The organism is Streptomyces sp. NPDC104202, from assembly GCF_055584185.1.
Window position 1 is genome coordinate 1 of the sequence record NZ_JBVJMN010000006.1, and the last position, 197149, is coordinate 197149.

Genomic DNA, 197149 nt, shown 5'->3' on the forward strand with positions numbered 1-197149 from the left:
CAGCAGGGGAAGGAGGCAACGACGACGGCCCACCCCCCCACCCCCCCCCCCCCCCCCCCCCCTCCCCCTCCCCCCCCCCCCCCCCCCACGACGGGGGCGCCGCGCCGCGCGGACGGACGCCCCCGTCGCCGGGTCAGGCGCTGAACTCGTAGGTCCAGGAGGCCGACTGGGCCGAGAAGTCGATGTCGGTGATCTCCAGGGCGTGCCCGTGCTGATCGCTGACGACCCGGTGGACGAACAGCCGTGCCGCGCCGCCGGCCGTCGTCGTGGTGGGTCCCGGGGGCACGCCCACCGACTCGCGGTGGGTGATCCGCAGCCCGGCCTGGTGCATCCAGTGGTAGAGCAGGCGGAGGTCGGGCTGCCGATGGCCGTCCCGGTCGCGCCGGTAGCGGGCGAGCTGCGGGATCTCGGTGAGCGCCGCCCGGGAGAACCAGGACACCGCCCGCTGGAGCGCCGACCCGTGCGGTCCGAGGATCACGTGCCGGTGGACGAGGGTCGGTTCGCCCGGGGCCAGGAGCAGCCGGGGGGTCAGCGGGGTGGGCGGCGGCTCCCAGGTCAGCGAGGCCCGGACCTGCGCCCCCGCCGCGCGCGGACCGCCGGGGAAGACGGGCCGGCGGGCCGCGAGGGCCGGCGCGGCCGGGTCGGCGTCGGACGCGTCACCTCCGCCGGCGGCGAACGTGCCCCGTCGGTCGGTGACCACGAGGCGCTCGTCGCGCAGGAGCTGGAGCGCGCTGCGTACCGTCTGCCGGTTGACGTGGTAGCGCTGGACCAGGGAACGTTCCGACGGGAGCCGGCTGCCGGGCGCGATGCGCCGGCCGGTGAGGTCCTCGCGCAGGGCGGCGGCGACCCGGAGATAGAGCGGCGCTTCCGCCGCAGCCTCGGAATCGGGCTCGGCCATGTTCAACCCTCTCTTCGCTCAGCGTGACCACATGGGTCGTGTGGGTGATCAATTCCTATCATTGGTCTAAACCATTTTGCTAGGCCGGTCCCGCAGAGTGGCCGAAACGAGCACCGCGCCTTCTAATGAGGTTCCAGGTGAAGGAGACGAGGCCGCGTCGGCGGAAGAGGGCGGGTGAGGCCGGATGACGACACCGTCGGAGCGCGCCGACCGGGGCCGGGCGGCCCGCAAGCGCGTCTCCCGCTCCTCGCACGGACGATGGATACCGAGCTCCCAGCGCCCCGACCCGCTCGACGTCCTGGAACGCCAGTCCGTCGACCGGCTCCCCGAGCTCTCCCCCCTCCGCTACGGCAGGATGGCCGTCTCGCCCTTCGCCTTCCTGCGCGGCGCCGCGGCCGTCATGGCCGCCGACCTCGGCGCGTCACCGCACACCGGACTCACCGTCCAGCTCTGCGGCGACGCCCATCTGCTCAACTTCGGGGTCTACGCCTCACCCGAACGGACCCTCCTGTTCGACGTGAACGACTTCGACGAGACCCTCCCGGGCCCCTTCGAATGGGACGTGAAGAGGCTCGCCGCCAGCGTCACCGTCGCCGCCCTCCAGAACGGCAGCGCCAAGCCCAAGGCGCACCGCGCCGCCCTCGTGACCGTCGAGGCATACCGGACCGCCATGCGCCGCCTCGCCGCCCTCGGAGAGCTCGCCCTCTGGTACGAGCGGATCGCAGCCGACGACCTCCTGCCCCTGGTCCACCGCGACGAGCGCGCCCGGGTCGCCGGCCGGCTCGCCCGCGCCCGCCGCCGCACCAGCCTCCAGGCCCTCGGCAAGCTCACCGAGACGGACGCCTCCGGAGTCCGGCGGTTCGTCGACGACCCGCCGCTCCTCGAACGGAGCGCGGACATCGACCGGATCACCCTCGGCAAGATCTTCAGCGACTACCGCAGCTCGCTCGCCGAGGAACGACGCATCCTCCTCGACCGCTTCCGCTTCGTCGACGCGGCCCGCAAGGTCGTCGGCGTCGGCAGCGTCGGCACCCGCTGCTTCGTCCTCCTCCTCGAAGGACGGGACGCCACCGACCCGCTCATCCTCCAGATCAAGGAAGCGGCCCACTCCGTCCTGGAGCCGCACCTCGCCCCCTCCGCCTACGCCCACCAGGGCCGCCGCGTCGTCTGCGGCCAGCGCCTGACCCAGGCCGCCAGCGACATCTTCCTCGGCTGGATGACCGGCCCCCAGGAACGCCACTACTACTGGCGCCAGCTGCGCGATATGAAGGGCTCCGCCGAGGTGGAGACCATGTCCCCGGCCCGGCTGCGCGACTACGGACGGCTCTGCGGCCGGGCCCTGGCCCGTGCCCACGCCCGCACCGGCGACCGGGTCGCCATCGCCGCCTATCTCGGCTCCACCGACGTCTTCGACCGCTCCGTCGCCGACTTCGCACTCGCCTACGCGGGCCAGAACGCCGACGACTACGCGGCCCTCGGCGCGGCCATCGCCGCCGGAATGATCACGGCGGCCCCGGGCGTCTGAACCGGCGACCGTGCCGTCGCGCGCCCCGCGCACCGGAGCGCGGCACCACGCGCGCGTCGCCCGCCGGGGCGGACCGGAGCGGGCGCCAGGCCCCCGGTCCGCCCCGGCCGGCGGGACGGCCTAGGCGTCGCGTCGCAGCGGCGGCTCCGACGGCGTCTCGCGGACCGGGCCGAACAGCACCGCCCGCGCGACCGCCGGGGCGAACAGGGCCGACAGCGGCTCCGTCAGGGTCAGCGCCGCACGGAAGGGCGCCCCCACCACCGGGTCGCCCGCGGCGCGCTGCTGCACCCTGGTCATGTACCAGCCGACCGCCTTGTCCGCCGGGCCCGGCCGCGCCGCGTCGCCCACGGCGCCGGGCATCTTCTTGTCGGCGCCCGCCGAGATGTCCCAGGCCTGCTTCGACGCGTCCAGCAGCGCCCGCTGCACCTGACGGGTGGTGGGCGTGCGCCGGGGATCGGCGAGTGCCCGGCGCAGCGCGACCGCCGTCAGCGCCGCGACCGCCATGCCCTGCCCGTAGATCGGGTTGAAGGCGCACAGCGCGTCGCCGGTGGCGAGGAAGCCCGCCGGGCGGCGGCCCGGACGGTCGTACCGGCGGCGGATGTTGGCCGTCCTGCGGAAGCCGTACACCGGGGACTCCGCCTCGGCGCGCGCCAGCCAGTCGCTCACCACCGGGTGCGGCAGCCGCTTCGCGTACTCCTCGAACGCGCCCTCGTCGGTGGGCGGTTCGTCGCCGCGCAGCCCGGACAGCGTCACCAGGTGCCGGCCGTCGCCGAGCGGCAGCACCACGCCGCCGTACACCTGCGAGGGGTTCGGCACCACGTAGTAGCCGACCGCGTCCGTGTCCGGCACCTCCGCCGGCGAGCGGTAGACCCGCGTGGCGTACGCGAGCCCCGTGTCGAGAGTCTCCTCGTGCGGCGCCTCGGCGCCGATCCCCGCCAGCCAGTCGGCCGCCTTCGTGGACCGCCCGGAGGCGTCCACGACCAGATCGGCCTCCAGGACCCGCGGCTCCTGGTCGGCCCCGGTCCCGCGCTCACGCAGCCGGACGCCGCGGACGCGCGAGGAGTCGCCCGTCAGACCCACCGTCTCGGTGCCCTCGACCAGTTCGATCCGCGGGTCGGCGAGCACCCGCTGCCGCACCAGCCACTCCAGTTGCGGACGCGGACCGGTGTAGAAGTGCGCGGTCGCCGGTGTCCGGCGGAACCACTTGCCGTTCTGCCACTGCACCATGTCCTCGGGCACGCCCACCTTCGGCGCACCGAGCTCCCGCAGCTCGTCCATGAACCCCGGCAGCAGCTCGTCGAGCGCCCGCTGACCGCCCGCGATCAGCACGTGCAGATGCCGCCCCTGCGGCACGCCGGGCCGGGCCTCCGGCCCCTCCGGGAACCGGTCGCGCTCGACGACCGTCACCTTCTCCGCGTGCTCGGCCAGCACCCGCGCGGCAAGCAGTCCAGCGAGACTTCCCCCGATGACCACCGCGTGACGCGTCACGCGGTGCCCCAAGTCGTCGGCCATACCCGCCCTTTCCTGTCGTGGAGCTCCAACCCCCCAGTATCCACGCCTCCGAGCCGCCCGTCGCCCCTGCCTCGCCAGCGTCCGACCCCCTAGGCTGGGCCCCATGGCATCCGAACGCGCGACCGGCCCCACCGGCTTCCGGTAGCCGCCGGGAGATCCCCGGCGGTCGTCACCCACGGAGTCCCATGGCACGCACCGCTCACCACGTTCCCCGCTCCCGCCGCCCCCTGCCGGACGACCCGCACCCGGGCGATCCCTGGTGCTCCCTGCTCGTCCGGGACCTCAGGTACAGCGCCGCGACTCTCGCCCGCGCCGCGCGCGAGGGGACCAGGCCCCGGCCCGAGGCGGTCCGCAAGGCCGTCGACCTGTACGCCTGGCCCCGCTTCCGGCAGGACCCGTCCGTCGCCCGCTGGTCGGCGGAGCAGGAGCGCCGGGCCCGGCAGCGCCTGCGCGCCCGGACGCGCGCCCTCACACGTCTGGTGAACGGCACCGGGAGGACGCTCGCCCGGACGGCACCCGACAGGGTGGACGTTCCGCCCGCCCGTCACCGGAGGCTCGCCCTCTGGATGGCCTAGGCGGCGACGGGTGGCCGGGGCGGGTCCCCGGCCACCCGTCGCGTCACTCCTCGCCGAGTTCCTCCAGCGCGCCGGTCAGCCATTCCACCCAGAAGCGCTCCATGTCGATGCCGCCCCGCAGGACGAGGTGGCGGAGGCGGTCGGGCTCCGCGTACCGGCGTGCGGAGGGGAAGTCGCGTGCCTCGATGACGAGGTACTCGTCCAACTGCTGCTGGTGCAGGGCCAGATGGCGCCGCAGTTCGGCGCGGAGCCCGGAGGCGCCGACGACGGCGGCGGCGCGCATGCGCAGCAGGAGGGCGGCCCGCATCGGCTTGGGGTCCTCGGTGCGGGCGACCCAGGTGCCCAGCTCGGTCCGGCCCGCGGGCAGGACCTCGTACTCCTTCTTCTGTCCCCGCGCGGGGACCGGGGCGGGCAGGGCGCGGATGTGCCCCGCCTGCTCCAGCTTCCCCAGCTCGCGGTAGATCTGCTGGTGCGTGGCCGACCAGAAGTAGCCGATCGACTTGTCGAAGCGGCGCGTCAGTTCGAGGCCGGAGGACGGCTTCTCGAGCAACGCGGTGAGGATCGCGTGCGGGAGGGACATGCTCGCATCCTAGGTTCGGTCGGCCACGGTGATCAGGGCGCCGTCGTCACAGGGTGGCGGCGAGCCGGGTGCCCTGGTCGATGGCCCGCTTGGCGTCCAGCTCGGCGGCCACGTCCGCGCCGCCGATGAGGTGCGGCGTGCGGCCGGCGGCCACCAGCTCCTCGTACAGGTCGCGGCGCGGCTCCTGGCCGGAGCAGAGCACGACGGTGTCGACGGGCAGGAGCTGCTGTTCGCCGTCGACGGTGAGGTGCAGGCCCTCGTCGTCGATGCGGTCGTAGGAGACGCCCGCGACCATGGTGACGCCGCGGTGCTTGAGCTCGGTGCGGTGGATCCACCCGGTCGTCTTGCCCAGGCCCGCGCCGACCTTGGAGCTCTTGCGCTGGAGCAGGTGGACCTGGCGCGGGGGCGCGTCGCGCTCGGGGGCGCGCAGTCCGCCCCGGTTCTCGTAGGAGGTGTCGACGCCCCACTGGCGGAAGTACGTCTCCGGGTCCTGGCTCGCGCCCTCGCCGCCGTCGGTGAGGAACTCCGCCACGTCGAAGCCGATGCCGCCCGCGCCGATGACCGCCACGCGCTCGCCGACGTGCGCGCCGTCGCGCAGCACGTCGAGGTAGCCGACCACGCTCGGGTGGTCGACCCCGGGGATGGCGGGCGTGCGGGGCGAGACGCCGGTGGCGACGACGACCTCGTCGAAGCCGTCCAGGTCGCCGGCGGCGACCGGGGTGCGGAGCCGGACCTCGACCCCGCGCTCGTCGAGCTGGACGCGGTAGTAGCGCAGCGTCTCCTCGAACTCCTCCTTGCCCGGCACCCGCTTGGCGACGTTCAGCTGCCCGCCGATCTCGGCCGCGGCGTCGAAGAGCGTGACGGCGTGGCCGCGTTCGGCGGCGGACACGGCGCACGCGAGGCCGGCCGGGCCGGCGCCGACGACGGCGATCCGCTTGGCGAGGCGGGTGGGGGAGAGGACGAGCTCGGTCTCGTGGCAGGCGCGCGGGTTGACCAGGCAGGAGGTGATCTTGAGGTTGAACGTGTGGTCCAGGCAGGCCTGGTTGCAGCCGATGCAGGTGTTGATGGTGTCGGCGCGGTCGGCGGCGGCCTTGGCGACGAAGGCGGGGTCGGCCAGGAAGGGCCGGGCCAGCGACACGAGGTCGGCGCGGCCGTCGGCGAGGATCTCCTCGGCCACCTCGGGCGTGTTGATCCGGTTGCTGGTGACGAGCGGCACGGAGACCGCGCCCATCAGCTTCTTGGTCACCCAGGTGTAGGCGCCGCGCGGCACGGAGGTGGCGATGGTCGGGATGCGGGCCTCGTGCCAGCCGATGCCGGTGTTGATGATGGTCGCGCCGGCGGCCTCGATCTCCTTGGCGAGGCGGACGACCTCCTCCAGGGTGGAGCCGCCGGGCACGAGGTCCAGCATGGACAGGCGGTAGACGAGGATGAACTCCTCGCCGACCCGCTCGCGGATCCGGCGGACGATCTCCAGCGGGAAGCGGACGCGGTTCTCGTAGGAGCCGCCCCAGCGGTCGGTGCGCCGATTGGTGGCGGCCGCGATGAACTCGTTGATGAGGTAGCCCTCGGAGCCCATGACCTCGACGCCGTCGTAGCCGGCCTCCTGGGCGAGCTCGGCGCAGCGGGCGTAGTCCTCGACGGTCTGCTCGACCTCGGCGTCGGTCAGCTCGTTCGGCACGAAGGGGCTGATCGGCGCCTTGACCGGGCTGGGGCCGACCAGTCCGGGGTGGTAGGCGTACCGGCCGAAGTGCAGGATCTGCATGGCGATCCGGCCTCCCTCGGCGTGCACGGCGTCGGTGATCAGCCGGTGCTCGGCGACCTCCTCGTCCGTGGTCAGCTTGGCGCCGCCGTCCCACGGCCGGCCGGCCTCGTTGGGGGCGATGCCGCCGGTGACGATCAGCCCGGCGCCGCCGCGCGCCCGCTCGGCGTAGAACGCGGCCATGCGCGCGAAGCCGTGCTCGGTCTCCTCCAGGCCGACGTGCATCGACCCCATGATCACCCGGTTGGGCAGGGTCGTGAACCCCAGGTCGAGCGGGCTCAGCAGGTGCGGGTACGGGGTCATCGGGCGCCTCCTCGCGCAGGATCGTCACCCTCAGTTCTAGGGGACCCGACCTCCTTATGCAACTAGTTGCAGAACAATCCGGGAGTGATGTCTACTACTCGGTAACCCGCGGGGTCACAGGCTGCCCGCACCCGCCCACGCGTCCAGCTCCTCCGGCGTGCGGGGCTCCGGGGCGTCCGCGGCGAGCAGACCGTGGGCCCGCAGCAGCCGGGACACCGCGGTCGCCCACGGCCGGCGCAGCCGGGCGTCGGCGAGGAGTTCGTCGTCCCCCAGGAGGTCGGCGACCGGCCCGGTGCGCAGCCCCGCGGGGGAGAGGACCGCCGCCTCGTCGGCCCAGCGCAGGGCGAGGTCGACGTCGTGGGTCGCCATGACCACCGTCGTGCCGCCCCCGCGCAGCCGCTCCAGGGCGTCGAGCAGCCGCTCCTGGCCGTGCGGGTCGAGACCGGCCGTCGGCTCGTCCATGATCAGGACGCGGGGCCGCATCGCCACGGCGCCGGCGATCGCGGCCCGCTTGCGCTGCCCGTACGAGAGCAGATGCGTCGGCCGGTCCTCCAGCGCCACGATGTCCAGCGCCTCCAGCGCCTCCCGGACCCGCAGCCGCACCTCGTCCTCCGGCAGCCCCAGGTTCATCGGCCCGAACGACACGTCCTGCCCGACGGAGGCGGCGAAGAGCTGGTCGTCCGGGTCCTGCACCACCAGCTGCACGGAGGTCCGCAGCCGGGTCAGCCCCCTGCGGTCGTAGGCCACCGGCTCCCCGTCCAGGAGCAGCGCCCCGCGCCCGCACCGCAGGCCGCCGCTCAGCAGCCGCAGCAGCGTCGTCTTGCCGCTGCCGTTGCGGCCCAGGAGCGCGATCGCCCGCCCCTCCGCCACCGCGAAGTCCACGTCCGTCAGGACCGCAGGCCCGTCCTCGTAGGCGAATCCCGCCTTCACCAGCTCCACGACGGGAGCCCGACCCGGAGGCGTCGGGGGAAGCGGAGGTGTCACGGCAGGAGCCTTTCCAGGACGAGGGAGAGGGCGACGAGCCCCCCGAGGAGCACGGCCGTCGCCGCGAGGAACCGGCGGGAGACGGCGCACGCGGGCACCAGCACCCGCAGCGTCCCGTCGTACCCCCGGCCGGCCAGCCCCGACTGCAGCCGCTGCGCCCGGTCGAAGGCCCGGACGAAGGCGGTCGCGCCGAGGCCCGCCAGCGAACGCCAGGTCGCGGCACGGCCGGTGTGCCCCAGCCGGGCCGCCTGCGCCTGCCGGACCTTGGCGAGTGCGTCGAGCAGCAGGAAGATGATCCGGTACATCACCAGGGCCACGTCCACCACCGGCGCCGGCACACCCGCCCGGACCAGCCGGGGGAGCACGTCGGACACCGGCGTCGTGAACGCGAACAACAGCACGCCGAGCGAGGCCGACGAGGTCCGCAGCAACAGCTCGACCGCGTGCGCCGGGCCGCCGGGCGCGAGGGCCACCAGGCCCCGCGCCCCACCCACCTCGAAGAGCAGCGGCACCGCCCCCGTGACGCAGAAGCCGAGCGGCACGCGGAACGCCCGCCACAGCTGACGGCCCGCCACACCGGCCGGACCGAGCAGCACCCCGAGCGTGGCCGCCGCCACGAGCACCGCGCCCGGCCACGGCGGCAGACAGACCGCGCACAGGGTCAGACCGAAGCCGAGCAGCGCCTTCTCGGCGGGATGGCGCGCACGCCAGCGGCCGGCGTGCGCCGCCGCGTCGATGGGCAGCATCGCCGGCTACGCGTCCCGGCCGGGGACGGGAGCGTCGGCGCCCGCGGCGCCCTCCCGGCCCGCGTCGTCCGCCGCGCCCTTCCCGCCGGCCCGCTCCTCGCCGTCGGCCGACGCGGCCCGCGCCGCACCCTGGCGACGGCCGCGCCGCAGGCCGAAGTAGTACGCCAGGACGCCGGCGCCGAGTGCGGCCTGGAGGGCGAACAGGGCCGACTCGATCTCCCCGGACGGGGGCTCGTACAGGGGGCTGAACCAGGGTTCGTAGTCCGGGTGGAGCTCGGTGATCGCGGTCTCCGCCTCGGCGTCGGCCCCGGTGAAGGGCTCCTCCTTGTGGTCGCCGAGGCCCAGCACGAGCGGCAGCACCGCGAGCGCCGCGACGGCGAGGAGGAGAAGGGCGTTGATCCTGGTGTTCCGGCTGATCCCGCTCATCGCGCGGCCGCCTCCTCGTGGCGCCCGGCCGACCGCGGGGCGAGGACGCCGAGACGGGTCAGCTCGCCCTTGCTCGACTGGGTCAGCAGCCGCATCACGAGCACGGTCAGCAGGCCCTCGCTCACCGCCAGCGGGATCTGCGTCACGGCGAAGATGCCGCCGAACTTCGCCAGCGCACCCGCGAAGCCGCTGCCCGGGTCGGGGAAGGCCAGCGCCAGCTGGACGCTGGTCACGCAGTACGTCGAGAGGTCGGCGACGAACGCGCCGAAGAAGACGGCGACCATCAGCGGCGCACCGAACCGGCGCACCAGCAGGTAGGTGCCGTACCCGGCCCAGGGGCCGACGATCGCCATCGAGAAGGCGTTGGCCCCCAGCGTGGTCAGACCGCCGTGGGCCAGCAGCAGCGCCTGGAAGAGCAGGGTGATCGTCCCCAGGACCGCCATGATCGGCGGCCGGAACAGGATCGCGCCCAGGCCCGTGCCGGTCGGGTGCGAACAACTGCCCGTCACCGAAGGCAGCTTGAGCGCCGACAGGACGAACGTGAAGGCGCCGGAGGCGCCGAGCAGCAGGGTGGACTCGGGGTTCGCGCGGACCTCGCGGGTCAGGGCGCGCACCCCGTGGACGACGAACGGGGCGGCCGCGACGCCCCAGGCGGCGGCGTGCGCAGGGGGAAGATACCCCTCGGCTATATGCATGGTCGGAAGACCCTCTCCAGCACCTCGTGGATGGACAACGCACCCTGGCCGGTCTCCTGGCTGACGGTCATGCCGTCCGACTCCGCCTTCCCACACCGCGACGGTCTCCCGTCGCGGTCCAGTGGCTTCCCCGAGGGGGTGGAGCCGGACCTCCCGATCACAGTGGCGAGGGCCGCACCGGTACTCCACCGGTTTCCCGTACACCAAGGCCCTGCGACATTAGTGCGTTGACCAGGTACATCACAACACGGTCGCCACCCGGTGCGGCCCCTCCGTCACTCCGCGCACCCGCCGCCGCGGCGCACTCCCCGGGGCAGGAGTACGCCTCCGAGGTCGGCTCCCTGCGGCGGGAGCGCGCCTCCGAGGTCTACTCCTTCCGGTAGGAGTACGCCTCCGAGGCCGCGGCCGCCACCGCGTCGAGGTCCCCGCCGGCGCTCGCCGTCACCAGCGCCGCCACCGCTCCCTCGACGAAGGGGGCGTCCACCAGACGCGCCCCCTCCGGGAGTTCGTCGCCCTCGGCGAGGAGGGCCTTCACGGTGAGCACGGCGCTCCCCAGATCGACCAGGAGCGCCACCCCCGCGCCCCGGTCCACGGCCTTCGCCGCCGCCGAGATCAGCTCCGCGCTCGTCCCCAGCCCCCCGTCGGGCAGACCGCCCGCCGGAGCGAGCGGCGCGAGGTCCCCGCCGCCCGCGAGCCCCGCGGCCAGCCCGGCGACGGCCGCGGCGACCGCGGCGCTGTGCGACACGAGCACGATGCCCACGGGAGCCGCCCCGCCCGCCGCCGGGCTCACGACGCCTCCCCGGCGGACCGGCCCTCGGCCGCCGCGGTCTCGGCGAGCACCGTGAACAGCAGGGCCGACGACGTCGCCCCCGGATCCTGGTGCCCCACCGACCGTTCGCCGAGATAGCTGGCCCGGCCCTTGCGCGCCCGCAGCGGTACGGTCGCCAGCGCCCCCTCCTCGGCGGCGGCGCGGGCCGCCCCGAACGAGGTCCGCAGCCCCTCCACCGCCGGCGTCAGCGCGTCCAGCATCGTCTTGTCGCCCACCTGGGCACCGCCCAGCTGGGACACGGCGGCGACCCCGGCGCCCAGCGCCTCCGCCAGTCGCTCCCGGGTGACCCGCCCGTCCTCGCCGAGGGACTTCCCGGCGCGCCGCAGCAGGGTCCCGTACAGCGGCCCCGACGCGCCGCCGACCGTGGAGATCAGCTGCCGCCCGGCGGCGGTGAGCGCCCCGCCCGGCGTCGCCGGCGGCTCCTTCGCCAACGCGTCCGCGACCGCGGCGAAGCCCCGTTTGAGATTGGCGCCGTGATCGGCGTCCCCGATCGCCGAGTCCAGCTCGGTGAGCCGGTCCGCCTCCCGGTCGACGGCCCCGGCGACCGCGTCCAGCCAGCGCACCACGAACTCCGCGCCGAAGGTCTCCGTCACGCCCGCTCCCTCGTCCGTACCCACCGCCTCCTCACCGGCCCCAGCGCAGCGCGGGCGTCCGCACCGGCGCGTCCCACAGGCGGAGCAGCTCCTCGTCCACCTCGCACAGGGTCACCGAGCAGCCGGCCATGTCGAGGGAGGTCACGTAGTTCCCCACCAGCGTCCGCGCCACGGGCACCCCCCGCTCGGCGAGCACCCGCTGCACCTCCGCGTTGAAGCCGTACAGCTCCAGGAGCGGTGTCCCGCCCATCCCGTTGACCAGCGCGATCACCGGCCCGGTGGGGGCCAGGTCCTGGACGACCGCGTCGACGGCGAAGTCCGCGATCTCCCGCGAGGTCATCATCGCCCGCCGCTCCCGGCCCGGCTCGCCGTGGATGCCGACGCCCAACTCCAGCTCTCCGTCCGGGAGGTCGAAGGTCGGACTGCCCTTGGCGGGCGTGGTGCACGCGCTCAGCGCCACCCCGAAGGAACGCGACCGGCCGTTCACCCGCCGGGCGATCGCCTCCACCCGCTCCAGGGGCGCGCCCTCCTCGGCCGCCGCCCCCGCGATCTTCTCGACGAACAGCGTGGCCCCGGTCCCGCGCCGTCCCGCCGTGTACAGGCTGTCCGTCACCGCCACGTCGTCGTCGACGAGGACCTTCGCGACCTGGATGCCCTCGTCCTGCGCGAGCTCCGCCGCCATCTCGAAGTTCAGCACGTCGCCGGTGTAGTTCTTCACGACGAACAGCACCCCCGCACCGCTGTCCACCGCCGCCGCAGCCCGCACCATCTGGTCGGGGACCGGCGAGGTGAACACCTCCCCGGGACACGCCGCCGCCAGCATCCCCGGCCCCACGAACCCGCCGTGCAACGGCTCGTGCCCCGACCCTCCGCCCGACACCAGCGCCACCTTCCCGGCCATCGGCGCGTCCCGCCGCACCACCACCCGCCGCTCCACGTCCACGGTGAGCTCGGGATGCGCGGCGGCCATCCCCCGCAGCGCGTCGGCGACGACGGTCTCGGGAACGTTGATCAACATCCTCACGGGTACCTCCTGATGAGACGGACGAGCAGGCCGCTGAGCGGTGTCCTCGCAGGTCGGCGCGGAGAAGGGGACGCCGTCGGCGCGCGGTGTGGCGGGACGACTCCCTCCTGCGGTGTCAGACCCTCTGACTCTTACCAGAGACGGCCGGGGGAACCCTGTGACCGAGGGGCTATGTCAGGACGGGAAGCGACACGAGGCCGCGGACGAGCCGGGTGCGCCGCCACTCCAGGCGTTTGGGAGGGACGGCGAGGCGGACGGCGGGGAACCGCGTCAGGACCGCCCGCAGGGCGATCTCCGCCTCGGCCCGGGCCAGGGGGGCGCCGAGGCAGCGGTGGATGCCGTGGCCGAAGGCGAGGTGGGCGGCGGCGTCGCGGTCCAGGTCGAGCACGTCCGGGTCCGGGAAGCGCGCCGGGTCGCGGTTGGCCGCCCCGAGGTCGACCCGCACCGGGACGCCGGGAGGGAGCGCGACGCCGCCGAGCGTGACGGTCTGCGTGGTGTACCGGAAGGTGGCGGTGGCGACCGGGGGATCGAAGCGGAGCAGCTCGTCCAGGGCGGCGGGGATCCCGTCCGGGTCCTTCCGGAGGCGGTCCAGCGCGGCCGGATGCCGCAGCAGGGCGAGGACGGCGTTGCCGAGGAAGTGGGTGGTCGTCTCGTGCCCGGCCACGAGGAGCAGCACGGCCAGCGACACCAGCTCCTCCTCGCTGAGCCGGCCCTCTCCGCCCCCGCCCGCAGGGACGAGCCGGAGGAGCCGGTCGAGGAGGGCGTCCCCGGGGTGGCGGCGCCTGGCGCCGACGAGCTCCGCCATGTAGCCCGCCAGCGCGTGCGAGGCCGTGTCGACGGCGTCCGGATCGCCCGCGGAGAACAGGGCTCCCGACCAGCGCCCGACATCGGGCCGGTCGGCCTCCGGGACCCCGAGCAGCTCGCAGATCACGATGACCGGCAGCGGCGCCGCGAGGCCGCTCACGACGTCGGCCTCCCCGCCGTCCGGCCAGCGGTCCAGCAGCTCGTCGGTGACCCGCGCGACGAAGGGACGCAGCCCCGTGACGGCGCCCGTCGTGAACGCCCCCGCCAACGACCGGCGCAACCGGGTGTGCCGGGGCGGATCACTGGCCAGCATCGTGCGGGACACCGCCGGGTGCAGCGCCCGGCCCGACTCCTTCCCCGCGAAGAAGGCGGCCGTGTCCTTCGACAGCCGCGCGTCGGCGAGGGCCTCCCGGGCCTCCGCGTACCCGGTCACCAGGTGACCGGAACGCCCGCGGGAGCCGGCCGGCACGGACCCCACGGGACACGGCGAACGCTGGGCCGCGGAGGGGGAGTACGGATCCTGGGGGTGGGGGGATTCCTGAGCCATGACCCCATTGTCGAGGCCGCGCTCCGACGCCCCGCGGCCCGTCGGCGCTCCGGCCCGAGCCGCCGGAGGGGAGCGCCTGCGCGCCGGCCGGGTATCTCGTATGACGGAATCGCTCATGCGGGTGGAGTGACGGCCCATGGGCCCGTCACGCGCCCCGACCGGCACCGCGAATCGCGATCATGCCCCAGTGATCAATTCCGCACCCTCACCCGATCTCAACCGCCCTGCCCCGCGCCGCACTTCACGCCGCCGCCCGCTGCTCGTCGCCGCGCTGTGCCTGTTGCCGGCCGCCGTCGCCGCGCCCGCGGTCCCGGCGAGTGCCGCTCCAGGAGCTCCAGGCGGCCCCGCGGCCGCGTCCCGTCCGGTGCCGACGGCGGGCGAGGTGGTGGCCTCCGCCCGGCTCGCCGGCATCCGGGACGACCCGGCCGCCCTCCAGTCCTTCTTCCGGGCCCTGCCCAAGGGCGGCGAGCTGCACAACCACCTGTCCGGCGCGGTCACCACCGAGTACCTGATCCGGCTCGCCGTCGAGGACGGGCTCTGCATCGACACCGCGACCCTGACGGCCGTCGTGCCGCCGTGCGGCCCGGGCACCCGCCCCGCCGCCGACGCGCGCACCGACACCGCCTTCCGCGACGCCCTGGTCCGCGCCTGGTCGATGCAGGACTTTCCGCCCGGCGGCAACGGCCACGACCACTTCTTCGACACCTTCGGCAAGTTCGGCGAGGTGACCTGGCGCAACCGGGGCAAGCTGCTCGCCGAGTTCGCCGACACGGTCGTCCGGCAGAACCAGTTCTATCTGGAGACCATGGTCAGCCCGGCCTCCGAGAGCGCGAAGAACCTCGCGAACCAGGTCGGCTGGGACGCCGACCTGGCCCGGATGCACGCCCGGCTCGTCGCCGACGGCAAGCTCGACAAGGTGGTCGCCGAGGCACGCAAGGAGGCCGACGACGGCGACGCCGAGTTCCGCACCGAAGCGCGGTGCGGCACCGGCGCGCCCCGCCCCGGCTGCGGACTGACGGTCCGCTGGATCTCCCAGGTGAACCGCGGCAGCACCGACGAGCGGGTCTTCACCCAGATGGCGCTCGGCATGCGGCTCGCCGAGGCCGACCCGCGGTTCGTCGCCGTCAACCTGGTGCAGCCCGAGGACTGGGACACCTCCCTGGCCAACTACCGCACCCAGATGCGGATGCTGAAGTACCTGCGCGGCGTGTACCCGAAGGCGCACCTCACCCTCCACGCGGGCGAGCTGTGGCCGGGCCTCGTCAAGCCCGAGGACCTCACCTTCCACATCGGTGAGGCCGTCGACGTCGCCGGCGCCCAGCGCATCGGACACGGCGTCGACCTGGTCCACGAGGACGACTGGCAGCGGGTGGCCGACACGATGGCCGCCCGGCGGATCGCCGTCGAGGTGCCCTTCACCAGCAACGCCCAGATCCTGGGCGTCAAGGGCGCCGACCACCCCTTCGAGACCTACCGCGCCCACGGCGTCCCGGTCGTCCTCGCCACCGACGACCCGGGCGTCTCCCGGATCGACGTCACCCACGAGTACCGCTACGCCGCCGAGACCTACGGCCTCGGCTACCGGGAGCTCAAGGACCTGGCCCGCGCCTCCCTGGAGTACGCCTTCCTCCCCGGCGCGAGCCTCTGGAAGGGCAACCCCACCCGTGACGGCTACCGGCTCGCCGCCGCCTGCCGCCACGACGAGCCCGGCTCGGGCCGTCTCCGCCCCGCCTGCCGCCGCCTGCTCGACGCCAGCCCCAAGGCCACGGTCGAATGGCGCCAGGAGGCCGCGTTCCGCACCTTCGAACGCCGTCTGACCCTCGGCCGCACGACCGCCTGACCTGCCGTCCTTCCGGCACGCGCGTCCCGCCGTCCGCCCTTCCCGGGCGGGCGGCGGTCCCGTTTTCCCCTCGGGCCAGCCATGCCGTCGCCCGGCGGACGTCTGCGAGGCTCCCGATCCGAACGGCCGGCGGGTGCGGTACAGGGCTCCGCGGCACGACGGAGGGCCGCGCCTCCCGGGGGAGACGCGGCCCTCCGTCGCGGTTCAGAGGGGGACGACCGTCGTCTCGGTCGCCTTGACGCTGGTCCAGACGGGCACGCCGTCGGCCAGGCCGAGTTCGGCGGCGGCCTGGGGGGTGATCTCGGCGACGAGGTCGGGGGCCTCGGCGGAGGTGACGAGGACGCGCAGTCGGCTGCCGCTGCTGGTGATCTCGCGGACGGTGCCGGGCCAGACGTTGCGGGGACTGCCGGCGGGCTTCTCGCGGTGGACCGACACCGCCTCGGGCGCGACGATCGCGAGCGCCGGGGTGCCGGACGCCGGCGGGTCGGCGGCGACGAGGGTGCCCCCGCCGTCGAGGGCGAGGCCGTCGGCGGTGGCGGTGCCGGGCCAGGCGTTGCGGCCGAGCATGCGGGCGACCCACGGGGAGCGGGGGTGGCGGGTGACCTCGGTCGGCGTGGCGTCCTGGAGCGCGCGTCCCTCGTCGAGGACGAGGACGCGGTCGGCGAGGGAGACGGCCTCCACCGGGTCGTGGGTGACGATCAGGCAGACGCCGCCGAAGCCGGCGAGGTGGGTGCGGAGCGTGTGACGGACGTGGGCGCGGGTGGTCTGGTCGAGTGCCGCGAGGGGTTCGTCGAGGACGAGGAGCCGGGGGCGGGCGGCCAGGGCGCGGGCCAGGGCGACCCGGCCGGCCTGGCCGCCGGACAGCTGGCCGGGCTTGCGGTGGGCGAGAGGGCCGACGCCGAGGCGGTCGAGCCAGGTCTGCGCCTCCCGCCGGGCCTCGGTCCGCGCCACGCCCTGGGCGCGCAGACCGTACGCGGTGTTGGCGAGGGCGGTCATGTGCGGGAAGAGGGCGCCGTCCTGCGGGACCCAGGCGACGCGCCGCCGGTGCGGGGGCAGGGACGTGACGTCCTCGTCCCCGAGGCGCAGGTCGGCGTGGGCGCGGGGGGTCAGGCCGAGCAGGGCGCGGAGGAGTGTGGTCTTCCCGGCGCCGTTGGGTCCGACGACGGCGATGGTGGTGCCGGGTTCGGCGGCGAGGGCGAGCTCCGTGAAGCCGGTGACCTCGGCGCGCAGGGCCCACCGCTCGCCGACGGGGGGCGGCGGTCCGGCCGCTGACGGCGCCCCGGCGGCGACCTGCCGGGCGGTGGCCGGTTCCGGGCCCGCGTCGGGGGCCGCGGCGGGGCGGGGCCGCTCGATCGGGGTGCCCGTCCACCGGCCGCGCAGGGCGACCAGGACGGCCATGGCGATGGCGAGGAGGAGCAGCGAGACGGAGGTCGCGGCCTCCGGTTCGTCCTGGAGGAGCAGGTAGACCTGGAGCGGGAGGGTCTGGGTGGTGCCGGGGAGGTTGCCGGCGAAGGTGATGGTCGCGCCGAACTCGCCCAGGGCCCGGGCCCAGGTGAGGGCCGCGCCGGCGATGACGCCGGGCGCCACCATGGGCAGGGTGACGGTGAGGAAGACCCGTACCGGGGAGGCGCCGAGCGAGGCCGCCGTCTCCTCGTAGCGCGGCCGCAGCCCGCCGAGCGCGCCCTCCAGGCTGATGACGAGGAACGGCATGGCCACGAACGTGGCCGCCAGGACGGCGCCGGAGGTGTGGAACGGCAGGGTGATGCCGAAGGCCGACTCCAGCCACGGGCCGAGGAGTCCGCGCCGGCCGAAGGCCAGGAGCATGGCGACGCCGCCGACCGTGGGCGGCAGCACCATGGGCAGCAGGACGAGCGAGCGGACGAACGCCTTGCCGGGGAAGGACACCCGGGCCAGCAGCCACGCCAGCGGGACGCCGAGCAGCAGGGACAGCCCGAGCGCCCAGAAGGACACGAGGAGCGACAGCTTGAGCGCCTGCACGGTGCCCGGTGCGGTCAGATGGCCGCCGAGCCCGCTCCACTCCGTCCGGACGAGGATGCCGACCAGCGGCAGGGCCAGGAAGGCCACGGCCACCAGCGCGGGCAGCGCCAGCGCCAGGGGCGGTCGGGTGCCGGAGGCGGCTGCGCCTGGTCGTTTCATCGAAGGTCCCGGAGGTGTGGAGAGGTGGCGGAGGGGCTGCCCGTCCCCCCGGTACGGGCAGCCCCTCGCGTTCTGGGTGATCCCGGACGGCTACGGCTTCTGGAAGCCGGCGTCCTGGAGGATCTTCTGGCCCTCGGGCGAGGACAGCCAGGCGACGAACGCGGCGGCTGCCCCGGCGTTCTTCGAGCCCTTCAGCGAGGCCGCGGGGTACTGGGCGATCGCGTTCCGGTCGTCGGGGATCTCGACGGCGTCGACCTTGTCCTTCGCGCTCTCCGCGTCCGTCTTGTAGACGAGGCCGGCGTCGGCCTCGCCGAGCTCGACCTTGCTGAGCACGGCGCGCACGTTCGGCTCCTGGGAGACCGGCTTCACCGTGATCTTCTGCGCGTCGAGGATCTGCTTGCTGTACTTGCCGGCCGGGACCTCGGGGGCCGCGAGGACGACCTTCAGCTGGGTGTCGGCGAGGTCCTTCAGGTCGTCGACCTTGAAGGGGTTGCCCTCGCCGGTGGCGATGACCAGCCGGTTCTTCGCGATGATCGTCGGCGCGTCGGTGTCGGCCTTCACCTTGTCCATGCTCTTGGTGTCGGCCGTCACCAGGACGTCGGCGGGCGAGCCCTGGGAGACCTGTGCGACGAGCTCCTGCGAGCCGGCGAAGGAGAACGTCAGCTTGGTGCCCGGGTGGGACTTCTCGTACGCGGCACCGGCCGTCTTGAAGACGTCGGTGAGCGAGGCGGCCGCGAGGACCGTCAGGTTCGCCTGGGGCGCGGCGCTCGCGGAGCCGGAGGCGGTGGACCCGGCGGTGTCCTTCCTGGTGTCGTCGCCCGACGAGCAGGCCGCGAGCGGCACGAGCAGCGCGGCGGTGAGGGCGGCGGCAGCGGCACGACGTCTGGCCGGGGTGAGGGTGAGGGACATGAGGGTGTGAACTCCTTGGGACATGAGGGAAGCGGTGGGGCGGACCGGTCGCGCCGACGGCCGAAGTGCCCCGGACGTGCGTGAGGGGTGGTCAGGTGCGGTCGATGTGCACGCTGGTCGACTTCACGCGGGCGGTGGCCTGCATGCCGATCTCCAGTCCCAGCTCCTCCACGGCCTCGCGGGTGAGGAGGGAGACGAGCCTGTGCGGACCGGCCTGGATGGTGACCTGGGCCGCGATGTCGCCGAGCTTGATCGCCGTGACGATGCCCGGGAAGGCGTTGCGCGCCGAGGTGTACGACGCGTTTTCCTCGTCGTCGCCCTGCGCGATCTCCACGGAGAACGCCGCCAGCGACGTGCCGTCGATCACGCGCCGGCCGCTCTCGTCGCGGTGGGTCGCGACCCGGCCCGCGTCCGCCCAGCGGCGGGCGGTGTCGGGGCTGACGCCCAGCAGACGGGCGGCCTGACCGATGGTGTAGGACTGCATATGCGACACCGTAGGGCGCGATCACGCTCATCTGCAACAAAGTCGTGGGAGTCTCCATGGCGAATGAGAGGCGGCTTGGAGGAAGGGACGACGGGGCGGCCCGGCGGTCTCATTCCTCGGACGGAGGGGCTCCGGCAGGGCGGTGGGCGCCGATCCAGATCCCGGAGACGGCGCTGACGTAGCGGGCGCCACAGCGGTCGGACGGGACGACCAGCTGGGTGCCGGCCGCGTCGAGCTCCTCCTCGTCCATGCGGGTCGCCAGCAGCACGGGCGCGTCGCCGAAGTCGGCGTCGATCTCCGCCCAGGACAGCACCGTGTGGTGCCCGTCGCCGCCGCTCACCGCCACCAGGAAGCGCGAGCGCTCCTTGCGGCGGGCGGGGTCGAAGCCGGGGCACGCCACGGCCATGACCTCGCGCAGCAGCGGCCCGACGAACGTGTGGTGCTGCGGCCCCGCCGTGGCGCAGTCGAAGACGACCTCGGCGCGGTGCTGCTCCCAGCGTCCCCGCAGGTCGGCGACGGTGAACGTGGCGGGACGGGACACCTCCCCCCAGACGCTGAAGGAGGCGGCCGCGGGTGCGGCCGCGGACGTCGGGTGGGGTGCGGTGGTCGGTCGGCTCATCGTCGGCCCCCTCGGGCGGTCGGTACGGCGGCTGCGCGCAGTGATACCCGACCGCCGGACCGCAGAACCGCATGTGCCACCCCAAGGCTGCCTCAAGCCGTGAATGTGTGAGCTTCCTACGAGAGCAGCCCTCATATTTCCCCGGTCCTTCGGCCGACGCCCCGCGCCTCGCGGTCGAGGGCGAGCCAGACGCGGTCACGGGTCAGCGGCAGTTCGGTGAAGCGGATGCCGGTGGCGTCCCGCAGCGCGTTGGCGAAGGCCGGGGCGACGGGGTTGAAGGGGCTCTCGCTCATCGACTTCGCGCCGAGCGGGCCGATCGCGTCGGACGTCTCGGTGAAGTGCACCTCGGTCCGCGGGACGTCCGCGTACTGCGGGAGCCGGTAGCGGCGGAACGCGGCCGTCGTCACCTCGCCGCGCTCGTCGACCCGGACGGTCTCGAAGAGCGTGGCACCGAGCGCCTGCGCCACTCCTCCCTCCACCTGGCCCCGGCACTGCATCGGGTTCATGACCTTGCCGGCATCGGCCGAGTGGACACTGCGCAGAATCCGGATCTCCCCTGAGCCGGGGTCCACGGCGATCCGGAACCACTGCGCGTTGAAGGCGACCGAGCGCGGCGAGCCGCCCCAGTGCCCGTCCGCTCCCAGCTCCGCCGCCGCCCCGAGGGCGTGCCCCGCCTCGTACAACTCCTTGAGGGTGACGAGCCGCCCGGCGCAGTCGACGGACTCGGCGCCGAGGACGCACAGGTGCCGGGCGACGCCGGTGTGGCGGGCGGCCAGGGTGCGCAGGCGTTCGGCGAGGGAGCCTGCGGCGAGGAGGACGGCCTTGCCGGCGACGACGGTGCCGGCGGAGCCGAAGGCGCCGGTGTCGTGGCGTACGACGTCGGTGTCGGACTGGCGCACGGTGAGCCGGTCCTCGGTGGTGTGCAGAGCACCTGCGGTGATCTGCTGGTGGACGGTGGTGGTGCCGTTGCCGAACTCGGCGGTCCCCACCGCGATGTCGTACGTGCCGTCCTCCAGAAGCGAGACCCGCGCGTCGGCGTGGTGGCCGCCGGGCGGCCCGGTCGCGATCATCGCCATCGCGGTGCCCTGGCCGACCAGCCAGCCCTCCGGCGCGTCCTCGGCGCTGCAGTCCTCGGCGAGCGCGTTCCGCACGACGGAGAGGCACTGGTCGAGCCCGTACGAGGCGATGAACAGGTCCTCCTCCTCGCCGATCGGGCTGTGCAGGGCGTCCCCGGGGCCGATGACGTTCTTCTCCCGGAAGACCAGCGGGTCCATCCCGAGGCGGCGGGCGAGCTCGTCCATGACGGACTCGACGGCGAAGGTGACCTGGCCGAGGCCGTACCCGCGGAAGGCGCCGGCCGGGACGACGTTGGTGTACACGGAGTACGCGTCGACCTTCTTGTGCGGGGCGCGGTAGACGGCGAAGGACTCACCGACACTGTGGAACATCACCGCAGGGCCGTGATTTCCGTACGCGCCCGTGTTGGACACCACCCGCATCTGCACGGCGGTCAGCGTCCCGTCCTTCCGCGCTCCGACCTTGATGCCGACGGTGAACGGGTGCCGGGTCGTCGCCCCGTAGAACTGCTCGGCCCGGGTGTACTCCAGCTTCACCGGCCGGCGCAGCTTCAGCGCGGCGAGGGTCACGACGTCCTCGGTCAGCATCTCCTGCTTGCCGCCGAAACCGCCGCCGACCCGGCCCGCGACCACCCGGACCTCGTCCTCCGGCAGGCCGTACAGCGCGCACAGCGCCCGCCGGGTCAGGAACGGCGTCTGGGTGGAGGACCGGACGGTGAGCCGCTCGCCGCTGCCGTCCTCCTTCGGCTCGAAGGACGCGACGCAGCCGTGGGTCTCCAGGCTCGCGTGCTGGACGCGCTGCGTGCGGAAGGTCTCCTCGTACACGACGTCCGCCTCGGCGAAGCCTTCCTCGACGGAGCCGATCTCGCCGTGCACCTCGCCCGCCACGTTGTTCTCCACGCGGGCGATGCGGACCTCCGGGCCCTTGCCGGCGTGGAGGACGGGGGCGCCGGGGCGCATCGCCTCCTCGGGGTCCGTGACGTGGGGGAGTCGTGCGTACGTCACCTCGATCCGGCGGCAGCCCTCCTCGGCGGCCTGCTCGCTCTCCGCGACGACCGCCGCGACCCGCTGGCCGACGAAGCGGACGACGTCGTCCAGGACGCGGGTGTCGTCGGGGTCCTCGGTGGGGTGCTCGTGGCGGGCGGAGGAGTACAGCGTCGCGGGCGCGTCCTCGTGGGTGAACACGGCGACCACCCCGGGCACGCGCAGCGCGGCCGAGCGGTCGATCGCCACGATCCGGGCGTGCGGGTGCGGGGAGCGCAGCAGCTTCATGTGGAGCAGGCCGGGCACGTCCACGTCGAAGGTGTAGCGGGCGGTGCCGGTGACGACCTGCGGCCCGGCCGGCGCCGCCACGTTCCGGCCCACCGCCTCGCCCGCGCAGGGCCGTTCGACGTGCTGCACGCCTCGCACCGCGTCCTCGATCGCCCGGTAGCCCGTACAGCGGCAGATGTTCCCCTTGAACGCCCGGGGCAGGTCGTCAAGTTTGCCGTCGTCGTGCGGAGTGCCCCGCTCGGCCTCCAGGGCGGCGGTCGTCATGAGGAACCCGGCCGTGCAGAACCCGCACTGGTAGCCCTGCGCGTCGAGGAACCTCCGCTGGACGGGGTGGAGTTCGCCGCCCGGCGAGGCCAGGCCCTCCACCGTGGTCACGGAGCGGCCCTCGGCCCGCACGGCGGGGTAGAGGCAGCTGTGCACGGGCTCGCCGTCGACGTGCACGGTGCACGCCCCGCAGTCGCCCGCGTCACAGCCCTTCTTGACACCGAACCAGCCGCGCTCCCGCAGATAGGTGCGCAGACACTGGCCGGCGCGCGGCTCCGTGACGGAGGGCCGGCCGTTGACGTGGAGTTCGAAGCTCACAGGACACCTTCCTCGGGGCCGTGGGGCGAGGTGAGTTCGCGGCGGACCTCCTCGGCGAGGCGCAGGCCCATGTGCCGGCGCCACTCGGGGAGTCCGTGGATGTCGTCGAACCACGCGCCCGGCGCGACCGCCTCGTCGATCGCCGCCGCGAGCCGCTCGCGGCTCGGGGGCAGCGGAAACCAGAACCGGAACGGGCGCACGGTCGCCGCGGTGACGGTCACCGCCAGCGAGCCGTCGACCGGGTCGAGCGCCGCCGTGACGAGCGCGCCGGAGCGGCCGAGCCCGTACAGCGAGGCCTGCCGGAACGCCGTACGGCACTCCAGGGCGCGGGCGGGCAGGGTCACCGAGCGGAGCAACTCACCCTCGGCGAGGTCCTTCGCACCGGCGCCGACGACGAAGTCGGCCACCTTCACCTCGCGCGTCGTGCCGTCCTGGGCGAGGAGGAGGCAGCTGCCGTCCAGGGCGGCGGCGAGCGAGATCATCGGCCCCGCGGGCAGGGCGTTGCACAGGTTCCCGCCGACGGTCGCCATGTTCCAGATCTTGAACGAGGCGAGGAACGCCCGGCAGCACTGCTCGAACAGCGGCGCGGCCGGCGCGTCGAGCGACCGCCGCGCGTACCGCGACAGCCCGGCGACGGTGCACGTCGCTGCGATCTCAAGCGAGCCGTCCGGGTGCCGGGTGAGGGGCTCCCAGCCCATCCTGCCCAGGTCGATCAACCGCCGGAGGCCCGGCTGCGGTTCGGAGAACAGGTACGTGCCGCCGCCGAGCCACGCGTCGCCGGGACGCCACGGCTCACGCCTCCGCGCGTCGCGCACGTCCGTGATCGTGTTCAGATCCATCCGTTCCCCATGCCTTCCCACCGGTGCCTTCAGGCCAGTGAAGCCGGGCGGGGACGGGCGGCACGACTGGACGGGAACCCGGAATTCGTCCACCCCGCGAGGGCTGTCCCTGGACGATCGACCAAGAGCTGTTTTCCGTCTTCACCCGGGCATCTACGATGTCTCCTCTCGCATGCGCCTCGTGAATGTGAGTGCGGGCCCGCCCCGTGACCGCGCTAGGAGTCTCTGATGCACGTCGACCACCTCCTCCGTCTCGACCGCCTGGACCTCTCCCTCGTCTGGGGCGACGAGGCGCTGCTCGGCCAGGAGATCGGCGGGGTGACGGCGACCGACCTGGAGGACCCCGCCCGGTTCCTGCAGGCGGGGGAGATCGTCCTCAGCGGACTCGTGTGGTGGAGCCCCGACACCGGTCCGGCCAAGACCGAGCGCTTCGTGTCCGCCCTGCGCGAGGCGGGCGCGGTCGCGCTGCTCGCGGGGGAGGAGACCCACGGGGAGGTCCCGCGCGAACTGGCCGACGCCTGTCGCAGACACCGCGTCGCGCTGCTCGCCGTCCCCGCCCACACCAGCTTCCGGGCCATCACCGAGGCGGTCTACCTCCGGCAGTGGGGCGAGCTCAGCCGGCGTCCCACCGACCACTACGCCCTGCCCGAGAACGTCCGCCTGGACCTGGACCGCGCGCTCGAGAACGGCGCCACGACGGGGGAGTTGCTCGACCGGGCGTTCGCCCACCTCGGCACGCCCGCCTGCCATCTGCTGACCGCCGGCGGCCGCACGGTCGCCCGCACCGGCGCGGCCCCCGCGGACCTGTCCGCCCGGCGGGCCGCGGAAGCGGTACGGGCCGGGCTCGGCACGACGGTGCGCGTCGAGGCGGACGGCACGGTGTACGACACCTGGCACCTCCACCTGCCCGAGGCGGGGCAGGTGCCCCCGCGGGTCCTCCAGGAGATAGCCGAACTCCTCGGCCGTCACCGGCGCCGCCGCGACCGCGAACGCGCCGCGAACGGCGCGGCGTTCGCGGAACTCGCCGACGCCCTGGGCTCCGCGCGCTTCGACGCCCATCGCGTGCGGCACGCCCTGGACGCCTGTGGCCTCGCCGGCGCCGACGCCTACACGGTGGTCGCCGCGGCCATGGACCCGCAGGCGGAGTCCGGCACCGCCGCCGCGCTCGGCGAGGCCCTCCGGCACGTCCCGTCCGTCGCCTTCGCCGTCGCCGACGGCCCCGGTGGCGAGGCGACGGCGGTCGTCGCGCACGAGCGGAAGGCGGCGCCGGAGGTGCGCGAGCGGCTCGACGCGGCGTGGCCTCTGATCCACGCCTGCGGCCCGGACGTCCCCCTCCATGCGGGGCTCAGTGCGCCGGCCACCGCCCCGGAGCAGCTCAACGCCTCGCTCGGTCAGGCCCGTTACGCTCTGGCGGCCGCCCGCGCCACGGCCCCGGCGGCCCCCGGCATCGCCGGGCTCGGCGATCTGGACGGCCTCGGGAAACTGCTGGCCGGTATCCCCTCCGACGTACGGAACGCCTACAGCGAGACGGTCCTCGGCCCCCTCCTCGGCGCCGGCCGGGGTTCGGGGACCATGCTCCTGGACACCCTGGAGGTCTTCCTCGCGCACGACTGCTCGTGGGCCAGGACCGCGGAGGCCCTCCACGTCCACGTCAACACGGTCCACTACCGCGTCGAACGCATCGAGGCCCTCACCGGCAGGGACCTCTCGCGGCTCGACCACAAGGCCGATCTGCGCGCCGCGCTGTTCTGCCGCTGACGGCCCGCCCGTGCCCGACGGTCAGGGCAGGTCGATGTGCACGCTCGTCGACTTCACCCGCGCGGTCACCGTGACGCCGACGTCGAGTCCCAGCTCCTCCACGGCCTCCCGCGTCACCAGCGAGACCAGCCGGTGCGGCCCCGACTGGACCTCCACCTGCGCGGCCACGTCGTCGACCCGCACCCCGGTGACGATCCCGACGAAGGAGTTGCGCACCGAGGTGGACACCCCGTCCTCGGGAACGGCGTGCAGACCCGCTCCGCGCTCCTGCGCGAAACGCGCCAGCGCCGTCCCCTCGATCACCCGCTTGCCGGCCCCGTCCCGCTCCATGGCCAGCCTGCCGCCGTCCGCCCACCGGCGAACGGTCTCCGAACTCACTCCGAGCAGCTGCGCTGCCTGCCCCATGCTGTACGTCGGCACCCCTGCACTCTAGGCCACCGCCCCCGCCTCCCGGCGGGGGCACCGATGGCCGGCCTGCGGTTCAGAGGCTGCGGGCGGTGATGTCGCCGTAGGAGGTCTCGGCGCGGATGGCGAGGGGCGCGCCGGCGCCGGCGCTGTTCCGGAGGGTGTTGGTGACGCGGCCGAAGGCGGTGGAGGCGTCGAGGGTGGCGGAGACGCCGGGGGCGGCGCCGATGCCGAGGGCGCCGGCCTGCGTGTGCAGGGTGACGGTGCCGCCGTGCGCCTCGTCGACGGTGATGTCGCCCTTGAGGGTGCGGAGTTCGGCGCTGCCCCCGAGGCGTCCGACGGCGATGTCGCCGGCCTGGAGGGTGAGGCGCGCGGTGCCGGCCTCGTCGAGCCGGACGCCGGCGGCGGCGCCCTCGAAGGTGACGTCGCCGAGGCGGCCGACACCGCGGAGTCGGCCGGCGGCGGTCCTGGCGTCCAGGCGGGAGCCGGCGGGGAGGTGGACGGTGACCTCGACGGCGCCGGAGTCGCCCAGGACGCGGTGGGCCGGGGAGGGGCTCTCGATGCGCAGGACGCCGTCCGCGTAGTGGACCTGGACCTGCTCGGCGGCCTTGACGTCGCGCTTCTTGCCGGGGTCGGCGGGGCGGACGTCGACGGTGGTGTCGGCGCGGTCGGCGGCGATGAGGCGGATGTCGCCGGCGGCGATGTCGACGGTGGCGGTGACGGCGGCGGGGGTGGTGAACGTCTGCATGGTTCCTTCTCCTTATTCGGTGGCGGGCTCTCGGTCGGCCCGTCGTTTCCGTTGATGGAAAAGCTACGTTGCGTTCGAGCTTCTGGCAACGACTTGGAGACTGTTGAATCCAGTAATTGCAGGTGAAGGCGAGTAATTCATTGCAACGACACTGAAGGTAATGCAACGTCAGAAGGAGCGTTCGTTGCAATGGGATGAAGATGAACGCTTCACGCCCCAGCCCTGCCGCTCGGGGCTACCGGCTGGTACGGTCCCTCCCCATCGACACTCCACCGGGAGTCGTCGACGGCGGTCGAGGGGTGGATCCAGTGACGGTGACCAAGGGCGGGGTGCTTCCCGACGGGCTCGCGGAGGCGATACGGGGGACGGCCGGGGACATCGCCGCCGTGCTGCGCCCGGAGGGTGCCGGAGCGGGACGCGGCGGGCTGCCCGTACCCCGTTCCACCTGGACCGTGGGTGAGGCCGCGGCGCACCTGGCCCAGGCGAACGCGCTCATGGCCGACCTCGCCGCGGGCCACGAGCGGCCGTACGGCGACGGAACCCCCGGGAGCCTGGCCGAGGCGAACGAACGGGCCCTCGCCGGCTTCGCCGAACGGGAGCCCGGGCCCCTCGCGGAGATGATCGCGGCCCAGGCCCTCGCCTTCCTCGACGCCGTCGAACAGCGCGACCCCGACGCGGTCCTCACCACCCCGCTCGGCCGGATGAGCCCGGCGGTCCTGGGCTCCTACCTGCTCACCCACATGCTCGGGCACGGCTACGACCTCGCCCTGGCCCTCGGCCGTCCGCACATGCTCGACGCGCGCCGGGTCGAGCTCAGCCTGCCCTTCATGACCCACGCCATGCCGGCGGTCACGGACCCGGCCGCGGTCGCCGGGCTCACCGCGACCTTCGCGGTACGGCTCCGGAGCGGCTCCGGCTTCGGCGTCACGATCACGGACGGTCGGGTCCGGGTCGACCACGAGCCGCCCGGACGGCCGGACTGCACGATCCTCACCGAGCCCGTCACCTTCCTGCTGCTCGCCCTCGGCCGGATCGACCCCTGGCCGGCGATCGCCCGTGGCCGCGCGCTCGGCTGGGGGCGCAAGCCCTGGCTCGCGCCCCGCTTCCCCCGCCTCTTCCGCGCGCCCTGAGCGCCCGGCCGCCACGAACCGTCACCGTAGGGAGCGCCGCGTGACCGTACGCCCCTCCGGCTCCGACCGCTCAGGACGTCCCCGTGCACCGCGGCCCGCGCCGATGGATGCTGGAGGTATCGGAAGGGGCCGTGCCCCGGTTCCGCGCGGCCCGACGGTGCGAGGAGGCAGAACCATGACCCGCACTCTGGAGTGGACGGTCGGCGTGGAAGTGGTGGAGGACGGCGGCCGCACGAAGGCCGAGGCCCGGCTGACCACCGGCACCACGACCCTGACGGGCCACGGCAGCGCCCGGTGCAACCCGGCGGACGTCGACGTACCGGCGATCGGCGACGAGCTCGCCGCGAGCCGCGCGATGAAGGACCTGGCGGGCAAGCTCATGCGGGAGGCCAACCGGGACATGGAGGCCGTGGGCGCCGGGACGGTGCCCCAGCACACCGGTCCCGGCTACGGCTGGCCGGAGGCGGTGTCCTGACGGGACCGCCGACCGGTACGGGAACCCGGCCGGGCCGCTGAGACCGCCCGGCCGGGCTCGGGCCCACGCCGCGCCGGAGCCCGGCCCGCCCGCTTCCTACCCCTGCCCTGTCGCCGCCCTCCCCGTCGCCTCCGGTGTGCCCTCCGGGCCCTCGAAGACGAGACGGTCGACGACCTCCACCACGCCGTCCACCGTCTCGCAGAGGCGGACGAGGATCGGCCCGAGCGCCTTGCGCTCCAGGGTTCCGCTCAGCGTCACGCGGCCCTCGTCGACGTCGATGTGGACGGCGGAGGGGGCGAGGCGCAGGATGCGGACGAGGACGTCCTCGCGGATCTCCTCCTGGATGGAGCGGTCGCGGCGCAGGAAGAGCTGGAGGAGGTCGCTGCGGCTGAGGACGCCGATGAGGCGGCCCTCGGCGTCGACGACCGGCAGCCGCTTCACCCGTTGGCGTTCCATGAGCCGGGCGGCCTCGACCGCGGTCCACGACGGGCGGGCCGTGACGACGGGGCTGGACATCATGGCCTCGGCGGTGCTCGGGCCGTCCTTCGCGGAGTGCCGGCGCAGGAGGTCGGCCTCCGAGACCACGCCCACGGGCCGGTTCTCGTCGTCCACCACGGGGACCGCGGTGATGCCGTACTCGTCGAGGAGCCTCGCGATCTCCTTGAACGAGGTCCCGCGCTGAACCGCGACCGCGGCCGGCGTCATCAGGTCCGCGACACTGCGGTGCCTCATCGTCCGTTCCGTCCCTTCTGCGTTCCGGATTCCATGGTCCCGCACCGGGGCCGGACGCTGCGCGAGGGGGGTGCGGAGCGTGGCGTGAAGGGGGGCGCGACAGGGGCTTGTGGGCATGACGTGTCCATGGTTACCTCCGGTAAGTCATCGTCGCGTCACGGAAGAAGGACCCCCATGCCCTCTCCCCGCACGTCCGGGACCCGCCGCCTCCTCGGAGCCCTCGCCGCCTCCCTCGCCCTCGTCACCGCGTCCGCGGGCGCGGGTTCCGCATCCGCTCCGCCCGCCGCCGCCACCCCTCCCGGATCCACGGCGACCGCCGGGCTGCGCGAGGTGATGTTCGTCGGCAACAACTGGGACGGCACCGCCGACGTCATCGAGGCCCGGGGCGACTTCGGGCGTGTCGGACGGCTGAACGTCATACCCGACAAGGAGCAGCGGCTGCGCGAGATCCACCTGAACCCGATCCGGCTCGCGTACTTCCTCGGGGTGCGCAACGGCCCGGGGGAGGGCCACGACCAGTTCGTGGACGACATGTACGCGACCCCCGACGGTGCGGCCATGGTGGTCTCCCGGCCCAGCTTCGCCGACGTCGTCTCGCTGGACGTGCGCACGGGCCGGATCAACTGGCGCTTCCCCGTGGCCGGTTACCGCGCCGACCACATGGCCGTGTCGCCCGACGGAACCCGGGTCGCGGTCTCCGCCTCGACGGCCAACACGGTGCACGTCCTCGACATCGCCACCGGGCGGGAGCTCGGCTCGTTCAGGACGGGCGACAAGCCGCACGAGAACGTCTTCACGTCCGACGGCCGACTGTGGAACATGTCCATCGGCGAGGTGACCACGGCCCTCGACGCGCCCTGGCTCGACTGGACGAAGGGCGACCGCAGGATCACCGTGGTGGACGCCCGGACCTTCGAGACCGTCCGCGTCATCGACATGCGCGACCGTCTGGACGCCTTCGGGCGCGGGGACCTGTCCGACGCCGTCCGTCCCCTCGTCTTCACGCCGGATGAGAAGAAGGTCTACTTCCAGGTCTCCTTCCTGAACGGGTTCCTGGAGTACGACGTCGACTCCGACCGCGTCACCCGGCTCAAGAACCTCCCCGGGGACCCCGCGACCGACCCCGACCGCACGACCTGGGTCAACGACTCGCGCCACCACGGAATCTCGATGAGCCCCGACGGCACCAAGCTGTGCGTCGCGGGCACGATGGACGACTACGCCACCGTCGTGGACCGGGAGAGCCTCCGGCAGGGCCCGCTCGTCCCGGCCTCCAAGCCGTACTGGGCCACCGTGAGCGGCGACGGCCGCTCCTGCGTCATCTCCGAGAGCGGTTCCGACCGGGTCACCGCGATCGATTTCGCCACCGGGCAGCGCGTGGCCTCGGTGGACGTCGGCGACCACCCCCAGCGGGTACGGCTCGCCCGCGTCCCCGCCGACTGGACCGGCCCCACGGCCGGCTGACGGCGCCGCGCCCCTGCGTACGCACGCCACCCCTCCGTGTCCCCCGTGGCGTCCGCCACCCCTCTCACCCCCGAAGGGCACCGTGAAGAGAACACTCCTGGGGGCCGCGCTCGCCGCGGCCCTCCTGGCTGCCGGCACGCCGGCAGTCTCCGCATCCCCCTCCCCGACCGCCCCCCTCCCCGCGGCCGACGCCGCCCCGGCGGGGACCCCGGCCGGGGCCGCGCTCGCCGACAGCTGGCAGCCCCCGCTCAGCACCCGCGGGCGCTGGATCGTCGACGCCGACGGCGACCGGTTCAAACTGAAGTCGGCCAACTGGCAAGGCGCACAGGGCTCGTGGAACGGCTCGGGCGACATCGCCGATCCGGCGAACCACCACGACGCGGAGAAGTCCGACCAGCTCCCGCTCGGCCTCGACCGTGCTCCCGTCGCCGCCCTCCTCGCCGACTTCCACGCCCTGGGCGTCAACAGCATCCGGCTGCCGTTCTCGAACGAGATGCTCCACGACCAGCGGCCCGTCCCCGACGCGGCCGTCGCGGCCAACCCGCAGCTCCGCGGCAAGACCCCGCTCCAGGTCTTCGACGCGGTGATCGCCGCCACCACCGCCGAGGGCTTCGCCGTCATCCTCAACAACCACACCAACACCTCGCGCTTCTGCTGCGGGCTGGACGGCAACGAACGCTGGAACACCAGCCAGACCACCGCCCGCTGGGAGGAGGACTGGCTCTTCCTGGCCAAGCGGTACAAGGACGACAAGCGCGTCGTCGGCGCCGACCTCTACAACGAGGTCCGCCGCACCATCACCGACGACGCCAACTGGGGCCGGGGCGACGGCCACGACTGGTGGGCGGCCACCCAGCGCCTCGGCGACCGTCTGCTCACGGAGGCCAACCCCGACCTCCTCGTCGTCGTCGAGGGCATCAACTGGCAGGGCATCCCCGCCGACGGCCTGTTCCACTGGCGCCCCACCCTGGAGCCCGCCCGCACCCTCTCCCACACCCTCGTCGCCTCGGACAAGCTCGTCTACTCCGCGCACTTCTACGGCTACACGGGCCCGAACCACACCGGCGCCACCGGTACCGGAGAGACCCACGACTGGCGCTACCAGGAACTCTCCCGCGACGACCTCTTCGCGACCCTGCGCCGCCAGGCGTTCTTCGTCTCGGCCGACACCGGACGTCACTACACCGCCCCCGTGTGGATCAGCGAGTTCGGCATCGGAGCCGACGAGACCGACCCGAAGGCCCGTGCGTGGTTCGGCAACTTCGTCGACGACCTGATCGCGAACGACGCGGACTTCGCCTACTGGCCCCTGGTGGGCTTCACCGGCCACGGCCGCTGGAAGCTCCTCGACTACGACACCCAGGGCCGCCGCTCCGGCATCCTCGACGGCCCGGACTGGCGCGCCGACGACTGGCGGCGCCTCGCCGCGGCCTCCGGGCGCACCGGCCCCGTGCCGGCCGCGGCCACCTGGGACATGCTGAACCTCGACCACGCCGACGCGGTGCAGTCGCTGCGCGCCCGGGCCCGCGGCGACTGGGACCAGGGGGCCCGCAAGGGAGTCTGCCCGGACGGGCAGCGGCTCGTCGGCCTCGCCCACCGCGACGGCCGCGGCCTCTGCACGGACGCCGGCGCCGCCCGGCTCGCCGCCCCCGGCGGGCCGCTGACCGTCGTGACCGACGAACGGTTCGTCAAGGAGGGCGACTGGGCCGGCGGCTACAGCAAACTCCAGTGCCCGCGGGACCAGTTCATGACCGGCTACAGCGTCCGCGGCCAGGCCGTCTCCGCCGTCCTGTGCGCCGGGGCCGCCCGCGCCCTGCCCGTGACGGGCCGCACGGTCTGGTTCGACCGGGGTGACAACCGTCCGTCCGGCCTGCCCGGCGGGGAGTTCGCCGAGGGCAACTACAAGGGGCAGTGCACCGAGGGCGAGTACGCGGCCGGGATCGCCTTCACCGGCGCCTGGGCCAAGGGCAAGACCCCCGACGCCCTGCTCTGCCGCACCCTGTAGCGGCGCCGGAGCAGACGGAGGGGCCGGCCGGATCACCCGATCCGGCCGGCCCCTCCTCGCGTACCCGGGTCTCAGGACCTCTTGACGCTCACCTCGACGAGCGAGTAGCCCCACTGGGTCGCCCGCCGCACCCCGTGGACCCGGACGTACCGCGCCGACTGCGAGGCGAACTCGGCCGTGTCGTAGCCGCCGTCACCCGCCTGGGTCGACCAGGCGGTCCGCCAGGTCGCGCCGTCGTCCGACAGCTCGATCCGGTACTCCCGCGCGTACGCCCGCTCCCAGTCGAGCGAGACCCGGCCGATCCGGTGCGCCGACCCGAGGTCCACCTGCCACCACTGGTCGTCCGACCACTCGCTGGCCCAGCGGGTGCTCGTGTCGCCGTCGGCGGCGCGGCCGGGCGCGAAGCTGACGAACGGGTTCCACCACTCCGACGTGCTGGCGCCGGTGGGCCGGCCCGCCGCGAGGTTCACCCCCGGCTCGTGGTCCTCGGTCCGCTTCCACGTGGTCAGATACGACTCGGCGCCCCGCGAGAGCTCGTCCACGACGCCCGGGCCGCCGGGGCTGAGCCGGATCTGCTCGACCCAGTCCGGCACGAGGCCGTTGTGCGCCGCGCCGTCGGTGTTCAGGTCCCAGGTCCGCTCGCCGGTGACCTGGCGGTCGAGCACCGAACCGCCGTCGAAGCTGCGGAAGGGGTACTTCACCGCGTTCGGCGCGTCGTTCCCGACCGGACCGGGCCAGCCGCCGACGCCGTTCATGTCGGTGCCGTAGCCGTAGCCCACCCCGTACTTCTTCCGCAGGGCCGCCTTCTGTGACGCCTCGCCGACGAAGCCCTCGGCGTTGTGCATGTACGAGGCGGCGAACCCGCCGAGACGGTACAGGCGCTCGGTCCAGTCCAGGTCCATCCAGCTGTGGCTGGACAGGACGCCGGGGTACTCCTCCGCCTCCAGGATGTCGAGCGCGCGGCCGGCGGCCTTGACGCTCATGTGGTCGAGCTCCAGCATCATCCCGCGGTCGATCATGCCCCGCAGCGCGTACTCGCCCAGCCTCGTGAGGCCGCGGGTGTTGCACGCGGCGTCGGAGGCGTACGAGGGCACCGTGACCCCCGGCGGCAGCTTCTCGGCCATCGCGGCGGGCGCGGCGGCGAGACCGATCGGGTTGTCGTGCTGCGGTCCCGCGCACTTCTCCGTGGTCCAGAAGGTGCCCGTGGACAGGAACTGGCCGATGTTGACCGCCACGCCCGTCGTGCCGCTGTCGAACCGCACGCCGCACAGGGCGTTGTCGAACTTGTGACAGAGGAACATGCTGCGCACGCCGAGCGCGTACAGCTCGTCGAGGCCCTTGTCGATGTCCGCCTGCCCGCACTGGGCGACGTCGAGGATCTGCTTGCAGCCGAAGGGCTCGGAGGTCTCCACGCCGAGGACGACCGCGAGCTTGCCCTGCTCGATCACCGAGCGGGCCTGGGCGGCGCTGGTGACGATCCGGAACCAGCCCTTCCCGGGGCCGCCGTACATCGCGTCGACGTAGTCCTGCATCTCGTACGTCTTGCGGGCCTCCAGCCGGATCGCCGTCATCTCGTCGCAGCTCCGGTCGCGGGGCAGCAGCGAGCAGATCAGCCCGTTGGTCACCAGGTCGTTGACGAGCACGCGCTGGCCGCCGCGCCAGGCGCGCTCGACCCAGGCGTAGTAGTTCTGCTGGTGGCTCAGGGAGTTGTTCGCCGGCCAGTCCTTGAACGTGGGCCAGCCGACCGGGTCGTGCTTGCCGTTGTCGCCGCCGGTGAGGTGCTCGAAGAGGGCGCCCGAACCGTCCGGGTAGTGCTCGGGACAGTCCTTCAGGGCGTCCGCGACGCCCGCGGACGAGAAGGGGCTGCCGCAGATCATCCGGCCCCCGAAGCCCTCGTTCGACATCAGGTGGTTGTGCGCGTCGACGAACCCGCGCACCTTGCCCTGGGCGTCCGTGCCCTTGAACGGGGCGCCCGTGACGTTGATCTGCGAGTCGGCCGCCGGTCGGGACGTGGGCTCCCACCACCCGCCGCCGGCGTCGGCGGCGGGGACCGGAGCGGAGCCGAGGAGCACGGCCGCCAGGGCGAGGAACAGCGCCAGGAGGGCGGATCTGCCGCCGGTCCCGCGCGAAAAGGGTCGAGTCATGATCAGCGATGCCTCCGGACGGTGGGGGAGTACCGGGCGCCCCGAGGATCGCGGTGCCGGAGGAGTGAGTCAAGAGTCCGGGTCAAATGACCTGTTGGCAATCGCGGAATCTCCTCTGACGCCTCAACCCTCAATCAACGTAACGAGTTGATCGGCCGTCAGATCCAGATGCCCCTCCGCCGCACGCGCGTCCCCGAGCACCAGGAACTGCAGCGTCAACCCGTCGATCGCCGCCGCCAGATAGCGGGCCAGCGCCTCCACCGGCACCCGGGGCTCCGTCCCCCGCCCCTCGGCAACCTGCCGGATCAACGCCTCCGCCGACGCCACGTACTGGTCGTACTGCGCCCGCGCCAGATGCTCGAACCCCGGCTCCCGCAGCGCGTACTGGGTCAGGTCGTACGTCAGCATGTGCTCACCCGGATGCGCCGTCACGTGGTCCCAGTACGTCTGCAGCGCACCCCGCACCGTCTCCCGCAGCGTGCTGCCCGGCACCACCGCCGACATCACCCGCGCCACGTAGTTCCCGGTGATCGTCTCGATCGCCGCCTCCAGCAGCGCCTGCTTGGACTCGAAGCAGTAGTGGAACACGCTCAGCGACACACCCGCCTCGGCACAGATCGACCGCGTCGTCGTCCGCGCCACCCCGTCCCTGGTCATCGCCCTGATCGCCGCCTCGACCAGCTGCCTGCGTCGTTCTGCCGACGGCATCCGCGCCATGGTTCCTCCTCGCGTCCGGCGCAAGGGTAACGGGCGGCCCTTCGCCCGGCGCCGCGCGTCCGGCACGTGATCCACGCCCGTGCGCGCCACCCCCTGCCGGCCCCGCCGTCGAGGGCGGGGCCGGCGGAAGGGGACGTCAGGGGGTGTAGGGCGCGTCGGTGTGGTGCAGTTCGGTGAGGGTGGGCTCGGTCACGCGGTAGACGGCCGTGCGGCGGAGCGTGACGACGGCGGCGGGGTCGGAGTCGCCGCGGGTGAGGTAGACGACGGTCGCCTGGCGGGGTGCGGGGGCCGAGGCGTCGATGGAGACGACGGGGGTGCGGTCGCCGAGGGAGGCCGCGGCCACGGGGACCGGGGTGCCGGAGTCGTTGCGCCAGGTGACGAGGCCCCAGAACTTGCCCGTGCCGCCGGTCGTGACCTTGACGGCGGCGACGGCGTCCTCGGCCGGATCGCCCGTCATGTCCCCGATGGCGCACTGCGGCTGGAGCTCGATCACGACGCCGTCCTCCTCCCACCGGCCGTCGGTGAAGGCGACGGTGCCCGTCGGGGCGTCGGGGAACCGGAAGGTCGACGTCTGCAGCTCCGCGTCGCGCAGCTGGTCGCAGGTGAGCGCGCCGGCGGACGTTCCCTTGCCGGGCTTCGTCGGCTTCTTCGACGTCGTCGGTGACGGCTTGGCCGATTCCTTGCCCCCGCCCTTGCCGGGCGACGTCGAGGCGGTGGACTTGCCGGGCTTGGGGTTCGCGCCCCCGCCGCTCCCGCCCGTGTCCTGGCACCCGACCGTCACCGACGCCAGCGCCAGGGCGGTGATCAGCCACGCACCCCGTGCCGGCCGGTTTCTCTTCCCGTTCACCGCAGGACCCCCTTGTGTCCGTTCTCGCCGTCCGTCCACCGTCCGGCACGGCCGAAGACGCGCCTCCGCACACCGCGGTTGCGGCCGGCCGAGGCAGGCGACGATGAGAATGCGCCACGCACCCACCCTGCTGCAAGGGGCGGACCGCTCTGCCGGCTCAGCCCCGTTCGCCGTCCAGGACCTCGCGGAGGGCGGCGACCGCGTGGGCGCGGTGGGTGTCGAGGTGGCGGACGACGGTGTCGGTGTCGCCGGCGCGGAGGGCGGAGAGGACGGCGCGGTGTTCGTGGACGGCCTGGGCGCGGTGGGGGCCGTCGGTGTAGTAGAGGGAGCGGTAGGCGTCGGTGGAGTCCCAGAGGGTGGTGACGAGCCGGACGAGGCGGGGGAGGGCGGAGGCGTCGAGCAGGGTGAAGTGGAAGCGCCGGTTGGCCTCGGCCATGGCCGGGACGTCGCCCGCGTCGGCGGCGCGCTCGACCTCCTCCTGGATGCGTTCGAGCGAGGCGAGGCCGGCGGCGGGCAGGAGCGGTACGGCGGCGCGGACGGCCTCGGTCTCCAGGAGCCGGCGGATGCGGTAGATCTCCTCCAGGTCGGCGAGCGAGAGCTCGGCGACGAAGTAGCCGCGGTGTATGTGGTGGACGACGAGGCCCTCGGCCTCCAGGGCCTTGAGGGCCTCGCGCAGGGGCACCCGGCTGACCTCGAAGCGGGCGGCGAGGGAGTCCTGGACGATCTGGTCGCCGGGCCTGAGCCCTCCGGTGGTGATGGCGCGCCGCAGTTCCTCCAGGACGAACTGCTGGGCGGTCTGCGGCCGCCGCTTCTGCACCGGGCTGCTCATCGCCTGGGACCTTCCGTTCCTTCGTGCCGCCGCCGGCGGGGCACGCCGCCGGTGGCGACCATCTTCCTACGGATCACGGCGTGGGGGCGGGCCGTCCCGGGCCGGCTGTCAGGTCGTCGGTGTGCTCGCCGAGGCGCGGGGGAGCGGAGCGGTACGACGGCGGGGTGGCGCCGAGCCGGATCGGGTGGGCGACCTGGCCGGGGCCGACGGCCTCCTCGGGCACCCGCGGGGCGAGTCCGAGGCGGTCGGCGAGGTCGAAGGCGGCGGCGAGGTCGTTGATGGGACCGCAGGGGACGCCGGCGGCGGTGAGCTCCTCGAACCAGGCGTCGGCGCCACGGGTGGCGAGCGGCGCGGCCAGGGCGGCGACGAGCTCCTCGCGGTGGGCGACCCGGGCCGTGTTGCCGGCGAACCGCGGGTCGTCGGCGAGCTCGGGCCGGCCGAGCCGGTCGCACAGGGCGCGGAACTGCCGGTCGGTGCCGACGGCGAGGACGAGCGGCCGGTCCTGGGCGTCGAAGACCTCGTACGGCGCGATGCTCGGGTGCCTGTTCCCCATCGCGCGGGGCACGACCCCCGCGGCGAGGTGGGCGGCCGCCTGGTTGGTCAGGGCGGAGAGGAGGGAGGAGAGCAGGGAGACCTCGACGCGCTGGCCCCGGCCGGTGCGGTCGCGGTGGCGCAGCGCGGCCAGGACGCCGAGGCCCGCGTGGAGTCCGGTGACGACGTCGACGAGGGCGACGCCCGCCTTGGTGCCCGGGCCGTCCGGTTCGCCGGTGACGCTCATGAGACCGCCCATCGCCTGGACGAGCAGGTCGTAGCCGGGGAGCCGGGCCCCTTCGGCGGTGCCGAACCCGGTCACCGAGCAGTAGACGAGCCCGGGGTTGGACCGGCGTACGTCCTCGTAGCCGAGGCCGAGCTTCTCCATGGTGCCGGGCCGGAAGTTCTCCACCAGGACGTCCGCGCGGTCCACGATGGCGCGGGCCTTCGCGAGGTCCTCGGGGTCGGTCAGGTCGAGGGCGACGGAGCGCTTGTTCCGGTTGACGCCGAGGAAGTACGTCGCCTCGCCGTCGGCGAACGGCGGCCCCCACGCGCGCGTGTCGTCGCCGGTGCCGGGCCGTTCGATCTTGACGACGTCCGCGCCCAGGTCGGCGAGGAGCATCGTCATGTACGGGCCGGCGAGCACCCGCCCGAAGTCGGCGACGACGATCCCGGACAGGGCGCCGCCCTCCGCGGTGCCCGGCTGGTCTGCGCGCATGCGGCGTTCCCTCGCTCTCCCTGGTGACGCCGTGTCGATCCGGCGGTCGGATCCCTCGGACCGTAGGGGGTGGGACGGCCGGTTTTCAATACTGGATCCAATATCCGATCGGGCGCTACGCTTCGCCTCGCCGAGTTGCCGCAGTCGCCAGGAGGCCGTCCGTGAAGTCGCCGTCCACCCCCGTCCACCCGCTGGATCTGCTCGCCGTCGACGGACTGCTGACGGACGAGGAGCGGGAGATCCGCCGCACCGTGCGCGCCGTCGCCGACCGCGAGCTGCGGCCGCACGTCGCCGGCTGGTTCGAGAAGGGCGAGATCCCCGCCCGCGAACTCGCCCGCACCCTGGGCGGCATCGGCGTCCTCGGCATGCACCTGGAGGGCTACGGCTGCGCGGGCACCAACTCCGTGGCGTACGGCCTCGCCTGCATGGAGCTGGAGGCCGTCGACTCCGGACTGCGCTCGCTCGTGTCGGTGCAGGGCTCCCTCGCCATGTACGCGATCTGGAAGCACGGTTCGGAGGAGCAGAAGCAGCGGTGGCTGCCGAAGATGGCGGCCGGCGAGTACATCGGCTGCTTCGGGCTCACCGAACCCGACGCCGGCTCGGACCCGGGCGCGATGCGGACCAACGCCAAGCGGGACGGCTCCGACTGGGTCCTCAACGGCACCAAGATGTGGATCACCAACGGGTCCGTGGCCGACGTCGCCGTCGTCTGGGCCCGGACCGAGGAGGGCGTCCGCGGCTTCCTCGTCCCGGCCGGCACCCCCGGCTTCAGCGCCCCCGAGATCAGGATGAAGCTGTCGCTGCGGGCCAGCGTCACCAGCGAACTGGTGATGGAGGACGTGCGCCTGCCGGCGGACGCGATGCTCCCCGGGGCCCGCGGTCTCTCCGGCCCGCTCGGCTGCCTCAACGAGGCCCGCTTCGGCATCGTGTTCGGCGCGCTCGGCGCCGCGCGCGACTGCCTGGAGACGGCGGTCTCCTACGCCCGCGACCGGGTCGTCTTCGCCCGCTCCCTCGCCTCGTACCAGCTGACGCAGCAGAAGCTCGCCGACATGTCCGTCGAACTCGGCAAGGGCATGCTGCTCGCCCTCCACCTCGGCCGCCTGAAGGACGCCGGCGCGCTCACGGCCGAACAGGTCAGCGTCGGCAAGCTCAACAACGTGCGGGAGGCGATCGCGATCGCCCGCGAGTGCCGCACGATCCTGGGCGCCAACGGCATCACGCTGGAGTACCCGGTGCTGCGCCACGCCAACAACCTGGAGTCGGTGCTCACCTACGAGGGCACGAGCGAGGTCCACTCCCTGGTCATCGGCAAGGCGCTCACCGGCGAGCAGGCCTTCCGCTGACCCGCGGGCGACCCGCTCCGGCCGGGTGGCGACGGCGCGCGGTCAGCCTGCGGTCACCCGGTCGAGGAAGGCGTCGAGATGGCGCGTCGTGCGGGCGATCTGCTCGTCGAGGGTGAGCGACTCCTCGTGGCGGCGGCCGCGCAGCCTGGGTTGCCGCTTGCCCCGGATGTACAGGGAGCAGGCCAGGTCGGCACAGAGGTAGATGCCCACCGTGTTCCCCTCGCGGCCCCGCGGTCCCGCCAGCGGCGCCACGAGGAGCGTCACGCCCGAGGAGGCGTGGCCGGTGAGGCAGACCTGGCACATGCTCGACTTCACGGCGCTGGTCCGGCCGGCGGCCGGGACCCGCAGCGTGACGCCGAGCGGGCCCTCGGCGCGGGGGACCACCAGGTGCGCGCGGAGCGGGGCGCCCGGATCGACCCAGCCGAGGAAGTCCAGGTCCTCCCAGGGGAGTTCGGCGAAGTCGAGCGGCAGCTTGAGACGGGCCGCCTCGCCCTTGGTGCAGTTCACGAAGGACGAGCGGATCTGTTTGTCGGTGAGTGGTTCCACTCGGTGGACCGTACACGGACCACCGTCCGGGGGCACCCTGATTTCCGGGCGGTACGGAGGCGCCGGCACCGCCCGGCGCCGGACGCGGGCCACCCGGCCGGACGCCCGGACCCGGGCCGTCCGGCACGGCCGCGCTCAGGCCACCCAGTCCGGCAGGGCCGGGTCGGCGAACCGCCCCGGTGCCCCGTCGAGCGCCGCCGCCAGCCGCTCGGCCGCCGGCTCGTACACGTCCTCCGGCAGGGTGTACGGGATGCGCAGCCGGTGCTCGTGCGTCCCGGGATCCACCCCGAACCGGGCGCCGCCCTCCACGCGCACGCCGTGCCGCAGGGCGCGCGACGCGAGGGCGGAGGCCACCGGGCGGCCCAGGTCGATCCACAGGCACATCCCGCCGGGCGGCACCGTCCAGCGCCACTCGGGCACGTGCCGGGCGAGCGCCTCGGTCAGGGCGGTGCGCCGCCGCCGCAGTTCCTCGACGCGCCGGGGGAGGATCTCGCCGAGCCGGTCCATGAGGGCGACGGCCACCAGCTGGTCCAGGACGGAGCCGGACAGGTCGGCGGTGATCCGCACCCGGGCCAGCTCGGTCACGACCCGCGCCGAGGCCCGCACCCAGCCGACGCGCAGCCCGCCCCAGCAGCTCTTGCTGAGCGAACCGACGGTGACGATCTGCTCGGCGTCCCCCGTGCCCGCCGTCGACGCGAACGGCGCCGGGGCGGGGACGTCCAGCGCCATGTCGGTGAGCGTCTCGTCCACCACGAGCCAGGTCCCGGTGGCGCGCGCGGCCCGGGCCACCTCCCGGCGCTGCTCCTGGGGCATGAGGCGGCCGGTCGGGTTGTGGAAGTCCGGGATCAGATAGGCCAGCCGCGGCGCGGTCTGCCGGAGCGCCGCGTCGACGAGCCCGGTGTCCCAGCCGCTCTCGGTCACCGGCACGGGCGTCACCCGCAGCATCCGGTTGCGCATGGCGTCCAGGGCGTTGGTGTACGACGGGTTCTCCGCGAGGACCCGGTCACCGGCCCGGCCCAGCAGCGTGAGCACCAGCGACAGCGCCTGCTGCGCCCCGGTGGTGACGAGGATCTGCTCGGGGCGGGTCGGCAGGCCCCGGGCCGTGTAGCGGTCGGCGACGGCGGCGCGGAGCACGGGCAGCCCGTACGGGTGGTAGCCCTGCGCTCCGGTGTAGCGGGGCAGTTCGGCGGCGGCGGCCGCCAGCGCGGCGGACAGCTCCCGCTCGGGGGCCTGCGGCGCGGCGAGGGCCAGGTCGATGGTGGCGCCGGTCTCGTCGTGGAACGCGCCCAGTGCGGTCGGAGCCTGCCCGTCGGGCAGCGCGGTCCAGGTGCCCGCGCCCCGGCGGCTGTGCGCGTATCCGCTCTCCCGGAGCAGGTCGTACGCCCCGGTCACGGTGGTCCGGCTGACCTCCAGCACCGCCGCGAGTTCCCGTTCGGCCGGCAGGCGCAGGCGCAGCGCCACCCGGCCGTCGAGCAGCGCCTCGCGGACGGCCCGCGCCAGCTCGCGGTAGCCGAAGCGGCCCTCGGGGGGCGGGGTGAGGAGCGACGCCAGCTGGCGGCCTGTCAGGGTCCGGTCCGCTGTGTGGACCACGCGTGCCACTGCCATGCCAATCACTCCTCATTGGCTCTGCTGTCCGGGCCAATAAGACTACAGACTCCTGCTCAGTGGCCTGGTGGCCATCGTCCACGAAGGACCCGAGGGGAAGGAGACGACCGATGTCCGGAACGTTCACCGACCGTGACGAGCGGATGTGGCAGCTGCGAGCGGAGGAGCGGGCGGCGCGGCCCCTGCCGGCCGGTGCGTGGCTCCGGGGGCTGCGGACGGCCGTCGGCCGGTTCTTCGGGGGGCGCCCGTCCGGCGGGCACCGGCCCGCCCCGACCGTCGTCAGGGCCGCCTGCGAACAGACGTGACCCGCCTCGCCGGGCGCTGAGGCGCGTGTCGGGCGCCGGAGCGCCCGTACCCCCGCTCCGGCGGAGACCGGAGCGGGGGTACGGAGCGGGGCAGGGGCTGCGCGTCAGGCGACGGGCGCCGCGCCCGCGAGAGGCCAGGAGCCGGCCGCGGCCGGCGGCGACACCGCGGAGGAGGACGCCGCCGACGAGGACGACTGGTCCGTCCCCGTGTCGGCCGACTGGCTCGTGGTGTCCGTCGCGGGCCCGGAGGCGGGACTCGACGAGTCGTCCGACGGCGGGGGCGAGTCGGTCGAGGGCGTCGTGTCCGACGGGGGTGGCGAGGTGGACGTCGACTCGGACGGGGTGAGCGTCGAGGGGCAGGGTGACGGCGTGACCCCGTTGCTGGGCGTGGGCGTCTCCGTGCCCGTGACCGTCACGCAGGGCACCGGCGAGGACGGGGAGTCCGAGGGCGAGGAACTGGACGTCGAGGGCGAGGTCGACGGGGAGACCGTCTGCGGCGGCGGAGGCGGCGGCGTGGGCTTGTCGTGCTTGCCCGTGTCGCCGTGCTGCCGGGCGAACCAGCCGTCGTCGTCGTACACGATGAAGACGTTCACGACCGTGACCGACGGCGCCACCACGACGACCTGGGACGCGTTGTACCCCGGCCACGGCGTGCCCGTCGTCTTCGGCGACTTCTGCGCCACCGGATCCGTCAGCGGATTGCCGCAGGCGCAGCGCACCCGGGGCACCCCGCGGCCGTCGACCATCACGGCCGTCCCGGCCTGGAGCACCGACTGGTACGAGGTGGCGGAGCCGTCGCGGAAGCCGTGGTTCGTGACCCGGGTGTCGACCCGCAGCTGGAGCGGCGTCAGGGAGCGCAGATAGGCGGGCACCTCGTCCGCGGAGACGCCCGCGACCGAGGCGAAGGCCGCGTTCTTCGCGGGCTGTTCGGAGAGGTAGCGCACCTGCTGCTCCACGTTGCAGCTCGCCACCGACTGCGTGCCTCCGTAGAGGCCGGGGGTGGACCCCTTGACCTCGGGGGTGGTGGACGCGGTGCGCGGCGGCAGGGAGGCCGGCGAGGGGGTGCTGTCGCCGGTGGTGGCCGTCGAGCGGGTGAAGGGGTCGGGGCCGGACGCCGCGGCGTTCTGGAGGAAGACCTCCCCGCCGCCCGATCCGCCGGCGGTGCTGTCGTCGCCGGGGCGGTTGGTGAGGACGACGGCCAGGGCGGCGGCCGCGACGAGGATCGCGGTGATCGAGGCGACCTTCGGGACGGAACGCCACCAGGGGCCCTTGCCGCCGTCCGGCCGGGGGCCGCCGCTCCCGCCGCCACCGCCCGGACCACCACCGCCCGGACCGCCGCCGGGGCCTCCGCCCGAGCCGCCACCGCCGCCCGAGCTGCCGCCCGAGCCGCCGCCCGAGCCGCCGTGCGGCGGGCCGGACGGCGGCGGGGGGCCGCCGCCGGTCCCGGGGCGTGTGCTCGGGCCCGAGAGGGGGCCGGAGGGGGGACCTGTGGGGGGGACCGACGGAGGGCCGGACGGCGGGTGGGAAGTCACTTTTTTCCCTTTCTTCCGTTCCGGCCCCATTGTGTGCGCCGACCCCGGGCCCCCCGCAAGCGGAGGCGTCACTCCGCGCGAGAGCCGCCGGTCCGGGGCCCGGCGGCGCGGGCCGGGCGGCCGGCCCCGGTCCGCACCCGGCCCGCGCCGTCCGCAAGCGGGCCGCCGTCACCGGTACTAGCGTGGTCAGGGTGAGCAGCAGGCTCCCCACCTCCGCGCGGCCCGCCGAGTCCACCGGCCCTGCCGCCCGCATCGTCCTCCAGACCCTGGCCGCCGTGGTCGCCGGGTACGCGGCCATGGCCGTCACCGCCGGACTCGGCCTCTGGGCCGCCGGCGCCGCGGACCTCCCGGGCGGCTTCACCGCCGTCCTCGCCGCCGTCGTCGTGATGGCCGCCGGCGGCACGGTCGAACTCTCCGGTGACGCCGGATCCCTGGCCGGCACCCAGGCCGACCTGACCGCCATGCCCCTCACCGTCACCCTGGTGGGCGCACTGGTCACCGGCTTCTGCTTCCTGCGCCCGCTGCGCCACCACGCCGTGGCCGCCCCGCGCGAACTCCTGCTCCGCGCGGCGAGCGTCGTCGTGCTCTGGCTGGTCGGCCTCGCCGGCCTCTCGGCCCTCGCGCGGCACGACTTCCCGATCACGCTCGGTGGCGGCGGCGACGAGGAGAGCTCCCTCACCGACCTCTTCGGCGAACTGCTCGACGCGGTCGACCCCACCGTCGGCTTCCGCACCGACGTCGGCCCCACCCTCTTCTACGGCCTGCTGTGGATCCTCGGCGTGCTGATCGTCGCGCTGCTCGTCTCCCGCAGGACGCCGCTGCCGCCCCGGTTCGTCCGCTTCCACGAGCCCGTCCGCCCCGCCGCGTTCGCGATGCTCGTCCTGCTCCTCGCGTACGTGGTGATCGGCCTGGTCGTCGGTGTGGTCGTCGCCGCGACCCGGGGCCACGCGACCGAGACCCTCGCCGTGCTCCTCCTCGGCCTGCCCAACGTCTCCTGGCTCGCGCTCGGCGTCGGCATCGGCGGCTCGTGGCAGGGCAGGGTGGAAGGCCCCTTCGGGCTGCCCATGCCCCAGGTCCTCGACGCCGTGCTGCGCAGCGGCGGCGACGGCTCCGACCTCTCGACCGTCGACCTGTCCTCGCTCGCCGAGCAGGACGCGCGCGCGTGGTGGCTGCTGCCCATCGCCGCCGTCGTGCTGCTCGCCGTCGCCTTCCTCGCCGCCGTCCGCTCACCGGCCCGCATCCGGCTCTGGCAGCACTCCCTGCACCTGGGGATCGCCTTCGCCCTGGCCATGCTGGTCGTCACCCCCCTCACCCTCGTGGAGGCCCGCTTCGGCCTCTCGATCCTGGGGATCGGCGAACTGGACTCGCTCGGCGGGGAAGTGGTGCTGCGCCCCGACATCTGGAAGACCGTCGGCCTCGCGCTGCTGTGGGGCCTGGTCTTCGGCTTCCTCGGCGGCCTCCTCGCCGGCCGCGTCCGCCGGAAGGGCGAGGTCGAGACCGCACCGCGGCCCCCGGCCTGACCCGCCCCGCCCCCCGGGGACGCCCGGGGGACAGCGCCGTCCGCCCGCGCCCGCGCGCGACGTCCGTACGCCCCAGGGCCCCGTGCCCGGCGATCCGGCCGGACGGCCCCGTGCCCGGCCCTCCGGCCGGACGACGTCCGGCCGTACGGCTCACAGCTCCCGGAACACCGGCCGCGCCCACGGGGGCGGGTCCCGCGGCGGACCGAGCGCCTGCGGGCCCTGGGACACCACCGGACCCGTCCCGCCCGTGGTGAGGGCGGCCCGCAGCGCGGCGACGAACTCCAGACAGGTCCCGTACCGCTCCTCGGGGGTCTTCGCCAGGGCCTTCGCGAAGACCGCGTCGGCCGCCTCCGGCAGCCCCGGGCGCACCTCGGACAGCGGCGGCGGAGGATCGTACTGCTGGGCCCAGAGCACGGCCCAGTCGGTGTCGCGGCGGAAGGGCGGCGCCCCGGCGACGGTCTCGAACACCACGCACGCCAGGCCGTACACGTCGCAGCGGCCGTCCACCGGCTTGCCGGAGATCTGCTCCGGCGCGACGTAGTCCAGGGTGCCGACGAACTCGCCCACCGTCGTGAACCCCGTCAGCGACAGCGACTTCTTCGTCAGGCCGAAGTCGGTCAGGTACACGTGCTCGGGGTGGTCGCCGTCCGTGCCCTCGGCGATCAGGATGTTGCCGGGCTTCACGTCCCGGTGGACGAGGTCGTGCGCGTGCGCCGCGTCGAGGGCGGACGCGACCTGTACGGCGATCCGGCACGCCTTCACCGGCGGCAGGGGCCCCTCGCGGTCGAGCAGCGCCACCAGGTCCTGCCCCGCCACGTACCGCATCGCGATGTAGAGCACGCCCTCCGTCTCGCCGGCCTCGAAGACCGGCACGATGTGCGGGTGGTCGATGGACGCGGCCACCCGCGACTCGTGGGCGAACCTCTTGCGGAAGGTGTCGTTGCGGGCCAGCTCGGGGGCGAGCAGCTTCAGCGCCACCGTCCGGTCGAGCCGCAGGTCCCGCGCCCGGTACACGACGGCCATCCCGCCGCGCCCGATCTCGCCCTCCACGCGGTAGCCCGCGATCTCCTTGCCGAGGAGGCCCGAGGGCCGCCCCGCCGGCAGGTCGGCGTCGCCCGTCATCGGTCCTCGTCCTCCGCCGCCGGGGGCCGGACCACCCGTGTCGGCGTCGGCGCGGGCGGCGATCCGGCCGCGTCACCGGTTTCCACCCGGGGCACCACCTGGGTGGGCGGAGGTCCGGCGGCCTCCGCGGCGTCGATCTGGGGCACCACCTGCGTGGGCGGCGGCCCCGCGGCCCCGGCCGGGTCGACGGGCGGCACCACCCGGGTCGGCGTCGGCCCGGCGGCGTCGGCCGCGTCCGCCTGCGGCACCACCTGCGTCGGTTCGTACGCGGCGGGCCGCGCTCCGGCGTCGGCGTCGGCCCGCTCCGGCGCGTGCCCGGGCCGTGCCTCCGCGCCGTCGTCGGGGGCCGCGCCCGCGGGCTCCCCGGCCGCCGCCGGCGAGTCGTCCGCGGCGGGTTCCGGGGCCGCGCGGGGGAGCGGGGAGACCGGCGAGGCGACCGAGGGCGCGGACGAGGCGGCGTACGTGGCGAGGCCGAGCCCGTCGCAGTACACCCAGCGCTCGTGCTCCGCGTCGTACAGCCACACCGACTCGCCGTCCACGACCATGCCCACGCGCAGGCCGCGCGTGCGCCGCCGGAAGCCCTCGCCGTCGAGGCGCCCCGCGCCCAGTTCCCCGGCGGCCCGCCGGTAGCGGCCGAGCGCGTCCTCGGCGCGCGCGATCAGCGGCCGCGGGTCGGCGGTCCGGGTCAGCGGCCGTCCCGCCGCCGGGGGGTCGTCGGGCACGGTGACCAGCAGCCGGGCGTCGACCCACGCCGTCCAGCCGTTGGAGCACAGCACCCGCCCCCAGTCGCCGGTCCGCTCCTCCAGCCGCACCGGCAGGAAGGCGTCCAGGGGCGACGTGGGCAGCCCCGGGTCCGGCGCCTCCCAGGCGGCGAGCCCGTCGCGCGGCACGACGTGGGTGGGCCGGAAGTCCGGCACGTACTCCGACAGGGGGAAGTTCACGGACCCTCCAGCGCTACGGGACGGTGCACGGGCCCTCTCCCGCCGCGGGACGCCCACCGGTCCTCGTCGGCCGCGGCACGGACCGCGGCCCTCACCTCCACGGTGACGCCCCCGGCCTACTTCCGCATGACGACCGGCTCGTGGCGGCGCAGCAGCCGGGCCACGACGAACCCGAGGGCGAGGCAGAGCACCACCAGCATGCCCATGTCGAAGAGCCACGCCTCCGCCGTGTGGTGCATCAGCGGGTCGTCGGTCTTGTCGCTCGGCGCGACCTTCCCGATGTCGATCGTCGCCCCCATGGCGGCGAACGCCCACCGTGAGGGCACCAGCCAGGCCAGCTGCTCCAGGACGGGCGTGCCCCGGACGGTCAGGAGGGCGCCGCAGAACACCACCTGCACGATCGCGAGGAGGACGAGCAGCGGCATCGTCACCTCCTCCTTGCGGACGATCGCCGACACGAGCAGGCCGAGCATCATCGCGGTGAAGGCGAGCAGCGCCACCGCGAGCGTGATCTCGACCAGCGGCGGCATCAGGACGCCCTTGCCGCCGGGGACGTTCAGCGGGACGCCCACGAGGGCCACCAGGGTCAGGACGACGGCCTGCACGACGGTGATCACGCCGAGGACGACGATCTTCGAGGCGAGGTACGCGGAGCGGGACAGCCCGACGGCTCTCTCGCGCCGGTAGATCGAGCGCTCCTTGACCAGTTCGCGCACGGCGTTCGCCGCGCCCGTCAGGACCGCCCCGACACAGAGGATCAGGAAGACGTTGAGCGTGGACTCGGGGTTCAGGCTGCCCTCGGACAGGGCGCGGGCCATCGCGCCCATCACGAACGGCAGCGCGACCATGATCGCGATGAAGGTGCGGTCGGCGGAGAGCGCCGTCGCGTACCGCCGGACGAGCGTCCGCAGCTGCGAGCCCCAGCTCTGCGCCTTGGGCGGCGGACCGGGCTCGGCGGCGTGCGGGGGCTCCCCGGTGCCGGGTTCCGCGGCCGGGGCGGCGGCCGCGACCGGCACGGGGGCGTTCGCGCCGGCGGTCGCGTCCGTGATGTACCGGCGCTGGAAGCGGGACGACCGGTACTGGCCGGCCCAGTCGCGGTCCTTGTCGTTCTCGAACGCCTCGAACGCCTCCGGCCACTGCTCGAACCCGAAGAAGCCCAGGGTGTCCCCCGGAGGCCCGTAGTAGGCCACCCGGCCGCCCGGCGCCAGCACGAGCAGCCGGTCGCAGACGTCCAGGCTGAGCACGCTGTGGGTGACCACGACGACCGTCCGCCCGTCGTCGGCGAGGCCGCGCAGCATGTGCATCACGGAGCGGTCCATGCCCGGGTCGAGACCGGAGGTCGGTTCGTCGAGGAAGAGCAGCGACGGCTTGGTGAGCAGTTCGAGCGCCACGCTCACCCGCTTGCGCTGACCGCCCGACAGGCTGTGGATCGGCTGCTCCGCGCGCTCGACCAGACCGAGCTCACGGATCACCTCGTCCACCCGTGCCCGCCGCTCGGCCGCCACCGTGTCCTCGGGGAAGCGCAGCTCGGCGGCGTACCCGAGGGCCCGGCGGACGGTGAGCTGGAGGTGCAGGATGTCGTCCTGCGGGACGAGCCCGATGCGCTGCCGCAGCTCGGCGTAGTCCCGGTACAGGTCACGGCCGTCGTAGAGCACCGTGCCGCGGTCGGCCGGCCGCTGGCCGGTGAGGGCGCCCAGGAGCGTCGACTTCCCGGCCCCGGACGGTCCGACCACCGCGAGCAGGCACTTCTCGCCCACGGGGAACGACACCTCGTCGAGCAGCGTGCGGCGCCCGTGGTCCACGGTCACCGCCAGCGACCGGACGTCCAGCGACACCTCGCCGGTGTCCGTGAACTCGACCAGCTGGCCGCCGATCAGGCAGAACGCGCACCGGCCGACGCCCACGATGTCGTCGGGCGTCACCCGCGCCTCCTGGACCCGCCGGCCGTTGAGGAACGTGCCGTTGTGGCTGCCCAGGTCGTGGATCCAGTACGTGCCGTCGGGGCGCGCCCGCAGTTCCGCGTGGCGCCGCGACACCACCAGGTCCGCGACGACGACGTCGTTGTCCGGCGCCCTGCCGATCCGGATGCTGTGCGTCGGCAGCGGCCGCACGGACGTCGGCTGCCGGAACGTGCCGGTGGCGGCGGGGTGCGAGACCGAGGGCGGCCGCGGCGGGCCTCCCGCCGGGGGGACGGGAAGGGGGGTGGGGGCGGGCGCGGGTTCCCCGACGGGTTTCGGCCCGGGGTCCGCCTCCGGCGCGGGTCTGCGCGGCGGGGCCTCGGGGGCGGGTGCCTCGGCGGCGGGCGCCCCGGCCATCGGAGGCGCGGGCGCCGGCATCTCGGCCACCGGTGCGGTGGACTCCACCGGCACCGGCCCGGGTGCCGCGGGCTCGGGCCCGCCGGGTGCGGGCGCCTCGGCCGCGGGCGGCGGCGTCGGTTCCGCGAGGGGCGGGAGCGGCGCGGAGACGACCGGGTCCGGCGGGGGAGCCGGGTCCGGCGGGGGCGCCGGTGGGGGCGGGGCGGCCGCGGGGGCGGGCGCCGGTGGCGGCGGGGCGGCCGGGGCACCGGACGAGAGCACCGCGCGCGGGCCCTCGTCGGGATGCCCGAACCGCACGACCGTGCCGGGGCCGACCTCCTGGGGCAGGAGCACCCGCAGGCCGTCCGCGTAGGTGCCGTTGGTGCTGTCCTCGTCCGCCAGGGTCCAGTGGCCCCCCGCGGCGCGCAGCACCGCGTGGTGCCAGGACGACCGGGCGTCCGAGAGCACGACGTCGCTGGTGGGGTCGCGCCCGATGCGATAGACGCGCCTCGGATCCATGCGCGTCGCGTCCCCGTCGATCTCGAGGACCAGATCGGGCGCCGCGGGCGCGACGGGCCGGTCTCCCATGCGTGAATTTTATCCGCCGCTGCTGATCCCCGCCCGGGATGGAGCCGCCGGTAGGGTGGGCGTCCGCCGCGGGACGCGGCCCCGACGAAGGAGGAACCACCCGTGCCGAAAGGTGTCACCAGGCGGCGGCCCCGTACCCGCGCGGCACTGCTGAAGGCCGCCCTGGAGACCTTCGCCGAGCACGGCTTCCACGCCACCACGATCGAGCAGATCTGCGAGCGCGCCGGCTACACCCGGGGCGCCTACTACTCGAACTTCGCGAGCAAGGAAGAGCTCTTCCTCGCCCTCTTCGACGAGCACAGCGACCGGACCGTCGCCCGGCTCGCCGACTCGATCGACGCGCTGACGGCGGAGGAGTACACGCTGGAGCGGCTCGCGGAGCTCGCCGCCCGCGTCGAACCCGACGAGCGGGACTGGTACCTCGTCACCACCGAGTTCACCCTGCACGCCATCCGCGACCCGCAGGCCGCCTGGGTGCTGGCCCGTCACGACGAGCGGCTGCGGGCCGAGATCGCCCGCGGACTCACCCTGGTCCTGCGCCGGGCGGGACGCGAACTGACCGTGGAGGCCGACCGGTTCGCGCGTCTGCTCATCGCCCTGCGCGAGGGCGGTCTCGCGCAGAGCTACGTGGAGCCGGCCGCCCTGCCGCCCGGCAGCCTGGAGCGTCAGTTCCTCGTCCCGCTCCTGGCCGCCGCGACCCGGGAGATCCCCGGGCCTGAGGGTCAGTCGAAGAGGTCGGGGTCGGACGCGGTGATCTGATCCCACAGGGGGCGCGCCTGGAACCAGCCGGCCAGGTGCCCGCCGACCTGGCTCCGGGTGAGGAGGGCGGTCTCCCGGTCGATGAGCTGCGGGGTCCCCGCCGCCATCGCCAGCAGCTGCGCCTGGCAGGAGCGCTCCATGGTGACGAACCACCAGACGGCCTCCGCGACCGAGTGGCCCACGGTGAGCAGCCCGTGGTTCTTGAGGATGACCGCCTTGTGGTCGCCGAGCGCCTTGGCGACCCGCTCGCCCTCCTCGGTCTCGTTCACGACGCCCCGGTAGTCGTCGTAGACGCCGTGGTCCTCGAAGAAGGCGCAGGCGTCCTGGGTCAGGGGGTCGAGCGGGATGCCGAGGCTGGAGAACGCCTTGCCGTGCAGGGAGTGCGAGTGCGCGGCGGCGACGGCGTCGGGGCGGGCGGCGTGGACCCGGGAGTGGATGACGAACGCGGCCCGGTTCACGGGCCTGCGGCCCTCCAGGACGGTTCCCTCGTGGTCGACCAGGATCAGGTCGGACGCCTTGATCTGACCGAAGCTCATCCCGAACGGGTTGACCCAGAAGGCGTTCGGGTCGCCCGGGTCGCGGACGGTGATGTGCCCGGCGACCCCCTCGGAGAAGCCGAACCTGCCGAAGATGCGGAAGCCCGCGGCGAGTTGCTCCTTGCGGTACCGCCGTTCCTCCTCGACCGTCTCGAAGGTCGGCGGCAGTGGCAGGACGACGCCTTCGGGCAGCGGTCCTACGGCGGCGGCGAGCGCGGGCGGCACGGTGCTCATGGCGGCTCCTCGTCGAGCGGGCGGGGCGGGGCGGGCGTGATCGGGCGCGGTCAGGCACGGTCGGGCGCTATTAGGCACGACTGGGCGCGCCAAAAGATACAGAGATGCATCCGTTGCGACAACGGCCCCGGAGCGAGGGGGATCTCACGCCTCCGGGGCACCGCGCCGGGCCAGGCGGTGACCTGCCTTCCTGGCGTCCTGCGGGTCGTACCGCCCCGAACCCGCCGCGTCCTGCGCGATCTGATCCCGGCGCCGAGCCGGCCGCCGACGGCGATCCGTGTGCCCGGGCCGACGTCCTCCCGGCCCCGGAACCCCGGCCGCCGGGCGCAGCCGCACGGAGCCGAAGCGGGTGGCGGCCCGTAGGAGCGGTGGCGGAAGCCGAGGGCGCCGCGGTGTGCCGGGAGGGTGGGGCTTGCGGCGTGGGGTTTTCGGTGGCTACGGTCACCGGGAGACGAGAAAGCGCTTACTCCCACCACGGGGGCGCCTTCTCCCGCGCCGAGCCCTGCCGCCGCACCCCCGGAGCCCGAACGTGCCCACCGCCGACGTCCTCGTCTACACCCGCACCACCGGCTACCGCCACGACTCCATCCCCGACGCCGCCACCGCGCTCACGGAGCTGGCGACCGGACTCGGACGGACGGCCGAGGTGACCGAGGACCCGGGCGCCTTCACCCCCGAGGGGCTCGCCGGCCGCGCCGCCGTCGTCCTCCTGTCCACCACCGGGAACGTCCTGACGCCCGCGGGCCGTGACGCCTTCGAGGCGTACCTCCGTGGCGGGGGCGCGCTCCTCGCCGTCCACGCGGCCGCCAACGCCGAGCCGGACTGGCCCTTCTACGGGACGCTCCTCGGCACCCGCTTCGACGGCCACCCGGAGATCCAGCCCGGCACCGTGGTCGTCGACGACCACGACCACCCGGCCACGGCGCCGCTCCCGGACCGCTGGGACCTCACGGACGAGTGGTACAACTTCACCTCCGACCCCCGCGCCGACCGCGGCCCCGGCGTGCGCGTCCGCGTCCTCGCCCGCGCCGACGAGACCACCTACCGCGGCGGCACCCACGGCGCCGACCACCCGCTCGTCTGGTGCGGTTCCGTCGACCGCGGACGCGTCTTCTTCACCGCGCTCGGGCACGCCCCGGAGGCGTACCGCGAACCCCTCTTCCGCGCCCACCTCGCGGGCGCGCTGGCGTGGCTGACGGAATGACCTCCAGGGCCGCGCGGCGCCGGGCCCCCCGACGGGCGGCCCCGCGGCGGGGCGGCCCCGACGGCGCCGGGCATGATCACGTCCCCGGCGGGAAGGCGTGCCGCGCCGGACGCCGACGGGGGCGCCCGGCGCCGTCCGGGACGCACCGCGTCGGCGGCTTCGCACGGCTCCCGGAGTCACCCCGGCGCCCCGCCCCTGTTGGCGCGGGGCCGCGCATGGCGGATGGTTGCAGAGGGGGCCGAAGGCAGGAGGAGGCACGTCATGGGAATCGCCACCGTGAACCCGGCGACCGGTGAGACGCTGCGGACCTACGAGGCCCACGGGCCCGAAGAGGTCGAGCGGCGCGTCGCCGCCGCGCACGAGGCGTACCGCCAGTACCGCACGACGTCCTTCGCCGAACGCGCCCGGCTGATGCGGGCGGCCGCCGCGCTCCTCGACGAGGACACCGAGGACATCGCCCGCACGATGACCGTGGAGATGGGCAAGCCGATCGCCGCCTCGCGCGCGGAGGCCGGCAAGTGCGCCAAGACGATGCGCTGGTACGCGGCCCACGCCGAACAGCTGCTCGCCGACGAACACCCGGCCGAGAGCGACGTCCAGGACTCCGGCGCCGACCTCGCCCGCGTCCACTACCGCCCCCTCGGCCCGATCCTGGCCGTCATGCCGTGGAACTTCCCGCTCTGGCAGGTGATTCGCTTCGCGGCGCCCGCCCTCATGGCGGGCAACACCGGCCTGCTCAAGCACGCGTCCAACGTGCCGAGGACCGCGCTCTACCTCGGTGACCTGTTCCGCCGGGCGGGCTTCCCCGAGGGCTGCTTCCAGTCCCTCCTCATCGGCTCCCGCGACGTCGAGGGCGTCCTGCGGGACCCGCGGGTCGTCGCGGCCACCCTCACGGGCAGCGAGCCGGCCGGCCGGGCCGTGGCGTCCGTGGCGGGCGACGAGGTCAAGAAGACCGTCCTGGAGCTCGGCGGCAGCGACCCGTTCATCGTGATGCCCTCCGCCGACATCGTCCGCGCCGTGAAGACGGCCGTCACCGCGCGCGTGCAGAACAACGGCCAGTCCTGCATCGCCGCCAAGCGGTTCATCGTCCACCAGGACGTCTACGACGACTTCTCCGAGCGCTTCACCGCCGCCATGAACGCCCTCACCGTCGGCGACCCCCTCGACGAGTCCACCGACGTGGGCCCCCTCGCCACCGCACAGGGCAGGACCGACCTGGAGGAGCTCGTCGACGACGCCGTGCGCCGGGGCGCCACCGCCCTGTGCGGCGGCCGGCGCCCGGAGGAGCCGGAGCTGCGGCAGGGCTGGTACTACCGTCCCACCGTCCTCACCGGGATCACCCCGGACATGCGCATCCACCAGGAGGAGGCGTTCGGTCCGGTCGCCACGGTCTATCCGGTCAGCGACATCGACGAGGCCGTGGCCGTCGCCAACGACTCGCCGTTCGGCCTGAGCTCCAACGTGTGGACCCGCTCCCCGGACGAGGTGGCCCTCTTCGTCCGTGACCTGGAGGCGGGCGGCGTGTTCGTCAACGGCATGACCGCCTCGCACCCGGCGCTCCCCTTCGGCGGCGTCAAGCGCTCCGGGTACGGGCGCGAGCTCTCCGGCCACGGCATCCGCGAGTTCTGCAACGCCACGACGGTCTGGCAGCGCGCCTGACCGTCCGGCAGCGCGCCTGGCCACAGGGGGAGCCGGGCCGCCGCCGGCCGGCCACGGCCCTCAGGCGCCCGTCCACTCCAGCAGCCGGTCCGCCGGCCAGGTGTTGATCACCCGCTCCCGCGGCACCCCGCACTCCTCGGCCCGCGCGCAGCCCAGGATCTGCCACTCCAGCTGGCCGGGCGCGTGGGCGTCGGTGTTTACGGCGAAGGACACCCCGGCGTCCACCGCGAGCCGCAGCAGCCGGCGCGGCGGATCGAGCCGCTCCGGGCGGCTGTTGATCTCCACGGCCGTCCCCGACTCGGCACACGCGGCGAAGACCCGCTCGGCGTCGAACTCCGACTCGGGGCGCAGCCGCCCGCCCGCCACGAGCCGCCCCGTGCAGTGCCCGAGCACGTCCATGTGGGGATCGCGTACCGCCCGCTCCAGCCGTCGGGTCATCGCGCGCGCGTCCATCCGGAGCTTGGAGTGGACCGAGCCGACCACCAGGTCGAGCCGCGCCAGCAGCTCCGGTTCCTGGTCCAGCGAACCGTCGTCGAGGATGTCGCACTCGATCCCCGTCAGCAGCCGGAAGGGCGCCCACTCCTCGTTGAGCCGCGCCACCACGTCCAGCTGCTCCCGCAGCCGCTCCGGCGAGAGGCCGCGCGCCACCGTCAGCCGGGGCGAGTGGTCCGTGAGGACGGCCCACTCGTGGCCCAGCCCCGCGGCCGCACGGCCCATGTCCTCGATCGTGGCGCCCCCGTCGGACCAGTCCGAGTGGAGGTGGCAGTCGCCGCGCAGCGCCGCCCGCAGCGCCTCGCCGCCGCTCGCGGGACCGGCCGCCCTCAGGGAGTCCTCCAGCTCCGCCTCCAGCCGCGCCAGGTACGCGGGCACACGGCCGTCGAGCGCCTCGCGGACCACGGCCGCGGTCTTGGGCCCCAGTCCCTTGAGCGACTCCAGGGTGCCCGCGGCGGCGCGCCGCTCCGTCTCGCCCTCCGGCAGGGCCGCGAGCGCGGCGGCGGCCGTGCGGAACGCCTTCGCCCGGTACCCCGACGCCTGGGCGCGCTCCAGCAGGAACGCGATCCGGTTCAGCGCGGCCACGGGGTCCATGACGGCCCTCCTCAGGCGCCCGTCGTGGCGGCGGCGTCGGCCGGCACCGCCTCCGGACCGATCTCGCACCAGACGGCCTTGCCCTCGCCGCGCGGTTCGACGCCCCAGCGAGAGGCCAGCGCGTCGAGCAGGAGCAGCCCGCGCCCCGACGTCGCCGCCTCGCCGGGGGTGCGCCGCCGGGGCCAGGCGCTCGACCGGTCCTGCACCGAGAGCCTCACCCGCCGCACGGGCTCCGGGAGCACCTCCAGCGTCAGGACCGCGCCGCCCTCGGTGTGCAGCAGCACGTTGACGAGGAGTTCGCCGGTCAGCAGCTCGGCGTCGTCGGAGAGCTCCGGCATGCCCCAGTCCCGGAGCGCCTGCCCCACGGCCGCCCGCGCGTCCGAGAGCCCCTGCGGGTCGGCCTGGTGGATGTACTGGTGGATGCGCGGTGCCCGGGGCGTGCCCGGGTCCGGGCTGCGCCGCAGGACCAGGAGTGCCACGTCGTCCCCGGAGCCCCATCGCTCCCACAGCCGCTCCGAGAGGTGGTCGGCGAGCGCCTCCGCCTGCGGCGGGCCGCTGCTGATCGCCTCGGAGAGCGCGTCGAGACCCGATTCGATGTCCGAGTCCGGCTGCTCGACGAGTCCGTCCGTGCAGAGCACCAGGGTCTCCCCGGGCACGAGGTCGAGCCGCGTCTCGGGGAACTCCTCGTCTCCGAAGACGGTCGCCAGCCCCAGCGGCAGGCCGCCGCGCAGCTTGGGCCGCCCGACCCGGCCGTCGGTGTGCCGGATCATCGGGCCCAGGTGCCCGGCCCGTACGGCCCGCAGCGTGCCGCTGCCCAGGTCCACCTGGGCGTACGTGCACGTGGCGAACCGGTTGGTGTCGAGGTCGGCGAGAAACCGGGAGGCCCGGGCGAGCACCGTCGACGGCGCGTGCCCCTCGCCGGCGTACGCGCGCAGGGCGATCCTCAGCTGCCCCATGATGGCCGCGGCGTGCGTGTCGTGGCCCTGGACGTCGCCCACCACGATCCCCACCCGGCCCCGCGGCAGCGCGATCACGTCGTACCAGTCGCCGCCGACCTGCCGCCCGCTCCAGGCGGCGTGGTAGCGCACGGCGATCTCGCCGCCGGTGATCTCCGGGATCCGGCGCGGCAGCATCGTCGCCTGGAGCCCGGTGGCGAGCTCCCGCTCCTCGTCGAAGAGGATCGCCCGCTGGAGCGACTGGGCGACGATCGCCGCGAGACCGAGCGCGAGGTTGCGCTCGTCGGGGTTGAACGCGGTGCGGCCCCGGTAGAACAGCGCCATCCCGCCGAGGGAGCGCGCCTGCGCCACCAGCGGCAGGTAGCAGGCGGCCTGGAACCGCAGCCGCTCCACGTAGGGGGCGAGCTCCGGGAAGTCGCGGCCGATCGACGGGAACGAGGAGACGAAGCGGGGCCGACCGCTCAGCACCGCCTCGGCCAGCGGGAGCCCCCGGTCGAGCCGGCGGGTGCGGAAGTCGTTCAGGGAGTCGAGCGATTCGCCGCTGAGCGCGATGACGTTGAGCGAGCCGTTCTCGACGAGGCCCAGCGCCAGCCCGTCCGCGCCGAGCCGGGCGAGCCCGCCGGGACCGGTCAGGGCGGCCGTGACGTCGTCCACGGTGACCGCCCGTGACAGCGCGTTCGTCGTCCGCTCGACGATGCTCGTCTGCCGCTCGCGCCGCCGCTCCAGCTCCTGGATGAAGGCGAAGTGGGTGACCTCCGCGGTGGTGTCCCGCACGACGCCCACGATCCGCCGGGCCCGCCCGCCGGGGGCGCGCATGATCCGTGCCTGCACGTGCGTCCAGTGGGGTGAACCGTCGTCCTGCGGGATCGGGAAGTGCGCGGTGTACGAGACGGAGCCGCTCTTCACGGCCTCGCGTACGACCCCCTCCAGCTTCACCCGCTCCTCGGGGGCGAGCCGCGTCACCAGGGTCACCGGGCGGCCGTCGTAGGCGGCCCGGGTCAGCCCGAAGACCGACAGCCCGGTGTCGTCGACATCGATGGTGCCCGTGTCGAGATCCCAGTCGAAGCTGCCGGTCCGATTCATGGCGAGCCACTCGGCGGGCCCGATCTCGCCGTTGCGCGCATGCCGGTCGTCATCGGTCATCACCCCCATTGTCGAACCCGCACCCCGCCGACGCCATGGCGGTGACACGGTGTGGCGCGAGTTCGCCGCGTCCGGCGGGACGGAAGGGACGGAGGGTGCCGACGGGGCTCAGGGGACCTCGGGCGCTCCGGAAGGCAGCCGGGATGCGACCGGGAGACGACGGGAGACGCCGGGGGACGCCGGGGGACGCCGGGGGACACGGGCCGTACGACGGACGCGGCCGGGCGGGTCGGTGCGGAAAGGCCGGCCGGGTCGGTGGCCGGTGCGCCGTGGCAGGCCGGCGGTGGGCGGTGGGCCGATGGCGGTGGTGGGCGGAGGGCGGAGCGCGGTGGCGGGCGGATGTGGGCGGAGGGCGAGCGGGCCTCGCATGCCGGCGCCTCACGCGACCCGGGCCCCGGAAACCCCGTGGGGCCGCCGCGCCCGGCGGGGCAGAATGTGGCGGTGCAGCCGCCCTACCGCGTTCTCGGTCCCAGTCAGGCGCTCCGTACCGGCGACGGTCCGACGGAGGTCGTCCTCGGGGGCGCCAGGCTCCGGGCGCTGTTCACCGCGCTCGCCGCGGCCGGCGGGCGCCCGGTCGGCCCGGACGCGCTGATCGGGCAGGTCTGGGACGACGGCGCCGCCCTCGGGCCGGACCGCACGGCCGCGCTCCAGGCCCTCGTCGGGCGGCTGCGCAAGGCGCTCGGCAGGGACGCGGTGCTCGCGGCCCCCGGCGGCGGGTACCGTCTGGCCGCCGGGCCCGACGACGTCGACCTCCACCGGTTCGAGCGGCTCGCCGCCGAGGGGGCCGCAGCCCTCGCCGAGGGGCGGCCGGAGGCGGCCGCCGGCCTGCTCGACGAGGCGCTGGGCCTGTGGCGCGGGCCCGCCCTCGCGGACCTGCCGGGCCGGGTGGGGGACCCGCTGGTCGTACGGCTCGACCGGCGCCGGGACCAGGCCCGCCGCGACCGGTTCGCCGCCGACCTCGCCCTGGGACGGGCGGTCGACGCCCTGCCCCGCCTCGTCGCCGTCGCCGCCGGGGCGCCGCTCGACGAGCCCCTCCAGGCCCTGCGGATCCGCGCCCTGCGCGCCGCCGGCCGGCCCGCCGAGGCCCTCACGGCGTACGAGGAGGTACGGGCGGCCCTCGCCGACCTCCTGGGCACCGACCCGGGCCCCGAGCTGCGGTCCCTGCACGCGGAGCTCCTCACGGAGGACCCCGCCGGACGACCGCCGCACGATCCCCCCGGCCCGGCGCGCGCCCTGCCGGCCAGGCTGACGTCCTTCATCGGCCGCGACGACGAGCTGCGGGCCCTCGCCGGACTGGGGGACGAGCGGCGGCTCGTCACCCTCACCGGCCCGGGCGGCGTGGGCAAGACCCGCCTCGCGCTGGAGGCGGCCGGGGGCCACGGCGGCCGGGTCCACCTCGCCGAACTGGCCTCCGTCCGCGACGGCGGCACCGTCGCCGCGGCCGTCCTCACCGCGCTCGGAGCCCGCGACACCCAGCTCTGGCACCGGCCCGCCGTCGCCGAACCGGCCGACCCGTACGCCTCGCTGGTCGAGCACTGCGCGGGCCGCCGGCTGCTGCTCGTCCTCGACAACTGCGAGCACGTGATCGACGTCGCCGCCGAGCTGGCCGAGGCGCTCCTCACGCGGTGTCCCGGCGTGACCGTCCTGGCGACCAGCCGGGAACCCCTGGGCGTGCCGGGCGAGACGGTGCGTCCGCTGGGGCCGCTTCCCGTGGCGGCCGCGCTGCGCCTGTTCGGGGAGCGCGGCGCCGCCGCCCGCCCCGGTTTCGCGGTGGAGGAGGACGCCGCGGCGGCGGAGGAGATCGTGCGGCGTCTGGACGGTCTCCCGCTGGCGATCGAACTGGCGGCGGCGCGGCTGCGGCTGCTGACGCCGCGCCAGGTCGCGGACCGGCTGGACGACCGGTTCCGGCTGCTGACGTCGGGCGCGCGGACGGTGCCGCCGCGTCAGCAGACGCTGCGGGCGGTGGTCGACTGGTCGTGGGACCTGCTGGACGCAGCGGAGCGCGCGGTGCTGCGGAGGATGTCGGTGTTCGCCGGCGGCAGCGACCTGGAGGCGGCGGAGGCCGTGTGCGGGGGCGGTGACGTCCCGGACGTGCTGGACGCGCTGGGGTCGCTGGTGGACAAGTCGCTGGTGGTGTCGGCGCCGGGGGAGAGCGGCATGCGCCACCGCCTCCTGGAGACGGTCGCGGAGTACGCCCGGGAGCGGCTGGACGAGGCGGGCGAGCGCGAGGCGACCGAACGGCGCCATATCGCCCACTACCGGGAGCTGGCCCGCCGCACCGACCCCGAGCTGCGGGGTGCGGGCCAGGTCGCCGCCCTCGCCCGCTTCGAGCGCGAGCACGACAACCTGCGGGGCGCCCTGCGGACGGCGGTGGCGCTCGGCGAGGAACAGGAGGGCCTCTGCCTCGTGCACTGCCTCAGCTGGTTCTGGCAGCTGCGCAACCACACGGCGGACGCGCGGACCTGGGCCGCCGAGGTCGCGGCGCTGGGGCCCGACCCGTTCCGGGAGCCCGTCCGCCCGGCCGCGCCGCTCGACGGCCGCTGCGTGGACGAGCCCCCGCCGTGGACCGGCGAGCGGCTCCGGGAGGCCCGGCGCGGCGGTCACCTCTACGCCCTCGCGACCCAGGGCGGGGAGGGCGCCACCGCGTTCGAACAGCCGGAGACCCGCGCCCGGCTGTCCGCGCTCGTCTCCGCGTACCGCCCCGGCCTGCCGCAGAACTGTCGGCAGCCCGGGACCATGTGGTTCTTCGCCCGGCTCATGACGGGCGAGCTGGGCACCCTCGACGAGACCCTGGCGCTCACCGTCGCCGCCTGCCGCGTCCACGGCACCGACTGGGACCTCGCCTTCTCCCTGCTCATGCGGGCCAAGCTCCTCGGCGAGGGCCCCGGGGACGCCGACGAGGCGCTCGCCCTCTTCGAGGCGGCCGAGGACTCCTGGGGCACCGCGGAGACGCTCTCCGCCCGGGGCGAGGCGTACGAGCGGGCCGGCCGGCTCGCCGAGGCCGCCGCCGACTACGCGCGCGCCGCGGACGCCGCCGCCCGGATCGGCGCCCGCTCCCAGGTCCCCGTCATCACCGCCCGCCTCGCGGCCGTACGGCTCCGGCTCCGGCCGGGGGGCGACGCGGCCTCCGAACGGCTCCTGGCCGAGGCCGCCGACGAGGCGGGCGCGTGGGGCGCCGAGGCCGCCGGCACCGGCCGGCTGCTGCTCGCCCAGCACTACGCCCACACCGGTCGCCTGCCGCTGGCCCACGCCCAGCTCGACCTCGTCGAGAGCGAGTTCGGCGACGTCACCCCGGCGCTCTTCTGGGGCCTCGTCGGCGGGGTGCGGGCCTGGCTCGACTGCCTGGAGGGCGCCTTCGGCACGGCCGTGGAACGCCTGGCCCGCGCCGTCGAGGACGTCGAGACGCTCGGCCACCTCGTCGCCCCCACCCTGATCGCCGCCCAGTTCGCCACCGCCGCCTGGGCCCGGGGCGGACGAGGCGCCCCCGCCGACGCCGAGACCGGAGCCCGCCTCCTCGGCGCCTACGACACGCTCGTCGGCACCGACAGCGCCGGCGGCTTCCGCCCCTTCACCGGCCCGACGGAGACCATGATCCGCACCCGGGCGGAGCAGGCCCTCCGCGCCGCCCTCGCCCCCGAGGCGTACGCCCGCCACCACGCGGCCGGCACCGCCCTGTCCCTGCGGAGCGCCGCCTCCCTCGTCCGGACCCCGAGGGAGACCCCCGATGCCTGACCACCACCCCTTCCGCGTCGCGACCCGCCGCGGGGACCTCCACCTGGTCTGGCGGGCCGGCGAGGGCGACGAGCCCGACGCCTTCGCCGTCGACGTCCGGCGCCGGCTCCTCGCCTTCCACTCCCTCGCCGCGCTCCGCGACCACTGCGCACGCGACGGCCTGCCCCTCGTCGAGGGCGAGGCGGCGACCCTCGACCTCGAAGCCGTCCGGAACGCCCTGGACGACCGCGGGACCGGCACCCTGCCGTCGGGGCTGCTGCTGGAGGCCTGGAACTTCTTCGAGGACCTCGCGGGCAGCGTCGCCACCGCCGCGGCCCTGCCCGTCCAGGGCGAGATCCACGGCCTCGCGTACGAGCGGTTCTTCGGGGGCGGGGACGGGGAGGTCTGGCCGGACGCCGAGGCCGAGGCGGCACGGGGGCTGCTCGATGCGGGCCTGGAGCTCTGGGCGGAGGCCGCCCGCGACGCCCTCGTACCCGACGCCCACCTGCTCACGCGCGCGACACGTGTCGGGCGGCCGCTCCCACCGCGCCGACGCGGACGGCCACCACCGCGCTGACGCCCCCCCCCGGCGCGGCCCCGGGGCCGGTCCCGGATGCGATCCGGGGTCCCGGACACGACAATGGCCAGTGCCGGAAGAAACGTAGGAGGCGGCATGAACGCAGAGCCCGACAAGACGTCCGCGGGGGACTTCCCGACGCCCGACCGGCTGCTGCACGCCGGGTCGGAGGGCGAGTTCACGGCGGAGGACCTGGTCCTCGCCTCAGGCCGTGACGTCAATCCGAAGAGCCTCGCCTGGGCGGAACGCCGCATGGCCGAGAAGGGGCGCGCCTCCATGGACGAGCTCCTGCCCTAGCCCGGCCACCCGCGAGCCTCCCCCGCGCATCCTCACGCGCACGCGTGGACCCGGGCGCGGCCCGGGCCCGCCCGTGACTCCCGCGGCGCCCTCGGCCCCGCGTCGGTTCCTCCCGGCGCGGGGCCGAGGGCCGTCCGGGACCGGGGGCCGTCCGGGACCGGGGCCGGCGGCCCCCGGGAACCCGGGGGAGCCGACCCGGCCACGCGGTTCGGGGGAGCACGAGGCGACCGGCGCACGGGCGACGGCCGGCGCCCCCGCCGACGGACCGCCGTGCCCCGAGCCTTCCGCATTTGTGAAACACGTTCTACCGTGGCCGCCGTCGCGCGTCGCACCACGCCCTGACGCGCGGCGCACCGAGGACGGCGCAGGACGCCGCCGCAGGACGCCGCCACGGGAGGCCCCGATGCACCTCGAGTACACGCCCGAGCAGAACCGCCTGCGCGCCGAACTCCGCGCGTACTTCGCCGAGCTGGTCCCGGACGACGTCCACACCCGTTACGCCGACCCGGCGGCCCAGAAGCGCTTCTACCGGGAGACCGTCCGCCGCCTCGGCACCGACGGCTGGCTCGGCGTGGGATGGCCCACCGAGTACGGGGGGCGGGGCCTCACGCCGATGGAGCAGTTCATCTTCTTCGACGAGGCGGCGCAGGCCGGAGTGCCGCTGCCGCTCATGGCCCTGAACACCGTCGGCCCGACGATCATGCGATACGGCACCGAGGAGCAGAAGGCGTACTTCCTGCCCCGCATCCTCTCCGGCGAGATCGACTTCGCGATCGGCTACAGCGAGCCCGACGCGGGCACCGACCTCGCCGCCCTCAAGACCCGCGCCGTGCGGGACGGCGACGAGGCGACGGGCCACTACACGGTCAACGGGCAGAAGATCTGGACCACGAACGGCGACACCGCCGACTGGGTCTGGCTCGCGGTACGCACCGACCCCGACGCCCCGCCCCACAAGGGCATCACCATGCTCCTCGTGCCGACGAGCGACCCCGGATACTCCTGCACCCTCATCAACACCCTCGCCTCCCACGACACCACCGCCAGCTACTACGACGACGTCCGCGTCCCCGCCTCCCGCCGCGTCGGCGAGGAGAACCGCGGCTGGCGGCTCATCACCAACCAGCTCAACCACGAGCGCGTCACCCTCGCCGCCCACGGCACCATGGCCATCCGCGCCCTCCACGACGTCCGGGGCTGGGCCGCCGCCACCCCCCTCGCCGACGGCCGCCGCGTCCTCGACCTCCCCTGGGTCCGCCGCACCCTCGCCCGCACCCACGCCCGCCTCGACGCCATGAAGCTGCTCAACTGGCAGATGGTCACCGCCGTCCAGCACGGCACCCTCACCCCCCAGGACGCCTCCGCCGTCAAGGTCTACGGCTCCGAGGCCCGCCGCGACGCCTACGCCGCCCTCATGGAGGTCGTCGCCGCCGCCGGAGCCCTCAAGGAAGGCTCCGCCGGCGCCGTCCTCCACGGCGAACTCGAACGCGGCTACCGCTCCGCCGTCATCTTCACCTTCGGCGGCGGCAACAACGAGATCCAGCGCGAGATCATCTCCTGGATCGGCCTGGGCATGCCCCGCGTCCGCCGTTAGGCCCCGCGGCCCGTCGGGTCGCGTCGGCCCGCACCGTATGGGTCCTCGGGGCACGCCCGGGGACCGAACGGCCCCTGTGCGAGGAGGCGCGGGGGAGGGAGCCTGACGGTGGCGTCCGCGGGACGAGGCCCGCGGACCTCCGGGGAAGGGGCTGTCATGAAGGCTCTCGTGTACCGGGGAACGGGCGGTGTCGCGTGGCAGGACGTGCCCGATCCCGCGGTGGAGGAGGCGGGGGACGCGATCGTCCGGGTCGACGCCGTGACGCTCTGCGGCACCGACCTGCACATCGTGAAGGGCGACGTGCCCGAGGTCGAGGCCGGCCGCGTGCTCGGCCACGAGGCGGTGGGCACCGTGGTCGAGGCCGGCGGCGACGTGCGCACGGTGCGGCCCGGCGACCGCGTCCTGATCTCCTGCATCTCCTCCTGCGGCCGCTGCGCGCCCTGCCGCGAGCGCCGCTACGGGCAGTGCCGGGGCGGAGGCGGCTGGATCCTCGGGCATCTGATCGACGGCACGCAGGCGGAGTACGTGCGCGTGCCCTTCGCCGACCTCTCCGTCCACCCGCTGCCCAGCGCCCTCGACAGCTTCGACGCCGTGCTCCTCGCGGACATCTTCCCCACCGCCTACGAGGTGGGCGTCCTCAACGGGGGCGTCCGGCCCGGCGACACGGTCGTCGTGGTCGGCGCCGGCCCCGTCGGTCTCGCGGCGGTCGTCACCGCCCGGCTGTACAGCCCCGGACGGATCATCGCCGTCGACCTGGCGGCCTCCCGGCTGGCGGCCGCCAGGCGGCTCGGTGCCGACGCCACCGCGACGGCGGACGAGGGACCGGAGCAGCTCGTGGCCGACCTCACCGACGGCCTCGGGGCCGACGTCGTCATGGAGGCCGTGGGCGTCCCGGAGACCTTCGAGATGTGCACGCGCATGGTCCGGGCGGGCGGCCGCGTCGCCAACATCGGCGTCCACGGCGCCCCGGCGACCCTCCACCTGGAAGACCTGTGGATCAAGGACGTCACCCTCACCACCGGGCTCGTCGACACCTTCTCCACGCCGATGCTGCTCCGCATGGCGGCGGCCGGCCGCCTCCCGGCCTCCGAGCTGGTCACCCACCGGTTCGGACTGGAGCGGATGGAGGAGGCGTACGACGTCTTCGGCCGCGCCGCCGAGACCGGGGCCGTCAAGGTCGCCCTGGGCTGACCCGCCCGCCGTGTCCCGCCCCCGCCCGCTGCCCCGACGGGTGCGCGACCGCCCCCGGCCGGGCGGCTCCGCAGGAACCGCCGGGTCATCCGGACCACCGTGAGGCGGGGGCCGAGGACGCGGTGCGTTTCCGACACGACCGGAGGTTCCGATGGGCCGGGGAGACACCGGAGCGGGGAGCGGCAGGCTGCCACGGCTCCGGCTCGACGAGCTCCTCGACGAGCTCCTGGTCCGCATCGACGAGGTGCGCGGCACGCGGGACCGCCTCCACGGCCTCCTCGAAGCGGTCATGTCCCTCGGCCGCGAACTCGACCTGCCCCAGGTGCTGCGGGGCATCGTCCGGGGCCGGCCCGCGGCTCGCCGCGCGAAGACGACGGCGTCAGCCCCGCTCGGCCTCGCGTTCGTGGGCCTGGGCGGCGATCACGGCGGCCTGCACCCGGCGTTCGACGCCGAGTTTGCCGAGGAGGCGGGAGATGTGGTTCTTGACCGTCTTCTCCGAGAGGTAGAGGCGCTGGGCGATCTGGCGGTTGGTGAGTCCTTCGCCGATCAGGTCCAGGACGGAGCGCTCGCGCGCGGACAGCGCGGCGAGACGTTCGTCCTCGGGAGGGTGGGCCGCCTCGGGGTTCCGGAGGGTGCGCATGAGGCGGGCGGTGGTGGCGGGGTCGAGCATCGACTGGCCCGTCGCCACCGTGCGGACCGCGGACACCAGGTCGGAGCCCTTGATCTGCTTGAGCACGTATCCGGCGGCGCCCGCCATGATCGCGTCGAGCAGGGCGTCCTCGTCGTCGAAGGACGTCAGCATGAGGCAGGCCACGTCCGGCATCCTGGACCGCAGCTCCCGGCACACGGCGATCCCGTCGCCGTCGGGCAGCCGGACGTCGAGGACGGCCACGTCGGGGCGCAGGGCGGGGCCCCGGGCCAGCGCCTGGTCCGCGGTCGCGGCCTCGCCGACCACCCGCATGTCGGGCTCGTCGTCGATCAGGTCGCGCAGGCCGCGGCGTACGACCTCGTGGTCGTCCACGAGGAAGACCCGGGTGGGCTCGACGGCCGGAATCTCGGTCATGGTGACCCCCGCTGGGCTCGACGGGTACCTGTCCGCCCCCACACAAGGATTGTCCGCCATGAGGCCGCTCCGCGGGCTGCCGAGCGCTCCCCGGCGGGCCCGCGGCCCACGGGGGAGGCGTACGCGCCCGCGTGGACCCGGTCAGCCGGGGCGGAAGCCGCCGGGACCGGCGGCGCGCTCCGTCAGCGGTACTCGCAGAGGTATGCCGTCTCGACGGCGACCTTGAGCCGGAACGTGCTGTCCCCGGGGACCTCGAAGCGCTCCCCGGCGGCGAAGGTCTCCCAGGCGGCCGCCTCGGGCAGCCTGACCGTCAGCGCGCCGCTGACCACGTGCATCGTCTCGGGGCTCGCGGTGCCGAACTCGTACTCCCCGGGGGCCATGACACCGATGGTCGCCCGGCCCTGCTCCTGGGTGAAGGCGATCGACTTGACCGTGCCGTCGAAGTACTCGTTGACCGTGAACATGGGGCGTCCTCGCGGGATCGGGAACGGGAGGCGGAATCCGGGGAATCCGGGGAAAAGGGGTGGTCTGGGCCTCGCGAACCGGCCACCGGCAGGGGAACCTTAACGTCGCGGGGGCGGCCCGCACGCCTCCGTCCCGGCCGGTCTCACGTGGTGGACGGAGCGGGCCGCCGCCGCACGGCGCGAGGCCCCTCCGCCCCCGCCCCGGCCGGTCCCGGCCGGCAGCCGGCGAGCGGCCCTTCACGAGTCCCCGCCGCCGTGCCGTCCGTGCCGGGACCGGCACCGCCGGCGCGTCCCGGCCGTCAGGTCGCCGGGCGTCCGCCGAAGGACCAGTCGTGCACCTCGACGTCGGCGTACCGGCCCGGGGAGCGGAGGACGGTGGCGGCCGCCGCCGCGTCCGCGGCGCGGACCAGGGCGGCCGTCCCCACCCAGGTGGTGCCGTCGTCGGCGAACAGCGGGCCGTAGGCGATCAGATCGCCGTCCTCGTCGGCCGGCGCGGCGAGGTCGGCCGGCTCGCCCTCGCCGAAGCCCAGGACCAGATAGCGGTTGCCGTCCTCGCGGCCGCCGGGGAACTCCCACATCGTGCGGCCCAGGGTGTTGTGCCAGCGGCGCAGCAGGACGTCCCGGTACACGCCCGCCTGGTAGTTGGGCTCGTCGAAGGCGAAGGCCCGGGCCGCGGCGACGTCGGGCAGGGTGACGAGGTGCACGCTCCCGGTGCACGCCTCGCCCGCGTCGTCGAACGTCGGCCCGCGCGCGATCAGCTCCTTCTCGAATCCGTCCATGTAGGCCCAGTGCGCCTCCAGGAGCGCCCCGCGCAGGGGCATCGATCCGGGCCGGTCACGGTGGTAGCAGAGGAAGTCCATGGGGTCAGCATCGGTGGTCCCGGGCGATCATGTCGACGGGATTGCGGCGCGGACGCGGGCTTCCCCCGTCGGGGTGGCGTGCCGCCGTCGGGGCGCGGCGGCGACGCGGGCCCCGGGGAGGGCGACGGCCCGGTTGGACGCGGTCAGCCGCCCCGCCGACACTGGAAGCGTCCCCGCGGCCCCTCCGGCCGGCGGAAGGAGCAGTCGTGTTCACCCTGCACATCGAGCATCCGATCACCGACTACGCCCTCTGGAAGACGGCGTTCGACCGGTTCGCCCCGGCGCGCCGGGACGCGGGCGTGCTCCGGTACGAGGTGCGCCGTCCCGTCGACGATCCGGCGTACATCGTGGTCGACCTGCACTTCGCCACGGCCGACGCGGCCGAGGCGTTCCTGGGCTTCCTGCGCACGCGCGTGTGGACCGACCCGGAACGGGCCCCGGCGCTCGTCGGAGCCCCCACGGCCCGCGTGCTGCGGACGGAGGACGAATCCGCACCGGTGACCGGCGACGGGGGCGCGGCGTAGCCTCGGGACATGAGGCAGGACGCCGGCGGCGGGCTCTTCGGGCCCGGTTCAGTGACGTGGCAGGTGCACAGCGACCCGGTGATGTGGATCGCGGGGGTGCGGGCCCTGTGGCTGCAGGCGCTGCACCCGGTGGCGGTCCGGGGGGTGATGATCAACAGCGGGTTCAGGGAGGACCCGTGGGGGCGGCTCATGCGGACGGCGGGGTTCGTGGGGACGCTGAGCTACGGGACGGTGCAGGACGCGGAGCGGGCGGGCGCGCGGGTGCGCAGGATCCACCGGCTGCTCGGTGTGGACGATCCCGAACTGCTGCTCTGGGTGCACTGCGCGGAGACCGACTCGTACCTGGCGGTGGCCCGGCGCTCGGGGCTGCCGCTGACCGACGCGCAGGCGGACCGGTACGTGGACGAGCACCGGACGTCGGCCCGGATGGTGGGGCTCGACCCCGCGGGCGTGCCGGCCTCGGCCGCCGGACTCGCGGCCTACTTCGAGACGGTGCGGCCCGGGCTGGCCGCCGGACCGGACGCGCGGACCGTCGAGGAGTTCCTCCGCCGGCCCCCGGTCAAACCCGTGCTGGTCCCGGCGCGCGAGGTGATCTGGCGGCGCGTCGCCGCACTCGCCTACGACACGCTGCCCCCGTACGCCCACGCGCTCTACGGCCGGCCCGCGCCGCCCGAGGAGACGGTGACGCACCGGCTCGTGGCGACGGCGAACCTCCTGCGCTGCGTCCCCGCGCGCGTGCGGTGGCGCCTGCCGCCCCGGCACGTCCTGCGGGCCGTCGAGCGGCTGGGGCCGCGGACGCGCCCCGACCCTTACGCGTACCTGGGTCCGGACACGTACCCCGCCCCGTACCCACTGTCGGAACCGGCGTCCATACTGGAGACGCCGAGTGCGGCGAACGGAAGCGACGGGGGCGGCGGCACACGATGGGGGACTCGAGACTGATCCAGGGCCGGTACCGGCTCCACGAGGTCATCGGGCGCGGCGGCATGGGCGAGGTGTGGCGCGCCACCGACGAGGCGCTCGGGCGCGGCGTCGCCGTGAAGTGCCTCAAGCCGCTCGGCCCGCAGCAGGACCCGGACGTCCTGCGGGTGGTGCGCGAGCGGTTCCGGCGCGAGGCGCGGGTGGCCGCGGCGCTCCAGCACCGGGGCATCACCGTCGTGCACGACTTCGGCGAGTACGACGGCGTGCTGTTCCTCGTGATGGAACTCCTGGAGGGGAACAACCTCAGCCAGCTGCTCACGGCCAACGCCCAGCGGCCCCTCCCCGTCCAGGACGTCGTCGAGATCGCCGACCAGGTCGCCGACGCCCTGGCGTACACGCACGGCCAGGGGATCGTGCACCGCGACCTGAAGCCCGCGAACATCATGCGGCTGCGCGACGGGACGGTGAAGATCTGCGACTTCGGCATAGCGCGCCTCGGCGCGGACATGGGCTTCACCTCGAAGCTGACCGGCACCGGCATCGCGATGGGCACGCCGCACTACATGTCGCCCGAGCAGATCGGCGGCAGCGAGGTCGACCACCGCAGCGACCTCTACTCGCTGGGCTGCGTGCTGTACGAGCTGGCCACGGGCGCCCCGCCGTTCGACCTGGGCGACTCCTGGGCGATCCTCATCGGCCACCGGGACACCGTCCCGCGGCCCCCGCGCGCGATCCGCGCCGAGCTGCCGCCGTTCTTCGACCGGATCGTCGTCAGCCTGCTCGCCAAGGTCCCCGAGGAGCGGCCGTCCCACGCGGGCGACCTGCGCCGCCGGATCGCCGTGGGCCGGGTGACGCCCGTCCAGGGGACCGGCACCGCGCCGGGTCCCTCCGGCGGCCGGCCCGCCGACACCGCCCCCTACCCGGTCCCGGGACACCCGCCCGTCGCCCCACCGGTGCCCCCGCCCCTCGCGGCCCCCGCGCCCGCGTGGGCCCGGGCCATCGGCGCCGGACACCGCCCGTCGGCCGAGGCCGGCGCCGGGCCGCGCCCGCCCGCCCACGACCCGGCCGCCGCCGTGCTGACCACGGAGTGGACCACCGGCGGCCACCCGCCGCGGGGCCCCGGCGCCGCGGCCCCCGCGTTCCCGCCGGCGACCGCCGCGCCCGCGCCCTCGGCGGAGCTGGTCGCGGTGCTCGCCGGCCGCTACCGCGCGGGGAGGGGCCTCGGGCGGCTCGGCCGCTGGCAGGAGGCCGAGACCGTGCACCGGTCGGTCGCCGACGACCGCGCGCGGGCCCTCGGCGATGAGCACCCCGACACCCTGGCCAGCCGCTACGAGGTCGGCTTCGCCCTCGCCCGGCTCGGCCGCGCCGCCGAGGCGCTGGAGGTCTTCGGCCGCGTCGCCGAGGCACGCGCGCGCGTGCTCGGCGAGGACCACGCCGACACGCTGGCGGCGCGCCAGGAGCGGGCCTACGCGCTGGGCCGCCTCGGCCGCCACCCCGAGGCGTACGAGCTGTACGCGCTGGTGCTCGCGGCCCGGGAGCGGACCGTGGGCCCCGACCACCCCGACACCCTGCGCTGCCGTCACAACCTGGCCTTCACGCTCGGCCGTCTGGGCCGCCTGGAGGAGTCGTACCGCACGGCGCACGAGGTCGCCGAGGCGCGGGCCCGGCTGCTCGGCGAGGACCACCCCGACACCCTGGTGACCCGTCAGGAGGTGGCGTACACCCTGGGGAAGCTGGGGCGCGGACAGGAGGCGCTCACCGAGTACCGCGCCGTCGCCGACGCCCGTGCCACCGCCCTCGGCCCCGACCACCCCGACACCCTCGCCGCCCGCTACGAGACCGGGGTCTTCCTCGGCCGGCTCGGCCAGGCCGCGGACGCCCTCGACGTGTGCCGCGACCTCGTGGCCGCCCGGACGCGCGCGCAGGGCCCCGACGCACCCGAGACCCTCCGCGTCCGGCACGCCCTCGCCGTGAACCTCGGCCGGCTCGGCCGCTGGGAGGAGTCGCTCGCCGAGTCCGAGGCGGTGCACGCGGCCCGGGCCGGCGCCTTGGGCGACACTCACCCGGACACCCTCCTGAGCCGCCGCGAGGCCGCCGTCGCCCTGGGACGCCTCGGCCGCTGGGACGAGGCCCTGGAGGCGCACCGCGCGATCGGCGCCGCCCGCACCCGGCTCCTGGGCCCCGCCCACCCCGACACCCTCGCCGCCCTCGACGACGAGGCCCACTGTCTGGAGCGCCTCGGCCGCCACGCCGAAGCCGCCGACCTGCACCTCAGAGCGGCCACCGCACCCCCGGCCTGACCCCGTGGAGCGACGGGGGCGGCCCGCGTCGTCCGCGCCCCGGCCGCCACACGGGTCCCGCCCGGCACGCGCTCTTCCCCGCCCGCCGGTGCCGTGTGAGCATGAGCCATGACCGCCCTCGACGCCGCTCACGGCACCCCGGCCGCCTCCCGTTCGTACGACGCCGTCATCGTCGGCGCCGGCCACAACGGCCTCGTCGCCGCCGCCTACCTGGCCCGTGCGGGGCGCAGCGTCCTCGTCCTGGAGCGGCTGGGCTCCACCGGCGGGGCCGCCGTCTCGACGCGGCCGTTCGCCGGGGTCGACGCCCGGCTGTCGCGCTACTCGTACCTGGTCTCCCTGCTGCCGGACAAGATCGTGCGCGAGCTGGGACTGCGGTTCGCGGTGCGGAAGCGGTCCATCTCGTCGTACACCCCGAAGGGCGACGGGGGACTGCTCGTCGGCGGCGGAGCCGACCGGACGCGCGCCTCGTTCGCGGCGCTCACCGGTTCCGACCGGGAGTACGGGGCGTGGGAGGCGTTCTACGCCCGGACCGCCCGGGCCGCCCGCCGCATCTTCCCCACGCTGACCGAGCCGCTCCCCACCCGGGACGCCCTGCGGGCCCGGCTCGACGACGCCGGGACGTGGCGGATGCTCTTCGAGGAACCCCTCGGCGTCGCCGTCGAGCGGGACTTCGACGACGACCTGGTGCGCGGGGTCGTCCTCACCGACGCCCTCATCGGCACCTTCGCCGACGCCCACGACCCGACGCTGCTGCAGAACCGCTGCTTCCTCTACCACGTCATCGGCGGCGGGACCGGGGACTGGGACGTCCCCGTCGGCGGCATGGGCGCCCTCACCGACGCCCTCGCCGACGCGGCCCGCGCCGCCGGGGCCACGATCGTCACGGGCCACGAGGCCACCGGGATCGAGACCGACGGGCGCCGCGCCGCGGTCGCCTACCGCACCGCGGACGGCGAGGGCGTGGTCGAGGCGGAGCACGTCCTCGTCAACGCCTCCCCGAGGGAGCTCGCGGCGCTGCTGGGCGAGACGGCCCCGCCCGCCCCCGAGGGCGCGCAGCTCAAGGTCAACATGCTGCTGACCCGGCTGCCCCGGCTGCGCGACCGCTCCGTCGACCCGCGGGAGGCGTTCGCCGGTACCTTCCACATCGCGGAGGGGTACGGGCAGCTGGCCGCCGCCCACGCCGAGGCCACCGCCGGGAGGCTGCCGAGCGCCCCGCCCTCCGAGATCTACTGCCACTCGCTCACCGACCCGTCGATCCTGGGCCCCGGCCTGGCTGCCCGGGGGTACCAGACCCTGACGCTCTTCGGCCTGCACACCCCCGCTCGTCTCTTCGCGGCCGACAACGACGGCGCCCGCGCGGCCCTCCTCAAGGCGACGCTCGGTCAGCTCGACGCGTACCTGGACGAGCCGATCGAGGACTGCCTCGCCCTGGACGCGGACGGCAGGCCCTGCATCGAGGCGAAGACCCCGCTGGACCTCGAACGCGACCTGCGCCTGCCCGGCGGCCACATCTTCCACCGCGACCTCTCCTTCCCGTACGCCCAGGAGGGCGCCGGCCGCTGGGGCGTCGAGACCGGGCACGCCAACGTGCTGCTCTGCGGGGCGGGCGCGGTCCGCGGCGGCGGGGTGAGCGGCATCCCCGGCCACAACGCGGCCATGGCGGTCCTCGGCCACTGACCCGACCCCGAGCGGACCGGAGCCGGCCGGACGACGACCGGCAGAACGACGACCGAGCGGACGACGACCGAGCGGACCGGAGCCGACCGGCCGGTCGACGAGCGAGCGGACCGGAGCCGAGCGGTGGACGCCCGAGCGGACGACAGCGGGGCGGACGACCGCGGGCGGACCGTGCCGTGCCACGGCGGTCGCCGGCCCGGCCCCCGCCGTTCGGCCGAGTCGCGTCGCCCCGTCCCCTCCCGCGGTGTGAAGCTGATCTGCGAGCGCGCTTAAGAAATCCTCGATGGACCACGGGCGCTCCGTACGGAAGATTCTCTTCCAGGGATCTTGGGCACGCAGCCGTGCCCTTCCCCGCACATCACAGGACACGCACGTCGGGAGCCGTTGCATTGAAGGCGCTGGTCAAGCTGAAGGCGGAGCCGGGACTCTGGCTCACGGACGTGCCCGAGCCGGAGACCGGCCCCGGAGACGTACTCATCAGGGTCAAGCGGACCGGTATCTGCGGTACCGACCTGCACATCCGCTCCTGGGACGGCTGGGCGCAGAAGACGATCGCCACGCCGCTGACGATCGGCCACGAGTTCGTCGGCGAGGTCGTCTCCGTCGGCCGTGACGTCTCCGACATCGCCGTCGGTGACCTGGTCAGCGGCGAGGGCCACCTCGTCTGCGGCAAGTGCCGCAACTGTCTCGCCGGCCGCCGTCACCTCTGCCGCGCGACGATCGGCCTCGGTGTCGGCCGGGACGGCGCCTTCGCCGAGTACGTGGCGCTGCCCGCCTCCAACGTCTGGGTCCACCGCGTCCCCGTCGACCTGGACGTCGCCGCGATCTTCGACCCCTTCGGCAACGCCGTGCACACCGCGCTCTCCTTCCCGCTCGTCGGCGAGGACGTCCTCGTGACCGGCGCGGGTCCGATCGGCATCATGGCCGCCGCCGTCGCCAAGCACGCCGGCGCCCGCAACGTCGTCATCACCGACGTCAGCGAGGAGCGCCTCGCCCTGGCCCGCAAGACGGGCGTCTCCCTCGCCCTCAACGTCGCCGAGCACACCATCGCCGACGGTCAGCGCACCCTCGGGCTGAAGGAGGGCTTCGACGTCGGCCTGGAGATGTCCGGCAACCCGCACGCGATGCGCGACATGGTCGCCAACATGACCAACGGCGGCAAGATCGCCATGCTCGGCCTGCCCGCCGAGGACTTCGCCGTCGACTGGGCGAAGATCGTCACCTCCATGATCACGGTCAAGGGCATCTACGGACGCGAGATGTTCGAGACCTGGTACGCCATGTCGGTGCTCCTGGAGGCGGGCCTCGACCTCAGCCCCGTCATCACCGGCCGGTACGACTACACGGACTTCGAGGCCGCCTTCGACGACGCGGCCTCCGGCAAGAGCGGCAAGATCATCCTCGACTGGACTGCGGGAGCCTGACCCATGTTCGATTCCGTACGCGACGACATCCGCGCCACCCTCGAAGAGATCCGCGAGGCCGGGCTCCACAAGCCCGAGCGCGTCATCGGCACCCCGCAGTCGGCCACCGTCGCCGTCACCTCGGGTGGCCGCCCGGGCGAGGTCCTGAACTTCTGCGCCAACAACTACCTCGGCCTCGCCGACAACCCCGAGATCGTGGCCGCCGCCCACGAGGCCCTCGACCGCTGGGGCTACGGCATGGCGTCCGTCCGCTTCATCTGCGGCACGCAGGAGGTCCACAAGGAGCTGGAGGCGCGCCTGTCCTCCTTCCTCGGCCAGGAGGACACGATCCTCTACTCCTCGTGCTTCGACGCCAACGGCGGAGTCTTCGAGACGATCCTCGGCCCGGAGGACGCGGTCATCTCCGACGCCCTCAACCACGCGTCGATCATCGACGGCATCCGCCTCTGCAAGGCCCGCCGCTTCCGCTACGCCAACCGCGACATGGCCGACCTGGAGCAGCAGCTGAAGGAGGCCGCGGAGGGCGGAGCCCGGCGCAAGCTCATCGTCACCGACGGCGTCTTCTCCATGGACGGCTACGTCGCCCCGCTCGCCGAGATCTGCGACCTGGCCGAGCGCTACGACGCCATGGTCATGGTCGACGACTCGCACGCGGTCGGCTTCGTCGGTCCCGGCGGCCGCGGCACCCCCGAGCTGCACGGCGTCATGGACCGCGTCGACATCATCACCGGCACCCTGGGCAAGGCCCTCGGCGGCGCCTCCGGCGGCTACGTCGCCGCCCGCGCCGAGATCGTCGCCCTGCTGCGCCAGCGCTCGCGCCCGTACCTCTTCTCCAACACCCTCGCCCCGGTCATCGCCGCCGCCTCCCTCAAGGTCCTCGACCTGCTGGAGTCCGCGGGAGACCTGCGCGAGCGGCTCAACGCCAACACGGCGCTCTTCCGCTCCCGGATGACCGAGGAGGGTTTCGACATCCTCCCCGGCGACCACGCCATCGCGCCCGTCATGATCGGCGACGCGGCCGTCGCCGGCCGGATGGCCGAGCTGCTCCTGGAGCGCGGCGTGTACGTGATCGGCTTCTCGTACCCCGTCGTGCCGCAGGGTCAGGCCCGCATCCGCGTGCAGCTCTCCGCCGCGCACTCCACGGAGGACGTGAACCGGGCCGTCGACGCCTTCGTCGAGGCCCGCGCCGCCCTCGACGCCTGACGGCGTGAGCAGGGCTCCGGCCCTGCGAGACTAGGAGCATGATCGAAGCGCGGCGGTTGCACATCCTCCGAGCGGTGGCCGACCACCGCACGGTGACGGCGGCGGCCGCCGCGCTGTATCTCACCCCCTCCGCCGTCTCCCAGCAGCTCGCCGCCCTGGAGCAGGAGACCGGCCACCGGCTCGTCGAGCGCAGCGCCCGGGGCGCCCGGCTCACGCCGGCCGGGGAGATCCTGCTGAGCCACGCCAACGCGGTCCTCGCCCAGCTGGAGCGCGCCGAGTCCGAACTCGCCGCGTACGGCTCCGGCGAGGCCGGCACGGTCACCGTCGCCGCCTTCGCGACCGGCATCGGGCTCGTGGTGGCCCCGGCCATCACGGCACTCGCCCGCACCGCGCCCGGGATCCGGGTCCGGGTGCGGGACGCCGAGGGCGACGAGAGCCTGCTGATGGTCCTCGACCGGCAGGTCGACGTGGCGGTCGCCGTCGAGTACCGGGGCGCTCCCGGCGAGGACGACGCCCGCCTCACCCGCGTCCCCCTCTACGCCGAGCCGTTCGACGCCGTGCTGCCGCCCGGCCATCCGCTGGCGGCCGGCGGGCGGGTCGCGCTCGCCGACCTCGCGAAGGACGCCTGGATCGGGCAGTCCGTCGGCAACCCCTGTCGCGACGTGACGGTCCTGGCCTGCGAGTACGCCGGTTTCGCCCCGCGTCTGGAGCACGCCTCCGACGACTTCCGCGCCGTCGTGGCCCTCGCGGCGGCCGCCGCCGGTGTGGCGCTGGTCCCGCGTTCCGCCCTGCGCGGCATGGAGCTCACCGGAGTGGAGGTCCGCCCGGTCGACGGAGTCGCGCCGACCCGCCGGGTGTTCGCCGCCGTCCGGCGCGGTGCGGAGGAGCACCCCCTGATCAGTCCGGTCCTCGCGGCGCTCGGCGACGCGGCCGGCCCCGTCGGCTGACGGCAGACTTCCGGACGATCACGTCCTCGTGCAGATGCTCCAATCTCGAACATTTCTCTGATATGCGCAGGTGGGCGGGTTGTGCAAGCTTGTACGGCCCGTCGGCCGGGCGCGCCGAAGGCCCGTCCCGCCGGGTCCCGCACCCCGTTTCAGCTCCCCGAACGACCAATCGGTCGGGCCCGTCGGATGTATACGGCCGGAAACCGGCGACGGATGTGCGATCACTCTTCGCGTCGACAAGACTCCCCTCCGCAGCCGATCGGCTCGCAACCCCCGTTCCACCCACGCGAAGGGACACCCCCGTGCGTTACGTCCGTACTGTCGGCGCCACCGCGCTCGCCACGGCCACCGGCCTCACCCTCATCGCCACCGCGATCACCGGCACCGCCGAGGCCGCTCCGGCGAGCCTCTACCCGCCGTCGGCGCTCGTCCTGACCCTCGGCGAGGGCGACGGCCCCGGCACGGCCAGGATCGTCCGCGCGGTCACCCTGAGCTGCGCCCCCACCGCAGGCGGAACCCACCCCAGCCCCGCGTCCGCGTGCGCCGAACTGGCCGCGACCGGCGGCGACCTGGGCGCCCTGACGATCGCGCCGGGCGACCGCCCCTGTACGCGCGAGTGGGCCCCGGTCACGGTCACCGGCGACGGCGTCTGGCAGGGCAAGCGGGTCTCGTGGTCGGCCACGTACGGCAACGCCTGTCAGCTGCGCGCCCGCACGGCGTCGGTGGCGGCCCTCACCTTCTGACGCCTCCCGACGCCGCGACGCGCGGCCGAGCCGCCCTGGGCGGTTCGCCTCACGGCAAGACGGCCGGGGTCCCTCGCGGGCCCCGGCCGTTCCGCGTGCGGGGGCTGCCGCGCCGCCCCGCCACCCGGCTGTCGGGGAGGCCAGGGCCGGACGGGGCCGCCGGACCGCCGGTACCGCCCGGCGAGGCCACCGGCGCGGGCTCAGTCCGCCGACCGCTCCCAGCCGCGGGCCTCGATCCGCGCGCCGTCCGCGGGGCGCGCCTCGTCGAACAGCGTCCGCCCCGCGGCGTCGAGGAGCCGCAGCCCGTCCACGTACACGCCCCGGCCGACATGGCGCCGGTCCGTGGTGTACCGCCAGCGCAGCAGCGGGTGCGCGGCGGGCAGGGGAGCGGCGACGGTGTGCCAGCGGCGGCCGGACCAGCCGTCGACCGAGCCGGCCGGGTGCGCGAGGTCCCCGTCGGTCGTGAAGGGGACGGGGCGCCAGGTGCCGCCGCCGTCGGCCGAGGCTTCCAGGACGACGGGGTCGGTCCCCGGCTCGGTGTCCCACCAGAGCGCGCACCGCAGCAGGGCGGCCGCCGGTGTGGGGGGCAACGTCAGCGTCGCGGTGCTGTCGCTCGCCATTCCGGCGAACCAGGGGGGCCGCCCGTGGCCCGGCCGGGTCGGCGCCCCGGGAGCGCCGCCGCTCCGCTCCCGGCGCACCGGCACCGCCCGCGCCAGGGCGTCGGCGGCGGCGACGCGGGGCGCGGAGCCGGAGCGCCAGGACCGGACGGGGTGCACGGAGTTGCCGAGGACGATCAGGAAGGAGTCGGTCGTCGGGTCCAGGACGACGCTGGTGCCGGTGAAACCGGTGTGGCCGGCGGTGTGCGGGGTGGCCATCGCCCCCATGTACCAGTGCTGGTGGAGCTCGAAGCCGAGGCCGTGCGCGTCGCCGGGGAAGGCGGTGTTGAAGTCGGTGAACATCAGCTCGACGGAGGCGGGGGAGAGGATGCGGGCGCTGCCGTACGCCCCGCCGTTGAGGAGGGTGCGGGCCAGGACGGCGAGGTCCCAGGCGCGGGAGAAGATCCCGGCGTGGCCGGCGACCCCGCCGAGGCCGTGGGCGTTCTCGTCGTGGACCTCGCCGTGGACCATCCCCCGGTCGAGGCCGGACCAGGGGGGCCGGGCGTCCTCGGTGGCGGCGATCCCCGGGCGCCACGAGAGCGGCGGGTTGAACCGCGTGCGGTGCATCCCGAGCGGAGCGGTGATCTCGTCGTGGAGCAGGGTGTCCAGACCACGAGCGGTGATCCGCTCCAGGATCACCTGGAGCGCGACGAGGTTCAGATCGGAGTAGAGGTACGCGGACCCCGGGAGGTGCGCGGGCCGCTCGTCCCACACCAGCCGCAGCATCGCCTCCCGCGTCGGCTCCCGGTAGAGGGGGATCCAGGAGCGGAGCCCCGAGGTGTGGGTGAGCAGCTGACGGACCGTGACGTCCTGCTTGCCGCCGCCCCCGAACTCGGGGAGGTACGCGCTGACCCGCTCCTCCAGCTCCAGGGCCCCGCGCTCGATCTGCTGCACCGCCAGGATCGAGGTGAAGAGCTTGGTCACCGACGCCAGGTCGAAGACCGTGTCCTCGGTCATGGGGACCCGCCGGTCGGGCGGCAGCTCGACGCCGGTGTCCGTCCGCTCGTCGTACGCCGCGTACCGCACCGCCGATCCGATCGCCCGGTGCAGGGCGACGGTCCCGCCGCGCCCGGCGAGCAGCACGGCGCCCGCGTACCAGGGATGGACGGGCGAGGGGCCGAGGAAGGTCTCGGCCTCCGCCACCAGCCGGTCCAGATGCGGGGCGAGCAGCCCCGCCCGCCCGGCCGCACCGCGTCGCAGCGTGGTCCGCCGGGCCGCCGTGAAGCGACCGGCCCGGTCGGCGGCCCCGTCACCGCCGCCGGCCGTGGCGCCGGCCCCCCGCTCCGGGGACGCCCCCGCCCCCGGCACCGTGCCGATCATCACCGCACCTCCGAGGGCCAGTACGCCGCCGCCGAACGCGCGCCGGCTCGGACCCCTGTCCTTCGTCCCGTCGTCCGTCATGCCCACCCTCTCCCACGGAGGGCCGCGGTGAAACTCCGGCGTGCCGTCCGCAAAGAATCTGACGATGCATCAGAAAAAGTCTTCCCTCCGCCGGACCGCTGCGGCATCCTGCCGCCCATGAAGACGGAGCTGAGTCGCACCCTGGGGATCGAGCACGCCATCTTCGGCTTCACGCCCTTCCCCGCGGTGGCCGCCGCACTCACGAGAGCGGGCGGGTTCGGCGTCCTCGGCGCGGTCCGCTACACCGCGCCCGACGACCTCGCCCGCGACCTCGACTGGATGCAGGAGCACACCGACGGCCTGCCCTACGGCCTCGACGTCGTGATGCCGGCCAAGAAGGTCGAAGGGGTCACCGAGGCCGAGGTCGAGGCCATGATCCCCGAGGAGCACCGGGCGTTCGTCCGCGCCACGCTCGCCCGGCACGGCGTCCCCGAACTCGCCGAGGGCGAGGCCTCCGGCTGGCGGATCACCGGCTGGATGGAGCAGGTCGCCCGCAGCCAGCTGGACGTCGCCTTCGACTACCCCATCCGGCTCCTCGCCAACGCCCTCGGATCCCCGCCGCCCGACGTCGTCGCCCGCGCCCATGACCACGGCGTCCTCGTCGCCGCCCTGGCCGGCAGCGCCCGCCACGCCCGCCGCCACGCCGAGGCCGGCATCGACGTCGTCGTCGCGCAGGGATACGAGGCGGGCGGCCACACCGGCGAGATCGCCTCCATGGTCCTCACGCCCGAGGTCGTCGACGCCGTCGCCCCGCTGCCCGTCCTGGCGGCCGGCGGCATCGGCAGCGGCGAACAGATCGCCGCCGGGCTCGCCCTCGGCGCCCAGGGCGTCTGGCTCGGATCGATCTGGCTCACCACCACCGAGGCGGAGCTGCACTCCCGCGCCCTCACCGACAAGCTCCTCGCGGCCGGTTCCGGCGACACCGTCCGCTCCCGCGCCCTCACCGGCAAGCCCGCCCGCCAGCTCCGCACCGAATGGACCGACGCCTGGGACGACCCGGCGGGCCCGGGCACCCTGCCCATGCCGCTCCAGGGACTCCTGGTCGCCGAGGCCGTCTCCCGCATCCAGCGCCACGAGGTCGAACCCCTCCTCGGCACCCCCGTCGGACAGATCGTCGGCCGGATGAACTCCGAGCGCAGCGTCCGGCAGGTCGTCGACGACCTCACCCGCGGCTTCGAGCAGGCCGTCGACCGCATCAACCGCATCGCCGGAAGGAGCGCCCAGTGAGCACCGGACCCACCGGATTCTGGTCCCAGGCCGCCGCCGAGCCCGAGCGCACGGTCCTCGTCGCGCCCGACGGCGAGGAGTGGAGCGCCGGCCGTCTGCACGCCGAGGCCAACCGCCTCGTCCACGGGCTGCGCGCCGCCGGCCTGGAACGCGGCGACGCCTTCGCCGTCGTGCTGCCCAACGGCCCCGAGTTCTTCGCCGCCCACCTGGCCGCCACCCAGGCCGGCCTCTACCTCGTCCCCGTCAACCACCACTTCGTGGGCCCCGAGATCGCCTGGATCCTCGCCGACTCCGGTGCCAAGGTCCTCCTCGCGCACGAGCGGTTCGCCGAGACGGTCACCCTCGCCGCCGACGAGGCCGGACTGGCCGCCTCCCACCGGTACGCGGTGGGCGCGGTCCCCGGCTTCCGCCCGTACGCCGCGCTCCTCGACGGCCAGGACGACGCCGCGCCCGCCGACCGCACCCTCGGCTGGGTCATGAACTACACCTCCGGCACCACCGGACGGCCCCGCGGCATCCGCCGCCCCCTCCCCGGGAAGCTCCCCGAGGAGACCCCTCTCGGAGGCTTCCTCGGCATCTTCGGCATCCGGCCGGCCGACGGCAACGTCCATCTCGTCTGCTCGCCGCTCTACCACACCGCCGTCCTCCAGTTCGCCGCGGCCGCCCTGCACATCGGCCACCCCCTCGTCCTCATGGACCGCTGGGCGCCGGAGGAGATGCTCCGTCTGATCGACCGGTACGCCTGCACCCACACCCACATGGTGCCCACCCAGTTCCACCGCCTCCTCGCCCTTCCCGGCGACGTCCGGGAGCGGTACGACGTCTCCTCGATGCGCCACGCCATCCACGGTGCCGCGCCCTGCCCGGAGCACGTCAAGCGCGGGATGATCGACTGGTGGGGCCGGTGCGTCGAGGAGTACTACGCGGCCAGCGAGGGCGGCGGGGCCTTCGCCACCGCCGAGGAGTGGCTGAAGAGGCCCGGCACGGTCGGCCGGGCCTGGCCCATCAGCGAACTCGCCGTCCTCGACGACGACGGCGAGCGGCTGCCGCCCGGCGAACTCGGCACCGTCTACCTGAAGATGAACACCGGGGGCTTCCGCTACCACAAGGACGAGGCCAAGACCGCGAAGAACCGGATCGGCGACTTCTTCACCGTCGGCGACCTCGGCGTCCTGGACGAGGACGGCTACCTCTACCTCCGCGACCGCAAGATCGACATGATCATCTCCGGCGGGGTCAACATCTACCCCGCCGAGATCGAGGCGGCGCTCCTCGCCCACCCCGCCGTCGCCGACGCCGCCGCGTTCGGCATCCCGCACGCCGACTGGGGCGAGGAGGTCAAGGCCGTCGTCGAGCCGGCCGAGGGGCACGAGGCCGGGCCGGCCCTCGCGGAGGCGGTCCTCGCCCACTGTGCCGAGCGCCTCGCCGGCTTCAAGCGCCCGAAGTCCGTCGACTTCATCGCCGTCATGCCCCGCGACCCCAACGGCAAGCTCTACAAGCGCCGGCTCCGCGACCCGTACTGGGAGGGCCACGAACGCCCGCTCTGACCGCCTCCGGCCGCTCGCCCGCGGGAAGAGGACCGGCCCGTCCCGGCCCGTCCCGGCCGGTCCGGGACGGCGTGCGACGGCGATCGGCCGAGGGGACGCAGGGGGCGACGGATGGAGGTGCACCGGGAGCGGCTGCCCCTCAGGCTCCGGGGTCCAGCAGCGGGAGCAGCCGGGACTCCTCGTGGGCGAAGTGCTCCTCCAGCCGGGCGGCGAGGCGGTCGACCTCGGCGCGCAGCACGGCCGGGGTGGCGCCGGAGGCGAGGAGGGCCTCCAGCTCGCCGACCGTGCGGGCGACCGCGCGGTGCTCGCGGCGCATGCGGTCCAGCGAGTCGGCGAGCTCGGGGAACCGGTGCTCCAGAAGGCCGAAGACGGAGTCCTCGTTGTGGTGGTGGGCCTGGAGCGCGCCGCACAGGGTGAGGCAGTGGCGCGCGAGTCGCCCCCCGAGGGTCGGTGCGTGCTCCAGGCCGTCGCGCAGGGCGGCGAGTTCGGCGCGGAGTCCGTCGTGCACCGTGACCAGGTGGGCGGCGACGGCCCGCAGGCGGGCCGGGTCGGCGAGGTCCGTGCGATACAGGGCGACCACGGGGATGAGGCGGACCGTGCCGGCCTGGTAGGCGGCGAACGAGGGGTCCCGGGCGCACTGTTCCGCGAAGAGCCGGTCGCGCTCCTCGCCCTCCGTCACCACTGCCGTCGCCGGGAACCGCTCCACGGTGCCCTCGGGGGTGCCGATTTCCACGTCCACCCGCGCGTCGGCCCGGAGGTTGTGGAACCAGGCGGGGTGGTGCGGCCCGCCGGCGTCGGACGCGTAGACGAGGAGCCTGGAGCCGTCGCGCGTGAACACGGCGGGGGTGGTGTGCGCCCGCCCGCTGCGGGCGCCGGTCGTCGTGAGGAGGAGTAAGGAGGCGCCTTCGAACATGCCGCCCACGCGGCCGCCGTGGGCGCGGAACTCCTCGATGACCTGCTGGTTGAACCCGGACATGGCTGTGCCCTTCGATAGCATCGACCCCGGAAGATCTATTTGCTTTGAAAGCAAAGCTAAAAGGGAGGGTGCAGGGTGTCAACCGCACGCGAGGGGGAGGGCGGTGCCGGGGTGCCCGGGAACGGCGCCGGGCCCGACGTCGACGACGCCGTCCGGACGCTGCTGCTGCTCATGCCGCGCATGGTCGGACGGGTCAAGCGCATCCGGATCCCGGACGAGCTGCAGTCGCTCGCCCTGGCCCCCCGTCATCTCTCCCTCCTGGCCTACCTGCTGTTCGACGGGCCGCTCGGCGTCAACGAGCTCGCGGCGCGGCTGGGGGTCGCCCCCACCACCGTGAGCCTGATGGTCGGCGACCTCGCCAGGCAGGGCGTCCTGGAGCGGACCGAGGACCCCGCCGACCGCAGACGGAAGATCGTCTCGATCGCCGCGGCCCACCGGCCCGCCATCGACGGCTGGCTCGGCCGCAGTGCCGGCGCCTGGCGCGCGGCCCTCGGCCCCCTCAGCCCCGCCGAGCGCAGGATGTTCGTCGACACCCTCGCCGCGTACGAGCGCGGGCTCGCCGGCCAGGACGCCTGAGCCCGCCGGGGCCGCGCGGGCCGGAGCCCGGCCCCGGCCCGCGCGGGGGTCCGCCCCGCCCGGGCCCCGGTGGAGCGGTGCGTCCGAGCGGGGCTCCCGGTGCGCCGGTCCGTCCGCCGCCTCGGGCAGAATGCCCACCGGCGGCCGCGGAGGAGGCCGGGGCGACGGACGGGGAAGAGGCGGGAATGGCGGTGCGGGAGGACGTCGACGTGCTGATCGTCGGCGCGGGGCTTTCGGGCATCGGGGCCGGCTGTCACCTGCTGGCGGAGAACCCCGGCGGCACGTTCGTCATCCTGGAGCGCCGGAGCGCGGTCGGCGGGACCTGGGACCTGTTCCGGTATCCGGGGGTGCGCTCCGACTCGGACATGTCCACCTACGGCTACCGCTTCCGCCCCTGGCACGGCAGCAAGGTGCTCGCCGAGGGCGGGCTCATCCGCCGCTATCTCCAGGAGACGGCCGACGCGCACGGCGTCTCCGAGCGCGTCCGCTTCGGCCGCCGGGTCGTCCGGGCGGACTGGTCGGGCGAGGAGGGGCGCTGGACCGTCGAGTCGGTCGACGAGTCCACGGGCGCGACCGAGATCCGTACCGCCCGCTTCCTCGTCGGCGCCACCGGCTACTACGACCACGACGCCGGTCACCGCCCCGAGTTCCCCGGCGAGGAGGAGTTCGAGGGCACGCTGGTGCACCCGCAGCACTGGCCCGAGGACCTCGACCACACGGGCAGGCGCGTGGTCGTCGTCGGAAGCGGCGCCACCGCCGTCACCCTGGTCCCCGCGATGGCCGAGACCGCCGCGCACGTCACCATGGTCCAGCGCTCGCCGTCGTACGTGCTGACCCTTCCGGCGGACGACCGCTTCTCGCTGCTGCTGACCAGGCTGCGCGTGCCGGCCGGGCTCGTCCGGCGGGCGGGGCGGGCCCGCAACATCGTGCTGCAGAGCGCCCTGTACGCACTGTGCCGCCGGGCTCCCCGGCTCATGCGCGGCGTGCTGCTGCGCGCGGTGCGGTCCCGGCTCGGCGACGGCGTCGACATGCGGCACTTCACCCCGGCGTACCGGCCGTGGGACCAGCGGCTGTGCGCGGTGCCCGGCGGAGACCTCTTCGCCGCGCTGCGGAGCGGCCGGGCGTCGGTCGTCACCGACCGGATCGAGACCTTCACCAGGACGGGGGTCAGGGTCGCCTCCGGCGAGGAGATCCCGGCCGACATCGTGGTCACGGCGACGGGCCTGCGGATGCGGCTGGCGGGCGGCGTGGCGCTCTCGGTCGACGGGGAGCCCGTCGTGCTGCGCGACCGGCTGCTCTACAAGGGCGTCCTGCTGGACGGCGTGCCGAACCTCGCGATGGTCATCGGCTACACCAATGCCTCCTGGACGCTGAAGGCCGATCTGGCCTGCGCGTACGTGGGCCGGCTGCTGGCGCACATGGGCCGCCGGGGTCTCACGGTGGTGACCCCGGTGGCCACCGCGGCCGACCGTTCGCCGGTGTCGGTCCTGGGCGCCTCGCTGACGTCCGGTTACGTCGTCCGCGCCGACGCGGTCCTGCCCCGGCAGGGGACCAGAGGCCCGTGGCGCTTCCGGAACGACTACTTCCATGACCGTCGCGCCCTGCGCCGCGCCCCGATCGAGGACGCCGTACTCCGGTTCCGGTGACCGATTGATGCCCATGAGGGCGTAGTTGCGGGGCCGCCCGTCGAAGTGGTGCCGCCCTGGGGCTTGTCAGTGCAATTTCACATTACTATGTTACAGCGCACACGGTCCGATGAACGTCTGTCAAACGCCGTAGGAAACAGACCCGTTCAGGGACCCCATCCCCACCCCGACCCCCCTCACCGGCAGGAGTCCCCTTGTCCCTCCACAAACGTGTGCGCTCGTCCCTGCTCGCCTCCGCCGTCGCGGTGACCCTCATGGCCTCCGTCGGCCAGACCGGCGCCTCCGCGACGAGCGCGGAAGGGATCCCCTCCCCGGCCCCCGCGCCCGGAGCCGTCGCGCCGCAGGCGGCGACCGGGGCCCACCCGCTCGACGAGGTCGAGCACGTGGCCTCCGCGTCCCGCACGACGTTCGGTCCCGCCCCCGCCCCCGGCGGCCTCGCCACCGGCCGCGTCCCCGGGCGCGCACCGGCCGCCACCGCTCCCGCCCGCAAGGCCGCCGCCCTGGCGGCCCCGAACGCGGCCGCCACCGAGACCGCCGCCGGCGTCCCGTGCACCCTGGACGGGATCACCGGCCTCGCCCCCGAGCGGTTCGCCGACTTCCTCGCCGACCCGGCGGTCACCGCCGACGGCTGTCTCAGCGGACTGATCTGGACCTGGGACGCCCGGCTCGCCCCCGTGATGTCCGACGCCCACGTCCAGGCCGTCGCCCGCCGCATATCCGGCCTGGCCGCCTCCCACGACGGCCGGAACTCCTCCCACCTGGAGGAGATGTTCACCTACCTGCACGCGGTCGTGTACCACGACTTCTCACGCGGCGAGATCGACACCACCGACGCGCCCACGGTGGACGCGATCACCCGGGCCGTCACCGCCTTCGGCGACGCGGCCCGCACCTTCGACGTGACCAGGAGCAACGCGAACACCCTCCGCGAAGCCCTCTACGCCGCCAGCGGACCCGGCCTGCGCCACCGCCAACTCGGCCTGGTCAAGCGGGTCCTCGCCACCATGGACCCGGGCCGGCCGACCACCCACCTCGACGCCGCCTGGGCCGGCGCCGCGCTCGCCGCGCTCTCCGTGAACTACCTCGGCGTCTACCCCGGCAACCAGGACACCGCCTTCCACACGGCCGTCGCCGCCGACCCCTCGTACCGCGCCGCCTTCCGGGCCTTCGCGGGCTACGCGCACCTGAAGGGCACCGCCAACGCCTGGGTCGCCCGCGACGCCCTCAGCGAGTACGGCCGCTTCGGCCAGGTCACGGCCCTCAGGACGGAGATCGTCGCCGACCTCGGCAGCGTGTACGGCACCGTCGTCACCACCTTCGGCACCGGAAGCCAGCAGTGGGCCAAGGTCGTCACCTGGCTCAACTTCTACGAGGCGTGCAAGCCGTACGGCGTGTGCAAGGCGGACATCGAGAAGCAGCTCTTCCCGTACACCTACACGTACGACAACGGAGCCATCAAGGTCCGCACCGCACTCGACCGGGCCACCGTCGACCAGCTCTACTACGCCGGCAAGCAGGTCAAGGCGCAGTACCACCGCGTCCTCGGTACCGACCGGCCGCTCGCGGGCGACACCAACACCACCCTGAACATCGTGCTGTACGCCTCCCGCGCCGACTACGAGAACTACCACCCGATCCTCACCGGGTACGACACGAACAACGGCGGCATCTACATCGAGAACGGCGCCACCTTCTACACGTACCAGCGCCGCGTCCCCCAGGACTCCAGCCTCACCCTGGAAGAGCTCTTCCGGCACGAGTACGTCCACTACCTCAACGGCCGCTTCGCCGTCCCCGGCACCTTCGGACAGGGCCCCTGGTACCAGGGCGACCGCACCACCGCCATGGACGAGGGCACCGCCGAGTTCTTCGACGGCGCCACCCGCGACGACGGCATCGCCGTCCGCAAGTCGCTGGTCCGGGGCATCGTCAACGACACGGCCGGCGGCGGCCCGCGCATGAGCGTGCGCCGGCTGCTCCACGCCACCTACGCCGGCGACGGCTTCCGCTTCTACAACTACGCCGGCACCTTCTTCGAGTTCCTGTGGACCGAACGCCCCTCGCTGCTCCGCGAGATGTACACCCACCTGCGGAACGACGACGTCGCCGCCTACGACGCCTGGCGCGACCGGCTGAGCGCCGACGCCGGCCTCCAGCAGGGGTACGACCGCTTCCTCGACGCGCAGATCGCCCAGATCGACCGGCTGTACGTGCCGAACACCACGTACACGGCGAACGGGAGCCTGCGCGACGCGGACGTCTCCGCCGTCCGGTCGGCCTTCGCCACCGCCACGTACAACAACCCCGACTGCGTCGAGGCCGGCGAACCGGGCAAGCACCGCTTCAGCTGCACCGGCCGGATCACCGCCAACCTGTCGGACGCCGGCAACCCGGACAAGGTCTTCAAGGACATGTCCGAGACCGTCGACTACTTCCTCCTCGACCGCGCCGGCGCCGCCTCCAACAACCTCGCCGACATGAACTGCTCCTTCGGACCCGTCGACGTCTGGGCCTCCCGGGTCGCCGGCACGTCGGACTTCACCTGCGAAGGCCCCCTGCGCAGCTGACCCACCACCGTCCGGCCCGGCCCCTCCCGCGCGGGAGGGGCCGGGCCGGCTCTCCGCCCCTCCCCGCACGCCCCTCCCGGAGGCCGTACGTGAGCACCACCCCGCTGACCGTCCGCACCACCGACTATCACACCGCGGGCGAACCCTTCAGGATCGTCGACGAGGACCTGCCCCCGATCCCCGGCGACACCGTCGCCGAGCGCCGCGCCCTCGCCCGGCGCGCACGCGGCCCCCTCGACCCGCTCCGCCGCCTCCTGGTCCGCGAACCCCGCGGGCACTCCGGCATGTACGGCGGATTCGTCGTCCCGCCGGACGACGACGGCGCCCACTTCGGCGTCCTGTTCTGGCACAAGGACGGCTACTCCACCGCCTGCGGCCACGGCACGATGGCACTCGGCGCCTGGGCCGTCGACACCGGACGCGTCCGCGCCCCCGACGACGGCGACGCCGTCGTCCGCGTCGACGTGCCCTCGGGACGCGTCACGGCCACCGTCCACCGCGCCGGCGGCCGCACCACCGGCGTCACCTTCCGCAACGTCCCCACCCGCGTCCTCGCGCGCAAGAGGCCGGTGACCACCGGGCACGGCACCGTCGAGGTCGACCTCGCCGACTCCGGCGCCTGCTACGCCTCCCTGCCCGCCGCCGCCCTCGGCCTCGACACCGCCCGCGAGGCGCTCCCCGCGCTCGTCCGGGCCGGACGCGAGATCCGGGCCGCGCTCCCGGAGCACGACGTCTACGGCGTCATCCTCTACGAGGACCTGCCCGACACCCCCGACGGGCCGCACCAGCGCAACGTCACCGTCTTCGCCGACGGCCAGATCGACCGCTCGCCCTGCGGCTCCGGCACCTCCGCCCGTCTGGCCCTCCTCGGCGACGACGGACGCCTCGGCCCGGGGGAGACGCTCACCCACCAGTCGGTCGCCGGCACCGTCTTCACCGGACGCCTGCTGTCCGGCGGCGTCACCGAGGTCACCGGAACCGCCCACCGCACCGGCAGCCACACCTTCGTCCTCGACCCCCACGACGCACTGGGGACGGGATTCCTGCTGTGAACGACCTGCTCCGCATCGACGCACCGGCCGTGCGCCGGCTGCTCACCCCGGCGGCGGCCGCCGACGTCCTCGCCGCCGTCCTGCACGACGGATTCGACCCCGAGTCCGCGCCGCCGCGCACCTCCGTCGCCGTCCCGGCCGGCGAACTCCTGCTCATGCCGGCCGCCCTCGGTCCATACGCCGGAGTGAAGATCGCGGGCGTGGCGCCCGGGAACGCGGCCCTCGGACTGCCCCGCATCACCGGCTCCTACCTGCTGTTCGACGGGACGACCCTGCGGCCGCTCGCCCTCCTCGACGGCGCCGCCCTCACCGAGCTGCGCACCCCGGCGGTGTCCGCGCTCGCCGTGCGCCGGCTGACGGCCGACGACCGGCCGCTGCGGCTGGTGCTCTTCGGCACCGGCCCCCAGGCGTACGGCCACCTGGAGGCGGTCCACGCGGCCCGCCCGCTCGCCGACGCCGTCGTCGTCGGGCGCGACGCGATCGGCGCGCGCACCCTCGCCGGATACGCGCGGAGCCTCGGCGTCCCCGCCCGCGCCGGGACGCCCGGCGACGTGGCCGGAGCCGACCTCGTCGTCTGCTGCACCACGGCCCGCGAACCCCTCTTCGACGGACGGCTGGTGGCACCCGGCGCCACCGTCGTCGCCGTCGGCTCGCACGAGCCCGACGCCCGCGAGACGGACACCGCGCTCGTCGCCCGCTCCGAAGTGTTCGTCGAGGCGCGCGGCGCGGCCCTGCGCGAGGCCGGGGACCTGCTCGTCCCGACCGCCGAGGGCGCGATCGAGGAGGACCACATCGCGGGCGACCTCGCCGAGCTGGTGACCGGCCGCCGCACGCCGGTGGCCGGCCGGCCGCGGTTCTTCAAGAGCGTCGGCATGGCCTGGGAGGACCTCGCCGTGGCCGGCGCCCTGTACGACGCGGCGCTCGCCGGCCTCTGACCCCACCGCCGAGATCGCCCCCGGCCCCGCACCAGCGGGACCGGGGGCGTTCGGCACGCTCAGGCGTCCCCGGGGAAGTGGCAGGCGACCTGACGGGCCTCGCCAGGGACCGCGACCCGCAGCGGCGGGGCCTCCGACCGGCAGATCTCCCGGGCCCTGGGGCAGCGCGGGTGGAAGGTGCAGCCCGGCGGAGGGGCGGCCGGGCTCGGCGGGTCGCCGAGCAGTGTGATCCGCTCCCGGGCCCGCTCCGCCGCGGGATCGGGCAGCGGCACGGCGGAGAGCAGCGCCCGGGTGTACGGGTGGGCGGGAGCCGCGTACACCCGCTCCTTGGCGCCGATCTCGACGATCCGGCCGAGGTACATCACGGCGACCCGGTCGCAGACCCGCTTCACCACCGACAGGTCGTGGGCGATGAACAGGTAGGCGAGCCCCAGTTCGCGCTGGAGCCGCTCCATCAGGTTGACGATCTGCGCCTGCACCGAGACGTCCAGGGCGGAGACCGGCTCGTCGGCGACGACCAGCCGCGGGCCGGTGGCCAGCGCGCGGGCGATGCCGATGCGCTGGGCCTGGCCTCCCGAGAACTCGTGGGGATAGCGGTCGACGTGCTCCGGGATGAGCCCGACCAGCTCCATCAGCTCGACGGCCCGGCGGCGGGCGTCCGCCTTCGAACTCCCGTGGACGAGCAGCGGATCGGAGATGATCCGCGCCACCGTCTGCCGGGGGTTGAGGGAGGAGTGCGGGTCCTGGAACACCATCTGGAGGTCCCGGCGGAGCGGCTTCAGCTCCCGCCGGGAGAGCCGTCCGAGGTCCCGCCCGTCGTACGTCAGGGTGCCGGCGGTCGGCTCCTGGAGCCGGACGATCGTGCGCCCGGTCGTCGACTTCCCGCAGCCGGACTCGCCGACGAGGCCGAGGGTCTCGCCGGCCGCCACGTCGAAGGAGACGCCGTCGACGGCCCGGACGGGCGCCGACCGGGCCCGTCGGCCGGGGAAGGTCACCGTCAGGTCCCGGACGCTGAGCAGGGGCGGAGCCGTGGTGGTCGTCGTCATGAGGGAACGCCTTCGTACGCGGGGAAGTGGCAGGCGGCGGGATGTCCGTCCGGGCCGTGCAGCCGCGGGCGTTCGCCCGTGCAGCGGGCCCGCTCGGCCGCGGAACCGGCGGCGGCGCGGGGGCAGCGGGGAGCGAACGCGCAGCCGGGCGACGGGTCGAGCAGGGAGGGCGGGCTGCCCGGGATCGCCCGCAGCGGGGCGTCGTCGGGGTCGTCGAGCCGGGGCAGCGAGTCGAGCAGGCCCCGGGTGTAGGGGTGGGCGGGGGAGGCGAACAGGGCATCCACCGGGGCCTGTTCCGCGCCCCGTCCGCCGTACATCACCAGGACGTCGTGGGCGACCCGGGCGACCACCCCCAGATCGTGCGTGATCATGACGACGGCGAGTCCCCGCTCCTCCTGGAGACGGGCGAGCAGCTCCAGGATCTGCGCCTGGACCGTGACGTCGAGCGCGGTCGTCGGCTCGTCGGCGATCAGCAGGTCCGGCTCGCAGGCCAGGGCCATGGCGATCATCACCCGCTGGCGCATGCCGCCCGAGAACTGGTGGGGGTACTCGCCGGCCCGGCGGCGCGGCTCGGGGATGCCGACCTCGCCGAGCGCCTCCACGGCCCGCCGGCGGGCGGCCCCGCGGCGGGAGCCGAAGTGGACCCGGTGGTGCTCGGCGATCTGCTCGCCGACGGTGTAGTACGGGTGCAGGCTGGACAGCGGGTCCTGGAAGATCATGGCCATCCTGCGGCCGCGGAGCCGGTTCAGCTCCCGCTCGGGCAGCCCGATCAGCTCCCGTCCGTCCAGGGAGACGGAGCCCGTGACCTCCGCGCCGGTGTGCAGGCCGAGGACGGCGAGCGAGGTGACGGACTTCCCGGACCCGGACTCGCCGACGATGCCGAGCGTGCGCCCGGCCCGTACGTCGAAGGAGAGGGAGTCGACCGCCCGGACGGGGCCGCGCCGGGTCGGGAAGACGACCGTCAGGTCACGGACCGACAGGAGGGGGGCGGAGGGGCCCATCAGTACCTCACTCGCGGGTCGACGACGGCGTACAGCAGGTCGACGACCAGGTTGGCGACGACGATGAAGGTGGCGGCGAGCAGGGTGACGCCGAGGATGACGGGCTGGTCGCCGGTGGACAGGGCCCCGTAGAAGAGGCGGCCGACGCCCGGCAGCCCGAAGAGGGACTCGGTGATCACCGCGCCGGCGAGCAGCCCGCCCAGGTCCATGCCGAAGATGGTCAGGATCGGCGTCAGGCCCGCGCGCAGCCCGTGCTTGACGACCACCGTGCGCCGGGGCAGGCCCTTGGCGCGTGCGGTGCGGATGTACGGCTCCGCCATGGACTCGATCATCGAGCCGCGGCTCTGCCGGGCGTACATCGCCGCGTACAGGACCGCGAGGGCGAGCCAGGGCAGCAGCAGGTTGGCGGCCCAGCCGACGGGGTCGGAGCCGAGCGGCACGTACTGGGGGTAGGGGAGCAGTCCGGCGACCCGGATGAGGCCGTAGATGAGGATCACCGAGGTGAAGTAGACGGGCAGCGAGGCGGCGGCGACCGCGCCGACCATGAGGGCCCGGTCGGTCAGCGTGTCCTTGCGCAGGGCGGCGGTGACCCCGGCGGCGAGCCCGAGCACCAGCCAGAGCGCGGCGGCGCCCACGGCGAGCGAGGCGGAGACCGGCAGCCGGTCCACCAGCAGGTCCCAGACGCCCTGGCTGTTCTCGTACGAGTAGCCCAGGCAGGGGAAGTCGCAGCGCAGGGCGTAGTCGCCGCCGCCCATGGTGCGGCCGGTGAAGACGCCGGTGACGAAGTCGGCGAACTGCCGCCACAGCGGGGCGTCCAGGCCCATGTGGGCGCGGATCGCCTCCAGGCGTTCGTCGCTGCACGCCTTGCCGCAGGCGGCGGCCGCCGGGTCGGAGGGGAGGACGTAGAAGAGGGTGAAGGTGACGGCGGCGATGGCCAGGAGGACGCCGAGGACGCCCAGGAGCCGTCGCCCGAGGTAGACGATCACGCGCCGCCGCCCCTCGGGTCCAGGACGTCGCGCAGCGCGTCCCCCAGCAGGGTGAAGGCGAGCACGGTGAGGAAGAGGCAGACGCTGGGGACGACGAAGTACATGGGGTCCGTGTCGTAGTAGGCGACGCTCTCGGCGATCATCTGGCCCCAGGACGGGGTGGGCGGGCGGACGCCGACGCCGAGGTAGCTGAGGGCGGCCTCGGTGGCGATCATGCCCGGGACGACCAGCGTCGTGTACGCGATGACCGGGCCGGCGACCCCCGGCAGGATGTCGCGGCCCAGGATGCGCCAGGGCCCCGAGCCGCCGACGCGGGCGGCGTCGACGTACTCGCGGTGCTTGAGCGACAGGGTCTGGCCCCGGACGACGCGGGCGATGCCGGGCCAGCCGAAGAGGCCGATGACCGCCGTCATGAGCGCGACGCGGTTGACGTCCCGCGCCACCGACATCATCGCGATCATGAAGATGAGGGAGGGGAAGGACATGGTGAGGTCCATCAGCCGGGACAGCACGGTGTCGGTGCGGCCGCCGAAGTAGCCGGCGGCGATGCCGGCCGCGGTGCCGGCGACGACGACGATCGCCGTCGCCCCGAAGGCGATGAGCAGGGACACCTGGGCGCCGTGCACGACCCGGGCGAACAGGTCGCGGCCGGTGACGGGTTCGACGCCGAGCCAGTGCTCGGCGGAGACGCCGCCGAGCGGCCCGATGGGCTGGCCGCCGAGGTAGGGGTCGACGGCGTTCTTGTCGAACTCCTCGGGGCCCCAGCCGCCCAGCCCGCCGATCAGCGGGGCGGCGACGGTGAGGAGGGCGAAGAACGCGACGACGGCGAGCGAGATCTTCACGGACGTCCGGCGGCGCAGCTCCGCGCGGACGAGCCGCCACGGTCCGCGGCCCGCCTCCGGGGCGGGAGCGGGGGCCGGGGAGCCGGCGGCCGCGGGGGGAGACGTGGTGGTCATGGGATTCTCCTCCGGTCCGCCCCTCCTCAGCCCGCGCTCCGGGCCGGGTCCTTGAGGCCGATCGCCCCGAAGTCGATCTGTCCGCCGAAGGAGGTGTGGCCGAAGGCGCCGGCGATGTTGGTGCCGAGCAGCAGCGGCTTGCGTTCGATCACGACGGGGGCGGTGGGTGCCTTGGCGAGGATGGCGCCGTCCAGCTCCTGCCACGCCCGGTTCGCCCGCGCGGCGTCGGTCATGGCGGCGATGGCGTCCATCCGCTGCATGGTGGCGTCGTCGCGGAAGAGGGAGTGGTTGCCGGAGTTGCCCTTCTCCTTGATGAAGCGGCCGTCGAAGACGAAGGGCAGGAAGGTCGAGCCGGAGGGGAAGTCGGGGCACCAGCCGGTGTAGACGAGGTCCGTGCGGTTCCTGGTGTCGCCGATCGTGTCGTAGAAGGCCGAGGGGTCGACGGTCTCGATGGTGACCTTGATCCCGGCCCGGCCGAGGGACTGCTGGATCGCCTCGCCCACCGACTTGTCGCCGTTGGAGACGGTGATGCTCGTCGCGAAGCCGCCGGCCCGGCCCGCCTCCTTCAGCAGCCGCTTCGCCTTCTCCACGTCGCCGGTGAGCGGGATGCCCAGGGTGTCGGGCTGCTTGCCGCCGAAGAGGGAGGCGGGCATGAGGGCGGTGGCCGGGTCGTTGAGGGCGGGGCCGCCGGAGGCGGTCAGGACGGCCTCGCGGTCCAGGGCGTACTGCACGGCCTTGCGGACCCGGACGTCGTCGAACGGCGCGCGGCCGGTGTGCATCTGCACCATCTCGGTGCAGCTGGTGGACTCGGCGAGGAGGCGCGCCCGGACGTCGGGCCGGGTGAGGACCTTGGGGGTGGACTCGGGGCGGAGCTTGTCCCAGGAGACGGCGGAGGCGTCGGCGCCGCCGGAGGCGATGAGACGGTCGTCGATCTGGTTGGCCTTGAGGCCCATGGTGACGACGATCCGGTCCGGGTAGGCCTTGCGGACGGTGTCGGTCCCCGGCGCCCAGTGCGGGTTGCGGACCAGGACGAGCCGCTTGTCCCGGGCGTACGACTCGATCTTGTACGGGCCGGAGGAGAAGGGGCGGTTGTCGTACTGGGGGCCCTTGTCCCGGGACCGCGGGACCGGCGAGAAGGTGGGCAGTGCGGTCGCGTAGGCGAACTCGGCGAAGGGCTTGCGCAGTTCGAAGACGATGGTGCGGGCGTCGGGGGTCTTCACGGAGTCGAGCCGGCGGCCCTTCGCGGGGCCCTGGTAGCCCTCGGCGCCGACCAGGTAGCGGGCCGCGTAGTCGGGGCCGCCGGGCAGGTCGGGCGAGAAGGAGCGCTCGACGTTGTACTTGACGTCCTGGGCGGTGATGGGCGTCCCGTCCTCGTACGTGAGCCCCTCCTTGAGGCGGAAGGTCCAGGTCCGCGCTCCGTTGGAGGAGGTCCCGAGGTCCTCGGCGAGGTCGGGCACCAGCTCCCCGCCCTGCGCGCCGGGGGCGGCCCGGTAGGTGAGGAGGGTGCGGTACAGCAGCCGGGTGCCGAAGCCCATGTCGCCCATGACCCAGTTGCGGGCGGGGTCGAGGTGGGTGAAGTCCTGGTTGGACAGGACGGTCAGCGTGCCGCCCCGCTGCGGGGTGCCGCCGACGGCCGCGCCGGCGTGGGAGAGCGCGGGGTTCTTCCGGTCCCCGGGCCGGTCGGCCTTCCCGCCGCGGGAACAGCCGGTCGAACCGAGGGCCAGGGTCGTCACCAGGGCGATGGCCACGGTGTACGTGCGCTTGTTCATGAGGGGTCACTCCGGGAGCAGCGGGTTCGGACAGCCGGTGACGGCTGGAATGTGACCTGTAACATAGTAATGTGAAATTGTACTGACAAGGTGCCGGTGGCTCCGTTATCCATCCGTGTCCGGAGGGTGGTGCGGCGGGCTCCACGCCGACTGCGATGCTCCCTCGCAGGGTCTTGGCAACTTCTGTGCCATGTGAAATATTACTGCCGTGCCCACGAGAAACACCTCGGACGTCCTCGTCATCGGCGCCGGCGTCGTCGGCGCGGCCTGTGCCCACTACGCCGCCCTCGCCGGCCTCACCGTCACCGTCGTCGACCGCGGTCCCGTCGCCGGCGGAACGACCGGAGCGGGCGAGGGGAACCTCCTGGTCTCCGACAAGGAGCCCGGACCCGAGCTCGAACTCGCGCTGCACGCCACCGCGTCGTGGCGCGAACTGGCCGGCCTGCTCCCGCCGCAGGTCGAGTACGAGGCCAAGGGGGGCCTCGTCGTCGCCTCGGGCGAGGCGGGCATGAAGGCCCTGCGGGAGTTCGCGGCCCGACAGGAGAAGGCGGGTGTCACCGCCCGGGAGGTGCCCGGGGAGCGGCTCCATGATCTGGAGCCGCACCTCGCTCCCGGACTCGCGGGGGGTTTCCACTATCCGCAGGACGCCCAGGTGATGCCCGCCCACGCCGCCGCCCAACTGCTGCGCCACGGCCGCGAACGGATCCTGCTGCGCCTCGGGGAGGAGGTCACCGGCCTGCTCACCGGACCGGCCGGCGATCTGCGCGGCGTCCGGACCACCGCCGGTGAGCTCTACGCCCCGTATGTCGTCAACGCCGCCGGAACCTGGAGCGGCGCGCTCGCCGAACTCGCCGGCGTCCACCTGCCCGTCCTGCCCCGCAGGGGCTTCGTCCTCGTCACCGAACCGCTGCCGCGCGTGGTCCGCCACAAGGTGTACGCCGCCGACTACGTCGCCGACGTCGCCAGCGGCTCCGCCGCGCTCCAGACCTCGGCGGTCGTCGAGGGCACCCCGGCCGGACCGGTCCTCATCGGCGCCAGCCGCGAACGCGTCGGATTCGACCGCAGCCTGTCCCCGGAGGTGCTGCGCCGCCTCGCCGCCGGGGCCACCGCCCTCTTCCCGGTCCTCGGCTCCGTCCGGGCGATGCGCACCTACCTCGGCTTCCGCCCCTACCTGCCCGACCACCTGCCCGCCATCGGACCCGACCCGCGCCTCCCCGGACTGCTGCACGCCTGCGGCCACGAGGGGGCCGGGATCGGGCTCGCCCCGGTGACCGGACAGATCGTCGCCGCCTGCCTGACCGGCGCCGAACCGCCCCTGGACATCCACCCGTTCCGGCCCGACCGGTTCACCCCGCCCGCGCCCTGAGGCACGCGCGCACCCCGACACGAGAGGAGGGCCCGTGGCCCGCACCCCCGCCGACCTCGTCGGCGCACAGCCCGATCCGCCGTTCCGGATCACCTTCGACGGCCGGCCGGTGACCGCCCTGCCGGGCCAGACCGTCGCCGCCGCCCTCTGGGGCGCCGGGATCCTCGCCTGGCGCACCACCCGCGAGGGCGGCCGCCCACGCGGCGCCTTCTGCGGCATCGGCCAGTGCTACGACTGTCTCGCGACCGTCAACGGCGAACCGAACCGCCGCGCCTGCCTGGTCCCCGCCCGCCCCGGCGACGCGATCACCACCCAGGAAGGACACGGCCATGGCCGCCTCGCCGTCTGACCGGGACGCCCCGGACGCGCCCGGCGCCCTCCACGACGTCGCCGTCGTCGGCGCGGGCTCCGCCGGACTCGCCGGAGCCGTGACCGCCGCCGGACTCGGCCTCTCCGTGGCCCTGATCGACGCCTCGCCCCAGGCCGGCGGCCAGTTCTACCGCCACCCGGCGCCCGCCCTGGGGGCCGTGCGCCCCGAGGCCCTCCACCACGACTGGTCCGCCTTCTCCGACCTGCGCCGCCGCCTGGCCCGGAGCGCCGTCGTCCACCTCTCCGGACACCACGTCTGGTCCGTCGTCCGCGAGGCCGACGGGACCTGGACGGTGCACGCGGTCACCGGCGCCGACGGCGCCGACGAACGGCCCGCCCGGGTGCGGGCCCGCGCCCTGCTCCTCGCCACCGGGGCGTACGAGCGCCAGCTGCCCTTCCCCGGCTGGACCCTCCCCGGCGTCGTGGGCGCCGGGGGAGCGCAGGCCATGCTCAAGTCCGGCCTCGTCCTGCCCGGCCGCCGGATCGTCGTGGCCGGCAGCGGCCCCCTGCTCCTCGCCGTCGCCTCCTCGCTCGCCGCCGCGGGCGCCCGCGTCCCGGCGGTCGTCGAGGCGGCCGGATACCTGCGGTACGCCCGTGCGCCCCGGGCCCTCGCCGCCAATCCCCGGAAGGCGGCGGAAGCCCTCGCGCACGGCGCCGCGCTGCTCCGCCACCGGGTCCGCGTCCTGCCCCGCAGCGCCGTCACCGAGGTCCACGGCACCGACCGCGTGGAGGCCGTGACCGTCGGCCGCCTGGACCGCGACTGGCGGCCCCTGCCCGGCACGGACCGCAGGATCGCCTGCGACGCGCTGGCCGTCGGACACGGACTCGTCCCGCAGATCGAGCTGGCCACCGCCGCCGGCTGCGCCACCCGGCCGCTGCCCGACGGGACGCTCGGCCTGGCCCTGGACGCCTCCCAGGAGAGCTCGGTGCCCGGACTGTGGGCGGCGGGGGAGACCGGCGGGGTCGGCGGCGCGGAACTCGCCCGGACCGAGGGTGAGCTGGCGGCCCGCGCGATCGCCGACCGCCTGCGCGCCCGCCCCGCGTCCGGCGCCCGGAGCGCCGTGCTGCGCCGCCGCCGGGACCGGATGCGCGTCTTCGCCGACGTGATGTCCGCGGCCCACGCCCCCGGCCACGGCTGGCCCGCGTGGCTGAGCGACGACACGGACGTCTGCCGGTGTGAGGAGGTCCCCGCGGGGCGGGTGCGCGAGGCGGTCGCCGACCTCGGCGCCCGCGACGCGCGGACCGTCAAGCTCCTCACCCGCGCCGGCATGGGCTGGTGTCAGGGGCGGATGTGCGGGACGGCCGTCGCCTGCCTCGCCGCGCGGGGCGCCGCGGCCGAACCCGTCGCCGAACGCCGCCCCTTGGCCGTGCCCGTCCCGCTCTCCGTGCTCGCCGGCCTGGAGGGGCCCGGTGCACCGGAGGGCCCGGCGGAGTCCGCCGGGCCGGGCGAGCCCGCCGCAGGAACCCCCTGACCCGCCCCTCCTGCGAGAGCCCCTGGGCTCTCTTCAGCCCTCTGTAAAATGTCACACACTACAGAAAGTGATCTCGACATGGCCACCACCACCTGGACCACCGACCGACCCTGGCGCGGCATCATGGTCGCCACCACCCTGCCCTTCCGCGAGGACCTCACGGTCGACCACGACGCCTACGCCGAGCACGTGGCCTGGCTGATCGCCCACGGCTGCGACGGGGTGGTCCCCAACGGGTCGCTCGGCGAGTACCAGACCCTCACCGACGAGGAGCGCGCCCGGGTCGTCCGCACCGCCGTCGAGGCCGCCGGCGACGGGGCCCGCGTGATGCCCGGCGTCTCCGCCTACGGCAGCGCCGAGTCCCGCCGGTGGGCCGAGCAGGCCGCGGAGGCCGGCGCCGGGTCCGTCCTCCTCCTGCCGCCCAACACCTACCGCGCCGAGCCGGCGGCCGTACGCGCCCACTACGCCGCGGTCGCCGGCGTCGGCATCCCGATCGTGGCGTACAACAACCCGATCGACACCAAGGTCGACCTCACCCCCGGGCTCCTGGCGAGCCTGTACGCCGACGGCAGCATCGTCGCGGTCAAGGAGTTCAGCGGCGACGTCCGCCGCGCCTACGAGATCGCCGAGCTCGCCCCCGAACTCGACCTGATCGTCGGCGCCGACGACGTCCTGCTCGAACTGGCCCTGGCCGGCGCGGTCGGCTGGATCGCCGGCTACCCCAACGCCCTCCCGGCGAGCTGCGCCGAGCTGTACCACGCCGCCGTCGCGGGAGACCTGGCCACGGCCGTGCCCCTCTACTCCTCCCTGCACTCCCTGCTCCGCTGGGACTCCAAGACCGAGTTCGTCCAGGCCATCAAGCTCTCGATGGACCTGGCCGGCCGCCCCGGCGGACCGACCCGCCCGCCGCGCCACCCGCTCACCGGGGCGATCGAGGCCGGAGTCCGCACCGCCACGGAGAAGGCCCTCGCCGACGGCCACCGCTGACACCGGCCCGCGCGGCACCCCGCAACCGAGCGCCGGGCGCGACCGGCACCGGTGCCGCGCGGCCCCCTTCCCGACCCGGACGCACCCCTCCCGGAGGCTCACTCCCGTGACCGACGCCTTTCCCCTCCTCACGTCCAGGAACCCGGCCGACCCGGCCGACGTCCTCCTGACGCTCCCCGCCCCCGGCGCCTTCGCGGTCGTCGACGCCGTCGAACGCGCCCGGGCCGCCCAGCCCGCCTGGCTGCGCGCCGGGGCGGCCGCCCGCTCCGCCGCCCTGGACGCGGTCGCCGACGGCATCGAGGCCGCCGCCGCCGAACTGGCCGCCCTCGCCGTGCGCGAGGTCGGCAAACCCCTCGCCGAGGCCCGGGCCGAGGTCGCCCGCACGGCCGCGATCTGGCGCTACTACGCCCAGGCCCCCTTCCTCCCCGTCGGCGCCGTCCACGAGACGGCCGCCGGCGCCGGGCTGCTGCTCACCCGCCGCCGCCCGCACGGCGTGGCCGGGCTCGTCACCCCGTGGAACTTCCCCTTCGCCATCCCGACCTGGAAGGCCGCCCCCGCGCTCGCGGCCGGGAACACGGTCGTCCTCAAGCCGGCCCCCGAGGCCACCGCGTGCGCCCGGCGCCTGGCCGGGATCGTCCGGGCCGCGGTGCCCGACGCGGTGTTCACGGTCCTGCCGGGCGGGGCCACCGAGGGCAACGCGCTCGTCTCCGCCGCCGACGTCGTCTCCTTCACCGGCTCCACCCCCGTCGGCCGGGCCGTCGCCCGGGCGGCCACCGCCCGCGGGATCCCGGCGCAGGCGGAGATGGGCGGGCTGAACGCGGCGCTCGTCCTGCCCGACGCCGACATCGGGCAGGCGGCGGCCCACATCGCCGCCTCGATCGCCGGCTTCGCCGGCCAGAAGTGCACCGCCACCAGCCGCGTCGTCGCCGTGGGGGCCGCGCTCGACCCGCTGCGCGAGGCGCTCTGCGAGGCGCTGCGGGCCGTCCCCGTCGGCGACCCCGCCGACCCCTCCACGGTGTGCGGGCCGCTCGTCCACGAGGCCGCCCGCGACCGGGTGTCCGAGGCGACCCGGGGCCTGTCCGTCCTCGCCGGCGGCACCGTGCCCGACCGGCCCGGCTGGTTCGCCGCCCCCACCCTGGTCGAGAAGGTCTCCCCGGGCCACCCGCTGCTGCGCGAGGAGGTCTTCGGTCCCGTCGCCTCCCTGATCGCCGCCGACGACCTGGCGCACGCGGTCCGGATCACCAACTCCGTGCCGTACGGGCTGGTCACCTCCGTCCACACGGCCGACCTGAACACCGCGCTGCACGGTCTGGACCTGCTCGACACCGGCATGGTCCGGATCAACGCCCCGTCCACCGGCGTCGACTTCCACCTGCCGTTCGGCGGAGCCAAGGCGTCGAGCCACGGACCGCGCGAGCAGGGCGCCGCCGCCCTGGAGTTCTACACCTCGGAGCGGACGTACACCCTGGCACCGGCGGGCCCCGGGGCGTGACATCGTACGGTGGTGATGTCGAACGGACCGAAGGGATCACCACCGTCATGGGGCACCTGACCCAGCGCGACCTCAACGCCTCCCGCGAGCGGCTGCGCGACCAGGTCGCCCACGCCCTGCGGGCCGCCCTGATCTCGGGCGAGCTGCGGCCCGGGGTGGTCTACTCGGCGCCCACGCTCGCCGAGGACTTCGGGATCTCCGCCACCCCGGTCCGCGAGGCGATGCTCGACCTCGCCCGCGAGGGCCTGGTCGAGCCCGTCCGCAACAAGGGGTTCCGGGTCACCGAGGTCGACGAGCGCGACCTCGACCAGTACACCGAGATCCGTGCGCTCGTCGAGATCCCCACCGTCGGCAGGGTCACCCGCGTCGCCGCCCGCGCGGACCTGGAGGCGCTCCGCCCCGTCGCCGAGGACATCGTCCGCGCCGCCCGCGACCACGACCTCATCGGCTACCTGGAGGCCGACCGTCGCTTCCACCTGACGCTCCTCGGCCTCGCCGGCAACGCGCGCCTCGTCGAGACCGTCGGTGACCTGCGCAAACGCTCCCGGCTCTACGGCCTCACCGCCCTCGACGAGAGCGGCGACCTCCTCCCCTCGGCCGAGGAGCACCTCGAACTCCTCGACCTCATGCTCGCCGGCGACGCCCAGGGCGCGGAGGCGTGCATGACCCGTCACCTCGGGCACGTCCGCTCCCTGTGGGCGAAGGGCGACGGCCCGGCCGCGGGCTGAGCCCGGGGAGCCACGCGGCCCCGTCGGCCACGAGAGCCGAACCAATCGGGCGAAAGGTCCGATGTGGCAGGATGCGGATCATGAGTTCGAGTTCGACGGCACTGACACGGCAATGGACCACCTGGGGGCCGGTGGTGGCGGCGCTTGCGCTCGTCGCGGCGTGGGGCCGCGACCTGCCGGGCTTCGTCGTGGGGCTCATCGCGCTCTGTCTGGTCGGTGCCGTCCTCGCCGCCGTGCACCACGCGGAGGTCATCGCGCACCGGGTCGGCGAACCCTACGGCTCGCTCGTCCTCGCGGTGGCCGTCACCGTCATCGAGGTCGGCCTCATCGTCGCCCTCATGGTGGGCGGCGGGGAGAAGACCGCGACGTACGCGCGGGACACCGTCTTCGCCGCCGTCATGATCACGTGCAACGGCATCGTCGGCCTCTCGCTCCTCGTCGCCGCCCTGCGCAACCGCGTCGCCGTCTTCAACGCCGAGGGCTCCGGGGGCGCGCTCGCGACCGTCTGCACCCTCGCCGTCATGACGCTCGTGCTGCCCACCTTCACCACCAGCCACCCCGGCCCCGAGTTCTCCCCCGCGCAGCTCGCCTTCGCCGCCGTCGCCTCGCTCTGTCTGTACGGGGTGTTCGTCGGCGTCCAGACCGTCCGCCACCGCGACTACTTCCTGCCGGTGCCCCGCCCCGGCGAGGAGTCGTCCGACGACCACGCCGATCCGCCGACCCCGCGGGAGACCTGGGCCAGCCTGGGCCTCCTCCTCGTCGCCCTGATCGCCGTCGTCGGCAACGCCAAGCTCATCTCGCCCACCATCGAGGACGGCGTCCAGTCCGCGGGCATGCCCAAGGCGGTCGTCGGTGTCGCGATCGCCCTGATGGTCCTGCTCCCCGAGACGCTCGCGGCCGTCCGCGCCGCGCGCCGCGACCGCATGCAGACCAGCCTCAACCTCGCGTACGGCTCCGCGATCGCCAGCATCGGCCTGACGATTCCGGCGATCGCGCTCGCGTCGATCTGGCTGTCCGGGCCCCTGGTGCTCGGTCTGGGACCGCTCCACATGGTCCTGCTCGCCCTCACCGGTGTGGTGAGCGCGCTGACCGTGGTGCCCGGACGGGCCACCCTCCTCCAGGGCGGCGTCCATCTGGTGATCTTCGCCGCCTTCGTCTTCCTCTCGATCACCCCGTGACGGGCACCGTCAGCCCCTGACGACCACCACCCGCAGCGCCGGCGAGCGCAGGATGTCCTTCTCGCAGAACCGGGAGGTCACCCAGCGCTCGCCCGCGTACAGCCGGGTCTGGTCGCTGTGGTGCGGCGACGCCGGGTTCGACGACTGGGAGTACGAGAGCAGGGTGCGGGCCACCGGGCAGCGCCCGCCGTCCCAGCCCACCGCCTGGACGTGACTGGTCCCGTGCGCCACCTCCACGTAGCCGCCGCCGGCCGCGTTCCACACCGACTCGGTCTTGTTCCAGACGCCCAGGGACTCGGTGCCGCCGCTCACCGGGATCCGCTGCCCGGCGCGGACGACGAACTGGTGGTCGCCCAGCGGGGCGTCCAGCGGGATGCCCGCCGCCCGCAGCTCGGCCACCGCGTCGGCGAGCGCCTTCGCGAAGCCCGGCGCGGCGGTGTTCACGCTCCGCGGGGTGCGGACCGGGTCGGCCGCCGAGAACGGCACCAGCCACTGCTGGGCCGACGGCACGCTCGCGGTGAACCGCCGCCAGAACCGGTCGAACAGCAGGGCCCCGCGGCTGTCCGTGTTCACCGTCCGGTCCCAGGCCGCCAGCGCCCGGCAGGCGTCGGGGGCGTCGGGCAGTGCCGCCGGGCAGGCCGCGGCGACGTCGGCCGCCGCCAGGTCGCCGGCCGGAGCGCGGTTGGCGAACTGCTGGCGCTGGAGATCGGACACCGTGAGCCGGCCGCGCTCCGCCATCGCCGCCACGTCCTCCACGGCGCCCCGGGTGCGCAGCGAGCGCGGGGTGGCGATCGTGCCGAAGACCCGCTCGTAGCCGGTCAACGGCCGGTCGGCGTGGGTCAGCCAGGCGCTGTCGTTGGAGTTCTCCACGTACGGGGTGTCCCGCAGCACCGGCATCCGGGCCGGACCGAAGATCCCCGGCTGGACCGCGTCGGGGTCCGAGCCGAGCGCGCAGTCGGAGCGGGCGCCGTCGAGCACCGCCACGCCGGACGCCGGATACGTCGCCCGGCCGAGCGGCGTGGAGCACCGCTGGGCGAGCTCGTCGGTGATCCGGGGAAGGACCTGCGCCTGCCCGAAGTAGGTGTGCCCGCCGGAGTCGGCCGCGATCGTGTTGACCCACGGCAGCCCCTGGGTGCGGCGCAGCACGTCGGCGACGTCCCGCGTCGACCGCGCCTTGCCGAAGCCGAGGGCGGTGTCGGAGCCCCGCAGGTTGGCCGCGTTGGGGTCGTTCAGCGCGTACGCCGTGGTCGCCGTCCAGGGCAGCGGGAGCTGTGCGCCGAGCCCGCCGACGACCGGGCCGTACCGGGTCCACCACTGGGTACGGGTGACGGTGGCGCCGTCCTTGACCGGCACGCCGACCGTGCGCGGCGTCATCCGCTCCGGCCGCCCGTCGACCAGGTAGGCGGTCGGGTCGCCGGGGACGAGGGTCAGCTGGTGCAGGTTGAGGGGCACGCCGGTGGCCACCGTGTGGCTCCAGGCCACCTTGTCGTTGAAGCCGATGTTCACGACGGCGGTGCCGAGGAGCGAGGCGCCCGAGACGTTCAGCTCACCCGGGATGGTCTGCTGGGACTGCCAGAAGCGCCGCCCGCCCTGCCACGGGTAGTGCGGATTGCCGAGGAGCAGTCCGCGCCCCCCGGCCGTCGTGGCGCCGGAGAAGGCCACGGCGTTGGAGCCCATGGTGGCGTTCTCGGCGGCGAACAGCGCCTTGGCCGCCGCGGCCGCGTCGTCCGGATCGGGGACGGCGCCGGCGGCGGTCGGGGCCGGGGGCGCGGCCGGCGGCCGGGCCGCGGTGATGCCGTCGACGGCCCGCCCCTGGCCGCCGAGGACGGAGACGGCGAAGCCGCGGCGGGCGACGTCGAGCGCGGTGACCGGGCGGACCCAGTCGGCGCCCGCGCAGGCCGGGTCGGTGATGCGGTTCGTGCGCAGCCAGGCGTTGTAGCCGGCCGCCCAGCCGCGCATCAGCTCCTTGAGGTCGCCGCTCGGCCCGGCGGGCGCCGGGGCCCGGAGCAGCTCCTCGACCGTCCCCGCGTCCTTGACGCCGCGGAAGTACAGGTCGCTGGAGAGGTTGGTCGTCGCGGAGGACAGCGAGCCGTCGGGCGCGGCGTCCGGTCCGAAGTACCGCGAGCGTTCGCCGGTGACGGTCAGGAAGCCGTCGGCCAGCACGCAGACCTGGTCGGCGGCCTGCGCCCAGCCGGTGCCGAAGCCGAGGTTCGCGTAGTCCCGGCCCACGATGTGCGGGATGCCGTACTCGGTGTACCGGATGACGGCCGACAGGCCCCGGTCGGACGGGTGGTGGCCGCGGTCACCGGGTCCGGCGGACGCCGCGGCGGGCGGCGAGGCGGTGACGACGGCGAGGGCCGCGCCGGCGAGCGCCAGGTGTTTCAGACGGGTGCGGAGGTGCAACGTGCCTCCCAACGGGTCGATGCGCACTGCGAGTCGGACCATGCACGCAGGTGCCCGACCCGGTGTCAACATCCCGTTCGGTATCCGAGGTCCGGGCAGGGGCGGCCCGCCGCCCGGTACTTGACCTTCCGCCCGTCCCACGCCGAGGATCACGCCATGGAACGACTCCTCAGCCGCGCCGTCGACGGTGTCCTGCGCACGAGCGCCCAGCGCGTCCCCGACCGGGTCGCCGTCCGGTACGCCGACCGGATGTGGACGTACGCCGAGCTGGACACGGCCGTCACCACCGCCGCCGCCGTCCTGAGGGAGCCCCACCACGGTCTGGCCCTGCCCGACGCCGCGCGGGTGGCCACCTACGGCCACAACTCGGACGCGTACCTGATCGCGTTCCTCGCCTGCTCCCGGGCCGGGCTGATCCACGTGCCGGTCAACCACCACCTCACCGGCGACGACCTGGCCTACGTCCTGGAGCAGTCGGGCACCTCGCTCGTCCTGGCCGACCCGGCCCTCGCGGACCGCGTGCCCGAGGGCTTCGCGGTCAAGGCCCTGCGGGACGCGCCCGGTTCACTGCTCGACGCGCTCGCGGCGCCGGAGGAGTACGACACCGACCGCGACGCCCGCGAGTTCGTCCAGCTCCTGTACACCTCGGGCACCACCGCCCTGCCCAAGGGCGCCACGATGACCCACCGGGCACTCGTCCACGAGTACGCGAGCGCCGTCGAGGCCCTCGACCTGAGCGAGGACGACCGGCCGGTGCACGCCCTGCCGCTGTACCACTCGGCGCAGATGCACGTCTTCCTGCTGCCCTACCTGGCCGTGGGCGCGGAGAACACGATCGTCGACGGACCCGACCCGGACGTCCTGTTCGACCTGGTCGAGGCCGGCCGCGCGGACAGCGTCTTCGCCCCGCCGACCGTGTGGATCGGCCTGGCGAACCACCCGGACTTCGCCACCCGCGACCTGTCGGCGCTGCGCAAGGCGTACTACGGGGCCTCGATCATGCCCGTGCCCGTCCTGGAGCGGCTGCGCGCCCGGCTGCCGGGCCTCGCCTTCTACAACTGCTTCGGGCAGTCGGAGATCGGCCCGCTCGCCACCGTCCTCCGACCCGAGGAGCACGAGGGGCGGATGGACTCCTGCGGCCGGCCCGTCCGGCACGTCGAGGCCCGGGTCGTCGACGAGGACGGCGAGGACGTCCCCGACGGCACCCCCGGCGAGATCGTCTACCGCTCGCCGCAGCTGTGCGACGGCTACTGGGGCAAGCCCGAGGAGACGAAGGCCGCCTTCCGCGGCGGCTGGTTCCGCTCCGGCGACCTCGCCGTCCGCGACGCCGAGGGCTACCTCACCATCGTCGACCGGGTGAAGGACGTCATCAACTCCGGTGGCGTCCTGGTCGCCTCGCGGCAGGTCGAGGACGCCCTCTACACCCACCCCGGGGTCGCCGAGGTGGCGGTGATCGGGCTTCCCGACGAGCGCTGGATCGAGGCGGTCACGGCCGTCGTCGTCCCCCGGGGCGAGGTCGCCGAGGCCGAACTCATCGCCCACGCCCGGGAGGCCCTCGCCTCCTTCAAGGCGCCGAAGCGGGTGCACTTCGTGGACGCGCTTCCCCGCAACGCCAGCGGCAAGATCCTCAAGCGTGAGCTGAGGGACCGCTTCGGCGCCCGGTGACACCGGCGGCGCGCGGGACCCTTCAGCCCGTGCGCTCCTCCACGACGCAGAGGATGTTGCCCTCACTGTCCTTGAACCAGGCGCCCCTCATGGTGTCCGACTCGACCACGCCGTCCACCGTCTTCAGGCCCGGCAGGTCGTAGTCCTCGAAGGCCACGCCCTTGGAGCTCAGCTCCTTCATCTCGGTGTCGAGGTCCTCCACCTTCCAGCTCGCCAGGGTGTGTCCGGCCCGGCCGCCGTGAGGCGTCTCGTACAGCCCGATCATCGTGCCACCGCATGCGTACCGGGTGTCCTCGGCCGAATCCTTCACGAGGGGAAGACCGAGGGTCTCGGAGTAGAAGCGCTTGGCCCGGGCCATGTCGCCGACCGGAATGATCGCGACCACGGGGGAGTCCGACAGCATCGCAACCACCTCCTCCCTCCAGGCTACGCGCCGCGGAGGTCGACGATCCGCTTGATCTTGCCCACCGAGCGCTCCAGCGTCCCGGGGTCGACCACCTCGACCGCGGCCGACACCCCGATCCCGTCCTTCACCCCCGCCGCGATCGCCCGCGCGGCCTCCGCCCGCTCCTCGCCGGTCGCGTCCGCCCGGGCCTCGGCCCGCACGGTCAGGGCGTCGAGCCGGCCCTCCCGGGTCAGCCGCAGCTGGAAGTGCGGGGCGACGGCCGGGGTGCGGAGCACGATCTCCTCGACCTGCGTGGGGAACAGGTTCACCCCGCGCAGGATGATCATGTCGTCGCTGCGCCCGGTGACCTTCTCCATCCGCCGGAACACCCGCGCGGTCCCCGGCAGCAGCCGGGTGAGGTCCCGCGTCCGGTAGCGGATCACCGGCATGGCCTCCTTGGTGAGCGAGGTGAAGACGAGCTCCCCCTCCGCCCCGTCCGGCAGGACCTCACCGGTGAAGGGATCCACGATCTCCGGGTAGAAGTGGTCCTCCCAGACGTGCAGCCCGTCCTTGGTCTCCACGCACTCCTGTGCCACGCCGGGCCCGATCACCTCCGACAGCCCGTAGATGTCGACCGCGTCGATCGCGAACCGGTCCTCGATCTCCTTGCGCATGGCCTCCGTCCACGGCTCCGCGCCGAAGACGCCCACCTTCAGCGAGGTCGACCGCGGGTCCACGCCCTGGCGCTCGAACTCGTCGAGCAGGGTGAGCATGTACGAGGGGGTCACCATGATGATCTCGGGCTCGAAGTCCTGGATCAGCTGCACCTGCCGTGCCGTCATGCCGCCGGACGCGGGGATGACGGTGCAGCCGAGCCGCTCGGCGCCGTAGTGCGCGCCCAGGCCGCCGGTGAAGAGCCCGTAGCCGTAGGCCACATGGACCTTGTGGCCGGGCCGTGCCCCGGCGGCGCGCAGCGAACGGGCCACCATGTCCGCCCACATGTCCAGGTCTCCGTCGGTGTAGCCGACGACCGTCGGCCGGCCGGTGGTGCCGCTGGAGGCGTGGAGGCGCCGGATGCGCGAGGGGTCGACGGCGAACATGCCGAAGGGGTAGTGCTCGCGCAGGTCGGCCTTGGTGGTGAGCGGGAAGCGGGCCAGGTCCGCGAGGGTGCGGCAGTCGTCCGGGGTCACCCCGGCCGCGTCGAAGGACCGGCGGTAGAAGTCGACGTTCGCGTAGGCGTGCCGCAGCGTCGCGCGCAGCCGCTCCAGCTGCAGCGCCGCCAGCTCGTCGCGCCCCAGCAGCTCGCCGCTGTCCAGCAGGTCCCTCATGCGCCGCTCCTCCATCGCCGTAAAACGGACAACCGATCATTCGGTAGATGCGTTCCGGGTCAGTAAAACCGCCGACACCCCCGGCTTGGCAAGGGGGCGGGAGAAGTTTTCCGGGCCCGCGTCGGCGCGGGGCGCCGCGCGACGGCTACGAGGCGTCCGGCGCCGCGGCGTCGCGGTCGTGCGCGGTCACCACGGCGTGCAGGAGGCCGGGGAAGCGGGCGTCGAACTCCTGGCGGCGCAGGGTGTTCAGGCGGGAGGTGCCGGCGTAGTGCTGGCGGACGAGACCGGCCTCGCGCAGCACGTGGAAGTGGTGGGTGGCGGTGGACTTGCCGACCGGCAGGTCGATGGCGCCGCAGGCGAGCGCCTCCTCCGCCCGGTACAGCTCGGCGACGATCCGGCGCCTGACCGGGTCCACGAGCGCGTCGAGGACGTCCTGGAGGCCGATCGTGCCGAGCTCGGGGTGGGGCGGGACGCGGTCACGGCCGCCGGTGCGCGCTGCTGTCATGGGTGTGGACCTCCGAAGGCATCGTACGGCGGCGATCGAAGTTTTACCAGCATCGAAGTTTGACAGTGGTCGAACCTTGCGCTTGGCTGGGGGCACGCCGGCGGAACGGTCCGCGCACCGCCGGCGCCGACGGGGAGGGGAAGCCCGATGAGCGAGGCCAGGACGGTCCGGTTCCACGCGTACGGCGGTCCGGAGGTGCTCCGGATCGAGGACGTCGAGGTCGGCGAGCCCGGCCCCGGCGAACTCCTGCTGCGCGTCGAGGCCATCGGCGTCAACCGCGCCGAGGCGCTCTTCCGCGCCGGCCGCTACATCGAGCCGGCCCGCGGCTTCCCCGCCCGCCTCGGCCTGGAGGCATCGGGCGTCGTCGAGGCCGTGGGCGACGGCGTGACCGGCTTCGTGACCGGGCAGGCGGTGAGCGTGGTCCCCTCGTTCTCCATGAACGACCACGGCGTCTACGCCGAGCGCGCCCTCGTCCCCGCCTCCTCCGTCGTGCCGCGGCCCGAGGGCCTCGGCGCCGTCGAGGCCGCCGCCGTCTGGATGCCGTACGTCACGGCCTACGGCGGTCTCGTCGAGGTCGGCGGCGTGCGCGCCGGGGACACCGTGGTGCTCACCGCCGCCTCCAGCAGCGTGGGCCTGGCCGCGATCCGCACCGCCCACCGCGTCGGAGCCGTCCCCGTCGCCACCACCCGCACCCGTGCCAAGAGGGACGCCCTGCTCCAGGCGGGCGCGGCCGAGGTGATCGTCACCGACGAGGAGGACCTCGCCGAGAGGGTCCTCGCCCTGACCGCGGGGCGCGGCGCGGACCTCGCCTTCGACGCCGTCGCAGGCCCCGGCGTCACCGACCTCGTCCGGGCCGTCGCCCCCGGCGGCACCGTGCTGCTCTACGGCGGCGTCAGCGGGCTCCCGACCCCGTACCCGGCCTTCGACCTCGGGATGCCCGCCGTCTCCCTGCGGACCTACACGATGCCGGAGACGACCAGGGACCCGGAACGGCTGCGCAGGGCCCGCGCCTTCGTCGAGTCCGGGGTCCGCACCGGCGCGGTCGCACCGGCCGTCGACCGCACCTTCCCGCTCGACGCGATCGTCGACGCCCACCGCGCCCTGGAGGCGGGCCACCAGGTGGGGAAGATCGTCGTGACCGTGCCCCACTGAGCTCGTGGAGCGTCAGGAGGCCCAGTGCGCGGGGCGGTCGAAGCCCTCGGGCAGGCGGGTGGCGGCGTTCCCGCGCGCCGAGTTCAGCTGCGGCTGGGTGAGGAACAGCGCCCCGGTCAGGTCCGCGCCCGACAGGTCGGCGTCGCGCAGGTCGGCGCCGATCAGATCGGCCAGCGACAGATCGGCCCCGGTGAGGTCGGCGGCGATCAGCAGCGCCCCGCGCAGGTCCGCGCCCCGCAGCGCGGCTCCCCGCAGCCGCCTGCCGATCAGGTCCGCCCCGCGGCGGCTCTTCGGTTTCCCGCCGGCCGTGGCGCGGACCAGCTCACTGGTCCGCAGCAGCAGCGGGTTCACCCCGGCCCGCACGGGCGCGACGTCGAGCGCCTCCAGGACGGCGGGCGTCTCGCGGGTGAGCGCCTCGACCCGGTCGACCGCCGCGCGCAGCTCGGGATGAACGGGCCGCGCCGTCTCCAGGGCCAGCGCCTCGGTGAGGTAGCGCAGCAGCTCGTGCAACTGGCGCACCACCGGGAACACCTCGTACATCCGCGCCGCCGTCTCCGGCGCCTCGCGCCAGGACACCCCGCCGAAGGTCACCTGGGACACGTGCTGCCCGGCGCCGAAGCAGTCGTACACCGTGCAGCCCTGGAAGCCGCTCGGCCGCAGCCGGGTGTGGATGCCGCAGCGGAAGTCCTCCCGGAGGTTCCGGCACGGCTCCCCGGACGCCTTGTCCACCGCGAAGTCCGCCGACCGGGCGAAGGGGAGCGCGACGCAGCACAGGCCGAAGCAGTTCGCGCAGTCGCCGCGCAGCGCGGATTCCCGGATCTCGGGCACGGGGTTCCTTCGCGGTTCGGGGACGGTTCGCCCACCGTATCGCGCTCTCCGCGAAACCGATTGCGAAGATCATCGGCGACCGGTGAGGATCGGCCCCATGCCGCTGCTCACGACGTACGACGGGACCGTGCTCTCCTACCGCACCCTGGGGGAGGGGGAGCCGCTCGTGTGCCTGGCCGGCGGGCCGATGCGCGACGCCTCCTACCTCGGCGACCTCGGTGGGCTCGCCGCCCACCGCACCCTGGTCCTGCTCGACGCCCGCGGCACCGGCGCGAGCGCCGCACCCGCCGACCCCGGCACGTACCGCTGCGACCGGCAGGTCGGCGACGTCGAGGCCCTCCGCGCCCACCTCGGCCTGGAGCGCATGGACCTCCTCGGCCACTCGGCGGGGGGCAACCTCGCCACGCTGTACGCCGCCGCCCACCCCGCCCGGGTCCGCTCCCTGGTCCTGGTCACCTCCGCCGGCCGCGCGGTCGGCGTCGGCACCACCGACGAGGAGTGGGACGAGGCCGTCACCGTCTTCGCCGGCCGCCCCTGGTACGCGGAGGCGAGGGCCGCGCTCGACGCGACCGACGCCGACACCCCGCTGCAGCGCCTCCTCGACATCACCGCCCCCTTCGCCTACGGCCGCTGGGACGCGGCCGCGCGGGAGCACGCCGCCGCGGCGGCGTGGCAGATGAACATCGAGGCGGCGACCGCGTACCACGGCGAAGGGGCCTACGACCCGGAGGAGACCCGCCGCCGCCTCACCGCGCTCACCGCGCCCGTCCTCGTCCTGGCGGGGGAGTACGACGCGGGGCCGACCCCGGCCAAGGCCGCCGGGGCGGCCGCCTTCTTCCCGCACGCCGAGCTCGTCGTCCAGCCGGGCGCCGCCCACTTCCCCTGGGTCGACGACCCCGACGCCTTCCGCCGCCCCGTCGCCGCCTTCCTCGACCCGGAGGTGCGCACGGTCACCGTCGACGGCGTCCGGCTCGCCCACCGGGTCTCCGGCCCCGAGGACGCCCCGCCGGTCGTCCTGGTCCACGGGCGCGGCGAGGACGGCACCACCTGGACGGAGATCGCCGCCGACCTCGCCGCCGACCACCGCGTCCACGCCCTCGACCTGCGCGGCCACGGGCTCAGCGACCGGCCGGGCGGCTACGGCTTCGACGCCTTCCGCGACGAACTCGGCGGCTTCCTGCGGGCCCTCGGACTCACCGGCGCCACCGTCGTCGCCCACTCCATGGGCGCCGGGGCCGCCCTCCTCCTCGCCCAGCGCGACCCCGGCCTCATCGGCCGTCTGGTCCTGGAGGAGCCCCCGGGCTTCCAGCCGCTCGACCCGCCGCGCCCGCCCGCCGAACGCCCCGCGGGACCGCTCGCCTTCGACTGGGCGGTCGTCCCGGAGACCGACGCCCAGCTGAACGCCCCGGACCCCCGCTGGCTCGCGGAGCTGCCCGCGATCACGGCCCCCACCCTGGTCCTCGCCGGCGGCCCCGCCAGCCACGTCCCGCAGGACCGGCTCGCCGCCCTCGCCGACCGCGTCCCCGGCGCCCGGCTCGTGACGATCCCGGCGGGGCACCTCGTCCACACCGAGCGGCCCGCCGCGTTCCTCGCGGCGATCAGGGAGTTCGGCCTGAGCTGAGCGCGCCGTCCGCGGGCGGCGCCGCGGCGCCGTCGCCGTACCGCTCCCGTACGGCCATGACCTCGTCCCCGTGCTCGAAGGCCCATGCCCCGAACGCGCCGATGGGGACGAGCAACGTCCGTCCCAGATCGGTGAGTGCGTAGGAGACCAGGGGTGGCGGTCCGGGGTCGGCGCGCCGCTCCACCAGCCCGTTGAACTCCAGCCGCCGCAGCGTCTCGGTGAGGACCTTGGCGCTGATGCCGCCGATCCGGCGCCGCAGTTCGCCGTGGCGGCCCGGCCCGCCGCGCAGGGACCAGAGCACCACCGAGTTCCAGGTGTTGGCCAGCAGGTCGAAGGCGAGGCGGGCACGGCAGTCGGCAAGGTGTCCGTCGGAAGTCACGTACCAGATGGTGCCCGACCCGCTCCCTAGTGTCGTCCCCGGAAGCGCCCCGGACGGGGTGCGGAGAGGGGACGGGACCATGAGGATCGGACTGCTGGGAGCGGGGAACATGGCGGACGCCCTCGCCGGCCACTGGGTCCGGGCGGGGCACGAGGTGCTCGTCGGCGGACGCGACGAGGAGAGGGCGCGGCGCCTCGCGGCCCGCCTCGGCGCGGACGTCCGGTACGGGTCCCTGCGCGCCGCCGCCGGATTCGGCGAGGTGGTGACGGCCGCCCTGCCGTACGGGGCGGGCCAGGAGGTCGTCGCGGAGCTGGCGGCACCGCTGGGCGGCAGGGTGCTGCTCGACTGCGCCAACCCGGTGGGCCCCGGCTTCCGCCTGCTCACCGTCGGCGGCCCGTCGGCGGCCCGGCGGCTCGCCGACGCGGCGCCGGACGCGCGGGTGGTGAAGGGGTTCAACCTCTGCCACGAGGACGTGTGGCGGATGGACCCGCCCGTCTTCGACGGCCGGCCCCTGGGGGTGCCCGTCTGCGGGGACGACCCGGCGGCGCTCGCCCTGGTGGGCGAGCTGGTCCGGGACGCGGGCTGCGTGCCCCTCGCCGCGGGCGGACTCGACCGGGCCGGCCTCCTGGAGGCGACGGCCGCGCTCTTCATCGGCCTGTGGGTCGGCGAGGGGGCGGACGCGCGGTCGGCGGTCCCGCCGCTCGCGTACGCGGCGGGACCGCCGACGGCCTGACGGGCGGGGCGGACGGCGGCCCCGGAGCCGGGGCCCCGGGCCCGTCGGCGCCGTCCCGCCGCCCGGGTCCGGGGGGTCAGGGGGCCGCGCCCTCCGCGTCCGCCTCGACCGCCACCGCGCGGGCCCAGCGGTAGTCGGCCTTCCCGCTGGGTGAGCGCTCGATGCGGTCCGCCAGGACGAGCTGCCGGGGCACCTTGTACCCGGCCAGCCGGGAGCGGCAGTGGGTCTGGAGGGACTCCAGGTCCAGGGCGGGGGCGTCGGGCCGGAGCTGGACGACGGCGGCGACGTGGTTGCCCCAGCGGGCGTCGGGCACGCCGGCGACGAGGGCGTCGTACACGTCGGGGTGGGACTTCAGCGCCTGCTCCACCTCCTCGGGGTAGACCTTCTCGCCGCCGGTGTTGATGCACTGCGAACCGCGGCCGAGCACGGTCACGACGCCCGCCTCGTCCACCGTCGCCATGTCCCCGAGGAGGACCCAGCGCACGCCGTCCCGTTCGAAGAAGGTCTCGGCGGTCTTGGCGGGGTCGTTGTAGTAGCCGAGCGGCACGTGGCCGCGCTGGGCGAGCCGGCCGGTGGCGCCCGCCGCGACCGGTTCCAGGGTCACCGGGTCGACCACCTGGGTGCGTTCGTTCACGTGGAGCCGGAAGCCGCGGGCCGGGCCCGAGTCGTCGGTGGCGCGGCCGTTGGAACCCGACTCGGTGGAGCCGAAGTTGTTGAGCAGCAGCACGTTCGGCATGAGCTCCTGGAGCTGGGCCCGCACGGTGTCCGACATGATCGCCCCGGAGGAGGAGAGGCTGAACAGCGCGGACAGGTCGGTGTCCCGCTGCGGGCCGCTCAGCGCGTCCACGAGGGGGCGCAGCATCGCGTCCCCGACCAGGGAGATGCTGGAGACCCTCTCCTTCTCCAGGGTGCGCAGGACCTCCTCGGGCACGTACTTGCGGTGCAGGACGACCCGCTGGCCGTAGTCGAAGGCGATGAACGCGGTGAGCGTGGACGTGCCGTGCATGAGGGGCGGCGCGGGGAAGAAGGTGATGCCGGCGCCGCCGGCCGCGACCCGCTCGGCCAGCTCCTCGGGGCGTTTGACCGGCTCGCCCGAGGGATCGCCGCCGAACAGGCCGGCGAAGAAGAGGTCCTCCTGGCGCCACAGGACGCCCTTGGGCATGCCGGTGGTACCGCCCGTGTAGATGATGAAGAGGTCGTCCCCCGAGCGCGGGCCGAAGCCGCGGCCGGGGGATCCGGCGGCCTCCGCCTCGGTGTAGGCGACGCACTCCAGCGGCGGCGCCCCCTCGGGCGGGGTCCCCACCCGCACGAGGTGCCGCAGTCTCGTGGTCCGCGGCAGCGCCGCCGCGACCCGGTCGGTGAACTCGGCGTCGAAGACGAGCGCGGCCAGGTCGGCGTCGCGGTAGAGGTAGACCAGCTCCTCCTCCACGTACCGGTAGTTGACGTTCACCGGCACGATCCGGGCCTTGAGGCACGCGAGGACGGTCTGGAGGTACTCGACGCCGTTGTACAGGTGGAGGCCGAGGTGTTCGCCGGGCCGGAGGCCCGCGTCGACGAGGTGGTGGGCGATCCGGTTGGCGGCCTCGTCCAGTGCGGCGTAGGTGAGCCGGCGTTCCGCGCCGGTGCCCGGATGGTCGACGTACACCAGCGCCTCGCGCTCCGGGACCACGTCGACCACCGATTCGAACAGGTCGGCAAGGTTGTACTCCACCGTTCCTCCTGACGCCGGATCGCACGGGCTCACATGGACTCGGCGGTCATTAGAGCGCCGACCGCCCGACGGCGGAAGAGGGTGCGCAGAAGAATCTGACTGAGTGTCAGAAAACTATTGAACTGGACCCCCGGCTCCTGCAACCTGTTCCAGAACTGGAGACGGGAGGCCCCCATGGGCGGCACCGAACACCTCAGCGTCCGGCGCGAAGGCGCCACGCTCGTCCTCACCTTGAACCGGCCCGAAGCCAAGAACGCCCTCTCGCTGCCGATGCTCGTCGGCCTCTACGACGGGTGGCTGGAGGCCGACGCCGACGACACCGTCCGCTCGGTCGTCCTCACCGGCGCCGGCGGAGCCTTCTGCGCCGGCATGGACCTCAAGGCCCTCGCCGGCGCCGGCATGGCGGGCGAGCAGTACCGCGACCGGCTCAAGGAGGACCCCGACCTGCACTGGAAGGCGATGCTCCGCCACCACCGGCCCCGCAAGCCCGTCATCGCGGCCGTCGAGGGCCACTGCGTCGCCGGCGGCACCGAGATCCTCCAGGGCACCGACATCAGGGTCGCCGGCGCCTCCGCCACCTTCGGGCTCTTCGAGGTGCGGCGCGGCCTCTTCCCGATCGGCGGCTCCACCGTCCGCCTGCCGCGCCAGATCGCCCGCACCCACGCCCTGGAGATGCTGCTCACCGGCCGCCCCTACACCGCCGACGAAGCCGCCCGCATCGGCCTCGTCGGCCGGGTCGTCCCCGACGGCACCGCCCTGGACACCGCCCTCGACCTCGCCGAACGCGTCAACGCCTGCGGCCCGCTGGCCGTCGAGGCCGTCAAGGCGTCCGTCTACGAGACCGCCGAGATGACCGAGACGGACGGGCTGGCCGCCGAACTCGCCCGCGGGTGGCCGATCTTCGACACGGCGGACGCGAAGGAGGGCGCCCAGGCGTTCGCGGAGAAGCGGCCGGCGGTCTACCGGCGCGAGTGAGCGCCCCCGCGGCCCCGCCCCGAGACGCCGGGCCCGCACCCCGGCGCCGCACCCCACGCCCGCCCCAACGAAGGAGCCGTCCCGTGACAGCCTCCGCACCACCGCCGGAAACCCTCCGCGCCCCCCTCGTCGTCGAGTTCCCCTTCACCCGCTCCCTCGGGCCCGTCCAGTCGGCCTTCCTCACCGGCCTGCGCGAGCGGACCGTCCTCGGCGTCCGCACCGAGGACGGACAGGTCCTCGTCCCGCCCGTCGAGTACGACCCCGTCACCGCGGCCGAACTCCGCGACCTCGTCGAGGTCGGCGCCACCGGCACGGTCACCACCTGGGCCTGGAACCCGGAACCCCGCCGCGGCCAGCCCCTCGCCACCCCCTTCGCCTGGGTCCTCGTCCGCCTGGACGGCGCCGACACCGCGCTCCTGCACGCCCTGGACGCACCCGGCCCCGAAGCCGTCCGCACCGGCCAGCGGGTCCGCGTCCGGTGGGCCGCCGAACGCTCCGGCGCCATCACCGACATCGCCTGCTTCGAACCCCACGACGGCGCCCCGGACCGGGAGGAGGCCCGGGGCCACGACGGGACGTTCCCCGACCCCGTCACCGGCATCGTCGCCCCCGCCCGCCTGGACTACACCTACAGCCCCGGCCGCGCCCAGGCCCGCTACCTGCGCGCGCTCGGCGACCGCCGCACCGTCGGCGAACGCTGCCCGTCCTGCGCCAAGGTGTACGTGCCGCCGCGCGGCGCCTGCCCCACCTGCGGGGTCGCCACCACCGACCAGGTCGAGGTCGGCCCGCGCGGCACCGTCACGACCTTCTGCATCGTCAACATCAAGGCGAAGAACCTCGACATCGAGGTCCCCTACGTCTACGCCCACATCGCCCTGGACGGCGCCGGACTCGCCCTCCACGGCCGCATCGCGGGCATCCCCTACGACCAGGTCCGGATGGGCCTGCGCGTCGAGCCGGTGTGGAGCGACGACGGCCGCTACCCCGACCACTACCGGCCCTGCGGTGAACCGGACGCCGACTACGACACGTACAAGGAGCTGCTGTGACGACGGACCGGGAGGTGGCCATCGTCGCCTTCGCCCAGAGCGACCACCTGCGCCGCACCGACGACCTCTCCGAGGTCGAGATGCTCATGCCCGTCCTGCACGAGGTCCTCGGCCGGACCGGGCTGAAGGCCGCCGACATCGGGTTCACCTGCTCCGGCTCCTCCGACTACCTGGCCGGCCGCGCCTTCTCCTTCACCATGGCCCTCGACGGCGTCGGCGCCTGGCCGCCCCTTTCGGAGTCCCACGTGGAGACGGACGGTGCCTGGGCCCTGTACGAGGCCTGGGTGAAACTCCTGACCGGCGAGGCCGACACCGCGCTCGTCTACTCCTACGGCAAGACCTCGCCCGGCTCCGTCCGCGACGTCCTCACCCGCCAGCTCGACCCGTACTACCTCGCCCCGCTCTGGCCCGACTCCGTCGCCCTCGCCGCCCTCCAGGCCCAGGCCCTCGTCGACGCCGGCGCCACCGACGAACCCGCCCTCGCCGCCATCGCCGCCCGCAGCCGCGAGGACGCCCGCGCCAACCCGCACGCCCAGCTCCCCGGCGCCCGCCCCCAGGGCGACTACGTCGTCCGGCCGCTGCGGACCGGCGACTGCCCGCCGATCGGCGACGGCGCCGCCGCCGTCATCCTCGCCGCCGGCGACCGTGCCCGCGCACTCTGCGCCCGCCCCGCCTGGATCCGCGGCATGGACCACCGCATCGAGGCCCACTCCCTCGGCGTCCGCGACCTCACCGACTCGCCGTCCACCCGGCTCGCCGCCGAACGCGCCGGTGCCTTCGACCGGCCCGTCGACACCGCCGAACTCCACGCGCCCTTCACCTCCCAGGAGGTCGTCCTCACCCGGGCGCTCGGCCTGGACGACACGGTCCGGATCAATCCCTCCGGCGGCGCCCTCGCCGCGAACACCGTCATGGCCGCCGGACTCGTCCGGCTCGGCGAGGCCGCCGCCCGCATCCACCGCGGGGAGTCCGACCGGGCCCTCGCCCACGCCACCTCGGGCCCCTGCCTCCAGCAGAACCTGGTCGCCGTCCTGGAAGGAGAAACCCGTGCCTAAGGAGCCCGTGGCGATCGTCGGGGTCGGCCAGACCAAGCACGTCGCCGCCCGCCACGACGTGTCGATCGCCGGACTCGTCCGCGAGGCCGCCGTCCGCGCCCTGCAGGACGCCGCACTCACCTGGGCGGACGTCGACGCCGTCGTCATCGGCAAGGCCCCCGACTTCTTCGAGGGCGTGATGATGCCGGAGCTGTACCTCGCCGACGCGCTCGGCGCGGTGGGCAAACCCATGCTCCGGGTCCACACCGCCGGCTCCGTCGGGGGCTCCACCGCCCTCGTCGCCGCCAACCTCGTCGCCGCGCGCGTCCACCGGACGGTCCTCACCCTCGCCTTCGAGAAACAGTCCGAGTCCAACGCCATGTGGGGCCTCTCCCTGCCCGTCCCCTTCCAGCAGCCGCTGCTCGCCGGCGCCGGCGGCTTCTTCGCCCCGCACGTGCGCGCGTACATGCGGCGCACCGGCGCGCCCGGCTCCATCGGCTCCCTCGTCGCGTACAAGGACCGGCGCAACGCGCTGAAGAACCCCTACGCCCACCTCCACGAGCACGACCTCACCCTGGAGAAGGTGCAGGCGTCCCCGATGCTCTGGGACCCCATCCGCTACTCCGAGACGTGCCCGTCCTCCGACGGCGCCTGCGCGATGATCCTCACCGACCGGGCCGGCGCCGCCCGCGCCCCGCGCCCGCCCGCCTGGGTGCACGGCGGCGCGATGCGCAGCGAGCCGACCCTCTTCGCCGGCAAGGACTTCGTCTCGCCCCGGGCCGGCCGCGACTGCGCCGCCGACGTCTACCGCCAGGCCGGCGTGACCGACCCGCGGCGGGAGATCGACGCCGTCGAGATGTACGTGCCGTTCTCCTGGTACGAACCCATGTGGCTGGAGAACCTGGGCTTCGCCGCCGAGGGGGAGGGCTGGAAGCTCACCGAGGCCGGGGTCACCGAACTCGACGGCGACCTGCCCGTGAACCCCTCCGGCGGAGTCCTCTCCACCAACCCCATCGGCGCCTCGGGCATGATCCGCTTCGCCGAGGCCGCCCTCCAGGTGCGCGGCGACGCCGGCGAGCACCAGGTCGACGGCGCGCGCCGGGCGATGGGCCACGCCTACGGCGGCGGCGCCCAGTTCTTCTCCATGTGGCTGGTGGGGGACACCCCGCCCGCCGGCTGAGCCGCGGCGCCCCCGGGCGCCTACCCTGGCGCGCATGACAGCGGAACGCGACCTGACCCGGCTCCTCGCCGGGATGCGGCCGGAACTCGACCCCGGCCGGTACGTCTTCACCACGGTGGACGGCCCCGTCCCGGACGGGGTCGCCCCGGTGGTCACCGTCGCCGAGTCCGAGGGCCTCACCCTCGTCCTGCGCCAGGAGGAGGCCGACGCCGCCGGACTCGTCTACGACTACGTGGCGGGGCGGATCACCCTGCGCGTCCACTCCGCCCTCGACGCCGTCGGGCTCACCGCCGCCGTCGCGGGCGAGCTCGCCGCGGCCGGGATGAGCTGCAACGTGGTGGCCGGATTCCATCACGACCATCTGTTCGTCGAACATGCCGAGGCAGAGCGCGCGTTGGCCGTTCTCGACCGTCTCGCGGCGCGATCCGAGAGCTTCCGTGATTGACCGTTGCATACCGTGGCGACGGGCGTACGCTGGGGCTTTCGCGGGGCTCCCGCCCGGCGCCGTTCCCCGTGCGCCGGTCGTGCGCCCTCGGTGTGGGGGTGGAACGTGGCACGACAGGGAGGCCGGCCGGCCCGTCAGGGATTCGGCCTCTTCGAACGCGAGGCGGCGCTCACGGCGGCCGAGGACGCGCTGGACCTGCTGACCGGTCTGGCCGACGACCCGCCCTGGCCCGACCACGCCCCCGTCCCCGCGCCGCGCGGCGCCCGGGGCCCCCACCTCGTCGCCGTCCCCGACACCCCCGCCGCCGACCACGGCGCCCCGTCGGACACGACCGCGCAGGACGAGCGGCACCGCCCGGACGGCCGCCTCCCGGCCCCGTCCGAAGTCCCCCGCGAGGCGACGGACCCGGCGGAGACCGCCCGCCACCCCGCCGACCTGACGCCGGACCGGCCCCGCACCGCCCGGCGCGGCGGCATCCTCGCCTACGCCGCCCCCGCCGGACTCGGCAAGACGACGCTCCTCGCGGAGATCCGCCGCCGCGCCGCCGCCCGAGGCTGCACCGTCCTCTCCGCCCGCGGCGGCGACCAGGAGCAGCGCGTGGCCTTCCACGTCGCCCGGCAGCTCCTCCAGCCCCAGCTGGCCCACGCCACCGACACCGAACTGCGCGAACGCCTCGGCTCCTGGTACGACATCGTCGGCCCCGCCCTCGGGCTCCGCGCCGCCGCCGAAGGCTCGCCCCCCGACCCCCAGGGCCTGCGCGACGGCCTCGACTGGGTCCTCACCCACCTCGCCGTCCGGCGCGACCCGCTCGTCGTCGTCCTCGACGACGCCCACTGGGCCGACCCCGAGTCCCTCGGCTGGCTCGCCGCCTTCGCGCCCCGCGCCGAAGAGCTCCCCATGCTGCTCGTCGTCGCCTACCGCCCCGACGAACTCCCCGACGAAGGAGCCGAGTTCACCGGACACCGGTCGGGCCGCCGCCCCGTCGGCCTGGCCCCGCTCACCTCCGACGCCATCGCCAGCCTCGTCCGCGACCGCGTCGGCGCCCACGCCGACGACACCTTCTGCCGCGAGTGCTGGACGGTCACCTCGGGCAACCCCTTCGAGGCCGTCGAACTCGCCGCCAAGGTCCGCGACCACGGACTCGAACCCACCGCCGGCGGCGCCCACGAACTCCGGGACCTCGCCGCCGCCCTCAAGGGCAGCGGCCTCGTCACCCGCCTCGAACGCCTCGGCGCCCCCACCGTGCGCCTGGCCTGGGCCTGCGCCGTCCTCGGCACCCAGATCTCCCCGCAGCTCGCCGGCGCCGTCGCCGGCCTCGGCGGCGAGGAGGTCGCCGACTACGCCGACCGGCTGCGCGAGGCCCGCGTCCTCGCCGAGGCGGACGGCCCCGACGACCCCCTCGAATTCGTCCACCCGCTCATCGCCACCACCGTCTACCGCTCCATCCCCGCCGCCACCCGCGTCGCCCTGCACGGCCAGGCCGCCTGGTGCGTCGTCGACGCCGGACTCGGCCCCACCGCCGCGGCCCGCCACCTCCTGGAGACCCACCCCGAAGGCGACCCGTGGGTCGTCGGACAACTGCGCGCCGCGGCCGGCGAGAACCTCCGGGCCGGCGCCCCCGACGCCGCCCGCCGCTTCCTCGCCCGCGCCCTGCGGGAACCGCCCGCCCACGACGACCGGGCCGCCGTCCTCTTCGAGCTCGGCTGCTCCTCGCTCCTCACCGAACCCGCCACCACCGTCAACCACCTGCGGGCCGCCCTGGAGGAGCCCGTCTCCGACCCCGCGCTCCGCCACGGCATCGTCTACCGCCTCTCCCAGGTCCTCGCCCACAGCGACCGCCTCGTCGAGGCGTCCGAGCTGCTCGGCCGCGAGGCCCGGCAGACCACCGACGCCCGCAGCCGGCTGCGGATGCAGGCCGAGAAGTTCATGTGGGACGCCTTCCGCGCCGACGAACCCGAGTCGCCCGCCCGCTCCCGCCGCCTCACCGCCCTCGCCGACCGGCTCACCGGCCGCGACCTCACCGAGCGGTACATCATCGGGCTGCGCGCCTGGGACGCCACCCTGCGCGCCGAGCCCTCCTCCGTCGCCCTCGCCCACGCCGAGCGCGCCCTGGAAGGCGGTCTGAGCTGGGCCGACGAGAGCCGCGGCTTCGAGGTGCCCGTCCTGACCGCCCTCACCTTCCTCTACGCCGACCGGCCCGGCCGCGCCGAGGAACTCTTCGCGGCCGGCACCGCCGAGTTCGAGCGCCAGGGCTGGCGGGGCGGCCACCTCTCCTTCGCGTACACCCTCCTCGGCTACATCCGCTACCGGCGCGGCCGCCTCGTCGAGGCCGAGGACTTCGTCCGGGCCGGCCTGCGCCTCTCCGAACGCGTCGGGCCGCGCACCCCCGCCCAGTGGTACGCGGTCGGCGTCATGATCGAGGTCCTCCTCGCCCGCGGCCGGGTCGAGGAGGCCGCCCGGATCGCCGACGCGCACGACTTCGGCGAGCCCTTCCCCGCGGCCGTCACCTTCCCCGACTCCCAGACCGTCCACGCCGAGCTGCTCCTCGCCCGGGGCCGCACCGAGGAGGCCGCCGCCGAGCTGGCCGCCGTCGGCCGCCGCCTCGACCCCCGGGGCATGCGCAACCCCGCCTGGTGCCCCTGGCAGCTCCACCTGGCCGTCGCCGAGGCCGCCACCACCCCCGGCCCGGCCCTGCGCACCGCCGAGGACGCGGTCGCCCGCGCCCGCCAGTACGGGGCGCCCTCGGCGATCGGCTCCGCGCTTCGGGTCGCCGCCGAGGTCTCGGAGCCCAGCGCGCGCGTGAAGCTCCTGGAGGAGTCCGTCGACTGGCTCGACCAGTCGCCCGCCGCGTACGAGCTGGCCCGCTCCCTCGTCGCGCTCGGTGCCGCCCTGCGCCGCACCGAACGCGCCGCGGAAGCCGCCGAGCACCTGTACCGCGGACTGGAGGCCGCCCAGGACTGCGGAGCCGACGGCCTCGTCGAGGAGGCCAGGGCCGAGCTGGCCGCGGCCGGGCTGCGCCCGCGTCCGCTGCATCCGGCGGGCACCGACACGCTCACCGCCCGTGAGCGCGCCGCGGCCGAGCTCACCCTCCGCGACCGGGACGCCGCCGCCGTCCTCGGGATCGACGCGGCCGCCGTCGGCCGCCTCCTGTCGGCCGTCTACCGCAAGCTCGGCACCGACCGGACCGGCCTCGCCCAGGCCCTCCGGAAGGCCGAGCGGGAGGCCCGCGACGCGGGCGGCGACGACTGACCGCGCACGTCCGCCCGGCGCGTCGCGGAGCGCGCCGGGACACGTACCATGGCCGTATGTCCTTCCTCCGCCGCCGCAGCGCCGCCACACCCGCGGGCCCGGACTTCGACGTCCTGGCCATGGACCCGGGAGACTGGCCCGGCAACCTCGGCGCCGGCCTGCTGCCCGCTCCCGACGGCTCCTGTCAGGGTGTGTTCCTCCGGTACGACCTCTTCGGCGGCCGCGGCCCCGCGATGATCATCGGCAACCTGCCCGAAGGATCGCCGGCGCGGGAGCTGGCCGACGGGCAGATCCCCTTCGAGGTGGCCCAGCTCCTCGCCGCCCTCGAGAACGACGAGCCGGTCGACGTGCTCGACACCGAGGACGTCCCCGTCATGCAGGGCGACAACCTCCTGATCGTGCGGCGCCTCAAGCTCTCCGAGAGCCGCATCTCCTGCGTCCAGTTCGACCGCAGCGACAACGTCCTCGTGACGATCGCCAGTTGGGACCGGCCGATCACCGACGACCTCTACGCGCTGCTGAAGCCGCTGCCCGCCGAGCTGTTCCAGCAGGGCTGACGGGAGGGCGGGGGCCGTGAGCGCACGCGTCGACAGCTGGATCTGGGCGGTCCGCCTGACCAAGACCCGCTCGCAGGCCGCCGCGGCCTGCCGGGCCGGGCACGTCAAGGTCAACGGCGAACGCGCCAAGCCCGCCCAGCCGGTGAAGCCCGGCGACGAGGTCCGGCTCTTCCACGGCGGCCGGGAGCGGATCGTCGAGGTCAAGGAGCTCCACACCAAGCGGATCGGCCCGCCGGTCGCCGCCGAGGCGTACGTGGACAACAGTCCGCCCCCGCCGCCGCGCGAACACGTCGCCGTCGCCGCCGTCCGCGACCGCGGCGCCGGCCGCCCCACCAAGCGCGACCGCCGCGAACTCGACGAGCTGCGCGGCCGGAGCTCGTGATCCGGCCGGACCGACGCGTCACCCCCAGGGCCTCCGGGAACCGTCCCGGAGGCCCTGCGCCGTCCCTCAGCCCCGGCCGGCGCCGAGCAGCCCGGTGATCCGGGCCGCCGAGGTCCCGATCCCCGACGGGCGACGCAGCGCCCCATCGCCGCCCCGGACGTCCTCCGCTCCGTAACGCCTGACGTTCCGGTGCCAGTTGAGGACGCCCGCGAGCCAGTCCTCCAGCTCCCGCAGATACGCCTCGAACGCCGCCCGCTCCGGTGCGCCCAGCCCGAAGTCCTCGTACAGCAGCGGGACCTCACGCTCCTTCAGGTTCTCGTACTGGCGCAGCCGGCCCCGCATCAGATCGGCGACCATCGCCACCGCCGTCGGGTAGTCGCAGTCGAAGAACGTCCGGAGCACCAGGACGCCGTTGTGCACCTCGCCCTCGACCTCGACCTCCTTCTGGTACGAGAAGAGGTCGTTGAGCAGCGTGCCGTAGTCCATGACCGCGTTCTCCAGGCTGCGGACCGTGCCCGACCGGAAGACCTCCGGCGGCAGTGTCCGTTCCTGCCGCAGCCGGCACAGCAGCGTCGTCAGCTCGGAGCCGAACGTGCTGCGCCGCATCTCGACGTAGTCCACCGGGTCGGGCACCCGGTGCTGCACCACGTTGTGCATCTCCCACATCCAGCTGTCGAGCATCGCGTCGAGCGCCGTCCGCAGCTGCGCCCGCGCCCCGGCCTCCATCGGCGCCGCGGTCCGCTCCCAGACGTCCGCCAGCGAGCGCTCCAGCGGGTTCACCGCGCACGCCGCGCCGGCCGCGGGCTCGTCGAGCGGCATGCACGCCTTCAGCCGGTCGGTCTGCTCCTTCGCGGCGGCCAGGGCGCCCGACCGTCCGAAGAAGAACGGGTAGTAGTCGTCCGCGTAGGTCCCCCAGGTCAGCCAGTCGGCGCTGAGGCACAGCTCCTCCCGGGAGGCGTCCGGGTCGAGGCCCGCCGCGCAGAGCGCGAGGTCGAAGCCCTCCGCCGTCGGCCGGTCCCAGAGGTCGTCCAGGAGGCCCATCCGCTCGGCCCAGTCGACCGTGTGCCGCCGCGCCTCCGCGTGGTGCGGGCTGAGCGCGAGCGGGTACGGCAGGTCGAACTCGGGCAGCAGCGACGGGCCCACCGGCTCGTGCGGCACATGGGTGAACGCCCGGTGCCGGGCCGCCGCCGGGCGCCCGAAGAGGGTCCGGACGTCGAGGGCGGACGTGCCGAGGACCCCGTCGAGGCGCGACGGCCCGGAGGCCATGCCCTCGTTCATGTACCGGCTGGAGCGCATGTGCCACTCGTGGCCGCCGGACTGCCAGTCCTGGAGCCCCTTGGCGTACGCCGTCACGGCCGCGCACTCCGCCGGGCTCAGCCCCCGCTCGGCGGCGAGCAGCGGCACCTCCGTCAGGGCGGTGTTCTCGAACTGCTGGACCCGGGAGGTCAGCAGGTCGTTGACCGCGTTCGCCGCCTCCTGGGTCGTGCAGCCGAGGAACCGCTCCAGGACCAGGACGCCGTTGCTGTTCTCGCCCTCCTCCTCGACCTCGCGCTGGTAGGAGAAGAGGTCGTTGCGCAGGTGCACGGCGTCGGAGAAGGAGTCCCTGAGCACCCGCAGCGGCCGCGCGTACGCCACCTGGGCGGGGACCTCCGCCCCCGCCGCGTACTCGACGAGACCGGCCGACCAGGGGGCGCCGCCGACCTTGCGCCGCATCTCGATGTACTCCAGCGGGTTGGCGACCCGCCCCTCGTTGATGTTGTCGAGTTCCCAGAGGGACTCGTTGAGGAGGTGCTCGGTCGCCTCCGCGAACCGGACGCGCCACCCCTCGGACATCGCCGGGACGGTCCGCCGCCACAGGTCCGCGAGGCCCGCCTCGACGGGGTTCGTCGGCTCGGGCATGCCGGTCGCCGGGTCCGCCGGCATGAACAGCGGCAGCCGGTCCAGATACGCCTTGCTGCCCGCCCGGTCCTGGGTGCGTTTGAAGACCTCCAGGAAGTGGTCGTCGAAGAAGAAGACCCACGTGTACCAGTCGGTGACGAGGTCCAGCGCCTCCGCGTCGCAGTCGGGATGCGTGTAGGCGCAGAGCAGCGCGTAGTCGTGCGAGTCGAGGTCGTGCTCCTCCCAGACTCCCGAGCCCTCCAGCATCCCCATCGCGCGCGCCCACGCACGCGTGTGCGTGCGGGCGCCCTCCACGTGGGGATTGAGCCGCGCCGGATACGGAACATAGAAGTCCGGCATGATGAAGGGCTGAGGCATGCGCTGGGGGGCCTTCCGGTGAGCAGGGGGTGTGTGCGGCCCCAGCCTTACCCGTCGCCCGTACGGCGCACACGATCTCTCCAATAGTCGTATGAACGCCGAAGGAGTGGTGCCGGAGCGTTCCCCCGGCACCACCCCCGGCCTTTCGGCCGCCCCGCCGTCAGCCCTGGAAGACCCGCACGTCAGCGGCCTTCACGAAGGCGACCCGATGGCCGAACTGGATCTCGTAGTACTCCTCCTGGCCCCGGACCACCCGGTGCCCGGTCGGGTCGAACACCGGCGCGAAGTAGTACTCGCCCGGAGTGCGGCCGCCCACCACGTACCGCTGGCCGGCGAGCAGTTTGTACGGCAGCGGCGACACCGTCTGGACCGGCACCCCGGCCGGGTACGCCGACGCCTCCGGATAGGCCCGTCCGTACACCGGCACCTCCGCCAGCCCCTCACGGGGCGTCAGGACGAGTCCCCGCGTGCCGACCGCCGCCGGCCGCTTCCCGGTGTCGGCGAACCACGCCTTCTGCCCGAGGTACCAGATCGCCGTCCAGCCGTCCCGCCGCTCCGCCACCGCGAAGCTCTGGCCCGTCGAGGCGCGCGCCCCGGTGTCGTTGACCCCGTCCGTGGAGTCCTCGCCGCCCGGCCGCAGCCCGATGTCCTTCACCAGGGGCGCGTCGGCGCTGGGCCCGGTGTGCAGCCGCACGGCGCCACTGCCGTGCGGCGCGCACGCCTCGCCCGCCGTCGCGCACCCCGTGTAGACCGGCCGGTTCTCGCCGTACTCGGGCCGGATCGTCACCACGCCCGCCCTCGGGCCGGCGCTCGGCGTGATCGGGCGGCCGAGCAGCCGGAAGTAGTGCGCCCAGTCCCAGTAGGGCCCGGGGTCCGTGTGCATGCCCCGGATCGTCGACGTCACGGTCCCGGGCACGTTGTCGTGGCCCAGGATGTGCCGGCGGTCCAGCGGGATGTCGTACCGCGCGGCCAGGTACCGCACCAGGCGGGACGACGCCCGGTACATCGCCTCGGTGTACCAGGAGTCCGGCGCGGTGAGGAACCCCTCGTGCTCCAGGCCCACCGACTTGGCGTTCACGAACCAGTTGCCCGCGTGCCAGCCGACGTCCTTCAGCGCCAGGTGCTGGGCGACGTGCCCGTCGGAGGACCGCAGCGAGTACTGCCACGACACGTACGTCGGGTCCTGCACCAGCTGCAGGGTCACGTCCCACGTGGCCTCGGTGTCGTGGATGACGATGTAGTCGATCGACTGCGACTCCGGCCGGTTCGCCTTGTCGTGGTTGCCGTAGTCGCCGTCGCCGAACTCCTCGTACGGGGCGGGGACCCACTCGCAGGCCACCGACCGCGGGCACTCCACCGGACCGTCGGCCGGCCGGCGCAGGCCCAGCCCGGCCAGCTGCGCCGTGGCGGGCGCCACCGAGGGCGCGGCCGGAAGCGTCACCACCTGCCCGCTGTCCGTCGTCCGCGACTCGCCGCCCCGGATCACGTCGAACACGTCGTTCGCGTACGTCGCCGCCGTCGCCGCGTCGTCGGCTCCGGAGTACGCGGCCACCGCCCCGTACCAGTCGGCCGGGTCCGCGCCCGCCGGCCGCCCCGACTCCCGCTGGGCCGCGGCGAGCAGCGCCGCCCCGCCCTCGATGTTGGCGGCCGTGTCGGTGCGCAGCTCCTCCGCCGGGATCCCCGAAAGCGCCGACGCCCGCTCCAGCGTGCGCAGCCGTTCGGGCAGCCGCACCGGGGACGGGACCGGGGCGCCGGCCCCCGTGCGCACCGCCCGCGAGCCGTCGCCCCGGGCGTCCTCCTCGCCCCCGGAGTGGTGCGGGGCCTCCCGGGCCAGCGCCGTCACGGCGTCCGTCAGGTGCATCGGCCCGTATCCGCCGGTCACGCTGGGCGCACCGCCGTGCGCGTCCCACCGCGACTGCAGGTAGGAGACGGCCAGCAGCACGCTCTCCGGTACGCCCTGGTGCGCGGCGGCACGGGCGAACTGCGCCTGCAGGGAACCCGGGTCGGGCGCCTCGGCACCCGCCCGGGGGGCGGCGGACAGCAGCGGCAGCAGCAGGGCGACGGACGCCACGGCGCCCAGCGTCCTCGGCACCCGGTGCGGTGAGGTCGGTCTGCGGGACGCGTAACGGGTCAAGGCGGCCTCCAGAGGTGGGGGGTGACACGGGGGCGTGCGGGACCGAACCCGTACAGGGGTATCGGGTCCCGGACGATCCGTCAATCACGCCCACACAAGCGGAAGTTCGCACGTCAGGGCAGGAATGGAGGCCAGGTGGCGGAGTTTCGCGGAGACGGGTCCCGGGCCTGGGGCGCGTCAGTGGAATGGACCAATGACCCGGCCGTCACGGAGCCGGACACACCGGTGCGCCGTGTCCCGGTGTGTCGGCACCGGGCGCACGGCGCACCCCCCGTTCCGTCGGTCGGACCCGCCCCCTTCAGCGCGTCCCGACCGCCGCGCGCACGGCCCGCCGTGCCATCGCGCAGTCGTCGTGCAGCCGCCTCAGCAGCAGCCGCTGTTCCTCGCCCGACGCCGGCGACCCCGCGTGCGCCGCCCCGGACCCGGCCGGGGGCGCCTCCTTCATCGTGCGCTGCACCGCCGTCTCGTACGTACGGATCTCCCGCGTCAGCACGATCATCAGGTTCACCAGGAACGCGTCCCGGGAGGCCGGACCCGCCTGCTGGGCGAGCTGACTGATCTGGCGGCGGGCCAGCGGAGCGTCACCCAGCACCGCCCACAGCGTCGCCAGGTCGTACCCCGGGAGGTACCAGCCCGCGTGCTCCCAGTCCACGAGGACCGGACCGGCGGGGGAGAGCAGGATGTTGGAGAGCAGCGCGTCACCGTGACAGAACTGCCCCATCCCCTGGCGCCCGCCCGCGTGCGCCAGCCCGTGCAGCAGCTTCTGCAGGTCGTCCCGGTCCCGGTCGGTGAAGAGGCCGAGCTCGTGGTAGCGCGCGATCCGGGTCCCGTAGTCCAGCGGGGCGTCGAAGGTCCCGGCCGGCGGACGCCAGGCGTTGAGCCGGGTGATCGCGCCGAGCGCCGCCCGCAGGTCGGCCCGGGGCGGCGCCTCCACGGGGTGGCGCGACAGCGCCGCCGCCCGTCCGGGCATCCGCTCGATCACCAGCGTGCAGTTCTCCGGGTCCGCCGCGATCAGCCGCGGCGCCCGCACCGGCGGACGGTGGCGGACGAAGGAGCGGTAGGACGCTATCTCGTGCCGGAACCGCTCGACCCACGCGGGGGAGTGGTCCAGTAAACACTTCGCGACCGCCGTGGTCCGCCCGGTCGTCCCGACGATGAGTACGGAACGACCGCTGCGCCGCAGCACCTGCACCGGGTTGAACTCCGGGCAGATCCGGTGGACCGAGGCGATCGCCATCTTCAGCTGCGCCCCCTGGGGGCCGGACAGGTCGATCCTCCCGCTGAGCGGCTGGGTGCCGGTGCCGCCCGCCCAGCGCCTCGGCCGGACGGCCTGGGTCGCGGGGGCGAGGTACGGTCCGGCGCCGGCGGGGACGATGCGGTGCTGCGGCCGGGGCGGGGCGGACACGGAGGACGATGCTGTGTACATGGAGGTGACAGATCCCTTCGTGGCCGACGAGTTGCGTGCGTCGCCCCGCCCGCTCCCCGGTCCGCACCCTGGGGAATGAGGGCCGGTCGGCGGTGCGGGGTGGCGCGCTTCATACCTGACACCCGGGCGCGGGTGGCGGAACATCGGGCGCACCCTGGCGAACCCTGGCGAATAGTCGCCAGCCCTATGACAGGGGGCTACTGTCAACTCAGCCGAGAACCTGGGGGCTTAGACGTGACCGGACACACCAACACCCGCCTTGCGGACCTCTTCGGCCTGGCCGGCTGGTCCAAGGGCGAACTCGCGCGGCTCGTCAACCGGCAGGCGGCGGCCATGGGCCACCCCCAGCTGGCGACCGACACCTCGCGGGTCCGGCGCTGGATCGACCGGGGCGAGACGCCCCGCGATCCCGTCCCGCGGGTGCTGGCAGCACTGTTCACCGAGCGACTCGGCCGTGTCGTGACCATCGAGGACCTCGGGTTCGTACGACACGGGCGCGCCGGGCAACGGCAGGACGTCAGGAAGACGGAGAACCCTGACGGGCTGCCCTGGGCGCCCGATCGTACGGCGGCGGTCCTCACCGAATTCACGGGAATGGACCTCATGCTCAACCGACGCGGCCTGGTGGGCGCGGGTGCCGCGCTCGCCGCCGGTTCCGTACTCACCAACGCCATGCACGACTGGCTGCAGACCGACCCCTCTCGTCAGGGGGCCCCTCAGCGGGCCACCGATCCCCTCCACGCCGACCCCGCCGGGTTCGACCGCTACGAGGCCGCCCCCATCGGGTCGGAGGAGATCGAGGCCCTGGAGCACTCGGTGGAGGTGTTCCGTGCCTGGGACGCCTCCCGGGGCGGCGGCCTCCAGCGCAAGGCCGTGGTGGGCCAGCTCAACGAGGTGGGCGGCATGCTCGCCTACCGCCACGCCGACCACCTCCAGCGGCGCCTGTGGGGCGTCGCCGCCAACCTCGCCGTCCTCGCGGGCTGGATGTCGCACGACGTCGGCCTCGAACCCACGGCGCAGAAGTACTTCGTCATCGCCGCCCACGCGGCCCGCGAGGGCGGCGACCGCCCCCGCGCCGGCGAGGCGCTCTCCCGCGCCGCCCGCCAGATGGTGCACCTGGGCCGTCCCGACGACGCCCTCGACCTGATGAAGCTGGCGAAGGCCGGCTCCGGCGAACGGGTGCTGCCCAGGACCCAGGCCATGTTCCACACCATCGAGGCGTGGGCGCAGGCGTCGATGGGCCGCGGGCAGGCCATGCGCCGCACCCTCGGCGAGGCCGAGGAACTGTTCGTCTCCGACCGGGGCGACGAGAAGCCGAGCTGGATGCAGAACTTCGACGAGGCCGACATGCACGGCATGGAGGCGCTCGCCTACCGCACCCTCGCCGAGCACGACCCGGCCGCCGCCGTCCCGGCGCAGCGCCACGCCAAGCTGGCGCTCGAACTGCGGCGCGGCGGTCACGACCGCTCGAAGCTCTTCGACCACATCTCGCTCGCCTCGGCCTGCTTCATCGCCGACGACCCCGAACAGGCCGACCGCTACGCCCGGCTCGCCCTCATGTCCATGGGGGACACCTCGTCCCACCGGACCTGGGACCGGCTGCGGGAGATGTACCGGCTCACCGGGCAGTACGCCGGCTACTCGAAGATCGAGAACCTGCGCGAGGAGATCGAGCTCGCCCTTCCCCGCTCGCCCGTCAACCGGCCGCGGACCGGGCAGGCCTGAGCCCTCGCGAACGACCGGAGGGCCGTGGGCCCAGAGGGCCGGGGAAAGGCAGGGCCGGGGCGTCCCGGCGGGCAGGGCCCGGGTGGCTCAGTGACCGACCCGGACCACCATCACGCAGGCGTCGTCCTCGCGCTGCTCCTCGCCGAACTCCTCGACCACCGCACGCACACCGTCCTGGGCGTCCCGCGCCCCGGCCAGTCGCGGACCGAGGGCCAGCAGCCGCCGTGCCCCGGTGTCGTCGCCGAAGGCCCCGGCCGCGCCGCTGCCGCGGGTCAGCCCGTCGGTGTGGAGGACGAGCACGTCGCCCGGGAGCAGAGGGGTCTCGGCCTCGCCGTACACGGCGCCGGTCGTCGCCCCGAGCAGGACGCCCTCGGGCCGGCGGAGGACGTGCCCCGTCCCGTCGCGGAACAGCAGCGGGGCGGGGTGCCCGGCCTGGGCCCAGGTCAGCCGCTGGGCCACCGGGTCGTACCGGCAGCACATCGCGCTGCCCAGCGCGGGCTGCACGGAGGTCTCCAGGAGCTGGTTGAGGTGCGCCATCAGGGCGCCCGGCCGGATCCCGGCGACGGCCATCCCGCGCAGCGCGCCGAGGAGCATGGCCATGGAGGAGGTCGCGGCGACGCCGTGGCCTGTCAGGTCGCCGACGGTGAGCAGGGCGTCGCCGTCGGGCAGGGCCAGCGCGTCGTACCAGTCGCCGCCGATGAGTCCGGTGCTGGCGGCCGGCAGGTAGTGGGCGGCCACGTCCAGGGGGGCCGGGCCGTCGTGGGCGAAGCGGAGCGAACCGCGCCACGGCGGGAGGACCGCCTCCTGGAGCTCGACGGCGACACGGCGCTCGGTCTGCTCGATGTGGCGGCTGCGCTCCAGGCTGTCCCGGCTCTCGCGGACCGCCCGCTGGCTGCGCCGCAGCTCGCTGACGTCCCGTAAGACGGCCCACATCGAGGCGGTGCAGCCGTCGGTGTCGAGCACGGGCTCGCCGGTCATGTGGACCGTGCGCACCCGGCCGTCGGTCCGGACGATGCGGAACTCGCCGTCGATCGGCTTCCCGTCGATCAGGCAGTCCGTGACCATGCCCTGGAGGACGGACTGGTCCTCGGCGAAGACCATCGAGGGCATCTCGTCGAGCGACATCGGGCCGCTCGCGCGGTCCCGGCCGAAGATCCGGTAGAGCTCCTCCGACCAGCTGACCTCGTCGGTGAGGAGGTTCCACTCGGCGCTGCCGACGCGGGAGAGCAGCGAGCCGGTGCGCGCGGCCTGGCCGTACGCGGCGCCGGGGTCGGTCGTGAGCGCGTCGTCGAAGGCGCCGTCGAACGAGGCGCCGGCCGCGTCCTCCGTCTCGGTCCCGGTCGCGGGCTCCGCCGGGACGCCGGCCCGCAACTGGCCCAAGTGAGCGCCCAGGTCGTCGAGTTGGTGGACGGCGAGGTCGCACAGGGCGCGCTGCCAGCGCTGCTGAGGGTCGTCCTCGTCGGTCGCGGCGTCCCGGCGCACGGCGTCCACCTCGCCGCGCAGGCGACGGGTCTGCGAGATCAGCGCGTCCACCGCGCCCGGCTCCGGCGGCTGTGCGGGGCGGTCCGCGAACAGATGGGACGGCATGTCGAACTCCGATGCAGGCGCGGCGCGGCCAGGTGTGAAAGGGAGGCCCGCATACGACTGTTGCACAGCCCGGGACGGCCCGTAAGGGATTTGGCAACACTCGATCCGGTGGTGCTTCCGGCATATGTCAAAGGCCCAGCGATAATCGGCCAGGGCCCGACGGGTTACGGTGCTCGGGTGGTGAACGACTACGGGAACGGCGCGGTGGGCACGTCCACGGCGCTCACGGGCGGGGCGCGTGCGGGAGCCGGAACGGGGCCGACGCACAGGGGAACGGACGTGCGGGTCGCGGGCGCGCGAGCGACGGAAGCCGGCGACGGCGGCACGCCCCCGGTGGGCACCGCGTTCCTCCTCGCGGCCGCGCCCGCGGGACGCGGCCGCGCCATGGACGCCGCGTCCGTGCTGCCGGCCCTCGCCGCCGTACCGCCCGGGGTCCTCACCGGCACCCCCGCCGCCACGGTCGTCGAACTCGCCGACCCGCTCGACCCGCAGACCGTCCTCACCCGCCTCCGTGCCGCCGCGGCGAGCCCCGGCCCCCTGGTCGTCTGCCTCGCCGGCCAGCTCCACCTCGACCGCCGTCAGGAGCTCCCCCACCTCGCCCTCGCCCGCACCACACCGGCCACCCTCCGCTACACGGCCCTGCCCTGGCACTGGCTCGTCGGCGAACTCGGGGCCCGACGGCCCGGCACGACGACCGTCGTCGCCGACCTCGCCGCCGATCCCGAGGTCCGGCAGCGCCTCGCCGCCGTCCCCGGCCTGCTGCACCCGGGGCCGGGGTCCGTGCTCTACGGGCGGGTGACGCCCGCGCCCCGGCGCGGCGAACCCACGACCCCCGACTACCTCCGCGCCTGGGCCGACCTCTGGCGCTCCGGTGCCCGCCTCCCCTACGCCACCCTCCACGCAGAGGCCGCCGCCGGCACCGCCTCGGCGACCGCCGGGTCCGTCTTCCTCGCCCCGGCGCCGCCGGCCGCCCACCCGCCCGCGGCGCCGGAGGACCCGCACCCCGCGATCCTCGCCGCCGCCCTGGCCGGCCGCCACGGGGAGGCGGCCTCCCTCGCCGCCGCCTGGGAGCACGAGGCCCTGCGCCGCCACGGCCCCCACTCCGCCGAAGCCGTGCACTGGACCGAGGTGCGGGCCGACCTCGCCCGCCTCGCCGGAGACCCCGCCCGCAGCTGCGAACTCTGGCTCGCCGCCGCCGAGGCCCGCCTCCGGCTGCGCCAGAGCCCGGACGACCCGGACGTCGAAGCCGCCGTGGACCGGGCCCACCACCAGTGGGAGCGGATCGCCGACCCCAGCCGCTCCCGCGCCCTCGGCCCCGCCCTCGTCGCCCTGCGCCACCGCGTCCCCGGCCGCCGGCCCGGCGCGCTCGCCGCCCTCACCCGCCGGCTGGGCTGAACCGACGGGGCAGGCCCGCCTCCCCCGTCCCCGCGCTCCTCCCCGGGCTCCGGCCCGGTGTCCTCACGACTCCTCGCGAAAGGCCCGCGCGTGACCTCGCTCGCCACCGCCCAGCGTTCGCTCGCCGACCCCGCCGTGCGCCACCCGCTCTGGCCACCGCTGACCCGGGGCTGCCCCGTGACGTCCACGGACGAGACCGCCTACCCCCTGGACGTCGACTACGCCTACGACCGGGTCCCGGACGACCTCTTCACCCGCCCGGCCGCCCACGGTCTGGAGCGGTGGGCCCCGCTGCTGCCGCCCCTCGCCGCGCCCGGCCTCGGCGAGGGCAACACCCCGCTCGTCGAACTGGCCGACGGCGTCTGGATCAAGGACGAGTCGCGCAATCCCACCTGGAGCCACAAGGACCGCCTCAACCGGGTCGCCGTCAGCGCGGCCGTCGCCTCCGGCGCCCGGGGCATCGTGGTCTCCTCGTCCGGCAACCACGGGGCGGCGGCCGCCGCCTACGCGGCCCGTGCCGGACTGCCCTGCGCCGTCTTCACCTCCCCGGACGCGCCGCCCGCCGTCGCCTCCCACCTGCGGGCCTACGGGGCGACCGTGCTGACCGCGCCACGGGACGCCGTGCGTCCGCTGATGCGCCGCATCGTCGACGAGCTCGGCTTCCAGAGCGTCAGCAGCGTCACCGACACGGCCCACACCGGACACCCCTTCGGGCCCGAGGGGTACAAGACCCTCGCGTACGAGATCGCGCTCACCCTGGGCCGGGCGCCGGCCGCGGTCCATCTCCCGACCGGATACGGCGAGTTGCTGTTCGGCGTGGCCAAGGGATTCCAGGAACTCGCCCGGCTCGGCGTCACCCGCACCGTCCCCCGCCTGTACGCCGCCGAACCCGCCACGGCCGGCGCCCTCACCGAGGCCCTCCGCTCCGGCCGTCCCGTCGCCCGCGTCCCCGTCGGACCGACGGCCGCCTACGCCATCAACTGCGCGATCAGCGGCTACCGCGGCGTCCTCGCCGTCCAGGGGACCGGAGGAGCCGCCCGCACGGTGACGGACGCTCAGATGGCGGCGGCGCGGGCCGAACTGGCGCGCCAGGGCATCTGGTGCGAGATCTCCTCCGCCGCCGGCCTCGCCGCTCTCCGCGCGCACGGTCCCCACGACACCGACGGCCCCGTCGTCTGCGTGGTCACGTCCAGCGGCTACAAGGACATCGGCACCGCACGGGAGACCCACCCGCAGACGGACCCCGACTGGGCCGCGATCAGGGCGGCCCTGACCGGGCCCGTCGGCGTGCCGGGCACCGGAACGGCGGAGGACGGGGCGGCCCGGCCGTGACCGACGAGGAGGGCGCCGACGCCGAGGCCCGGGCATGGGACGCGCGGCTGGGATGGGCGGCCGGTCTGACCGCCGAGGACCCCGCCGAGCGGGCCGCGGCCCTGCACCGCCACCTCGACGTCCGGCGGAAGGCGTGGGAGGCGCTGCGCAGGTTCGACGCGCTGCGGCTCCCGGGGGAGTGGCTCGGCGGACCGGTGCCGCGGGACGTCACCCCGTCCCGGGCCGCGTACGAGGCGTATCGCGAGGCCGTGAGGCACGCGCTGCCGGACGCGTTGTGGAACCGGCCGCACGGCGAGGCCCTCAGGACGTGGCCGGGGCTTCCGTACGCGCTGCTCTTCCTGGAGTGGGAGGCCGCGTTCCCCGAGGAGTGGACCCGGCACGCCAAGAAGTGGGGGACGAAGGAGCGCCTCCTGCGGGACCTGGCGGTGCCAGGCCACGCCGAACCGGTCCGCGCGAGACTCACCGACCTGGTCGAGACCGTCGTCCGGCGGCCGTACCGCTGCAAGGACCGCCTGTACGTCCGCGTCGCCCGGGCCGTCGACAGCGCGGACCTCCGCGCGCGCCTGGAGAGCGCGGCCCGCTCCGAGGTGCCGTGGGCCCGGCGGCACGCGCGGTACGTCCTCTGGCTGCTCGAACACCCGGACGTCCCCGACACGGTGCACGTCTGGCGGACCCGGCTCGCTGCGGAGACGGCGGCGGAAGCGAGCACGGAAGCAGAAGCAGGAACAGAAGCAGAAGCAGGAACAGAAGCAGAAGCAGAAGCCGCATCGAGGGCGATGGCGGAGCCGGCCGGCGAACGTCCGGCCACCCCCGCGCCCCAGGAAGGCAGGCCCCGATGAACACGCCGTCCGCGCCGCAGCCGTTCCCCTCGCCGACCGCGGCGGGGACCACCGACGGCGCACCCGTCCGGGTCGGCGCCCTCGTCCCGCTGACGCGGCCCGGCTGGACCGAGTCGGGCCGGCATCTGCTGGCCGGCCTCGACCTCGCCGTCCGCGAGGTCAACGACGCCGGGGGCATCGGCGGCAGGCCGCTGGAGCTGGTCGTCCGCGACACGGCGGCCGACCCGGAGCGGGCCGCGGCGGCCGTGGAGGAGCTGGCCGGACGGGGAGTGTGCGCCGTCGTGGGCGAGTACCACAGCGTCGTCGCCCGCGCCGCCGCCGCACGGGCCGACGCGCTCGGCGTGCCGTTCCTCTGCTCGTCGGCGGTGCTCGACGAGCTGACCGGACAGGAGACGCCGTGGGTCGCGCGCCTGGCCCCCGCGCAGTCCCACGGCTGGCGGATCTTCGCCGACTTCCTCCTGGAACGGGGCCGGAGGCGGGTCGCCGTCGTGACCCAGCCGAGCGTCTACTGGGCGACCGGGACCCGCCTCCTGAGGGAACGTCTCGCCTCCCGGGGCGGGACCGTGGAGGAGTTCGACGCCACCGCGCTCGCTCCCGCGGACCTGTGCGACGCCCTCGCCGGCCACGGAGCCACGGCCCTGCTCCTGCTGGTCGGCCACCCGGAACCCGCGGTGCCGATCGTGCGGGCCGTGCGCGCCGACCCGCGTCTCGCGGAGCTCCTGATCGGAGCTCCCGCCGGGCAGCCGGAGACGGCCGACTGGGCGGCCGCCCTCGGGCCTGACGGCGCGGGCATCCCCTTCCTGCGCTATCTGCCCGAAACGCTCGGACCGCTCGGCGAAGGCGTCAGGGACCGGCTGCACGACCGGCTCGGCGAAGCCCCCTCCTTCGTCGCCTTCGAGGGCTGGGACACCGTCGCGGTGCTCGCGGAGTCCCTCCGTACCCACGGCACCGACCGCGCCGCCGTCGCCGCGTCCTGGCCACACCTGGCGGTCGAGGGCACCCGCGGACCGATCCGCTTCTCCCGCCTCCCGGGCCTCGGCATCCTCCAGTGGGCGTGGCCCCCGGTCCAGGTCGCCGACCGCGACCCGGCGGCACCGGACCGCTTCCGCGTCCTGCGCACCGGATGACACCCGGCGCCGGTCCAGGCCGGGGACCCGTCCGGCCGGACCGTGCCGGAGCCGCCGCCGCTGCTCCCGCCGCCGCCCGCACCCTGAGATGATCGGAGGCATGACCGTCTCCCCGCACTCCGTAGCGCTCCCGGTGCCGGCCGCCCCCGCCGGGCCGCTCGTCACCGAGCGGCTCGTGCTGCGGCCGGTCCGCCGCGCCGACGTGCCCGCGGTGACGCGGCTGTGGACCGACCCCGAGGTACGGCGCCACCTGGGCGGTCCCGTGATCGACTCGGTCGTCGGGATCAGACAGCGGCGGATCGTCGGGGCACCCGGCTTCCACGCGGTGGTCCGGACCGAGGACGGCGCGGTCCTCGGCCTCGTCACGGTGGACGCCGCCGGTCACGGCGGCGAGACGGAGGTCTCGTACCAGTTCCTCCCCGAGCACTGGGGGCGGGGTTACGCCCGGGAGGCGGTCGCCGCGGCCGTGGCGCGGGCCCTGGAGACCGTGCCGAGCGTGGTCGCGGTCACCCAGGAGGCGAACGACCGGTCCCGCCGGCTCCTGGAGGCGGTGGGCCTGGAGCACGTCGACTCCTTCGTCGAGTGGGACGCCCACCAGGTGCTGTACCGCCGCCGCGCCGCCGGGCCGCGGGCCTGAACTCCCGGGCCGGGGACGCCGCGCCCGCCGCCGCGTGAGCCGGCGGCGTACCATCTGCGGGTCGTCCGGCGGGGCACCCGCCTCCGGGCACCCGCCTCAGGGTGCCCGCCGGTACGCCTACGCCGAGGAGCTCTGACCGCATGTCCTTCCTGGTGATCGGCGAGTGCGTCGCCGACATCGTCCGCGCCCCCGGCACCCCCGACCGGGTCCATCCGGGCGGCAGCCCCGCCAACGTCGCGTACGGGCTCGGCCGGCTGGGCCGGGAGGTGACCCTGCTGACCCAGCTCGCCGACGACCCCACCGGGCGGCTGATCGGCGAGCACCTCAGGGGCGCGGGCGTCCGGGTGGAGATCGGCGGCGTGCCCGGCCGCACGCCGTCGGCGATCGTGGGACTCGACGCCCAGGGCCGGGCCGCGTACACCTTCGACCTCGCCTGGACGCTGGAGGCGGGGTCCGTACGGCCCGCCCCGGGCCCCACCCACGTCCACATCGGGTCGATCGCCGCCGTCACCGAACCGGGCGCGACGGCCGTACGGGCGCTCGTCGAGCAGGTCGGGGGAGAGGCCCTGGTCAGCTACGACCCGAACGTGCGGCCGGCGCTCATGGGGGACCACGCCGGGGCGGTCGCCCGCGTCGAGCGCTGTGTGGCCCTCGCCGGCCTGGTGAAGGCCAGCGACGAGGACCTCGCCTGGCTGTACCCCGGCGAGAGCCCCGAGGCGGTGGCCACGCGCTGGCTCGGCCTCGGACCGGCCCTCGTCCTGGTCACCCGGGGTGCCGAGGGGTCCCTGGCCCTCACCCGCCGGGCCACGGTGACCGCCGACGCGCCGGCGGTGCCCGTCGTGGACACCGTCGGCGCGGGCGACTCCTTCATGGCCGCCGTCCTGGACGGCCTGGCCCACCGCACCGCGGCGGAGCTCGCCGGGCTCGACGCCGCGTGCCTGGCCGGGCTGCTCCGGCGGGCGGCCGCGGCGGCGGCCTTCACCGTCGCCCGGGCCGGGGCCCGGCTACCGGACCATGACGAACTGACGGCGGCCGCAGAGGAGTTCGCCTGCGTCGTCAGACACGTGCGTGCGTCGTGATGTCCGAGGCGAACTGCTCGGTCATCTCCGGGGTCACCGTCGGCCGGCACTGGGCGATGGCCGCCAGGTAGTCGCCCGTGCTCGCGCCCGGCGCCGGGTCGGCGGGGCCGCGGCCGCCGACGGCGAGCAGGTCCCGTTCGAAGGACGACTGGGCCGCGATCCGGGCCGCGTGCTCGATGTCGGCCGGGGTGAACAGATCGCTGGCCAGGACGAGTTGGTCGACGTCGACCTCAGGCCGTCCCTCGGTGTACCGGGCCCAGATCGCCGCCCGGGCCGCCTTGTCCGGTGTGCCGATCGGGATCAGGTAGTCGAACCGGCCGGGGCGCAGGAAGGCGGGGTCGAGGGAGCGGATCGAGTTGGTGGCGCAGACCAGCAGCCGCTCGTCCCGTTCCCGGAAGCCCGGTATCAGCTTGAGGAGTTCGTTCGTCACACCGTGCATCCCGCCCGGCTGCGCCGGCTCGGAGCGGACGGGGGCGATCTCCTCCACCTCGTCGATGAAGACGAGGACGCGCTCCAGTTCGGCGATCCGCGCGAAGGCCGAGCGCAGGGCGGCGGCGAGGTTCCCCTCGTCGGCGAGCCGGGAGGGCAGGATCTCCACGAACGGCCAGCCGAGGCGCGAGGCGATGCCGCGCGCGAAGGTCGTCTTCCCGGTGCCGGGCGGGCCGAAGAGGCAGACCGCGCGCGGCGGCCGCACCCCGTGCCGGGTGGCGCGCTCCGGTTCGGCCAGCGGCAGCACCACCCGCCGCTCGATCAGGTCCTTCTCGCGCTCCATGCCGGCGACCTTGGCCCACAGGTCGCCGGGGAGCAGCCGGCCGCCCAGGTCGTCCAGGAGCCCGGCGGCCGGGCCGTGCAGCGGCTCCACCTTCTCGAAGTACGCCACGGCGGGCTGCCGGGTGTACCCGGCGTTCAGCAGGCCCTCGCCGAGGAGCTCCTCCTCCGGCAGGACGTACGCGATCCGCCCGACGCGGGCCGCCACGAGCCGCCGCTCCAGCTCCACGAGCAGGGCGCTGGCCAGGCCGCGGCCCCGCCACGCGGAGGCGATGGCGACGCGCATCACCCAGGCCCGTTCGCCGGAGACGCAGGCCAGTGCGGCTCCGATGGGCACGCCCTGGTGGACGGCGACGACGGCCGGTTCGCGGCCGGTGAGCGCGCCGATGCACTCGGCGAGCGAGAACACGGACTCCTGCCCCAGCTCGGCGGTGGTGTCGATCAGATGGACGACCGCGGCGAGATCGCTCTCGCGGTAGTCGTGGATGTGCCAGTTCACCGCTGGTCTCCGCCCCTCGTCCGTGTCGTCGCGTTCCTGTGCGGCGAGGCTAGGCGGGGCGGCGGGGGCGGGTCCTGCGCCACCGTGCACAAGGCGGCCTCGCCGAACGCTCCGCCGCGGCTCTATGCACCCGGCGGGACCCCCGGTGGCGGACCGCCGGGGGTCTGGGGCGGAGGTGTCCTCCGTCAGTGGGCCGGTGCGAGCTTCGGGTTCGGCCCGTGACCGTTCTGCTGGGACTCGCCCTCGGTGGCGAGGAAGACGATCAGGATGATCGCGCCGACCAGCGGAATCAGGTCGATGAGGATCCACCAGCCGGACCGGCCGGTGTCGTGCAGACGGCGGACGGTGACGCCGAGGGCCGGCAGGAGGACGGCGAGGACGTAGATCACGTAGAGGAGCGGGTACGTGCCGATCGCCATGTCGACGAGCGCGACGACGATCGCGGCGATCGCGTTGAAGAGCGTGAACATCCAGAATTCCTGGCGGCGCGCACGACCGGTGAACACCGCGTACTTCTTGAGGACGTCGAGGTACCAGTTCACATTTCCCCCCGAGGACTGGGTGTGCGAGCGGAAGCCCGTCCCTGTGCTTGTGGAGCAAGTTTTGCGCGCGGTGATGTGACTGAAACCACACCGGCGGATTCGTTACGCGGTATTGGCCGTTCCCGGACCTTTTCCGGACGGGCGCGGTGAACGACGGCACCTCCGGGGGAAGAAGATGCCGCCGTTCATGGAGAGGATCAACGGATGGATGGGGAAAGAGGTGCGCGAGAGGCGCCGTGAATTCCGGTCAGGACGTCACGTGCGCCGCTTGCTCATGAGCAGTCCGCCGGCCGTGAGCGAGAACAGGCAGACGCACGCACCGGTGATCACGTTGCTGAGGACGGTTCCGGTGTCGGGGCTCTGGCCGACCACCCACGGGGCGATGATCAGCCACGCGCCCATCAGCAGGACGACGACGTTCAGGTCCTGCGACCGCTCCGGGACCATCGACATGCACAGGCCGAGGACCGCCAGGGCGATGCCGACGACCAGGTTGCTGATGGCGAGCGCGGGCTGGGCCGCGGCGAAGTGGACCGTCCACGCGGAGATCGCGGCGTAGACACCGGCGACGATCACGAGTTCCTCGACCGCCGCGACACCTCGCGTCTGGAGCATGCGGGCATAACGGTCCCGCATTTCCGGCGCATCGGGGTGTCCCGAGATATCACCGGGACGGTGAGAGACGTCGGCCATACGACTCGCCTCCTTCTGGCGTGATGCACGTCGGGCCGCTGTCGCGGCACGTTCGTGCCGCTGTCTCCATTGTGCTCTTATCTGGCCTTTATGTGTAGATCTGCCCCCTTGGGGATGTGCACAGAATTCCGCGCGTCCCTCTGCCGGGAACCCACAAAGGAAGATCCACCGCCGATCGGAATTCCACCGGCCCGGAACCGGCCTTCCCGCGCGGTGACCGGCCGCCGCCCGGCGTAGCCTGGGAGTGGACTCGGGGAACCGAAACCACTCACCGCCGGGGGTGCGTGATGGCCGGCATCGTACGGAAGAGCTTCGACTCCGCGGACGAGACCCGCCCCTTCGAGGACGGCAAGGGCAGGCTGGACCTGCTCACCAGCGAGGACGGTTCGGTCGGCCGCGCCGTGTTCGAGCCGGGCTGGCGGTGGTCCCAGCACATCAAGCCGCTCGCCGGCACCGACAGCTGCCAGGCGTCGCACGTGGGCTACGTCATCAGCGGGCGCATGAAGGTGGTCATGGACGACGGCGAGTCGGTGGAGTTCGGGGCCGGCGACTTCATGCGCGTCTCGCCCGGCCACGACGCCTGGGTGCTCGGCGACGAAGCCTGCGTGGCCCTGGACTGGGTCGGCTTCACCGACTACGCGATGCCGCCGCCCGCCTGACGCCGCTTCCCTCGGGCACCCCCGCCCCCCGGTCGGCGGTGCCCGAACGGCACCCCCTCCGAAGGCACCCCGACCCGCTCGGTCTCCTGGTAGCGGTCCGCGGCGGCGTCCCGTCAGCGCGGCACGGGCCGGCGCGCAGACCGGGTCGGGGGTGACGGCCCGCTCGGCCGGCGTGCCCTCGCGGGGCAGCCGGTCGAACGCGGGCGTCACCCCCGCCGGGTTGCCGTGGGTGCCCGTGGTGTCCCACCGCTGCTGGTCGGTGAGGAGCACGATCACCCGGGGCGGGACCGTCGTCATGCGGTGGCGGACTCCTCGGCCGGGGCGGAGGCGCCTGAGGCGATGCCGAACGACGGCTCCGGGACCGTCTCGGGCGCGAGCAGCACCGAGGAGCGGCCGTCGACGCCGACGGGCACGTCGCCGTCGATGGTCACCCGGCGCAGCTTGCGGTCGTGGTCGTCGGAGTCGTCCACGCCGTAGTGCTGCGTGGCCCGGTTGTCCCAGATGGCCACGTCGCCGGTCTGCCACTGCCAGCGCACGGTGTTCTCCGGGCGCTCGACGTGCGCCTGGAACAGCGCGAGCAGGGCCCGCGAGTCGGCGCCCGTCAGACCGCTGACGCGCTGCACGAAGTTGCCGAGCAACAGGGTGCGCTCGCCGGTCTCGGGGTGGACGCGCACCACCGGATGCTCGGTCAGGTACTTCGTCGAGGCGAAGATCTCGCGGAAGCGCTCCAGCTGCTCGGGCAGGGCACCGGGGCGCAGTGCCGCGTAGTCGTAGTCGTTGGAGTGCACGGCGCGCAGGCTGTCGGCGAGGGCGCGCAGCGGCTCGGGGAGCCGCTCGTACGCGGTGGCGGTGTTGGCCCACAGGGTGTTGCCGCCGTAGGGCGGGACGACGACCGCGCGCAGGATCGAGAACGCCGGGTAGGCGGGCACGAAGGTCACGTCCGTGTGCCACTGGTTGGCCCGGCCGCCGTGGTCCGAGTCGATCGGGAAGGAGTAACGCCCGTCAGCGGAGGGGACGGTGGGGTGGGCGACGGGCGTGCCGAGGAGCCGGCCGAAGGCCTCGTGCGCCTCCTCGTCCAGGTGGTCCTGCCCGCGGAAGAAGACGACCTTGTGGGCCAGGAGCGCGGCACGGATCTCCGCGACGGTCTCGGCGGGCAGGTCGCCGCCGAGGCGGACGCCGGAGATGACGGCGCCGAGGCGGCCGCCGACCTTCTGGACGGTGAGGGTGGTGGTGGCGGTGGACATGGCGGATCCTTCCGGAGGGGCGAGGGCTCCGTGATTAATTCCGGAGCGGAAATAATGAGGGGACGAGAAGCCGCGCGAGCCGTACGGGCGGTACGCGTGCCGAAGCGGCGAAGGCGGGATGCCCGGTGGGCGGGAGGCGCGGGGGAGTGAACGGCGGGCCGGTCACACGGGGGCGTGGGCGGCGGACCGGCCACGCGAGAACGTCGCGAGCGTCAGGCGCCGTGGCCGGCGGAACAGGAGGAGGTCGCGAACATGTCCCGGAGCCTCGCAGCGGCCGGCGCGGTGCGTCAAGCGCCCGCCCGCTCCCCGAACGGCCGTCCGCGGTGGTTGAATCGGCGCCTGCCCGGCGGCCCCGCCGCCCCTCCCCGCACCCTGCCCGACCGCGCCTGACCAGCGGTGACGCCCCGTCGGCGGACCCGACCGCGGCCCGGAAGGCGCGGAGGGTGGACCGGCCGCCGCAGGGCCCGCGATTTCACACCCCCGCAACAGTCACCAGAGAGGCCCCCATGACGACCACCCCGCACGGCCCCCGGATGGCGGGCGACGGACGGCGCGAGGCCAACGCCGCCAGCGTCCTGCGGACCGTCCTCGACCACGGACCCGTCGCCCGCGGCGCCGTCGCCCGGCTCTCCGGCCTCAGCCCCGCCGCCGTCTCGCGCCAGGCCACCGACCTCACCCGCCTCGGCCTCCTGCGCGAGCTGCCCGAACTCGTCGGCGGCGGGGGAGTGGGCCGGCCGCGGCTTCCCGTCGACCTCCATGTCGGCGCCGCCGGAGGCCCGGTGGCGGGCGGCGTCCACCTGGGCGTCCCCGCCTCGACGCTCGCCGTCGTCGACCTGCGCGGGCGGGTCCTCGCCCGCCGGACCTTCCCCCACGACGGCATCGCCCCGGACGTCCTGCCCGCGGCCGTCGGCCGGGAGCTGCGCGGCTTCCTCGGCAAACACACCCGTGGTCGGCCGCTGTTCGGCGTCGGTGCGGCCGTCGGCGGCTGGGTCGACCCCGGAGACGGCACGGTCGTCCGGCACGACGCCTTCGGGTGGCGCCGCAGGCCGCTCGCCGCCGAGCTCGCCCGCGAACTCGGCGGACGGACCGTGCGCGTCGACAACCACGCTCGCTCCATCGCCCAGTCCGAGATCCTCTTCGGCCGGCCCGCCGCCCGCCGCAGCCTCGTCCACCTCTTCGTCGGCAACGTCGTCGACGCGGCCGTCGGGCTCGCCGGGGTCGTCCACCAGGGGCCGGGGGCGGCGGCCGGCGACGTGGCCCACCTGCCCGTCCCCGACTCCACGGCCCCCTGTCCGTGCGGGCGTTCCGGATGCCTGGAGGCGACCGCGTCGAACACGGCCCTCGGGCGGACCGCCGTCCGCCGCGGCATCGTGCCCGAGCCCGACACGTCCCTCGTGGTGGACGCGGCGGCGGCCGGCGACCCGCGCGCCGACCGTCTGCTGCGCGAGCGGGCCCGCGCGGTCGGCCGTGCCGTCGCCCTGCTCCTGGACGTGCTCAACCCCGATCTCGTCGTCGTCACCGAGCAGGCCAGCGTCCTCGAACCGGAGTACCTGGAGGAGATCCGGGGCGCCGCGATCGACCTCTCGCACGTCTGCGACGATCCCGAACGCATCGTCAGTCCACATGCCGGACCGGCCACGCTGCCCGTCGCCGCCGGCACCGTTCTGCTGAATCCCCTGTTCAGAGCGCCCTTTGAGACGGTCGGCACGCTTCTCGCCGGCGTGGCCCCTCGCTGATGTCGTCTCAGAATGCGGTCAACCCTGGTTGACCGCCGCGCGAAGCCACTGTCATATTGCTCCCGTGAATCCGGACATGCGCCTCGTCTCCCGCAGGCACGTCGACCTCTGTCGACAGGCCAGTGCGGTCTGTGCCGTCCGCGTCTGATCCCGGCGTCCTTCCCGACGCCCGACCCGGACGCCGGGCGTCGCACCGGCCCCCACGTCCCCGCTGACGTCACCCCGGTTCCGTCACGCCCGGGCGGCCCGCCGTACCTCCCCCGCGCCGGCGTCCGCAGCGCCTCGCCGTCCCGTCCGCCCGCCGCCCTCTCCGGGGAGACCGGTGCGCTGAGCGCGACGCCGTTCCGCGCCGCTCCGTAGCCCCGTACGCCCCCCCGCGCCTCCCGCGTCCGGTGCGCCGCCCGCGTGCTCCGTCGTCCCCTCACCCTCCCCCCTCACCCTCTTCCTTCCGCAGCGGAACGAATTCGTGCGCCCTGCGGCTCCCATCCCTTCACAGGCAGGCATCGATGACCGAGCTGTACCCCTCCACGCCCAGCACCCCCTCCCGGCGCACCGCCCTGCGCGCCGCGGGCGGCGGCGCCCTGCTGCTCGGGATCGGACTCACGGGCTGCCGCTCGGCCGTCTCCGAGGCCGAGGCGCCCGCCGCGAAGGCGGGTGCGGAACCCCGGCGCGGCGGCACCCTCAGCGTCGCGGTGAACTCCGACTTCACCCCCGGCCTGCTCTTCGCGCAGAGCAGCCAGTCGCTCCAGCAGCGGCTGGTCTACAACACCCTCACCCGCTACGACGACCGCCTGAAGCCCCGGCCCGAGCTCGCGACCTCCTGGCAGTACGCCGAGGACGGCCGCTCCGTCACGCTGCGGCTGCGCACCGGGGTCACCTTCCACGACGGCCGGCCCTTCACCGCCGACGACGTGATCTTCGCGGTGAAGAACCTTCAGAATCCTTTGAGGGCAGCCCAGTTGCGGTCCACGGCGGCCGCCGTCACCGGGTTCGAGAAGCGCGGCGACCACGAGCTCGTCCTGAAGCTCGCCCACCCGGTGAACAACCTGTTCGACCTCTTCGAATTCATGATCATCACCGATCGCCACACCGTCGAGGAGGCCGTCACCGGCAAGCGGCTCAACGGCACCGGCCCGTTCGTCCTCACCAAGTGGAGCCCCGGCGCCGGACTCTCCTTCACCCGGAACGAGACGTACTGGCAGCCCGGCCGCCCGTACCTCGACGCCGTCGAGTTCCGCGTCGTGCCCCAGGCCGACGCGCTGCTGTCCTCGCTGCGCACCGGCCAGTCCCAGCTCTCCTTCAACGTCCCCGGCAAGAACCTCGGCGTCGTCGAGGCCACCCCCGGGCTCGCTGTCAGCGAGTACGCCACCGGCGGCGGCGCCTACTACCTCGGCGTCAACACCACCGTCGCACCGCTCGACGACAAGACCGTCCGCCAGGCCCTGGCCTGGGGCGTCGACCGCGAGCGCATCCTCAAGCAGGTCCTCGGCGGCTACGGGATCGCCTCCGCCACCCCCTGGCCCAAGTCCTCGCCCGCCTTCACCGAGACCGGCCGCACCCACTACACCTACGACCCCGGCAAGGCCCGCGCCCTCCTGAAGTCCGCCGGCCACACCCGGCTCGACCTCCCGCTCCTCCACGTCAACCTGCCCGGGGAGACCGCCGTCGCCGAGGCCGTCCAGTACGACCTGAAGCAGATCGGCGTCCGGGTCACCCTCCAGCCCACCGACCCCGCCACCGCGCAGAAGCACCTCATCGCCCAGACCATGCCCGGCCTGTGGACCATGGGCCACGGCTTCGCACAGGTCCAGCCCTCCACGCTCGCCGTCAGCGCCTACCCCTTCAACGAGGCCAGGAACACCTCCCGGTTCCGCTCCGCCGCCTACACCGAGGTGGTCCGCGAGGCGTGGACCGGACCCGCCGCCGGCGCCCGCGCCAACGCCCTCCGCCGGCGGATCACCGACACCCTGCTCGACGAGGCGTTCATCATCGACCTCGTCATCCGCGGCTCCGTCCAGGTCGCCTCGGAGAAGCTGCGGGGCGTCACGCTCAACAAGTTCGCCTACCTCAACCTCGACGACGCCCACCTGGTGCGCTGACGTGGGCCCCTACCTGCTGCGGAGGCTGCCCTCCGCCCTCCTCGTCCTCCTCGTCGCCTCCTTCGTCGCCTTCGCCCTGCTGAGGCTCGTCCCCGGCGACCCCGCCGCCGTCCTCGCCGGACCCGACGCGAGCCCCGCCACCGAGGCGGCCGTCCGCGCCCGCCTCGGACTCGACGAGCCGCTCCCCGCCCAGTACGTGCGGTGGATCGGCGACCTCCTCACCGGCGACCTCGGACCGTCCTACGCCATCGGCGGACGGACCGCCGACCTCATCGCCGACGGACTCGGCGCCACCGTCGAACTCACCCTCGGCGCGCTGCTCTTCGTCGTCGTCCTCGGCGGCGCCTTCGGCCTCCTCGGCGCGACCGCCCGCAACCGCTGGATCCGCGGCACCGTCCGGATCCTCACCACCGGCGCCCTCGCCGTCCCGCCGTTCGTCACCGGCGTCCTCCTCGTCCTCGTCTTCGCCGTCCTCCTCGGCGTCCTGCCCCCGGGCGGCCGCGTCCCGCTCCTCAGCGCACCCGACCTCGGTGTGCAGTACCTGCTGCTGCCCGCCCTCTGCCTCGCCCTCCCCAGCGCCGCCGTGCTCGGCCGCTACCTCAAGGACGGCATCGAGCGCACCCTCGCCGAGGACCACGTCCGCACCGCCACGGCCGCCGGCATCGCCCCCCGCCGCCTGCTCCTGCGGCACGCCCTGCCGAACGCCCTCCCGCCCGTCGTCACCCTCCTGGGCATGCAGACCGGCCACCTCCTCGGCGGCGCCGTCCTGGTCGAGGCGATCTTCGCCTGGCCCGGCCTCGGCCAGCTCGCCGAACAGGCCCTGGTGCGCCGCGACTACCCGGTCGTCCAGGACCTCCTGCTGCTCCTCGTCACCGTCTTCGTCCTCGTCCAGCTGCTCACCGACCTCGTCCACGCCTGGCTCGACCCCCGGATCAGGTGGGAGTGACCGCCATGACCACCACCCTCGCCCCCGACACGCCGGCCCTCGCCCGCCGGCACCGCCACCCCTACCGGGCGGCCCTCGCCACCGCCCGCGGCCGCACCGGCCTCGCCCTCGTCGGACTGGTCGTCCTGGCCGGGCTCCTCGCCCCGCTCCTCGCCGGCCACGAGCCCACCGACCAGAGCGCCCTCGCCCTCGCCGGACCCGGCACCCCCGGCCACCCGCTGGGCACCGACGACCTGGGCCGCGACCTCCTCGCCCGGCTGCTCTACGGCATCCGCGCGGACCTCGGCATCATCGCCGTCGCCGTACCGCTCGGCGCCGTCCTCGGCTGCCTCCTCGCGCTGGCCGCGGCGGCCCACCCGGTCGCCGACACCGTCGTGCAGCGGACCTTCGACCTCGTCCTCGCCTTCCCCGGACTGATCCTCGCCCTCGCCGTCACCGCGGTCCTCGGACCCGGCCGGCTCCCGGTGATCCTCGTCATCGCGCTCGCCGAGATCCCCGCCTTCGGCCGCCTCCTGCGCACCGGCATCCTCGTCCAGCGCGGCCGGGAGTACGTGACCGCCGCCCGGGTCGGCGGCACCTCCGGGGCGCGGATCCTCACCCGCCACATCCTGCCCAACGCTACCGACCCCCTCGTCGTCCAGATCGCCGTCTCCCTCACCGTCGCCGTCTTCCTGGAAGGTGCCATGAGCTTCCTCGGCGTCGGCGTCCGGCCCCCCGAACCCACCCTGGGCGCCGTCCTCAGCCAGTCGATGCCCTACCTGGCCCAGGCCCCGCACTTCGCCGCCGGACCCCTCGTGACCGTGACCGCGCTCGTCCTCGGCCTCTCCCTGACCGCCGAGGCACTGAACCGGGAGATACGCCGATGACCACCCCACCCCTCCTCGAAGTCCAGGGCCTGGACGTGGAGTTCACCACTCCGGGCGGCGCCGCCCTGCACGCCGTCCGGGACGTCTCCTTCACCCTGCGCCGCGGCGAGACCCTCGCCGTCGTCGGCGAATCGGGTTCGGGGAAGTCCACCACCGCCCTCGCCCTCCTCAGGATGCTCCCGGGAACGGGCCGGATCACCGGCGGCTCGGTCCGCCTCGACGGCGAGGAGCTCACCACCGCGGACGAGGAGCGGCTGAGGGCCGTCCGCGGCGCCCGCGTCGGCATGGTCTTCCAGGACCCCATGACCGCGCTCAACCCCGTCCTCACCGTCGGCCGGCACCTCGACGAGGTGCTGCGGGCGCACGGCGGGAGGGACCGCGCGGCCCGCCGCGCCCGCGCCGTCGAACTGCTCCGCCAGGTCGGCATCCCCGACCCCGAGCGACGCCTCCGCGAACACCCCCACCAGTTCTCCGGCGGCCAGCGCCAACGCGTCCTCATCGCCATGGCCCTCGCCGGCGAACCCGACGTCCTCCTCGCCGACGAACCCACCACCGCCCTCGACGCCACCGTCCAGGACCAGATCCTCACCCTGCTCGGCGACCTCACCCGCACCACCGGCACCGCGCTCGTCCTCATCACCCACAACATGGGCGTCGTCGCCCGGGCCTGCGACCGCGTCCTCGTCCTGTACGGCGGCACGGTCGTCGAGGACGGCCCGACCGCCGACGTCCTCACCCGCCCCCGCCACCCCTACACCGCCGGCCTCCTCGCCGCCGTGCCCCGCCTCTCCGCCCCTTCCGGCACCCGCCTCACCGGCATCCCAGGAACCCCGCCCGACCTGGCCCTGCCGGTCACCGGGTGCGCCTTCGCGGCCCGCTGCTCCCTCGCCGAGCCGCGCTGCCACACCACCGTCCCGCCGCTCACCGCCCTCACCGACACCGTCCGCGCCGCCTGCCTGCCCGCCGCCGAACGGGGCGAACCGCTGCCCCCGCCCCCGCCGCCCGCACGCGTGCACCGGCCCGCACCCGGCGCCGTCGTCCTGAGCGCCGAAGGGCTCCGCAAGACCTACAGAGGCCGCGGCCGTCGCTCCTTCACCGCCCTCGACGGCGTCTCCCTCACCCTCGCGGCGGGGGAGACCCTCGGCATCGTCGGAGAATCGGGCTCCGGGAAGTCGACCCTGGCCCGGGTCCTCGCCCACGCCCACCCGTCCGACGGCGGCCGGATCCTCCTCGGCGGCCGGGACGTCACCCGCCCCGGCCGCGCCGAGCTGCACGCCGTGCGCCGCCGCGTCCAGATGGTCTTCCAGGACCCCTACGCCTCCCTCAACCCCCGCATGACCGTCGGGGAGATCGTCGCCGAGCCGCTGCGCGCCTTCGGTCTCGGCACACCCGGAAAGCGGGCCGCCCGGGTCGCGGAACTGCTGCGCCTCGTCGGCCTCGACCCCGCCACGGCCGACCGCCACCCGCGCTCCTTCTCCGGCGGCCAGCGCCAGCGCGTCGGCATCGCCCGCGCCCTCGCCCCCGAACCGGCCGTCCTCATCTGCGACGAACCCGTCTCGGCGCTCGATGTCTCCGTCCAGGCCCAGATCGTCGGCCTCCTCGCCGACCTCCAGCGCGACCTCGGCCTCGCGCTCGTCTTCATCGCGCACGACCTCGCCGTCGTCCGCCAGGTCAGCCACCGCATCGCGGTCATGCACGAGGGCCGCGTCGTGGAGACCGGCGACGCCGACGAGCTCTGCGAGAACCCCCGCGACCCCTACACGCGCGCCCTGCTGGCCGCCGCCCCCGAGCCCGTGCCGCCGGCCGCCGTGCGCGTCCCCGCCGCCCCCGAGGCGGTGTCCGCGTGAGCGCCTGCTGCACCCCCGGCCGCCCCTGCGCGGGCGGTGCGCCCGCCGCACCCGACCTGCTGCCGGTGCCCACCGTCCGCTCGGCCGCCCCGCCGCCCCACCTCATGGTCGAGCTGCCGGGCGGCACCTTCCGCATGGGCGACGCCTTCGACGAGGGCTACCCCGCCGACCACGAGGGCCCGGCACGGGAGGTGACGCTCGCCCCGTTCGCGATCGACGCCACCGCCGTCACCAACGCCCGCTTCGCCGCCTTCGTGGCGGCCACCGGACACCGCACCGACGCCGAACGCTTCGGCTCCTCCTTCGTCTTCCACCTCCTGCTCCACCCCGACGCCGAGGCCCACGTCCTCGGGCGGGTGGCGCAGGCGCCGTGGTGGCTCGGCGTCTCCGGCGCCTCCTGGCGGGCACCCGAAGGCCCCGGCTCCGACGTCGGGGACCGCGCCGACCACCCGGTCGTCCACGTCTCCCACGACGACGCCCTGGCCTACTGCGCCTGGGCGGGCGTCCGGCTGCCCACCGAGGCCGAATGGGAGTACGCCGCCCGCGGCGGACTCGACGGCGCGCGCTACCCCTGGGGCGACGAACTCACCCCCGGAGGGCAGGAGATGTGCAACATCTGGACCGGCGACTTCCCGCACCGCTCCGCACGGCCCGGCGGCCGCACGGGCACCGTCCCCGTCACCGCGTACGCCCCCAACGGCCACGGCCTCCACAACACCTCCGGCAACGTCTGGGAGTGGTGCGCCGACTCCCACGGCCCCGCGGAGCGCGTCATCCGCGGCGGCTCGTACCTCTGCCACGCCTCCTACTGCAACCGCTACCGGGTCGCCGCCCGCTCCCACAACACCCCCGACTCCTCGACCGGCCACGGCGGCTTCCGCACCGCCCGCACGCTCCTCCCGGAAGGACCCGCCCCCGCATGACCACCGGCACCCCGCGCGACCCCGCCGCCCGGTCCACGCCCACCCGCCGCGACCCCTACGAGGGCTTCGCCGGCCGCGTCGGGCGCACCTTCGCCGACTCCGAGCCCGCCTGGCCCACCCCTACGACCCCGCCCACCAAGGCGCCCAACATCGTCGTCGTCCTCGTCGACGACATGGGGTTCAGCGACATCGGCCCGTTCGGCTCGGAGATCCCCACCCCGGTCCTCGACGGCCTGGCCGACGCCGGCGTGCGGCTCACCAACTACCACACCATGCCGCTCTGCTCCCCGGCCCGCGCCGCCCTGCTCACCGGCCTCAACCCGCACCGCGTCGGCTACGCGATGGTAGCCAACTCCGACCCCGGCTTTCCCGGGTACGGCATGGAGGTCGCCGACGACATCCCCACCCTCGCCGAACTCCTCCACGACGCCGGCTACGCCACGTACGCCGTCGGCAAGTGGCACCTCGTCCGCGACTCCGCCTCCAACGCCGCCGACCACCGCGGCAACTGGCCCCTGCAGAAGGGCTTCGACCAGTACTACGGCGTCCTGGAGGGCCTCACCAGCCTCTTCCACCCGCACCAGCTCGTCCGGGACAACAGCCCCCTCGACATCGACGAGTTCGCCGACGACTACTACTACACCGACGACATCACCGACCAGGCGATCGCCATGGTCACGTCGCTCCGCGCCCACGACCCCGACAAGCCCTTCTTCCTCTACCTCGCCCACAACGCCGTCCACGGCCCCCTCCAGGCCAAGGCGGAGGACATCGCCCGCCACCGGGGCCGCTACGACGAGGGATGGGACGTCCTGCGCGAACGGCGCTTCGCCGCCCAGCTCGCCGACGGACTCTTCCCTCCCGGCACCGAACTGCCCGCGCGCAACAGCGAGGCGGGACTGGACGTGCCCGCCTGGGACACCCTCACCGAGGACCGACAGCGCCTCTACGCCCGCTACATGGAGGTGTACGCCGCCCTCGTCGACAACATCGACCAGAACCTCGGCCGGCTCACCGACACCCTCGCCGCCCTCGGCGAACTCGACAACACCATCGTCGTCTTCACCTCCGACAACGGCGGCACCGGCGAGGGCGGCCCCGAAGGGACCCGTTCGTACTTCAGCCGCTTCGTCCACCACCCCCGCCTCCCCGGCGACTGGAACCCCGACGTCGACCGCGAGCACGACCTCATCGGCGGCCCCCGCAGCCTCGTCCACTACCCGCGCGGCTGGGGCATGGCCTCCAACACCCCCTTCCGCCTCTACAAGGGCCACACCTACGCGGGCGGCGTCCGCGTCCCCTTCGTCCTCTCCTGGCCCGACGGCGTCCGGGACGGCCGGATCGGGACCGGGCAGCGCCCCCAGTACCAGTACGTCACCGACATCGCCCCCACGCTCCTGCGGCTCGCCGGCCTCACCCGCCCCGCGGCCCGCCGCGGCGTCCCCCTCCAGGACCCCGACGGCACCGACTTCACCCCCGTCCTCGCCGACCCCGCGCACGACTCCACCCACCCCGAGCAGTACTGCGAGATGACCGGCAACCGCAGCCACTACCGCGACGGCCGCAAACTCGTCACCCTCCACCGGCCCGGAACGCCGTACGACGACGCCGAATGGGCGCTGTACGACATCCGCACCGATCCCACCGAGATCCACGACCTCGCCGCCCGACACCCCGACCTCGTCAAGGAGCTGGCGGCCGCCTGGGAGGACGCCGCCTGGCGCAACGGCGTGTTCCCGCTCCCCGACCACAGCGGCGCCCTCGCCCGCCGCAACCCCGCCGAACAGCGCCTCACGCGCCCCCTCACCCTGCTGCCCGGCACCCCCGAACTGGAGCGCTACCGCTCCTCCCGGCTGGTCTCGCTCCGCTCCTTCGAGATCGCCGTGGCCGTCGACGAGACCGGCGAGGGCGTCCTCGTCTCCCACGGTGACCAGGGCGGCGGCTACAGCCTCTACGTGGAGAACGGACGGCTCGTCCTCGCCTACAACGAGTACGGCGTCCTCCACGAGACCGACGCGGGCCCCCTCACCCCGGGACCCCACGCCGTCCTCCTCTCCGCCACGGCCGAGGAGGGGCTCCGCTGGCGCTTCACCGTCACCGTCGACGGCGAGCACCGCGCCGCTCCGGACAGCGTCCACCAGCTCATCGGCATGGCCCCCTTCCAGGGCATCAGCGTCGGCGTGGACCGCAAGTCCCCCGTCTCCTGGCCCCTCTACGAACGCCACCGCTCCTTCCGCTTCACCGGCCGGCTGCGGTCCGTCACCTACCGCCCCGGCGCCCCCGGCCCCGACGCCCCGGAGACCGTGGCCGCCGCCCTCGAAAAGGCCGCGGCGGCCTTCGAGTAGCCCCACCGGCGCCTTCCCCGCACCTCGCCCGGTCCCGCGCAATCCCGGACCGGGCGACGTGCGCGCCCCCGCGCGGACCAGGGAAGATCCCGGCGCCCACCGGCACGCCCCCGCGGGCACAATGCCCCCATGAACCCCGACCGCACCCCGTCGGCGACCGGCGCCCACCCCGACGTCGCCGAGGCCGTCGCCGGTGAACTCCGCCTCATGGACCCCGCCGTACGCGACTCCCGCGCGCTCGCCGCACTCCTGCTGGACCCCGAGTTCGTCGAGATCGGTGCCTCGGGCCGCCGCTGGACCCTCGACGAGACGCTCGCCGCGCTCCCCGCCCTGTCCGGCAGCACCACCGCCGGCTCCCCCTACGCACCCGGACCCGTCACCGGCGTCCTTCTCGCCCCCGGGATCGTCCACCTCACCTACGACACCGTCCACGACGGCCGCCGCGCCTACCGCAGCTCCCTCTGGCGCCGCCACCCCGAGGCCGGCGACACCTCGCCCCTCCGCCTGTACTTCCACCAAGCCACACCCGTGCCCGAGCCCACCGTCCAGGAGCGGGACATGGCGGGCCGTCACCTCCTCGACCGGGCCCGCGGAGTCTGGGAGAACCTCGCCGGGGTCCCGGTCGCGTTCGGTCCCGCGGGCGGCGCCCGCGTCGTCGTCTCCCCGGTCTCGGGACTCTGCCCCCCCGGCTGGGCCGGACTCGTCGTCCTCGGCGGTTCGGCGCTCGTGACCGTCCCGGACGCCCGCACCGCCGCGGCGGTGCGCCGCGCGCTGGACGCCCTCCCGCCGGAGACCGCCGTGACCGGGGCGATCCGCGACGTCCTGCCCGTGGCGGACGTCCTCGGCCCCGCCACGCTCGCCTACCTCGACAGGGACCGCTTCCGCCCCGCCGCCGGCGCACCGACCACCGAGCGGCTGCCGGGCCGGCACCCGGCCGTGCGCGCCCTGGAGGAGGCCGCGGGCGAGGACGACACCGCGGAGGCCGCCCTCGACGCCCTCACCTCACCGGCCTTCGTGGTCCGCGCGCGGGGCGAGGTCGTCGCGGCCGCCGGATACCGGCTCTGGCCCTGCCGTACCGCCCACCTCAGCGTGCTGACCGCGCCCGCCGCCCGGGGGCGCGGACTCGCCCGGACGGCGGCGTCGGCGGCGGTCGGCCACGCCCTCGCCGCCGGTCTGCTGCCCCAGTGGCGCGCCCGGCCGCCTGCCTCCCGCCGGGTCGCCGCCTCCCTGGGCTTCGAAGAGCTGGGCGCCCAGCTCTCCTTCGCGCTCGCGACGGGGGAGCCGGCGGGCTGAGACCCGACGGGGAGACCGGCGGACGGGCGTGGCGGCCGGGGCGTGGGGCCGGGCGCCACGCCCCGGGGGTGTGGTCAGCGCGGGGTGGCGCCGCCGTCGTAGACGTGGTCCGGGGTGATGACGCGGGTGATCGCCCGGGCGAGCAGCGTGGAGGGCTCCTGGCCCGCCACGTGACGGGCGTCGGTGTTGATCATCACCACGAGCGTGGCCTTGCGGGCCGGCAGGTAGACGGTCACGGTCTCGTAGCCCGGGATCGAGCCGTTGTGACCGATCCAGCCGCCCGTCTCGAAGATCCCGAGCCCGTAGTTCGTGCCCGGGAAGCCGGTCGGGTACGTCCTGAGCCGCTGGGCCTGGGTCTCCGGGCTGAGCAGCTCGCCGGTGGCCACGATCCGTGCCCAGCGGCGCAGGTCCTCGAGGTCGGAGATCATCGCGCCGGCGGCCCAGGCCCAGCTGGGGTTCCAGTCCGTGGCGTCGGCGATGCCACCGCTCAGGGTCTGGTCGGTGTAGCCCCGCGGATGCGGGGACGGGAACTCGGCGTCCGTCGGGAAGAGCGTGTGCCGCAGGTGCGAGGGACGCAGCACCCGGTTGCGGATCACGTTGCCGAGCGGCTGGCCGGTGACCTTCTCGATCACCAGCCCGAGGAGCACGAGATTGGAGTTGCAGTACTCGAACCGCGTGCCCGGGGCGAAGGTGTTCTTGTGCTTCATGCCGTACGCGAGCGCCTGCTCCGGGGTGAAGTCACGTTCCGGGTCGCTCAGCAGGTCGTGGATGAAGTCCGGGTCCGACGTGTAGGGGAAGAGACCGCTGCGCATCTCCGCGAGGTGCCGCAGCGTGATCCGGTGCCCGTTGCGGACGCCCCTGACGTACTTTGCGATCGGGTCGTCGAGCCCGACCCTGCCGTCGTCGACCAGCTGCAGGAGCGCGGTGACGGTGAACGTCTTCGTCTCACTGCCGATCCGCACGTACGAGTCGGCCCTCATCGGCCTGCCGGTGGCGGTGTCCGCGACGCCGGTGGCACGCACGTACCTGCCCTTCCCCGGCATCCACACCCCGACCACCACACCCGGGATCGCCGCCTGCTTCCGGACCTCGGCGATCGCCTTGTCCAGTCGCGCCGTCACCTCGGGCCCGAGCCCGCCCCGCGGATCGTCGTCGTGGCGGGCGACCGCCGTCGCTCCGGCCTCCGCCGCGTGGACGGCCGGAGCGGGAGCGACCGCCGTCGGAGCCAGCACGGACGCCACGAGCAACGTCGCGGCGAACAGTCGTCGGTGGGGGGTACGTCGCATCGGGAGGCGCCTTTTCCAGGTGGGGGAGGGTGAGGGCCACATCACCACCCCGCCGCCGCCCCGGGCCCTCCCGGTGGACCGTCGGTGCGCCGATTCCACTCGTTCGGAGCCCGCACGGCCTCTCGGACGGGCCGCCGCGACGACCTGGCCGGGGGCGGTGGCCGGAGGCGGCGGGCGTACGCGCGCCCGGCCGCGGTCCGGGCCCGGCAGGACGGCCCGACCCTTCCGGGAGGAGTACGGAATGGCCGTCCCGCCGCTGCCCGGCCGCGACGACGCGAGCGACGAGGTGCCCCCTCAGGCGGCAGGTCGCCGTCCCCGTGGCCGGGACCACGACGGCGCCCAGGTGTCGGCGCGTGCCCGCTGGGCGGCGGGGAGCGCGTCGGGTTCCGTGGTGGCGAGGTGGTCGCGGAGGGCGACGAGCGCGGGGTGCGGGTTGGCCACGGCCCACAGGAAGGAGTGCGGGTAGACGGGGGTGGGGCCGTGGACGGGGACGCGGCGCAGGCCGTGGGTCTCCGGCCAGACCAGGCGGGTCTGCGCGCCGATGAAGGTGGCGAGTTCGGGGGAGTCCGCGAGGGTGTCGAGGAGCGGCTCGGTACCGAAGTCGGGGCCGGTCACCTCGATGGTGAGCCCGAAGGCCTCGGAGAGGTCGGCGTAGTAGGCGGCCCACTCCGTCCCGCTGACGACGCCGGGCACCCAGACGCGGTGGCCGACGAGGTCCGCGGGCGTCACCTCCCGGGCAGCGGCGAGCGCGTGCGCGGGTCCGGTGAGGAGCTGGAGCGGCTCGTCCAGGGCCGGTACGGCCTCGATGCCCTCGGGGAGCCGGGTGCCGGGCCGGGTGACGGCCCGGAAGGAGGCGTCGATGGTGCCGGCGCGGAGGGCGGCGACCGCGGTGTCGGCGTCGAAGAGCGTCACGACGTCCAGGTCGATGTCCGGGTGGGCCCGGTGGAAGCCCTGGAGCAGGGCCGCGGGGGCGAGCCGCCGCCCGAGCACGTCGACGCGGAGCGCGCGGCGGCCGGGCCGCACGGACGCGACCGCGCGGGCCTCGGCCTGGAGGAGAGCGCGCGCGTGGGGCAGGAACGCCTGTCCGTCGATCGAGAGCACCGCCCCACGCGCGGTGCGGGTCAGCAGAAGCGCCCCGAGCTCCTTCTCCAGCGCGGCGAGGCGCTTGGACACGGCCTGCTGGGTGATCCCCAGTTCGTCGGCCGCCGGCCGGAACCGGCCCGCGTCCACGACGGCGAGGAAGGTGCGTACGGCTTCGAGGTCCACGCCGCCAGCCTAACAACCAGTGGTTGTGGCCCGCCCCCGCCGCGGTTGTTTGATCTCGCTCTCCCGCTCTCGCTTGGATGGCGGTGGTCGACATCCGGTTGTCGGACCGGTCGGCGAGAGGGGTACGGGCATGGCGGGCGGTACGTCCCTGGGGCGGGACTTCGGACGGCTCTGGGCGGCGTACGCGGCCGGGACCCTGGGCACCTGGATCGCCTTCGATGCCTTGCCGCTCCTCGCGATCACGGTGCTCCACAAGGGCGCGGCGGAGGTCGCGGCCCTCGCCGCCGTCGGCGCCGCGGTGGGGGCCGTGATCGCGGTGCCGCTCGGGCCCTGGGTGGAGTTCCGGCGCAGGCGCCCGGTGATGATCGCGATGGACCTCGTGCGCTGCGGGGCGATGCTGAGCGTCGCCGCGGCCTTCCTGCTCGACCGGCTCGGGTTCGCCCAGCTCCTCGTCGTCTCCGTCGTCGTCGCCTCGGCCGACATCGCCTTCGGCGCGGCCTCGGGCGCGTGTCTGAAGGCGCTGGTGAGCCCCGGCGACCTGGTCCGTGCCAGTGCCCGGTTCGAATCCACGACCTGGACGGCGACGGTCCTCGGCCCGCCGCTGGGCGGCGCGCTCTTCGCCCTGCTCGGCCCGGTCGCGACGGTGCTGGTGGACGCCGTGAGCTACCTGCTCTCGGCGTCCGGCATCCGTGCGATCCGGGGCGCCGAACGAGTCCCCGTGCGGAAGGGGCGGACGGGGCGGACAGGGCGGACGGGCCGGCGCGGGCCGGGGGTGCCCGAGGCGCGCGGGCCGTCGGAGGTGCCGGAGGTTCCGGACGTGCCGGAGGTTCCGGGAGCGCAGGTGCCGCAGGTTCTGGACGTGCCGCAGATTCCGGAGGTGTCGGAGGGGCGTGAGCCACAGGCAGGGCGAGTGGTGCGTGGGAGGCAGCCGTCGCGCCCCGGTCAGGGTGGGCGGCGGTTCCGCGCCGGAGAGCTCGTCGAAGGGTGGCGCCACCTCCTCGGGCATCCGCTGCTGCGACCGCTGTTCCTCAACACGGTGCTGGTCAACGGGCTGATCATGGCGACCGCGCCCCTGCTGGCCGTGCTGATGCTGGGGCCGCTGGGGTTCGCCCCGTGGCAGTACGGCCTCGCCTTCGCCGTGCCCTGCCTCGGGGGCCTGCTGGGCTCGCGGCTGGCGCGCCCGCTGGCGGAGCGGTACGGGCGGCACCGGGTGCTGCGGGTGGCGGGCGTGCTGCGGGTCTGCTGGCCCGTCGGTCTGGCCTTCGTCCATCCCGGCGTCTCCGGGCTGCTCCTGGTCATGGGCGTGGAGTTCGCGCTGATCACCTGCGCGGGCGTGTTCAACCCGGTGTTGTCGGCCCACCGTCTCGGCCTGACCGCGACCGACCGCGTGGCCCGGACGCTGACCGCCTGGTCGGTGACGGCCAAGGCGTCCGTGGCGGGCCTCACCGCACTGTGGGGCGTACTCGGAGGCGTCCTCGGGCCGCGACCGGCGATCGCGCTCGCGGGACTCCTGCTCCTGGCGACCCCGCTGCTCCTTCCGAGCGGGTCCCGGCTCCGCGCGGCGGAGGGTGAAGACCAGGGATTGACACGTGTCATCAGCCGGTGACAGGCTCCTTTTCCGGCCCCCGGGTCTTCCCGGCCCCGGGGCGCCCCGTGCAGAAGGAGCAGCACCCCATGAGCACCACCGTCACCACCGCCCTCGGGCCCGTCCGCGGTGAGCGCCGTGCCGACGGCAGCCACCGCTTCCTCGGCATCCCGTACGCCCAGGCGCCCGTGGGCGAGCTGCGGTTCGCCGCGCCCGCGCCGCCGGAGCCGTGGTCGGAGCCGCTGGACGCCACCGCGTACGGACCGACGGCCCAGCGCCGACCCTTCGCCGAGGTGACCACCATCCCCGAGCCCTCCGTCCCGGGCGCCGGCGTCCTCAACCTCAACGTCTTCACCCCCGACCCCGCCCCCGCCGCGGGCCTCCCGGTCCTCGTCTGGATCCACGGCGGCGGCTACGTCGCGGGCTCGGCCGCCAGTCCCTGGTACGACGGGGCCGCCTTCAACCGCGACGGCGTCGTCGTCGTGTCCCTCGGCTACCGCCTCGGCATCGAGGGCTTCCTCCACCTGGAGGACGCCCCCGACAACCGCGGCGTGCGGGACTGGATCGCCGCCCTGGAGTGGGTCAGGGACAACATCGCGGCCTTCGGCGGCGACCCCGCCAAGGTCACCGTCGCCGGCCAGTCGGCGGGCGGCGGCGCCGTCCAGACCCTCCTGGCCGTCCCGGCGGCCCGGGGCCTGTTCCGGGGCGCGCTCTCCGTCTCCGGCGCCGTCCTGCGCCCCGACGGCCCCGAGGTGGCCCGTGCCGCGGCCCGGCTCTTCACCTCCCGCACCGGGGTGCCGGCCACCGCCGCGGCCCTGCGCGACCTCGACGACGACGCCCTGCTCGACCTCCAGGACCGCCTCGGGGCGCCCGGCCCGGACCGCGAGGGCCTCCCCCCGATGCTGGCCCTGGCCCCCTTCGCGGACGGCGAGCTCATCCCCGTGCCGGTGCGCGACGCCCTGACGGAGGGCGACGCGGGCGCCGACGTGCCGCTGATGCTCGGCTTCACCGAGCACGAGTTCACGATGATCCCGTCGCCCGGCCCCGAGGCGCCGCCGCTGCCCCTCCTGCTCGGCGGCCTGGGGCTCGACCCCGCCCGCGCCGGCGCCTTCGCCGAGGCGTACGCCGAGGGCGGCGAGGCCCTCCTCTTCGGCCAGGCCCTGACCGATGCCACCTTCCGCGCCCCCAACCTCGCCGTCGCGGACGCCCGCGCCGCCCGCGGACGGCCCACCTGGCTCTACGAGTTCACCTGGCGCTCGCCCGTCACCGGGCTGGCCTTCCACTGCCTCGACCTGCCCTTCGCCTTCGACCTCCTCGACGCCGAAGGGGTCCGGGAGGCCGCCGGCGACGCGCCGCCGCGCGCCCTCGCGGACGCCCTGCACCGCGCCTGGGTCGCCTTCGTCACCGACCAGGACCCCGGCGCCGACTGGCCGCCCTACACCGCCGGCGAGCGCGCCACGATGGTCTGGGACGCCAAGCCCCGGATCGCCGAGGACCCCGTGCGCCGGGTCCGCGCACTCTGGCTCGACTGACCGGGGGAGCGGGGCGGGCACGGGGGGCACCCCCGCGCCCGTGTCACAGGATCTTCATGCCCCGTGCATGGTCCGCCGGTCCGGGCGCCACGATGATCGACCGAGCACCCGGACCGACGGCGGTCGCACGCGACGACCGACGGTGGTCGCGTGATGCGACCGCCGACCGCGTCCGCGACGACCGGTGACGACCGCGCGCCGCGGCCGGTGCCGGCACCGTGGCACCGGCGGCGTTCCGGAGGCCCGTGACACGCCGTCGATCCGCGCCGCCCCGAGGAGCCCCGCCATGTCCAGTCGCCGCACCTTCCTCGCCGGGTCGGCCGCCACGCTCGGCCTCGGCGCCGTACCCGCCACGGGCGCCGCCGGGCCCCTGGCCGCGCCGGCCGGGGCGGCGGTGCCCGCCGACACGACCCGGCCGCCGAACCTGGTCGTGGTGCTCGCCGACGACCTCGGCCGCGGCGAACTCGGCGCGTACGGACAACGGCTCATCGCCACTCCGCGCGTCGACGGACTCGCCGCCGAGGGACTCCGGTTCACCGACGCGTACTCCACCGCGGCCGTCTGCGCCCCCTCCCGCTGCTCGCTCCTCACGGGGCTGCACACCGGCCACGCCACGGTACGCGCCAACCCGTCCGGGGCGCAGGGCTCCCTCACCGCCGCCGACACCACCTTCGCCCAGGTGCTCAGGGCCCGCGGCTACCGCACCGGCGTCATCGGCAAATGGGGCTTCGGCCCGGAGAGCGCCGATCAGGACAGCCACCCCACCGCCCGCGGCTTCGAGGAGTTCCACGGCTACATCGACCACGGGCACGCCCACCAGTACTACCCGGCGTACCTCTGGCACAACGGCGTGAAGGAGCCCGTCCCCGGCAACGAGGGCGGAGCCAAGGGTGTCTACGCGCCGGACCTGCTGCGCGCCAAGGCCCTCGACTTCCTCGACCGCCACGCCGCCGAACCGTTCCTCCTGCTGCTCACCCCGACCGTCCCGCACGCGCCCAGCGACGTCCCTGGCACCGGCGGCTACGCGACGCGGCCCTGGAGCGCCGCCGACAAGGGGCACGCCGCCCAGGTGAGCCTCTTCGACTCCCTCGTCGGCGACGTCGTCGACCGGCTTCGCGCCCTCGGCCTCGCGGACGACACGGTCGTCCTCGTCACCAGCGACAACGGCCCGCACGAGGAGGGTGGCGTCGACCCGGACCGGTTCGACGCCAACGGCCCGCTGCGCGGCTACAAGCGCAACCTCTACGAGGGCGGGGTCCGCGTGCCCCTCGTCGCCTGGGGCCCCGGCCGGGTGCGGCCCGGGACGAGCGACCGCCCCACCCCGCTGACCGACCTGCTCCCCACCCTCGCCGAACTCGGCGGCGCCCCCGCCCCGTCCGACGTGGACGGCCTCTCGGCCGCGCCCCTCCTCACCGGCGGCGGGACCGCCGCCCTCCACGACCACCTGTACTGGTACCGCGACGAGCGCGGTGTCACCGGCCGTGCGGCCGCCCAGGACCGGCAGCGCTCCACCTGGCTCGCCGAGGCGCTCCGCAAGGGCCGCTGGAAGGCGGTCCGCTTCGCTCCCGTCCGCGACCACGCCCTCCCCGACGACCAGTGGCAGGTCGAGCTGTACGACCTGGCCACCGATGTCGGCGAGACCTCCGACCTCGCGGCCCGCCATCCCGCCCGCGTCGCCGAACTCGTCGCCCTGATGCGCTCCTCCTGGAAGGAGAGCTACCCGCGCGTCTCGTTCGGAACGACGCTGACCGTGCCGCCGCTCGCCGTGCCCGGGCAGCCCATCACCGTCACGGCCGAGCTCGCCAACGGGTCCTCCAGAAGCTGGAGTTCGGCCGCCGTGAGGCTCCGCGCGCCGAGCGGCTGGACCGTCCGCGCCGCCACCGCCGACACCGCGGCGCAGCTCGCCGCCGGCGCCCGGCTCACCGCCACGTGGCAGGTCACCGCGCCCGCCGGCACCCCGGCGCTCACCCCCTGGACGCTGACCGCCGAGGGCACGGCCCTCGCCCCCGGCGGCCCCGTCCGGTACGCCGCCGACGGCACCGTCACCATCCCGCCCCCGGCGCCCACCCGCGACAGCCACCTCTCCGACCTGCCCTGGCTCCGCGCCGTGAACGGCTGGGGGCCCGTCGAACGCGACACCTCCAACGGCAGGAACGCCGCCGGCGACGGCACCCCGATCTCCTTCGGCGGCACCACGTACGCCAAGGGCCTCGGCGTCCACGCGTACAGCGACGTCGCCTTCCATCTCGGCGGCGCGGGGGTCCGGTTCACCGCACTCGTCGGCATCGACGACTTCTCCGCCCGCCAGAGCGCCCTCGGCGCCACCCGTGCGACCGTCCTCGGCGACGACCGCGTCCTGTTCACCACCCCCACCCTGACCGCCGCCGGCGGCCCCGTCCCGGTCGACGTCGACGTCCGAGGCGTCCGCGTCCTGCGCCTGGAGGTCTCGGACGCCGACGCCAGGACCTCCTTCGACCACACCTCCTGGGCCCTGGCCCGCGTCACGGTCCGATAGCGGGACCGAGAGAGCAGTCCGAGAGAGCAATCCGAGAAGGCGGACCGAGAGAGCAGTCCGAGAGAGCAGTCCGAGAAGGCGGACCGACAAACCGGTCCGAGAGCCGGGGGGAGAGCGGGACCGCGGCTCGGCGTCGTCCGCCGTTCCGTCCCCCGGTCGAGCGGATCGACGGCGGCGGTTTCCGGCATCACGGCCCGCGCGGCCCGGCGATGCGATGAGGTGGGGAGAGCCGCATCCCTCCCCACGGAACGGAACGCCGATGCCGAACGACCCCGCCGGAGTCGCCACCCCCCTGATCGCCGACGCGTGCGTCCGGCTCGGCGAACCGCTGCGCGCCGCCCCGCCCGGCATCCTGCCCGTCGTCCCCGGACAGCGCGTCGCCGGACGGGTGCTGCCCGTCCGGCACTACGGAAGCGTGGACGTCTTCCTGGAGGCGTTCACCCACGCCGCCCCCGGCGACGTCCTCGTCATCGACAACGGCGGACGCGACGACGAGGCGTGCATCGGAGACCTTGCCGTCCTGGAGGCCGGGGCGGCGGGCGTGTCCGGGGTCGTCGTCTGGGGCCTCCACCGGGACACCCCGGACCTCGTCGAGATCGGCCTGCCCGTCTTCTCGTCCGGGCGGTACGCGCCCGGCCCCGTCCGCCTCGACCCGCGGGAACCGGACGCGCTCCGCACGGCCCGCTGCGGCGCGCACGAGGTGAGCGCCGGCGACCTCGTCTTCGGCGACGACGACGGCGTGCTCTTCGTCGCCGCCGACCGCGCGGACGCCGTCCTGGACACCGCCCGGGGCATCCACCGCACCGAACGGGAACAGGCCCGCCGCATCAGGTCCGGCGAGACCCTGCGCGCGCAGACCAGGTTCGACGACTACCTGAAGGGCCGCGCCGAGGACCCCTCGTACACCTTCCGGCGGCACCTGCGCCGGATCGGCGGTGCGATCGAGGAGTGACCGGTCCCGGGGCCGGGCCCGGCCGTCCTGCGGGACGGTTCAGCCCTCGAAGCCGACCGTGCCGTCCGGGAGGATCGCCTCGACCCGCGCGCCGTGCTCCACGGTCCGGCTCACCGTGCAGAACTTCTCGTGGGTCAGGCGCACCCCGCGCGCGAACACCTCCGCCGCGCGCGGGTTGTCGTCCGGCAGCTCGAACTCGTAGCTGACGCGGATGCGCCCCACCCGGCCGTCGTCCTCCGGCCCCGACACGGACTCGACCACGATCCTCAGGTCGTCGTGGTCGACCGCGCGCGCCGTCCGGTCCACGACCAGCCCGCCGCAGCCGCCCATCGCCGCGAGCAGCAGCTCGACCGGCGTGAACGACGGCTGGGCGTCCGCGTCGTCGTCGGCGGCCATCCGCACCTCGGCACCCCGGTCGTTGCGGGCGGTCCAGTTGCGGTACCCGGTGCGGACGGTCTCGATCCGGTAGTCGGCCATGACGACGCTGCTCCTCCTGCTCGTACGGTACGGTCGACCGCCGCGCGACCCCACGGCCCCCGCCCCACCGGGCGGACACGCCGGACGCGCGCGGCGGCCCCGTCAGTATCCGCGCTCCCGCCCGGCCGCCGCACCGACACGCGACCGCACCACGGCGCCCCACGCCTCCGCCACCGCCCCCCAGACCGCGCGCAGTCCCGGCTCCGCCTCCCGCACCGACGCCACCGCGGCCTCCGGAGAGCCGCCCGCCCGCCGGACCTCCTCCCCGTCGACCGCCGCCCACTCGGCCACCGTCCCCGCGTCGACCTCGGGGTGGAACTGCACGCCCCAGCCGACGCCCCCGACACGGAACGCCTGGAACGGGCAGTCGTCACCGGTCAGCAGCGGCACGGCGCCGGACGGCAGACGGACCATCTGGTCCCAGTGCCACTGCGCGGCGAGCGCGCCGTCCGGCACCCCTCCGAACACCGGGTCCGCCGCCGCCGCGGGCAGCCGGCGCAGCGGCACCGCGCCCACCTCGGGCCCCCACGGCCGCCGGGCCACGGACCCGCCGAGCGCGTGGGCGAGAATCTGGCCGCCCAGGCATATCCCCAGCAACGGCACCTCGTCCGCCACCGCCTCCCGCACGAGCCCGCGCACCCGCGGAAGCCACGGCGCGGCCACGTCGTCCTCGCAGTTCGCCGCCCCGCCGAGGACCAGCAGCCCGGCGTGGTCCCGCAGCGACTCCGGCAGGCCCTCGCCCCGCCAGCACCGCACGACGTCCAGCCGCACCCCGCCCGCCGCCAGCCGCGCCCCGACGAGCCCGGCACCGGCCTCCCGCTCGTGCTCGACCACCAGAACGGCGGGCGCCCTCGTGGTCGCAGTCTCGGTCCTCATGGATGGTGTGTCCCTCCGCGGTCGTCCCCGGCCGTCCCGGTCCGTTCGCCCGAGGATCTCCGAAGAAACGCCGTCGCGGGACCCCCCCGCCCCCGACTGAGTACCCCGCCGCAACGCCCTGAGTACGTCGGCCGATACGCCGCCGCCCGACCGCTGGTGAACTGGGTTCATGACCACCGACGCCCCGCGCACCCGCCCCCTCCAGCACGTCACCACCACCGGCACCGCCCTCGCGGTCGCCCTCGCCCCCCTGGTGCTCGGCGCGCTCCTCGCGCGGTCCGTCGGCGGCGACCCCATGGTCTCCGTCAACGCCCTCATCGCCGGCGGCGGCCAGCGCGCCCGCCTCTCCCGCGCCCACCTCCGCTCCAGCGCCACCCGCCTCGGCAACCGCTCCCGCCGCGCCCGCCCCCTCCGCCGCCCCCGCACCACCCCCCGCCCGGTCCCGGCGCCGTAGCCGGGGGTTTGCGCCCACCCCCGAGGCCGGGCGCGGGCGGAGCCGCCTCGTCGTGGGTGGACGATTCCCTACGGGCCGTCTTCGTGAGGCCCGCCGCCGCGAGGTGGGCGGAGAGGAGGCCGGGGGAGCGGCGGGGGTGCGGCGTCGGTCATCACGGCGGCGCCACGATTCCTCCACGTGTTCCGCCCTGACCGAACGGCCCCCGGGCGTCCCTCGGATGAGCGATGATCATCCCCTCTGAGCGGGCCCGGCGGCAGAGGTCCGGGACTTGTCGAAAGGCACACCGTATGGCGCGGCGGGACCCCGGACGGGACGGACACGGCGGCGGGACCGGGGGCGGGTCGCGGCGTGGAGCCGCCGAGGACGGCACCGGCGGCCACGGCACCGGGGCGGAGGCACGGGACGCCCGGATGGCCCGGCGTCGCTTCCTCGGGTACGTCCTCGCCGCGCCGACGCTGACCGTGGCCGCGCAGCTCGGCGCCGAGGCCGTGGCGCCCCGGCAGGCGCGGGCCGCCGCCCCGGCGCTCGTGCCGTCGCTGCCGGGGCCGGCCGAACTCCTGGACCTGAACGAGCTGCTGACGCTCGCCGCGCTGCCCACCGCGCACCTGATCACGATCCGGATCGAGGCGGACGGCAGGGCCCACTTCGCGCTGCCCCGCGCCGAGGTCGGCCAGGGCGTCACCACCTCCAGTGCCATGATCGTGGCGGAGGAGCTCGACCTCCCGCTCGACAAGGTCGTGGTGACCCTCGCCGACGCACGGCCCGAGCTGCTCTTCAACCAGCTGACCGGCGGTTCCAACACCACGTACTCCACCTACACCCCGATCCGGGTGGCCGCCGCGATCGCCCGGGGCCGCCTTCTGCACGCCGCCTCCCTCGTGCTCGGCGAGGCCGTCACGACCCTCACGACGAAGGCCGGTGCCGTCCTCTCCCCGGCCGGAGCGGTCCTCGGCTACGGCGAGCTCGCCGCGAGGGCGGCCGCGACCGCCGACACGGCGGTCGAGGTGACCCTGAAGGACCCGGCCCGGTTCCGCGTCGTCGGCACCGGGCAGCGGCGGGTGGACGCGCTGGCCGCCGTGACCGGCCGCAAGAAGTTCGCCATGGACCTGCGGATCCCGGACGCGCTGCCCACGATGGTGTGCCGCCCGCCCACCCTCAACGGCACGGTCCGGTCGGTGGCCAACCTCGCCGAGGTCCGGGCGATGCCGGGCGTCACCGACGTCGCCACCGTCTCCACCGGCGTCGCCGTCCGCGCCCGCACCTTCGGCCAGTGCGTGGACGCCGTGCGGGCCCTGGTCGTCACCTGGGGTCCGGGGACCGCCGACGGCGCCTCCGACGCCACCGTCCTGGAGAAGCTGCGGAGGGCCGAACTGCCGCTGGTCGTCCCGGCCCTGCCGCTGCTGACGAAGGCCGTCGACGCCCGCTTCACCTTCCACTTCGCCAGCAACGCGGCCTTGGAGACCAACTGCGCGATCGCGGACGTCCGCGCGGACTCCGCCGAGGTGTGGGCCTCGCTCAAGGCACCGATCGTCGCCCAGGAGAAGATCGCCCTCACGCTCGGTCTGCCGCCGTCGGCCGTCCGCGTGCACGTCACCGAGGGCGGCGGCTCCTTCGGCCGGAAGCTGTTCGCCGACGCCGCCCACGAGGCCGTCGAGATCTCCCGGGCCCTGGGGAAGCCCGTCAAGCTCATGTGGCACCGCACCGACGACTTCCGTCAGGGCCGTACGCACCCGATGTCCACGTCGCGGGTGCGCGCCACGTACTCCCTCGGCGAGGTCCTGACGTACGAGCAGCGGCACACCTCCGTCGCCACCGACTTCGGGCACGGCGTCGGCGAGGTCCTCACGGCGGAGGCGGCCCGGCTCCCGGTCGCCGACGCGACGTTCTCGGAGACGATGTTCCAGCTCACCCAGATCAGCCCGTACCACCTCGGGGTCACGACCCAGCTGCTCGCCGAGACCGACCAGGGCTTCAACACCGGGTCGATGCGGAACATCTACTCGCCCAACGTGCGCTGCGCCCAGGAGCTGGTCATGGACGAACTGGCCCGGAGGACGGGCCAGGACGCGTACGCGCTGCGGCGGCGCCTCGTGAAGGACGCCCGCGCCCGTGCGGTCCTCGACAAGGTGGCCCAGGTGGGGGAGTGGGGCCGGAGCATGGCGGCCGGGACGGGCCAGGGGATCGCCGTCCACACCGAGTACCACTCGGCGGTCGCGATCCTCGCCGAGATCGACTGCCGCCCGGCGACCGTCGGGCGGAAGGTGCCCGCCGGGTACACCGGACCGCGGGTGACGAAGGTGGTCTGCGCCGTCGACGTCGGGCTCGCGGTCAACCCGCGCGGCCTGGAGGCCCAGATGATGGGCGGGATCGCCGACGGCATCGCGATCACCCTGACCTCCGGCCTCCACCTGCGCGACGGGCACTTCCTGGAAGGCAGCTGGGACCAGTACTTCTACACCCGGCAGTGGAACACCCCGCCCGAGCTGGAGATCATCGTGATGCCCCCCACGGGCGAGGAGCCGGGAGGCGCGGGGGAGCTGGCGGTGGCCGGGACCATGGCCGCCGTCGCCTGCGCCTACGGCCGGGCGACCGGCACGATGCCGACGGTGTTCCCCGTCAACCACGGCGAGCCGCTCGCCTTCACTCCACTGCCCACCGTCCCGCCCGTCCCGGCCTCGCCGACCGACGGCCGCGACCGCACCGTCTGAGAGCCGGAGTCCCCGTGCCGCAGCACACCTTCATCCTGAACGGCAAGGCCGTCACCGCCGACGTCGAGGGCGACGTCCGGCTCCTGTGGGTCCTCCGGGACGTCCTCGGCGTGACCGGCCCCAAGTACGGCTGCGGGGTCGGCGTCTGCCGGGCCTGCACGAGCCACCTCAACGGCAGGGCGTTCCAGCCCTGCGCCGTGCCCGTCGAGGACCTCATGCCGACCGACGAGGTCACCACCATCGAGGGCCTCCCGGACACGGTGGGGCGCGACCTGCACCCGATGCAGGACGCCTGGCTCGACCTCGACGTCGCCCAGTGCGGCTACTGCCAGCCGGGCCAGATCATGACGGCGGTGGCCACCGTCCGCCGGGCGCGGGAGGCCGGCCGCGAGGTCACCGAGGCCGACCTGGACGCCATCCGGAACATCTGCCGGTGCGGCACCTACCACCGCATCCGGCAGGCCGTGCTGGAAGGCGCCCGGCGGATGGAGTGACCGCGGTGCGTGACGCGCCGGGATTCGGTTCGTGTCACGAAGGTATTCTGTTCGCATGGCGAAGGACGATGGCGGGAAGATGGGCGTGGTGACCGCCCTGGTGCGCGGCGCGTTCCTGGTGAACGCGGTCTACGCAGACGCCGGCCGCGCCTATGGACTGACGCCGCAGCAGGGGCAGTTGCTCTGCGTGCTGATGCCGAGCCCGTCCGGGATGGGCGAGCTCGGCACGACGCTCGGACTCGCCAAGTCCAGCCTGACGGGACTGGTGGACCGCACTTCCCGCCTCGGCTTCGTCCGGCGCGAGCCCGACCCGGAGGACCGGCGGGCCGTGCGGGTCGCGCTCACCGAGGAGGGGCAGCGGGTCGCCGAGGACTTCTACACCGAGACCTGCCGCCGGATCGACGAGCTGCCCGCCGGGCTCTCGGCCGACGAACGCGAGCAGCTCGCGGGCCTGCTCGGCCGCGTCCTCCGGGACAACGCGGTGCCCGTCGTCTTCGTCGACCCGGCCTGAGCCCGCCGCCACCGCCGTCGGGGAAGCCCGTGCGGCGGTGCGCGAGGGCGGGGGAGGAATCAGGGACCGGACGGGAGCGGGGGACGGACGGGTGCCCCGGCAGCCGGCCGGACCGCCGTGCCTACGAGCCGGCCGCCCGCGTCTCCCGTACCGCGTCCAGGTACTCCGCCACCGCGTCCCGGTTGCGGGTCAGACAGCGGATCCGCTCGGTCATCCGGTCGCGTTCGTCCTCCAGGGTCGCCAGCATCTCCGGGGTCGCGTCGGGGAAGTGGATGATCCTCGGCTTGTCCAGGCACGGCAGGATCTGCTTGATGATCCGCGTCGGCAGCCCCGCGTCGAGCAGCCCGCGGATCTGCATCACCCGGTCCACGTTCGCACCGTCGTAGACGCGGTAGCCGTTCGGCAGCCGGTCCGCGACGATGAGGCCCTGCTCCTCGTAGTAGCGAAGGAGCCTGCGCGGTGTTCCGGTGCGCTCCGACAGCTCGCCGATCCGCATGGGGAGCCCCTCCCGGGAATCGCTTGACCCTCACATCGATGTGAGGGTTCGAGCATACGGACATGAGCCACGACACGACAGCGTCGTCCGGCCGGTGCGCACCCGCGGCCCCCGACGACCGACTCCGCCCGCCCGCAGGCCGGTTGCCGCTCCCCGCCCTGCTCGCCCTCGCGACCGCCGTCTTCGTCACCAGCCTCACGGAGACCCTCCCGGCCGGCGTCCTGCCCGGCATGAGCGCCGGCCTGGGCGTCGGCGAGGCCGCGACGGGCCAGACGGTCACCGTCTACGCCCTCGGCACGGCCCTCACCGCCATCCCGCTGGCCGCCCGCACCGCCGGCCGGAGCCGCAAGCGGGTCCTGCTCGCCTCCGTCGCCGGCTTCGCCGTCGCGAACACTGTCACCGCCGCCTCCTCCTCGTACGCCCTCACCCTCGGCGCCCGGTTCCTCGCCGGAGTCGCGGCGGGAGTCGCCTGGGCCCTGCTGGCCGGCTACGCCCGCCGCCTCGCCCCCGCCCACCTCCAGGGCCGCGCGGTCGCCGTCGCGATGACCGGCATCCCGCTCGCGCTCTCCCTCGGCGTCCCCGCCGGGACCTTCCTCGGCGCGGCCGTCGGCTGGCGGAGCGCCTTCGCCGCGATGACCGTGATCGCCGCCGGTCTCCTCGGCTGGATCGCGCTCGCCGTCCCCGACCTGCCCGGCGAGCCGCGCGGCTCCCGCGCCCGGGCCGCCCGGACCCTGCGGGTGCCCGGCGTCCTGCCGGTGCTCGCCGTCACCTTCACCCTCGTCCTGGCCCACACCGTGCTGTACACCTACGTCGCCGCCTATCTCGGCCACATCGGCCGGGGCGGCTCCACGGGGCTCGTCCTGCTGGTCTTCGGCGCCGCCTCCCTCGTCGGGATCTGGGTGACCGGGCGTCACATCGACCGCCGGCTGCGGGCCCTCGCCCTCGGCGGGACGCTCCTCGTCGCCGCCGCGGCCGCGGCCCTCGCCGTACCGGCCGGGCGGACCGCCCTCGTCCCCATCGCCGCCGCGCTGTGGGGCCTGGGCTGGGGCGGGGCGCCGACCCTGCTGCAGACGGCCGTCGCGGACGCGGGCGGGGACGCCGCCGACACCGCCCAGACGATCCTGGTCAGCCTCTGGAACGCGGCGATGGCGGCCGGCGGCCTCGCGGGCGGCCTCCTCCTCGACCTCCTGGGCGCCGGCGCCCTTCCGGGGAGCGTCCTCCTCCTGCTCGTCCCGGTGGTGGCCGTCGTCGCGGGCGCCCGCGCCCACGGCTTCCCCGCCCGGCGTTCGGCCGCGTGAGGCCCGCGTCGAACGGGCGCGGGCCCCCACCGCCGGACGGTGGGGGCCCGCGCCGGGTCACCGGAGCGTCAGACGGCCGGCGGGACGCGGGACGGGCGGCCCGAGCCGCGCGTCAGCACGTAGCCGCCGATGCCGGCGAGCGCGGCGAGGACCGCGCCCGCCGCCGTCCAGAGCCAGCGGTCCGACCACCAGCCGGAGGACCAGCCGTCCTCCGGGGCGGCCGCGTCGACCACCGTGCGCCGGCCGGCGTCCTCGTCCGCCTTCGCCTGGTCGGCGGTGGTCGCCCCCGGCACCAGGGGCGCGCCCAGCGAACCGTCGGTGGCGTAGGCGCCGCCCTTGTCGAGCACGTCGACCCCCACGGCGGCCGTGAACGGCTGCCCGAGGTCCTCGTCGGGCAGTCCGGTCACCGTCAGCCGCACGAAGTAGCTGCCGGGCAGCGGGTCGTTCGCCCACGCGTCGGCCGAGGCCCGGACCGGGCGCAGCACACAGGCGAGCTCGGTGGTCGTGGCGTCCTTCGCCGCCGTGCGGGCCTGCATGCCGTACATGCACGGCTGGCGCCGCCGCAGGCCGTCGTAGACGTCGATCCGCCAGGTCGCGGCGCCGTGCCGCAGCGCCGCTTCGGGCAGCGTGACGGTGGCCCGGACGGTGGGCCGCTGGCCGGTGTCCGCGGGGAAGACCCAGTACAGGTAGTCACCCGAGGCGGCCTGCGCGGTCGCCCGCTGGCCCGGCAGGAAGCGGGCGGCGGTGCGGAACGTGGTCCCGGCCTCCGTGGGGCCCCCGTCCGGACCGGCGCTCGCGCTCGGGTCGGCCGTGGCGGACGGGGAGTCGGCCACGGCGGCCGGAGCCGCGAGACCGAGGAGGGCGACGCCCGCGAGGGCGGCCGTGGCGAGCATGCGTACGGTGCGCATCAGTGGGTCCTCCAGACAGCGAAGCGCCAGCGGGACAGCCAGCCCCAGACCAGACCGGCCAGGAAGCCGACGAGCACCAGCACGCCGAGCAGCCACCAGCCGCGGCCCAGACCGAAGGAGGCCACGTCCGAGGCGCTCGACGGGCCGTCGACGACGTCCACCGTCAGCTCGATGGGCATGCCCGGCGTGGTCTTCACCGACGGGGGAGCGGAGAAGGAGTTGCTGACCTGCAGACAGACCGTCTCGGCGGCCGGCTTGGCGTCTCCGGGGCCGTCGTCGAGGTCGGGCTTGGGGTAGCGCAGGCCCGTGGAGACGACGTCCGTCCGGCCGTCGCCCGCCTCGGAGCCACGGACTATCTCGCGGCCGTGGAGGGTGACCGCCCGCAGCAGCACGCCGTAGTCGTCGTTGACGGCCCGGTCGGCGGAGACGCTGACGGAGGCCCGCAGTTCCTGGCCGGGCAGCAGGTCCACCTTGTACCAGCGGTGCTCGCCGAAGGACTCGCGGTCCGTGTACAGACCGGGCTTGAGCTGCGGGGCGTCGGGGCAGCGCGGCGTGCCGCGGGTGGCCACCGGCGTGACGACCGGGTCGGCCGCGCGGTCGACCAGCTGGCGGACGCGGCGCGAGAGGTCCTCGGTGCGGTGGACGGAGGTGTACGTGCCTCCGGTGGCCTCCGCGATGCAGGTGAGCTGCTGCCGGGTCTTGGCGTCCGGCACGAGGCCGAGGGTGTCGATGACGAGGTGGATGCCCTTGGCCGCGATCTCCCGGGCCACCTGGCAGGGGTCGAGCGGGGCGCAGGTGTCCTCGCCGTCGGTGATGAGCACGATCCGCTTGGTCGCCCCGTCCTCGCCGAGGTCGTCGGCGGCGCCGAGCAGCGCCGGCCCGATCGGGGTCCAGCCGGTCGGGGCGAGCGTCGCCACGGCCGCCTTGGCCTCGGTGCGGTCGAGCGGTCCCACCGGGTACAGCTGCCGGGTGTCCTTGCAGCCCCGCTTGCGGTCCTGCCCGGGGTAGTCGGCGCCCAGGGTGCGGATGCCGAGCCTGACCTCCTCGGGCACGGCGTCCAGGACCTCGTTGAAGGCCTGCTTGGCCGCGGCCATGCGCGACGTGCCGTCGATGTCCTTGGCCCGCATGGAGCCGCTGACGTCGAGGACCAGCTCGACCTTGGGGGATTCCTTCGCCGGTTCGTCGGCGGCCGCGCCCGTCGGCAGCAGCGCGACGCTCAGGGCGGCGAGCAGCGCGCAGGCCCCGGTCGCCAGCCGTTTTCTCGTGATCATCGCCGGATCGTATTGATGATTCTCCGACAATCCCAAATCACGTCCGGCCGTTGACGGATCCTGCGCGTGCGCAAGGCCGCGGAGGCCCTTCGTCGCCCGGCGCCCGGCGCCGTCGTCGCCGCCGGTGACCGGTCGGCGGTCCCCGACTTGCGATCAGGAATGCGGGGTGTTGGTCTGGAAGGTACAGGGAGCAACGGGCGCAGCGATCCGGGCCCGCAGGGGTGGCGTTCAGCCGAATCAGGGGGACGGCGCGTCGTATGGCGACGGGGCGGATGCCCCCGCGCCGCGGCACGCCACCGGAGGTGCACGATGACACAGCTCTCTTCTGCCCGCATTCCCCTCCGCCGGATCATGGCCGTGATCCTGACGGCCGCCCTGACGCTCTCCCTCTCGGTGGTGCTCACCGTCACCTCGACGAAGAAGGCGGTCGCCTCGTGCTCCGCCAGCCCGTTCAACGGGACGTGGCGCTCGTCCGACGCCAGGCTGAAGCGCATCGACGTGTGGCAGGGGGAGGACTGCCACCTGTACGCGAAGGCATGGTCCGTCTGCGAGCACGACGCGACGCACATCTGCAGCTGGGGGAAGAGGAGGATGGGCGACAGCCCCGAGCCGAACTTCCAGTTCGTCGGATACAACTGGAGCGACGCCGACGAGGTGCTGCACCTGCGGTTGAAGGACCGGTCCCACCTCTCGGTGTGGGACAGCACCGACTACCACAGCGGCAAGAAGGTCAGTTTCACGGTCGGCATGTACCGGAGCCGTTGAGCCCGTGACGGGTCAACGGTGCTCGGGGTTCTCGAAGTCGAAGCGGCAGCCGGCGTCCCACTCGGAGCGCTGGTTGCCGTGGGCGGGGATGCCGCCGGCGTCCTTGAGCAGGCGGGCCAGGTGGAGCTGGTTCCAGGTCATGAAGGTCGCGTTGCGGTTGGTGAAGTCGTTCTCCGGACCGCCCGAGCCGGGGTCGAGGTACGACGGTCCCGGGCCGGCCGGGCCGACCCAGCCCGCGTCCGCCTGGGGCGGGATCACGTAGCCGAGGTGCTGGAGGCTGTAGAGGACGTTCATCGCGCAGTGCTTGGCGCCGTCCTCGTTGCCGGTGATCAGACAGCCGCCCACACGGCCGTAGTAGGCGTACTGGCCCTGCTCGTTGAGGATCGACGAGCAGGCGTACAGGCGCTCGATCACCTTCTTCATGACCGAGGAGTTGTCACCCAGCCACACGGGCCCCGCCAGGGTCAGGATGTCGGCGGCCATCACCTGCGAGTAGAGCACCGGCCACTCGTCCGTCTCCCACCCGTGTTCGGTCATGTCCGGCCACACACCGGTCGCGATGTCGACGTCCACCGCCCTGACCACGTCGACCCGCACCCCCTGGCGCTCCATGATCCCGGTGCTGATGTCGATCAGCCCCTGGGTGTGGCTGCGCTCCGGCGACCGCTTGAGCGTGCAGTTGATCACCAGCGCGCGGAGATCGCGGTAGGACGGGCCGTTGTCGGTCATCGAGGCATCCCTGGGGAACGAGCGGGCGGTCGGACGGCCCGCCACGCCCGGCTGCCGACGTCGAGGGGCTCCGGGCGGGTCCGGCCGGGAATCCCGTCCACTGTCGCGCCTCGTCGAGCGGACCGGCGGGACGCCGCGCCATCGCCGGCGAAGTCGCTCCGCGATCACCCGCCTGGCCCGCACCGACGACGACCGTTCCCCTCCCGGGGTCCCACCCCCTGCGCGCCGCGGAGCTCGGGCCGGGCCGGTTCAGCCCGGCGGGCCCGCCGCGTTCCCGGGACCGTCCTCGGTCAGGGGGCGGGCCGTCACGCCCGAGGCGTGTTCCTGGTGCCCGCCCGAGGCGATGAGGCGGACCTCGTCGCGATCGCTGATCTCCGCGCGGATGATGCCGGTCGCGTCGCAGTAGACGGGGTGTCCTCCGGACCCCGTGGACGCCGTGCGCTCCACCACCACGACGTCCCGGGCCCCGCCCGCGCCGTCGGAGAACACCAGCTCGTACCGGAGTGTGCTCATTTGCCTGATTTTACGCCGCTCGGCGGGTCACGGCGTCGGAGAGCGCGGCCAGCGCGGCGCCCAGGGCCTTCAGGCCCGGCCCCGCGGGTCCGCCCGGCTCGCTCATGTACAGGTCCCGGCGGATCTCGACCATCAGCGCGGTGACCCGCGGGTCCCTGCGGTGGTACCGCAGCGGCACGTACGTCCCCGCGAACGGCGTGTCCGTCGCGACACCCCCGAAGGCGCCGAACGCCTCCCGCGCCGCCTCCAGGAGCGCCGGCGGCGTGTGGAACGCGTCCGTCCCGAGGCAGACCGGCGGCCGCGGACCCTCGCCGTGCAGCTCGTACGGCAGCGGCTCCGTCGGGTACGAGTGGACGTCGACGACCACGGCCCGCCCCGTCGCCGCCAGGCGCCCCGCCACGGCCTCGGTCATGGCCCCGGCGTACGGACCGAAGTACCGGTCGACGAGCGGTGCCGGATCGAATCCGTCGGGACGCAGCGGGACGCGGTGCGTCGTGCGCGTGTAGACCGCGCCCATGCCGACGGCGAGCATCTCCTCGCGCTCGTCCGGGAACCGCTCGGGGTCGACGACGAGCCGGGAGAGCCGGTTGACGAACCGCCAGGGCGCGATCTCCGCCGCCGCGGCGCCCGCCGCGGCGATCTCCGCCGTGTGGGCGTCGGTGAGGTGGTCCAGCTCCGCGGCGAGCTCCCCGTCGTCGAGCACGATGTCCCCGCGCACCTCCGGCGGCACCACGCGCGAGGAGTGCGGCACGTGCAGGAGCACGGGGGAGCCGGGGTCACCGGCCAGGAGCGCGAAGGAGTCCGGGATCATCGCCTCAGCCTGCCACGGACCGGCCGCCGCCGGAACCGGGCCCGCTCGCCCGCCACCCCGGCCCGCTCCGCCGCGAACCCGCTGGTTAGAGTGGTGCGAGGTCGCGCCGCCGCACCAGGTCCAGGCGCCGGACCGGGCCGACTGTCGATCACAGGGTCCCGCACGACCACCCGACCCCTGTCTCGCCCCGGCCGACGGCCGCCTGCCCCGGAAACCACCGCCTCACATGAGCACCGACGCCGCCCTGCGCCCCGACACCGGCCCCACCGCCCCCGCGACCCCCGGAAAGCCGCCCCGCCGGCCGCGGATGTCCGGAAGGGCCCCGGCCCGCCCGGCCCCCGCCGCCGCCTTCCACAGCGTGAGCGCGGCGACGGCCGCCCTGCTCGGGCTCGTCGCGCTCGGCGCCCTGATCCACGAACCGGTGCTGATACCGCCGCTCGCCGCCAGCGCGGCCCTGGTGCACTGCGCGCCCGCCCTCCCCCTCGCCCAGCCCCGCAGCGTGATCGTCGGTCACCTCCTCGGCGCCGCCGCCGGATACGCGGTCGCGGCCGCCGCCGGCGGCAGCGCGTGGGCGGCCGCCGTCGCCGCCGGGGCGACCCTCGCCCTGACGACGCTCGCCAGGACCCCGCACTCCCCGGCCTGCGCGACCTCCGTGGTCATCGTGCTCCAGGCGCCCGCGCCGGCCCGCTTCGTCCCGCTGCTCCTCGGGGCCACGGTCCTGTTGGTCCTGACCGCGTACTGCGCCTCCCGCATCCGCCGCCGCGCCCCGAGATACCCCGCCTACTGGTGGTGAGCCGGGCCCCGCGCCCCGCGTGAGCGGCCGTACGCCCTCCGCGGCGCGGGTGAGCGGGCGCCTGCGGCCGGTGCGCCCCGGGAGCGCCGCACCCCCGGGCGCCGTTCCCCCGGGTGATCGGGTCACCTTCCGGCGGGTTCCGGACGGAAACCCACCCGAAGCGCCGGACCCTCCCCGAGCAGGGCTTCCGAGGGCGTATTCCCTTGCGTGGCCGGTGCCCGACCGTGCACCGGCGCAGTGAGGGGAGAGAACCGCATGTTGTCCTCCTGGCCGCACCTCCGGCAGGACTTCGCCGCGTCCGTCGTCGTCTTCCTCGTCGCCCTGCCGCTCTGCATCGGGGTGGCCGTCGCCTCGGGCGTCCCCGCCGAACTCGGCCTCGTCACCGGCATCGTCGGCGGCGTCGTCACCGGCCTGATGCGGGGGAGCAGCCTCCAGGTCTCGGGTCCCGCCGCCGGCCTCACCGTCCTGGTCCTGGAGGTGGTCCGGGCCTTCGGACTCGCCGCGCTCGGCGTCGTCGTCCTCCTCGCGGGACTGCTCCAGATCCTGGTGGGCCTGCTGCGGTGGGGCCGCTGGTTCCGGGCCATCTCCGCCTCGGTCGTCGAGGGCATGCTCGCCGGCATCGGCCTGGTCATCGTGGCCGGCCAGCTGTACGCGGCGGCGGGCATCGACGCCCCCGCGTCGGGGCCCGCCCGGATCGCCGGACTGCCCGCCGCCCTCGGACGCGCCCTGACGGACGCCTCCCTGCTGGTCCCGCTCGCCGTCGCGGCCGGCACGATCCTGGTGATCGTGGGATGGCGCTTCGTCCCCCGGCCCGTCCGGGCGGTACCCGGCGCACTGGCGGCGGTCCTGCTCGCCGCGCTCGTCACCGCCGTGGCGGACCCGCCCCTGGCCACCGTGCGGGTGAGCGGCGTCCTGGACGCGGTCCGGCCGCCCGGGTCCGACGCGTTCGCCGCCCTGACCGACGTCGCCCTGCTGGGCACCGTCCTGGCGTTCGCGCTGATCGCCTCCGCGGAGTCGCTGTTCGGCGCGGCGGCGGTGGACCGTCTGCACGACGGGCCCCGCACCGACTACGACAGGGAGCTGGTCGCCCAGGGCGTCGGGAACACGGTCTGCGGCCTGCTCGGCGCGCTGCCGATGACCGCCGTCATCGTCCGCAGCTCGGCCAACGTCCGGGCGGGCGCCCGGACGAAGGCGTCCCGGGTGCTGCACGGGATGTGGCTGCTGGTCTTCGCCGCCCTGCTGCCCGCGACCCTGGCGTACGTGCCGGTCGCCTCGCTCGCGGGCATCCTGGTCCACGCCGGGTGGAGGCTGATCCCCTTCCGCGCCGTGGCCGCCCTCTGGAGGGGACACCGGGGCGAGGCGCTCGTCCTGGTCACCACGGCCGTCTCGATCGTCGCCGGCGGAATGCTGGAGGGGGTGCTGATCGGGCTGGTGCTCTCCGTCGCCAAGGCCGCGTGGGACGTGTCGCACCTCCGGGTGGAGCGCACGGACGACGGTCCGGGTCCGGTGCGGGTGAGCCTCACGGGGAACGCCAACTTCCTGCGGCTGCCCACGATGCTCGACGCGCTCGAATCCCTGCCGCGGGACCGCCCCGTCGAAGTGGACCTGTCCCGGCTCCAGCACCTGGACCACGCCTGCCGCGCCGCCCTCGACACCTGGGCCGAGCGGCACCGGACGGCCGGCCCCGGCTCCGTGCTCCTGCACGGTCCGCCCGAGGGGCGCACCGCCCGGCCCTCCGACGGCGAGCCGGCGCCGGCCGCGCCCTGACCGACGGCGCGTCACCTCCCCGGCGGGGCTGCGAAGGGGGCGGAGGGGCCGTCCTCAGCGGTCGAGCGGAACCGCGGCGTGGATCGTCTTGCCGGCCGGGTGGGAGTCCACCGTCACCTCGCGGCACAGCCGCAGCACGATGGGCCAGCCGTAGCCGCCCGGGCGGAGCTCGTCGCGGCGTTCGCAGTGCGGGGACCGCCCGCTGGCGTCGGCCACGGAGACGGTCACCCGGTCGCCTCCGACGGTGACGCCGAAGCCCGTGACGCCGCCGCCGTGGCGCATCGCGTTCGTGACCAGTTCGGAGGTGACGAGGAGCAGGTCCTCGCACCGCGCGGGCGGAAGACCGCCGAGTCCCGCGACGGCGTGCCGGACCAACCGGCGTGCCTGCGCCGGTGTGCGGACCCGGTACGGCCCGCCGCTCACGCTGCCGCGAGGGACCGCCTCCACCGACGTAAGGGTCCGGGGGTCGCTGCGGGTTGTCATGGCGAATCCCTTTCTTCCTGATGCGTCCTGGGGTGACGGAATCCGCCTTCCCGGTCGGCCCGGAGTGATGCCTTTCATCCGGTCGGAAGAAAGGAGGAGTACTCCGTGAAGACCGGGGTACGAGGGCCGCGACCGCGGAACAAGCTGTGAGCTGGAGGAGGTTGTCCCCGTGCGGACCGAGATGACCGAGGCGACGACGACGTACGTGACGAACACGACAAGCGTGACGAACGGTACGCGTGAGGAACTGCCTGTTCTCGAGGCCCCCCAGGAGGTCGCGCCCCGCGACGCCCGCGCCCTGACGAAGGTGTTCCTCCGCGAGCTCGCGGAGCGGGAGGAGGGGACCCACGAGTACCAGTACGTCAGGAACACCCTCATCGAGATGAACATGACGCTCGTGCGGTACGTCGCCGGGCGGTTCCGGGCGCGCGCCGACGAGATGGACGACATCGTCCAGGTCGGCATGATCGGTCTCATCAAGGCGATCGACCGCTTCGACCTGAGCCGTGAGGTCGAGTTCACCACCTTCGCCGTTCCGTACATCCAGGGCGAGATCAAGCGGTTCTTCCGCGACACCACCTGGGCCGTCCACGTCCCGCGCCGGCTCCAGGAGGCCCGCGTGGAGCTGGCCAAGGCGACCGACGAGCTGAGCTCGAAGCTGGGCCGCGCGCCCAGGGTCGCGGAGCTGGCCCCGCACATGGACCTGTCGGAGAGCGAGGTCGTCGAGGCGCAGCTGGCCGCGAACGGCTACAACTCCACCTCCCTGGACGCCACGATAGGCGGTGGCGACGGCGAGGACGACGACGCCGCCCTGGCCGACCTCATCGGCGAGGAGGACCCGGCCCTCGCACTCTTCGAGGACTTCCACACCCTGGCGCCGCTGGTGGAGGCCCTCGAGGAGCGCGACCGGCTCCTCCTGCACCTGCGTTTCGTCGAGGAACTGACCCAGGCGCAGATCGGCGAACGCCTCGGCGTCTCGCAGATGCACGTCTCACGGCTCCTGGCCCGCAGCCTCAAGCGCCTGCGGGAAGGCATGGTCGACACCGGGACGGGCGGCTGACCGACGGTGCGCCCCGGGACAGGCCGGGGGCGCACCGGCACCCTCGCCCCGTCGCCCGAAAGCCCGTCCTCCGGACGGGCTTTCGGCGTCCCGGTGTGCTCCTCGGCCGCCGTCCGGGCCCGTCCTCGGTCCACCGGGCCGGGTACCCGCCGGCGTCGTCGGGGCAGGACGCCGGCCGGGGAGCACGACGAACTGCCTGGGGTCCCCGTCGTCGACGGGGACCCCAGGCACTTCGGTGACCTTCACCGCGGTGCGGCGGCCGCTCTCGCCGGCGGTGCCGCCGTCATGACCTGTCCTCCGGCCGCGTGGCGATGAAGGAGGGGCGGCGGACCGGGGCGGCGAACGGCATCTCCGGCAGGTTCTCGACGCTGTTGAAGACGAGGAAGACGTTGCTCCGCGGGAACGGTGTGATGTTGTCGCCGGAGCCGTGCAGGGCGTTGCAGTCGAACCAGGTGGCCGAGCCCGCGGGGCCGGTGAAGTGGCGGATGCCGCAGGCCTCGGCGAACGTCGTCAGCGCCTCGTCGGACGGCGTCCCGGCGTCCTGCATCTGCAGCGACTTCTTGTAGTTGTCCGTCGGCGTGGCCCCCGCGCAGCCCAGGAAGGTGCGGTGCGAACCCGGCATGATCATGAGGCTGCCGTTGGTGGTGTGGTTCGGGGTCAGCGCGATCGACACCGACACGGTCCGCATCTGCGGCAGCCCGTCCTCGGCGTGCCAGGTCTCGAAGTCGGAGTGCCAGTAGAAGCCACTGGCGCCGAACCCCGGCTTGACGTTGATCCGTGACTGGTGGACGTAGACGTCGGAGCCCAGGATCTGGCGTGCCCGGCCCACCACCCTCGGGTCCTGCGCGAGCCGGGCGAAGACCTCGCTGATCCGGTGCACCTCGAAGACGGAGCGGATCTCCTGGGAACGGGGCTCGACGATCGCCCGCTCGTCCGTCCGCAGGGCGGGGTCGGAGACGAGCCGGTCCAGCTCGGCCCGGAGCTCGTCGACCTCCTCGGGCGTGACGAGCTCGTCGACCGTGAGGAACCCGTCGCGGTCGAACTCCTCCAGCTCGCGGGCCCAGAACGGGCCGGGTGTGCCGGGCTCCGACCACACGACCGGGTCCTTGCGGCCGATGAGCACCTCCTGGGCGCCACGGGTGGGGTAGAGGTCGACGGGGCGGGTGGGTGCGGAGGTCATGGGGCGGGGTGCCTTCCTTTCGCGTACGGGCTCGTCGTGGTCCCGGGCCCGGCCGGACGCGCGCCGGTCGCGGCCCGGCCGGGGGGCGGGGGTCCGGGGCTCAGACCTGGTCGGGCTCGGTGAGGAGCGGGTAGACGCCGTTCTCGTCGTGGTCCTCGCGGCCCGTGACGGGCGGGTTGAAGACGCACAGGCAGCGGAAGTCCTGCTTGACCTTGAGGCTGTGGCGCTCGTGGCGGTCGAGGAGGTACATGGTCCCGGGCAGGATCGTGTACGTCCGGCCGGTCTCGTGGTCGGTGAGCTCGGCCTCGCCGGCTGTGCAGACCACGGCCTCGACGTGGTGGGCGTACCACATGGAGGTCTCGGTACCTGCGTACAGCACGGTCTCGTGGAGGGAGAACCCGACGCGCTCGCGGGCGAGCACGATGCGCTTGCTCTCCCAGGTCCCGGACGCGGCCTTCACGTGCCGCTCGGTGTTCTCCAGCTCGTCGAAGGAACGGACGATCATGGGTGGTGCCTTTCGGTGGAGGGGGTCAGGCGGCGAGGCGCTCGGCGGTGTGGCGCACGGCGCGGGCCAGGATGCGCAGGCCCTCGTCGAGCTCCTCGTCCGTCACGGTCAGCGGCGGCAGGAGTTTGACCACCTCGCCGCGCGGGCCGGAGGTCTCCAGGAGCAGCCCGAGTTCGAAGGCCCGGCGGCAGACCGCGTCCGCGCGCTCCCCGTCGGCGAACTCCAGGCCCCAGACCAGACCGCGGCCGCGGACCGCGGTTGCCGCGCCCCGGCCGGGACCGCAGAGGTCGAGCAGGGCGTCCCGCACCCGGCCCGCCCGGCCGCGGGTGCGCTCGCGCAGGGTGCCGTCGCGCCAGTACGCGTCCAGGGCGGCCGTGGCGGTGACGAAGGCGGGGTTGTTGCCGCGGAAGGTGCCGTTGTGCTCGCCCGGCTCCCACACGTCGAGCTCCTGCCGGAAGAGGCAGAGGGCGAGGGGGAGGCCGTAGCCGCTGATGGACTTGGAGAGCGTGACGATGTCGGGCGTGATGCCCGCCTCCTCGAACGAGAAGAAGTCGCCGGTGCGCCCGCAGCCCATCTGGACGTCGTCGACGATGAGGAGCATGTCGTGCCGGCGGCAGAGCTCGGAGAGCGCGCGCAGCCACTCGGGGCGCGCGACGTTGATGCCGCCCTCGCCCTGCACCGTCTCGACGATCACGGCCGCGGGGTGGTCGAGGCCGGAGCCGGGGTCGCGCAGGAGCCGCTCGAACCAGAGGAAGTCCGGGACCTGGCCGCCGAGGTAGTGGTCGAAGGGCATCCGGGTGGCGTGGTTCAGCGGCACGCCCGCTCCGGCGCGCTTGAGGGCGTTGCCGGTGACGGCGAGGGAGCCGAGCGACATGCCGTGGAAGGCGTTGGTGAAGGAGACGACGGTCTCGCGCCCGGTGACCTTGCGGGCGAGCTTGAGGGCGGCCTCCACGGCGTTGGTGCCGGTGGGGCCGGGGAACATCACCTTGTAGGGCAGGGCGCGGGGCTCCAGGACCACCTCGCGGAAGGTCTCCAGGAAGTCGCGTTTGGCCGTCGTCGACATGTCGAGGCCGTGGGTGATGCCGTCGGAGGCGAGGTAGTCGAGCAGGGCGCGCTTGAGCACCGGTGCGTTGTGGCCGTAGTTGAGTGAACCCGCGCCGGCGAAGAAGTCGAGGTACGACCGGCCCTGCTCGTCGTACAGCCTGCTGCCCGAGGCCCGTTCGAAGACGACCGGCCAGGCACGGCAGTAGCTGCGGACTTCCGACTCGACGGTCTCGAAGACGGAGGGGGCGATGTCGGTGAGGATCACGGGAGTGTCTTCTCCAGGGTGTCGTTCGGGCGTGGTGACAGGGGGGTCGGCTCAGGAGGCGGGCGAACCGAGCGGGCCGATGCGGTAGAGCACCTCGGACTCGTGGCCCGCCGTGGGGAACGCGGCGGCCGGGAAGAGGACCTCCTGGGTGAGGTCCGCCCCGTGCCGGCGCGCGTAGGACCGGAAGAGCCGGTCCGAGGCCAGGTTCCCCGGCGTGACGGTCGCCTCGACCCGGTCGAGTCCGTGCTCGGCGGCCACGCGGTCGGAGAGGGCGTCGAGCAGTGTCCCGGCTACCCCGGTTCCGCGGTGCGAACCCTCCACGGCGACCTGCCAGACGAAGAGGGTCCCCGGCGCGTCGGGACGCAGGTACCCGGTGACGAAGCCGACCGGTCGTCCGGAGGCGTCACGGGCGACCGCGGTCGTGTCGGCGAAGTCCCGGCACCACAGCAGATAGCTGTACGGCGAGTTGAGGTCGAGTTCCCCCGAGCCGCGCGCGATCCGCCAGAGGTCGGCCCCGTCCGTGGTGCGGGCCGGCCCGACGGTCACGCCGTCGACCGGAGTGGTCAGAGGTGCAGTGGTCATGGGCGCCGAAGTTACCGAGCGCCCGACGGAACTTCCTGGTCCGACGGGGTTGTTCGACACGACTGATCGTGATATTTGAGCCGACCCGTCCAGGGCGGGTAATTCGGCTCGTCGGCGCCCGGCGAACGCCATCAGAGGGGGACATAATGCCCGTTTGTCACGGATGGATAACGTCTCGGCTGTGTCCGAACCGGTCCCTCAAGAACGTGAGAAAATCCCGCACTTCACGTTTGAAGGCGCCGGAAGCGGTCAGGTGTACGGGTCGATCCGGTCCGCGCCCGGCGGGGCGTCGCCGGAAAGGCCCGGAGCCGGGCCCGGGCGGTGTGCCCGGGCCCGGCTCCGGCCGGTGTCGTGCGCCGACGGGGCGCGGGGTCTACCAGATCGCCTCGATCCACTCCGGGTGGTCGATGAACGGGTTCCGGTTGCCCTGGTACGTGGTGAAGATGATGTCGTTGCGGCGCTCCTCGAAGGCGCTCGGCGGGTCCTGCTCGTTCCACTGCTTCAGCACCGAGAGGCGGCCGTGGAGGGGGACGCTGCCGTTCGTGGTCGAGTCGTTGGGCTCCAGGTCGGCCCAGGCGTCGTCGCCCTCGTACCGGACGGCCATGTAGAGGATCATGCGGGCCACGTCGCCCTTGTCGGCGTCGCGCGGCTCGAAGGAGTTGCTGTCGGTGTAGCTGCCGGGGGCGCCGCTGACCGGGCTGCCGCCGTTGTCGAAGTCCTTGTTGCCGCGGGTGCTGTTGACCTGGACGTCCGCCGCGCGCAGGTGGTGGAGGTCGGTGCCGGGGCCGGCCGAGGTGCCGAAGTTGCCGTGGGACTGGGCCCAGGTGTGCTCGCGGTTCCAGTCGCCCACGGCACCGCCGTTGAGGGACTTGCTGCGGGAGGTGCCGCTGTACAGCAGGATCACGTTGGCGGTGTTGTTCGGGTCCTGGTCGGTGTTCTTGAGGGCGTTCCACACCGCGTCGTACGAGATCTTGCTCTGGCTGCTGATGATCGTGTGCAGCGAGGCCTTGAGGCTCGTGCCGGTCTTCCCGATCGCGTTCTTGTAGTACGTGCTGTCGTACGCCGTGGTCGTGGCGCTCGCGGGGGTCGCGGTGACCGTCGGGAGGGTGAGGGTGACGAGGACGGCGGATATGGCCGCGGCCCACGCCTTTCCTCGGGTGATCCGTACAGCGGACATGGGGGTGCCCTTTCCCGGAGGGTGACACGCGGAGAAGCGCGGCGGCGGCTCGACGGTGCCGCGATCTACGCGTGTTGACGGTTGGTTGCCGGGAGCGTGGCACAGCGGTGGGGGTGGTCGTGTAACCGGGAGGGGGATTTTCTGTGACGTTCTCGCATACGGCGGAACCGTTGACGGAACCTCAACTCGGTCTCGCCGCATATGTCTTGAGAGCGCTATGCGCCCCGAACGTCCACCGGCACGCCCTTCGGCTCCTTGACGCGCTTCATGATGATCTGCGAGTTCACCTCGGTGACGCCGGCGAGCGTCGTCAGGCGTTCGATCCAGAGCCGCTCGTAGGCCGCGAGGTCCGCCACCGCGATCCGCAGCAGACAGCCCGGGCTGCCGAACAGGCGGTACGCCTCGATGACGTCCGGCACGTCCTGGAGTGCCTCCTCGAACGCCTCCACGGTCTCCCGGTCCCGCTTCACCTCCACCGACACCAGCACCTCGAAGCCCCGGCCCACCGCCGCCGGGTCGATGACCGCGCGGTAGCCCTGGATCACCCCGTCCTGCTCCAGCTGGCGCACCCGGCGCAGGCAGGGGGAGGCGCTGAGGCCGACCCGCTGGGCCAGCTCCTGGTTGCTCAGCCGGCCGTCGTTCTGGAGCTCACGCAAGATATGGAGATCAATTCTGTCCATGGCGCAATTGTCTACCACGATGAAACGGTGATGCGGGCAATTTCGCAATCGCCTTGCGCGTCGCCTGTCCTATCGTTGCGGACGCAGGAGATTTCGGTACGGAGTAAGGACGGCAGCCATGAAGCGGACGAACGACGGTGGAACGCGCCGGATCGTCGTCATCAGCACCGGCGGCACGATCGCCAGCCGCTGGCAGGGCACCGGATACGCCGCCGACGCCTCGGGCGACGACGTCCTGGCCACCGCCCCGCTGCCCGAGGGCGTGACCGTCGAGGTCGTCGACCTCTTCAACGTCAACAGCTCGCGGATGACCGCCGCCCACCAGCTCGCCCTGCTGCGCACCGTCCAGGAGACCTTCGCCGACCCCGGCGTCGACGGCATCGTCGTCACCCACGGGACCGACACCCTGGAGGAGACCGCCTTCCTCCTCGACCTCCACCACGCCGATGCCCGCCCGGTCGTGCTCACCGGCGCCCAGCGCCCCTTCGGCACGGGCGACGGCGACGGCCCCGGCAACCTGTACGACGCGCTCCAGGTCGCGGCCACCGTCCGCGAGCTGGGCGTCCTCGTCGTCTTCGACGGCCGCGTCCACGCCGCGCGCGGCACCGTCAAGACCCGCACCCTCGCCGCGGACGCCTTCTCCGACCCCTCCGCGGAGCGCCTCGGCCGCGTCGGTTTCTCCCGCGTCGACATCGAGCGCCAGCCGGAGCGCCCCGCGCCCCTGCCGCTGCCCGCCGCCGCCCGTACCGCGACCCCCGGCGCCACCGGCTCCGAAGCCACCCTGCTGCCCCGGGTCGACATCGTCACCCACCACTCCGACGGCGACGCGTTCCTCTTCGAGGCCGCCGTGTCCGCCGGTGCCCGCGGCATCGTCCTGGAGGCGACCGGCGCCGGCAACGCCACCCCCGAGATCGCCGCCGCCGTGGCGCGCGCGGTCGCCGAGGGCGTCCTCGTCGCCGTGAGCACCCGCGTCCCGTCCGGGCCGCTCGCCGAGATCTACACCGGCGGCGGAGCCGTCGACCTGGTCGCCGCCGGAGCGCTCCTCACCGGCACGCTCCGGCCCGCCCAGGCCCGCATCGCCGTCCTCGCCGCGCTCCTCGCCGACGGCTCCGCCGGCGACCCCGCCCGCGCCGCCGCCCGGCTGCGCCGCCTCCTGGACGGCCCAGTCCGCGCCGAGCCCGCCCTCGCCACCGGCGGCTCCCGCTCGGCCTCGGCCGTCGCCGCCCGCGCCTGACGGACGCACCCCAGAACCCCGGCTCGCGGGCGGAGCACCCCCCACCCGCCCGCGAGCCGGATCCCACCCCCTCCCCGCGGAACTCCCCGGCGGCGGCCGGCCCCGCAGCACCCGGTCCCGTCCGCCGCCCCCGCCGCGCGCCAGGGCGCGGCCCCGGTGCGGCTTGGTGGCGCCCTGAGGCCCCCGCGACACCCTGAAGCCCCGCACCCCACGGCCGCGCCTTCCCCCGCACGGACCCCGTCCGGCCCCGACGGCCGGCGCCGTGCGCCCCGACGTGCCCAGCGCCGGCACCCCCCCCGCGACTCCCCTCGCACCTCCCTCCCGCACGCCCCGCATCCCGCAGCCCCGAGGACGGCACTCATGGTTCCCGCACCGGCCCCGCACGACGCACCCGTCCGACGCGAGCACGACCTGCTCGGCGACCGGGACGTCCCGGCCGACGCCTACTGGGGCGTCCACACCCTGCGCGCCACCGAGAACTTCGCCATCACCGGCACCCCGATCTCCGCCTACCCCCTGCTCGTCGACGCACTGGCCGCCGTCAAGGAGGCCGCCGCCCGCGCCAACGAGGAGCTGGGCCTGCTCCCCGCCGACAAGGCCGCCGCCATCGCCGGGGCGTGCCGGGAGATCCGTACGGGACACCTCCACGACCAGTTCGTCGTGGACGTCGTCCAGGGCGGCGCGGGCACCTCCACCAACATGAACGCCAACGAGGTCGTCGCCAACCGGGCCCTGGAGCTCCTCGGCCACGCCAAGGGCGACTACGCCCGCCTCCACCCCAACGAGGACGTCAACCTCGGCCAGTCCACCAACGACGTCTACCCGACGGCGATCCGCATCGCCGCGATCGGCGCGGCCCTCGAGCTCCTCAAGGCCATGGCCGTCCTCCAGGACGCCTTCGCCGCCAAGGCCCTGGAGTTCCGCGACGTCGTCAAGATGGGCCGCACCCAGCTCCAGGACGCGGTGCCGATGACGCTGGGCCAGGAGTTCTCCACGTACGCCGTGATGCTGGAGGAGGACCGCGGCCGGCTCGCCGAGGCGATCGAGCTCATCCACGAGATCAACCTCGGCGCCACCGCCATCGGCACCGGGCTCAACGCCGCCCCCGGGTACGCCGAGACCGCCCGCCGCCGGCTCGCCGACCTCACGGGCCTGCCGCTCGTCACCTCGGCCAACCTGATCGAGGCCACCCAGGACTGCGGCGCCTTCGTCCAGCTCTCCGGCGTGCTCAAGCGCATCGCGGTCAAGCTCTCGAAGACCTGCAACGACCTGCGGCTGCTCTCCTCCGGGCCGCGGGCCGGGCTCAACGAGATCAACCTGCCGCCCGTCCAGGCCGGTTCCAGCATCATGCCCGGCAAGGTCAACCCGGTGATTCCCGAGGTCGTCAACCAGGTCGCCTTCGAGGTGATCGGCAACGACATCACCATCACGATGGCCGCCGAGGCGGGGCAGCTCCAGCTGAACGCCTTCGAACCGGTCATCTTCCACGCCCTGTCCAAGAGCCTCCTCTCGCTGCGGGCCGCCTGCACGACGCTCGCGGAGCGCTGCGTCACCGGCATCACGGCCAACACCGAGGCGCTCCGCGCGGCCGTCGAGAACTCCATCGGCCTGGCCACCGCGCTCAACCCCCACCTCGGCTACACGGCGGCCACCGCCATCGCCCAGGAGGCGCTCGCCACCGGCCGCGGCGTCGTCGAACTCACCCTGGAGAAGGGGCTGCTGCCCGCGCACCGGCTCGCCGAGCTCCTCACCCCCGAGCGCCTCACCGGCGCCCCGGGGCCCGTGCTGTCCTGACCGCCCGGCCCGCCGGTGCGCCGGCGGGCCGGGCGGCGGGGGGACGCCGAGCCGCCCGGGCGTTCCGCCGGGCCGGAAACCGACGTGAAGTTACCCGTCGGTTTCTCGTGACTTCCCCGATCCGCGACAGTAGAACATGTTCCCATTCACTCGCGAGTGAGGAACGTCACATGAGTGAACACCCCATGTCCGCCAAGGGAATCGGCGGGGTAAGCCGTCGCAGATTCCTTGCGGGAACAGGTTCTCTTGTCGGCGCCGCGGCCCTGGTGGGACACGCCGCCCCGGCCCAGGCCGTCACCGGACTCACCAGCACGCCCATCCCGACCGGGGCGCACGTCCCCGCGCTCGTCGTCGGCACCGGATACGGCGGCTCCGTCGCCGCCCTCCGGCTCGCCCGCGCGGGCGTGAACGTGCACATGGTCGAGATGGGCATGGCCTGGGACACCCCGGGACCCGACGGCAAGGTCTTCGCCAACACCACCAAGCCCGACTACCGCTCCTTCTGGCTGCGGACCCGCACCAAGCAGCCGCTGAGCAACTTCCTCGGCTTCCCCCTCGACAAGGACGTCCCCCGCCACACCGGCATCCTCGACGCCGAGGACTTCGCCGGGATCACCGTCTACCAGGGCCGCGGCGTCGGCGGCGGCTCGCTCGTCAACGGCGGCATGGCGGTCACGCCCCGCCGGGAGAACTTCCCCGCCATCCTCCCCACGGTCGACGTCGCGGAGATGTACTCCACCTACTACCCGCGCGCCAACGCCGGACTCGGCGTCACCTCCGTGGACCAGGCGTGGTGGGAGAGCGCCTCCTGCTACCAGTACGCCCGCGTCGGCCGCAAGCACGCCGAGCGCTCGGGCTTCCCCTTCGTCTTCGTGCCCAACGTCTACGACTGGGAGTACATGAAGCAGGAGCTCGCGGGCAACGTGCCGAAGTCCGCCCTCGACGGCGAGGTCATCTACGGCAACAACGCGGGCAAGAAGAACCTCCAGAAGACCTACCTCGCGCAGGCGGCGGCCACCGGCCGCGTCACCGTCTCCGCGCTCCACAAGGTCACCTCCGTCACCCCGGCGGCCCAGGGCGGCTACACGGTCGTCATCGACCAGATCGACACCACCGGGGCCACCCTGGCGACCAAGACCGTCACCGCCGACAAGGTGTTCTTCGCCGCCGGCAGCGTCGGCACCAGCAAGCTCCTCACCCGCCTCAAGGCCACCGGAGCCCTGCCCGCGCTCAACGGCGAGATCGGCAAGGGCTGGGGCGACAACGGCAACGTCATGTGCGGGCGGGCCAACCACATGTGGGACGCCACGGGCAAGCTCCAGTCGGCCATGCCCACCGCCGGCATCGACAACTGGGACGCCGGCGGCGCCTTCGCGGAGGTCGCCCCGCTGCCGACCGGCATCGAGACGTACGCCTCCTTCTACCTCTCGATCACCAAGACCCCGCACCGTGCCGAGTTCACCTGGAACCCGGCCACCGGGAAGGTCGACCTCAGCTGGGACCGGGCCTGGAAGCAGACCTCCATCGACGCGGCGAAGACCATCTTCGACAAGATCAACGCCAAGGAGGGCACGATCTACCGCACCGACCTCTTCGGCGTGTACAAGATCTGGGGCGACCATCTGACCTACCACCCGCTCGGCGGCGCCGTGCTGGGCAAGGCCACCGACAACCACGGTCGTCTCCACGGCTACCAGGGCCTCTACGTCATCGACGGCGCCCTGATCCCCGGCAACGCGAGCGTCAACCCGTTCGTCACCATCACCGCGCTCGCCGAGCGCAACATCGAACGGATCGTCGCCGAGGACTTCTGACGGGCGACACGAGGGGGCCGGCCGGATCCACCGGCCGGCCCCCTCCGCGCGTCACGCCCTCAGTGCGTCGGCAGCACGCACACCGCGTCGAGCCCCAGCACCCGGTTGAGCCGCCCGAACGCCAGCCAGGACCCGAGGCTCATGGTGAGCTCCACGATCTCCGCCTGACTGTAGCGGGCCGTCATCCGCTCCCAGAACGCGTCGTCCAGGCCGTGGTGGTCCAGGGCGTACCGCTCGGCGTACTCGGCCGCCAGCCGCGTCCGCTCGTCGAAGGTCTCCGAGACCTCCGTCTCCCGCCACGCCGCGACGAGCCCGTCGAACCCCTCCTCGACCTTCTCCCCGTCCCGGTCGGTGCGCCAGTCCAGACAGAAGCCGCAGCCGTTGATCTGCGCGATCCGCAGCCGCGCCGCCTCGAACTCGCGCAGCCCCAGGGTCGTGTGGGCGTACACCGACAGCGAGAAGTTCGCCGCCGCCGTCCCGATCTCCGGAACCATGTCGCCCCACACGTACCCGATCGGCTCCTGCCCCTCGGGAATGTCGATGATCACCGTGGTCTCCTTCCCAGCTTGCCGACCGCCGGACGCAGCGGCACGTCCAGCGCGTCGTACAGTCCCGGTTCGGCCGCCGCCAGCCACTCGATCGCCCCGACCAGCCGGCCCACCGCCGTGGCGTTGCCGCCCGCGGACCGGTTCTCGCCCTCGTCGGTCGCCGCCACCGTCACCTCGATCCGGGGGCTCCCCTCGACGATCACCCGGTGCGCGCCCGCGCCGTCCGGCGGCACCGGCCAGTCGGGCGCGCACGAGGGGTGGATCCGGGTGACGTGCTCGATCACGATGCGGGGCTCACCGCCGACGATCCCCTGCACCTCGAAGCGGACCGCGCCCTGCGTCCCCGCGTCGAAGATCCCCATCGTCCGCGTCTTCACGGTGGACTCCAGCGGGCGCCGCTCCATCGTCTCGCGGATCTCGTCCAGTTCGGCGCCCAGCGCGCGGGCCATCATGCGCACCTGCCCGCCCCAGATCATGGTCGGGACCGACGGCCACAGCATCGGCGGCTCGTACTCCAGGGGCTTGCCCATGCCCACCAGCTCCCGGACGGACTCCTCCTGCTCGTACGTCGAGTAGTCGAAGATCTCCTGGCAGCGGATCACGTCCACGGTCGCCGCCAGACCGCTCACGAGCAGCGGCAGGACGTCGTTGCCCCAGCCGGGGTCCACGCCCGACACGAAGAGCGAGCCGCCCCCCTCGGCGACGGCCGTGAGCATCGGATCGCGGAACTCGGGCGGGGCGTTGCGCTGGTCGTACAGCGGATACAGCGCGGGCGTCACCACCACCGCGCCGGACGCGACCGCGCGCGCCACGTCCTCGATCGCCCCGTCGGGGCGGGTGTCGCCGGAGGCGGCGTACACCACCGCTCCCGGCCCGCCGTCCAGGACGGCGCCGACGTCGTCGACGGCCGCCACCCCGAGGTCGCGTCCCATGCCGGCGAGCCGGCCCGCGTCCCGTCCGACCTTCGCCGGATCCGAGACCAGCACGGCCGCGAGCTCCAGCCCTGGATGGGCGTCCACGGCGCGAATGGCCGCGCGCCCGACATTTCCGGTACCCCACACCACCGTCCGAATCATGCGCGGAGGGTAGCGCCGGGCCCCGAAGGTTCCCAGACCCGTGACGACATGATCTGACGAATCGTCAGCTCAATCCGCGGGAACCTCCGGTCAGGCCAGCCGCAGGGCGACGAACGGGATCGTGTCCCCGGGCAGCACGTACCGCTCCACCTCGGTGAAACCGCGTGCCAGGGCGAACCGCAGCCCCTCCTCGTTGGAGGCCAGCACCACCGTCTCGACGCCCGCGTCGCTCAGCGTCCGCGCGTGCGCGAGCCCCGCCTCGTACAGCGCCGTCCCGAAGCCCCGCCCCCGGTAGCCGGGCAGTGTCCGCGCGATGACGGTCGCCGCCGGGGTCTCCTCGTCCGGCGGGCGGACCGTGGAGCAGCCCACCGGGACGTCTCCCAGATAGGCGACGTCCAGCCGGTTGCGCCCCGCCCGCTCCCGGACCTCGTCCGGCGCGAGCACGGCCGTGGGAATGATCGTGTTGTGGACGGTCCGCCAGTCCGCGAGCTGTGCCTCGCTCCGCGCCCGTTCGATACGAAGATCGTTCATCGCAGCAGGAAACCGCGCTCCGCCGAAACGGTCAACCGCTTTCGGCCCCACCGGGACGGTCACCGCCGGCGGCCCCCGCCGGACGGCCGTCCCCGGCCCGCCGGCCGGTGGCGCTCACCCGTCCGTCGGCGCGGACAGGCCGCGGACCGCCCGCGCCAGCGCGTCCCGCACCCGGTCCGTGTCCGCCTCCGTCGTACGCCAGTTGCTGAACGCGGCCCGCAGCCCCGGCGTCCCGTGCAGCACCGTGGGGGTGAGGAACGCCTCCCCGGAGTCGGCGACCGCCCGTGCCAGCGCGGCGAGCCGCTCCGCCGTCGGCTCCTCGGCGAGGGTCAGACAGACGACGTTCAGCCGCACCGGAGCCAGCAGCCGCAGCCCGGGCACCTCCGCGACCCCCGCGCCCAGCCTCCGGGCCAGCGCGGCGCAGCGCGTGACGATCTCGGCGTGCCCCTCGCGTCCGTACGCGGTCAGCGAGAACCAGGCGGCCAGCGCGCGCAGCCGGCGCGAGTTCTCCGGGGTCAGATGGAGGAAGTCGGGCGTCCCCGTCGGGAGGCCGAGGTACGGCGACTCGTTGTGGAAGACCCGCACCTGGAGGTCCTGGCGGCGGGTGAACTGCACGGCGGCGTCGTAGGGGACGTTCAGCCACTTGTGCAGGTCCACGCAGATCGAGTCGGCGGCGTCGAGCCCGTCGACCAGCCCGGCGTGCCCGGGGGAGAGGGCGGCGAACGCCCCGAACGCGGCGTCCACGTGGAGCCAGAAGTCGAACCGCTCCTTCAGGGCGGCGATCGCCCGCAGGTCGTCGAAGTCGACGGTGTTCACCGTACCCGCGTTGGCCACCACGACCGCGGGCCGCCCGTCCAGCGACTCCAGCGCCTCGGCGAGCCGCGACACGTCCACGGCCTCCCGGTCCCCGCCGAGCAGCGGCACCGTCCGCAACGCGTCCCGCCCGAGGCCCAGGACGGACAGCGCCTTGGTGATGCTGGAGTGCGGGCTGCCGGACAGGACGTGGACCGGACCGAGCGCGGCCGCGCCGCCGCGCGACACCGACACCCCCAGCCGCTCGCCCAGCCACTCGCGGGCCACGGCCAGGCCCACCGTGTTGGACTGGGTGGCGCCGCTGACGAACGCGCCCGCGTGCGCCTCCGACAGCCCGAACAGCTCGCGCAGCCAGCCCACCGTCTCGCGCTCCAGGGCGTCGGACGTCGACCCGCCGCCGCTGGAGCCGTTCTGGTCGTAGGCCCCGGTGAGCCAGTCCCCGGCCAGCGCCGCCGGAGTCGCGCCCCCGGTGACGAACCCGAGGTAGCGCGGCCCCGCCGAAGCGGAGAAGCCGGGCTCCCAGCGTTCCGCGAACCGCTCCAGCGCCCCGCGCGCCCCGGCGCCGTCCGCCGGGAGGGGGCCGGGGGCCGGCGGCCGCACGGCGGCGGCGACCGGCCGGTCCCCGAGCGCGGACAGCTCACGGGCGGCGAAGTCGCGGACGGACTGCAGGAGTTCGGGGAGCCGGTCGAGGTCGGCGGCGAGCGTGGGATGCATGACATCAGCGTAGGCAGGCCGGCGGTGCCGAGGCGGGGGCCAATCCGAGGAAGGTGGCCCGGTCCGCGTCCGGGGGCGGGCCGCGCCGGACCGCGGTCGCACCCGTCGGCCGGGCCGGCCGCAGGCAGGCCGCGCGCCCCGGTCGGTCCCGTCGGCACGGCCGTACGGGTGAGGGCGCGGCCGCGGCGCGACGCCGGACCGCCGGACGGGTACGCATCGCTCCATTGCCCCCCGGCCAGGAGGATGCCGTCCCATGTCCGTCCGCAAGGGCGCCCCCACGCTGCTCGGCGCCGGCACACTGTGCGCGGCCCTGCTGCTGACCGGCTGCGCCGGTACCGCGCCGCCCGCCCCCGCACCCGTCACGAGCTCCGCGCCCGCCGCCGGCGACGCGCGCCCCGAGGCGGGGCCGCCCGGCACCGCCGCGAACACCCTCGCGTCGGCGCCCGCCCCCGCGCCGCGCATCCCCGGCATCGGGCCCGCCACCCAGTCCGCGGTGCCCGACGGGACCACGCAGGCGTTCGTCGTCACCGGCTCCGACGACGAGGACAACACCGCGATCGCGACGCTGTACGTCCGCGGCCCGGCCGGCCGCTGGACCCGGGCCGCCGGGCCGTGGCCCGCCCACAACGCGCTGCGCGGCTGGACCGCCGACCACACGGCGGGGGACCTGCGCAGCCCCGTCGGGGTGTTCCGGCTCGGCGACGCGGGAGGCCGGCTGCCCGACCCCGGCACCCGGCTCCCGTACGACGAGGACGAGGAGTTCGCCATCAGCGGCACCGGATTCGCCGGTGAGCCCCTGGAGGGCTCCTTCGACCACGTCGTCGCCATCGACTACAACCGGGTCCCCGGCCGTACCCCGCTCGACAAGGAACGCCCCCTGGGCGAGGAGAAGGGCGGCGGGGTCTGGATCCACGTCGACCACGGCGGTCCCACCCAGGCGTGCGTCGCCCTGGAACGCGAGCCCCTGCGCGAGCTGCTGCGCGCCCTCGACCCGGCCCGGGAACCCGTCGTCGTCATGGGGCCGGCCCCCGACCTCGCGCGCTGACGGAATCCCCCACACCGCCCCGTCCGTCTCCGGGACGGACCGCGGGGGGGGGGGGGGGAGGGGGGGGGGGGGGGGGGGGGGGGGGGGGAGCGCGGGGGGGGGGGGGGGGAGAGGAAAGAGGGGCACGCCGCGACGA

168 protein-coding genes, 1 pseudogene and 1 riboswitch are annotated in these 197149 nt (G+C 74.6%); of the genes and pseudogenes, 88 read left to right on the forward strand and 81 right to left on the reverse strand.

Annotation, left to right across the window (positions count from 1 at the left end; translation table 11 throughout):
- Nucleotides 1–133: 133 nt before the first annotated feature.
- Entirely contained in the window at nt 134–898 is a 765-nt protein-coding gene (locus tag ACZ60W_RS05935; protein ID WP_469754131.1) for a winged helix-turn-helix domain-containing protein, read from the reverse strand.
- 184 nt (nt 899–1082) lie between these two features.
- On the opposite strand from ACZ60W_RS05935, the gene ACZ60W_RS05940 reads away from it, so the two are divergent.
- Complete coding sequence (locus tag ACZ60W_RS05940; protein WP_469754132.1) at nt 1083–2423, forward strand: DUF2252 domain-containing protein; 1341 nt, start codon at nt 1083–1085, stop codon at nt 2421–2423.
- A 120-nt stretch (nt 2424–2543) separates the two neighbouring features.
- Here ACZ60W_RS05940 and ACZ60W_RS05945 read toward each other — a convergent pair whose 3' ends face one another.
- Nucleotides 2544–3935 (reverse strand): NAD(P)/FAD-dependent oxidoreductase, encoded by a 1392-nt coding sequence (locus tag ACZ60W_RS05945; protein WP_469754133.1) that lies wholly within the window; start codon nt 3933–3935, stop codon nt 2544–2546.
- Between the two features lie 185 nt (nt 3936–4120).
- Here ACZ60W_RS05945 and ACZ60W_RS05950 point away from each other — a divergent pair, with 185 nt between their 5' ends.
- The gene (locus ACZ60W_RS05950) at nt 4121–4510 is read left to right on the forward strand and encodes a hypothetical protein (RefSeq protein WP_469754134.1); all 390 of its coding nucleotides are present in this window, start codon (nt 4121–4123) and stop codon (nt 4508–4510) included.
- 43 nt (nt 4511–4553) lie between these two features.
- Here ACZ60W_RS05950 and ACZ60W_RS05955 read toward each other — a convergent pair whose 3' ends face one another.
- From ACZ60W_RS05955 to ACZ60W_RS06000, 10 genes are all read right to left on the reverse strand, one after another.
- Nucleotides 4554–5090 carry a PadR family transcriptional regulator gene (locus ACZ60W_RS05955; RefSeq protein ID WP_469754135.1) on the reverse strand — a complete coding sequence of 179 codons (537 nt, stop codon included), beginning with the start codon at nt 5088–5090 and terminating at the stop codon, nt 4554–4556.
- Between the two features lie 46 nt (nt 5091–5136).
- Nucleotides 5137–7152 carry an oxidoreductase gene (locus tag ACZ60W_RS05960; RefSeq protein WP_469754136.1) on the reverse strand — a complete coding sequence of 672 codons (2016 nt, stop codon included), beginning with the start codon at nt 7150–7152 and terminating at the stop codon, nt 5137–5139.
- Nucleotides 7153–7266: 114 nt separating this feature from the next.
- Nucleotides 7267–8091: an ATP-binding cassette domain-containing protein gene (locus ACZ60W_RS05965; protein ID WP_469754137.1), complete on the reverse strand. Its 825-nt coding sequence runs from the start codon at nt 8089–8091 to the stop codon at nt 7267–7269.
- A 41-nt stretch (nt 8092–8132) separates the two neighbouring features.
- Nucleotides 8133–8882 (reverse strand): cobalt ECF transporter T component CbiQ, encoded by a 750-nt coding sequence (gene cbiQ, locus ACZ60W_RS05970; RefSeq protein WP_469754138.1) that lies wholly within the window; start codon nt 8880–8882, stop codon nt 8133–8135.
- Between the two features lie 6 nt (nt 8883–8888).
- Nucleotides 8889–9299 (reverse strand): energy-coupling factor ABC transporter substrate-binding protein, encoded by a 411-nt coding sequence (locus tag ACZ60W_RS05975; RefSeq protein ID WP_469754286.1) that lies wholly within the window; start codon nt 9297–9299, stop codon nt 8889–8891.
- A gap of 5 nt (nt 9300–9304) precedes the next feature.
- Nucleotides 9305–10003: an energy-coupling factor ABC transporter permease gene (locus ACZ60W_RS05980; protein WP_469754139.1), complete on the reverse strand. Its 699-nt coding sequence runs from the start codon at nt 10001–10003 to the stop codon at nt 9305–9307.
- Nucleotides 10004–10032: 29 nt separating this feature from the next.
- A riboswitch (cobalamin riboswitch) is annotated at nt 10033–10253 on the reverse strand.
- A gap of 117 nt (nt 10254–10370) precedes the next feature.
- Complete coding sequence (locus ACZ60W_RS05985) at nt 10371–10793, reverse strand: PTS-dependent dihydroxyacetone kinase phosphotransferase subunit DhaM (protein WP_469754140.1); 423 nt, start codon at nt 10791–10793, stop codon at nt 10371–10373.
- A complete protein-coding gene (dhaL, locus tag ACZ60W_RS05990) occupies nt 10790–11425 on the reverse strand; it encodes a dihydroxyacetone kinase subunit DhaL (RefSeq protein ID WP_469754141.1) in 636 nt (211 codons plus the stop codon). The genes ACZ60W_RS05985 and dhaL overlap by 4 nt, the downstream gene beginning before the upstream one ends.
- Nucleotides 11426–11456: 31 nt before the next feature.
- The gene (gene dhaK, locus ACZ60W_RS05995) at nt 11457–12449 is read right to left on the reverse strand and encodes a dihydroxyacetone kinase subunit DhaK (protein WP_469754142.1); all 993 of its coding nucleotides are present in this window, start codon (nt 12447–12449) and stop codon (nt 11457–11459) included.
- A gap of 169 nt (nt 12450–12618) precedes the next feature.
- Nucleotides 12619–13800, reverse strand: a complete 1182-nt coding sequence (locus ACZ60W_RS06000; protein ID WP_469754143.1) for a cytochrome P450 family protein — start codon at nt 13798–13800, stop codon at nt 12619–12621.
- A 256-nt stretch (nt 13801–14056) separates the two neighbouring features.
- Between ACZ60W_RS06000 and ACZ60W_RS06005 the strand changes: the two genes are divergently transcribed.
- Nucleotides 14057–15640: an adenosine deaminase family protein gene (locus ACZ60W_RS06005; protein ID WP_469754287.1), complete on the forward strand. Its 1584-nt coding sequence runs from the start codon at nt 14057–14059 to the stop codon at nt 15638–15640.
- A 204-nt stretch (nt 15641–15844) separates the two neighbouring features.
- On the opposite strand, the gene ACZ60W_RS06010 is transcribed toward ACZ60W_RS06005, so the two are convergent.
- The 6 genes from ACZ60W_RS06010 to ACZ60W_RS06035 form a co-directional block, all read right to left on the reverse strand.
- The gene (locus ACZ60W_RS06010) at nt 15845–17797 is read right to left on the reverse strand and encodes an ABC transporter permease (RefSeq protein ID WP_469754144.1); all 1953 of its coding nucleotides are present in this window, start codon (nt 17795–17797) and stop codon (nt 15845–15847) included.
- Nucleotides 17798–17887: 90 nt separating this feature from the next.
- Nucleotides 17888–18706 (reverse strand): molybdate ABC transporter substrate-binding protein, encoded by an 819-nt coding sequence (gene modA, locus ACZ60W_RS06015; RefSeq protein WP_469754145.1) that lies wholly within the window; start codon nt 18704–18706, stop codon nt 17888–17890.
- 91 nt (nt 18707–18797) lie between these two features.
- On the reverse strand, nt 18798–19190 hold the full coding sequence (locus tag ACZ60W_RS06020; RefSeq protein ID WP_469754146.1) for a TOBE domain-containing protein: 393 nt from the start codon (nt 19188–19190) through the stop codon (nt 18798–18800).
- Nucleotides 19191–19299: 109 nt separating this feature from the next.
- Entirely contained in the window at nt 19300–19809 is a 510-nt protein-coding gene (locus ACZ60W_RS06025) for a molybdopterin-dependent oxidoreductase (RefSeq protein WP_469754147.1), read from the reverse strand.
- Between the two features lie 131 nt (nt 19810–19940).
- Nucleotides 19941–22739: a molybdopterin-dependent oxidoreductase gene (locus ACZ60W_RS06030; protein WP_469754148.1), complete on the reverse strand. Its 2799-nt coding sequence runs from the start codon at nt 22737–22739 to the stop codon at nt 19941–19943.
- Nucleotides 22736–23578: an FAD binding domain-containing protein gene (locus tag ACZ60W_RS06035; protein ID WP_469754149.1), complete on the reverse strand. Its 843-nt coding sequence runs from the start codon at nt 23576–23578 to the stop codon at nt 22736–22738. Before ACZ60W_RS06035 ends, ACZ60W_RS06030 begins: the two co-directional genes overlap by 4 nt.
- 228 nt (nt 23579–23806) lie before the next feature.
- Here ACZ60W_RS06035 and ACZ60W_RS06040 point away from each other — a divergent pair, with 228 nt between their 5' ends.
- Nucleotides 23807–25336, forward strand: coding sequence for a PucR family transcriptional regulator (locus ACZ60W_RS06040; RefSeq protein ID WP_469754150.1), 1530 nt, complete (start codon nt 23807–23809; stop codon nt 25334–25336).
- 21 nt (nt 25337–25357) lie between these two features.
- Here the strand turns inward: ACZ60W_RS06040 and ACZ60W_RS06045 are convergent, their stop codons facing one another.
- A complete protein-coding gene (locus ACZ60W_RS06045; RefSeq protein WP_469754151.1) occupies nt 25358–25756 on the reverse strand; it encodes a TOBE domain-containing protein in 399 nt (132 codons plus the stop codon).
- A gap of 61 nt (nt 25757–25817) precedes the next feature.
- Nucleotides 25818–26489, reverse strand: coding sequence for a DUF4097 family beta strand repeat-containing protein (locus ACZ60W_RS06050; RefSeq protein ID WP_469754152.1), 672 nt, complete (start codon nt 26487–26489; stop codon nt 25818–25820).
- Nucleotides 26490–26797: 308 nt separating this feature from the next.
- Here ACZ60W_RS06050 and ACZ60W_RS06055 point away from each other — a divergent pair, with 308 nt between their 5' ends.
- Nucleotides 26798–27619, forward strand: coding sequence for a maleylpyruvate isomerase family mycothiol-dependent enzyme (locus tag ACZ60W_RS06055; RefSeq protein WP_469754153.1), 822 nt, complete (start codon nt 26798–26800; stop codon nt 27617–27619).
- 175 nt (nt 27620–27794) lie between these two features.
- Entirely contained in the window at nt 27795–28094 is a 300-nt protein-coding gene (locus tag ACZ60W_RS06060; RefSeq protein ID WP_469754154.1) for a DUF1876 domain-containing protein, read from the forward strand.
- A 96-nt stretch (nt 28095–28190) separates the two neighbouring features.
- Here the strand turns inward: ACZ60W_RS06060 and ACZ60W_RS06065 are convergent, their stop codons facing one another.
- A complete protein-coding gene (locus tag ACZ60W_RS06065) occupies nt 28191–28826 on the reverse strand; it encodes a CBS domain-containing protein (RefSeq protein ID WP_469754155.1) in 636 nt (211 codons plus the stop codon).
- Nucleotides 28827–29000: 174 nt separating this feature from the next.
- On the opposite strand from ACZ60W_RS06065, the gene ACZ60W_RS06070 reads away from it, so the two are divergent.
- Entirely contained in the window at nt 29001–30290 is a 1290-nt protein-coding gene (locus ACZ60W_RS06070) for a YncE family protein (protein ID WP_469754156.1), read from the forward strand.
- A gap of 82 nt (nt 30291–30372) precedes the next feature.
- The gene (locus ACZ60W_RS06075; protein WP_469754157.1) at nt 30373–32295 is read left to right on the forward strand and encodes a glycoside hydrolase family 5 protein; all 1923 of its coding nucleotides are present in this window, start codon (nt 30373–30375) and stop codon (nt 32293–32295) included.
- Nucleotides 32296–32366: 71 nt separating this feature from the next.
- On the opposite strand, the gene ACZ60W_RS06080 is transcribed toward ACZ60W_RS06075, so the two are convergent.
- The 5 genes from ACZ60W_RS06080 to ACZ60W_RS06100 form a co-directional block, all read right to left on the reverse strand.
- On the reverse strand, nt 32367–34439 hold the full coding sequence (locus tag ACZ60W_RS06080; protein WP_469754158.1) for a galactose-binding domain-containing protein: 2073 nt from the start codon (nt 34437–34439) through the stop codon (nt 32367–32369).
- A 123-nt stretch (nt 34440–34562) separates the two neighbouring features.
- Nucleotides 34563–35156 (reverse strand): TetR/AcrR family transcriptional regulator, encoded by a 594-nt coding sequence (locus ACZ60W_RS06085; RefSeq protein WP_469754159.1) that lies wholly within the window; start codon nt 35154–35156, stop codon nt 34563–34565.
- A gap of 136 nt (nt 35157–35292) precedes the next feature.
- On the reverse strand, nt 35293–36003 hold the full coding sequence (locus tag ACZ60W_RS06090; RefSeq protein WP_469754160.1) for a hypothetical protein: 711 nt from the start codon (nt 36001–36003) through the stop codon (nt 35293–35295).
- A 157-nt stretch (nt 36004–36160) separates the two neighbouring features.
- The gene (locus ACZ60W_RS06095; RefSeq protein WP_469754161.1) at nt 36161–36832 is read right to left on the reverse strand and encodes a GntR family transcriptional regulator; all 672 of its coding nucleotides are present in this window, start codon (nt 36830–36832) and stop codon (nt 36161–36163) included.
- Between the two features lie 73 nt (nt 36833–36905).
- A complete protein-coding gene (locus ACZ60W_RS06100) occupies nt 36906–38081 on the reverse strand; it encodes a CaiB/BaiF CoA transferase family protein (protein WP_469754162.1) in 1176 nt (391 codons plus the stop codon).
- A 161-nt stretch (nt 38082–38242) separates the two neighbouring features.
- On the opposite strand from ACZ60W_RS06100, the gene ACZ60W_RS06105 reads away from it, so the two are divergent.
- Nucleotides 38243–39424, forward strand: a complete 1182-nt coding sequence (locus ACZ60W_RS06105; RefSeq protein ID WP_469754163.1) for an acyl-CoA dehydrogenase family protein — start codon at nt 38243–38245, stop codon at nt 39422–39424.
- A 42-nt stretch (nt 39425–39466) separates the two neighbouring features.
- Here ACZ60W_RS06105 and ACZ60W_RS06110 read toward each other — a convergent pair whose 3' ends face one another.
- Both ACZ60W_RS06110 and yczR read right to left on the reverse strand, forming a co-directional pair.
- On the reverse strand, nt 39467–39970 hold the full coding sequence (locus tag ACZ60W_RS06110) for an FBP domain-containing protein (RefSeq protein ID WP_469754164.1): 504 nt from the start codon (nt 39968–39970) through the stop codon (nt 39467–39469).
- A gap of 135 nt (nt 39971–40105) precedes the next feature.
- Nucleotides 40106–41575 (reverse strand): MocR-like transcription factor YczR, encoded by a 1470-nt coding sequence (yczR, locus tag ACZ60W_RS06115; protein WP_469754165.1) that lies wholly within the window; start codon nt 41573–41575, stop codon nt 40106–40108.
- Nucleotides 41576–41685: 110 nt separating this feature from the next.
- Here yczR and ACZ60W_RS06120 point away from each other — a divergent pair, with 110 nt between their 5' ends.
- Nucleotides 41686–41880 (forward strand): hypothetical protein, encoded by a 195-nt coding sequence (locus ACZ60W_RS06120; protein WP_469754166.1) that lies wholly within the window; start codon nt 41686–41688, stop codon nt 41878–41880.
- Between the two features lie 104 nt (nt 41881–41984).
- Here ACZ60W_RS06120 and ACZ60W_RS06125 read toward each other — a convergent pair whose 3' ends face one another.
- Nucleotides 41985–43412, reverse strand: coding sequence for a DUF6777 domain-containing protein (locus ACZ60W_RS06125; RefSeq protein WP_469754167.1), 1428 nt, complete (start codon nt 43410–43412; stop codon nt 41985–41987).
- 182 nt (nt 43413–43594) lie between these two features.
- Between ACZ60W_RS06125 and ACZ60W_RS06130 the strand changes: the two genes are divergently transcribed.
- Complete coding sequence (locus ACZ60W_RS06130) at nt 43595–44932, forward strand: streptophobe family protein (protein WP_469754168.1); 1338 nt, start codon at nt 43595–43597, stop codon at nt 44930–44932.
- A gap of 150 nt (nt 44933–45082) precedes the next feature.
- Here the strand turns inward: ACZ60W_RS06130 and ACZ60W_RS06135 are convergent, their stop codons facing one another.
- The 3 genes from ACZ60W_RS06135 to ACZ60W_RS06145 form a co-directional block, all read right to left on the reverse strand.
- Entirely contained in the window at nt 45083–46054 is a 972-nt protein-coding gene (locus ACZ60W_RS06135) for a serine/threonine-protein kinase (protein WP_469754169.1), read from the reverse strand.
- Nucleotides 46051–46995, reverse strand: coding sequence for a hypothetical protein (locus tag ACZ60W_RS06140; RefSeq protein WP_469754170.1), 945 nt, complete (start codon nt 46993–46995; stop codon nt 46051–46053). Before ACZ60W_RS06140 ends, ACZ60W_RS06135 begins: the two co-directional genes overlap by 4 nt.
- Before the next feature lie 116 nt (nt 46996–47111).
- The gene (locus ACZ60W_RS06145; protein ID WP_469754171.1) at nt 47112–49877 is read right to left on the reverse strand and encodes an FHA domain-containing protein; all 2766 of its coding nucleotides are present in this window, start codon (nt 49875–49877) and stop codon (nt 47112–47114) included.
- A 102-nt stretch (nt 49878–49979) separates the two neighbouring features.
- Between ACZ60W_RS06145 and ACZ60W_RS06150 the strand changes: the two genes are divergently transcribed.
- Nucleotides 49980–50636 (forward strand): TetR/AcrR family transcriptional regulator, encoded by a 657-nt coding sequence (locus ACZ60W_RS06150; protein ID WP_469754172.1) that lies wholly within the window; start codon nt 49980–49982, stop codon nt 50634–50636.
- Here the strand turns inward: ACZ60W_RS06150 and ACZ60W_RS06155 are convergent.
- Nucleotides 50600–51406: a class II aldolase/adducin family protein gene (locus ACZ60W_RS06155; protein WP_469754173.1), complete on the reverse strand. Its 807-nt coding sequence runs from the start codon at nt 51404–51406 to the stop codon at nt 50600–50602. The two genes, ACZ60W_RS06150 and ACZ60W_RS06155, sit on opposite strands and share 37 nt — an antisense overlap.
- A gap of 529 nt (nt 51407–51935) precedes the next feature.
- Here ACZ60W_RS06155 and ACZ60W_RS06160 point away from each other — a divergent pair.
- Nucleotides 51936–52610 carry a ThuA domain-containing protein gene (locus tag ACZ60W_RS06160; RefSeq protein ID WP_469754174.1) on the forward strand — a complete coding sequence of 225 codons (675 nt, stop codon included), beginning with the start codon at nt 51936–51938 and terminating at the stop codon, nt 52608–52610.
- A gap of 261 nt (nt 52611–52871) precedes the next feature.
- Nucleotides 52872–54269 carry an NADP-dependent succinic semialdehyde dehydrogenase gene (locus tag ACZ60W_RS06165; protein ID WP_469754175.1) on the forward strand — a complete coding sequence of 466 codons (1398 nt, stop codon included), beginning with the start codon at nt 52872–52874 and terminating at the stop codon, nt 54267–54269.
- A 60-nt stretch (nt 54270–54329) separates the two neighbouring features.
- Here ACZ60W_RS06165 and ACZ60W_RS06170 read toward each other — a convergent pair whose 3' ends face one another.
- Both ACZ60W_RS06170 and ACZ60W_RS06175 read right to left on the reverse strand, forming a co-directional pair.
- Nucleotides 54330–55355: a PHP domain-containing protein gene (locus tag ACZ60W_RS06170; protein ID WP_469754176.1), complete on the reverse strand. Its 1026-nt coding sequence runs from the start codon at nt 55353–55355 to the stop codon at nt 54330–54332.
- An 11-nt stretch (nt 55356–55366) separates the two neighbouring features.
- Nucleotides 55367–57454 carry a SpoIIE family protein phosphatase gene (locus ACZ60W_RS06175; protein ID WP_469754177.1) on the reverse strand — a complete coding sequence of 696 codons (2088 nt, stop codon included), beginning with the start codon at nt 57452–57454 and terminating at the stop codon, nt 55367–55369.
- 441 nt (nt 57455–57895) lie between these two features.
- On the opposite strand from ACZ60W_RS06175, the gene ACZ60W_RS06180 reads away from it, so the two are divergent.
- The 6 genes and pseudogenes from ACZ60W_RS06180 to ACZ60W_RS06205 all read left to right on the forward strand — a co-directional run.
- Nucleotides 57896–61186: a BTAD domain-containing putative transcriptional regulator gene (locus ACZ60W_RS06180; RefSeq protein ID WP_469754178.1), complete on the forward strand. Its 3291-nt coding sequence runs from the start codon at nt 57896–57898 to the stop codon at nt 61184–61186.
- Nucleotides 61179–61742: a hypothetical protein gene (locus ACZ60W_RS06185; RefSeq protein ID WP_469754179.1), complete on the forward strand. Its 564-nt coding sequence runs from the start codon at nt 61179–61181 to the stop codon at nt 61740–61742. Before ACZ60W_RS06180 ends, ACZ60W_RS06185 begins: the two co-directional genes overlap by 8 nt.
- Nucleotides 61743–61838: 96 nt before the next feature.
- Nucleotides 61839–62039: a hypothetical protein gene (locus ACZ60W_RS06190; RefSeq protein ID WP_384888454.1), complete on the forward strand. Its 201-nt coding sequence runs from the start codon at nt 61839–61841 to the stop codon at nt 62037–62039.
- A gap of 403 nt (nt 62040–62442) precedes the next feature.
- The gene (locus ACZ60W_RS06195; protein WP_469754180.1) at nt 62443–63633 is read left to right on the forward strand and encodes an acyl-CoA dehydrogenase family protein; all 1191 of its coding nucleotides are present in this window, start codon (nt 62443–62445) and stop codon (nt 63631–63633) included.
- A gap of 156 nt (nt 63634–63789) precedes the next feature.
- Nucleotides 63790–64824, forward strand: coding sequence for an alcohol dehydrogenase catalytic domain-containing protein (locus tag ACZ60W_RS06200; protein WP_469754181.1), 1035 nt, complete (start codon nt 63790–63792; stop codon nt 64822–64824).
- A 151-nt stretch (nt 64825–64975) separates the two neighbouring features.
- Nucleotides 64976–65164 (forward strand): annotated as a pseudogene (locus ACZ60W_RS06205) (histidine kinase); the annotation flags it as partial.
- Nucleotides 65165–65203: 39 nt separating this feature from the next.
- Here the strand turns inward: ACZ60W_RS06205 and ACZ60W_RS06210 are convergent.
- The 3 genes from ACZ60W_RS06210 to ACZ60W_RS06220 all read right to left on the reverse strand — a co-directional run bounded on the left by ACZ60W_RS06210 (nt 65204) and on the right by ACZ60W_RS06220 (nt 67211).
- Nucleotides 65204–65887, reverse strand: coding sequence for a response regulator (locus ACZ60W_RS06210; RefSeq protein ID WP_469754182.1), 684 nt, complete (start codon nt 65885–65887; stop codon nt 65204–65206).
- 182 nt (nt 65888–66069) lie between these two features.
- Entirely contained in the window at nt 66070–66351 is a 282-nt protein-coding gene (ppnP, locus tag ACZ60W_RS06215) for a pyrimidine/purine nucleoside phosphorylase (RefSeq protein WP_469754183.1), read from the reverse strand.
- 299 nt (nt 66352–66650) lie between these two features.
- Nucleotides 66651–67211, reverse strand: coding sequence for a YciI family protein (locus ACZ60W_RS06220; RefSeq protein WP_469754184.1), 561 nt, complete (start codon nt 67209–67211; stop codon nt 66651–66653).
- A gap of 206 nt (nt 67212–67417) precedes the next feature.
- Here ACZ60W_RS06220 and ACZ60W_RS06225 point away from each other — a divergent pair, with 206 nt between their 5' ends.
- The 8 genes from ACZ60W_RS06225 to ACZ60W_RS06260 all read left to right on the forward strand — a co-directional run bounded on the left by ACZ60W_RS06225 (nt 67418) and on the right by ACZ60W_RS06260 (nt 76950).
- Nucleotides 67418–67735 carry a hypothetical protein gene (locus ACZ60W_RS06225; protein WP_469754185.1) on the forward strand — a complete coding sequence of 106 codons (318 nt, stop codon included), beginning with the start codon at nt 67418–67420 and terminating at the stop codon, nt 67733–67735.
- Between the two features lie 9 nt (nt 67736–67744).
- Complete coding sequence (locus ACZ60W_RS06230) at nt 67745–68677, forward strand: oxygenase MpaB family protein (RefSeq protein WP_469754186.1); 933 nt, start codon at nt 67745–67747, stop codon at nt 68675–68677.
- Nucleotides 68659–70956 (forward strand): serine/threonine-protein kinase, encoded by a 2298-nt coding sequence (locus ACZ60W_RS06235; protein WP_469754187.1) that lies wholly within the window; start codon nt 68659–68661, stop codon nt 70954–70956. Before ACZ60W_RS06230 ends, ACZ60W_RS06235 begins: the two co-directional genes overlap by 19 nt.
- Before the next feature lie 108 nt (nt 70957–71064).
- A complete protein-coding gene (locus ACZ60W_RS06240; RefSeq protein WP_469754188.1) occupies nt 71065–72633 on the forward strand; it encodes a phytoene desaturase family protein in 1569 nt (522 codons plus the stop codon).
- A gap of 389 nt (nt 72634–73022) precedes the next feature.
- Nucleotides 73023–74057 (forward strand): L-threonine 3-dehydrogenase, encoded by a 1035-nt coding sequence (tdh, locus tag ACZ60W_RS06245; RefSeq protein ID WP_469754189.1) that lies wholly within the window; start codon nt 73023–73025, stop codon nt 74055–74057.
- Nucleotides 74058–74060: 3 nt separating this feature from the next.
- Nucleotides 74061–75260 (forward strand): glycine C-acetyltransferase, encoded by a 1200-nt coding sequence (locus tag ACZ60W_RS06250; RefSeq protein ID WP_469754190.1) that lies wholly within the window; start codon nt 74061–74063, stop codon nt 75258–75260.
- Nucleotides 75261–75298: 38 nt separating this feature from the next.
- Nucleotides 75299–76207, forward strand: coding sequence for a LysR family transcriptional regulator (locus ACZ60W_RS06255; RefSeq protein ID WP_469754191.1), 909 nt, complete (start codon nt 75299–75301; stop codon nt 76205–76207).
- A 302-nt stretch (nt 76208–76509) separates the two neighbouring features.
- Nucleotides 76510–76950, forward strand: a complete 441-nt coding sequence (locus tag ACZ60W_RS06260) for a subtilase-type protease inhibitor (protein ID WP_469754192.1) — start codon at nt 76510–76512, stop codon at nt 76948–76950.
- A 200-nt stretch (nt 76951–77150) separates the two neighbouring features.
- Here ACZ60W_RS06260 and ACZ60W_RS06265 read toward each other — a convergent pair whose 3' ends face one another.
- Nucleotides 77151–79007: a serine hydrolase domain-containing protein gene (locus tag ACZ60W_RS06265; RefSeq protein ID WP_469754193.1), complete on the reverse strand. Its 1857-nt coding sequence runs from the start codon at nt 79005–79007 to the stop codon at nt 77151–77153.
- Between the two features lie 117 nt (nt 79008–79124).
- Here ACZ60W_RS06265 and ACZ60W_RS06270 point away from each other — a divergent pair, with 117 nt between their 5' ends.
- Nucleotides 79125–80234 carry an NAD(P)H-dependent flavin oxidoreductase gene (locus ACZ60W_RS06270; RefSeq protein WP_469754194.1) on the forward strand — a complete coding sequence of 370 codons (1110 nt, stop codon included), beginning with the start codon at nt 79125–79127 and terminating at the stop codon, nt 80232–80234.
- Entirely contained in the window at nt 80231–81781 is a 1551-nt protein-coding gene (locus tag ACZ60W_RS06275; RefSeq protein WP_469754195.1) for an acyl-CoA synthetase, read from the forward strand. The genes ACZ60W_RS06270 and ACZ60W_RS06275 overlap by 4 nt, the downstream gene beginning before the upstream one ends.
- 139 nt (nt 81782–81920) lie before the next feature.
- Here ACZ60W_RS06275 and ACZ60W_RS06280 read toward each other — a convergent pair whose 3' ends face one another.
- On the reverse strand, nt 81921–82757 hold the full coding sequence (locus ACZ60W_RS06280; protein ID WP_469754196.1) for a nitroreductase/quinone reductase family protein: 837 nt from the start codon (nt 82755–82757) through the stop codon (nt 81921–81923).
- A gap of 171 nt (nt 82758–82928) precedes the next feature.
- Here ACZ60W_RS06280 and ACZ60W_RS06285 point away from each other — a divergent pair, with 171 nt between their 5' ends.
- From ACZ60W_RS06285 to ACZ60W_RS06305, 5 genes are all read left to right on the forward strand, one after another.
- A complete protein-coding gene (locus tag ACZ60W_RS06285) occupies nt 82929–83333 on the forward strand; it encodes a MarR family winged helix-turn-helix transcriptional regulator (protein ID WP_469754288.1) in 405 nt (134 codons plus the stop codon).
- A 185-nt stretch (nt 83334–83518) separates the two neighbouring features.
- Nucleotides 83519–84979, forward strand: a complete 1461-nt coding sequence (locus ACZ60W_RS06290; protein ID WP_469754197.1) for a flavin-containing monooxygenase — start codon at nt 83519–83521, stop codon at nt 84977–84979.
- A gap of 194 nt (nt 84980–85173) precedes the next feature.
- Entirely contained in the window at nt 85174–87546 is a 2373-nt protein-coding gene (locus ACZ60W_RS06295; RefSeq protein WP_469754198.1) for a collagenase, read from the forward strand.
- Between the two features lie 89 nt (nt 87547–87635).
- Complete coding sequence (locus tag ACZ60W_RS06300; RefSeq protein WP_469754199.1) at nt 87636–88598, forward strand: proline racemase family protein; 963 nt, start codon at nt 87636–87638, stop codon at nt 88596–88598.
- Complete coding sequence (locus ACZ60W_RS06305) at nt 88595–89533, forward strand: ornithine cyclodeaminase family protein (protein WP_469754200.1); 939 nt, start codon at nt 88595–88597, stop codon at nt 89531–89533. The genes ACZ60W_RS06300 and ACZ60W_RS06305 overlap by 4 nt, the downstream gene beginning before the upstream one ends.
- 59 nt (nt 89534–89592) lie before the next feature.
- On the opposite strand, the gene ACZ60W_RS06310 is transcribed toward ACZ60W_RS06305, so the two are convergent.
- The 5 genes from ACZ60W_RS06310 to ACZ60W_RS06330 are packed head-to-tail and all read right to left on the reverse strand — an operon-like array spanning nt 89593 to nt 95291.
- The gene (locus ACZ60W_RS06310; RefSeq protein WP_469754201.1) at nt 89593–90579 is read right to left on the reverse strand and encodes an ABC transporter ATP-binding protein; all 987 of its coding nucleotides are present in this window, start codon (nt 90577–90579) and stop codon (nt 89593–89595) included.
- Entirely contained in the window at nt 90576–91580 is a 1005-nt protein-coding gene (locus ACZ60W_RS06315; protein ID WP_469754202.1) for an ABC transporter ATP-binding protein, read from the reverse strand. The genes ACZ60W_RS06310 and ACZ60W_RS06315 overlap by 4 nt, the downstream gene beginning before the upstream one ends.
- Nucleotides 91580–92566 (reverse strand): ABC transporter permease, encoded by a 987-nt coding sequence (locus tag ACZ60W_RS06320; protein ID WP_469754203.1) that lies wholly within the window; start codon nt 92564–92566, stop codon nt 91580–91582. The genes ACZ60W_RS06315 and ACZ60W_RS06320 overlap by 1 nt, the downstream gene beginning before the upstream one ends.
- Nucleotides 92563–93522, reverse strand: a complete 960-nt coding sequence (locus tag ACZ60W_RS06325) for an ABC transporter permease (protein ID WP_469754204.1) — start codon at nt 93520–93522, stop codon at nt 92563–92565. Before ACZ60W_RS06325 ends, ACZ60W_RS06320 begins: the two co-directional genes overlap by 4 nt.
- Before the next feature lie 26 nt (nt 93523–93548).
- Complete coding sequence (locus ACZ60W_RS06330) at nt 93549–95291, reverse strand: ABC transporter substrate-binding protein (protein ID WP_469754205.1); 1743 nt, start codon at nt 95289–95291, stop codon at nt 93549–93551.
- A gap of 208 nt (nt 95292–95499) precedes the next feature.
- Between ACZ60W_RS06330 and ACZ60W_RS06335 the strand changes: the two genes are divergently transcribed.
- The 7 genes from ACZ60W_RS06335 to ACZ60W_RS06365 all read left to right on the forward strand — a co-directional run bounded on the left by ACZ60W_RS06335 (nt 95500) and on the right by ACZ60W_RS06365 (nt 102883).
- Complete coding sequence (locus ACZ60W_RS06335) at nt 95500–96657, forward strand: NAD(P)/FAD-dependent oxidoreductase (RefSeq protein ID WP_469754206.1); 1158 nt, start codon at nt 95500–95502, stop codon at nt 96655–96657.
- A gap of 34 nt (nt 96658–96691) precedes the next feature.
- Nucleotides 96692–97006: a (2Fe-2S)-binding protein gene (locus ACZ60W_RS06340; RefSeq protein WP_469754207.1), complete on the forward strand. Its 315-nt coding sequence runs from the start codon at nt 96692–96694 to the stop codon at nt 97004–97006.
- Nucleotides 96987–98498: an FAD-dependent oxidoreductase gene (locus ACZ60W_RS06345; RefSeq protein ID WP_469754208.1), complete on the forward strand. Its 1512-nt coding sequence runs from the start codon at nt 96987–96989 to the stop codon at nt 98496–98498. Before ACZ60W_RS06340 ends, ACZ60W_RS06345 begins: the two co-directional genes overlap by 20 nt.
- Before the next feature lie 78 nt (nt 98499–98576).
- Complete coding sequence (locus ACZ60W_RS06350) at nt 98577–99485, forward strand: dihydrodipicolinate synthase family protein (RefSeq protein ID WP_469754209.1); 909 nt, start codon at nt 98577–98579, stop codon at nt 99483–99485.
- A gap of 106 nt (nt 99486–99591) precedes the next feature.
- Nucleotides 99592–100977: an aldehyde dehydrogenase family protein gene (locus tag ACZ60W_RS06355; RefSeq protein WP_469754210.1), complete on the forward strand. Its 1386-nt coding sequence runs from the start codon at nt 99592–99594 to the stop codon at nt 100975–100977.
- A gap of 47 nt (nt 100978–101024) precedes the next feature.
- Nucleotides 101025–101705, forward strand: coding sequence for a GntR family transcriptional regulator (locus ACZ60W_RS06360; RefSeq protein ID WP_469754211.1), 681 nt, complete (start codon nt 101025–101027; stop codon nt 101703–101705).
- Nucleotides 101706–101785: 80 nt separating this feature from the next.
- Nucleotides 101786–102883 carry a calcium:cation antiporter gene (locus ACZ60W_RS06365; protein ID WP_469754212.1) on the forward strand — a complete coding sequence of 366 codons (1098 nt, stop codon included), beginning with the start codon at nt 101786–101788 and terminating at the stop codon, nt 102881–102883.
- A gap of 9 nt (nt 102884–102892) precedes the next feature.
- On the opposite strand, the gene ACZ60W_RS06370 is transcribed toward ACZ60W_RS06365, so the two are convergent.
- The gene (locus tag ACZ60W_RS06370; protein ID WP_469754213.1) at nt 102893–105286 is read right to left on the reverse strand and encodes a penicillin acylase family protein; all 2394 of its coding nucleotides are present in this window, start codon (nt 105284–105286) and stop codon (nt 102893–102895) included.
- A 156-nt stretch (nt 105287–105442) separates the two neighbouring features.
- Here ACZ60W_RS06370 and ACZ60W_RS06375 point away from each other — a divergent pair, with 156 nt between their 5' ends.
- Entirely contained in the window at nt 105443–106951 is a 1509-nt protein-coding gene (locus ACZ60W_RS06375; protein WP_469754214.1) for a fatty acyl-CoA synthetase, read from the forward strand.
- A gap of 22 nt (nt 106952–106973) precedes the next feature.
- Here ACZ60W_RS06375 and ACZ60W_RS06380 read toward each other — a convergent pair whose 3' ends face one another.
- From ACZ60W_RS06380 to ACZ60W_RS06390, 3 genes are all read right to left on the reverse strand, one after another.
- A complete protein-coding gene (locus ACZ60W_RS06380; protein ID WP_469754215.1) occupies nt 106974–107354 on the reverse strand; it encodes a VOC family protein in 381 nt (126 codons plus the stop codon).
- A gap of 23 nt (nt 107355–107377) precedes the next feature.
- Nucleotides 107378–108664, reverse strand: coding sequence for a phenylacetate--CoA ligase PaaK (gene paaK, locus ACZ60W_RS06385; protein ID WP_469754216.1), 1287 nt, complete (start codon nt 108662–108664; stop codon nt 107378–107380).
- A 145-nt stretch (nt 108665–108809) separates the two neighbouring features.
- A complete protein-coding gene (locus ACZ60W_RS06390; RefSeq protein WP_469754217.1) occupies nt 108810–109169 on the reverse strand; it encodes an ArsR/SmtB family transcription factor in 360 nt (119 codons plus the stop codon).
- Nucleotides 109170–109316: 147 nt separating this feature from the next.
- Here ACZ60W_RS06390 and ACZ60W_RS06395 point away from each other — a divergent pair, with 147 nt between their 5' ends.
- A complete protein-coding gene (locus ACZ60W_RS06395; RefSeq protein ID WP_469754218.1) occupies nt 109317–110321 on the forward strand; it encodes a zinc-dependent alcohol dehydrogenase family protein in 1005 nt (334 codons plus the stop codon).
- Nucleotides 110322–110333: 12 nt separating this feature from the next.
- Here the strand turns inward: ACZ60W_RS06395 and ACZ60W_RS06400 are convergent, their stop codons facing one another.
- The gene (locus ACZ60W_RS06400; RefSeq protein ID WP_469754219.1) at nt 110334–111149 is read right to left on the reverse strand and encodes a pentapeptide repeat-containing protein; all 816 of its coding nucleotides are present in this window, start codon (nt 111147–111149) and stop codon (nt 110334–110336) included.
- A gap of 97 nt (nt 111150–111246) precedes the next feature.
- On the opposite strand from ACZ60W_RS06400, the gene ACZ60W_RS06405 reads away from it, so the two are divergent.
- The gene (locus tag ACZ60W_RS06405; RefSeq protein WP_469754220.1) at nt 111247–112770 is read left to right on the forward strand and encodes an alpha/beta fold hydrolase; all 1524 of its coding nucleotides are present in this window, start codon (nt 111247–111249) and stop codon (nt 112768–112770) included.
- On the opposite strand, the gene ACZ60W_RS06410 is transcribed toward ACZ60W_RS06405, so the two are convergent.
- Nucleotides 112748–113149 carry a winged helix-turn-helix transcriptional regulator gene (locus tag ACZ60W_RS06410; protein WP_469754221.1) on the reverse strand — a complete coding sequence of 134 codons (402 nt, stop codon included), beginning with the start codon at nt 113147–113149 and terminating at the stop codon, nt 112748–112750. The two genes, ACZ60W_RS06405 and ACZ60W_RS06410, sit on opposite strands and share 23 nt — an antisense overlap.
- A gap of 79 nt (nt 113150–113228) precedes the next feature.
- On the opposite strand from ACZ60W_RS06410, the gene ACZ60W_RS06415 reads away from it, so the two are divergent.
- Nucleotides 113229–113882, forward strand: coding sequence for an NADPH-dependent F420 reductase (locus ACZ60W_RS06415; protein ID WP_469754222.1), 654 nt, complete (start codon nt 113229–113231; stop codon nt 113880–113882).
- A 76-nt stretch (nt 113883–113958) separates the two neighbouring features.
- Here the strand turns inward: ACZ60W_RS06415 and ACZ60W_RS06420 are convergent, their stop codons facing one another.
- Nucleotides 113959–115593: an acyl-CoA synthetase gene (locus ACZ60W_RS06420; protein WP_469754223.1), complete on the reverse strand. Its 1635-nt coding sequence runs from the start codon at nt 115591–115593 to the stop codon at nt 113959–113961.
- A gap of 174 nt (nt 115594–115767) precedes the next feature.
- Here ACZ60W_RS06420 and ACZ60W_RS06425 point away from each other — a divergent pair, with 174 nt between their 5' ends.
- From ACZ60W_RS06425 to ACZ60W_RS06460, 8 genes are all read left to right on the forward strand, one after another.
- Nucleotides 115768–116568 (forward strand): crotonase/enoyl-CoA hydratase family protein, encoded by an 801-nt coding sequence (locus tag ACZ60W_RS06425; RefSeq protein ID WP_469754224.1) that lies wholly within the window; start codon nt 115768–115770, stop codon nt 116566–116568.
- A gap of 83 nt (nt 116569–116651) precedes the next feature.
- Nucleotides 116652–117617, forward strand: a complete 966-nt coding sequence (locus tag ACZ60W_RS06430; RefSeq protein WP_469754225.1) for a Zn-ribbon domain-containing OB-fold protein — start codon at nt 116652–116654, stop codon at nt 117615–117617.
- Nucleotides 117614–118672, forward strand: coding sequence for a thiolase domain-containing protein (locus ACZ60W_RS06435; protein ID WP_469754226.1), 1059 nt, complete (start codon nt 117614–117616; stop codon nt 118670–118672). Before ACZ60W_RS06430 ends, ACZ60W_RS06435 begins: the two co-directional genes overlap by 4 nt.
- Nucleotides 118665–119831 carry a thiolase domain-containing protein gene (locus ACZ60W_RS06440; protein ID WP_469754227.1) on the forward strand — a complete coding sequence of 389 codons (1167 nt, stop codon included), beginning with the start codon at nt 118665–118667 and terminating at the stop codon, nt 119829–119831. Before ACZ60W_RS06435 ends, ACZ60W_RS06440 begins: the two co-directional genes overlap by 8 nt.
- A gap of 34 nt (nt 119832–119865) precedes the next feature.
- Nucleotides 119866–120276 carry an ACT domain-containing protein gene (locus ACZ60W_RS06445; protein WP_469754228.1) on the forward strand — a complete coding sequence of 137 codons (411 nt, stop codon included), beginning with the start codon at nt 119866–119868 and terminating at the stop codon, nt 120274–120276.
- Between the two features lie 435 nt (nt 120277–120711).
- Nucleotides 120712–123525 carry an ATP-binding protein gene (locus ACZ60W_RS06450; RefSeq protein WP_469754289.1) on the forward strand — a complete coding sequence of 938 codons (2814 nt, stop codon included), beginning with the start codon at nt 120712–120714 and terminating at the stop codon, nt 123523–123525.
- Between the two features lie 56 nt (nt 123526–123581).
- Complete coding sequence (locus ACZ60W_RS06455) at nt 123582–124082, forward strand: hypothetical protein (protein WP_360811160.1); 501 nt, start codon at nt 123582–123584, stop codon at nt 124080–124082.
- A gap of 16 nt (nt 124083–124098) precedes the next feature.
- Nucleotides 124099–124464 (forward strand): RNA-binding S4 domain-containing protein, encoded by a 366-nt coding sequence (locus tag ACZ60W_RS06460; protein ID WP_384886751.1) that lies wholly within the window; start codon nt 124099–124101, stop codon nt 124462–124464.
- 66 nt (nt 124465–124530) lie between these two features.
- On the opposite strand, the gene ACZ60W_RS06465 is transcribed toward ACZ60W_RS06460, so the two are convergent.
- The 3 genes from ACZ60W_RS06465 to ACZ60W_RS06475 form a co-directional block, all read right to left on the reverse strand.
- Nucleotides 124531–126720, reverse strand: coding sequence for a terpene synthase family protein (locus ACZ60W_RS06465; protein WP_469754229.1), 2190 nt, complete (start codon nt 126718–126720; stop codon nt 124531–124533).
- Nucleotides 126721–126880: 160 nt separating this feature from the next.
- On the reverse strand, nt 126881–128800 hold the full coding sequence (locus ACZ60W_RS06470; protein ID WP_469754290.1) for an N-acetylmuramoyl-L-alanine amidase: 1920 nt from the start codon (nt 128798–128800) through the stop codon (nt 126881–126883).
- 352 nt (nt 128801–129152) lie between these two features.
- On the reverse strand, nt 129153–130280 hold the full coding sequence (locus tag ACZ60W_RS06475) for an aminoglycoside phosphotransferase family protein (RefSeq protein WP_469754230.1): 1128 nt from the start codon (nt 130278–130280) through the stop codon (nt 129153–129155).
- A gap of 234 nt (nt 130281–130514) precedes the next feature.
- On the opposite strand from ACZ60W_RS06475, the gene ACZ60W_RS06480 reads away from it, so the two are divergent.
- Nucleotides 130515–132005, forward strand: coding sequence for a DNA-binding protein NsdB (locus ACZ60W_RS06480; RefSeq protein WP_469754231.1), 1491 nt, complete (start codon nt 130515–130517; stop codon nt 132003–132005).
- A gap of 87 nt (nt 132006–132092) precedes the next feature.
- On the opposite strand, the gene ACZ60W_RS06485 is transcribed toward ACZ60W_RS06480, so the two are convergent.
- A complete protein-coding gene (locus ACZ60W_RS06485) occupies nt 132093–133592 on the reverse strand; it encodes a PP2C family protein-serine/threonine phosphatase (protein WP_469754232.1) in 1500 nt (499 codons plus the stop codon).
- A gap of 177 nt (nt 133593–133769) precedes the next feature.
- Here ACZ60W_RS06485 and ACZ60W_RS06490 point away from each other — a divergent pair, with 177 nt between their 5' ends.
- From ACZ60W_RS06490 to ACZ60W_RS06515, 6 genes are all read left to right on the forward strand, one after another.
- Nucleotides 133770–134987, forward strand: coding sequence for a hypothetical protein (locus ACZ60W_RS06490; protein WP_469754233.1), 1218 nt, complete (start codon nt 133770–133772; stop codon nt 134985–134987).
- A gap of 90 nt (nt 134988–135077) precedes the next feature.
- On the forward strand, nt 135078–136319 hold the full coding sequence (locus ACZ60W_RS06495) for a threonine synthase (RefSeq protein ID WP_469754234.1): 1242 nt from the start codon (nt 135078–135080) through the stop codon (nt 136317–136319).
- Complete coding sequence (locus ACZ60W_RS06500; protein WP_469754235.1) at nt 136316–137158, forward strand: hypothetical protein; 843 nt, start codon at nt 136316–136318, stop codon at nt 137156–137158. The genes ACZ60W_RS06495 and ACZ60W_RS06500 overlap by 4 nt, the downstream gene beginning before the upstream one ends.
- Complete coding sequence (locus ACZ60W_RS06505; RefSeq protein WP_469754236.1) at nt 137155–138285, forward strand: ABC transporter substrate-binding protein; 1131 nt, start codon at nt 137155–137157, stop codon at nt 138283–138285. The genes ACZ60W_RS06500 and ACZ60W_RS06505 overlap by 4 nt, the downstream gene beginning before the upstream one ends.
- 100 nt (nt 138286–138385) lie before the next feature.
- Nucleotides 138386–138922 carry a GNAT family N-acetyltransferase gene (locus ACZ60W_RS06510; protein WP_469754237.1) on the forward strand — a complete coding sequence of 179 codons (537 nt, stop codon included), beginning with the start codon at nt 138386–138388 and terminating at the stop codon, nt 138920–138922.
- Between the two features lie 140 nt (nt 138923–139062).
- Nucleotides 139063–140001, forward strand: a complete 939-nt coding sequence (locus ACZ60W_RS06515; protein WP_469754238.1) for a carbohydrate kinase family protein — start codon at nt 139063–139065, stop codon at nt 139999–140001.
- Here ACZ60W_RS06515 and ACZ60W_RS06520 read toward each other — a convergent pair.
- The 3 genes from ACZ60W_RS06520 to ACZ60W_RS06530 form a co-directional block, all read right to left on the reverse strand.
- Nucleotides 139979–141268: an ATP-binding protein gene (locus ACZ60W_RS06520; protein ID WP_469754239.1), complete on the reverse strand. Its 1290-nt coding sequence runs from the start codon at nt 141266–141268 to the stop codon at nt 139979–139981. The genes ACZ60W_RS06515 and ACZ60W_RS06520 overlap by 23 nt on opposite strands.
- A 185-nt stretch (nt 141269–141453) precedes the next feature.
- Nucleotides 141454–141810 carry a DUF805 domain-containing protein gene (locus tag ACZ60W_RS06525; protein ID WP_469754240.1) on the reverse strand — a complete coding sequence of 119 codons (357 nt, stop codon included), beginning with the start codon at nt 141808–141810 and terminating at the stop codon, nt 141454–141456.
- 255 nt (nt 141811–142065) lie between these two features.
- Nucleotides 142066–142425: an SPW repeat protein gene (locus ACZ60W_RS06530; protein WP_469754241.1), complete on the reverse strand. Its 360-nt coding sequence runs from the start codon at nt 142423–142425 to the stop codon at nt 142066–142068.
- Nucleotides 142426–142790: 365 nt separating this feature from the next.
- On the opposite strand from ACZ60W_RS06530, the gene ACZ60W_RS06535 reads away from it, so the two are divergent.
- Nucleotides 142791–143162, forward strand: coding sequence for a cupin domain-containing protein (locus ACZ60W_RS06535; RefSeq protein ID WP_469754242.1), 372 nt, complete (start codon nt 142791–142793; stop codon nt 143160–143162).
- Nucleotides 143163–143455: 293 nt separating this feature from the next.
- On the opposite strand, the gene ACZ60W_RS06540 is transcribed toward ACZ60W_RS06535, so the two are convergent.
- Nucleotides 143456–144406: a TauD/TfdA dioxygenase family protein gene (locus ACZ60W_RS06540; protein ID WP_469754243.1), complete on the reverse strand. Its 951-nt coding sequence runs from the start codon at nt 144404–144406 to the stop codon at nt 143456–143458.
- A 506-nt stretch (nt 144407–144912) separates the two neighbouring features.
- Here ACZ60W_RS06540 and ACZ60W_RS06545 point away from each other — a divergent pair.
- The 9 genes from ACZ60W_RS06545 to ACZ60W_RS06585 all read left to right on the forward strand — a co-directional run bounded on the left by ACZ60W_RS06545 (nt 144913) and on the right by ACZ60W_RS06585 (nt 156461).
- The gene (locus tag ACZ60W_RS06545) at nt 144913–146142 is read left to right on the forward strand and encodes an ROK family protein (protein ID WP_469754244.1); all 1230 of its coding nucleotides are present in this window, start codon (nt 144913–144915) and stop codon (nt 146140–146142) included.
- Between the two features lie 76 nt (nt 146143–146218).
- Nucleotides 146219–146290 (forward strand): putative leader peptide, encoded by a 72-nt coding sequence (locus ACZ60W_RS06550; RefSeq protein WP_326674653.1) that lies wholly within the window; start codon nt 146219–146221, stop codon nt 146288–146290.
- A gap of 358 nt (nt 146291–146648) precedes the next feature.
- Nucleotides 146649–148241 (forward strand): ABC transporter substrate-binding protein, encoded by a 1593-nt coding sequence (locus ACZ60W_RS06555; RefSeq protein WP_469754245.1) that lies wholly within the window; start codon nt 146649–146651, stop codon nt 148239–148241.
- Nucleotide 148242: 1 nt separating this feature from the next.
- The gene (locus ACZ60W_RS06560) at nt 148243–149187 is read left to right on the forward strand and encodes an ABC transporter permease (RefSeq protein WP_469754246.1); all 945 of its coding nucleotides are present in this window, start codon (nt 148243–148245) and stop codon (nt 149185–149187) included.
- Entirely contained in the window at nt 149184–150053 is an 870-nt protein-coding gene (locus ACZ60W_RS06565) for an ABC transporter permease (RefSeq protein WP_469754247.1), read from the forward strand. The genes ACZ60W_RS06560 and ACZ60W_RS06565 overlap by 4 nt, the downstream gene beginning before the upstream one ends.
- On the forward strand, nt 150050–151900 hold the full coding sequence (locus ACZ60W_RS06570) for an ABC transporter ATP-binding protein (RefSeq protein ID WP_469754248.1): 1851 nt from the start codon (nt 150050–150052) through the stop codon (nt 151898–151900). The genes ACZ60W_RS06565 and ACZ60W_RS06570 overlap by 4 nt, the downstream gene beginning before the upstream one ends.
- Nucleotides 151901–152004: 104 nt before the next feature.
- The gene (locus ACZ60W_RS06575) at nt 152005–152823 is read left to right on the forward strand and encodes a formylglycine-generating enzyme family protein (protein ID WP_469754291.1); all 819 of its coding nucleotides are present in this window, start codon (nt 152005–152007) and stop codon (nt 152821–152823) included.
- The gene (locus ACZ60W_RS06580; RefSeq protein WP_469754249.1) at nt 152820–155168 is read left to right on the forward strand and encodes an arylsulfatase; all 2349 of its coding nucleotides are present in this window, start codon (nt 152820–152822) and stop codon (nt 155166–155168) included. Before ACZ60W_RS06575 ends, ACZ60W_RS06580 begins: the two co-directional genes overlap by 4 nt.
- A gap of 129 nt (nt 155169–155297) precedes the next feature.
- Nucleotides 155298–156461 (forward strand): GNAT family N-acetyltransferase, encoded by a 1164-nt coding sequence (locus ACZ60W_RS06585; protein ID WP_469754250.1) that lies wholly within the window; start codon nt 155298–155300, stop codon nt 156459–156461.
- 74 nt (nt 156462–156535) lie between these two features.
- Here ACZ60W_RS06585 and ACZ60W_RS06590 read toward each other — a convergent pair whose 3' ends face one another.
- Together ACZ60W_RS06590 and ACZ60W_RS06595 are read right to left on the reverse strand one after the other, a co-directional pair.
- Nucleotides 156536–157747: a serine hydrolase domain-containing protein gene (locus ACZ60W_RS06590; protein WP_469754251.1), complete on the reverse strand. Its 1212-nt coding sequence runs from the start codon at nt 157745–157747 to the stop codon at nt 156536–156538.
- A gap of 294 nt (nt 157748–158041) precedes the next feature.
- Nucleotides 158042–159013: a LysR family transcriptional regulator gene (locus tag ACZ60W_RS06595; RefSeq protein ID WP_469754252.1), complete on the reverse strand. Its 972-nt coding sequence runs from the start codon at nt 159011–159013 to the stop codon at nt 158042–158044.
- 130 nt (nt 159014–159143) lie between these two features.
- Between ACZ60W_RS06595 and ACZ60W_RS06600 the strand changes: the two genes are divergently transcribed.
- From ACZ60W_RS06600 to ACZ60W_RS06615, 4 genes are all read left to right on the forward strand, one after another.
- The gene (locus tag ACZ60W_RS06600) at nt 159144–160619 is read left to right on the forward strand and encodes an MFS transporter (protein ID WP_469754253.1); all 1476 of its coding nucleotides are present in this window, start codon (nt 159144–159146) and stop codon (nt 160617–160619) included.
- Nucleotides 160620–160687: 68 nt separating this feature from the next.
- Nucleotides 160688–162130: a carboxylesterase/lipase family protein gene (locus tag ACZ60W_RS06605; RefSeq protein ID WP_469754254.1), complete on the forward strand. Its 1443-nt coding sequence runs from the start codon at nt 160688–160690 to the stop codon at nt 162128–162130.
- A 286-nt stretch (nt 162131–162416) separates the two neighbouring features.
- Nucleotides 162417–164645, forward strand: a complete 2229-nt coding sequence (locus tag ACZ60W_RS06610; RefSeq protein WP_469754255.1) for a sulfatase-like hydrolase/transferase — start codon at nt 162417–162419, stop codon at nt 164643–164645.
- Nucleotides 164646–164904: 259 nt separating this feature from the next.
- On the forward strand, nt 164905–165597 hold the full coding sequence (locus tag ACZ60W_RS06615; protein ID WP_469754256.1) for an RraA family protein: 693 nt from the start codon (nt 164905–164907) through the stop codon (nt 165595–165597).
- A gap of 39 nt (nt 165598–165636) precedes the next feature.
- On the opposite strand, the gene ACZ60W_RS06620 is transcribed toward ACZ60W_RS06615, so the two are convergent.
- Together ACZ60W_RS06620 and ACZ60W_RS06625 are read right to left on the reverse strand one after the other, a co-directional pair.
- On the reverse strand, nt 165637–166074 hold the full coding sequence (locus tag ACZ60W_RS06620) for an OsmC family protein (RefSeq protein WP_469754257.1): 438 nt from the start codon (nt 166072–166074) through the stop codon (nt 165637–165639).
- A gap of 102 nt (nt 166075–166176) precedes the next feature.
- Nucleotides 166177–166950 carry a type 1 glutamine amidotransferase gene (locus tag ACZ60W_RS06625; RefSeq protein WP_469754258.1) on the reverse strand — a complete coding sequence of 258 codons (774 nt, stop codon included), beginning with the start codon at nt 166948–166950 and terminating at the stop codon, nt 166177–166179.
- A 169-nt stretch (nt 166951–167119) separates the two neighbouring features.
- Between ACZ60W_RS06625 and ACZ60W_RS06630 the strand changes: the two genes are divergently transcribed.
- The 4 genes from ACZ60W_RS06630 to ACZ60W_RS06645 all read left to right on the forward strand — a co-directional run bounded on the left by ACZ60W_RS06630 (nt 167120) and on the right by ACZ60W_RS06645 (nt 171117).
- Complete coding sequence (locus ACZ60W_RS06630; RefSeq protein ID WP_469754259.1) at nt 167120–167404, forward strand: hypothetical protein; 285 nt, start codon at nt 167120–167122, stop codon at nt 167402–167404.
- A gap of 410 nt (nt 167405–167814) precedes the next feature.
- Nucleotides 167815–170112: a xanthine dehydrogenase family protein molybdopterin-binding subunit gene (locus ACZ60W_RS06635; RefSeq protein WP_469754292.1), complete on the forward strand. Its 2298-nt coding sequence runs from the start codon at nt 167815–167817 to the stop codon at nt 170110–170112.
- A gap of 14 nt (nt 170113–170126) precedes the next feature.
- Entirely contained in the window at nt 170127–170606 is a 480-nt protein-coding gene (locus tag ACZ60W_RS06640; RefSeq protein WP_469754260.1) for a (2Fe-2S)-binding protein, read from the forward strand.
- Between the two features lie 79 nt (nt 170607–170685).
- Nucleotides 170686–171117, forward strand: coding sequence for a MarR family winged helix-turn-helix transcriptional regulator (locus ACZ60W_RS06645; RefSeq protein WP_469754293.1), 432 nt, complete (start codon nt 170686–170688; stop codon nt 171115–171117).
- Nucleotides 171118–171238: 121 nt separating this feature from the next.
- On the opposite strand, the gene ACZ60W_RS06650 is transcribed toward ACZ60W_RS06645, so the two are convergent.
- Nucleotides 171239–171613: a MerR family transcriptional regulator gene (locus ACZ60W_RS06650; RefSeq protein WP_469754261.1), complete on the reverse strand. Its 375-nt coding sequence runs from the start codon at nt 171611–171613 to the stop codon at nt 171239–171241.
- 62 nt (nt 171614–171675) lie between these two features.
- On the opposite strand from ACZ60W_RS06650, the gene ACZ60W_RS06655 reads away from it, so the two are divergent.
- Nucleotides 171676–172911: an MFS transporter gene (locus ACZ60W_RS06655; RefSeq protein ID WP_469754262.1), complete on the forward strand. Its 1236-nt coding sequence runs from the start codon at nt 171676–171678 to the stop codon at nt 172909–172911.
- A gap of 68 nt (nt 172912–172979) precedes the next feature.
- Here ACZ60W_RS06655 and ACZ60W_RS06660 read toward each other — a convergent pair whose 3' ends face one another.
- Nucleotides 172980–173819, reverse strand: coding sequence for a hypothetical protein (locus ACZ60W_RS06660; RefSeq protein ID WP_469754263.1), 840 nt, complete (start codon nt 173817–173819; stop codon nt 172980–172982).
- Nucleotides 173819–175090, reverse strand: coding sequence for a VWA domain-containing protein (locus ACZ60W_RS06665; RefSeq protein WP_469754264.1), 1272 nt, complete (start codon nt 175088–175090; stop codon nt 173819–173821). Before ACZ60W_RS06665 ends, ACZ60W_RS06660 begins: the two co-directional genes overlap by 1 nt.
- Nucleotides 175091–175399: 309 nt before the next feature.
- On the opposite strand from ACZ60W_RS06665, the gene ACZ60W_RS06670 reads away from it, so the two are divergent.
- On the forward strand, nt 175400–175855 hold the full coding sequence (locus tag ACZ60W_RS06670; protein WP_469754265.1) for a hypothetical protein: 456 nt from the start codon (nt 175400–175402) through the stop codon (nt 175853–175855).
- Nucleotides 175856–175867: 12 nt separating this feature from the next.
- Here ACZ60W_RS06670 and ACZ60W_RS06675 read toward each other — a convergent pair whose 3' ends face one another.
- The 3 genes from ACZ60W_RS06675 to ACZ60W_RS06685 all read right to left on the reverse strand — a co-directional run bounded on the left by ACZ60W_RS06675 (nt 175868) and on the right by ACZ60W_RS06685 (nt 177908).
- A complete protein-coding gene (locus ACZ60W_RS06675) occupies nt 175868–176584 on the reverse strand; it encodes a flavodoxin family protein (RefSeq protein WP_469754266.1) in 717 nt (238 codons plus the stop codon).
- Nucleotides 176585–176833: 249 nt separating this feature from the next.
- Nucleotides 176834–177097, reverse strand: a complete 264-nt coding sequence (locus ACZ60W_RS06680) for a DUF6296 family protein (protein WP_469754267.1) — start codon at nt 177095–177097, stop codon at nt 176834–176836.
- 10 nt (nt 177098–177107) lie between these two features.
- Nucleotides 177108–177908, reverse strand: a complete 801-nt coding sequence (locus tag ACZ60W_RS06685; protein ID WP_469754268.1) for an N-formylglutamate amidohydrolase — start codon at nt 177906–177908, stop codon at nt 177108–177110.
- 226 nt (nt 177909–178134) lie between these two features.
- Between ACZ60W_RS06685 and ACZ60W_RS06690 the strand changes: the two genes are divergently transcribed.
- Together ACZ60W_RS06690 and ACZ60W_RS06695 are read left to right on the forward strand one after the other, a co-directional pair.
- The gene (locus ACZ60W_RS06690; RefSeq protein ID WP_469754269.1) at nt 178135–178701 is read left to right on the forward strand and encodes an HPP family protein; all 567 of its coding nucleotides are present in this window, start codon (nt 178135–178137) and stop codon (nt 178699–178701) included.
- Between the two features lie 255 nt (nt 178702–178956).
- The gene (locus ACZ60W_RS06695; protein WP_469754270.1) at nt 178957–180468 is read left to right on the forward strand and encodes a SulP family inorganic anion transporter; all 1512 of its coding nucleotides are present in this window, start codon (nt 178957–178959) and stop codon (nt 180466–180468) included.
- Between the two features lie 54 nt (nt 180469–180522).
- Here ACZ60W_RS06695 and ACZ60W_RS06700 read toward each other — a convergent pair whose 3' ends face one another.
- Nucleotides 180523–180951, reverse strand: coding sequence for an ATP-binding protein (locus tag ACZ60W_RS06700; RefSeq protein ID WP_469754271.1), 429 nt, complete (start codon nt 180949–180951; stop codon nt 180523–180525).
- 181 nt (nt 180952–181132) lie between these two features.
- Here ACZ60W_RS06700 and ACZ60W_RS06705 point away from each other — a divergent pair, with 181 nt between their 5' ends.
- A complete protein-coding gene (locus ACZ60W_RS06705) occupies nt 181133–182011 on the forward strand; it encodes an RNA polymerase sigma factor SigF (protein WP_469754294.1) in 879 nt (292 codons plus the stop codon).
- Nucleotides 182012–182294: 283 nt separating this feature from the next.
- Here the strand turns inward: ACZ60W_RS06705 and thpD are convergent, their stop codons facing one another.
- The 6 genes from thpD to ACZ60W_RS06735 form a co-directional block, all read right to left on the reverse strand.
- On the reverse strand, nt 182295–183191 hold the full coding sequence (gene thpD / locus ACZ60W_RS06710) for an ectoine hydroxylase (protein WP_469754272.1): 897 nt from the start codon (nt 183189–183191) through the stop codon (nt 182295–182297).
- A 100-nt stretch (nt 183192–183291) separates the two neighbouring features.
- Nucleotides 183292–183696 carry an ectoine synthase gene (locus ACZ60W_RS06715; RefSeq protein WP_469754273.1) on the reverse strand — a complete coding sequence of 135 codons (405 nt, stop codon included), beginning with the start codon at nt 183694–183696 and terminating at the stop codon, nt 183292–183294.
- A gap of 25 nt (nt 183697–183721) precedes the next feature.
- Nucleotides 183722–185005 carry a diaminobutyrate--2-oxoglutarate transaminase gene (ectB, locus tag ACZ60W_RS06720; RefSeq protein ID WP_469754274.1) on the reverse strand — a complete coding sequence of 428 codons (1284 nt, stop codon included), beginning with the start codon at nt 185003–185005 and terminating at the stop codon, nt 183722–183724.
- A 51-nt stretch (nt 185006–185056) separates the two neighbouring features.
- Nucleotides 185057–185587 carry a diaminobutyrate acetyltransferase gene (gene ectA / locus ACZ60W_RS06725; protein ID WP_469754275.1) on the reverse strand — a complete coding sequence of 177 codons (531 nt, stop codon included), beginning with the start codon at nt 185585–185587 and terminating at the stop codon, nt 185057–185059.
- Between the two features lie 373 nt (nt 185588–185960).
- A complete protein-coding gene (locus ACZ60W_RS06730; protein ID WP_469754276.1) occupies nt 185961–186764 on the reverse strand; it encodes an endonuclease I family protein in 804 nt (267 codons plus the stop codon).
- A 215-nt stretch (nt 186765–186979) separates the two neighbouring features.
- Nucleotides 186980–187444 carry an Lrp/AsnC family transcriptional regulator gene (locus tag ACZ60W_RS06735; protein ID WP_469754277.1) on the reverse strand — a complete coding sequence of 155 codons (465 nt, stop codon included), beginning with the start codon at nt 187442–187444 and terminating at the stop codon, nt 186980–186982.
- 118 nt (nt 187445–187562) lie between these two features.
- On the opposite strand from ACZ60W_RS06735, the gene ACZ60W_RS06740 reads away from it, so the two are divergent.
- The 3 genes from ACZ60W_RS06740 to ACZ60W_RS06750 all read left to right on the forward strand — a co-directional run bounded on the left by ACZ60W_RS06740 (nt 187563) and on the right by ACZ60W_RS06750 (nt 192286).
- Nucleotides 187563–188678, forward strand: coding sequence for an asparaginase (locus tag ACZ60W_RS06740; protein ID WP_469754278.1), 1116 nt, complete (start codon nt 187563–187565; stop codon nt 188676–188678).
- 360 nt (nt 188679–189038) lie between these two features.
- The gene (aspA, locus tag ACZ60W_RS06745; RefSeq protein WP_469754279.1) at nt 189039–190472 is read left to right on the forward strand and encodes an aspartate ammonia-lyase; all 1434 of its coding nucleotides are present in this window, start codon (nt 189039–189041) and stop codon (nt 190470–190472) included.
- 170 nt (nt 190473–190642) lie between these two features.
- Nucleotides 190643–192286: a GMC oxidoreductase gene (locus ACZ60W_RS06750; protein ID WP_469754280.1), complete on the forward strand. Its 1644-nt coding sequence runs from the start codon at nt 190643–190645 to the stop codon at nt 192284–192286.
- Nucleotides 192287–192345: 59 nt separating this feature from the next.
- Here ACZ60W_RS06750 and ACZ60W_RS06755 read toward each other — a convergent pair whose 3' ends face one another.
- The 4 genes from ACZ60W_RS06755 to ACZ60W_RS06770 form a co-directional block, all read right to left on the reverse strand.
- Entirely contained in the window at nt 192346–192834 is a 489-nt protein-coding gene (locus ACZ60W_RS06755; RefSeq protein ID WP_469754281.1) for a carboxymuconolactone decarboxylase family protein, read from the reverse strand.
- Complete coding sequence (locus ACZ60W_RS06760) at nt 192831–193910, reverse strand: NAD(P)H-dependent amine dehydrogenase family protein (protein ID WP_469754282.1); 1080 nt, start codon at nt 193908–193910, stop codon at nt 192831–192833. Before ACZ60W_RS06760 ends, ACZ60W_RS06755 begins: the two co-directional genes overlap by 4 nt.
- A 90-nt stretch (nt 193911–194000) precedes the next feature.
- On the reverse strand, nt 194001–194441 hold the full coding sequence (locus ACZ60W_RS06765) for a GNAT family N-acetyltransferase (protein WP_469754283.1): 441 nt from the start codon (nt 194439–194441) through the stop codon (nt 194001–194003).
- Nucleotides 194442–194555: 114 nt separating this feature from the next.
- Nucleotides 194556–195968, reverse strand: coding sequence for a pyridoxal phosphate-dependent decarboxylase family protein (locus ACZ60W_RS06770; protein ID WP_469754284.1), 1413 nt, complete (start codon nt 195966–195968; stop codon nt 194556–194558).
- A 253-nt stretch (nt 195969–196221) separates the two neighbouring features.
- Here ACZ60W_RS06770 and ACZ60W_RS06775 point away from each other — a divergent pair, with 253 nt between their 5' ends.
- Nucleotides 196222–197013, forward strand: a complete 792-nt coding sequence (locus ACZ60W_RS06775) for a hypothetical protein (RefSeq protein ID WP_469754285.1) — start codon at nt 196222–196224, stop codon at nt 197011–197013.
- The last annotated feature ends 136 nt before the right edge of the window (nt 197014–197149 follow it).

What these genes read in the sequence shown, in the direction of transcription:
- ACZ60W_RS05935 (WP_469754131.1), bottom strand. Translation starts at nt 898, where the DNA reads ATGGCCGAGCCCGATTCCGAGGCTGCGGCGGAAGCGCCGCTCTATCTC.
- ACZ60W_RS05940 (WP_469754132.1), top strand. Translation starts at nt 1,083, where the DNA reads ATGACGACACCGTCGGAGCGCGCCGACCGGGGCCGGGCGGCCCGCAAG.
- ACZ60W_RS05945 (WP_469754133.1), bottom strand. Translation starts at nt 3,935, where the DNA reads ATGGCCGACGACTTGGGGCACCGCGTGACGCGTCACGCGGTGGTCATC.
- ACZ60W_RS05950 (WP_469754134.1), top strand. Translation starts at nt 4,121, where the DNA reads ATGGCACGCACCGCTCACCACGTTCCCCGCTCCCGCCGCCCCCTGCCG.
- ACZ60W_RS05955 (WP_469754135.1), bottom strand. Translation starts at nt 5,090, where the DNA reads ATGTCCCTCCCGCACGCGATCCTCACCGCGTTGCTCGAGAAGCCGTCC.
- ACZ60W_RS05960 (WP_469754136.1), bottom strand. Translation starts at nt 7,152, where the DNA reads ATGACCCCGTACCCGCACCTGCTGAGCCCGCTCGACCTGGGGTTCACG.
- cbiQ (WP_469754138.1), bottom strand. Translation starts at nt 8,882, where the DNA reads ATGCTGCCCATCGACGCGGCGGCGCACGCCGGCCGCTGGCGTGCGCGC.
- ACZ60W_RS05980 (WP_469754139.1), bottom strand. Translation starts at nt 10,003, where the DNA reads ATGCATATAGCCGAGGGGTATCTTCCCCCTGCGCACGCCGCCGCCTGG.
- ACZ60W_RS06000 (WP_469754143.1), bottom strand. Translation starts at nt 13,800, where the DNA reads ATGGCTCAGGAATCCCCCCACCCCCAGGATCCGTACTCCCCCTCCGCG.
- ACZ60W_RS06010 (WP_469754144.1), bottom strand. Translation starts at nt 17,797, where the DNA reads ATGAAACGACCAGGCGCAGCCGCCTCCGGCACCCGACCGCCCCTGGCG.
- modA (WP_469754145.1), bottom strand. Translation starts at nt 18,706, where the DNA reads ATGTCCCTCACCCTCACCCCGGCCAGACGTCGTGCCGCTGCCGCCGCC.
- ACZ60W_RS06020 (WP_469754146.1), bottom strand. Translation starts at nt 19,190, where the DNA reads ATGCAGTCCTACACCATCGGTCAGGCCGCCCGTCTGCTGGGCGTCAGC.
- ACZ60W_RS06025 (WP_469754147.1), bottom strand. Translation starts at nt 19,809, where the DNA reads ATGAGCCGACCGACCACCGCACCCCACCCGACGTCCGCGGCCGCACCC.
- ACZ60W_RS06035 (WP_469754149.1), bottom strand. Translation starts at nt 23,578, where the DNA reads ATGGATCTGAACACGATCACGGACGTGCGCGACGCGCGGAGGCGTGAG.
- ACZ60W_RS06040 (WP_469754150.1), top strand. Translation starts at nt 23,807, where the DNA reads ATGCACGTCGACCACCTCCTCCGTCTCGACCGCCTGGACCTCTCCCTC.
- ACZ60W_RS06050 (WP_469754152.1), bottom strand. Translation starts at nt 26,489, where the DNA reads ATGCAGACGTTCACCACCCCCGCCGCCGTCACCGCCACCGTCGACATC.
- ACZ60W_RS06060 (WP_469754154.1), top strand. Translation starts at nt 27,795, where the DNA reads ATGACCCGCACTCTGGAGTGGACGGTCGGCGTGGAAGTGGTGGAGGAC.
- ACZ60W_RS06065 (WP_469754155.1), bottom strand. Translation starts at nt 28,826, where the DNA reads ATGAGGCACCGCAGTGTCGCGGACCTGATGACGCCGGCCGCGGTCGCG.
- ACZ60W_RS06070 (WP_469754156.1), top strand. Translation starts at nt 29,001, where the DNA reads ATGCCCTCTCCCCGCACGTCCGGGACCCGCCGCCTCCTCGGAGCCCTC.
- ACZ60W_RS06080 (WP_469754158.1), bottom strand. Translation starts at nt 34,439, where the DNA reads ATGACTCGACCCTTTTCGCGCGGGACCGGCGGCAGATCCGCCCTCCTG.
- ACZ60W_RS06085 (WP_469754159.1), bottom strand. Translation starts at nt 35,156, where the DNA reads ATGGCGCGGATGCCGTCGGCAGAACGACGCAGGCAGCTGGTCGAGGCG.
- ACZ60W_RS06095 (WP_469754161.1), bottom strand. Translation starts at nt 36,832, where the DNA reads ATGAGCAGCCCGGTGCAGAAGCGGCGGCCGCAGACCGCCCAGCAGTTC.
- ACZ60W_RS06100 (WP_469754162.1), bottom strand. Translation starts at nt 38,081, where the DNA reads ATGCGCGCAGACCAGCCGGGCACCGCGGAGGGCGGCGCCCTGTCCGGG.
- yczR (WP_469754165.1), bottom strand. Translation starts at nt 41,575, where the DNA reads ATGGCAGTGGCACGCGTGGTCCACACAGCGGACCGGACCCTGACAGGC.
- ACZ60W_RS06120 (WP_469754166.1), top strand. Translation starts at nt 41,686, where the DNA reads ATGTCCGGAACGTTCACCGACCGTGACGAGCGGATGTGGCAGCTGCGA.
- ACZ60W_RS06135 (WP_469754169.1), bottom strand. Translation starts at nt 46,054, where the DNA reads ATGACGGGCGACGCCGACCTGCCGGCGGGGCGGCCCTCGGGCCTCCTC.
- ACZ60W_RS06145 (WP_469754171.1), bottom strand. Translation starts at nt 49,877, where the DNA reads ATGGGAGACCGGCCCGTCGCGCCCGCGGCGCCCGATCTGGTCCTCGAG.
- ACZ60W_RS06155 (WP_469754173.1), bottom strand. Translation starts at nt 51,406, where the DNA reads ATGAGCACCGTGCCGCCCGCGCTCGCCGCCGCCGTAGGACCGCTGCCC.
- ACZ60W_RS06165 (WP_469754175.1), top strand. Translation starts at nt 52,872, where the DNA reads ATGGGAATCGCCACCGTGAACCCGGCGACCGGTGAGACGCTGCGGACC.
- ACZ60W_RS06170 (WP_469754176.1), bottom strand. Translation starts at nt 55,355, where the DNA reads ATGGACCCCGTGGCCGCGCTGAACCGGATCGCGTTCCTGCTGGAGCGC.
- ACZ60W_RS06175 (WP_469754177.1), bottom strand. Translation starts at nt 57,454, where the DNA reads ATGACCGATGACGACCGGCATGCGCGCAACGGCGAGATCGGGCCCGCC.
- ACZ60W_RS06185 (WP_469754179.1), top strand. Translation starts at nt 61,179, where the DNA reads ATGCCTGACCACCACCCCTTCCGCGTCGCGACCCGCCGCGGGGACCTC.
- ACZ60W_RS06190 (WP_384888454.1), top strand. Translation starts at nt 61,839, where the DNA reads ATGAACGCAGAGCCCGACAAGACGTCCGCGGGGGACTTCCCGACGCCC.
- ACZ60W_RS06195 (WP_469754180.1), top strand. Translation starts at nt 62,443, where the DNA reads ATGCACCTCGAGTACACGCCCGAGCAGAACCGCCTGCGCGCCGAACTC.
- ACZ60W_RS06200 (WP_469754181.1), top strand. Translation starts at nt 63,790, where the DNA reads ATGAAGGCTCTCGTGTACCGGGGAACGGGCGGTGTCGCGTGGCAGGAC.
- ACZ60W_RS06210 (WP_469754182.1), bottom strand. Translation starts at nt 65,887, where the DNA reads ATGACCGAGATTCCGGCCGTCGAGCCCACCCGGGTCTTCCTCGTGGAC.
- ppnP (WP_469754183.1), bottom strand. Translation starts at nt 66,351, where the DNA reads ATGTTCACGGTCAACGAGTACTTCGACGGCACGGTCAAGTCGATCGCC.
- ACZ60W_RS06220 (WP_469754184.1), bottom strand. Translation starts at nt 67,211, where the DNA reads ATGGACTTCCTCTGCTACCACCGTGACCGGCCCGGATCGATGCCCCTG.
- ACZ60W_RS06230 (WP_469754186.1), top strand. Translation starts at nt 67,745, where the DNA reads ATGAGGCAGGACGCCGGCGGCGGGCTCTTCGGGCCCGGTTCAGTGACG.
- ACZ60W_RS06235 (WP_469754187.1), top strand. Translation starts at nt 68,659, where the DNA reads ATGGGGGACTCGAGACTGATCCAGGGCCGGTACCGGCTCCACGAGGTC.
- ACZ60W_RS06240 (WP_469754188.1), top strand. Translation starts at nt 71,065, where the DNA reads ATGACCGCCCTCGACGCCGCTCACGGCACCCCGGCCGCCTCCCGTTCG.
- ACZ60W_RS06250 (WP_469754190.1), top strand. Translation starts at nt 74,061, where the DNA reads ATGTTCGATTCCGTACGCGACGACATCCGCGCCACCCTCGAAGAGATC.
- ACZ60W_RS06255 (WP_469754191.1), top strand. Translation starts at nt 75,299, where the DNA reads ATGATCGAAGCGCGGCGGTTGCACATCCTCCGAGCGGTGGCCGACCAC.
- ACZ60W_RS06265 (WP_469754193.1), bottom strand. Translation starts at nt 79,007, where the DNA reads ATGACGGACGACGGGACGAAGGACAGGGGTCCGAGCCGGCGCGCGTTC.
- ACZ60W_RS06270 (WP_469754194.1), top strand. Translation starts at nt 79,125, where the DNA reads ATGAAGACGGAGCTGAGTCGCACCCTGGGGATCGAGCACGCCATCTTC.
- ACZ60W_RS06280 (WP_469754196.1), bottom strand. Translation starts at nt 82,757, where the DNA reads ATGTCCGGGTTCAACCAGCAGGTCATCGAGGAGTTCCGCGCCCACGGC.
- ACZ60W_RS06285 (WP_469754288.1), top strand. Translation starts at nt 82,929, where the DNA reads ATGCCGCGCATGGTCGGACGGGTCAAGCGCATCCGGATCCCGGACGAG.
- ACZ60W_RS06290 (WP_469754197.1), top strand. Translation starts at nt 83,519, where the DNA reads ATGGCGGTGCGGGAGGACGTCGACGTGCTGATCGTCGGCGCGGGGCTT.
- ACZ60W_RS06310 (WP_469754201.1), bottom strand. Translation starts at nt 90,579, where the DNA reads ATGACGACGACCACCACGGCTCCGCCCCTGCTCAGCGTCCGGGACCTG.
- ACZ60W_RS06315 (WP_469754202.1), bottom strand. Translation starts at nt 91,580, where the DNA reads ATGGGCCCCTCCGCCCCCCTCCTGTCGGTCCGTGACCTGACGGTCGTC.
- ACZ60W_RS06325 (WP_469754204.1), bottom strand. Translation starts at nt 93,522, where the DNA reads ATGACCACCACGTCTCCCCCCGCGGCCGCCGGCTCCCCGGCCCCCGCT.
- ACZ60W_RS06330 (WP_469754205.1), bottom strand. Translation starts at nt 95,291, where the DNA reads ATGAACAAGCGCACGTACACCGTGGCCATCGCCCTGGTGACGACCCTG.
- ACZ60W_RS06345 (WP_469754208.1), top strand. Translation starts at nt 96,987, where the DNA reads ATGGCCGCCTCGCCGTCTGACCGGGACGCCCCGGACGCGCCCGGCGCC.
- ACZ60W_RS06350 (WP_469754209.1), top strand. Translation starts at nt 98,577, where the DNA reads ATGGCCACCACCACCTGGACCACCGACCGACCCTGGCGCGGCATCATG.
- ACZ60W_RS06360 (WP_469754211.1), top strand. Translation starts at nt 101,025, where the DNA reads ATGGGGCACCTGACCCAGCGCGACCTCAACGCCTCCCGCGAGCGGCTG.
- ACZ60W_RS06365 (WP_469754212.1), top strand. Translation starts at nt 101,786, where the DNA reads ATGAGTTCGAGTTCGACGGCACTGACACGGCAATGGACCACCTGGGGG.
- ACZ60W_RS06375 (WP_469754214.1), top strand. Translation starts at nt 105,443, where the DNA reads ATGGAACGACTCCTCAGCCGCGCCGTCGACGGTGTCCTGCGCACGAGC.
- ACZ60W_RS06380 (WP_469754215.1), bottom strand. Translation starts at nt 107,354, where the DNA reads ATGCTGTCGGACTCCCCCGTGGTCGCGATCATTCCGGTCGGCGACATG.
- paaK (WP_469754216.1), bottom strand. Translation starts at nt 108,664, where the DNA reads ATGAGGGACCTGCTGGACAGCGGCGAGCTGCTGGGGCGCGACGAGCTG.
- ACZ60W_RS06390 (WP_469754217.1), bottom strand. Translation starts at nt 109,169, where the DNA reads ATGACAGCAGCGCGCACCGGCGGCCGTGACCGCGTCCCGCCCCACCCC.
- ACZ60W_RS06395 (WP_469754218.1), top strand. Translation starts at nt 109,317, where the DNA reads ATGAGCGAGGCCAGGACGGTCCGGTTCCACGCGTACGGCGGTCCGGAG.
- ACZ60W_RS06405 (WP_469754220.1), top strand. Translation starts at nt 111,247, where the DNA reads ATGCCGCTGCTCACGACGTACGACGGGACCGTGCTCTCCTACCGCACC.
- ACZ60W_RS06415 (WP_469754222.1), top strand. Translation starts at nt 113,229, where the DNA reads ATGAGGATCGGACTGCTGGGAGCGGGGAACATGGCGGACGCCCTCGCC.
- ACZ60W_RS06425 (WP_469754224.1), top strand. Translation starts at nt 115,768, where the DNA reads ATGGGCGGCACCGAACACCTCAGCGTCCGGCGCGAAGGCGCCACGCTC.
- ACZ60W_RS06445 (WP_469754228.1), top strand. Translation starts at nt 119,866, where the DNA reads ATGACAGCGGAACGCGACCTGACCCGGCTCCTCGCCGGGATGCGGCCG.
- ACZ60W_RS06455 (WP_360811160.1), top strand. Translation starts at nt 123,582, where the DNA reads ATGTCCTTCCTCCGCCGCCGCAGCGCCGCCACACCCGCGGGCCCGGAC.
- ACZ60W_RS06465 (WP_469754229.1), bottom strand. Translation starts at nt 126,720, where the DNA reads ATGCCTCAGCCCTTCATCATGCCGGACTTCTATGTTCCGTATCCGGCG.
- ACZ60W_RS06475 (WP_469754230.1), bottom strand. Translation starts at nt 130,280, where the DNA reads ATGTACACAGCATCGTCCTCCGTGTCCGCCCCGCCCCGGCCGCAGCAC.
- ACZ60W_RS06485 (WP_469754232.1), bottom strand. Translation starts at nt 133,592, where the DNA reads ATGCCGTCCCATCTGTTCGCGGACCGCCCCGCACAGCCGCCGGAGCCG.
- ACZ60W_RS06505 (WP_469754236.1), top strand. Translation starts at nt 137,155, where the DNA reads ATGAACACGCCGTCCGCGCCGCAGCCGTTCCCCTCGCCGACCGCGGCG.
- ACZ60W_RS06510 (WP_469754237.1), top strand. Translation starts at nt 138,386, where the DNA reads ATGACCGTCTCCCCGCACTCCGTAGCGCTCCCGGTGCCGGCCGCCCCC.
- ACZ60W_RS06515 (WP_469754238.1), top strand. Translation starts at nt 139,063, where the DNA reads ATGTCCTTCCTGGTGATCGGCGAGTGCGTCGCCGACATCGTCCGCGCC.
- ACZ60W_RS06530 (WP_469754241.1), bottom strand. Translation starts at nt 142,425, where the DNA reads ATGCTCCAGACGCGAGGTGTCGCGGCGGTCGAGGAACTCGTGATCGTC.
- ACZ60W_RS06535 (WP_469754242.1), top strand. Translation starts at nt 142,791, where the DNA reads ATGGCCGGCATCGTACGGAAGAGCTTCGACTCCGCGGACGAGACCCGC.
- ACZ60W_RS06540 (WP_469754243.1), bottom strand. Translation starts at nt 144,406, where the DNA reads ATGTCCACCGCCACCACCACCCTCACCGTCCAGAAGGTCGGCGGCCGC.
- ACZ60W_RS06545 (WP_469754244.1), top strand. Translation starts at nt 144,913, where the DNA reads ATGACGACCACCCCGCACGGCCCCCGGATGGCGGGCGACGGACGGCGC.
- ACZ60W_RS06555 (WP_469754245.1), top strand. Translation starts at nt 146,649, where the DNA reads ATGACCGAGCTGTACCCCTCCACGCCCAGCACCCCCTCCCGGCGCACC.
- ACZ60W_RS06570 (WP_469754248.1), top strand. Translation starts at nt 150,050, where the DNA reads ATGACCACCCCACCCCTCCTCGAAGTCCAGGGCCTGGACGTGGAGTTC.
- ACZ60W_RS06575 (WP_469754291.1), top strand. Translation starts at nt 152,005, where the DNA reads ATGGTCGAGCTGCCGGGCGGCACCTTCCGCATGGGCGACGCCTTCGAC.
- ACZ60W_RS06580 (WP_469754249.1), top strand. Translation starts at nt 152,820, where the DNA reads ATGACCACCGGCACCCCGCGCGACCCCGCCGCCCGGTCCACGCCCACC.
- ACZ60W_RS06585 (WP_469754250.1), top strand. Translation starts at nt 155,298, where the DNA reads ATGAACCCCGACCGCACCCCGTCGGCGACCGGCGCCCACCCCGACGTC.
- ACZ60W_RS06590 (WP_469754251.1), bottom strand. Translation starts at nt 157,747, where the DNA reads ATGCGACGTACCCCCCACCGACGACTGTTCGCCGCGACGTTGCTCGTG.
- ACZ60W_RS06600 (WP_469754253.1), top strand. Translation starts at nt 159,144, where the DNA reads ATGGCGGGCGGTACGTCCCTGGGGCGGGACTTCGGACGGCTCTGGGCG.
- ACZ60W_RS06605 (WP_469754254.1), top strand. Translation starts at nt 160,688, where the DNA reads ATGAGCACCACCGTCACCACCGCCCTCGGGCCCGTCCGCGGTGAGCGC.
- ACZ60W_RS06610 (WP_469754255.1), top strand. Translation starts at nt 162,417, where the DNA reads ATGTCCAGTCGCCGCACCTTCCTCGCCGGGTCGGCCGCCACGCTCGGC.
- ACZ60W_RS06615 (WP_469754256.1), top strand. Translation starts at nt 164,905, where the DNA reads ATGCCGAACGACCCCGCCGGAGTCGCCACCCCCCTGATCGCCGACGCG.
- ACZ60W_RS06620 (WP_469754257.1), bottom strand. Translation starts at nt 166,074, where the DNA reads ATGGCCGACTACCGGATCGAGACCGTCCGCACCGGGTACCGCAACTGG.
- ACZ60W_RS06625 (WP_469754258.1), bottom strand. Translation starts at nt 166,950, where the DNA reads ATGAGGACCGAGACTGCGACCACGAGGGCGCCCGCCGTTCTGGTGGTC.
- ACZ60W_RS06630 (WP_469754259.1), top strand. Translation starts at nt 167,120, where the DNA reads ATGACCACCGACGCCCCGCGCACCCGCCCCCTCCAGCACGTCACCACC.
- ACZ60W_RS06635 (WP_469754292.1), top strand. Translation starts at nt 167,815, where the DNA reads ATGGCCCGGCGTCGCTTCCTCGGGTACGTCCTCGCCGCGCCGACGCTG.
- ACZ60W_RS06645 (WP_469754293.1), top strand. Translation starts at nt 170,686, where the DNA reads ATGGGCGTGGTGACCGCCCTGGTGCGCGGCGCGTTCCTGGTGAACGCG.
- ACZ60W_RS06650 (WP_469754261.1), bottom strand. Translation starts at nt 171,613, where the DNA reads ATGCGGATCGGCGAGCTGTCGGAGCGCACCGGAACACCGCGCAGGCTC.
- ACZ60W_RS06655 (WP_469754262.1), top strand. Translation starts at nt 171,676, where the DNA reads ATGAGCCACGACACGACAGCGTCGTCCGGCCGGTGCGCACCCGCGGCC.
- ACZ60W_RS06660 (WP_469754263.1), bottom strand. Translation starts at nt 173,819, where the DNA reads ATGCGCACCGTACGCATGCTCGCCACGGCCGCCCTCGCGGGCGTCGCC.
- ACZ60W_RS06665 (WP_469754264.1), bottom strand. Translation starts at nt 175,090, where the DNA reads ATGATCACGAGAAAACGGCTGGCGACCGGGGCCTGCGCGCTGCTCGCC.
- ACZ60W_RS06670 (WP_469754265.1), top strand. Translation starts at nt 175,400, where the DNA reads ATGACACAGCTCTCTTCTGCCCGCATTCCCCTCCGCCGGATCATGGCC.
- ACZ60W_RS06675 (WP_469754266.1), bottom strand. Translation starts at nt 176,584, where the DNA reads ATGACCGACAACGGCCCGTCCTACCGCGATCTCCGCGCGCTGGTGATC.
- ACZ60W_RS06680 (WP_469754267.1), bottom strand. Translation starts at nt 177,097, where the DNA reads ATGAGCACACTCCGGTACGAGCTGGTGTTCTCCGACGGCGCGGGCGGG.
- ACZ60W_RS06685 (WP_469754268.1), bottom strand. Translation starts at nt 177,908, where the DNA reads ATGATCCCGGACTCCTTCGCGCTCCTGGCCGGTGACCCCGGCTCCCCC.
- ACZ60W_RS06690 (WP_469754269.1), top strand. Translation starts at nt 178,135, where the DNA reads ATGAGCACCGACGCCGCCCTGCGCCCCGACACCGGCCCCACCGCCCCC.
- ACZ60W_RS06695 (WP_469754270.1), top strand. Translation starts at nt 178,957, where the DNA reads ATGTTGTCCTCCTGGCCGCACCTCCGGCAGGACTTCGCCGCGTCCGTC.
- ACZ60W_RS06700 (WP_469754271.1), bottom strand. Translation starts at nt 180,951, where the DNA reads ATGACAACCCGCAGCGACCCCCGGACCCTTACGTCGGTGGAGGCGGTC.
- ACZ60W_RS06705 (WP_469754294.1), top strand. Translation starts at nt 181,133, where the DNA reads ATGACCGAGGCGACGACGACGTACGTGACGAACACGACAAGCGTGACG.
- thpD (WP_469754272.1), bottom strand. Translation starts at nt 183,191, where the DNA reads ATGACCTCCGCACCCACCCGCCCCGTCGACCTCTACCCCACCCGTGGC.
- ACZ60W_RS06715 (WP_469754273.1), bottom strand. Translation starts at nt 183,696, where the DNA reads ATGATCGTCCGTTCCTTCGACGAGCTGGAGAACACCGAGCGGCACGTG.
- ectA (WP_469754275.1), bottom strand. Translation starts at nt 185,587, where the DNA reads ATGACCACTGCACCTCTGACCACTCCGGTCGACGGCGTGACCGTCGGG.
- ACZ60W_RS06730 (WP_469754276.1), bottom strand. Translation starts at nt 186,764, where the DNA reads ATGTCCGCTGTACGGATCACCCGAGGAAAGGCGTGGGCCGCGGCCATA.
- ACZ60W_RS06735 (WP_469754277.1), bottom strand. Translation starts at nt 187,444, where the DNA reads ATGGACAGAATTGATCTCCATATCTTGCGTGAGCTCCAGAACGACGGC.
- ACZ60W_RS06740 (WP_469754278.1), top strand. Translation starts at nt 187,563, where the DNA reads ATGAAGCGGACGAACGACGGTGGAACGCGCCGGATCGTCGTCATCAGC.
- aspA (WP_469754279.1), top strand. Translation starts at nt 189,039, where the DNA reads ATGGTTCCCGCACCGGCCCCGCACGACGCACCCGTCCGACGCGAGCAC.
- ACZ60W_RS06750 (WP_469754280.1), top strand. Translation starts at nt 190,643, where the DNA reads ATGAGTGAACACCCCATGTCCGCCAAGGGAATCGGCGGGGTAAGCCGT.
- ACZ60W_RS06760 (WP_469754282.1), bottom strand. Translation starts at nt 193,910, where the DNA reads ATGATTCGGACGGTGGTGTGGGGTACCGGAAATGTCGGGCGCGCGGCC.
- ACZ60W_RS06765 (WP_469754283.1), bottom strand. Translation starts at nt 194,441, where the DNA reads ATGAACGATCTTCGTATCGAACGGGCGCGGAGCGAGGCACAGCTCGCG.
- ACZ60W_RS06770 (WP_469754284.1), bottom strand. Translation starts at nt 195,968, where the DNA reads ATGCATCCCACGCTCGCCGCCGACCTCGACCGGCTCCCCGAACTCCTG.
- ACZ60W_RS06775 (WP_469754285.1), top strand. Translation starts at nt 196,222, where the DNA reads ATGTCCGTCCGCAAGGGCGCCCCCACGCTGCTCGGCGCCGGCACACTG.